The organism is Polaromonas sp. P1_E11 (genome assembly GCF_056405995.1).
The window spans coordinates 1-225,156 of sequence record NZ_JBFUBA010000003.1; the positions used below are offsets into that span (position 1 = coordinate 1).

Below are 225,156 nucleotides of genomic sequence, written 5' to 3' on the forward strand. Positions count from 1 at the left end.
CACGAGAAGTGGGTACTGAAGGCAAGTTGGGCGGGCAAGCCGATGTGCAGGGCGTTGCCGGTACCTGGAAGGATCTGACCGACAACGTCAACTTCATGGCCGGTAACCTGACATCACAGGTGCGAAACATTGCCGACGTGACCAAGGCCGTGGCAGCCGGCGACCTCTCCAAGAAGATCACGGTGGACGTGAAGGGCGAGATTCTGGAGCTCAAGAACACCATCAACACCATGGTGGACCAGCTCTCGTCTTTTGCATCCGAAGTAACGCGAGTCGCACGCGAGGTGGGCACCGAGGGCAAGCTGGGCGGGCAGGCCGATGTGCAAGGTGTAGCCGGCACCTGGAAGGATTTGACCGATTCGGTCAACTCCATGGGATCTAACCTGACCGGCCAGGTGCGCAACATTGCCGAGGTGACGACGGCCGTGGCGGCCGGTGACCTGTCCAAAAAGATCACGGTGGACGTGAAGGGCGAGATTCTGGAGCTCAAGAACACCATCAACACCATGGTGGACCAGCTCTCGTCTTTTGCATCCGAAGTAACGCGAGTCGCACGAGAAGTGGGTACTGAGGGCAAACTGGGCGGGCAGGCCGATGTGCAGGGCGTAGCCGGTACCTGGAAGGACTTGACCGATTCGGTCAACTCCATGGGCTCCAACCTGACCGGCCAGGTGCGCAACATTGCCGAGGTGACCAAGGCCGTGGCGGCCGGTGACCTGTCCAAAAAGATCACGGTGGACGTGAAGGGCGAGATTCTGGAGCTCAAGAACACCATCAATACCATGGTCGACCAGCTGCGGTCCTTTGCCTCTGAAGTGACGCGGGTGGCACGAGAAGTGGGCACCGAGGGCAAGCTGGGCGGGCAGGCCGACGTGCAGGGCGTGGCCGGTACCTGGAAGGACTTGACCGATTCGGTCAACTCCATGGGATCTAACCTGACCGGCCAGGTGCGCAACATTGCCGAGGTGACGACGGCTGTGGCGGCCGGTGACCTGTCCAAAAAGATCACGGTGGACGTGAAGGGCGAGATTCTGGAGCTCAAGAACACCATCAACACCATGGTGGACCAGCTGCGGTCCTTTGCCTCTGAAGTGACGCGTGTGGCGCGCGAGGTGGGTACCGAAGGCAAGCTGGGCGGGCAGGCCGATGTGCAGGGCGTGGCTGGCACCTGGAAGGACTTGACCGATTCGGTCAACTCCATGGGCTCCAACCTGACGGCGCAGGTGCGTAATATTGCCGAAGTGACGACGGCTGTGGCGGCCGGTGACCTTTCGAAGAAGATCACGGTGGACGTGAAGGGCGAGATTCTGGAGCTCAAGAACACCATCAACACCATGGTGGACCAGCTGCGGTCCTTTGCCTCTGAGGTGACGCGGGTGGCACGAGAAGTGGGTACTGAAGGCAAGTTGGGCGGGCAAGCCGATGTGCAGGGCGTTGCCGGTACCTGGAAGGATCTGACCGACAACGTCAACTTCATGGCCGGTAACCTGACATCACAGGTGCGAAACATTGCCGACGTGACCAAGGCCGTGGCAGCCGGCGACCTCTCCAAGAAGATCACGGTGGACGTGAAGGGCGAGATTCTGGAGCTCAAGAATACCATCAACACCATGGTGGACCAGCTTCGGTCCTTTGCCTCTGAGGTGACGCGGGTGGCCCGCGAGGTGGGTACCGAAGGCAAACTGGGCGGGCAAGCCGATGTGCAAGGTGTAGCCGGTACCTGGAAGGATTTGACTGACAACGTCAACTTCATGGCTGGCAATCTGACCAGCCAGGTGCGAGGCATTGCGCGCGTGGTGACGGCCGTGGCCAACGGCGACCTGGAGCGCAAGCTGACCGTGGAAGCCAAGGGCGAGATCGCCGCGCTGGCCGATACCATCAACGGCATGACTGACACCCTGGCCACCTTCGCTGATCAGGTAACCACGGTGGCGCGCGAGGTCGGCGTGGAAGGCAAGCTGGGCGGCCAGGCCAAGGTTCCCGGAGCCGCCGGCACCTGGAAAGGCCTGACGGAGAACGTAAACCAGCTGGCTGCCAACCTGACGACCCAGGTGCGCGCCATCGCCGAGGTGGCCACCGCCGTGACCCAAGGTGACTTGACGCGGTCGATCACGGTCGAGGCACTCGGTGAGGTGGCGGCGTTGAAAGACACGATCAATGAAATGATCCGCAACCTCAAGGACACGACCCAGGTCAATACCGAGCAGGACTGGCTCAAAACCAATCTCGCCAAATTCAGCCGGATGCTGCAGGGCCAGAAAGACCTGGTGGCCGTAGGGCATCTGATTCTCTCGGAGCTGGCACCGGTGGTTGGCGCGCAGCAGGCGGAGTTTTATGTGCTGAGCTACACGCACGAGAGGCCGCGCCTGCGCCTCATGGCCAGCTACGCGTCTGACGGGCAGGGCGCTTACGGCAAGGAAATTGACCTGGGACAGGGGCTGGTGGGGCAGTGCGCTTACGACAAACAAAAGATATTGTTGACCTCCTCCATGCCGCAGGGGCTCAAGATATCTTCGGGCCTGACCGAAATTGCGCCCATGGACATCCTGGTGCTGCCCATCATCTTCGAAGGCCAGGTTCGCGGTGTGGTGGAACTCGCCTCGGTCGAGCGATTCAACCCGACTCACCAGGCTTTCCTGGACCAGCTCACGGAGAGTATCGGCATCGTGATCAACACGATTGAAGCGAATATGCGCACCGAGGACTTGCTGACCCAGTCGCAGTCCCTGGCACAGGAGCTGCAAAGCCGGCAGGAAGAACTGCAGCAGACCAACGAGGAGCTGCAGGAAAAGGCCCATCTGCTGGTCCAGCAGAACGACGAGGTGGAGCGAAAGAACCAGGAGGTCGAGCAGGCCCGTCAGGCGCTCGAGGAAAAGGCCAAGCAGCTTTCGCTCACGTCCAAGTACAAGTCGGAGTTTCTGGCCAATATGTCGCATGAGCTGCGCACGCCGCTCAACAGCCTGCTGATCCTGTCCGATCAGCTGTGCAAGAACTCGGAAGGCAACCTGACCAACAAGCAGGTGGAGTTTTCCAAGACCATTCATTCCTCCGGCAACGACCTGCTGATGCTGATCAACGACATCCTGGACTTGTCGAAGATCGAGTCGGGCACGGTGGTCGTGGATGTGAACGAGCTGCGGCTGTCCGACCTGCAGATGTATGTGGAGCGCACTTTCCGCCATGTGGCCGAAGCCAAGAATGTGGATTTCCTGATCACCACCGGGTTGCAGCTGCCGGTTTCCATGGTGACCGACGTCAAGCGCCTGCAGCAGATTCTCAAAAACCTGTTGTCCAACGCCTTCAAATTTACGCACCAGGGTCATGTGGCCCTGGCGATAGAAGAAGCCTTTACCGGCTGGAGCCCGGACAACGAGGAACTCAACCGCGCGCAGCAGGTGCTGGCGTTTTCCGTCACTGATACAGGTATCGGTATCTCCGCCGACAAGCAGCAGATCATCTTTGAAGCCTTCCAGCAGGCTGACGGCAGTACCAGCCGAAAGTACGGCGGTACCGGTCTGGGTTTGGCTATCAGTCGCGAACTCTCGCGCCTGCTGGGCGGCGAAATACGCCTGTCCAGCGCGCCGGGAGAAGGCAGCAGCTTTGTGCTCTACCTGCCGCTGGTCTACGCTTCGACGCGCGGAGCGCGCAAGCCGGGCAGCAGCGCCGAGCAGCGCTTCGAGCCGACCGCGCCGATCAGCCGCCTGGGTTTCGAGAAGCTGGAAGTCGCCTTCGATGATTCCGTGCTGTCTCTGGACACGCACTCAGCGGCCGATGAGGCTGCGGACGACCGGCACACCATTCAGCCTGGCGACTTTGTGCTCCTGATTGTGGAAAATGACCTGGCCTTTGCCAGCTTTTTGCTCGATGCCGCAAGGGCCAAGGGGTTCAAGGGCCTGGTGACGCCGCTGGGGGCCCGCGCCCTCACGCTTGCCGCCGAGTACAAGCCTTCGGCCATCACGCTGGACATGCATCTTCCCGACATGGAGGGCTGGCGCGTGCTCGAGCGCATCAAGCAGGACTTCAGCGTCAGGCATATTCCGGTTTGCGTGATCTCCACCGACGATTCCAAGGAGCGCGCCTATCGATCCGGTGCCATGGCATTCATCGAGAAACCGATCCCGGCCAAGGAGGTTCTCGACGAAATGCTGGATCAGCTGCACCGTTATGTGTCGCGCCCGGTGCGGCACGTGCTTGTTGCGCTAAAGGATGAAGCCTTGCGTGCCGAGGTCACCAGCTTGCTGAGCGGCAGCTATGTTCAGTGCCTGGCGGTGCCGTCACTGGCGGACGTGAAATCTGAAGATTTTGCCCGCCTGGAATGCGCCGTGATTGATGAGGCGTCACTGGCAAACGGGTTCGACCGCTTGCGAAATGCCTCGCCCGCAGCCCCGGTGCTCGGGCCGCTGCAGATGGTGGTCTGGCGTGAAGGCATGATCGATGCGCAGCTTCAGCCTGCCTGGCAGTCACACGACGGCTATTTTTTCCGCGAAGCCAGGTCTGTCCCCCGGGTAATAGATCTGGCCTTGCATGCCCTGCATGTAAGCGAGGCGCGCATGACGGACAGGCAGCGCAGCACCTTGAGAAACTTCCACGATGCCAACAAGTCACTCGCGGGGAAAAGGGTACTGATTGTCGACGATGACATGCGCAATATCTTCGCTCTGGCCACCGTGCTGGAGGGGGAGGGCATGGACATCGTCTGGGCTGACAACGGCCACGATGCCATCGCCAAAGTCGCCTCCGATCCGCAGCTTAGCGTGGTACTGATGGACATCATGATGCCTGTGATGGACGGACTGGTCACCATGCAGGAGATTCGCAAGCTGCCGGCCGGCAAGACCTTGCCCATGATCGCTGTCACGGCCAAGGCCATGAAGGGGGACCGCGAGAAATGCATAGAGGCCGGCGCCTGGGACTACCTCTCCAAGCCCGTCAATACGGAAAACCTGCTGGCCGTGCTGCGTGCCTGGTTGCCCCGGTGAGCGCCGTCCTCATGCCGCAGGAGCCGGCAAACATGCTGAATCCGGACCTGGTCAACATCCTGATCGTCGACGACCTGCCGGAAAAGCATGTCGTCATGCGTAGCATCCTGGAAGAACTGGGGCAAAACATCGTCAGTGCCCGCTCGGGCCGGGAGGCTCTGCGCCTCATCCTGCAGATGGAGTTTGCGGTCATCCTGCTGGACGTCAACATGCCCGACATCGATGGGCTGGAAACCGCCAGCATGATCCGGCAGTACAAGAAGACGGCGCAAACGCCCATTGTTTTCATCACGGCCTATGTGGACGAGGACCAGGCCGCCAAGGGTTACGCGCTGGGCGCTGTGGACTACATCTCGTCGCCTGTCGTGCCAGGGGTGTTGCGCTCCAAGGTCAAGGTTTTCGTCGACCTTCACCGCATGAACCGGCAGCTTCAGCAGCAGGCCGTCGAGCGCGAGGCGCTGGCGCGGTCCGAGGCGGCACGCACCGCGGCCGAGGATGCCACGCGCCGCGCCGCCTTCCTGTCGGATGCCAGCCAACGCCTGTCCATGTCCCTCAATATCGATGCCACTGCCCAAGCGCTGGCGGATATCGCCGTACCGGACCTGGGCGCCATGGCGGCCGTCGCCCTGCTGGACAGCCATGGCGAGCTGCACTGCCGCTGCCTCAAGATTGCGGGTGGCCCGGACCCCTCGGCGGGCCCTGTCGTACTCGAATGCCATCGCGAGTTGAGCGCCCCCATGGCGGCGACGGTCCGCAGCGCCATGCTCTCGCGGAAAATAGCGTTTCTGCCCTCAACGGAGTTGTGCGCGGCGTCGACGGCCTCCGCGGCAGCCCAGCAGCCTGCCTGGCCGGAGTTGCCGGCGGACCATGAGGAGATGGCGATTTGTCCGCTGGTCGCGCGTGAGCAGATGCTGGGCGCACTCATCCTGTTCGGCAAGGCCGGTGGTTTTGAGCAGGCGGATGCCGCCCTGCTCAGCGAGGTGGTGGGCCGTGCCTCTATTGCCATGGAAAACGCCAGACTCTATACGCTGGTTCAGGAAGCGGATCGCCGCAAGAACGAATTCCTTGCCATGCTGGCGCACGAGCTCAGGAATCCGCTGGCACCGATCAGGAACGCAGTGCACATCATTCACAGTTCCCATGTAGTTAACCCGAAGGTTGCATGGGCGCGTGATGTCATTGCACGGCAGGTCGATCACATGTCGCGAATGATCGATGATCTTCTGGACGTCTCGCGGATCGTCAGGGGCAAGGTGACGGTTCATATGGAGCCGGTCCTGCTCTCGACATTGTGCGAGCATGCAGTGGAGGCCAGCAGCCCGCTGCTGACAGCCAGGAATCAGGAATTGACTGTCCGTCTTCCAGCTGAAGCCGTGGTGCTCCAGGGCGACTTGGTGCGCTTGTCGCAAGTACTTTCAAACCTGCTGAACAATGCCTCCAAATTCACGGATCAGCATGGAAAGATCGAGCTGAACGCCTCGCTGCAGGAAGAGGGCGTCACCCTGTTCGTGTCAGACAACGGTCAGGGCATAGAGCCCGACTTCCTGCCGCACGTATTCGACCTTTTTGCCCAGGGCGACCAGGCCCTGGACCGCGCGCAAGGCGGCCTGGGTATCGGTTTGACACTGGTCAAGCATTTGGTCGAGTTGCACAGCGGCAAAGTGGAGGCTTATAGCGAAGGCAAAGGCATGGGAAGTCGGATATCCCTTTATTTTCCGGCGAGGATTTCAGGCAACGATGCCGGTCTCCCTGTGGTGGCTGCGCCGCCGGCCGTCAAACCGGCGCCTGCTGCTCCCCGAAAAATCCTTGTAGTCGACGATTTATGCGCTTCCGCAGAAACGCTGCAAGTGTTGCTGGAACTGGAAGGTTTTAATGTGAGGATCGCGAATGATGGTGCGTCAGCGCTCGATATCGCCCGGGAATTTGTGCCGGACGTAGTCATCCTCGACATCGGCTTGCCCGGCCTGGACGGCTTTGAAGTTGCCCGCCAGCTGCGCAGTCGCCCCGAATCGAAAACAACGCTGCTGATTGCCTTGACCGGCTACGGCGAAGCCGAAAGCCGGCTCCGCTCCCAACAAGCGGGTTTTGACCACCATGTGGTGAAACCCGCAGACATCGAATCTCTCCTGGCTATGGTGAGCCAGCCGCGAGTGGAAGCAAAAGCCATGGATGAACAATAGCTCGAGAGGCAGGTCGAAGAGGGATGGGGCGAAAAGCGTGCTTTAGCCAAAGGTAGCTACCACTCTGATCGGCTGTATTTATTACTTAACATAATATACATCGTGGAATATGAAGGTTTCCGCGGCTAGCTCAGGAACAACCACACCTCGCACGAGATGCTTTGCCGTCGCTGTGAGCTTTCGCAGTTGATTCCATGTCGACGCTACAAGCAGGCGTCTTGTGGAAGCGATACCAGCGCCACACCCCTGCAGCAAATATCGACGCAACCAGTCCGACGGATACCGCCAGTATTACGCCGTTTTGTGTGAGCGCTCCCCAAGTAAGCAGCGAGGTTATGCCTGCTGCAGAGAGTCCGGCTATCAATGGAGTTGCCAAAGGTATTGCGCAGCACACTGCGCAGGCACCAGCAACACCAATTGCAGCGAGGACCGGTTTTTTTAAGTTCATGTTTTCTCCGTGAATGTATTGCCGGGTTGATTCCCGTACACTCAATGTAAAACCTCAAGTAACTTGAGATGCAAGAGAAATCGATGAATAATCCACCGGCTCACAGGGAAATAACTATCGGCGAACTTGCCGAACGCACCGGGCTTGCGGTCTCTGCAATCCGCTATTACGAGCAGGTCGGACTCATCGCTCCTGCCGCCAGGCGTCCCAGCGGCCATCGTATCTATCCAGAGCCGGTGCAGCACGTCCTAACCTTGATCCGGCACTGTAGAGATTTTGGATTTTCAATTGAAAGCACAAAGGCGTTGGTTGTGCTTTCGACCAGCGATACAAGTGATTGCGTTGAGGCTCGGGATATCGCCCAGGTTCATCTCTCCGCTGTTCAGGCCAAGCTGGCCGAGCTTCAAAATATGGAAAGAAGCTTGTCTAAGTTTGTGCGGGCCTGCTCAACCGGATGTGTCGGTGGACCGGCACCGAAGTGCACGATTCTCAAGGACTTAAGCAACGGCAAGCCAAGTTCATCTGAAGCGCGCGGCTGCTGCGGCTAGAGTGCTTTAGGCTGGAAGGCGATGACAGCCATACCGGTCAGACTGATCGCGACGCCGGCAAAATCCCACGTCGTCGGACGGACCCCATCTACGCCCCACAACCAAGCCAGTGCAACGGCTATGTACACGCCTCCGTAGGCGGCATACACACGCCCAGCCGCCGCAGGATGCAGTGTCAGCAACCAAGCAAATAGGGCTAGGCTCAGCGCAGCTGGAACCAATAGCCAAATGGAACCACCTCGGGACAGCCAAACGTACGGAAGATAGCACCCAACGATTTCGGCAAGCGCGGTCAGCATAAAGAGGGCTATCGTCTTCATTCATCAACTCCAAGGATAAATAATCTTACAGGTGTCGTCGGCGAGGTGATGCACGTGCACGCGATCCCATCCCCCGTTAGACTTCCCTGCTCTGCCCTTCCGATTTACTCATCGGATAAAAACGATTGGGCGTAAAAAAACCCTCCGATTAGGGGAGGGTTTGCTTAACATCACAAAGATCGTGGTGTGATTTCAACAGCGATTATGAGACAGAGTATTCATAACGAGCTCGTTTTACTGATCGTGGAATATCAATCGCCAACTAAATTGGTGATTCCTGCGGAGTCAATCCGGCAGAGCCACTTAACGTGTGACCAGGTGCCGGTTGTATTGGCCTCAACAATTCCTCGGGCAAAGAGTATTTCGTGGAGGCCGTCGTTATATAGATTTTCCTCTTGAATTTCGACTTGTAGCCCTTGCACGAGGGCAACGGATATACCCGTCACGTCCGCCCTGTCATCAGTTTGGGACAGCATCACGAGGTCGTGTTCTATGAGTTCGTTGAAATCAACAGAAAAAAAGCGAGATGTCATGTCGAAGGTCCGCTTCTGGCCGATAGCTGCCGTTGGCTATTCCGACGCGCCTTGGTAGTCGTATTTATCAAGCCAAACAAGCAACAATCCGGTTCCCCCTATGCCAATGATCATCCCAAGGCTAAAAGGCAGGAATGTCCGCATCGCGTTGCGCTTATGCCCTCCATCACTCCAGAACAATTCGCTGGCAAAGGACTGAAGCAACAAATCAACTCCTGCAGCAGTTCCGATCGCAAGTCCAGTGCCCAATACTGCCCAGACAAGCCCTATGACGGGTCGCCCGGCTAGTGCAAGACCTACTAGCAGCATAAGAGCACTACCGATGATCATGGTAAGCCCGATAATCCAGTCTACGGAATCGAAAGAGAGAGTCATATGCGCAGGAGTATCGCGCATGCAGTCGTAAAAAAACCCTCCAATTAGGGGAGGGTTTGCTTAACATCACAAAGATCGTGGCTCGCTAGGCGAGAACGATGCGGATGTATTGGAAGGCTAAGAGTTGTAGGGATCGCGGCTGCAACAAGCCCATACAGACACCCAGGCAAGATAAGCCACCTTCGAGCCGCTAGGGCAGAAAGTGGGTGGCTCGTCGGGTTGCGCGGGCGGCATGGTGCAGAACGGTGGGAGCCCTACCGGCGCGGGTTTGACGGCTTCGTTCTTGCCGCCCGTTTTAGGGGCGGCGATGGCCTGCGTTGTTGTTAACAGCGCGGCCAATGTGAGGGTAAGGGCGGTGAGCACGCGATGCAGGGTTTTGTGCGACATATTTTCTCCAAGGGTGAAGGGAAAACTCGCAGTCTTGATCCAGTGGTAATCTGGGCGAGTCAGTGGGCCAAATGTAGGTCAGCCAAGACGAAAAAAAACCCTCCGATTAGGGGAGGGTTTGCTTAAGAGGCCTGTGAAGTGAAGCGCATCGCACACCCTCGATGGTTGATGTTTTCCAGCCATTCGCTGCGTGGCTTGCAGATAGGCTCAGTGGTCGCTGTGCTGCAGATTCGAACTGCGCTGCGTCAATGGCGTTGGGTGTGGGAACCAGTCCAACCCGACCGCGACGCAAGCAGTTGATATCCACGCGGAATTCAAACTAAAGCGGCATACCGCTCGTGCTCATTTCGTCAGGGAATCGAGCGCGCGTTCGCGCTGGGCGCGCGTCATCTGACGTTCTCGTCTGGACGCTGGTGCGGCCGTTACAAGCGCGACATTGGTGAGTTGCGGTACGGCACGGCGCACGTCTACCGACGGGCAATTGGTGCTCATGTCAAAAATCAGATGGCCACTGGGAAAGACTGCGGGCAGTTTTTCGTGGATCTGGTAGCTCATGTCTATGGGCGGCGCCTCACCGGAATAAACGATCTGGTTGCCGGGGCTAAAAACGGTGTAGCACGCCATGGCCGGTGCGACCAAGGCCGTTAAGGACAGTGCCACTGCGCATTTCAATGAGGTCATGATTTTCTCCCTGCACGCTCCGGATCAGAGACGCAGTTGAAAGCATATGTCATATGTGGGCTGCGTCAAGTCAGACGGCGCCGCCACATCACACCACAACCTTCCCATGCGCCTGGCAGGTCGACTCACCAGGTTCCGGCAGGCTTTTTTGCGCGAAGGGCTGCTGTGATCGCTGCTGCGGCGTCGGGCCGGTTGCCTTGCTGGGCAAACTGCAGGGCAGTCAAACCCAGCTGGTTTTTGAGTTGCGGGTCGGCGCCCTCCTCCAGCAGAAGACGCACTGCTTCCGTGGTGCCATACATGGCTGCCATCATCAGCGGCGTGGTGCCGTTGGGAGACTCGGCATCGATATAGGCGCTGTTTTCCAGCAGCAGGCTGATGATGCCCAGGTGCCCGCCGCTGGCGGCGTAATGCAGCGGCGTCCAGCCGGTCTTGTTGACGTCGGCGCCCTGCTTGACCAGCTTCTCAGCCAGGCCCTGATGGTTTTTGAGGGCGGCCAGCATGAGTGCGCTTTCCCCTTTGTCGTTGAGGGTGTTGACGTCGGTCTTGGGCCAGTCAACCAGTACCTGCGCTACTCTGAGCGATGGCTCCTTCAGCGCGAGAAAGAGCCCACGCTCGCCTTTTGGGTCAGGTGTGTTGGGGTCAAACCCCCGCTGCAGCAGTGCCTGAATAGTGCGAGGATCGTCGCGCTTGACGGCGATGAAAAAATCATCGTACGACCCCGCATTTGCCGAAGAAAGTCCATAAAAAACAAAGGCAATGATTGCTTTCTTAAAGTAACTTATGAAGTTGTTTTTCATGTTTTAACCCCGCTGAAAAGCTGCTCGAAGTTTCGGCTGGTGGCCTCTGCAATGGCCTGGATGGGTTGTTGGGTGAGTTCCGCGATCTGCTTGGCCACCAGGGGAACATACGAAGGATTATTGGTTTTGCCGCGGTACGGCATGGGCGCAAGGTAGGGGCTGTCGGTCTCAATCAGCATGCGGTCCAGTGGGACAAATCGGGCCACCTCCCGCAAATCCGCCGCGTTCTTGAAGGTCAGGATGCCGGAAAAAGAGATGTAAAACCCGAGGTCAAGCGCGGCGCGGGCCACCGCCTGGGTTTCGGTAAAGCAGTGAAAAACTCCAGTGGCTCGGCCCGCTTCTCCAGCACTACCGCCCTCTTCCTTCAACAAGGCGATGGTGTCGTCGGAAGCACTGCGGGTATGAATCACCAGGGGCTTGCCGGTCTGGCGAGCCGCCCGGATGTGCACGCGAAACCGCTCCCGCTGCCATTCCATGTCCGCCACGGTCCGGTCACCCAGCCGGTAATAGTCGAGCCCGGTCTCGCCAATGCCGACCACTCTGGGCAGGCTGGCGCGCGTCAGCAGGTCGTCCAGGCTGGGTTCCCGGACATCTTCGTTGTCGGGATGCACGCCGACGGTTGCCCAGAAATTGTCGTAGGCCGTGGCCAGCCCGTGAACAGTTTCGAACTCTTCCAGGGTGGTGCAGATGCACAGCGCCCGGTCAACCTGGGCGGCCTGCATGGCCTGGCGGATTTGCGGCAACTGGGCCTGAAGCTCCGGAAAGCTCAAATGGCAATGGGAGTCAGTAAACATTGCGGTACAGGGTTAGGTATCAAAACAGGCTGCAAGCCTTTTTGGCCGTGCGCGAGCAGCTATAAATACCATAGCAGCCACGGCGCTTGCCGGTGTGGCAGGCTGCGTTCGGCAAGGCCTAAATGGTCTGTGTGGGGCGGTCGGACGCCAGATGGGCGCCGAGGATTTCTTCAATCTTGAGCTTGAGAAGACGGGATTTTTCGTCTGACGGGAACCGGACGCCGACGCCTTGCGTGCGGTTGCCGGCCGCCCTTGCGGGTGTGACCCAGGCCACTTTGCCGGCCACCGGATAGCGCTGCGTATCTTCAGGGAGTGTCAGCAGGACATAAACATCGTCGCCCAGCTTGTAGTCGCGCGCAGTCGGAATGAAAACACCGCCTTCCGTGAACAAGGGAATGTAGGCGGCGTAAAGCGCTGCTTTTTCCTTGATCGCCAACTGGACAACGCTGGGTCGGGCGGTGGCGGCTGCGGGTGAACTGGCGGGCGGTGGTGTGCTCATGGCGCTAGTTTATCGGTTTGACTGCTGCGGCGTCTGCAATTGCAGCATAAAAGAAACGGTTTGGGTCTATTTCGCATTCAGCGCTGTGCGGGCCCGGCTTACCAGCGATTCGAGCATCAGGCCCGGGTTGTAGGGGTGTTCAACCGTGCGGGCAATAGCCGCCAGCTCTTTGGACCAGCTTGCCAGGGCGTAAACCCCGTTCCCCGTCTTGCCGGCCGCAGCGGGAAGGGCCGCCGGAAGGTCGCCTGCGTGAAAAAACCGCGGTGCCGCACCCATGCGCACAGCCAGTACATCGTGGCAAAGCTTTTGCAGTGCATCCACCGCCTGCGCTGGCGCCCAGTCCGACAGCGCGCTAACGTCGCCGCGCGCCATGGCTTTGGGCAGGGCCTGCCAATGCTGGGCGGCTTCCGCGGGCGGATTGCTTTGTGCCCAGCTCAGCGCGTCGGCGGGTCGCCCGCCCGCGGCCACCAGCAAGGTTTGCAATTCAGCGGCTTTTGGCGCTGCCGCGGCTTTTTTGGTGCTACCGGCGCTGTCACCTGCCAGCGTGATTTCCTGCTGGAGCCAGCCCAGTGCCTGGCCAAAGTCGGGCCAGACCATGGTGTGGCCCAGGCACCGGCTGCGGATGGTGGGCAGCAACTGGTGCGCTGCCTCGGTGGCCAGGACGAACTTGACAGCGCCTGGAGGCTCTTCGAGTGTCTTGAGCAGGGTATTGGCCGTGACGTTGTTCATGCGCTCGGCCGGGAACACCAGCACCACCTTGGTGGTGCCGCGTGACCGTGTGAACTGGGTGAAAGAAACGGCTTCGCGCGCCGCATCGACCTTGATTTCCTTGCTGGGTTTGCGTTTCTTGCTGTCCAGGTCGTCCTGCGTTTTTTCGTCAAGCGGCCAGCCGAGCGCCAGCGACAGGGTTTCGGGCATCAGCATGCAAAGGTCTGCATGCGTGTGCACATCTACTGCGTGGCAACTGCCGCAGTGTCCGCAGGCCCCCTGCGGCGTGGCTTCTTCGCAAAGCCAGGCCCGCGCCAGTGCCAGCGCCAGTTCAAACTGCCCTAAACCCGACGGTCCGCTCAGGAGCCACGCATGGCCGCGCTGGGCCAGCAGGCTTTCAAGCTGGGCCTGGAGCCACGGCGCAAGGCGCGGGTTGCTGGACCCGGCCGTCGCCGGCAAAGTATCCAGAACGCTCATGACAACCAGCCTTTGGCGATAAACACCTGCTGCACGGCCTGCCAGACTTCGTCGCGGCTTTTTGATGCGTCAATGCGGGCGAAACGCTCCGGGTGATTTTTCTGGCGGTCCGCGTAGCCTTGCGCGACACGGCGAAAAAACGCCACCGGCTGCGCCTCGAACTTGTCCGGCAGGCGCGCACCGGCCAGCCGCCGGGCCGCTTCTTCCGGCGCCAGGTCAAACCACACCGTCAAATGCGGCTCGATCACGGTTTCCACCTCAGGCTTCATGGGAGAGTTGCCCGCGGGGTCGCCCAGCAGCCCTTCGTCGGATTGCACCCAACGCTCCAGGGTTGAGAGCAGCTTCAGGTCAAAACCGCGCCCTGCCCCCTGGTAGGCAAAGGTTGCGTCGGTAAAACGGTCGCACAGCACCACGTCACCGCGCAGCAGCGCCGGCGCAATCACATTGACGATGTGGTCGCGCCGTGCGGCAAAAATCAGCAAGGCTTCGGTCAGCGGATCCATGGCGTCATTGAGGACCATGGCGCGCAGTTTTTCGGCCAGCGGCGTACCACCCGGTTCGCGTGTCAGCGTCACCGCCCTGCCTTCGGCCTTGAAGGCATCGGCCAGGCTGGCGATGTGCGTGGATTTTCCAGCGCCGTCTATGCCTTCGAAGCTGATAAAGAGGCCGCTCAGAGGTCTATTGCTCATGATGTCGTTCGCGTAACGCCAGGCCACCAACTGAGCGAAAGTGACATGCAAGCCAGGGCCGCGGAACCGGCTTTGCCGGGCCGCAGGCGCAGCGCCCCCTCGGGGGGCAGCGTAGTACGCGAAGCGACAAGCGTGGGGGCCATAGTTATTACTGACCGCGGATGTATTTATTGACCGCGCGGTTGTGCTCATCCAGGCTGCTGCTGAAATGGCTGGTGCCGTCGCCGCGCGCCACAAAATAAATGGCCTTGGTCGGTGCCGGCTGCACGGCAGCCAGGAGGGCAGCCTTGCCCGGCATGGCGATGGGGGTGGGCGGCAACCCGGTGCGGGTGTAGGTGTTGTAAGGCGTATCGGCCAGCAGGTCACGTTTTCGCAGGTTGCCGTCGAACTTGTCGCCGAGCCCGTAAATCACGGTGGGGTCGGTCTGCAGCAGCATGCCCAGGCGCAGCCGGTTGGTGAAAACGCCGCCGATCTGGGCCCGGTCCGACGGCTTGCCGGTTTCCTTTTCGACGATGCTGGCCAGGATCAGGGCCTCGTCAGGGGTTTTCAGCGGTGTGTCGGCGCTTCGCAGTGCCCAGGCCGCGTCCAGCCGCTTGTCCATGGCCCGTGCCGCGCGCTTGAGCACGGCCAGGTCGCTGGAACCCTTGGCGTAGGTGTAGGTGTCGGGGAAGAACCGGCCTTCGGGGTGCACACCCGGCCTGCCCAGCTTTTGCATGATGATTTCGGGCGCCAGGCCAAGCGTGTCGGGCGCAAGCTGCTCCGCTTTTTGTAGCGCTGCGCGCACCTGGCTGAAGGTCCAGCCTTCGACGAGCGTGATGCTTTTCAGGGCCTGATCACCACGTACCAGCATGCTGAGCAGCTTTTGCGGGTTGGTGCCGGGTGCCAGCTCGTAGCTGCCGGCCTTGATCAACCGGCCCTGGCCGGAAAGGCGGAACCAGGCGTGAAGAAAAATCGCAGGCACATCGGCGCCGCTGGCCACGATGACGTCGGCCACACCGCTGGCAGGGGTGCCGGGTTCGATTTCCAGGTCCACCACCTGGCTGCCGGGCGCCAGCCGCAGCGGAATCGGCTCGTTCAGCCACCACAAAGCCGCACCAAACGACAACAGGGCGCCGAGAAATATCAGTATCAACAGACTTGTAAAGACACGACGCACAACCCAGCTACCTTTTCTGTACAGAACGCAAAACCTCGAGCCTATGATAATTCAGCCCATCTCCCCATCGAATGTGAACGCCCCATGACCCTGCCTTCTGCCGCTCACCTGATTTCCGGCATCACCGAACTTGCGCACCTGGGTGTCATCCGTGCCTCCGGTGAAGATGCCGTCACGTTTTTGCAGGGCCAGCTGACCCAGGACGTGGCCCTGATGGGGGCCGGCGAAGCGCGCCTGGCGGCTTTTTGCAATGCCAAGGGCCGGATGCAGGCCAGTTTTGTGGTGTTCAAGCGCAGCAGCGATGCCGGCCAGGACGTGCTGCTGCTGTGCAGCCGCGACATCCTGCCCGCCACACTCAAGCGCCTGTCGATGTTTGTGCTGCGTGCCAAGGCCAGACTGACCGACGCCAGCGCAGAATTTGCGCTCTACGGCGTCACTGGAAATGCTATCGATTCAATAGCTGCCGGTGCCCGTCCTGTATGGTCAAAAACCGATATAGGTGATGCAAATATGGTGTTTTTGCACTCCGGCGCAGGCCAGCCGCGTGCAATCTGGTGCGCACCTGCCGCTTCGCCCGCGCCCGAAGGCGCGCGCATCGACAGCGCCTTGTGGCACTGGCTGGATGTGCAGTCCGGTATTGCGATGATCACGCAGCCCGTTTTTGAGGCCTTTGTGCCGCAAATGCTGAATTACGAATCCGTCGGAGGGGTGAACTTCAAAAAGGGTTGCTACCCGGGCCAGGAAATCGTTGCGCGCAGCCAGTTCCGCGGCACGCTCAAACGGCGCGCATACCTTGTTCATACCGCCGGAACTCCGGCAACAGGCCAGGAGATATTTCACGCCTCCGACGCAGGGCAGCCTTGCGGGCTGGTCGCCGCGGCGGCCGCCAATCCTGCTGGCGGCTTTGACGCCATCGTGTCGATGCAGACCTCTGCCGCCGCCGATGCCGGCGACGGCCGGTTGACGCTGGGAAGCGCCACAGGCGAAGCCCTGAGCCTGCTTCCCCTGCCCTACCCGCTGCTCGAAGACATCTGATGCGCGGCACAGGGGGCGCGGGGCTCATGACATGTGCCTGATTGCATTTGCCATTGGCGTATCGGAGCGTTGGCCGCTCCTGATTGCCGCCAACCGCGATGAATTCCTGGACCGGCCGACGCTGCCGCTCGCCCGCTGGCAAACCGATTCAGGGCAAGAAGTCCTTTCAGGCCGCGACTTGCGTGCCGGCGGCACCTGGATGGGCATGACACCGGACGGCAGGATTGCTTTTCTGACCAATGTGCGCGGCGCCCGAGCAGATGCCGGGGCCCGCTCGCGGGGGGAACTGGTGACGCGTTGGCTGGAAAGCCACGACGATGCGACCGGTTTTGTTTCAGCCCTGGAAGAAGAAGGCCCGGACTACGCAGGCTTTAACCTGGTAGTGGGTGACTTCCAGCGGAACAACTGGATGTGGGCCACCAACCGGCCAGGGGATCCGGGCGCGGCCAGCTGGCAAGCAAAGCACCTGTCCTCTGGCGTTTATGGTTTGTCAAATGCCGCGCTGGACACGCCCTGGCCCAAGACCATAGAACTCAAGCGTGTGTTGGCTACAGCGCTCGATTCCGGGAGTGACGAAGCGTTACGGGCATCGCTATGGACCGCGCTCGCCAACCGCCAGCGTGCACCGCGCGAACATTTGCCATCGACAGGCGTGCCGCTGATGCGGGAAGAGGCGCTGTCCAGCGCTTTTGTGGATTTTCCGGAATATGCCTACGGAACGCGTTGCAGCACTGTGCTGCTGGCAAAGGCCCAAAACGAGTCCGAAGGTTCCCGATGCTGGAGCGTGTGGCTGGAAGAGCAAACCCATCCGCCGGGCCGAATGACAACTCCGGGGGGTAAGCCACTTGCCGCCGCGTCAATTCACAGTTATGTGACTTCGTGGCGGCAAACAGCGCTCTAGGGCCTGGGCCGATACGTTGGCGGAATCATCTGGAGAGTGGAGTCCTTCGCTCTTTCAGGGGTTGCGGCCAGGGCAGCCTGGTAAGCAGCCTGCGCCCTCGCCTCGTCCTTCTTCTGAAAAGCATAGATGTACCCAAGCTTGAGCATGCCGTCTACTTCCAGGGCCGGCCAGCCCTTGTTTCGCAATTCCATTCCCTGAATTGCCAGATCAAAGTCCCCGCTCCGTCCGCCGAGCGCCCACGCGGCATTGAGGAGGTCATAGTCATAAATGCCTTCCGCCAGGGATTGCTTGACCAGCCGGAGTGCCTCGGGCTCCTTGCCGGTACGGCTCAGCAAAATGACCTCCAGGGATCGAACCGAAGGGGCCTTGGGCTGCAGTTTTTTACAGCGTTCCAGAAACTCAAACGCCTTGTCGGTATTTCCCATTTGGGCATAACCACGGGCGATATTGGACATTACCGCTACCAGATAAGGACGGGAACGAACCACCGACTCCCAGACCCAGACGGCGTTTTTCCAGTCGCCCCAACGCGCCAGTTCGTCCGCCACCAGCGGAGTAAGTTTTCTGTAGTGAGGATTGATGGCTATCCCGTCGTTCAAGAGGTTTAATATTTCGCGCTTGATCTTGTTCCACTTCGGGTCGCGGTAGTCCTGCGACTGGCTAACGCTGAGGGCCAGCCTCACGGCCCTGACAATCTTGCCTTCCGCCGCCGCGGCTTGCTGAAAAATATGCACCGCGAGAAACAGGCACAACAGCATGACACCGGCAAATACCCGGGAATAGATGGGCTTCCAGCCCACACTCTGTGCAAAAGTCAGAGGCCCAAGCCCGAGTCCCAATCGGGCATCGGACGCCGCCAGTATGGCAAGGGCCAGCGCAAATATCGCAACTGTACTGGCCAGCCGCCAGGGAAACCCGATGTTGCTCACGATCAGCAATGCGAGAAGGCTGGATAAAGCTATTGCGCGCAAGGGGGCTTCGCTCAGCCCCTCTGCTGAGCGATTTCTCAGTGTTTTCCAGGCTGAAGCCAGCAGATAAAGCAGCAGGCAGGCTAAAAACGCCCAACCCACCAGGCCGTATTCCGCCAACAACTGCAGTATCTCGTTATGGACGTAGTAGTCGGTTTCAAGCTGGGAGCCTTCAACCTGGTAGAGCGGAATGTCCACCTCCCAGGCGCCCGCGCCGACCCCGGTGAGCGGCGTGGCTTTGATCATTCGCGAAGTTGCCTTCCACATGATCAGGCGCACACCCAACGAACTGTCATTGACGGAAATAGTCGCCGTGCGGTTGAAAGCGCGCTCAAAGGCTGTGGTGCCGCGCTCTTCCTGGGCGATCTGCATGTTGCCCGTGTGAATCAGCCCCAGCGCAAGAACGGTTCCCCCAAGCACGCAACAAGCCAGTAGTTTTTGCCAGATGTTCCAGGCAGAAAACGCAAACTGCTTGCGGTACAAAATGGCAATTACCGGAAGAACCAGTAACAACAGGACCCACAGCGCAACGAGTGCTCCCCGGGTGCCGGTCATCATCAGCGCCACGGCTATGAAGCCGCTGCTCAATGACATCAGTGTGATTTTTGACGAGGTTTTAGCCTGAGCCAGAAGATACGCCGAAAACGGCACGGCACACACAGCGAATTCCGCAAAAAAATTGCGGTTGACAAAGGTGGATGCAGGGTTCGGGCCTTGCGGAAAGTAGGTGAAATCAAACCAGAACTGAAGCGCCGTCCAGAGCGACGCCGTAAGGGCACCCAGATGAATTCCCAAGGCCAGATAAGGCAGGCGCTCCTTCGAGAGGGTATTTAATCCCAGCCACAGCAGCAGGCTGAAAATGAACCACCTTATCGCCTCCACACCGCCCAGATAGGCGTGTGACCAGAGCATGCTGGCCAAGGCATAAAACATCAGTGACAAGGGCAGCCACATGAGCGCATGCCAGCGCAAGGGTTCCCTGCGATGGCGTTGCTGCCAGAAGAAAACAAGAGCTGTACCAACGGCTGAAAACGACACCACCATGGATTTCAGGGTGTCCTGCAGCATCTCCTCATGAGGCACGCCGATCGCTGGCGTGAGAAACATCATGAACGCAAGAAACGCAACGATCCAGTGACCTTGAGCGACTTCCGCAGGCAAGCTGGCCCGAGGCCCAAAACCCGTCTGCATCGAGGGCGTCGCCAAGGCCTCCCCGCCTTGTGACGGACGAGACGCTTCGGCACGGGATGACCCAGCGATCCTGTTGGTGGCTGCGGAATTACCCTGGGGGCCAGGACGGTTCTTTTTCTTGACCATGAAATCGATCGGCTTTCTCAATCTTTGAATCCGGTTGGATGCGCGTGCAAAACCGGCGAAGCCGTGATTGTCGCCTTTGCAAAGGGAAAGGCCCGCACCCGCTCCTCTCGAGACGTTGTTTTACAGCATCTTGACCATCTCAAGATGCGGGATGCCGGCTTCTTCGAAAGGCTCACCCCGGGCCTCAAAGCCAAGGCGCCGGTAAAAGCCCTCCGCACTGCGCTGCGCATGCAGCATGGCCTCATGGTCTCCACGATCCCGGGCGGCGTCCATCAACGCGTTCAAAAGATTCTGGCCAAGGTGAGCTCCGCGCAGCGCCTTGTGCACCGCCATGCGCCCGATCTTCGCCGTGCCATCGGCTTGCCGCACCAGCCGCCCGGTCGCAATGCCCTCTCCCAACGCGTTATAGGCCACGGCGTGCACGGCCGAGTTGTCCGCTTCGTCGCATGCCATCTCCATCGGAATGCCCTGCTCCTGCACAAACACGGCCGTGCGGACCCTGGCAGCGTCGGCGCCCAGGGTGGCCCAATCACCCGTCCTGATGTCCACCATGGCCTCACCGGCTTCAAAGCCCATGAGCAGATTGCGCAGCGCGTCCGGCACGGGCCGGGACGTCTGCGTCAGGGGATCGGCAAACACATAGATGAGTTCACAGGTAATGAGCAATTCATCGGCCCTGAACATCGCGCCTGTGAATGTCATCGATGAATTACCGATGCGCACGCACTTGAGCGCTGCATCGAGCCGGTCATCGAAGCGTGCCGAGCCGTGGTATTCCACCGTAGCTTTTTTTACGTACAAGTCACCGCCCAGCTTGTGCATGGTTTCCTCATACGGCAGTGCCAGCGCGCGCCAGTAGTCGGTGATGGCAGTGTCGAAGTACATCAGGTAATGCGCGTTGAACACGATTTTCTGCATGTCCACTTCGGCCCAGCGAACCCGCAGCGGGTGAAAAAATCGGAATTCCTGTCGCTTCATGGCTTGTTGTCCGAAAGATTGAATGCCTGGCGCAGCGCCCGGGCCGCGTCCGCATGGGCTTGCCGTGCTTCGGGAATGATGCGCCCCATCTTGATGAACTCGTGCGTGACCCCGCGGTAGATTTCCAGGTCGACCGGCACGCCGGCCGCGCGCAGCTTGTCGGCATACATCACCCCTTCGTCGACCAGGGGATCACACTCTGCCAACCCCAGCCAGGCAGGGGCCACACCGTCCACATCCGTCGCGTTGAGCGGTGCAAAGCGCCAGTCCTCGCGGTCGGCAGGGCTTCGCACATAGTGGTTGAAAAACCAGGTGATGTCAGCCGCCTCCAGCACAAAACCACCGGCAAAAAGCCGGTGCGACGGGGTGTCCTGATGGGCGGCGCAACCAGGGTAAAACAGCAGCTGCAGCACCAGCGGCAGGCCGGCATCGCGGGCCAGGATGGCGCACATGGTTGCCAGCGTGCCGCCCGCGCTGTCGCCGCCGACCGCCACACGGGTTTCGTCAAGACCGAGGCTGGTTGAGCATGCCGCCAGCCATTCCAGGGCATCCCAGGCATCATGGGCAGCTACAGGAAATTTGTACTCCGGTGCCAGCCGGTAGTCCACGGAAATAACCGCGCAACCCGCCAGGTGGCTGAGTTGCCGGCATAAAACGTCATGCGTTGCCACACTGCCGATGTTGAAGCCGCCGCCATGAAAGTAAAGCAGTACCGGCAGGTGGCCAGTTGAGGGCGCGTAGAGGCGCGCAGGCAGGCTGTAGCCATCCCTGGCGGGAATGAGCAGGTCTTCGACCCGCGCCAGGGCCGGCTTGGGAATTTCCAGTACGCCCGCACCCGCCTCGTAGGCCGCTTTGGCTCCTGCGGGTGTGAGCGTATGAAACGGCGGGCGCCTGGCCCGTGCCATGCGGCTGAGTACATCCCGCATCGCGGGGGTCAGCAAGTCTTCAGGGGAAGTGCGGCGCATTTATTTGAATGTGACCGACACAGGCTGCGCTCCGGCCAGCCCCTGGTAAGTTGCTGTGGCGGTCAGCCCTGCCTTGGGCGGCAGCAGCGGTGAAAACGAGCCCAGGCTGATCAAATCGCCTGGCTTCATGGCAAGACCTTCTTTGGCCAGGGCGCCGGCCAGCCAGACGACTGCGTTGAGCGGATGACCGAGGATGTCGCCGCCCTTGCCTCTTCCCAGTTCTGCACCACTGCCGTCTGCAAGCACAACGGTCATGTTTTCCAGCATGACCAGCATGGCGTGACGCTCCGCCCTTGTCGCCGGCACGGCCAAAGGCGTACCGGCCACACCGAACCGGGCACCGACATTGATGGCGCTGACCGCCGGGCCGTTGAGCTTCGGCGGCGCCTGCACGACCAGGTCGGGCAATTCAATGAAGGGAATCACCTGGTCAACGGCTTCAAGCACATCCATCGGTGTCCGGGCCTGGTTGACGGCTGCACTTTTGACGCGTACGAGCATGTCGGCCTCAAAAAGTGGCCGCGCGCCGAACGCCGCATCAACCACGGACCCGCCGGGCAGCACCATGCCTTCATACAGCTTGCCCCACACGGGTTGGTCGTAGTTGAAGCGTTTTTGTACCGCCGGGTTGGTAAGGCCTGCCTTGTAGCCGATCACTTTGCCGTGGCGCTTTTGCAGCAGCGCATTGAGTTTGGCGCGGGTACAGGCGCCATCGGCCTCGTTGAGACCTTCCGGGTTGGCCGCAGGCTGTCTGGCATCGATCTTTTCGGCCAGGTCGCCGACTTGCGCATCGCTCAGACATTCGGCCCCAGCCTGAAGAGCCGCTATCGCCAAGGCGACCAGCATCAGGGTTTGCTTGCAATTCATGGGCATCTCCAGCTATTAAAGTAAGGCCAAGCCGATTGGGGCAAGATGGGCGGCACGGGAAAACCGCCCAGCATCGTACAACGCGAAAGACAGCAAAACCATGGCCTTTATCTATTACGTCACCCAGATCCAGTTTGAATTCGGCGCGATCAAATTGCTCAAGCAGGAATGTGAGCGTGTCGGCATCACCCGCCCGCTTATCGTCACCGACCCCGGTGTCAAGGCCGCAGGTATTTTGCAAAAAGCGCTTGACGCGCTGCCCGGTATGCAGGTGACGGTGTTTGACCAGACCCCTTCGAATCCCACCGAAGCAGCCGTTCGCGCAGCTGCGGCGCTGTACAGGTCCGCTGGCTGCGACGGCCTGATCGCGGTGGGAGGCGGCTCAGCCATTGATTGCGCCAAAGGCGTGGCGATTGCCGCCACCCATGAAGGCCCGCTCACAACTTACGCCACCATCGAAGGTGGCTCCCCGAAAATCACGGACCGCGCAGCCCCGCTGATTGCTGTACCCACCACCAGCGGCACCGGCAGCGAAGTCGCCCGCGGAGCCATCATCATCGTGGACGACCATCGCAAGCTCGGCTTTCATTCCTGGCACCTGGTACCCAAAACGGCGATTTGCGACCCGGAGCTCACGTTGGGCCTGCCGGCCAAACTGACAGCGGCCACCGGCATGGATGCGATTGCGCATTGCATGGAGACCTTCATGTCAGCTGCCTTCAACCCGCCGGCCGACGGCATCGCGCTGGACGGCCTGGAACGCGGCTGGGCTCATATCGAACGGGCCACGCGCGATGGCAGTGACCGGGACGCCCGCTTCAACCTGATGAGCGCGTCCATGCAGGGTGCCATGGCTTTCCAGAAGGGGCTGGGCTGCGTGCATTCGCTGAGCCATAGCCTGGGCGGTGTCGATCCGCGCCTTCACCATGGCACGCTGAACGCGATGTTTTTACCTGCCGTGGTCCTCTTTAATGCACAGGCCGAATCAGTTCAGAAGGACAACCGGCTCAACCGCATGGCCCGCGCCATGGGGCTGGCTTCGGGCAGCGACATTCCCGACGCCATCCGGGACATGAACGCCCGGCTGGGCCTTCCCGCGGGCCTGGCGGCCATGGGGGTACAGCGCCAGCAGTTCAGTCAGATCATCACCGGCGCGCTGGCAGACCATTGCCACAAAACGAATCCGCGGATTGCCAGTGCGGCGGAATATGAAGAGCTCCTCGGCACGTCGCTCTAGGCCTCCTCGCCCTTGGCGGCCAATGTGCCGCTTTCCCCGCTGCAATTGTGGTTGGCGGCAAACCATCGGCTCCGTGAGGATGCGGCCCTGTCCCGCGATGGCGCAATGGTGTGCCCCGGCGCAACCGGGGCCGCCTGCGCCGGTTGGCCATCCATGGCAAGACTGCCGCAGGCCAGGCTCATCCATGCCTGTAAAAGTTATTTAATTACTTTTTATAACCATAAATGTCTTTGCTGGCAAGAGACTATTTACTTATTTTTTATAACTAAAAACCCATTAACCTCATGCAGTGATTAGCGATTTCACGCGGTGTTTGCTGTCCGCAAACAACAGTGCATGGGACCTGCAGGGTTGCGTCGAATCGATAAGCACGCTTATATCAACAACATTAGGAGACCTGATGAAGACCAAACTATTTGCACTTTCCGTGCTGTCCGCTGCCAGTTGCGCCGCTCAGGCCCAAAGCTCCGTCACGCTGTACGGCGTGGTTGATACCTTCGTGGAAGTCGCATCCGCCGGCAACGGCAATGTGACACGCGTCTCCAGCGGCGGTGCCATGGGTTCGCGGTTCGGGTTTCGCGGCACGGAAGACCTTGGCGGCGGTTTGAAGGCAAATTTCGTGCTGGAAGCCGGGGTGCTTGTGGACACCGGCGTCGGCACCGGCACCGCCTTCAGCCCGACCAGCACGGTGCCCACGGGCGGTACTTACATGTTTCAGCGCCTGGCCACGGTGGGTTTGAGCGGTGACTTCGGTGCCGTCAACATCGGCCGCCAGTACACGCCGCATTTTGGAACCATGGCGGCATTCGATCCGGCCGGATTCACCATGTCGGGGGCCTTGAACTATTACGCCGGTCCCGGCGTGGGCATCAACGGCGGCTCGCCCGCCGACGCCACCACGCGCCGCGACAATTCCATCCAGTACACCACGCCGACCTGGGGTGGCTTCAAGGCCAATGTGTTTTATGCAATGGGCGAATCGACCGGCGTGGGCCAGCCTAAATCCACCGGCAACACGCTCAACCTCGCAGCCGGCTACAGCAGCAGCACGCTGTCGGCGCAAATCAGCTACCTGACGGAAAAAACCATCTACATAGTCGGCAATACCGATAAATACACTGACGTCGCCGTCTCCTACGATTTCGGGGTCATCAAGCCGTCTGCCATCTTTGTGCGCCGCCGCGGCGACGCGGCCGGCGCTCCGGCCCTGGATGCCTACCAGATCGGCGCATCGGCCCCTATCGGCGTTGGCAAGCTGATCGCGACCTACGGCCAGCTCAAAAACAAGACCACGGCGAATGCGGATTCCAAGGCGATAGGCCTGCGCTACGACTACCCGCTGTCCAAGCGGACCACGATCTACGGCGGCGCGACCAGGATCAGCAACCAGGCCAACGCCGGCTATACCATCAGCGGCGGCGGCGGCAGTTCGGCCGGCCTGGCGCTCTCGGCGGTCGGCCAAAGCCCGAAGTCGGTGTACGCGGGTATTGCACACGTGTTTTGATGCTTCCGCTCCAGGCTGATGTGCCTGGCAGCGATCTGGAATTGCCGTATGACGTGCCACGTCATGCGGCTTTTTTTATGAGCGCCTCGCCGGAGGAACACCGCATCGAGGCGCGCATTCCGGCCGGCTCATGGCCGGTTCATAAATGATGGACCAGCTTCATGTCCGGGCGGTCCAGCCAGCGGGCATATTCCTCCGCAAGCTGCCCGGCTTTCGACGTGGCCTGCGACCATGCGCGTATGCGTGCCTGGATATCGGGGCCGTAGCGCATGAAGTCCGCGCGGTCCGGAAGCTTGCCGCCGGGCAAGGTCTTGATCCAGTCCGGGTTGGGGGCGAGCAGCACCATATTGTCCAGAAAATGTGTGGCTCCGTGCCGCCACTTCAGGCCCTTGTCGAGCCAGCCAGGCACCACGGCCCTCTGGAAATGCGGGTACAGCACCAATCCCGGCGATGACCCCGCCTCCCCTGCCGGGGCCCCGCGGTGATAGTTCAGGTGCAGGTGGTAGTCGGTGATGCCACCGTCCCAGTAGGCGCCGGGCGGCGCGCCGGGGATGTTGCGCACGGAGCGCAGCACAAAGGGGATGGAACAGCTGGCCTGAAGCGCCGGCTGAAAATTGGCTTCGTCCATCGGCACCTGGCGGGTCCGGTAGTCGGCAGTTGAAAACGGCAAGGAAGCGTTCTGCGTGGAAAACACCACGCGCTCCAGCCACGCGCCCATGGCCTTGCGGTGCAGGCTGTTGGTGAGGAATGCGCCAAAGTAGCCCAGCGGCGTGGCCACCTTGTGCTCACGGCCCAGCATGTGGCGGCCACGCGAGGTGACGATGTGCAGCCGATAGCGGGGATGCCCAATCACTTCCTGCACCCGGCCCCCGTAGAAAACCTTCAGGCTCTGGCCGAACTGCTCACTGACGGCGTCGGCGGTCGGGCGCTTCTGGCCGGGCTTGAGTTCGTAATGCTGGTGGATGTAATCGGTTTCGAGGCGCTGGAATGCGGCCGCAGGGTTGTCCAGGCAGGCCGTGGCCATGCGCCACGCGCCTATGGACGCACCCACCAGGTCCACCGGATGGCTGCTTTGCGCCAGCCAGTCACCAAAGATGAAGCGGTCCAGTGCGCCAAGGATCAAACCCTTGGGCCCGCCCGCCGCCCCGGGTACAACGGCAATGTCTGCCGGCTTGAGGCCGTTTAGCTCGATATGCCGGCGTGCCTTGGGACCGGCGTAAATGCGGAGGGCTTGCATGGGGGGGTGATTGCTATTGTTTTGATAGCTGGTTGCGCCCGTCAGTCAAGCGCCAGGGCCCGATTTAACTCTAAAAACGGGTCGATTCATGTCTTTCTGGCGACCTGGCGGCGTGCGCGTTGCTATTTCTTCAGTGCCGCCAGCTTGCTGAAGGCCGACTCCATGGCGGTCGCGGCGGCCGGTTGTGGCGCGCCTGGGCGGCTTCCATAGTTGCCGCCGCGGTTTTGCCCGCCCGGCGGCCGTGCGCTTTCAAAGCGGTTGTCACGCGGGCCGTCACGGCGGGCCGGTGCGGCGTCGAGTTTCATGGTGAGGCCAATGCGTTTGCGCGCCACATCGACTTCGGTGACGCGCACTTTGACGATGTCGCCGGTTTTTACGACCTCACGTGCGTCGGTCACGAACTTGTTGGAAAGCTGGCTCACGTGGACCAGGCCGTCCTGGTGTACACCGATGTCAATGAAGGCCCCGAAGGCGGCCACGTTGCTGACCGTGCCTTCCAGCGTCATGCCTTCCTTCAAATCCTTGATGTCTTCCACACCGTCGTTGAAGCGGGCCACCTTGAAGTCAGGGCGCGGGTCACGGCCGGGTTTTTCAAGTTCGGCAATGATGTCCTTGACGGTGATCACGCCGAACTGCTCGTTGGCAAACAGCTCCGGCTTCAGGGTCTTGAGCATCTCGGCCCGGCCCATGAGCTCGGCCACCGGTTTGCCGGTGTGGGCCATGATTTTTTCGACCACCGGGTAGGTTTCGGGGTGCACGCCGGTCATGTCCAGCGGGTTGCTGCTGCTGCGCAGGCGCAAGAAGCCGGCACTCTGTTCAAAAGTCTTGGCGCCCAGGCCGGTCACCTTGAGCAAATCGGCACGGCTGGCAAACGCGCCATTGGCATCACGCCAGCGCACCACCGACTTGGCCACTGTTTGCGAAAGGCCCGACACGCGCGCCAGCAGCGGCACGCTGGCGGTGTTCAGATCCACGCCGACGCTGTTCACGCAGTCTTCGACCACGGTGTCCAGGCTGCGCGCCAGGTCGCTCTGGTTCACGTCGTGCTGGTACTGTCCAACGCCGATCGATTTCGGGTCGATCTTGACCAGTTCCGCCAGCGGGTCTTGCAGGCGGCGCGCAATACTGGCCGCACCGCGCAGGCTCACGTCCACGTCGGGCATTTCCTGGCTGGCAAATTCACTGGCGGAATAGATGGAGGCACCGGCCTCGCTGACCACGACTTTTTCAATCACCTGTTCCACCTTGGCCATTCCCTTGATCAGGTCGGCGGCGAGTTTGTCGGTTTCGCGGCTGGCGGTGCCGTTGCCGATGGCGATCAGGTTGACACCGTGCTTTTCGCAGAGCCTGGCCAGCGTGTGCAGGGATCCGTCCCAGTCCTTGCGCGGCTCATGCGGGTAGACGGTAGAGGTCTCCACCAGCTTGCCGGTGGCGTCGACCACGGCGACCTTCACGCCGGTGCGAATACCCGGGTCCAGCCCCATCACCACACGCGGGCCGGCGGGCGCTGCCAGCAGCAGGTCGCGCAGGTTGTCGGCAAACACCTTGATGGCGACCTTCTCGGCCTCTTCGCGTAAACGGGTAAAGAGGTCTCGCTCGAGCGAGAGGCTGAGCTTGACGCGCCAGGTCCAGGCCACCGCCTTGCGGATCAGGTCATCGGACGGGCGGGCCTTGTGGCTCCAGCCCAGGTGTAGCGCGATCTTGCCTTCGGCGATGCTGGGCTTGCCGGGCTCGGCCTGCTCGGGCAGCACCAGCTTGGCATCCAGAATCTCAAGCCCGCGGCCGCGAAAGACCGCCAGCGCACGGTGCGAAGGCACGCGGCCAATCGGTTCGTCGTAGTCGAAGTAGTCGCGGAACTTGCTGTTGTCGGCGTTGTTCTCGTCTTTGCCGGTGACCAGCTTGGAGCTGAAGAGGCCTTCGCTCCAAAGCCAGTTGCGCAGCGACTGCACCAAACCGGCATCTTCGGCCCAGCGTTCGCTGAGGATGTCGCGCACGCCGTCGAGCACGGCTTGCACGGTGGTGAAGTCGTCACCGCTTTCGTTCTTTTCGGCCTTCACAAAGGCCACGGCTTCGTCGGCAGGTACCAGCGACGGGTCGGCAAACAGCTTGTCGGCCAGCGGCTCGATGCCGGCTTCACGCGCAATCTGGCCCTTGGTGCGGCGCCTGGGCTTGAAGGGCAGGTACAAGTCTTCCAGGTCCTGCTTGGTGGCGGCAAACTCAATGGCTGCACGCAACTCGGGCGTGAGCTTGCCCTGCTCTTCAATGCTTTTGAGCACGGCTTCGCGGCGCTCTTCCAGCTCGCGCAGGTAGCCCAGCCGGTATTCCAGCTCGCGCAACTGTATGTCGTCCAGCCCGCCGGTGGCTTCCTTGCGATAGCGCGCAATAAAGGGCACTGTGGCGCCGCCGTCAAGCAGCTCTACGGCTGCCTTGATCTGATGTTCCTGGACTTTGATTTCTGCCGCGATCTGGCGGATGATTTTCTGCATATTGAAAGAGATGTTCGAAAAAGCTCGGAAAGAGAAGCAAAAGAAGTCAAGAAAAGGGCAAATGCCCTCCCGGCGATGCGGCCTGCCCTAACGGAAAGCCGTTATCGGTGCGCCGAGTACAAACTGACGCCAAGGGTCGGCATTGTCCCACAGCGCCAGCGCTGTTTTGCTTCTGATAATGACCATGGGCTTAAAGCAATTTCTTACATTTTCAGGGGAGAGACACATGCGGACTCGCACTATTTTTTTGGTGGTGGCCATGCTGCTGCTGGCGGGCTTTGTGGCCCTCAATGTCGATGAATTCAGCCGCGTGAGCATGCTCAGCCTGGGCTTTACCACCGTGGAGGTGTCGCTGGGCTTCGTGATGCTGCTCTTGCTGGTGGTTGCCACAGTGGTGTTTCTGGCCTCCACGCTCTACATGCAAAGCACCAACCTGCTGGAAACCCGGCGCTACGCACGCGAGCTGAACACGCAGCGTGAGCTGGCTGACAAGGCCGAGGCATCGCGTTTTACCGAACTGCGGAGCTACCTGGAGGTGCAGGCCCTGGCCGCACAGCACCGGGAAGCCGCTGCCGCCACTGTGCTGGCCGAGCGCTTCTCGCAGCAGCAACAGGCATTGCTGGCGCGGCTGGAGCAGTCGGACAACACCATGGCCGCCCACATGGGCCAGCTCCAGGACCGGCTTGAGCGGCGTGGCGGCATTGCGCACCTGGAAAAAGACTCGGAGACCATGCCGCTGGTTTAAGCGCCTGAATCCCGGTCGTTGCCGCGTCGTTGTTAACCAGGTGTAAGAACCGGCGAAGTCCATCGACCAATGGGGGTCTGCAATCCACGGAGACCCTCATGCTGCACACCGCGTCCCCACGGCCTTCCGGCCGCAATGCCCCACTGATCATCGCGACCGCCCTGATGGCATTGACGTCCAGTGCGTTGTCTGCACAAAACGCTTGTGCCATCAGCTCAGGGCCGACCATCACGCCGGTCGTTGAGCTGTATACCTCTGAGGGCTGCAGTTCCTGCCCGCCCGCTGACAAATGGGCTTCGTCACTGAAAGGCAGTGGGGCCGTGGTGCAAGCCTTTCATGTCGGCTACTGGGACTACATCGGCTGGGTTGACCGTTTTGCCGCGCCCGCCTACACCAGCCGGCAACGCGAAATAGCGTCCAGGAACAATCTGCGCAGCATCTATACACCGCAGGCTGTACTCAACGGCAAAGACTGGCCTCGCTGGGGTGGCAGGCCTGCCGACAGCAAGGAACCCGCGCGCGCCAGCATCGTGCTCAGGCAACTCGGGCCGGACCAGTTTGAAGCCAGCGTCACCCCGATGCCCGCACCGCAGGTGTCACCGTCCTGGTCAGCCTACTGGACCGTCACCGAGCATGGGCACAACTCCAAAGTGAAAGCCGGTGAAAACGCCGGCGAGGTTCTCAAACACGACTTCGTGGTGCGCCAGTACACCCAGGCCGGGGAATACAAAAGCAGCGAAACCGGGCCGCAAAAACTGGCCTTTCGCAGCATTGCCGCAACCCAGGGCCATGAGCGCCAGGTGAACTTGGTGGTGTTCGACCCTGAAACCGGCAAAACCCTGCAAGCCGTCAGCCTTCAATGTGCCGCGTGAAGCCCTGGCATTGAAGGAACACACTGCCTTGCGCACCTGGTGGGCGCGTAACGCGAGGCCTCGGGCTTGCCGCACAATGGCGCCATGGATTCCCCGCAATCACCGCCCCGCGCTCCTTCGCTGGCCTTGCGGCCACCCGGGGCCGCCGACTATGCGGCGCTGGGCACCTGGGTCCAGGACGCCGGCACCTGTTTGCGCTGGGCCGGCCCCAAGCTGAAGTTTCCGTTTGAGCCCGAACGGCTCCCGGTACTGCTGGCTGAACCCGGCGCTTTCAGCTTTGTCGTGAGCCGGGGCCCGGCAGAGGCGCTGGGCTTTGGGCAGTTCTGGGTGCGTGAGGCAGGTGTTGCCCATCTGGCCCGCATCATCCTGGCGCCCCACGCGCGCGGCCAGGGCCTGGGTTCAACGCTGTGCAGGCTGCTGATGGCCCAGGCGGCCCGTGATACCGGTGCCACGGCTTTCACACTGCGCGTGTACCGTGACAACCATCCTGCGCTGACCACCTACGAAGGTCTCGGCTTTGCCGTGGTGCCTGAGCTTTCAAACGACAGCATCTTTTCCATGCGCAAGAAAGCGCAGAACGGCATGCCGGCGATACAGGCCGAAGGGCGCCGATAGTGCCCTTCGATAAACTGCTGATCGGTGCTGCTACCGCGTCTTCGCATTCCTTCTTCTTCTCCATCCATGCTTTCACTTTTTCTTAAATGCCTGCTGGGTGCGCTTGCCGTGCTGGTCATTGCCCTTCTTTCCCGGTCGCGCAGCTTTTTCATTGCCGGGCTGGTGCCGCTGTTTCCCACCTTTGCCCTGATTGCGCACTACATCGTGGGCAGCGAACGCTCCGCGGCTGACCTTCGCACCACGGCGCTGTTTGGCCTGTGGTCCCTCATCCCCTACGCGGTTTATCTGCTGGTGGTGTACTGGCTCAGCGTGCGCGCGACACTGCCCGTTACGCTCGCCTGCGCCACACTGGCCTGGGCGCTTGCAGCGGGCGTGCTGCTGCTCGGCTGGAGCCGTGCCTACCCTTCGGCGCTTTGAGGAAAAGGATATGGGCAAATTCAAAAAAGTGTTGCGGGCCGTTTTGCTTGCGCCTGTTGCGCTGTTTTTGCTGTTTGAAGAATGGGGCTGGGAGCCGCTGGCCGCCGGCTTTGCAGCACTGGGGCGCCTGCCCTGGTGGGGGCGGCTGGAGCGCTGGATCACCCGCTTGCCGCCCTGGGCTGCGCTGCTCGCCTTCGGCGTGCCGGTTCTGGCGCTGATCCCGCTGAAGCTGCTGGCGCTTTACCTGTTTGGCCTGGGGCATGTGACTGTCGGCCTGGCGCTGATACTGGCGGCCAAGCTCACCGGAACCGCGCTGGCGGCACGCCTCTTTCAGCTGACCCAGCCTGCACTCATGCAAATGCCGTGGTTCGCGCGGCTCTACACCCCCTGGAAAGCCTGGAAGGACAAAATCATGGCCCAAGCCAGGGCGTCGTTGCCATGGCGCATGGCCCGCCGTTTCAAGACGCGGGTCAAGCTGGCAGCTGCACGGCTCCTGGCCGCACTGAAAGCCGTGTTGTCATGAGCGCCAGGCTCACTGAATTCAACCGCCGTCCTTGACCATGTTCGACTTCATCAAGCCACCTTTGTACATCCGCCTGTCGCCTTACCGGCTGACGGTGCGCAATGTGAAAACGGGTGCTTTCATTTCCGAAGTGCCCGAAATTGCGATTTCCCGCAGCCCCAAGCCCAAAGTGCTGGGTGCGGGCAATGACGCTGCCCTGCATAAATCGAGCAAGTCGGCAGAGGTCATCAATCCTTTCAGCCACCCGCGCTCCATGGTGTCCGACTTCACCCGCGGCGAGCAGGTACTGAAGGCATTCGTCCGGAAACTCCAGGCCACTCATATATTGGCTCCCGCGCCCCGCATGGTTTTCCATCCTCTGGGCGAGCCCGCAGGTGGTTTCACCCAGGTGGAAATACGGGCCCTCCATGAGATGGCCCTGGGGGCCGGCGCTTCAGAAGTCACCATGTGGCAGGGCCCGGAATTGACAGACGAACAGGTGCTGTCGCGCAGCTACCCTTCCACGGGACAGGTACTGGAATGACAGCCACCGCCGGCACGGGCATCAGTGACCTGCGCACGCTCACGCGGCAATTCCCCCACCAAGGGCGGCTTGAACAAATTTTGCTGAGGCCCGCCCGCCGCAGCCCGGTGCTCAGCGTTGCTACCGTAACGGCGCTGGCCGGCCGTGGGCTGGAAGGCGACCGGAGCGCGGCGGCGCCTGCCATTCGCCCGGAAAGCAACAAACGCCAGGTCACGTTGATCCAGGCCGAGCACCTTCCCGCGCTGGCGGCGTTGGTACGGCTTGGCACAGTGGATGCCGCGAGCTTGCGGCGCAATCTGGTGGTGTCAGGCCTGAACCTGCTGGCGGCCAAAACGCTCTTCAAAGACCAGCCCATGGTGCTGCGCATCGGCGATGTGGTGCTGGAGATCACTGGCCCCTGTGAGCCCTGTTCGCGCATGGAGGAAGTGTTGGGCAGGGGCGGCTACAACGCAATGCGCGGCCACGGAGGGCTGACGGCACGGGTGCTGGCGGGCGGCGAACTGCGCGTGAGGGATGCTGTGACGTGCGACCCCGCGCCACCAGGTGTCCCGCAAATGCTATTGAATTTATAGCTGCTGGCGCCCGTGCCTCTTTTCCTTCAGGTCCTTTTGATATGAAAAAAGGGCCGTCAAAACGCCTCACCTCAACCGATCACCTGACCCAACCCTTCAGCATCAACACCTGAGAGAGCCGCTGATAGAAGGTGGTGGTCAAAAGCCCCAGCAGGATGAAAACAATACCGAGCGTCTGCCCCGGCGTCGCCACCACGCCGAACAGCAGCCATGCAAACACCACGGCAAAGATCGGCACCAGCAGCGCTACTGGTGACACCTCAGCCGCGCTGTAGCGCGCCATGAGCGAGTTCCAGACCCAGTAGCCAAACAGCGTGGTGGGGTAAACCTGAAACGCCAATGAGGCCCACGCGATGGCGTTGAACTGCTGGGGCAAGGCGGCGAACGCAGCAGCGCCAGTACTGGCATAAGCCAGCGCAAACAAGGGCAAAGGCGCAAAAAGGCATGACCACGCCACAAAGCCCAGTATCTGGGCCGGCCTGGCGCCCGAACGCTTGACCACCAGATTGGCAACGCTCAGCGAGACGGCGGCTGTCAGCACGAGTGCGATGCCCATGGCCGAGGTCGCGCCATCCGTGGCCGTGACAACCAGGACAAAACCCACCAATGCGATGGCGCTGCCGAGTTTCTGGGCCCTTGAAAGCGCTTCTCCAAGCCACAGCAAACCCAGCATCGGGGTGAGGAAAGCGCTGCTCTGCAGCAACCATGCCGCCAGGCCAGGTGACAGCCCCGCCCGCACGGCCAAAGTGACGAGGCCCCAGGTACCGACACCAAAGGCAAAGCCATACACCACCAGCCAGCGCCAGGCCACGGCCGGGCGCGGCAGCCAGAAGACCAGGGGCAACGCGGTCAGTGTGAAGCGCAACCCAGCCAGCACAAACGGGTCAATATGCGCAACGCCCAGCTTGATGAAGGAGAAATTCACTCCCCAGATCGCGGCAACGGCAATGGCAAGGCACAAATCTCTGGCGTTCATAAGTCATGGCTAGGGTTGAGAAGCGGCCATTTTCATATTTGCCAAAAACCGGGAAAAGCGATTTATAGAGTTGGTTATTGTGCGTATATTGCACAATGAACCCCCGTTCTTGCCATGCCGCCCGCCATGAAAACACGTGCCCTGCCTTCCTTGCCCGCCCTTCAGTCGTTTGAATCTGCTGCGCGTCTGGGCAGCTTCACCAGGGCGGCGTCAGAGCGTCATCTCACCCACAGTGCCATCAGCCGGAACATCCAGTCTGTTGAAGACTGGTGCGGCGAATCCCTGTTTGAACGCCATGGCCCCAAGATCACCTTGAATGAGGCCGGAAAGCGGTTGAGCCAGCGTTTGGGCGATCCGCTGCAGGCCTTGCATGCGGCACTCAAGCTGGATGGACTGCCTGCGGTGCAGCGGCAGCTGAAGGTTCTCGTGCTGTCGTCGATGGCGAGCACATGGCTTGTCCCGCGCCTGCGAGCATTCGGTGTGGCTTGCCCCAACGTCTGCCTGTCGGTAGAGGCCGGCTACGACATGGTGAGCCTGCCGCCCCAAGTGCCCTTGGTGGCGATCCGGTTTGGCCAATTCTCGAGGGAGGGCTTGCATTGCCACAGGCTGTGGTTCGATCACATGGTTGCCGTGGCGGCACCCGATTGGGTTGCGCAACATGGGAAGTTGCCTGCACATTGGCCGCCTGACCAGTTGCTGCGCCACACCCACGAACCCTGGCCGCAGCGCTTGCCGAAAGCCGCAACGGCGGGCGGCACAAAGATGCCGCAGGCGTGCGGACACCAATTCAACGACGCGCTGGTGCTGGTCGAGGCGGCGGCCCAGGGTTGCGGCGTCGCCTGGGTCAGGGCATCCATGGCCACAAACCTGATCGCCGGCGGCCGTTTGAGCGTCCTCGCTCAGAGCGAGCAGGTGTCCGACAAGTCAGCCTGGCTGGTGTGCAGGGAAGATGTGGCCGAGTTGGCGCAGGTACGGGATTTTTTCACCTGGGCGACGGGGGCAACGACTGGAGGCCATCACCCATCCATACAGGTGCAAGGTGCAAGCCGGATGCTATTGAATTTATAGCTGGTGGCGCTTGTCCCTATTGGCCTTCAGGCATTTTTGATAGTCAAAACAGGCGGAAATACGCTCTGAAAGGCGTTTTGGGCCGTCTTCGCCAACGACGCCCTGCCCGGCCCTTGCAAAAACCGGGTTTTGACTTTGCTTCATACTTGATTTCCAACCAACTCTGCACGCCAACCCCCGCCTTCCATGAACAAAACAACCTCGGTCGACAAGCAAAAAATCAAATTCCTGCTGCTGGAAGGCATTCATCCTTCTGCGGTAGAGGTTCTCAAGGCCGCGGGTTACTCCAACATCGAAAGCCTCGCCGGCGCGCTGCCTGACGACGAGCTCAAAGCCAAAATCGCCGACGCGCACTTTGTCGGTATTCGCTCCCGCACCCAGCTCACAGCCGAGGTGTTTGCCGGAGCGGGCAAGCTGGCGGCTGTTGGCTGCTTTTGCATTGGCACCAACCAGGTCGACCTGAACGCCGCCCGCGAACGCGGCATTGCGGTGTTCAACGCGCCTTTTTCCAACACACGCTCCGTAGCTGAGCTTGTATTGGCCGAGGCCATTTTGCTGCTGCGCGGCGTGCCCGAGAAAAGCGCGGTCGCACACCGCGGCGGCTGGCTCAAGTCGGCCGAAAACGCCTACGAAATCCGCGGTAAAACGCTGGGCATCGTCGGCTACGGCTCCATCGGCACGCAGCTGTCGGTGCTGGCCGAGGCGCTGGGCATGCACGTCGTGTTTTTTGACGTGGTGACCAAGTTGCCGCTGGGCAACGCCCGGCAGGTGGCCCAGCTCAAGGACCTGCTGGCCCAGTCCGACGTGGTGAGCCTGCACGTGCCCGAAACCAAAGCCACCCAATGGATGGTGGGCGCAGCAGAGATCGCCGCGATGAAGCCTGGCAGCGTGCTGATCAATGCCTCACGCGGCACGGTGGTGGAAATTGAGCCGCTGGCCGAAGCCCTGAAGGAGAAAAGGCTGCTGGGCGCCGCAATCGACGTGTTTCCGGTCGAGCCGCGCAGCAACAAGGACATGTTTGAGTCACCCCTGCGCGGCCTGGACAACGTGATCCTGACCCCGCATGTGGGCGGCTCGACCATGGAAGCGCAGGAAAACATCGGCATCGAGGTAGCCGAAAAACTGGTGAAGTACAGCGACAACGGCACCTCGACGTCTTCCGTCAACTTCCCCGAAGTGGCGCTGCCGGCCCACCCAGGCAAGCACCGCCTCCTGCACATTCACCGCAATGTGCCGGGCGTGCTGTCGGAAATCAACAAGGTGTTTGCGGCCAACGGCATCAACATCGCGTCGCAGTATCTGCAGACCAACGAGGCTGTGGGCTACGTGGTGATCGACATCGACGCAGCGCACTCCGACATCGCGCTGGCCAAGCTGGCCGAGGTGCCGGGAACGATCCGCAGCCGGGTCCTGTTCTGAATCCGGGGGGCAGTCCGGATCGTATCCGGGGCGTGGATTGCTATTAAATATATAGCAACTTGCGCCCACCCTTTCTGGGCCGCTGGCTATTTTCTTTCAAAAAATCGGCCCTGATGACGGCGCAGGTTCGCCTGTGAGCCTTACGGCACCTGTAAACCCAACAGGGTGGCAAGCGCAGGAGTGGACAGCGAACCCTCCTGCGACACTGTGGCGCCAGTCTGGGCATGGGTTCCCACGATGGTCGGGACAGAGGCCAGCCCAAGCCGCTTCATCAGTTCGGTATTTTTGGCGACGGCTTCCTTCTGGGCGTCGATGTTGTTTGCCGCGCTGATACCGCCGCGCCTGGCCAGCAAGGACGTCTCATGCTCATCCATGGCTGCCACCGGGTCGCCGGCCGCCAGCAACGTAGCTCCCTGGGCAGTGCTGGCGGCATTGAGAAGGCTGACAGGAATCCAGACAAACTTGGCCTGGGACTTCAGCGGCTTTGCCGCTTCCCACAGCGCGCCGCAGTGCGGACATTGCGCATCAAAAAACACATACACCGTGCGCCTGCTCATCAGCGCACCGGACGCAAAGCCTTTGGCGCCGGTTTCAATGGCCGCCGCGGATAGCGGTTCGCTGGTCTTTGCCGATGAGCTGTCGGACGCATCGTTGCAGCCGGCAAGCAGCAAGCCGGCGGCCAGAACGGCTGCCAGGGAAAGTCGGTTCAGGAGTTTGGACATCATCAAAAGCGTTGAATGAAGGAGCGGCAAGGATAGCGCAGAGGCACTATTTCGACAGCCTGTCGGTCAATTCCCCGGCCAGCATGAAGAACTCCGGCGTGCGCTGCACCGACACGTGGGTGGCGTTCATCGCATACGTGACCCGGGTTTTGACGCCGCGCGCCTGCAGCGCCCTGGCATAGGCCTCGCTGAACTGGGGCAAGGTGTTTTCGTCCTTGTTGCCCACCACCACGCTGATCAGCGTACCGGGGCCGATTTTTTCCGCTTCGGCCAGCGGGGAAAGGCTGCGGCTCCAGGTGCCGGCCTTGCCCGCAGTGCTGCTGCGCCATTGCCGCCATGCCGGCACATCACAGGGGCAGGCAGCCAGCAAGTAGGCATCAGCACTGCCTGGGAAACGGCTGGCCAGCAAGGCCGCCATGGCCGCGCCGCCCGAGTGGCCCACCAGCAAAATCTTCTTGCCGGGATTAAGGTTGCGCAGGCTGCCCAGTGCGGCAGCAATGATTTCAGCATTACGGAATGTGTAGTCGTCGTCCCCGGGGCCGGACTCGCCGTCCGATACGCCCAGATCGCTGCGGTAACCGGGGCGCTGCATGGCCACGGTGACGGCCTGGAGCTTTTCGGCCAGCAAGGCTGCTGTGCCGCTGTCCGCATTCAACTCCGTGCGCCCGCCGTTGTCGCCGTGCAGAAAGACGACCAGTACCTTGGGTGTGATGCCGGACGTCTGGCCAGGCGCCAGCTTGCGGATGACCAGGCATTGCCGGGCGTCCCCTGCCCGTTCAATGCCGTCGGCAAGTTTTCCGTCGGGGCACTTCACCGGTTGTGCCAACGCGCCTGCTCCCGCCAGCCCAAGCAGCAGGCCGGCCCAAGCAAGGCGGCCGCGGCCCATCAGGCCCCGCGAAGCGCGGCTTTCAGTTGCTGGCCAATTTCAGGCTTGTCGGCAAACGGATCCGTCGGGTTGCGCGCCTGCAGCACGTCTTCAAGCCGTGTCTGCACAGAGTTGATGGCTTTGGGGTGGCTGTAGATATAGAACTGGTTCTTTGCGATGGCGTCAAACACCAGTTTCGCCACATCGGCGGCGCTCACCTTGCCGGAGCCGACTGCCTTGCCCGTCATGGCCTGCTGGATCATCTGGCTCCTGGTGGGCTTTTCCGCACCAAGTTCGGCCGGGCGGTTGCGGTGGCTCATGCCGATGCCGGTGGCTACAAAGAAGGGGCACAGCACCGAAGCGCCGATCTGGTCGGTCACAAGGCCTAAATCCTGGTACAAGGTTTCGCTGAGAGCCACCACGGCGTGCTTGCTGACGTTGTAGACGCCCATGTTGGGCGGGTTCAGCAGGCCGGCCATGCTGGCGGTGTTGACGATGTGGCCCTGCCAGGATGGGTCTTTGGCGGCGGCTTCCAGCATCATCGGCGTGAAAATGCGCACGCCGTGGACCACGCCCATGACGTTGACGCCCAGCACCCATTCCCAGTCCTTGACGCTGTTTTCCCAGATCAGGCCGCCCGACCCGACACCGGCGTTGTTAAAAACGAAATGCGGCGCGCCGAAGCGCTCGAACACGGCCTTGCCCATGGCTTCCATCTGCGTTGCGCTGGAGACGTCAAGCTTGAACGAAAGCACCTGGGCACCGGAAGCCTTCATCTCTTCGGTGGCTTTGTCCAGCGCATCCTGCTGCACGTCAACCAGCACGAGGTTCATGCCCAGTTGGGCCCCCAGGCGTGCGCATTCCAGGCCAAAGCCCGAGCCCGCGCCGGTCAGCACTGCCGTTTTACCTTTGAAATCCGTGATCATGGTTCGCTTTCCTTGAATATCTTGGTGTCTTGAAGAACAGGAAAATTGTCCGTGCACCCTGTCGCCGCAGCTGTCGCTCAGGTAACTATTCAGGCAACCCGAAGCATCTCGATGTGCGGTATGCCGTCCTCGATGTAGGGCTGGCCGGTATTGGCAAAACCGTGCTGCAGGTAGAACTGCTCAAGCCGTGCCTGTGCACCTATGCGGATGGGTTGCGGGCCCCAGTGCTGCTGCAAACGGCCAACGGCCTCTTTCATCAGCACATGGCCAATGCCGCCGCCGCGTGCTGAAGCATGCGTGACCACGCGGCCTATGCTGGCCTCCGCAAACTTCACGCCCGCAGCAAAGCAGCGTGCGTAGGCTACCAGCCGCCCTTCCCTTATGCCCAGCAAATGCATGGCCTCCATGTCGGCGCCGTCCATGTCCTGGAAGCTGCAGGCCTGTTCGACCACAAACACTTCGCTGCGAAGCTGCAAGATCTCATAAAGCTCAAGGGCGGTCAGCGCGCCAAAGGGAAGAAAGCGCCAGGAAATACCGGTGTTGCTGCTCATGCTGGGTTTGCGGCCTTCAGGGTGTAACCGATGCGCGGGAAGTGCACATGCACGGTACCGGCACGCGCATCGGTACGGCGCAGCGTGTAGTGCATGCGGGTGGCGGCGATCAGCTCGCCCTCGGTAGGCTCCGGGCCAAAACTCTCGCCGCTGACCAGCACCTGGCTGCCCAGCGCAATGCCGTGCTCGTCCTGGAACAGGTCATCGTGCAACGGCGCCGGCGTTGACGCGGCGGCCAGCGCCACAGCTTCGGCCGAACTGAACTTTTCAATGCCGCCATGGCCAATGGCTGCCATGCGGTCCATCCACTCCAGCACGGCCGGCGTGAGGTTCAGGATGCCCGCGAGCACCGGTGTGCGGGTGCGCGTGAACCACAGCGGGTGGTACATCGCAAAATCGGCGACGCAGGGCACGTCGCCCAGCAGAAAAGGCCGGTCGTCGAGCATGTCGGAAATGCGGCGCAAATAGGATTTATAGGCTGCGGCGGCATCGCTGGCGCGCAGGCGCGGCATGCCGATGCTCATGGCCTTGCGGTCTTCGCCGAAAGCCCGGGCGGCTTCGGGTGGCGCTTTTTCAAAAATCTGGGCCACGCCCTTGGGCTGCGTGTTGTAGGCCATGGAGGTCCAGAACAGCGTGTTGTCGGCCCAGTGCGCGAGCGTGCGCGCCAGGCCCTTGCTGGGTTCCGGGTACACGGAAGGCTCGGGCTGCAGGTGTTCCAGTACGTCGCTGATCAAGGCGGTGTCGCAATAAATGTCGGCACCGATTTGCAGGATGGGCGTCTTGCGGTAGCCGCCGGTAAGTGCCACCACGTCGGGCTTGGGCATGATCATCGGGATGATCACGGACTTCCAGGGCAGGTTTTTGTAGCCCAGCATCAGCCGGGTTTTTTCGGCAAATGGCGATGTGGGGTAGTGGTGAAGGATCAGCTCGCTCATGGTGTCTCCGGGGTGTTCTGGGTGTCTGGAAATTCAGCGGGGCATGGCCCGCGCGATGAGGGTGTCGAAATCGGTGCCAGCGCCCAGTGTGCCGAAGGCATGGCCCCAGTTGCCCGCAATGCGTGAGTCGCAAAAAGCGCTGAAGACGGCAGCGGGCGCGGTCTGGTACAGCAAGGCGGCCTGCACCGCCAGCGCGACGTCCTGCGCGAGCCGCCGTGCCTCCACTTCAGTCGCCATTTCTTCCACACGCGTTGGCAAGGCAGCGGCCAGCCGGTCCAGCGCAGGGTGCGCGCCTTTTGCGGCGACAAGCTCCTGGTTCAGGGCCGCCACGGCGTCGGCTTTGCGCAGCGCGCGCAAAAGGTCCAGCGCCATGATGTTGCCCGCGCCTTCCCAAATCGAATTGAGCGGCATCTCGCGGTAAACGCGGGCCATGACGCCCTCACCACCCTCCTCCACATAACCGTTGCCGCCCAGGCATTCCATCGCCTCCTGGGCGAAATGGCTGCCGCGCTTGCAGATCCAGAACTTGGCGACGGGTGTCAACAGGCGCGCCATGGCAGCCTCGTGGGCATCGACAGTGTGGTCGAAAGCCCGGGCCAGGCGCATTGCCAGCGCGGTCGCGGCTTCGGATTCAAGCGCGAGGTCGGCCAGCACGTTGCGCATCAGCGGCTGGTCGATGAGCAGCTTGCCAAAAGCTTTGCGTTGCGAGGTGTGGTTCAGCGCCAGGGCCAGCGCCTGCCGCATCAACCCGCTGGTGCCCAGCGCGCAGTCCAGCCGGGTCATGGTGCCCATTTCGAGGATCTGCGTAATGCCGCGGCCTTCTCCCCCGACCAGCCAGGCCTGGGCGTTTTCAAATTCCACTTCGGAACTTGCGTTGGCCTTGTTGCCCAGCTTGTCTTTGAGGCGCTGGATGCGGATGGCGTTGAGGCCGCCATCGGGCAGCACGCGTGGCAGGAAAAAGCAGGAAAGGCCGCTTGGGGTTTGGGCCAGCACCAGAAAGGCGTCGCACATGGGCGCCGAGAAAAACCATTTATGGCCGGTGATGGCATAACGTTCGCCCCAGCCATCGCGGCCTGCGGGCTCAGCGCGCGTGGTGTTGGCCCGCACGTCGGAGCCGCCCTGTTTTTCCGTCATGCCCATGCCCATGGTGAGGCCGGCCTTGGCCTGCCATAGCTTGAGTTCGGGGTCATAGGCGCGGCTCGCCAGCTTGGGGCCCCAGTCGGCGTAGATGGCCGTGTTGCCGCGCAGCGCGGGCGTGGCCGCGTAGCTCATGGAGATGGGGCACAGGATGGAGGGCTCGAGCTCGGTGAAGAGCATGAAACCCGCCGCGCGCTGGACATGGGGAGATGGATTTTCTTCAGACCAGGGAGAGCCATGCAGGCCCGAGCCCGCCGCGAGCTTCATGAGCTCGTGATAGCCGGGATGAAACTCCACCTGGTCCACACGACGGCCAAAACGATCATGGCTGTGCAACACAGGGCCATGAATGTTGGCCAGGCGCGCATGGGTCTGCATGGCCGTGCTGCCCAGCTTCGCACCGAGCTGGCTCAGCTCGTACGTATCCAGCGCTGGCGCATTGAATTTCAGCGCATCACGCAGCGGGCGGTTGGTGTCAAACAGGTTGTAGTCCGACAGCGGTGCGGGCTGGTTGAAGACTTCATGCGTGGGGTTCATCGCAAACCTCCTGGTGTGCAAGGCTTAAATGAGCTTGACCAATTGCTTGCCGAAGTTCTTGCCTTTGAGCAGACCCAGAAATGCCTCGGGTGCCGCTTCAATGCCCTCTGCCACGCTTTCACGCGGGCGCAGCTTGCCGGTGCCCACCAGGGTGCCGAGTTCCTTGAGCGCTTCGGGCCAGACTTCCATGTGCTCGGCCACGATAAAGCCCTGCAGCTTGAGGCGGCTGGTCAAAATCAGCGCCGGGTAGGCCAACGGCATGGGCCGGCCGTCGTAACCGGCGATCATGCCGCACAGCGCGATGCGGCCGAAAGCGTTCATGCGCGGCAGCACGGCGTCCAGCACCATGCCGCCCACGTTTTCAAAGTAGCCATCAATGCCGTCCGGGCAGGCGTCCTTGAGAGCCTTGGTCAGCGAAGCGGCATCGGCGTGCACTTTGTAGTCAATGCAGGCGTCGAAGCCGAGTTCATCGACGGCATATTTGCATTTGTCGGGGCCGCCGGCAATGCCGACGGCGCGGCAGCCGCGTGCCTTGGCGAGTGCACCGAACGCGCTCCCCACGGCGCCGGTAGCGGCGCTGACCACCATGGTCTGCCCGGCTTGGGGTTCAATGATTTTCACCAGGCCGTACCAGGCGGTGACACCGGGCATACCGACCGCACCCAGGTAGTGCGACAGCGGTACGTGCGTGGTGTCCACCTTGCGCAGCGCGCCGGGTTGGTCGGCATTGACCACGCTGTATTCCTGCCAGCCGCCCATGCCGACCACCTTGTCGCCGGGCTGGAATTTGGGTGAGCGGCTTTCCACCACCTCGCCTGCCGTACCGCCCAGCATGACCTGGCCGAGCGGGTGCGGCGCGGCGTAGCTCTTGGCATCGCTCATGCGGCCACGCATGTAAGGGTCCAGGCTCAGGTAATGGTGGCGCACCAGCACCTGGCCATCCTGCAAAGGCGGCGTGTCGCTGGAGACCAGCATGAAGTTGCTGGCGACGGCTTCGCCGGTGGGACGGTTGTCGAGGAGGATTTGCTGGTTGATGGGCATGGAAGTCTCCTGTGTGTTGTCGGGAAAGGCAGATGATTTGCTATTGATTTGATAGCTGCTTGCGCCGGTTTTTATTGGGCTGGGCTGTGACTTAACCAATTATTCAGTTCAATCGGTTGATATGCCGCCGCCGGGTAAATCCGGTGCGCCGGTGTTTTGGGCGGCGTTGGCAACCCGCCGCACGTACTTGAAGGTGCCCGTGGAGTGTGCACAGGCGCGGCCTTCCGCGTCATACAGCGTGGCCTCGGTAAACGCCATGGTGGTGCTGCGATGCATGAGCCGCCCCTTGGCTGTGAGCCGGCTGCCGTCACCGGGCGCCGGCCGCATGAAGCTGGTCTTCATCTCGATGGTGACCACGCCCATGTCTTTTTGCACACTGCGCGCGGCGGTCGCCATGGTCACGTCCAGCAGCGTCATGATGGCGCCGCCGTGCGTCACGGCAAATGAGTTGAGGTGCTCGGGCCTGGGCGCATAACCAATGGCCGAGGCGCCGCCCTCAAACAGCTCGAGCTCAAAGCCGAGATGATTGACGAAAGGAATGTCCGCGCCGAAGTTCATTAACTGTTCCCAGCCCATTTCTTGCTCACCCCCCGGTTACGACCGAAACGCCACCATCGACGGCCAGCCACTGGCCCGTGATGTGTTTGCCGGCATCCGACGCGTACAGCACGCACAAGCCCTTCAGATCCTCGTCGTCGCCCAGGCGGCCGAGCGGTGCATGCGAGGCGAGTTTTTCCTCGCCCAGGGCTTTCAGCGTGCCCACAGTCATCCGGCTCGGGAAAAAGCCAGGGCAAATCGCGTTGACGGTGATGTTGTACTTGCCCCATTCGCAGCCCAGTGCGCGCGTGAAGTTGATGACGGCACCCTTGGAGGTGTTGTAAGCCACCGTGGTCATCTCGCGCGGGTTGCCGCCCAGGCCGGCGATGGAGGCCACGTTGATAATGCGGCCGGACTTGCGGGCGATCATGCTGTGCTTGGCGATGTGCTGGCTCAGGATGAAATAGCCGCGGATGTTGAGGTTCATGACCTTGTCCCAGGCCTCAACCGGGTGGTCTTCGGCGGGCGCGCCCCAGGCGGCGCCGGCGTTGTTGACCAGGATGTCGACATGGCCCAGGCGCTTGATGGCCTCGTCGGCCAGCGCCCGGATGTCTTCTTCTTTCGAACAGTCGGCGGCGATCCAGTCAACGTCGATACCGGCGGCTTTCAACTCGGCAGCGGACTCGATCAGGTCTTCGGCCTTGCGCGAGCTCAAAATGACTTTGGCGCCCGCCTCACCCAGCGCCTGGGCCAGTTGCAGGCCCAGGCCGCGCGAGCCGCCGGTCACGAGTGCGGTTTTGCCTTTGAGGTCAAACAGTTGCTGGATGGTACGGGTCATAAAAAGCGGTCTCCTGAAGGGTGTCATCGGGCTTGCCGGGCGCCGCATCGGGACTTCCGGCAAGGATGGGGTTGCGAATAATCGGTCGGGTCTGGCCGTGGGTTCAATGCCGGGTGCGACGGTCTGCCATATTGGCACAACATCGGGGGCCCTGCAGGCTGCGCTGTCGTCGTGGCGACTTCAGGCCGCTACGAGCCGACGTTGATGCGGGAGCGCACGTAAACCAGCGCCGCGCCAGCCGCCGCCACAATGCCGCCCAGCACCACCATGGACCAGCCGATGGCATCGTCCAGGCGCTGAACCGACAAGCCCAGTACCAGCGTCAGCAGCCCGCCGTAGATCAGGACCCAGATCAGGGTCTGCAAGCGAGCCACGGCCTTGTTGGAAACAGGGTCAGCGGACGGTTTGAAAAAAGCCATTAAAACGCCTCCTCGGGCAAATCGGCACAGGTCAGGTCACGGGTTTCAACGACCTTGAGCCAGGCGCCGATTTTGGGTAATTCGTAATGATAAAAATAGCGTGTAGCGCCCATCCGGCCTGCGTGAGCAGCTATCGAATTGATAGCGGATTGCTGTGTTGCAAGACTGGCCAGTGCCACATCCAGCCAGACCCATGCCAGCACGGTATGGCCAAACGCCTGCATGTAGGGTACCGCATTGGCCAGCGCCTGGCCGGGCTCACCGGTGGCCCACGCCGCCTTGGTGGCGCTACCCACATGTTGCAATGCCTTGGCCAGTGCGTTGGCATGGGCGGCGAGTTCGGGCACCTGAATGGCTTGTTCAACCGTGGCGTTGATGCGTGCCGCCAGCAATTGCAACCCCCTGCCCCCTTCCATCAGCACCTTGCGGCCCAGCAAATCCATGGCCTGGATGCCGTGCGTGCCTTCATGGATCATGTTCAGGCGGTTGTCCCGCCAGTACTGCTCCACCGGGAAGTCGCGCGTGTAGCCGTAGCCGCCATGCACCTGGATGGCCAGCGAATTGGCCTCCAGGCACCATTCGCTGGGCCAGCTTTTAGCGATGGGTGTCAGAACTTCGAGCAGCAGGCGAGCGTCGTCGGCGGCCTGCGCGTCGGCCGTGTGGTGTTCATCAACCAGGCGGGCGCAATACAACTCCAGGGCCAGTGCGCCTTCGCAATACGCTTTTTGCGCCAGCAGCATGCGCTTGACGTCGGCGTGCTCGATGATGCGGATCTGCGGCTGGGAAGCGTCTTTTCCCACGGCACCGGTGCCGTTTTTAGATCCTCCGCCGACGGGCCGGCCCTGCGGCCGGTTTTTGGCGTAATCGAGGCTGGCGTAATAACCCGCCATGCCCAGCATGGTGGCGGCCGTGCCCACACCGATGCGCGCCTCGTTCATCATGTGGAACATGCAGCGCAGGCCTTCATGAGGCTTGCCGACCAGGTAGCCGACCGCGCCGGCCTGGCCGTCCACCGGGTATTTGCCTTCGCCGAAGTTGAGCAGCGTGTTGGTGGTGCCGCGCCAGCCCAGCTTGTGGTTCAGGCCCGCCAGCGCCACGTCGTTGCGCACGCCGGTGAGCTCGCCTTGGGTATCGACCATTTTCTTGGGTACGATGAAGAGCGAAATGCCGCGTGTGCCGGCAATCAGCTTGCCGTCCGGCCCCGGAATCTTGGCCAGCACCAGGTGGATGATGTTGTCGGTCAGCTCGTGCTCGCCGGCCGAGATCCACATCTTGTTGCCCTTGAGGCGATAGCGTGGGCCCAGCGGGTCGGCCTCAAAGCCGTCGCCATCGGGAACGGCGCGTGTCGTCACGTCGCTGAGCGACGAGCCGGCCTGCGGCTCGGACAAACACATGGTGCCGGAAAAGCGGCCGGAAAATTCATTTTTGGCAAAGACTTCCTTCTGCATGTCGGTGCCGTGCACCATCAGCAGGTTGGCGTTGCCGGTGGTCAGCAGGCCCGAGCCAATGCTGACCGAGGCCATGGCGAAGAAGGCATTGGCCGCTGCTTCCACCGTGTAAGGCAGTTGCATGCCGCCGACTTCATAGTCCTGCGCGGCGCTGAGCATGCCCGAGGCCGCGTAGGCCTTTTGCGCGTCGTGCGTGGCCTGCGGCAGGATGACTTTTTCGCCGTCGAAGTGCGGCTCCTGCGTGTCCACTATGCGGTTGAAAGGCGCGTATTTCTCGCGCGCGATGCGCTCGCAGGTGTCGAACACCGCGTCAAAGGTCTCGCGCGAATGGTCAGAAAACCGCGCCCGCTGGTTTAGCGACTCGGCGCCCAGCCATTGGTAAAGCAGAAAGTCCAGCGTGGGCCGAAGGCTCATGACGGGCTCCCCGTCACAAGAGCGGGCGGCAAGGCAGGAAACACCTGCCCTTTCTGAAGGAGCAGGGTTTCATTCATCGTGATTCCCGGTTCAGAGAACTTCGTAAATGCCGGCTGCGCCCATGCCGCCGCCAATGCACATGGTCACGCAGACGCGCTTGGCGCCTCGGCGCTTGCCTTCGATCAACGCGTGGCCCGTCAGGCGCTGACCGGTCACGCCGTAAGGGTGGCCGACCGCGATCGCGCCGCCGTTGACGTTGAGCTTGTCCATCGGGATGCCCAGCTTGTCGGCGCAGTAAAGCACCTGCACGGCAAAGGCTTCATTCAGCTCCCACAAATCGATGTCGCTGATCTTCAGGCCCAGCTTGGCCAGCACCTTCGGGATCGCGAAGACGGGGCCAATGCCCATCTCGTCAGGCTCGCAACCGGCAACCGCGAAGCCAAGAAAGCGGCCCAGAGGCTTGAGGCCTTTCTTTTCGGCCAGGGTTTCGTTCATCACAACCACGGCGCCGCCGCCGTCGGAGAACTGGCTGGCGTTGCCGGCCGCAATCACACCGCCAGGAATGGCCGGTTTGATGCCGCTGATGCCTTCCTTGGTCGTGCCCTCGCGGATACCCTCGTCCTTGCTGACGGTGACTTGCTTGGTGGAGAGGCCCATGACCTTGTCGGCCACGCCGGCCGTCACGGTAATCGGTGCGATCTCGGCTTCAAAGAGACCCGCAGCCAGCGCGGCCGTGGCCTTTTGCTGGCTCAGTGCACCGTACTCGTCCATGCGGTCGCGCGAGATGTTGTAGCGTTTGGCGACCTGTTCGGCCGTCTGCAGCATGTTCCAGTAGATTTCAGGCTTGTTCTTGGCGAGCCAGGTTTCCTGCAACATGTGGGTGTTCATTTCCTGCTGTACGCAGGAAATGCTTTCGACGCCGCCGGCCACGTAGATGTCGGCTTCGCCGGCGATCACGCGCTGGGCCGCCAGCGCGATGGTCTGCAGGCCGGACGAACAGAAACGGTTGACTGTCATTCCCGATACCGTCACCGGGCAGCCGGCGCGCAGCGCAATCTGGCGCGCGATGTTGGCGCCGGTGGCGCCTTCGGGCGTGGCGCAGCCGATGATCACGTCATCGACTTCGGCGGCCTCGATACCGGCGCGCTTGAGCGCGTGCTCAACGGCGTGGCCGCCCAGGGTGGCGCCGTGCGTCATGTTGAAGGAGCCCTTCCAGCTTTTGGCCAGGGGGGTGCGTGCGGTGGAAACGATTACTGCTGAAGTCATGGAATTCTCCGGATTCTGGGGCGTTGATCTGTGCGGTCTGCTGGGCTTAGGTGGACAGGTTGAAGGTCTTGCCTTCGGCTGCAAGCTTGGCCAGCAGGGGCGCGGGCTTCCAGAATTTGGCGTCGTCCAGCGGGTTCTGCGCGAAGCGGTTCATGCTTTGCACCACATTGAAGAGGCCGACCTGGTCGGCGTACAGCATGGGGCCGCCGCGGTAGACCGGGAAGCCATATCCCATGATGTAGACCATGTCGATGTCACTGGCCTTTGAGGCAATGCCCTCTTCCAGTATGTGCGCGGCTTCATTGACCAGTGAATACACCAGGCGCTGCACGATTTCTTCGTCGGAAATCTTGCGTGGCGTGATGCCCAGCGACTTGCGGTGGTCTTCAATCATCTTGACGACTTCAGCGTTCGGGATCGCGTCGCGCTTGCCGGGCACGTAGTCGTACCAGCCGGCGCCGGTCTTCTGGCCAAAGCGGCCTTTCTCGCAGAGCAGGTCAGCCGTCTTGCTGTACTTCATGTCCGGCTTTTCGGTGTAGCGGCGCTTGCGAATCGCCCAGCCGATGTCGTTGCCGGCCAGGTCGCCCATGCGGAACGGGCCCATGGCAAAGCCGAATTTTTCAATCGCCTTGTCGACCTGCTCAGGCGTGCAGCCTTCGTCCAGCAGGAAACCGCCCTGGCGGCCGTACTGCTCGATCATGCGGTTGCCGATAAAGCCATCGCACACGCCAGAGACCACGGCTGTCTTCTTGATCTTCTTGCCCATCGCCATCACGGTGGCCAGCACGTCCTTGCCGGTTTTGGCGCCGCGCACCACTTCCAGCAGCTTCATCACATTGGCAGGGCTGAAGAAATGCAGGCCCACCACGTCTTGCGGACGCTTGGTGAAGGCAGCGATCTTGTCGACGTCCAGCGTTGAGGTGTTGGAGGCCAGAATGGCGCCCGGCTTCATCACGCGGTCCAGCTCCTTGAAGACCTTCTCCTTGACGCCCATCTCTTCAAACACAGCCTCGATCACCAGGTCGGCATCTTTGAGGTCGTCGTAGCTCAGTGTGGTGCTGAGCAGGCCCATGCGCTGGTCGTATTTGTCCTGCTTGAGCTTGCCCTTCTTGACCTGGGCCTCGTAGTTCTTGCTGATGATGCCAAGGCCTTTGTCCAGGGCCTCCTGCTTCATCTCGAGAATCTTGACCGGGATGCCGGCGTTCAGGAAATTCATGGCGATACCGCCGCCCATGGTGCCGGCGCCGATCACGGCCACCGAATTGATCTCGCGCTTGGGCGTGTCTTCCGGCACGTCGGGGATCTTGGAGGCCGCACGCTCAGCCATGAAAATATGACGCAGCGCGCGGCTTTCAGGTGTCCACATCAGGTTGATGAAGCACTCGCGCTCAAAAGTCATGCCGTCTTCGAATTTTTTCCTGGTTGCGGCTTCGACTGCATCCACGCACTTCAGCGGCGCGGGAAAATTCTTGGCCATGCCCTTCACCATGTTGCGGGCGAACTGGAAATAAGCGTCGCCATTGGGGTGCCTGGCGCGCAGGTCACGCACCAGCGGAAGCGGCCGGGTGTCGGAAATCGATTGGGCAAAGGCCAGGGCTTCCTGGGCCAGCGATTCGGGCGAGGCAGCAAGCTTGTCAAACAGTTTCTGACCGGGGATTTGCGCGAGCAGTTCGCTCTTGACGGGTTCGCCGCTCACGATCATGTTCAGGGCCGGCTCCACGCCCAGCACGCGCGGCAGGCGCTGCGTGCCGCCGGCGCCGGGCAACAGGCCGAGCTTGACTTCAGGCAAGGCCACGTTGGTGCCGGGCGCGGCGATGCGGTAGTGGCAGCCCAGGGCCAGTTCCAGGCCACCGCCCATGCAGACGGAGTGGATCGCGGCGACGATGGGCTTGCCGGAGTTCTCGACCGCGCGGATCACGCTCAGCAAATTGGGTTCGATCAGCGCCTTGGGCGTGCCGAACTCCTTGATGTCGGCGCCGCCCGAAAAGGCTTTGCCTGCGCCGGTGATCACGATGGACTTGATGGCGGCGTCGGCGTTGGCCTTCTCGATGTTGTCGGTCAGGCTCAGGCGCGTGGCATGGCCCAGGCCGTTGACGGGGGGATTGCTCAGCGTGATGACTGCGACGGGGCCGTGAACTTCGTAAAGGGTGGTCATTGCGATGCTTCTTTCCTTGATGGGAGTTTCAGTTTTCAGTTGTCTCGGCTGGCGCTGCGGCCCGGCACGCGCTGGTCGGGCGTACAAAAAAGTACGACCGTTCTTTTTCCATTGTAGGGGGCGTTTGTGACGGCACAAGTCCCTGTGTGGGCTGTTCAGTCTATTTTTGTCCCGGCGGTGACATAACCGGGGCAATTAACACAGGGTTTTACACCTCGAGCCACTCTTTGCGGATGTACGCATCGGCCCGCAGGCTATCGGGTGTGCCGTCAAACACGATGCTGCCGTGACCCATGACCAGCGCGCGATCGGAAATCGCCATGGCAATCGTCAGTTTCTGCTCGATCAGCAGCACCGAAATACCTTTGGCCTTGAGCGTTTGTAAATACTGTCCCACCAGTTCGACGATTTTGGGCGCCAGGCCTTCGGTGGGCTCGTCAATGATGATGAGATCCGGGTCGCCCATCAGTGTGCGGCACAGCGTGAGCATCTGCTGCTCGCCGCCCGAGAGCACGCCGGCCTCGGTGTGCTGGCGTTCGCGCAGCCGGGGGAACATCTGGTACATGTCTTCAAACGACCAGCGCGAGCCCTTGCCAGAGCCCTTTTGGCCGAGCAACAGATTCTGGTGCACCGTGAGCTTGGGAAAGATGTCGCGGTTTTCCGGCACATAGCCTATGCCGAGGTGGGCAATCTGGTAGGCCTTCTTGCCGACGATCTCCTGCTTCTTCCAGAGGATGGAGCCCTGGCAGTCGACCAGGCCCATGATGGCCTTGGCCGTGGTGGAGCGCCCCGAGCCGTTGCGGCCCAACAGCGCAACAATCTGGCCGGGCTGCACGTCGAAATGCACACCGTGCAGCACGTGGCTTTTGCCGTAGAAGGCGTGGAGGTTCTGGATATGGAGCATTAGTGGCCTCCTGCCTGGGCATCTGCGACCGGAGAGCCGAGGTAAGCCTCTTGAACCCGTTGATCAGCGCGCACGGCCTCCGGCGTGTCGTAGGCAATGATCTCGCCATAAACCACCACCGCAATCTTGTCGGCCAGACCAAACACCACGCCCATGTCGTGCTCCACCGTCAGCAGGGTCTTGCCGACGGTGACTTCCTTGATCAGGTTGATAAAGCGGCTGGTCTCTGACCGGCTCATGCCTGCTGTGGGTTCGTCGAGCAGGATGACGTTGGCGCCACCGGCAATCGTGATGCCGATTTCCAGCGCGCGCTGCTCGGCATACGTCAGGTTGGTGGCCAGCACGTCGCGCTTTTTGTCGAGCTTGATCATTGCCATCAACTCGTCGGCGCGCTGGTTGGCGTCATCCAGGTCGGCCAGGAAGCGAAAAAAGGTGTACTTGTAGCCCAGGCTCCACAGCACCCCACAGCGCAGGTTTTCAAACACGCTGAGCTTGGGGAAGATGTTGGTGATCTGGAAGCTGCGCGACAGACCCAGCCGGTTGATTTCAAACGGCTTTTTACCGTCGATGCGCTGGCCATTGAGCAGCACTTCGCCGCTGGTGGGCTCAAAACGGCCGCTGATGAGGTTGAACAGCGTGGACTTGCCGGCGCCGTTGGGCCCGATGATGGCGACGCGCTCGCCGGCCTGTACCTTCAGGTTGGCGCCGCGAATGATTTCGGTCTTGCCGAAGCTTTTGCGCAGGTCTTTGAGTTCAAGCGAACAGGTGATTGCACTCACAACAGTTCCCTCCGCTTGATTTCTTTCTCGATGTCATTTTGTATCTGGCCCCATTGCGTCAAGAACTGACGGCGCGTGAGCTCAAACAGGCCCAGTCCGGTGATCAGCACGAAGCCGGCGCCCAACCAGCTGTTGAGGTTGGTGGCGTTCAGCCGCACCCCCATGAAGCCCAGTTCGGCGCCCAGTGCCGCATTGAGCTGCAGGTGGTAAAGCATCTCTACCATGGCTGCGGCGCCCACCAGCGCCACCAGCGCCGTGACCGCCAGGCCCAGGTAACCCACCCACAATTCCCTGAGCCTGCCGAAAGACGCGATGCGCAAATTCATCATGATCAGGCTGGCAATGCCGCCCGGTGCATACATCACCATGAAGAGGAAGATCAGGCCCACATACAGCAACCAGGCCATGGACAGCTCGGACAGCAGGATCAGCGCCAGTACCAGCAGGCCGGCGCCGATGATGGGGCCGAAGAAGAAGGTGGCGCCGCCCAGGAAAGTGAAGAGCAGCAAGCTACCTGAACGCACACCGCTCACCACTTCCGCCGTGACGATTTCCGAATTGATCGCCGCCAGCCCACCCCCGATGCCGGCAAAAAAACCCGCAATGATGAAGGCGTAGTAGCGCACGCGTTGGGTGTTGTAGCCGATGAACTCCACGCGTTCGGGGTTGTCGCGCACCGCATTCAGGATGCGGCCCAGTGGCGTGCGGGTAAAGGCAAACATGGCCGCCGTGCAGATGAAGCAATAAAAGGCGATCAGGTAATAGACCTGGATCTGCGGGCCGAAGCTGATGCCGAAGACCGGCTTGCCGTAGGCCCGGTTGGTGGTGATGCCGCCCTCGCCGCCGAAGAACTCGGGGAACATCAGCGACATGGCGAACACCAGCTCACCCACGCCCAGGGTGATCATGGCAAAGGTGGTACCGGCTTTTTTGGTGGTGACGTAGCCGAACAGCACGGCAAAGAATAAGCCCGAGAGCCCACCCACCAAAGGAATCAGCGGCAGCGGGATGTAGAACGTACCCTTGGCGGCCAGGTTCATCGCATGCACGGCCAGGAAAGAGCCCAGCCCGGCATAGACCGCATGGCCGAAGCTGAGCATGCCGCCCTGCCCCAGCAGAATGTTGTAGCTCAGGCAGATGATGACCAGGTAACCGGCCTGTGACAGCATGGTGAGCGCCAGGCTGCTTTTGAACATCAGCGGCGCGACGATGAGCAGCAGCGCGTACAGCGACCACAGCAGCCAGCGGCCGACGTTATAGGGTTTGAATTGGTGGTAAGCGGTAGACATGTGGCGACTCATCCTTCCCGTGTACCAAGCAAGCCCTTGGGCCTGAAGATAAGAATGAGCACCAGAAACAGGAACGGCAGGATGGGCGCCACCTGCGAAATGGTGAGCTTGAGCAAGGGGTAGCCGAAAGTTTCAGGCGTCACGGTGTAGCTGAATTTGGCGAGCAGGGTCATCAACGACTGGTCCATCGCGACTGCAAAGGTCTGAATCAGGCCGATGAGCAGTGAAGCCAGAAAAGCGCCGCTGAGCGAACCCATCCCACCCACCACCACGACCACAAAGATGATGGCGCCGACCGAGCCGGCCATGGCGGGTTCCGTCACGAAGGTATTGCCGCCGATCACGCCGGCCAGGCCCGCCAGCGCCGCGCCGCCTCCAAAGACCAGCATGAAGACGCGCGGCACGTTGTGGCCCAGCGCCTCTACCGTTTCCGGATGGGTGAGCGCGGCCTGTATGACCAGGCCGATGCGTGTGCGCGTGAGCAGCAACCAGATGCCGGCCAGCATGGCCAGCGAAATAAACATGATGAAGGCGCGCGATTTGGGAAAGTTGGTGCCGAACACCGTGAACAGCGGGCCCTGCAAACCCTCCGGCAACACATAGTTGACGGCCGAGCGGCCCCATACCAGTTGCACCAGTTCCAGCAACAGGTAGGACAGCCCAAAGGTGACCAGCAGCTCGGGGACATGGCCGAACTTGTGCACCTTGCGCAGGCAAAAGCGCTCAAAGGCCGCGCCCATCACAAACACCAAAAGCGGTGCCACCAGCAGCGACCACCAGAACCCGATGACCTGCGAGGTGCTGTAGGCAATGTAGGCGCCGACCATGTAGAAGGAGGCGTGCGCAAAATTGAGCACGCCCATCATGCTGAAGATCAGCGTCAGGCCGGAGCTCAGCATGAACAGCAGCAGCCCGTAGCTGAGGCCGTTAAGCAGGGAGATGGTGAAAAATTCCAAATTCATCAATGACCGCCTGAAGCTGGAAGGTAAAACAGATACGGGCAGGAAACCTGCCGGGATAAAGAAAAAGGCCCGAGTGGGTCGGGCCTTCGCCGGTCAAGCGGCCGCCAGGGCCTTAGCCCGGACGCTTCATCTGGCAAGAGGTAGGCGTGCTGGCCACATAGGGCTCATAGTATTTGACCGGCACAAAGGTGTAGCCGGTGTTCTCGGCATCGTAAGGGTATTTGCCGCCGGCTTTTTCCCACTTGTCGATGTAAAGGCCCTGCTGCAGCTGGTGGTCGGTCTTGCGCATCTCGACATCGCCGTTGAAGCTCTTGAAGCGCATGCCTTCCATGGCTTTGGCCACGACGGCCGGTTCAGTCGATTTTGTCTGCGCCATGGCTTCGGTCAGGATGGTGAAGGCATGGAATATCGCGCCGGTGTAGAAGTCGTCGTTGAACTTCTTCTTGTAGTCAGCCTGGACCTGCTGGATCTCGCCGCCCATGTTGAGGTGGTTGTAGGACACCATATAAACCCGCCCGGCCGAGGCCGCGCCCAGGGCGGTCGGCGTGCCGGTGACGCCGGCGTAGTAGGTGTAGAACTTGACGTTGTTGAGACCCGCTTCGTTGGCGGCCTTCACCAGCAGCGAGAGATCGGAACCCCAGTTGCCGGTGATCACGGTGTCGGCACCCGACTGTTTGATCTTGGCGATGTAGGGTGCGAAGTCGCGCACCTGCGCCAGCGGGTGCAGGTCTTCGCCGACGATCTGGATGTCGGGGCGTTTGCTGGCCAGGTTGGCTTTGGCGAACTTGGCGACCTGTTGACCGTGCGAATAGTTCTGGTTGATCAGGTAGACCTTCTTGATGTCCTGCTGGTCCTTCATGAAGGCCGTCAGGGCTTCCATCTTCATGGAGGTGTCGGCATCGAGCCGGAAGTGCCAGTAGTCGCACTTGCTGTTGGTCAGATCCGGGTCTACCGCGGCGTAGTTGAGGTAGACGACTTCCTTGCCGGGATTGCGTTCGTTGTACTTGGACAGCGCGTCCATGATGGCGAGCGCCGGGCCGGAGCCGTTGCCTTGCACCACGTAGCGCGCGCCCTGGTCGATTGCGGACTTTAGTGCGTTGGTGGTTTCCTGGGGACTGAGCTTGTTGTCGATGCCGATGATCTCGAACTTCACGCCGGCCTTGTTCTTCTTGCTGAACTGTTCGGCCAGAAACTGGAAGCCCTTGAGCTGGTTGGTGCCCACGGCCGCCATCAAGCCAGACAGCGGATCAAGCCAGGCGATCTTGACAGTCTGGTTCAGGTTGACGGCGCCGGTGACCGGTGCTGCAACTGCAGCTTTGGCCGGCGCTGCGGCCTTGGCCGGCGCCTGGGCCAGCGCCATGCCGCTGTAAAGCATGGAAGACACCGCCAGGGCGATGCCTGCATGCCGTGCGAAAAATCGGTTCTGGGTTGTCATCCCTTGTCTCCTGGAAATTGTATGAATGCGCGGTGAATCCGCAGAGGGAACCGGCAAAGGTTAGGTCAAATGATGTTGCACTGCGTCAGGGAATGCCCTAGCGCCATGTCACGGATGTGACCCCCACGCTTCTCGCTTCGCGTAGTGCGCTGCCCCCCGAGGGGGCCGCTGCGCCTGCGGCCCGGCAAAGCCGGTTCCGCGGCCCCTGCTTGATTGAATACCGGCCCCACCTTTTGGCCGTGCTTAGGTCTGAGGCAGTTTGTAATCCTTGAGCAGTTCGCGCAGTTTGGTTTTGAGCATCTTGCCGGTGGCGCCCAGGGGGATGGCGTCGACGAAGACGACGTCGTCGGGGATTTGCCACTTCGCGGTCTTGCCTTCGTAGAAGCGCAGCAACTCGTCGCGCGTGACTTCCATGCCGGGCTTTTTCACGACCGCGATGATGGGGCGCTCATCCCACTTGGGATGGGCCACGCCTATGCAGGCAGCCATGGCGACGGCCGGGTGCGCCACGGCGATGTTCTCGATTTCGATGGAGCTGATCCATTCGCCGCCGGACTTGATCACGTCCTTGCTGCGGTCTGTAATTTGCAGATAACCGTCGGCGTCTATGGTGCCGACATCGCCCGTCGGGAACCAGCCGTCCACCAGCGGGTCACCGCCCTCACCCTTGAAGTATTCGCGCACAATCCACGGCCCCTTGACGTAAAGGTCGCCAAAGACCTTGCCGTCCCAGGGCAGTTCCTTGCCGTCGGCATTGACGATCTTCATGTCGACGCCGTAGATGGCGCGCCCCTGCTTGAGGCGTATCTTCATTCTTTCTGCTTCCGGCAATGCGTCGTGCTTGTTCTTGAGCGAGCACAGCGTGCCCAGCGGGCTCATCTCGGTCATGCCCCAGGCGTGCAGCACTTCCACACCGTAGTCTTCGCGGAAGGCATTGATCATGGCGGGGGGACAAGCAGAGCCGCCAATGACGGTGCGACGCAGGCTTGAAAATTTCAGCCCGGCAGGCTTCATGTGGGTCAGCAGCATCTGCCAAACGGTGGGCACGCCGGCGGCGTAAGTGACCTTCTCGGCCTCAATCAGATCGTAAATCGATTTGCCGTCCAGGGCCGGTCCGGGGAACACCAGCTTGGCGCCGGTGAGCGCGGCCGAGTACGGAATGCCCCACGCATTGACGTGGAACATGGGCACAACCGGCAGGATGGCGTCGCGAGCGGAGATGCTCATGACATCGGGCAGCGCTGCCGCATAGGCGTGCAGCGTGCTGGAGCGGTGGCTGTAGAGCGCGGCTTTGGGATTGCCCGTGGTGCCGCTGGTGTAGCACATGCTGGAGGCGGTGTTTTCGTCAAAACTGGGCCAGGCGTAGTCGGCAGTCTGGGCGCCTATCCAGCTTTCGTAGCTTTGCAGGTTGGGCACGCCGGAATCCACCGGCAGCTTGTCGGCGTCGCACAGCGCGATGTAGTGCCTGATGGTTGGGCAGCGGGCGTGCACGGCTTGCACCAGTGGCAGGAAACTCAGGTCAAAGCACAGCACCTGGTCTTCGGCGTGGTTGGCGATCCAGGCGATCTGGTCCGGGTGCAGGCGCGGGTTGATGGTATGCAGCACCCGGCCAGATCCGCTCACGCCGTAATAAAGCTCCAGGTGCCGGTAGCCGTTCCAGGCCAGCGTGGCAACGCGGTCGCTGAATGCGAGCTTCAGGCCGTCCAGCGCATTGGCAACCCGGCGCGCCCGATGGGCGACATCCTTGTAGGTGTAGCGATGCAGGTCGCCCTCCACGCGGCGCGACACGATTTCGGCGTCGCCATGGTGGCGCTCTGCGAATTCGATCAGGCCGGAAATCAGCAGCGGCTGGCTTTGCATTAACCCAAGCATCGGGAAGTCTCCATTGGTTAAATAGTGCGGTTGGCAAGCGGTCATCATGCCGCAGCGCAACATGACGGTCATGCGGGATTGCCCGTGAAATCACGGGTTCATGTCAGGTAGGGGACAATTTGCCGATGACTTCTGCAAACCTTCCGGCGCCCGACACTGCGGACCCTTCTGCCGGCACCTCGCTGACCTGGAGCAACAGCTTCGCCCAATTGGGTGGCGACTTCTACACCCGCTTGCGGCCGCAGTCACTGCCGGACCCTTATTGGGTTGGCCGCAGCCGCAGCCTGGCGCATGAGCTGGGACTGGGCGCAGAATGGCTTGAATCTCAGGCTGCCCTGGAAGCCTTGACCGGCAATAGCGTCTTGCCCGGCTCCGAGCCGCTGGCCAGCGTCTACAGCGGTCACCAGTTTGGCGTCTGGGCCGGGCAGCTCGGTGACGGCCGTGCCTTGTTGCTGGGCGAAATCAATACTCCGCGTGGGCCACAGGAAATCCAGCTCAAGGGCGCCGGCAAAACACCCTACTCCCGCATGGGCGATGGCCGGGCTGTACTGCGCAGCTCGATTCGCGAATTTTTGTGCTCGGAAGCGATGCATGGCCTGGGCATTCCGACCACGCGGGCGCTGTGCGTTACCGGCTCCGACGCGGCCGTACGGCGCGAGGAGATCGAGACCGCCGCCGTGGTGACCCGCACCGCGCCAAGCTTCATCCGCTTCGGCCACTTCGAGCATTTCAGCTACAACGACCAGCATGCGCAGCTCAAGGTGCTGGCCGACTACGTCATCGACCGGTTTTACCCTGCCTGCCGCGAGGCAAAACAACCTTATGCGGCGCTGCTGGAGGCCGTCAGCGAAAAGACCGCACATCTTATGGCTGCGTGGCAGGCTGCAGGCTTTTGCCATGGCGTCATGAACACCGACAACATGAGCATCCTGGGGCTGACCATTGACTATGGCCCGTTCCAGTTTCTCGATGCGTTTGATCCCGGCCACATCTGCAACCATTCAGACACCCAGGGCCGTTACGCCTATAACAAGCAGCCGAACATGGCCTACTGGAACCTGTTCTGCCTGGGACAGGCGTTGCTGCCGCTGATTGAAGACCAGGAGCAGGCGCTTGCAGCCCTGGAACCCTACAAAACCGTGTTCCCCGAGGCATTGCAGGCCCGAATGCGCAGCAAACTTGGCCTGGCGAACGAGCAGCCCGAGGACAAGGCCCTGGTGGACAACACCTTCAAATTGTTGGCCGCCAACAAGGTGGACTACACCATCTTCTGGCGGCGCCTGAATGGTTTCACAGCACAAAGCGGCCATGAACCCCTGCGTGACCTGTTCTTTGACCGGGAATCCTTCAACGCCTGGGCGCTACAGTATTCAGAGCGCCTTGCGCACGTGGATCAAGGGTTTCGGGCCGATTTGATGCTGAAAAATAACCCCAAATTCGTGCTGCGCAACCATTTGGGCGAACAAGCCATACGCGCTGCGAAACTAAAAGACTTTTCCGGGGTCGATACCTTGCTTGCCTTGCTGCAGGCCCCATTTGATGAGCATCCGGGGCACGAGAGCTTTGCGGATTTTCCCCCAGACTGGGCCTCGTCCATTGAAATCAGTTGCAGTTCGTAACACCTCCGCCAACTCACGCCAGGAACAGAACATGAGCACGAAGATCCAGAAAACCGACGCCGAGTGGAAAGCCCTGCTGGCTGAAAAAGGAGCCGAACCCGCGGCCTTTGAAGTCACGCGCCACGCTGCCACTGAACGCCCCTACACCGGCAAATATGAAGCGGTATGGGCTGACGGCAGCTACCACTGCATCTGCTGCGGTGCCAAGCTGTTCGAGTCGGAAACCAAATTTGATGCCGGCTGCGGCTGGCCCAGCTTTTCGGAGGAAGCCGTGCCGGGTGCGATCGAGGAAATCGTGGACCGCAAGCACGGCATGGTGCGCACCGAAACCGTGTGCGCCAGCTGCGGTGCGCATCTGGGCCATGTGTTCCCCGATGGCCCGTCGCCGACGGGCTTGCGGTATTGCATGAACTCGGCAGCGCTTGATTTCAAGAAGAAGTGAAGCCCCCACGGTCGCTCGCTGCGCGTAGCTTCCTGCCCCCCGAGGGGCCGCCCGCCTGCGGCCCGGCAAAGCCGGTTCCGCGGCTCATGCTTGCTAATTCGGGACCCAACGCCAGTGAGCTCTTTCGCCTCTTTTACCCCGCGATAATCTGTTTATGAAAATTCTTTTCGACTTTTTGCCGATCGCCCTTTTCTTCGGCATGTTCAAGTACGCCGAAGGCAACAAGGATTGGGCTGCCGCTACGGCGACCGAGTGGCTGGGTTTTATGGTTTCCGGGGGGGTGGTGGGCGCGGCAGAAGCGCCGGTGCTGCTGGCCACCGTGGTTGTGATCGTTGCCACGCTGGCCCAGATCCTCTGGCTCAAGGTAAGCGGCAAGAAAGTCGACACCATGCTGTGGATCAGCCTGGGGCTGGTGACGGTGCTTGGCGGCGCCACCATCTATTTCCACAGCGAGAGCTTCATCAAATGGAAACCCACGGTCTTGTACTGGGTGATGGGCGGCGCGCTGCTGCTGGGACAACTGGTGTGGAAGAAAAACGGTATCAAGTCCCTGATGGGCGCGCAGATGACCTTGCCTGACCCGATCTGGCGCGTGGTCAATTTCAGCTGGGTTGGTTTTTTTGCCGTGATGGGCCTGCTCAATCTGTGGGTGGCTTTCACGTTTTCCACCAGCACCTGGGTCAACTTCAAGCTGTTTGGCGGCCTCGGTCTGATGGTGGTGTTTGTGCTGGCGCAGGCGGTGTACCTGAACAAGCACATCAAACCAGGTGCCACACCATGAACGCCAGCGTTTCCAGCGCCCTGCCCGTGCGCACCCACGAGATCGAGCAGCAGCTCAAGGCGCGGCTTCAACCCACCTGGCTGGAAGTGCTGGACGAGAGCGCTGCCCACGCCGGACATTCGGGCGCCAACGCGGAAGGCTACGGCACCCACTTTCGCATCCGCATTGCCAGCCCGCTCTTTACCGGCCAAAGCCGCGTGGCACGCCACCGGCTTGTGTATGATGCAATGCAAAATTTCATTGATCAGGGTCTTCATGCCCTGGCGATTGAAGTCATCGAGTCACCCTGAATCTGCGCTGATTTACCCCTGAATTTCGGCACAGAGCCACGGCAACGTCAGCACGCATTGCCAAACGCTTTCAAGCATTACCAAAGGACTACAAAAACATCATGAAGAAACATCTGTTACTCGGCACCGCCGTGGCGGCACTGCTCGCGCTGGGCGCACAAGGCGCCATGGCGCAGAACGTCGCCATCGTCAACGGCAAGGCCGTTCCCAAATCGCGCCTGGACTCGCTGGCACTGCAGGTCGTCAAGTCGGGCCGGCCAGTGACGCCCGACATGGAAGTCCAGCTCCGTGAAGAAGTGATTGCGCGCGAAGTGTTCATGCAGGAAGCGGAAAAGCGGGGGCTGTCTTCCAGCGACGACGTCAAGGTGCAAATGGAACTGGCCCGCCAGACCATCCTGATCCGCGAGCTGTTTTCTGACTTCCAGAAGAAGAATCCGGTGACTGATGTCGAGCTGAAGGCCGAATACGACAAATTTGCCGAAGCCAATGGCGGCAAGGAATACAAGGCCCGCCACATCCTGGTCGAAAAGGAAGCCGAGGCCAAGGAAATTATTGCCAGCCTGAAAAAAGGCGGCAAGTTTGATGACATCGCCAAGAAGAAGTCCAAGGATCCCGGATCCGGTGCCAAGGGTGGTGACCTGGATTGGGCCAACCCCTCCAGCTATGTGCCTGAGTTCACCGAGGCACTGGTCAAGCTCAACAAGGGCCAGACCACCGATACCCCGGTGAAAACCCAGTTCGGTTACCACGTCATTCGTGTGGACGACATCCGCACGGCCCAACTCCCCTCCTTCGAGGAAGTGAAGCCGCAGATCGCCCAGCAAATGCAGCAGCAAAAGCTGGCGGCGTTCCAGGAAGAACTGCGCAAAAAAGCCAAGGTGGAATAAGCCGCAGGCAAACTGCCTTCCTAAACGCGGCCCATGTGGCCGCGTTTTTATTTCCATGCTGGTCAATGTGCGACCGGTGGGTCTGCCTTGAAAAAGGCGTGTTTCCCGATTGACGGGAGCAGCCGGTACCGCTCCAATGGCTCACACTTTTCTGGAGACCCCATGTCCAAACGCCTTGTTTTCCCTCAATTCGCCGCACAGTCGGGCGTCGCATGAGCAACCCCGACTCTCCTTCCGCCCTGCCCGCGCAGGTGCAAGAAGCACTAGACCAAGGCAACAAGGTAGAGGCGGTTAAGCGGCTGCGTAGCCTCACGGGTTTGGGCCTTCAGGAAGCGAAAGATGCGGTGGAGGCCTCGATGCGCGGCGAACCGCTGGCTGCGGGATTTGCGTCAAAGGCATTCGCCGCTGACACACCCCTGCCCGCGCAGGTGCAAGAGGCGCTCGATCAGGGCAACAGGATAGAGGCGATACGGCGCTTGCGGGACCTGACGGGCTTGGGTCTCAAGGAAGCCATGGACGCGGTGGTGCTTGCTGCGGGCACGGGCGCGGGAGCGCATGCGAGCGAGGGACAGTCCCCGGGTCAGGTGCGCAGCTCTAATGGCGCATGGTGGTGGCTTGTTGCACTGGCCGTGCTGTCGCTGGCTGCGTTTGCGCTGCTGGGCTGCGCCTCTGCGCGGCAGGCACCCGTCACTGAGTTGGCGCCTTCCGGCAAGCTCAAGGCCGCCATCAATTTCGGCAACCCCATCCTGGCGGTGAAAGACCCCGTCACCGGCGAGCCGCGGGGCGTCTCGGTGGATCTGTCGCGCGAATTGGGCAAGCGTCTCGGTGTGCCGGTGGAACTCGTCACCTTCAATTCTGCTGGCAAGGTGGTGGAGGCGGTCAGGGATGCGCAGGTGGACATTGCTTTTGTAGCCATTGACCCGGTGCGCGGTGCCGACATGCTGCAGACGCCGCCCTACGTCATCATCGAAGGTGCTTACCTGGTGAAAAACGACTCCCCCATCCGGCGCAATGAAGAGGTGGACCAGGCGGCCAACCGCATTGTGGTCGGCAACGGCAGTGCCTATGACCTCTATTTGACTCGCGAACTGAAAGCCGCCAGGCTGGTGAAGGCCCCCACCTCGCCGGCGGTGACCGATGTGATGGTTGCGCAGGGCATCGAGATAGCAGCCGGCGTCAAGCAGCAGCTGCAAGCCGACGCCAGGCGCCTTCCCGGGTTGCGCCTGCTGCCGGGACGCTTCATGGTGATCAACCAGGCGATGGGCATGCCCAAGGGGCGGGACAATGCAGCGCGCTACCTCGAATCGTTCATCGAAGAGATGAAAGCCTCTGGTTTTGTGGCGCAGGCCTTGGCCCGGCACGGGATCGAGGGGGCGGCAGTGGCGCCGCCTGGCCGCTAGCCCTGCGAATCAATCCCGTCGCAACGACTGCAACATCTTGAGACCGGGACCGTTCACTGCCGCAGCGTCACCGTTGCTCAGGATGGTGAACCCCACATGCAATTCACCGACGGCGACAAGACCCTGGGTCAGGTTGCGGTATTCACCGGGCTTGGGTGCCCGGTCGGTGGCCGAGAAATAGGAGCCGAACAGCCCCTGGCCCGACAAGTCTCGCACCGGGAGTTCTTTTTCCACTGCCTGCGCCTTAGCCCTTTGGGCCCCGGCAGCCGTCATCGCCCGGACGAATTCCGGCGTCAGCGGCTTGGCGTCGGCGCTGGTCGGCCAGATGGGCGTGATCATGACCTCAAACACCTTTCCGGCGGAGGGCGAAAGTATGACGGTCGGTGGCAAGTCCGGCGTAGCGCGGAGCACCTGGCCGCGCCAGCCCTCAGGCAGGGGAATGACCAGCGCCGGCCGCTGGGGCAGCGGCACGCGCAAGTCGGCGGCGAAGGCGCTCCATGCCAATAACCCGGACAAGGCGGCGAAGACAGTACGCTTGAACAATCGATTCATGGGCCTCCCTGGCTTTTGTCTGCTGATCAACCTACCCACTTGCGCGCGTTGTGCCAGAGGCTCATCCACGGGCTGCGTTCGCCGGCATCGCCCGAAGTCCAGCTCTTCTGGATGTTGCGGAACACGCGCTCAGGGTGCGGCATCATGGCCGTGAAGCGGCCGTCGGCCGTGGTCACGGCTGTCAAACCGCCGGCGCTGCCGTTGGGGTTGGCCGGATAAGCTTCCGTCGCTTTGCCGTCGTTATCGGTAAAACGCATGGCGGCAATCGCCTTGGACGCATCGCCCCGGAAGGCGAAATTGGCATAGCCCTCGCCATGCGCGACGGCGATCGGCAGGCGGCTGCCGGCCATGCCCTGCAGGAAGATGCTGGGGGATTCCAGCACCTCGACCATGCTCAGGCGCGCTTCGAAGCGCTCGCTGCGGTTGGTGGTAAAGCGTGGCCAAGCCTCGGCGCCGGGGATGATGTCGGCCAGTTCGGCAAACATCTGGCAGCCGTTGCACACGCCTAAACCGAAGGTGTCCTGGCGCGCGAAGAAGGCCTTGAACTCTTCAGACAGCACCGGGTTGAAGGTGACCGAGCGCGCCCAGCCTATGCCTGCGCCCAGGGTGTCGCCGTAGCTGAAACCCCCGCAGGCCACGATGCCCTTGAAGTCGGCCAGCCTGGCGCGACCGGTTTGAAGGTCAGTCATGTGCACGTCGCAGGCTTCAAAGCCGGCTTCGGTGAAGACGTAAGCCATTTCCACATGCGAATTAACGCCCTGCTCACGCAGCACCGCAACGCGTGGCCGCGCCGACAGGTTGAGCGCGGGCGCCGACAGCACTTTGACTGGATCAAACGTCAGTTGCACATGCAGGCCCGGGTCGGCTGGGTTGCCGGTGGCCGCGTGTTCAGTATTGGCGCAGTCGGGGTTGTCGCGCTGCTGGCAGATCTTCCAGCTGACCGAATCCCAGACCTGGTGCAGGTCTTGCAGTTTGGCCGAGAACACGGCCTTGGTGTCGCGCCAGACCTGGATCTCACCTTTGCCGACTTCGAGCGAGGCATGCTGTGGGCGGGTCTTGCCAATGAAATGGCTGAATTTGGAGAGGCCGTGCTCACGCAGGGTCTGCATGGCCTCGTTGCGTGCCGACGTGGCCACCTGGATGACAGCACCCAGCTCTTCGTTGAACAGTGCCTTGAGCGTGAGCTCCTCGCGTCGCGCGCCGACCTGGCTTGCCCAGTTCTTGCTGTCGCCCGTGTCCATGCGGCTGTCGGAAATGCCGTCGCCTTCGACCTGCAGCATGTCGATGTTGAGCGACACGCCCACATTGCCGGCAAAGCCCATTTCGCAGACCGCGGCAAACAGGCCACCGTCGCTGCGGTCATGGTAGGCCATGAGCTTGCCCTCTTTGCGCAGTGCATTGATGGCATTGACGAGGTTGACCAGGTCTTTCGGGTCGTCGAGGTCAGGTACGTCGCCCTCTTCCTTGTCCAGCGTTTGCGCGAGGATGGAACCGCCCATGCGGTTCTGGCCTTTGCCCAGGTCGATCAGGATCAGTGTGCTGTCGGCTTCATCGCGATTCAGCTGCGGCGTGAGCGTGCCGCGGACGTCGGGCAGCGTGGCGAAGGCGCTCACGATCAGCGAGACTGGCGAAGTGACCTTCTTGCTGTCAGCGCCGTCGCTCCACACGGTGCGCATCGACAACGAATCCTTGCCGACGGGGATCGACACGCCCAGAGCCGGGCAAAGCTCCATGCCCACAGCCTTGACGGTTTCATACAGAGCCGCATCCTGGCCGGGCTCGCCGCATGCGGCCATCCAGTTGGCTGAGAGCTTGACGCGCGGCAAATCAATCGGTGCGGCCAGCAGGTTGGTGATGGCTTCGGCGACAGCCATGCGGCCTGAAGCAGCTGCGTTGACGGTGGCCAGCGGCGTGCGTTCGCCCATGCTCATGGCTTCGCCGGCAAAACCGCTGTAGTCGGCCAGCGTAACGGCGCAATCGGCCACCGGCACCTGCCAGGGGCCAACCATCTGGTCGCGGTGCGTGAGGCCGCTTACGGTGCGGTCGCCGATGGTGACCAGGAAGCGCTTGGACGCGACGGTCGGGTGGCTGAGCACTGCAATCGCGCTTTTTTGCAGGTCGACGCCGGTCAGGTCGATGGGCTTGATGGCGTGCTTGACGGATTTGACGTCACGGTGCATCTTGGGTGGTTTGCCCAGCAGCACGTTCATTGGCATGTCGACCGGGGGAGCTGCGTCCTTGTCGGATAGCACAAGTTGCTTCTCTTGCGTGGCCACACCGATCACCGCGAACGGGCAACGCTCACGCTCGCAAAAAGCCTGGAACTGCGGCAACGATTCGGGCGCAATCGCCATCACATAACGTTCCTGGCTCTCGTTGCTCCAGATTTCCTTGGGCGAGAGGCCGCTTTCTTCGAGCGGCACGGCACGCAAATCAAACTTCGCACCTCGCCCGGCGTCATTCACCAGCTCAGGAAAGGCATTGGACAAACCGCCGGCGCCCACGTCATGGATGGCCAGGATCGGATTGGCCCCGCCCAGCTGGGCGCACTGGTTGATGACTTCCTGGGCCCGGCGCTCAATCTCAGGGTTGCCGCGCTGCACCGAGTCAAAGTCGAGCTGCGCCGCATTGGCACCCGAGGCCATGGAACTGGCCGCGCTGCCGCCCATGCCGATGCGCATGCCGGGGCCGCCCAGCTGTATCAGCAGCGTGCCTGCCGGGAACAGGATCTTCTTGGTCAGCGCCGCGTCAATCGTGCCGACGCCACCCGCAATCATGATGGGCTTGTGATAACCCCAGCGCTGGCCGCCGACGGTTTGTTCATATTCGCGGAAGTAGCCGTTGAGGTTGGGCCGCCCGAACTCGTTGTTGAAGGCCGCGCCGCCCAACGGGCCTTCGGTCATGATCTGCAGCGGGCTGGCGATGTGCTCGGGCTTGCCATAGGACGTGGCGGCGTCGTCAAACAGCCTGGACACGGTGAAACCTGTCAGGCCCGCCTTGGGCTTGGAGCCGCGGCCGGTCGCGCCCTCGTCGCGAATCTCTCCGCCCGCACCGGTCGAAGCGCCAGGGAAGGGAGAAATAGCCGTGGGATGGTTATGTGTCTCGACTTTCATCAGCACGTGCATCAACACGTCATCGGTGGCGCTATAAGTTTGATAGCTGCTTGCGCCCGTCTCTGTTGGGCTGGAGGCCGATACGGCACCGTTTTTGGCATAAAACCGCTGCGTTTTATAGCCTTCCATGACCGAAGCGTTGTCCGAATAAGCCACTACCGTGTGCTGGGGGTGCAGCTTTTCGGTGTTGCGGATCATGCCGAACAGGCTTTTCTCCTGCACCACGCCGTCAATCGTGAAGTCGGCGTTGAAGATCTTGTGGCGGCAATGTTCGCTGTTGGCCTGGGCGAACATCATCAGTTCGACGTCGGTCGGGTTGCGTTTGAGCTGGGAGAAGGCATTGACCAGGTAGTCGATTTCATCGGCCGCCAGTGCCAGGCCGAACTCGGCATTGGCCTTTTCCAGCGCGGCCTTGCCGCCTCCCAGCACGTCAATGGTCTGCAGCGGCGCGCCCTGCAGTTCGGTGAAGAGGCCGGCAGCCTGCGCGCGATCCAACATCACGCTTTCGGTCATGCGGTCGTGCAGCAGGCCGGCAACCTGCTCTCGCTGAGCGTCAGTCAGGGCCGTTTTGCTGAAAAAGCCGCTTTTCAAGGTAATGCGGTATTCGGTGATTCGCTCAATGCGCTTGACGGCCAGGCCGCAGTTGTGGGCGATGTCCGTGGCCTTGGACGCCCAGGGCGAAACGGTGCCAAAGCGCGGAGAAACGATGAAAACCAGGGCGTCATCGGCCTTGCCGGCGGAAGCGGCGCAAGGGTCGCCATAGGTAAGCAGTGCTGCGAGCTGGCCCTTGACGGTGTCTGAAGGCGGCGCCTCTGTCGCAACCAGGTGCACAAACCGGGCACTGATGCCCACGATCTTGTCGTGGATGGCTTGCAGGCGGGGAAAGAGTTGCTGGACGCGGAAATCGCTGAGGGCGCTGATCCCGTGGGGTTCGCCCTCAAAAGTCGTCAGGTGCAGGGTCACGGTAGCGGTGGCCTTGTAATGGGAGGTGGGCAGCGCATGGCTGTTGGGTTTAACGGGCTAGCGTTAACCCGTAATTTTATCAGCGACTGAAGGCCTTCCCCGGTTTGCTGCCGGTGCGCCCGGGCACTTTTGCGGCCCATTCGGGCCACATTCGGGTCAAAGCCAAAGCCCCTTGGTCCCATGCAAGAACCTGTTCACGGTCTAAACGGGGTCGCGTTGGGGTGCAATCGGGATGAGTGGGCCGACCGAGACCGCCGCATGGGCCAATGCCCATGCAAGGGATCGGGTGGCTCAATCGCCCGATTTCACCCCAACACGGAGGGCAAGCGCCTTTTCGGGCGGTCTGCGGCGTTGCGGCGCTAGCCCATAGCTGGGCTATGGGCGTCGCACCGCGCCTTGCATCCCAATCCCGACAAGGTGCTTGCGCGGCCCCGTTTAGACCGTGAACAGGTTCAATGCATGTGCCCGGGAGCGGTGGGATAATCAGGGCCATGAGTATTACTTACAAAGATGCCGCAGGAATTGAAGGCATGCGCCTGGCGGGAAGGCTTGCTTCCGAGGTTCTGGACTACCTCACCCCCTTCGTGAAGCCGGGCGTCACCACCAATGAAATAGACCGGCTGGCCCATGACTACATGACCCAGGTCCAGGGCACCATTCCGGCCACCCTGGGTTACGGCCCTCCCGGTTATGTGCCTTATCCCAAGTCGCTGTGCACTTCCATCAACCACCAGGTTTGCCATGGCATTCCCAACGACAAACCGTTGAAAAAAGGCGACATTGTCAATATTGACGTGACCGTCATCACCAAGGACGGCTGGCACGGCGACAACAGCCGCATGTACCTGGTGGGCGAAGCTTCCATTGCGGCCAAGCGGCTCTGCCATGTGACCTATGAAGCCATGTGGCAGGGCATCATGCGCGTCAAGCCCGGGGTCAGGCTGGGCGATATCGGCTTTGCGATCCAGACTTTTGCCGAAAAACAGGGGTTTTCCGTGGTTCGCGAGTTTTGCGGTCATGGAATTGGCCAAAAATTCCACGAAGAACCGCAAGTGCTGCACTACGGCCGCCCCGGCACGCTCGAAGAGCTCACACCGGGCATGACCTTCACCATCGAACCCATGATCAATGCCGGCAAGCGAGACATCAAGGATGGCCCCGAGAAAGACGGCTGGAGCATCGTGACGCGCGACCACTCCCTGTCCGCCCAGTGGGAACACACCATTTTGGTGACCGAAACCGGCTATGAGGTACTGACCCTGTCCGCCGGCAGCCCGCCCATCCCGGCGTTTGTTCCGCAAAGCAGCCCTGCCCAAGTCGCTGTCAGTGCCTGAGCCAGGCGCACAGTGGCGCCTCGCGCACTTTCTGACCCTGCGAGCGCCGCGATGATCGAGCTGGCCCCGGTCCGCGAGCAATACAAAGCGGGGAAAGCTGCCCTCCTTGCCACGCTGGCCGCCAGCGGTGCGTCGTCCCGCGGCATCCACAGCCTGCTGCAAAAATTCGCCCGCCATGCTGACGCGACCCTGCAGCTGCTCTGGCAGCGCGCCGGTTTTCCGGCTTCAGCCTGCCTGGTTGCCGCAGGAGGGTTCGGCCGCGGCGAGCTGTTTCCCCATTCGGATGTAGACGTGCTGCTGCTGTTGCCGGACAGCGCCAACATCGACGGCGACCCGGCCCTCAAGGCCAAGGTGGAGAGCTTCATCGGCGCCTGCTGGGATGTGGGCCTGGAGATTGGCTCCAGTGTGCGGACGATTTCCGGCTGTGTCGAAGAAGCGGCCAAAGACGTCACGGTGCAGACCTCGCTGCTCGAAGCCCGCCTGGTCGCCGGGTCCAAAAAGAATTTTCTGCAGCTGCAAAACCGGCTGGCTGTCGTGCTGGATCCGCAGGCCTTTTACGTTGCCAAAACGCTGGAGCTGCGCCAACGCCACAACAAATTCGAAAATACGCCCTACTCGCTCGAACCCAACTGCAAGGAATCCCCGGGTGGACTGCGGGACCTGCAGGTGATTTTGTGGGTGGCGCGCGCCGCCGGCCTGGGTAAATCGTGGGACGACCTGGCCCGCAACGGCCTGGCCACGCCTTTCGAGGTGCGGCAGATCAAGGCCAACGAAGCGCTGCTAAGCCTCATCCGCGCCCGCCTGCACCTGATCGCCGGACGGCGCGAGGACCGCCTGGTGTTCGACCTGCAGACCGCCGTGGCCGAGTCCTTCGGCTATTCGGCCGAGGCCGACGATGGCAGCAAACTGCCACGCCGCGCCAGCGAGGCCGTGATGAAGCGCTACTACTGGGCAGCCAAAGCGGTCACCCAGCTCAACCAGATCCTGCTGCTCAATATCGAAGAGCGGCTCAATCCCAACACCTACCCGCTGCGGCCCATTAACGAGCGCTTTTACGACAAGGCCGGCATGCTGGAAGTGGCCAGCGACGACCTGTACGCGCGCGAGCCGCATGCCATCCTCGAAACATTTTTGGTGTTCGAGACAACCGTGGGCATCAAGGGCCTGTCGGCGCGCACCCTGCGCGCGCTCTACAACGCACGCGGGCTGATGAACAGCAAGTTCCGCAGCGACCCGGTCAACCGAGACACCTTCCGGCGCATCCTGCAGCAGCCCGAGGGCATCACGCATGCCATGCGGCTGATGAACCAGACATCAGTGCTGGGCCGCTACCTCTGGATCTTTCGCAAGATTGTCGGGCAGATGCAGCACGACCTGTTCCACGTCTACACGGTGGACCAGCACATCCTGATGGTTCTGCGCAACGTGCGGCGTTTCTTCATGGCCGAGCACTCGCACGAATACCCTATGTGCTCGCAGCTCGCGGCCGGCTGGGACAAGCCCTGGATTCTTTACATCGCCGCGCTGTTCCACGACATCGCCAAAGGCCGCGGCGGCGACCACTCCGAGCTGGGCTGCAAGGACGTGCGCGTTTTTTGCCGTCAGCATGGCATTGGCGCCGAGGACTCCAAACTCATCGAATTCCTGGTGGGTGAACATCTGAGCATGAGCCGCATCGCCCAGAAGGAAGACCTGAGCAACCCTGAAGTGATCGCTGCATTCGCCAAACGGGTGGGCAACGAGCGCTACCTTACAGCGCTCTACCTGCTGACGGTGGCCGACATCCGCGGCACCAGCCCCAAAGTCTGGAACGCCTGGAAAGGCAAGCTGCTGGAAGACTTGTACCGCTACACACTGCGCGTGCTGGGTGGCCGCGCACCCGACGCGGATGCCGAAGTGGAGGCCCGCAAGCGTGAAGCCCTGACCACGCTGGCCCTGCACGCCGAACCTTTCGAGGCACACAAGGCACTGTGGGATACGCTGGATGTCAGCTATTTCATGCGCCATGAGGCCTCCGACATCGCCTGGCATGCACGCCAGCTCTCGCGACACGTGGGCAAGGCCAAGGCGATCGTCCGCGCGCGTCGTTCGTCGGCAGGCGAAGGCATGCAGGTGCTGGTTTACACGCCCGACGCGCCCGACCTGTTTGCGCGCATCTGCGGCTACTTTGACGAAGCCGGCTTCAGCATCCTGGACGCCAAGATCCACACGGCCAAAAACGGCTATGCGCTGGATACCTTCCAGGTGGTGAGCCCCACGCTGGCCGACCACTACCGCGAACTGGCGGCCATGGTGGAGGCCGAACTGGATCGCACCATCGAGAACCCCGGACCTCTGCCGCCCCCTAGCAAAGGCCGTGTGTCGCGCCGGGTCAAGAGTTTCCCGATCGCTCCGCGCGTGGACCTGCGTCCCGATGAAAAAGCCCAACGCTGGCTGCTCAGCGTATCGGCCAGCGACCGGGTCGGACTGCTCTACCGCATCGCACGGGTGCTGGCCCGCCACCGCATCAACCTGCAGCTGGCCAAGGTCAGCACCCTGGGCGAGCGTGTGGAGGATACATTTTTGATTGATGGACCGGAGCTGCAGCACAACAAGGCGCAGATTGCGATCGAGACTGAATTGCTCGAAGCGCTCAATACCTGAAGCTTCAGGCGGCTGGTTTCCGCAAGTATTGCAGCAGCCGCCCCTTGTAACTGCCGCCGGCCGGCAATTTGGTCACGCGCGTCTCGGTGCGCGAATAGCCCAGCGCATCCATTTTGCGATTGAAGCTGGCCCGGTTACCGCGGTCGGGATCGACAATCAGCACCTCGGTGTGCGGCAGCGCATGGAGCTCGATGAACTGCGACAGCACCTCCGGCTGGCCACGGTCATACAGCACATCGCTGCCGATGATCAGGTCAAAGCGTTCCAGCAGCGGATTGGCGCGCGACCAGTTGCCCGTCTGATATTTCATCGCAGGCAAGTGGTTGAGTTTGAGGTTTTCCAGCAGGAACGCCGCTGCCAGCGGATGGCAGTCACTGGCGGTGATGTTTCCGCCGCGTCGATGCACAACAAGGCTGGCTAACGCCAGGCCGCAACCGAGCTCCAGAATGCGCTTGCCTTCCAGCTCGAAGGTCAGCATGGCATGGGCCAGCACACGGCCCGAGGGCCAGAGCAAACCGAATATCGGCCAAGCCGACGAGGAAATGCCTTCGCGTTCCGCTTCGCCCAACGGGTCGTGGAATTGCTGGCGATCCAGCAAGGAGCGTAGCTGCAGGTCGTCGCCACTGCCGCTCACGGTTTCAAATTTCAGCTGGTAGGGAGGTGGCGAAGCAGCTCCGTTGATGGAAACTGCTCCCGAGACGGGAGCGTGCGACATCCGGAAGCTTTCCTTGCGTACAACACGCTCTGGCGGGGCGAAATAGCCCTCGATCAGCTTCAGTGTACCCCTCGACGTTCCCTCTGTCAGTCGTCGTCCGACGCGTCCAGTCCGGGGAAAAGCACCTCGGTAAAGCCAAACTGGCTGAAGTCGCGGATGCGCATGGGATAAAGCTTGCCAATCAGGTGATCGCACTCATGCTGCACCACTCGCGCGTGAAAACCATCCACCGAACGCTCAATCGCATCACCGTACTGATCAAAGCCGCTGTAGCGAATCCGCGAGAAGCGAGGCACAAGGCCGCGCAGGCCGGGCACGGAGAGGCAGCCTTCCCAGCCGCCCTCTTCTTCAGGCCCCAGGGGCGTGATCAAGGGGTTCAGCAAGACAGTGCGGGGCACTACCGGTGCGTCGGGATAGCGCGGGTTGACCGTGTCGGTCCCGAAAATTACCAGTTGCAGGTCGACCCCAATCTGGGGGGCGGCCAGGCCCGCACCGTTGACAGCGCGCATGGTATCGAACATGTCAGCAATGAGCAGGTGCAGCTCGTCGGTGTCGAAGGCGGTCACGGGCTGAGCCACGCGCAGCAGCCGCGGGTCGCCCATTTTGAGGATTTCGCGAATGGTCATGCGCCGATTATCGTGGCGCAGAGCCTCATCGGGAGGTTTTAGCGCCAATGTCTGTAGCCCCGGTAATAGCCGGGCGCGGGCACTACCACCACGGGAGCCGGCTCCACGTAGACAGGACGGGCCGGGTAAACAGCCACGGGACGCGGGGCAATCGGCGCCACCACGCAGCCAGACAACAAAACAGCCAGGCCAGCGGCCCCTGCCAAGGCAGACAAACGTTTGTAATTCATGAAAAACTCCTGTGTGTACAGGTCTTTTCAACGTCTGGCGCAGTCGCCTGGCGTGACGTCCGGCGTGCAAACCCTGGTAACGCCATGTAAGCCGAGCTATTGGCTGGGCTATCAACGACACAACGACACGGTGCCAGGCGACGATGTTCCCATCGACGCCTTTACCCGGTTGCCAACATGGCCAGCAAGGCCGCTTCGTCGATGACCGGAACACCCAGCGTTTGTGCCTTGACCAGCTTGCTGCCAGCCTCTTCGCCGGCCACCACGTAGTCGGTTTTTTTACTGACAGAGCCAGCCACCTTGCCGCCGGCAGCCTCCACCTTGTCCTTGGCCTCATCGCGGCTCAGGGTGGGCAGGGTGCCGGTGATGACAAAAGTCTTGCCCGACAGTGGCTGCGGCGCCCGGGCGGCGGGCTCGCCCTCCTCCCAGGTCACGCCGCAGGCGCGCAGCTGTTCGACCACCTCGCGGTTGTGCGGCTGTTCAAAGAAGGTGCGAATACTTTGGGCAACGATGGGGCCCACGTCGCTGACTTCCAGCAACTGCGCCTCGGTGGCGTCCATGATGGCGTCCAGCTTGCCGAAATGGCGCGCCAATTCTTTGGCGGTGGCTTCACCCACATGGCGTACGCCCAGGCCAAACAGGAAGCGCGGCAGCGTGGTTTCTTTACTCTTATTGATAGCGAGGACCACATTCATCGCAGACAGCTGCGCCATTCGCTCCAGTTTTTTCAGCTCATCAATCGCGATGTTGTTGCGCTCTTCGACAGATAGTTCTTTGTAAAGATCTTCTACTGCAATCTGTTTAATTTCAGCGAGTGCGAACAACCCAAGACGGTAGAGATCAGCTAACGTTCTCACTACGTTGCGCTCTACCAGTTGGTCCACCAACTTCTCGCCTAGACCTTCCACCTCCACCGCGCGGCGTTGAGCGAAATGCAGGATGGCCTGCTTACGCTGGGCGCCGCAAAACAAACCACCAGTGCAGCGATGGTTCGCTTCTCCTTTTTCTCGCACCACGTCACTGCCACAAATAGGGCATTTAGGGGGCATACGAAAATTTGGAACATAGCTACTGCGGGGATAGTGACGGAAAGGAGGCTCTAGGGACTGAGCATCACCGCTATTGAGCAACTGCTGAACTCTGCCCACAACTTCAGGGATCACATCACCAGCTCGGCGCACAACCACTAGGTCACCTACTCGTACATCCTTTTTGCGAACCTCAAACAAATTGTGCAGCGTAGCGTTGGAGACGGTAGTGCCTCCCACAAACACCGGCTCCAGCCGTGCCACAGGCGTGAGCTTGCCCGTACGCCCCACCTGCACGTTGATATCCAACACCTTGGTCATCTGCTCCTGCGCCGGATATTTGTGGGCTACCGCCCAGCGTGGCTCGCGGGAGACAAAGCCCAATTGGCGCTGCAGCGCCAGGCTGTTGACCTTATAGACCACACCATCAATGTCAAACGGCAGTTGGTCACGTAGGGCGCCAATGCGCTGGTGGTACGTTATTAACTCAGGGGCACCTTGCGCAATATCCACATGGTCTGTCACCGGAAACCCCCATGATTTGAGGATTTTCAGCATGGCGTAGTGCTTGTCAAACGCAGGCCCACCCTGCTCCGAGGGCGTGACATCACCCAATCCATAGGCAAAAAAGCTCAAAGGACGTTGCATCGCGATGCTTGGATCCAACTGGCGCACGGCACCAGCAGCAGCGTTGCGTGGATTCACAAAGGTTTTATCGCCCTTTTCGCGCTGCTTTTCATTGAGCGCCTCGAAATCCGCGCGGCGCATGTACACCTCGCCCCGCACTTCCAACACAGGAGGCACGCCGGCAGGCAAACGAAGCGGGATCTGGTTGATGGTCCGGATGTTCTGCGTCACGTCTTCGCCGACTTCACCGTCGCCGCGCGTGGCAGCCTGCACCAGGATGCCGTTTTCATAACGCAGGCTCATCGCCAGGCCGTCGAATTTGAGTTCGGCCACGTATTCGACAGGCGGGTCGGATTCCGCCAGACCCAGCTCCTTGCGCACACGGGTGTCGAAGTTCTGGGCGCCTGTAGCTTCGGTGTCGGTTTCGGTGCGAATGCTGAGCATGGGCACCTTGTGGCGCACACTGGCGAATTGGTCCAGCGGCTTGCCGCCCACGCGCTGGGTCGGTGAATCGGGTGTCAGCAGCTCAGGATGAGCCGCCTCAAGCGCCTGCAACTCTTTGAACAACTTGTCGTATTCGCTGTCGGGAATCGTCGGCTCATCGAGCACGTAGTAGCGGTGCGCGTGCAGGTGCAGCTCCGTGCGCAACGCAGCGACGCGCTCCGCGACGGAGGCCGGCTGCGACGAGGGTTCGGGCTGCGCAAACAGGTCTTTGGTGGCCATGAGGAAAGTCGAAAACGGGCGAAAAGCCCGGAAAAATCAGGAAAAGAGCCGGCGCCCCAGCACCGAGCCTGCCGACAAATCGCGGCTGTCCAGCGTGTCATAAAGCTGCTCCAGGTCGGCGTGGATGACTTCCATCGCCTCGGGCCGGATCAGGTTGCCGTTGTCGTCGATGATCACGCCGTCCATATTGGCGGCCAGGGACAGCGCGGCTTCGCACATGCGTGCAAAGGGTTGCTCAGAGCGAGAAACCTGTGGAACGTCGAGCGACAGCGTCAGTTCGCGCAGCGCCGTCTGCTCCGGGTCCTCTGCCATGGCGGCCTGTGTGTCGAAGGCCAGCCCCAGGATGGGAGCCTGCCCCTGCTGGCTCGCCGGCAATACCATGCGTCCGGGAATGGAACCGGGAACGAAGCCCAGCCGGGCCGCACTTTGGTGGACATAACCCGGACTCCAGGCCGTGTTGACGGCGCGCAGGGTAAAGCTCAGCTGTGCGTCATGGCCGCTGGCAAACTGGTCGAGTTCACGGGCACGCGCCACCTCGTCCAGCATTTCCGGAAACTCCGGTTCACCGCCCACCGCATCGGCAAACGCCTGTGCTTTCATCACGAATTCAGAGTATTCAATCTGGTTCAGCGCACCGGTGCGGTTGGCCAGTTGCACGCCGCACTGAAAAGCGCTGTAACGATGCCCTGCTGTGGGGAATTCCCATTGGCCTGTAATGGCGCTCAGGCCTTCCACGCCGAAAGGCTTGCTGCCGGCCCGGCGCGTGCTGGGCATGGCGGCAAGTGCGGCTTCGCCCGACACCATGCCCTCAATCACCACGGGCGCAACGGCATCAATCAGCACGTCAAGGCCTGGTTTTCTGTCGGATGCAATCATCGTGGCGAGCGAGGCCAGAGATGCCAGGCCAGAATCCACGTCAAAACTGGGTTCCAGCCGTTCAGCAGCGGCACCTTCGCCACTTTGTGCGGGTGCAAGCTCTTGCTCGGGAGCGGGGGCTTCCGGTGTGGCCTGTTTGGGCAGGTTTCTGCGTGAGGACCAGGCGCTGTGTGCCACCACACCGGCCAGCACCAGCCCGCCCACCACCGCCAGACTGATCTGCAAGGTGCTCATGGTGGATCAGGCGGCTTCGGCAAAACCGATGGCAGCTTCCATGTCCACCGCCACGATGCGCGAAACGCCCTGCTCCTGCATGGTCACACCGATCAACTGCTCGGCCATTTCCATGGCGATCTTGTTGTGGCTGATGAAGAGGAACTGCGTTTCCTTGCTCATGGAGCGCACCAGCTTGGCGTAGCGCTCGGTGTTGGCGTCGTCCAGCGGCGCATCAACCTCGTCAAGCAAACAGAACGGTGCGGGGTTGAGCTGGAAGATCGCGAACACCAGAGCAATGGCCGTCAGTGCCTTTTCACCGCCCGAGAGCAGGTGGATGGTCTGATTTTTCTTGCCGGGTGGCTGGGCGATCACCTGTACCCCGGCGTCGAGGATTTCCTCGCCCGTCATCATGAGCTTGGCATTGCCGCCGCCGAAGAGTTCGGGGAACATCCGGCCGAAATGGCCGTTGACGGTTTCAAAAGTGCTTGACAGCAAATCGCGCGTTTCGATGTCGATCTTCTTGATGGCGTCTTCCAGCGTGGTCATGGCCTCGTTCAGGTCGGCGGACTGCGCGTCGAGGAACTGCTTGCGTTCACGGGCCGTGCTCAGTTCGTCCAGCGCGGCCAGGTTGACGGCGCCCAGCGACTGGATTTCGCGGTTGATGCGGTCGATCTCGCCCTGCAGGCCGGTCAGGCGCACATTGCCGGACTGGATGGAGGCTTCCACCGCCGCCAGGTCGGCCTGCGCGTCTGTCAGCAACTGCGCGTACTGCTCAAAGCCGAGGCGAGCGGCCTGCTCTTTCAGCTGGAACTCGGTGATGCGCTGGCGCAGCGGGTCAAGCTCGCGCTCGAGCTGCAGGCGCCGCTCGTCACTGGCGCGCAGTTTGCTGGTCAGGTCGTCGTACTGGCTGCGCTTGGCGCCCAGGTCGGCCTCACGCTCGAGCTTCACGCTTAGCGCGCTTTGCAAGCCGGCCTGCGCGGCGGCGTCTGTCAGGCGCGTGAGCTCTTCACGGGCTTGCGCTTCCTCGCTGGCGATCGAGCTGGCCTGCTGGGCGGCGATGTCGATAGAGCGAGTCAGCTCTTCGCGACGGGACGCCAGGCTGCGCAGCGCAAACGCGGCTTCCTGCGCCTGGCGCTCCAGCGTACGCTGCTGCTCGCGCGACTCGCCCAGCTTGCGCTCGGTCTCGATCACGCGGTCGTCGAGCTGCGCGTGACGCTCCTGGCTGTCGGCCAGCTGCATGTCGAGTTCTTCAAAGCGACCTTCGGCGGTGACCTTGCGCTCTTGCAACTCGCCGAGTTGCGCCTCGATTTCAGCCATGTCGGCCTGGATCTGCTCGCTGCGCGCGCGGGTCTGCTCGGCCAGTTGCGTCAGGCGCAGCACTTCGACCTGCAGCTCATGGGTGCGGCTCTGGCCTTCGGCGGTTTCGCGGCGTGCCGTGGCCAGGCGCTGGGCGGCATCGGCATAGGCGGCTTCAGCGCGAATCAGCGCGGAGCGGGCCTCTTCGCTGATCAGGGCCTGGGCCTTGAGCTGCTTGTCGAGGTTTTCGATCTCCTGGGCGCGGGCCAGCAAGCCGGCCTGCTCGGAATCCTGGGCGTAAAAGCTCACGCTGTGGTGCGTGACGGCATGGCCGCTCTGCACATAAATCACTTCGCCGGCCTGCAGCTTGTCGCGGGCGGCCAGGGCGTCGTCCAGGCCTTGGGCCGTGTAGCAGCCCTGCAGCCAGTCGCCCAGCAACGCGGACTGTCCGGCATCGTTCAGGCGCAGCAGTTCCGTCAGCGGCTTGAGGCTGATCGCCGCATTGACACGCGCAGGCGCAGCAGCACTGGGCGGCGAATAAAACGAGAGCTTGGCCGGCGGCGTATCACGCCCGTCGGTGCCGGCAAAGCCGCGCACCATGTCGAGCCGGCTGACTTCCAGCGCCCCCAGGCGTTCGCGCAACGCGGCTTCCAGGGCGTTTTCCCAGCCCTGTTCGATGTGGATGCGGCTCCACAGGCCTTGCAGGCCATCGAGGCCGTGCTTGGCCAGCCAGGGCTTGAGTTTGCCGTCGGTCTTGACCTTTTCCTGCAGTGCCTTGAGCGCTTCCATGCGCGCCGACAGGTCGGCCCGCTTGGCGGATTCGGTATTGACGGTGTGCTGCAGCGTGCGGCGCTCTTCGTCGAGCTGCGGCACGCTGTCGGTCAGCTCGTGCAGGCGGGCCTCGGCTTCAGCCTGGGCTTCCTGGGCGGCAGAGAACTGTGTGTTGAGGTTGGCCAGGCGGGCTTCGTCGGGCGCATTCAGCGCATTGCGGTCTGCCGTGAGTTTTTCAAGGCGCAGGTTCAGGGTGCGCGACTGCTCTTCGATGTTGCGCTGGTCAGCGGCAAGCACCTGAATTTGCTGCTGAACCTGGCCGACGCTGGTACGCTGCTCGTTGGCCTTGGCTTGTGCCTGGCGCAAGGCATCTTCCAGGGCGGGCAACTGCGTCTGGTGCTCTTCGGTCTGCGCGGCCAGCAGCTCGGCTTTTTCTTCGGCCTCAATAGCTTGCGCGGCGAGGTTTTCCGTCTCGACGGCGGCGTCTTCCTTGCGCGTGGCCCATTGGGCGGTTTGTTCTTTCAGCTGGGCCAGGCGTTGCTCAACGCGCTGACGGCCATCGACCACAAAACGGATCTCGGCCTCAAGGCGGCCGACTTCAGCGCTGGCTTCATATAGCTTGCCCTGCGCCTGGTTGACCTGGTCGCCGGCGGAGTAATGCGCCTGGCGAATGGTTTCCAGGTCGGCCTCGATGTGGCGCAGGTCGGCCACGCGGCTTTCCAGGTCGTTCACGGCCTTTTCGGCATCGGCCTTGACCTTGGACTGGTCGGCTTCGCTTTCGGCGCGTTTGAGGAACCACAGTTGGTGCTGCTTCAGGCTTGCGTCGGCATGCAGCGCGTTGTAGCGCATGGCGACCTCGGCCTGCTTTTCAAGCCGGTCAAGATTGGCGTTCAGCTCGCGCAGGATGTCTTCGACGCGGGTCAGGTTTTCGCGCGTGTCTGAGAGCCGGTTGGCGGTCTCGCGGCGGCGCTCTTTGTACTTGGAAACACCGGCAGCTTCTTCGAGGAAAAGGCGCAGTTCTTCGGGCTTGGACTCGATGATGCGGCTGATGGTGCCCTGGCCGATGATGGCGTAGGCGCGCGGGCCCAGGCCGGTGCCCAGGAACACGTCCTGCACGTCCCGGCGGCGCACCGGCTGGTTGTTGATGTAGTAGCTGGAGGTGCCGTCACGCGTCAGCACGCGCTTGACGGCGATCTCGACAAACTGGCCCCACTGGCCGCCGGCGCGGTGGTCTGCGTTGTCAAAGACCAGTTCCACGCTGGATCGGCTGGCGGGCTTGCGTGTGGTGGTGCCGTTGAAGATGACGTCCTGCATGGACTCGCCGCGCAACTCGGAGGCCTTGCTCTCGCCCAGCACCCAGCGCACCGCGTCCATGATGTTGGACTTGCCGCAACCGTTGGGGCCCACCACACCGACCAGTTGGCCGGGCAATACGAAATTGGTGGGCTCTGCGAATGATTTGAAACCAGATAGCTTGATCGAATTGAGACGCACGGCTGTCCCTGTTTTTTTGAGCCTGAGGTAGGGAATTACCACCCTAACTCGTTGATTTTTATGGCGTTTTACGGAAAAACGCTGACACACGCCGTGTACCACTTTCAGTAGCGCACGGTCCGCCATGTTACCCGAGCGGGACGGGGATTTTGCCGGGAAAAAGGCCCTTGACGGGACCGGCGTGAAACACTTTGCTTCGCACGGCGGCGGTCTGTCAGGGTGACGCCCGGCCCTGCGTTGCCTGAAAATGGCTGGGTACCGGGGAAATTTGGATTAAATTGGACTGGAGCCCAATAAGAACGGGCGCGAGCAGCTATTAATTTAATAGCAATCAGGCCAGGACATGACAAGCCGCAACCCAGACCGGCGGCGGGTGAGCAAGGTGAGGCTGGATAATCAGGGCATGAATCCCCTGCTTTCACGCCTCCAGCCCTACCCGTTTGAACGGCTGCGCCAGTTGCACGCCGATGTCACCCCCAACCCGGCCTATAAACCCATCAGCCTTGGCATAGGCGAACCCCGCCATGCCACGCCGCAGCTCATCAAGGATGCGCTGACAGCCAGCCTGGGCGGCCTGGCCAGTTACCCCGGTACGCTGGGGGAGCCGAAGCTGCGCCAGGCCATGACCGACTGGCTGGCTCGCCGCTATGGCCTGAAACTGGACCCGGCCACGCAAGTCCTGCCGGTCAACGGCTCGCGCGAGGCACTGTTTTCGCTGGCGCAAACCGTGCTGGACGCCAGCAAACCGGGCGCCACCGTGGTCTGCCCGAACCCGTTCTACCAAATTTATGAGGGTGCCGCCCTGCTGGCCGGCGCCCAGACCTGGTTCGCGCCCAGCGACCCGGCACGCAATTTCGCAGTCGACTGGGCCGGCGTGCCCGAAGCCGTCTGGGCCAAGACCCAGCTGGTGTTTGTCTGTTCGCCCGGCAACCCTACCGGTGCGGTGATGTCGCTGCCTGAATGGAAGCTGCTGTTTGAGCTCAGCGACCGCTACGGTTTTGTGATCGCCTCCGATGAGTGCTACAGCGAGATTTATTTCCGGGACGAGGCACCCCTGGGGGGGTTGCAAGCTGCCTCGCAGTTGGGCCGACACGACTTCAAAAACCTGATTTCGCTTACCAGCCTCTCCAAGCGCAGCAATGTGCCGGGCCTGCGCAGCGGCTTTGTGGCGGGCGATGCAGCACTGATCAAGCCGTTTTTGCTCTACCGTACCTACCACGGCAGCGCCATGAGTCCCATCGTGCAGGCGGCCAGCATCGCCGCCTGGAACGACGAGCAACACGTGGTGGACAACCGCGCCATGTACCGCGAAAAATTCGCCAAAGTCACGCCCATGCTGTCGGCGGTGATGGACGTCGCCCTGCCCGATGCAGGCTTTTACCTGTGGGCCGGAATCCCCGAGGCATTCAAGGGCTCGGACACCGCGTTTTCGCGCGAGCTGCTCGCTCTTTACAATGTCGTGGTGTTGCCGGGCAGTTACCTGGCACGCGATGCGCAGGGGCACAACCCCGGCGCCGGCAGAATCCGCATGGCGCTGGTGGCAGAAACCGCTGAATGCGTGGAAGCCGCAGAGCGCATCGTCCAGTTCATCCAATCCAAAGTTCACTGAAAAACCATTCTCATGACTCAAGCCAACCTGCAAGCGCTCCAGCAAACTATTGACGCCGCCTGGGAAGACCGCGCCAACCTGTCGCCCAAGTCGGCGCCCAAGGACATCCTGGAGGCAGTGGAGCAAACGATTTCCCAGCTGAACAATGGCTCGCTGCGCGTGGCCACCCGCGAAAGCGTGGGTGTGTGGACGACGCACCAGTGGATCAAGAAAGCGGTGCTGCTGAGCTTTCGCCTGAAAGACAACGAACTCATGCGTGCCGGCGACCTCGGCTTTTTCGACAAGGTCAAAACCAAATTTGCGCACCTGAGCGAAGCTGAAATGCGCGAAACCGGTGTGCGCGTGGTGCCCCCCGCCGTGGCCCGCCGCGGCAGCTTCATCGCCAAGGGCGCGATCCTGATGCCCAGCTACGTCAACATCGGCGCCTGGGTTGGTGAAGGCACCATGGTCGACACCTGGGCCACCGTGGGCAGCTGCGCGCAGGTCGGCAACAACGTGCACCTTTCCGGCGGCGTCGGCCTGGGCGGTGTACTGGAGCCTTTGCAGGCCAACCCCACCATCATTGAAGACAACTGCTTTATCGGTGCGCGATCCGAAGTGGTTGAAGGCGTCATCGTCGAAGAAAATTCGGTGATTTCGATGGGTGTCTACATCGGCCAGAGCACGCCGATTTACGACCGCGAAGCCGACACTGTGACTTACGGCCGCATTCCTGCAGGCTCTGTCGTGGTGTCGGGCAATTTGCCCAAGGCCGGCGGCAAGTACAGCATGTACTGCGCGGTGATCGTCAAGCGCGTGGACGCCAAGACGCGCTCAACGACCAGCCTGAACGATTTACTCCGCGACTGAACACCGCCGTTTGGCTTGATTGCACATATTGAAATGACTGGGAGCGGACTATGAGCACGATGGAAAGAATCCTGCGTTTGATGGTGGACAAAAAGGCGTCAGACGTCTACCTGTCGGCCCATTCGCCCGCCCTGATCAAGATCAACGGCCAGGCCATCCCGATCAATGCCCAAATCCTGCCGCCGGAGGCGCCGCGCAACCTGCTGGCCGAAGTACTGCCGCCCGAGCGCATCGAAGAGATGGAGGAAATGGGTGAGCTCAACATGGCGCTGCCGATTGCCGGCCTGGGCAACTTCCGTATCAGCGGATTCAAGCAGCGCAGCACCTACGCCGCCGTGATCCGCTATATCCCCAGCGATATCCCGCCACTGGAAAGCCTGAACGTGCCGCCCATCCTGGCCGACCTGATCATGGAAAAGCGCGGCCTGCTGCTGATGGTGGGCTCCACCGGCGCCGGCAAAAGCACCACACTGGCCTCTATGATTGATCTGCGCAACGAGACAACGCTGGGCCACATCCTCACGATTGAAGACCCCGTCGAATTCCTGTTCACCAACAAGAAATCGGTGGTCAACCAGCGCGAGGTCGGCAGCGACACGCAGTCGCTGCAGGTGGCGCTGAAAAATGCGTTGCGGCAGGCGCCTGACGTCATCCTGATCGGCGAAATCCGCGACCGCGAAACCATGTCGGCGGCCATTGCCTATGCGCAGTCGGGCCATTTGTGCCTGGCGACCATGCACGCTAACAACAGCTACCAGGCGCTGAACCGGATCCTGAGCTTTTACCCGGTGGAAGTGCGCAGCACCATGCTGGGCGATCTGGGCGCCGCGCTCAAGGCCATCGTGTCGCAGCGCCTGCTGCGCACCCAGGACGGCGGCCGAACGCCGGCAGTGGAAGTCATGCTCAACACCAAGCTGATCTCCGAGCTGATCGAAAAAGGCGATTTTTCAGGCGTCAAGGAAGCGATGGAAAAATCCATGGCCGAAGGCTCACAGACGTTCGAGCAGGACATCGCCAAGCTGATCGTGGCCGGCACCGTGACACGCAAGGAAGGTGTTCTCTACGCCGACTCGCCAACCAACCTGATGTGGCGGCTGGAAAATGACTTCGCCATCAAGGCCAAGACGCTGGAGCCCGAAGAGGACCCGGATGACGAACCGTCCTTTACGGAAATCACGCTGGACGTGAAACACTGAAATGGCCCCCACGCTTGTCGCTTCGCGTACTACGCTGCCCCCCGAGGGGGCTAATTTTTCTTGGGGCGGCCCGGCGAAAAATTGCACTCCCTCCTCATGCGCCAGGACTTGCATCCCGCCCTTTCTGGGAATGGGTTCATGAGCGCGACACTGAGGCTTGCCGAACAGCTGATTTCCCGCCCCTCCGTCACGCCTGACGACGCCGACTGCCAGGCCATGCTGATCGCCCGGCTGGCGCCGCTGGGTTTTCAATGTGAAACCATCGTCAGCGGCCCCGCCGACTTCCGCGTCACCAACCTGTGGGCCAAACGCGAAGGGAAATTGAAGGACTTTAGGCCTGCAGACCAATCAGAACGGGCGCAAGCTGCTCCTGAATTAATAGCAAATAGCGCTGACACGACGTCCGCCAAAACCCTGGTCAAAACCTTGGTATTTGCTGGCCACACCGACGTGGTGCCCACCGGCCCGCTCGACCAGTGGCACAGCCACCCGTTCACCCCCAGCCATCGTGACGGAAAAATGTATGGCCGTGGTGCCGCCGACATGAAAACGTCGATTGCGGCAATGGTGGTCGCGGTCGAGGAGTTTCTGGCCGCCCACCCGGATCCGGCCTTGTCGATCGCCTTCCTGATCACCAGCGACGAGGAAGGCCCGGCCGTGGACGGCACGGTCATGGTCTGCGAGCAGCTGAAGGCGCGCGGCGAAACGCTGGACTATTGCATCGTGGGTGAACCCACCTCGGTCGAGCGCCTGGGCGACATGATCAAGAACGGCCGCCGCGGCACCATGAGCGGCAAGCTCACCGTCAAGGGCGTGCAGGGCCATATCGCCTACCCGCACCTGGCCAAAAACCCTATCCACCTGTTTGCCCCCGCGCTGGCCGAACTGGTGGCCACCGAATGGGACAAAGGCAATGCCTTCTTCCCGGCAACGAGCTGGCAGGTCTCCAACATCCACGGTGGCACTGGCGCGTCCAACGTCATCCCGGGCGAACTGGTGGTGGACTTCAATTTCCGCTTCTGCACCGAGTCCACACCGGAGAGCCTGCAGCAACGCCTGCAGGCCGTGCTCAGCCGGCACCAGCTGGAGTACGACCTGAAATGGACCCTGGGCGGCCTTCCCTTCCTGACAACCCCGGGCACACTGGTGGATGCGGTGCGTGGAGCGATCCAGGCTGAAACCGGCCTGAAAACCGAGCTTTCGACCACGGGCGGTACAAGTGACGGCCGCTTTATCGCCAAAATCTGCCCGCAGGTCATTGAATTCGGTCCCCTCAACGCTTCGATCCACAAGATCAACGAGCACGTCCTGGTGAGCTCGCTCGATCCGCTCAAAAACATCTACAAAGGTGTGCTGGAACGGCTGGCGGCAGCATGACGAACCGGGAATCTCCTGCTGCACCACAGACGGTGCTGGCGCTGGTCGAGCAAATGGCCGCCAGGCTGGAAGCCGCCGGCCTGCACTTTTCGGACGGATTCGGGCAAGGCACGACCAACGCGTTCGACGAGGCCGCCTGGCTGGTGCTGTGGAAGCTGGGCTTGCCGCTGGACGACCTGGATTCTGTAGAGAATCGGCCTGTAACCCCGGAGGAACGGGCGCAAGCTGCTATGCTTTTGGAAGCACGTATCAGCACCCGCAAGCCGGCTGCTTACTTGACGAACGAAGCCTGGCTGATGGGCGTGCCCTTTTACGTGGATGAACGTGTGATCATTCCACGCTCCCTGATTGCCGAGCTGCTGGCCGACGCCAGCATAGACCCCTGGCTGGGCGAACATACTCACCGCGTGCTTGACCTCTGCACCGGCAACGGCAGCCTCGCGGTGCTGGCGGCCATAACCTACCCTGATGTGGTGGTGGACGCCGCCGACATCAGCCTGGACGCGCTGGAGGTGGCCCGTATCAATGTGGACCGTCATCATCTGGACGGCCGTATCACGCTGATCGAATCTGACGGCCTGGCTGCCTGCGCCGGGCTCTACGACCTGATTTTGTGCAACCCGCCCTACGTTAACGCTGCCAGCATGGCAGCCCTTCCTGCGGAATTCCGGGCAGAACCGGCGATGGCGCTGGACGGAAACACGCTGGGCGGCACGGACGGTATGGACTTCATTCGCGGCCTTCTACAGGACGCGGCCCGCTATATGAGCGAAAATGCTGTGTTGGTGCTGGAGATCGGCAATGAGCGCGAGAATTTTGAGCGCGCTTTCCCGATGCTTGAACCGCTGTGGTTCGAAACCAGCTCGGGCGCCGACCAGGTCTTGCTGCTGACGCGCGAACAACTGGCCTGAGCCAACATTCAAGGCCCGGCCTGGATGACTGGCGCAGCGCTTGCATGGCAAGCGTGTGCGACGCCCCGCCGCCCCGAATACTTTTCCTGAAGCTTTTTATTAAATGATTACCCTTAAAAACGTCGTGCTGCGCCGCGGCGCCAAAGTGATTCTGGATGGCGCGTCCGTCACCCTCAACCCCGGCGAAAACGTTGGCTTGGTGGGGCGTAACGGCGCGGGCAAGTCCTCGTTGTTTGCCATGCTCAACGGCACGCTGCATGAAGACGGCGGCGAATTTTCGATTCCCACGCAATGGCGCATGGCGCAGGTGGCGCAGGACATGCCCGAAACCGAGCAAAGCGCCACCGACTACGTCATCGAAGGCGACGTGGTGCTGATGGCTGCGCAGGCCGAAGTGGCGGCCGCCGAGACCAGCGGTGACGGCGACCGCATGGCGCACGCCTACATGGAGCTGTACGACTCCGGCGCGCATGACTCGCAGGCTCGTGCGCAGGCACTGATCCTGGGTCTGGGCTTCAAGGTCAGCGAACTGGACAACCCAGTCAACAGCTTTTCCGGTGGCTGGCGCATGCGCCTGCAACTGGCGCGCGCGCTGATGTGCCCGTCTGACCTGTTGCTGCTGGACGAGCCCACCAATCACCTGGACCTGGACGCGCTGGTCTGGCTGGAAGCCTGGCTCAAGCGCTATCAGGGCACCATGCTGGTCATCAGCCATGACCGCGAATTCCTCGATGCCGTGACCGACGTGACGGTACACATCGAAAGCGCCAAGCTCACCCGCTACGGCGGCAACTACAGCAAATTCGAAGACCTGCGTTCCGAGCAGATGGCGCTGCAGCAGACGGCGTTTTCCAAGCAGCAGGACAAAATTGCCCACCTGCAGAAGTTCATCGCCCGCTTCAAGGCCAAGGCCAGCAAGGCCAAGCAGGCGCAAAGCCGCGTCAAGGCGCTGGACCGGATGGAGAAGATCGCCCCGCTGCTGGCAGAGGCCGACTTCACTTTCGAGTTCAAGGAGCCGGCCAATCTGCCCAACCCCATGTTGTCGATGCAGAACGCCTACTTTGGCTACCCGCCGCTTGAAGACGCCCCGGAAGGCACGCCGCCCACGGTCATCGTGCAGAACGTCAGCAAGTCGGTGCTGGCGGGCCAGCGCATCGGCATCCTGGGCGCCAATGGCCAGGGCAAGTCCACGCTGGTGAAGACCGTAGCACGCGCGCTGGCGCCCATCAGCGGCGAGATGATTGAGGGTAAGGGCCTGAACATCGGCTACTTCGCCCAGCAGGAACTGGACGTGCTGCGCCCGGCCGACAACCCGCTGGAGCACATGATCCGCCTGGTCAAGGAAGTTACCGCTGCCGGCAAGATGGGCAACCAGCCGACGCGTGAACAGGACTTGCGCAGCTTCCTGGGTAATTTCAATTTCGGCGGCGACATGGTCAAACAGGCCGTGGGCAGCATGAGCGGCGGCGAGAAGGCCCGCCTGGTGCTGTGCATGATCGTCTGGCAGCGCCCCAACCTGCTGCTGCTTGATGAGCCGACCAACCACCTGGACTTGGCCACGCGCGAAGCCTTGTCGATGGCACTCAATGAGTTTGAAGGCACCGTCATGCTGGTGAGCCACGACCGCGCACTGCTGCGCGCCGTCTGCGACGAATTCTGGATGGTGTCCCAAGGCGGCGTCGCCCCCTTTGACGGCGACCTGGACGACTACCAGAAATACTTGCTCGACCATGCCAAACGTCAGCGCGAGGAAGCCAAGAAAGCCGGCAGCGCGGCCCCGGTTGCCACTGCCAAGTCGGTTACACCCCCTGCGGCGGCCGAAGAAAAGAAACCCGTGCCCCGCGAGACGCCCGAACAGCGCAAGCTTGATGCACAGCGCCGCCAGCAACAGGCCGAAGCCACCAAGCCGCTGCGCAAGGAAATCGAGAAAATCGACCTGCGCATGAAAGCGCTTGCCGCAGAACGCGACAGCCTGCAGGGCTTGCTGACCACCACCACTGCGCCCGCAGAGATCGCCCAGACCGGCAAGCGCCTCAAGGCCATCGAGGGCGAAATAGACATGCTGGAAGAACGGTGGCTAGAGTTGACCGAGCAGATCGAGACGGCAGCGGTGTAAAGTGGGCCACGGCCTTCGCCGGCAGCCTGCCTGCGCAGACAGGGCCGCCCCTGAAAGGATTTGATCCATGCCTTCCGCCTTGCACATGGCTGCGGACAACGCAGCCCTCGAAGCCGCCGTCAAACGCAGCCGCAAGCTGCTGAACAAGCGCGCCATGGTCGCGGCGGCGGCCAGCGCGGTGCCCGTTCCGGGCCTCGACTGGATGGTGGACGCGGCAATGCTCTCCAAGCTCATTCCCGAGATCAACAAGGAATTCGGCCTTACGCCGCAGCAACTGGACAAACTCGAGCCCAAAAAGCGGGACCAGGTCCAGAAAGCGGTCACCATGGTGGGCTCGGTGCTGATCGGCAAGTTCATCAGCCGGGATCTGGTCATCAAGGCTGCCACCAAGATCGGTGTGCGCCTGACGACCAAGCAGGTCGCCAAGTACGTTCCCCTGGCCGGCCAGATAGTCTCGGCCGCTGTGGGCTACGCCGCCATCCGCTATTTTGGGGAAGAGCACATGAAGGATTGCATACGGGTGGCCCGGCAAGCGCAGCTTGAATTACCGGCGCTTGGGTATTCGGCCTGAGGGCCCGGGCTCTGCGTTCGATGGTGACCCAAAATATCCAGCCCAGAAAGACAAAAAGACTTAGCCTTTCGGCTAAGTCCTTCATGTACTTGGTGGGTTCTGACAGATTCGAACTGTCGACCTACGGATTAAGAGTCCGCTGCTCTACCAACTGAGCTAAGAACCCGGAAATTCTGGTGGGACCAGCGGGGGTCGAACCCACGACAAACGGATTAAAAGTCCGCTGCTCTACCAACTGAGCTATGGTCCCAAGAACGTATCTCGCGATACATTCCGGTATTTGCTGCTTCGAGGGCAGCAAAGCCTTGAATTATAGCGTGGTTTTTTAGGCCTCCGCAAAAACTCAGGCGGCAATTTTGTCGAGTACCCAGCCGGCCGCGCACAGGCCGAAGGTCGAGGTTACGCTGACGACCGATCCATAGCCATGGCAGTTCAGGCTGCCGTCGCTTTGCTCGGTCGCATCGGGCTGCAGCACAGCCTCGCGGCTGAAGACACAGGCCACGCCCATCTTGCCTTTGCGCGCGGCGCCGTGCTCCTTGCGCAGCCGGTAACGCAACTGCGCCAGCAAAGGGTCGTGCGTGACAAGGGCCAGGTCGTCGATGTCGACGCGGTGCGCAAGCCGCTTGCCGCCGGCGGCGCCAACGCTGACCAGGCTCACCTTCTCGGCAATGGCCCACGCAGCCATTGCCGTCTTGGCTTTGACCTGGTCACAGGCGTCGATCACGGCGAATTGCTTGCGGTCAAAACCCGCTTCCAGGCCAAGGATGCCAGGCCAGTTGGCAGCATCGACAAACTCCTCAATGCCGTCGACGCGGCACCCGGGATGAATGTTCGCAATGCGTTCACGCATGGCTTGCACCTTGGCCTGCCCCAACGTGCTGTCAAGCGCATGGACCTGTCGGTTGATGTTGGATTCGGCGATGTGGTCAAGGTCGATCAATGTCAGGCGTGCCACGCCGCTGCGTGCCGCTGCCTCGGCCGCCCAGGAGCCTACCCCGCCCAGGCCCACCACCACAATGTGCGCCTGGCGTATGCGCTGCGCGCCCGCTGCGCCGTAGAGGCGTGCCAGGCCGCCGAAGCGGCGCTCCAGGTCGGCGGGGAGTTCTTCGATGATGGACGTCATGGGCCGTGTATCAATACGTGCGTCAGGCTGAGCGGTCCAGCCGCCAGACCTGGTACTTCAAGCCCGCCACGCAGCCGGCCAGAATGGCAGCCAGCGCCACAAAGCTGGTCGCGCTCAGGGTCGAGATGCCCGACAAGCCCTGTCCCACGGTACAGCCCATGGCGCAAACGCCGCCTACGCCCATCAATGTGGCTCCCACCAGGTGATTGGCAGTGTCTTCCGCGTCACGAAAACCTTCCCAGCGGAAACTGCGCGACAGCACGGCGTACACGGCCGAGCCAACCACCACACCGAACACCGACACGATGCCCAGCGTGAGCACCTTGCTCTTGTCGCTGAAAAACATGAGCCAGTCTACGGTGTAAGCCACGGGCGAGACAAAACTCAGCGCCTCGGCGCGGCCCGAGTTGGTGGCGAGAAAGGCTTCCTGCAACGTCTCCGGATGTTCGGCCACATAGCCCAGGCGCCCGCTGACCCACCACATGGCCGCAATGACGCCGCCAATGCCCAGACCTGCAAGCAGGTTATCAAAGCGACGGAAGTCCTGGCCGAACAGCGCCCAGACGATAAGGCCCAGCCCGATGAGGATGGCCAGGCCGATACCGGCGGCGGCGGGTGTGATGCCGATGGCACCGGCCACCCAGTTGGGCAAGGTCGCATTGGCCGTGAAATCGACGGCAACCTTGTCGATCGTAGCCACGCGGATCACAGCCGTGATGCCTTTGAGCGTGGCAAAAGCCGCGATACCCATCACGGCAAATACCACGACGGACTTGAGGCTGCCCCCTCCAATACGCACCAGCGTTTTGCTACCGCAGCCGGAAGCCAGGACCATGCCAAAACCGAACATCGCGCCGCCCACCGATGCGGAGAGCCAGATAAACCGGTTGGAGGCATACAAAGTTTTGGCGGGGTCAATCACACCGGCTGCGGCCATGGTGAAAAACCCGATCATGGCTACACCAATCGCCATTCCCCACATGCGCATACGGGTCCAGTCACCCATGTTCACGATGTCGCTAACGGCGCCCATGGTGCAAAAGTGCGTGCGCTGGGCAATCGCGCCAAAAACCATGGCCAGAATAAAACCGGCCCAGAGAACCTGGGCCGTGAGACTGTTGAGTGCGGAGATGTCCATCGCCCGATTTTAGGGGCGAATGATCTTTGCCCCCCGGGCCGGCCGGATAGCCTGCCCGAGGTGCGGCTTACTTCAGCTTGGCCAGCCGTTCCTTGGCGACGGAAGCCGCCTCGGCTTGAGGATATGTCTTGACCAGGTCCTCCAGCGTCTTGCGGGCCGACTTGGTGTCCTTGAGTTCCACCTGGCAGTTGGCCAGCGAAAGCATGGCCTCCGGCGCGCGCATATGGTCGGGGTCAGCCGTCACGAGCGAGCGAAAATTGGTCACCGCGTCGCGGTAGTTGCGCAAGGCGTACTGCGCATTGCCCAGCCAGAACAGGGACGATGTCCGGTAGCCGGTTTGCGGATAACGCTTCAGGAAGCCCAGGAAGCTCGTCTGCGCTGCTGCAAAGTCGCCCTTGCGAAGCGTGGCCAGTGCGGTTTCAAACTCCTGTTTTTCAGCGGGCTCGGCCACAAATTCCTTGCCGTCCACATTGACTTTGCCGGGCTCGAACTTGCGCAGACGCTCGTCCACGCCTGTCGTCAGGTCTTTCTGGGTGCGCTGCATCTCGGCTACGCTGCGCGTGAGGCTTTCGTTCTGCCCACGCATGGTGGCGAGTTCGTTGCGCAGGGCCTCGATCTGGTTCGACAGATCGAGCAGGCTGCGACGTAACTGGGTGTTGTCTTCCGTGTTTTTCCGCACGTCATCGGCCATGCGCAGCTGCGATGCATCGACCTTTTGCCGCAAATCGAGGATCGCCCGTCGGGCCTCATCGTCTTCAAACAGGCCGGCGTTTGCATTGAACGCCAGCACGCAGGCCGCGGCCACAGCGGCATACCGAAACATGTTCACGGTTCGGGCCCCGTTTAACGGTAGTTGAGTTCAGCGCGGCGATTCTTCGCCATGGAGTCCTCATCAGAGCCCGTAGCTGCCGGCTTTTCCTTGCCGAAGCTCACGGCCTCGACTTGCGCATCAGCCACGCCCAGCAAGCCCAGCGCGCGGCGAACTGCCTCGGCGCGCCTTTGGCCCAAAGCCAGGTTGTACTCGCGGCCGCCGCGCTCGTCGGTATGGCCTTCAATAGCCATCTTGCGGCCCTTGTTGGCCGTCAGGTATTTGGCATGGGCCTCGATTGCTCCCTGGAACTCGGGCTTGACCACATAGCTGTCGAAGTCAAAGTAGATGACCTTGGTGGTATTGGCCGGGCCCGCCAGCGAGGCATCGGCACCTTCAACCTGTACCGGTGCAACAGCACGGCCGGTCGCGCCTGGTGTACCGCCCTGCTGGGTCGTGCCGGTGCGATCCTCGACCGGCACGTCATTCAGCTTGACGCCGGAACCGCAGGCTGTCAGCGTGGCCGCCAGGACAAGGGAGGAGATGATTGAAAAAACGGTGCGTTTCATGAAATACCTCTACAAAAAAATAGGCCGTATGGAAAACAAAAATAATGCCTGGTGTTGCCGGTCACCGCTGGAAAGGGCCCCAATCGGGTTCCCGGATATCACCGCTTGCCCCGGACAGTCTTGCCTTGATCTTGCCGTCCAGCGTTGTAGTCATCAGGGCTTCCCTGCCCTGCTGCTGGGTGGCATACACAATCAATCGGCTATTGGGTGCAAAGCTCGGACTCTCATCGGCCGTAGTTTCGGTGATTGGAGTGACCGTGCCGTTGGCAAGTTCCATAACATGCAGCTTGAAGGCGCCGCCCACCCGGGAAACATAGGCCAGCCATCGACCGTCGGGGCTGATCGCCGGGGATATGTTGTAGGTCCCGGTAAAGGTGACCCGCTCCGCATTGCCACCATTGGGGCTCATGCGGTAGATTTGCGGCGCGCCGCCCCGGTCGCTCACGAAATAGATGTAGCGCCCATCGGGCGAGAAGGCAGGCTCGGTGTCTATGCTGGAGGACTGGGTCAGCCGTTTGGGCTCGCCCCCATTGAGGCCTATCGCATAGAGCTGTGAACCGCCATCGCGGCTCAGCGTCGCCACTAACTGTTTGCCGTCCGGTGACCACGCCGGCGCACTATTGGAACCTCGAAAGTTGGCCAGCAGACGCCGCTTGCCAGAGGCCACGTCGTGCGCATAGATCACCGGCTTGCGCGACTCAAACGACACATAGGCCAGTTGCGAGCCGTTGGGTGACCATGCGGGCGAAATAATGGGTTCGGGGCTGGTCAGGGCCGACTGTGCACCTTCGCCATCCGAATCCGCGACCCAGAGGTTGTACTTTTGGGCCGCCTTGGTCACGTACGCGATACGCGTCGAGAAAATGCCTTTTTCGCCAGTGAGTTTTTCATAGACAAAATCGGAAATGCGGTGTGCAGACAGCCGCAGGTCGGCAGGCCCTACCGTGTAACTCTGGCCTCCCAAATCCTGTCCGCGCACGATATCCCAGAGGCGAAGACGAACGTCGAAACGACCGTCTGCCAACGGGGAAATGCTGCCGGTTACCATCGAATCAGCGCCTTTTTGCTTCCAGGCGGCCAGATCTGGGCGAGTATTCTCATCCGCGACGATCCCTGCGGTATCGATTGGTCGAAACATGCCACTACGTTCAAGGTCTGCCCGGACGATGGCGCCGATCTTTTGCGGTGCCTGCGCTTCTCCCCGAAACGTGGCGATGGCGATGGGCAGCTGGGTCAGGCCAACTCCGGAAACCTCAACACGAAATTGCGCCAGAGCCGGCACTGCCGGGAGCGTGGCAGCAACCAGCATTCCAGCAATGGTGCGACGGCGAATAAGGGGTGTGATGCTCATGGTTTTTTTTGAGGTCAATGCAAATGCGTTATTTTGATGGGTGCTTGGGGGGCACTTTGGCCCAGCCCTTTCTCCGCCTGCGTGACAGCAGTTTTCATGCGCTGGAGCACCCTGTTTTTATTGATGGATTCCTGGTCGCGCGTGTTCTCTCTGTGCCAAAGATGAAATACTTCCGTACCCATAAAACCATTTTTTCGCCGAATTCCCATATGGCTGAGCCTCAACACGAGGTCGGCATCTTCATGGCCCCACCCCTGAAAAGTTTCGTCAAATCCGTTGACATTGAAAAAATCGCGTCGCCAGACACCCAGGTTGCAGCTGCGAATGCCTTGCCACTGAAAGCCTTGTTTTACCCTGAATAAACGCCGTGGCCAGGACAGGAGGTGCAATAATTTGTTGCTATCACCCTGCAGCCGGGCGCGAATCCAGAACGATACAGGACGGCTGGGTAAATCAATAGCGCCATTGACTACACGTTCTGTAAGACGCGGGCTGATGAGCACCCTGCTTCCATTGACAAAACATCCTGGTTCGGCGAGGCGGGCGTGCTCCGCCACAAAGCGCGGCCCGGGAACGCAGTCTCCGTCGAGAAAAACCAGATAGTCGGCCGTAGCCAGACTGGCTCCGAGGTTGCGAGCCTGCGCAGCGGTAAAGCCCACGTCAGGATGCCAGACATGGCGAACAGGGCATCTGAAGGCCGGGCAGGCAGTGAGCAGCATGGCCACCTGGTCGGCCCGCGAGCCATCGTCGGCTATCACCACCTCGTGATCTTCACCACATTGACTTGAAAGCGACCTCAACACCGCCAGCAGCGCATCTGTCCGGTTGTATGTGAGGACGACAAAGCTGATCTTCATGGGGCACCGGCCGAGCCATGTCCATCGGGCCCCTGGCGTTGCAACAACCACAATTTCAGATACCGGTAATAGGTGCCCTCCGCATTGGAAACAGCGAGCACAAAACCCATCTTCCCATCCAGAAAGCCAAACCGCAGGAAATACGTGCGGATAAAAGCCCAGATTCCATGTCCTACTGCTTTGCCGATGGAAGCCGATCGGCCTTTATCTCGCAGAATTTGGGCCCCAGCCGAGGAGTACCGATTGGCCTTGTCGAGTACGGCTTCGAAATTAAGGAAGCTTTCATGCATCAGCGATGATTGCAATTGCCCCACGGGCAGGGACGTCACCAGCTTCTCATGCACCAGGTCTTCACTGAAACAGGCTGCGTTACGCCGGAACAAGCGAGTCACCCGGTCCGGATACCAGCCCGAGTGGCGCATGTATTGACCGCAGTAGCTCGACAGCCTCGGGAAGGAGTACACATCAAAAACCGGAGCGGCCAAACAAGCCATGATTTCGGCCTGCAACTGGATAGTGACACGTTCGTCTGCATCCAGCGAAAGCACCCAGTCCGACGTCGCCAGGGCAAGAGCCCGATTTTTCTGAACACCGAACCCGCGCCAGTCGGGAGCTGTGCTGACCTCGGCGCCCAATGAAGCGGCAATCTTCAGGGTGTCATCCGTGCTACCCGAGTCCAGCACGACGAGCTGGTCTGCAAAATTCACCGCGCGAAGACAGGCTTCAATATTGCGGGCTTCATTGTGGGTAATGACGATGACGGACAAGCTGGCCAACGAATGCCTTTTTCCTGGTGATAAAGAGGTTTTTTCCAATGAAACGCACAGCGACGCGGCGCCCGGACAGCATAGCAGACAAGCCCTGGCGGCTGGATGCCTGAGTGGGCGGGAATCGCCGATAATGCAGGCTTTCCTCAAGCGAGCGCGCCATTATTTTGCCCCACAAGAACATCAATTTCCGGCTGGTTGTGGTCTGCACAATGGCTGCGTCAGTTGGGCTGTCCATGGCAATCATCAGCCTGTCCAAGCTGGTGCTATTTCTCTTCGCATTGGTCTTCAGCATTGTTGCTCTGGCAACTTCCGGAAAAACAGCCGGATTCAAAAACAGCTATACGACCATTGCGGTCCTGGGAGCGCTCGCGGCGTTCACCTTAAGCCTAACCTGGACGGTAGCGCCGCCGGCCGACGCAGTGGGATCCCTTGCGAAATACGGCAAGCTGCTTTTGCCCCTTCTCATCATGATTCTCATTCATGATCGCCGTGAAGCGCTCTATGCATTAGGGGCATTTGGTGCTGCACAGCTGCTCCTCCTGTTTAGTTCATGGGCACTTTTCCTCGGAGTACCGATACCTTGGGCAAGCTCCAACATGGCGCTGACGCAGTACGCTGTTTTTTCCAGCTACCTGGACCAGGGAATCATGAGCGCAGTATTTGCGGCACTCTGCTGGCATTTGCGGGAAGCCGTGCCAGGCAGGTTTGGCCGGCAGACTGCTGTTGTTATTGCCCTGGTTGCCTTGGCAAATGTCTTCTTCGTGCTTAACGGGCGTAGTGGGCACGCAGTGGCCATCGCGCTGCTTTCTCTGGCCATCATGTGGGAGTTGCCCAAGAAATATCGGGCGGCCGTTGTGGTTCTCCCTTTTCTGATCGCGCTGGGCCTGTTTGTCAGTTCCACAAAGGTCCGTGACCGGTTGACGCAGGTCGCCCATGAAGTTCAATCTTATTCGGCGAAGGGCGAATCGACTACCTCATCCGGAATACGGCTCGCTTTTTGGCGGCGCGCGCTGGAGGTGGTCAAAGACAAGCCGTTATTGGGTGCGGGTATCGGAAGCTGGAGCACCGAATACAACCGTTTGGAGAAATTGCAAAACCCGGCCCACATCAATATCGAAGGCAATGGAAATCCACACCAGGAATATCTCCTGTGGGGCGTCCAGCTCGGAATCCCCGGCATCGTGCTTCTGCTCGCCTTGATGGGGACTGTGTTACGGGATGCCTGGAGAATGGAAAAAAACCATGCCCGCGCAACACTGTCCGTTCTTGCCGGTCTGGCCGTCGCCTGTCTTTTCAACTCGTCACTGTATGACGCGCTCATAGGCGACTTCTTCTGTGTTTGCCTTGGTTTGCTGCTTTCCGCCGGTTTGAGCAATATGCGTGAAACAACCTTGCCGCACGCCATGCAAGGGAGTCGCACTTGAGCACGTTGTCACCTTCCAATGAAGCGCCGCCGATACCCAGGCCTTCACTGATACGCCGGGTTGCGCGCGTTTGGCCGTACTTCAAGGATTCAAAAGCAGGCTGGGCACTTGCAGTGGGTGCGACCATCGTTGCATCGGCGACCGAACCCCTGGTTCCTGCGCTACTGAAGCCTCTACTGGATCGCGGCTTCCAGCGGGAAGGGTTCAACCTCTGGCTGGTCCCCCTTGCGCTGATTGTCCTGTTTACGCTGCGCGGGCTTTCTGGTTTTCTGGCTCAGTTTGCACTTGCAAAAGTCACCAACGACGGATTAACACGATTGCGTGAGGCCATGTTCGGTAAATTGCTGAGCGCACGGCTAAATCTGTTTTCGGACCAGAGTTCCAGTGCAATTGCGAACACCGTGGTGTACGAAGTTTTTAACGGTTCCTCGATGCTGATCAATGCGATCATGAAACTTGCACGGGACATACTGACGCTGGTGGCGCTAATCGGTTACCTGGTCTTCCTGAACTGGAAACTGATGCTGATCGTCGCCCTGCTTTTCCCCGCAGTGGCTTTGGTGATCCAGATTCTTTCAAAACGGCTCTACCGATTGACGAAGGAAAGTCAGACTGCGACCGACAACCTGGCGTATGTGGTCGAGGAGAATGTCCTGGCGCATCGCGACGTCCGCCTGCACGGTGCGCAGCAAAGTCAGGCCAGCCGTTTTGAAGTCCTCAGTCATTCCCTGCGCCGGCTTTCCATGAAATCGACGGCGGCCTACGCTGGGATGAGCGCCATTACGCAGGTGCTGGCCGCCATGGCGCTTTCAGCGGTCATCTCCGTGGCCCTGCTTCAGAGCGCAGAAAACACCACAAGCGTCGGCGGCTTCGTGGCATTCGTGACTGCCATGCTGCTGCTGATCGCACCGGTGAAAAGCCTTTCGGACGCAGCTACGCCGGTGACCCGCGGCCTTGCTGCACTGGAGCGCGGACTTGACTTGATGAATCTGACCGAAGACGAAGCCGGTGGCGATTTTGTTTTGAATCGCGCACGTGGTGATATCGAGTTCGTCGGTGTGAGCGTGGCCTACAAAGCCGACGCACCGCCGGCAATCAACGCATTGAATTTGTCAGTGAAGGCGGGAGAAACGCTGGCGGTCGTGGGAACTTCGGGATCTGGAAAAACCACGCTCGTTAACCTGTTGCCGCGATTTGTCGACGCGACAGCAGGGAAAATCTACCTGGACGGGCGGGAACTCCGAGACTGGAACCTTCAATCGCTCAGAACCCAGTTCTCGTTCGTAAGCCAGCACGTGGTCATGCTCAATAGCAGCATTGCGGAAAACGTCGCCCTCGGCCAATCGGTCGACCGAGACAGGGTTCTGGCATGCCTTGTTGCCGCCAATTTATCGGCGTTGCTGGCCGAGCTGCCAGCCGGACTTGACACCGTACTGGGCCACAATGCCATGCAGCTGTCGGGAGGACAACGCCAGCGGCTTGCCATTGCACGTGCACTGTATAAAGACGCGCCGATTCTGATACTGGACGAGGCCACTTCGGCACTTGATACAGAGTCAGAACTAGCAGTGCAGGAAGCCATCCGCAACCTCACGTCCAGCCGGACATCACTGGTCATTGCACACCGTCTTTCCACGATCCAACATGCAGACCGCATCATCATGATGGAGGCAGGCCGGATCATCGAGTCTGGCACCCACCTAGAATTGCTGGAAAAGAATGGCGCCTATGCCCACCTTTATCGGCTGGGATTTCAATCTGCTGCCTGACCATATCAAATTGTCCATGGCTGCGGATTGCCTGATTTTCGCTAACGGCCCAGGGCCGAACAGCCCCTTACCCGAAAGTTCATTGCGATGAGTGTCTCAATCAGCGGCTTTACGTTCATACGCAACGGCGTAAGCCTCGGCTTTCCGTTCGAAGCATCCATCCGCTCCCTCCTCCCCCTCGTGGATGAATTCGTTGTGGCGGTTGGGCAAGGTGAAGACGACACCCTGGCGCGGGTGAAAGCCATCAACGACCCGAAAATCCGCATCATCGAAACGCTGTGGAACGAACGCATGGCAGACCGTGGATTTGTTTACGCGCAGCAAAAAATGATCGCCCAATACTCCTGTACCGGCGATTGGGCTTTCTACCTGGAGGGTGATGAAGTGGTGCATGAAGGCGAGCTGGCCGCCATTCGGGCCAGCGTTGAACACCATCACTCCAATCCCGCAGTCGAAGCGCTGGTGTTTGACTACCATCACTTTTACGGCTCTCCCGACTGGATTTCCATCAGCCCGGGATGGTACCGCCGCGAATGCCGCTTGATCCGCAATACCATTCGAAGCTATGCACCCGATGGCCAGTATTGGCTGGTCACCACGCAGCACAAACGGGGGCGTAACCCCCAAGGCGCACTTGCCGGCGCGCACATTTACCACTACGGCTGGATACGCCGCAACGAGGAAATGCAGAAAAAGCTGGATCAGGTCAGCAAGTACTGGGGCGAGGCCTCAGCAGCGCAAATCACCTACAGCCAGTTTGATCGCCGTGCTCTGGCCCCTTTTACGGGCACGCACCCCCAAGCGGTGCAGGAATGGCTGGCCACTGAGGCCGAACCGGTCCTGAACATTGACCCGGCTTACAGGCCCACGCCCAAGGAAAACAAATACCACTTCATGCGCCAGGTGGAGACGCTGACCGGGCTGGACTTCAGCCGCAAGCATTTCAAGCTGGTAGCCTGAGCCAGTCTTCCCTGCTTCAGGCGGGTTTGTTGCCGTTCTTTGTCGCCATGGCCGAAAAATACAGCGCTTCCTGCTGCAGCGCGATTTCGCGCCACTGGTAGTGCGCGGCAAAGGCCACGGCGCCCTCCGACAGTGTTTTCCGCAATGTCGCTTGGGCAAGCAAATCGCCCAGCACCCGCGTAAGTTCGACTGCATCCCTGGGGTCGTCCAGCATCAGGGCATTCGCGCCTTGGCTCAGCAGGCCGGAAATACCGCAGTAATTCGGCCCGCTGACCACCACCGGCAAGCCGTGGGCCATGGCCTCCAGCACCACCATCGCAAAGGTGTCCTCGAAGGTAGGGTGCACCAGGATATCGGCGGCCTCGTAGGCCGGGCTGACGTCCTTGAGCGCGCCCAGGAAAAACACCCGTGCACTGAGTTTGAGAGTCTCGGCCAGCGCGCGGAATTCTGCAATATGGGCCGGGTTGCCCACCACCGCGAGCACAACCTCGGCCGGCAGCCGCGTCAGAGCCTGCAGCAAAGCCTCCAGGCCCTTTTTGCGGTAATCGTTGCCCACAAACAGCAGGCAGATGCCCTCCGCCGGTAAGTCCAGCCCCGCCCTCGCCTCGCGTTTGCGATCAGCCGCAACCGGCAGATTGGGCAGCGTGATGCCCGGAGTCACGACCGAAACAGCCGCACGGCACGCCGGGTAAGCTGCCCCCATGATGGGCCGCAGGCTTTCGGAGGTCACCACCACCTGCCGGCCTGGGCGTGGCGTATAACGCGCGCGCTCCAGTGCCAGGTAAGCCAGCAGCCGCGGACTGGTCACGACCTTGATCCAGCGCAGCACAAGGCGCAAGCCACTGCGCGCATGGAACAGGTTGTACTTGACGGGCATCACGTGCACCGTCTGCATCTCTCCGTGCCAGGTGTTTTCATGAGAATGCACCACGTCAAAACCGCGGCGCGTCGCCCACCAGGTCGTTGTGGCAAACCACAGCTGGTTGACCCAGCGCGGCTTGCGCAGCGGAGCCGATACCTTGTGGTAAGTCACACCGGGCCACTGGTGGTCGATTTCCTGCGCGAACACATGCATTTCGTGCCGGGCCGACAGCTGCTCGACCAGCGCAATGGAATAGCGCTCAGCGCCGCCGCCGGTCGGCGAAAAAGTACGGTTGAAGACCGCAACGCGCAGTTTCTTGGGTAGGGGATCGGGCGGGCTCATTTTTTCCGTCGGTCCTCGTAGGCCGTGGCGATCTTGAGCCAGAACACCGGCAAGGTGGTCGAGCGCAGCACCGGCACCCGCGGCAGCTGCAGCAGGTCCATACCCGCATGGCAGCGACTGCGCTGCGTGGTGGTGGCGGTGGCAAAACCCAGTTCCCGGACCAATTCGACGTGCCGGGCCTCGTAGTGACCATAGGGATAGCAGAAGTGCTCTACCGGCCGGGCTATGACGGCCTCCAGCCCGGTTTTGCCGAGCACCATCTCCTCGCGGCAACCGGGCTCGCCGGTTTCCAGCAGGTTGACGTGCGTGTGCGTATGCGAGCCAATCTCCTGCCCGTCCGCCACCCATTGACGGATCTCACCCTCGTCCATCAACGGAGTCTGCGGAATGCCAATGTTCTCGTCCCAGATATTGGTTTTGCCTAACAACCCGCTGACCGCGTAGCAGGTAGACGAAAAGCCGTGCTTCACCAATGTCGGCAGGGCATGCGTGAGGTTGTTCAGGTAGCCGTCGTCAAAAGTGATGCCAACCACCCTGCCGCTGCGCTCACCCTGCAGGTAAGGTTGCAAGGCGCTCATGGACAGGCCGGTGTAGCCGAGTAGTTTGAGCCAGGCCATTTGCCGCGCAAAGGCCGCAGGCGCCACGTAGAGGCCGCGAAACGGGCTGCCCTTTGGCGGCGCCTCGGCGATCTGGTGATAGACCAGAATGGGAATGGGTTGGCGGTTCTGGCTGAACATTGAAAGGGGCATGAAGGTCACAGCAGCACAATGTCGTATTGTTCCTGAGCCATCGCCGCTTCCGCCTGCAGGGAAATGGGTTTACCGATGAAATCGCTCAGGCTGGCCAGGTGCTGGCTTTCTTCGTCGAGGAAAAGTTCAATCACCTTAGGCGAAGCCACTACCCTGAATTCACGCGGGTTGAACTGGCGCGCTTCGCGCAGGATTTCGCGCAGGATGTCGTAGGTCACGCTCCGCGCGGTTTTAACCACGCCTTTGCCCATACAAGCGGCGCAGGGCTCACAAAGCTGATGGGCCAGCGATTCGCGGGTGCGCTTGCGCGTCATCTCCAGCAGGCCCAGCGCAGAAAAACCGTTGACACTGGTCTTGATACGGTCTCGTGAAAGCTGTTTCTGAAATTCGGTCAGCACCGCATCGCGGTGGTTTTCCTTGATCATGTCGATGAAATCGACGATCACAATGCCGCCAAGGTTGCGCAGGCGTAGCTGCCGGGCAATCGCCTGCGACGCCTCCAGGTTGGTCTTGAAAATCGTATCGTCGAAGTTGCGGGCACCGACAAATCCACCGGTATTGACATCGACGGTTGTCAGCGCTTCCGTCTGGTCGATGATCAGGTAACCGCCTGATTTGAGATCGACCCGCCGGCCCAGCGCTTTGGCAATTTCCTCGTCAATGTTGAACAAGTCAAAAATGGGGCGTTCACCGCCGTAGTGCTGAAGCTTCGGTTCGGTTGCCGGCATGAACTCCACGGCAAATGCCTTCAGCTTTTCAAACTGCTCACGTGAATCAATGCGGATGGTCTGCGTTTCCTCTACCACCAGGTCGCGCAGCACGCGCTGCAGCAGATTGAGGTCCTGGTGAAGCACAGAGGCGGGAGGTAAACGTACAGACGCATCCTTGATCCGTCCCCAGGTCTTGCGCAGGTAGGTGATGTCCTCTGCCAGTTCAGCGTCTGTCGCGTCCTCGCCATTGGTTCTCAGTATGAATCCGCCGCCCATGTCAGCAGTCAGCGCCTGAACCCGTTGGCGAAGCTCTTCGCGTTGCCGGGGGGGTATTTTTTGCGACACACCGATGTGGTTGTCTTGCGGCAAAAACACCAGCAACCGGCCGGCAATGCTGATTTGCGCCGTCAGCCGTGCGCCCTTGGTGCCTATCGGGTCCTTGAGAACCTGCACCATGACCGCCTGCCCTTCGAACAGCTGCTTTTCGATGGGTTGCAGCGACGCCATGGCTGGTGCGATAAGTCCACCAGCGGCCTGTGCGTCGGAGTCGGCATGGCGGCTGTTGATGCTGCTCATGAGGTCTGCCACGTGCAGAAAGGCTGCACGGTCCAGGCCGATGTCGATGAAGGCGGACTGCATGCCGGGCAGCACGCGGGCGACCTTGCCCAGGTACACATTGCCGACCAGGCCGCGTTCCAGGGTGCGTTCGACGTGAAGCTCCTGCACCGCGCCGTGTTCGACCACCGCCACCCGGGTTTCCTGGGGAGACCAGTTGATCAGGATGTCTTGTTGCATGTCTTTTGGAAGATTGAGTTGGCTGGAGGCACTAGAGGCGAATACCCGCGGCCTGCAGCAGCCGGGCGGTTTCCCTCAACGGGAGCCCCATGATGCCACTGTAGGAACCGTCAATGCGGCTGATGTGCATCGCCACCCTGCCCTGCACGGCATACGCGCCGGCCTTGCCCATGGGCTCGCCGCTGGCCACATAGCTGCGAATCTGTGCGGGCGTCAGCGCGTCAAAACTGACACGCGAAGTGCTCAGCGCCTCGAAACGACGGCGCCCGGACTGCACCGCCACCGCGGTCAGCACCCTGTGCGTGCCGTCCGAAAGCTCGCGCAACATGCGGGCCGCGTCTTTCTCGTCCTCCGGCTTGCCATAAATCACCCGACCCATGGCCACCGTAGTGTCCGAACAAAGGATGGGCGCCGGCGGCAGTTTGCGCCGCTTCATGCGGGCGATTGCCGCATCGAGCTTGAGGCCTGTGACACGCTGGACGTAGGTAGCGGGTGCCTCGTTTTTAAGCACCGCCTCCAGCGACTCAGCGTCCTCATCGGCGTCCGGCAGCAGCAGTTCGTGTCGCACGCCCAGTTGCTCCAGCAGTTGCCGCCGCCTCGGGCTTTGCGAGGCCAGGTAGATAAATTCAGACATAAAAACAGGGCTTAGTAGTTGGCCAAGTGAGTTCAACACCAGCAGGGGCCGCGGGACTGGCTTTGCCAGACCGCAGGCGCAGCGCCCCCTCGGGGGGCAGCGCATTACACGAAGTCGAAGACGCAGTGAAAAGCGTGGGGGCCTCTATTCTCTGTGATAGGGGTGATTGATTGTGATGCTCCAGGCCCGGTAAAGCTGCTCAATCAGAAGCACGCGCACCATGGCATGGGGCAAGGTCAGGTCTGAGAGGCGCAGGCGCTCATGCGCAGACTGTTTGAAACCGGCGTCCAGCCCGTCGGGCCCGCCGATGACGATGGCGACGTCGTCACCGGAGAGTTGCCAGGCCTTGAGCCGTTCAGCCAGTGCCACAGTAGTGACGGCCGTGCCGCGTTCGTCGAGCGCCACGACACGGGTGCCGCGGGCGATGCTGGCCTCTATGCGCCCGCGCTCGGCCGACAGCAGGTTGTCCAGGGTCTTGGAGGCGCGCGGCTCGGTCTTGACGGCTTTGAGTTCGACTTTCAGCTCTGGCGGGAAGCGCTTGGCGTAGTCGTCATAGGCCGTTTGCGCCCAGTCGGGCACTTTCTGGCCGACCGCTACGATCGTGAGCCTCATTTGCTCCGGGACGGAGTTTTCCTGGTGGCGGGTTTGCGCACTGCTGTTTTAGCGACGGTTTTGGCTGCGGTCTTCTTCGCCGCCACCTTTTTGGCTACGGGCACTTTGACAATCGGTGTTTTAACCGCGGGCCTTGCCGACGACTTGCCAGGAGCCGCTTTGGCGCCTGCCCGGGCCGGCTTTGCGGCGGGCTCGGTTGCCGGCGTGGCGGCATTGCGTTTGGCGGTCCAGTCATTGGTCTTGCCAACACGGCCCACATAGCTTGAATCGGGAGCGGTCGGCGCCTTCGCAGGTACTTTGGCCGCCGACTTCGCTGCGGTCTTTGCGCCTGATTTCGCGGAAGTTTTCGCGCCAGCGCGGGAAACCTTGGGTTTGGCCTCCGGCTCGGCATCGGCTTTGGACGCCTTCACCAGCGGCGCGGGCGCGCCCAGCTTGAGTTTGATGGGCTTGTCACCCCAAAGTTCTTCCAGGTGGTAGTACTGACGAATGGTCGGCTGCATGATGTGCGCCACAGCAGCGCCGCAATCGACAATGATCCATTCACCATTGTCTTCGCCTTCGATGCGCGGCTTGGCAAAACCTGCGTCCCGCACGGCATCCCGCACGCTGGCAGCCAGTGCCTTGGTCTGGCGGTTGGAGCTGCCGGAGGCGATGATCACGCGCTCGAACAATGACGTGATGTGCTCCGTGTCAAACACCTGGATGTCCTGCGCCTTGACGTCTTCCAGACCGTCAATGATGGCACGCTGCAGTTTCTGCACGTCCTTTTTGTCGGCGGCGGCGGAGGTTTTGACGGTGGTGGATGTCATGCAGTGTTTTGCTTCGATAAAGTGGGAAATTAATGGGAACCGTACAGCTGGTGAAGTGAAATATAACGCGCAACGGCTTCAGGGACCAACTGGGTAATTCCCCCTGTCACCGCGGCTCCGGAGGCCATTAACTGGCGAATCTGGGTGGCGCTGACAGGCATCAGGGGAAGATTGAGCAGGACAAAACGGTTGCTGCGGCTTTCGTAGGACTCAAATTGAGCTCCAGCCAGCGTGGATTGTGCGCGATCAGCTATACAAATTATAGCGAGGTCAAGAATGTCCTGCCACCGGTGCCATTGCCTGAAGACGGCAAACTGGTCTGCGCCAATGAACAGGTAAAGCTGGGCGCCCGGATTCTCCTCCTGGAGCGCCAAAAGCGTGTCAATGGTGAAAGTCGGCCCGCTGCGTTCAACCTCGCGCGCATCCACCCGAACGCCAGAAATATCGCCAAAAGCCAGCCTGGCCATGGCCAGCCGGTGAGCCGGCGCGCTCAGGGCGCGTGACTTGTGCCAGGCGTGGCCGGTCGGAACAACGTACAGGGTATCAAGGCCAAACTGCCGGATCGCCTCCTGCACCAGTGCAACGTGCGCACTGTGCGGCGGATCAAACGCACCACCAAACATGCCGATGCGCTTTTGCGCCGGTGACGGCGTTGCCATCAAACCCAGTCCCGTCTCGGCAAAAACTCCGTATACAGGCGCTCTTCAGGGCTGCCCGCCCCTACGCCCCGCTGATAAGACCAGCTCGCCAGCGGCGGCATGGACATCAGGATCGACTCCGTGCGCCCCCCGGACTGCAAACCAAAGTGCGTGCCACGGTCCCATACAAGGTTGAACTCCACATAACGGCCCCGCCGGTAAAGCTGGAATTCGCGCTCCCGCTCACCATATGGCGTGTCCTTGCGCCGCTCAACGATTGGCAAATAGGCCGGCAGGAAAGAGTCCGCCACACTCTGCATCAGGGCAAAGCTCTGGTCCAGGCCCAGCTCCTGGAAGTCGTCAAAGAAAACGCCGCCAATTCCGCGCTGCTCCTGCCGGTGCTTCAGATAAAAGTACTCATCACACCATTGTTTGAACCGGGGGTACTTGTCGTCGCCAAACGGTGCAAGCGCGTCTTTGCAGGTCTGGTGGAAATGCACTGCATCCTCTTCAAATCCGTAATAAGGCGTCAGGTCCATGCCGCCACCAAACCAGCAAACGGGCTCGCCCGAACCTGCCACCGGGGTCGCGGCCAGCATGCGCACGTTCATGTGGACTGTCGGCACGTAGGGATTTCGCGGGTGGAACACCAGCGAAACACCCAGAGCCTCAAACGGTGCGTCCGTCAATTCGGGGCGGTGCTGCGTCGCCGAAGGCGGCAGCTTGGGGCCCCGCACATGCGAGAACCCACAGCCGGCACGCTCAAACACCTGGCCTTGTTCCAGGATCATGGTGATGCCGTTACCCTGCAGCGTCTCGCCTGGCGCTTTCTGCCAATGGTCAGCCGTGAAGGACTGGCCGTCGATCCCGGAAACGGCGCCGGTGATGCGCTGCTGCAGCGCCAGCAGAAAGTCTCGAACGCCTGGAATATCGGTCATGCTGCAGTGTTACCCGGAGGGCGGAAGGAAAAACGAGCGCGCATTGCGTGATCAGGATTTGACCGCGCGCCAGCCGATGTCTTTGCGATACTGCGCGCCATCAAATCCGATGTCCTGGGCAACTTCGTAGGCACGTTGCTGCGCGGCTTTCACCGTGCTCCCGAGCGCCGTCACACACAGGACCCGGCCGCCAGCCGTTACCGTCGAATCGCCCTGCTTGCGTGTTCCGGCATGAAATACCATCGCGTCTTCGGCCGCATCGGCGCCTTTTTGCAGGCCATGAATCACGTCGCCCTTGCGCGGGCTCAGCGGATAGCCGTGCGCGGCCATCACCACGCCCAGGGCCGGCCGGCGGTCCCAGTCCAGCTCGATCTGGTCCAGCGCACCCGAGGTGGCGGCCATCATCACCTCATACAGGTCGGTTTTGAGGCGCATCATGATCGGCTGCGTCTCCGGGTCGCCCATGCGGCAGTTGAACTCCAGTGTTTTCGGCTTGCCTTCCGCATCAATCATCAGGCCGGCATACAAAAATCCGGTGAACGGAATGCCGTCTTTTTCCATGCCCTTGATGGTCGGCAGGATGATCTCGCGCATGGCACGGCCATGCACTTCGGGGGTAACAACCGGGGCCGGTGAATACGCGCCCATGCCGCCGGTGTTGGGGCCTTCGTCGCCGTCAAGCAGGCGCTTGTGGTCCTGGCTGGTCGCCATGGCGGCCACATTCTTGCCGTCGCACATCACGATGAAGCTGGCTTCTTCGCCCTGCAAAAATTCTTCAATCACCACACGCGCGCCACCCTCGTTGTGTGCCACGCCAAGCGGGTTGAAGTCGGGGTTCGGTGCCAGCATGAATTCAATGGCCTCGTGCGCCTCGTGCAGCGTCATGGCCACCACCACGCCCTTGCCGGCCGCCAGGCCGTCAGCCTTGACGACGATGGGGGCACCTTTTTCGTCCACATAGGCATGGGCCGCCGCGGCGTCGGTGAAGGTTTCGTATTCGGCCGTCGGAATACCGTGGCGCTTCATGAAAGCCTTGGAGAATGCCTTGGAGCTTTCCAGCTGCGCCGCCGCCTTGGTCGGGCCAAAAACCCGCAAGCCGTGCGCACGGAACTCATCAACCATGCCGGCCGCAAGCGGCTGCTCGGGGCCCACCACTGTCAGCGCGATCTTCTCGGCCAGCGCCCATTCGCGCAGCGCCTTCACGTCGGTGATGTCAATATTTTCAAGACGCGCATCCAGCGCAGTGCCGCCGTTGCCGGGCGCAACATACACCGCCTGAACCTTGGGAGACTGCGCCAGTTTCCAGGCCAGGGCGTGTTCACGGCCACCGCCACCCACCACTAAAACTTTCATGCTGCTGCTTTCATTGTGTGCCTGGCTTTGCTTTTGCTTTTGCTTTTGCTTTTGCTTTTGCTTTTGCTTTTGCTATTGTGTTGTTGCTTCATTGCGGCTGCGTGTTGGGTTTGCTTATTCGGACAACTCGGCGTTATGGAACACATCCTGGGTATCGTCCAGGTCTTCCAGCACGTCCAGCAGTTTTTGCATCTTGCGGGCATCCTCGCCGGCAAGTTCTATGGTGTTGTCGGCGCGCATGGTGACTTCGGCGATCTCGGGCTTGAGGCCGGCGGCTTCCAGCGCGTTCCTCACGGATTCAAAGCCCGTGTAAGGCGTCAACACCTCAATGGCACCGTCTTCGTGCGTGATGACGTCGTCGGCGCCGGACTCCAGGGCGACTTCCATGATCTTGTCTTCACTGGTGCCGGGCGCAAAAATCAACTGGCCGCAGTGCTTGAACTGGAAAGCCACCGAGCCCTCGGTGCCCATGTTGCCGCCGTGTTTGGAAAAAGCGTGCCGCACTTCAGCCACGGTACGCACCTTGTTGTCGGTCATGCAGTCCACAATGATGGCCGCGCCGCCTATGCCGTAGCCTTCGTAGCGGACTTCCTCATAATGCACGCCTTCCAGGCTACCGGTAGCTTTGGCAATGCCGTATTTGACGTTCTCATTGGGCATGTTGGCCGCCTTGGCCTTATCCACTGCCAGGCGCAGGCGCGGATTCGTGCCCAGGTCGCCGCCTCCCATGCGGGCCGCCACCATGATTTCGCGCATCACACGGGTCCAGATGCGCTGGCGCTTTTCATCCTGGCGCCCCTTGCGGTGTTGAATATTCGCCCATTTGCTGTGACCGGCCACGAAGAATCCCTTTTCAGACTGATTAATTGATTTAATCTACAACCCGCATTTTACTTTTTCACTCCAGGACACCCCATGGCCGAGCCGTTACTGATTGCCAAGCACGATTCCATCCACTGCGAGATCCTCCCTGCGCTGGCCAACCGCCATGGGCTGATCACCGGTGCCACCGGTACCGGCAAGACCGTCACGCTGCAAACACTGGCCGAAAACTTCTCGAAAATCGGTGTCCCGGTCTTCATGGCCGACGTCAAAGGAGACCTGACCGGCATCAGCCAGGCCGGCACCATTGGCGACAAAATGGCCGGCATCCTCAAGGAACGGGGCATCGACCTCCCCGAATCGCTGGCCTGCCCCGCTACGTTGTGGGACGTCTTCGGCGAACAGGGCCACCCCGTGCGTGCCACCATCTCCGACATGGGCCCGCTGCTGCTGGGCCGCATGCTCAACCTCAACGAAACCCAGGCCGGTGTGCTCAACCTGGTGTTCAAGATTGCCGACGACAACGGCATGCTGCTGCTCGACCTCAAAGACCTGCGCGCCATGCTGCAGTACGTCGGCGACAACGCCAGCGAGTTCACCACCAAGTACGGCAACGTCAGCGCCGCCAGTGTGGGCGCCATCCAGCGCGGGCTGCTGCAGGTCGAAAGCCAGGGCGGCGACAAGTTCTTCGGCGAGCCCATGCTCAACATCAGCGACTTCATGCAAACCGTTGATGGCAAAGGGGTGATCAACATCCTGGCGGCCGACAAGCTCATGAACTCGCCGCGCCTCTACGCCACCTTCCTGCTGTGGATGCTGTCCGAGCTGTTCGAACAACTGCCTGAGATCGGCGACCCGGACCAGCCCAAGCTTGTCTTTTTCTTTGACGAAGCCCACCTGCTCTTCAACGAAGCGCCCAAAGTGCTGGTCGAGCGCATCGAGCTGGTGGTGCGCCTGGTGCGCTCCAAGGGCGTCGGCGTGTATTTCGTGACACAAAATCCATTGGACATTCCCGATTCAGTACTGGCCCAGCTCGGCAACCGGGTGCAGCACGCCCTGCGCGCCTTCACGCCGCGCGACCAGAAAGCCGTCAAGGCCACCGCCCAGACCATGCGGCAAAAGCCCGGCCTCGACATCGAAACCGCGATCACCGAACTGGCCGTTGGCGAGGCCCTGGTGAGCTTTCTCGACAGCAAGGGCCGCCCCAGCGTGACGGAACGCGTTTACGTGCTGCCCCCCGGCAGCCAGATCGGCCCCATCACACCGCCACAACGCCAGCAGCTGCTGCAAAATTCCCTGGTAGCCGGCGCCTACGAAAAGACCGTGGACCGCGAATCGGCCTACGAAGCCATCAAAGGCCGCGCGGAAGTCGCGGCCACGGAAGCGGCCAAGGCACCCCAGGGCGGCGCGGCCGGCCAAACCGATTCGGGCGGCATCATGGGCGGGCTCAACGACGTCCTGTTCGGCACCACGGGCCCGCGCGGCGGCAAACACGACGGCCTGGCGCAAAGCATGGCCAAGTCCGCCGTGCGCACCATGGGCTCGGCCGTGGGCCGGGAAATCATCCGCGGCGTCCTCGGCAGCATCTTCGGCGGCAAAAAACGCTGAGCATGCGCACAGACCCGGTGCGTCCGGCCGGGCCTGTCGCAAATTAACGACCCGGCAAAACCGCCGGGCTTGTCAATCCCGGCACGCATCGCTACATTGGATTTTTTAAGGATCCGCAATGCCTGCTGAAGTTGCCGCCAAGTCACCTGATCCGAGGCCGGCTACCCCTGCGCCTGTTTCTGCGCCCGTCTCCACTTCTGCCTCCTCCACAGCTCCGGCCAGCCCTGCGGTCTCCCACATCCGATTGACCTCTCACGCGGGAGGTTATGGCGCCCTGCCCATCCGCTGGGCCGCCGCCACTGCCGCCGAACGCGGCCCGGTGGTAGGCACCACCACCAAACGCAGCCACCGCAACGTCATCGGCACGCACAGCGGCTCGTACAGCGTCTACCGCGCGCTCGCCGTTGCTTCCGGGGCGCTCAAGGCCAGCCACAAGGCCGACCTGACCAACACCTCGCCGACCGACGTGATCGGCCCCTACCCGCAATGGAGCGAGCCTGGCCGTATCGTAGCGATGGATCCATGGGGCGCGATGGTGGCCGACGTTTTTTCCAATGAGCTGGCAGCGGGTTACGACATCCGGCCAACCATCGCCGTAACCCAGGCCCATGTGATCCTGCCTGAGGTGATCGAAGCCCTGCAATCGGGCCGCCTTAAGGCCGACGGCAAATTTTTGACGGCCGGCGGAGCGGCCATGGTGACCAAGGTCGCCGTCGAACCGGTCTGGTACCTGCCCGAAATTGCCCGCCGCTTTGGCTGCAGCGAAACCGATTTGCGCCGCGTGCTATTTGAAGAAACCGGCGGCATGTACCCCGAGCTCGTCACCCGCAGCGACCTGGAAGTCTTTCTGCCTCCCATCGGCGGCCTCACGGCCTACATTTTTGGCCGCCCGCGCGACCTGGCCAACCCCGATGTCGAACTCACCGCCCGCGTGCATGACGAATGCAATGGCTCCGACGTCTTCGGCTCCGACATTTGCACCTGCCGCCCTTACCTCACGCACGCCATTGAAGAATGCATCCAGGGTGCCCAGCGCGGCGGCGTGGGCCTGGTGTCCTATTTCCGCAAGGAAGGCCGGGCGCTAGGCGAAGTGACCAAATTCCTCGTCTACAACGCCCGCAAGCGCCAGGTGGGCGGCGACACCGCCGACCAGTACTTCAACCGCACGGAGTGCGTGGCCGGCGTACAGGACATGCGCTTCCAGGAACTCATGCCCGACGTGCTCAACTGGCTGGGCATCCGCAAAATCCACCGCCTCGTTTCCATGAGCAACATGAAGTACGACGCCATCACCCGCTCGGGCATCGAGGTAGTTCAGCGCATCAATATTCCCGAACACATGATCCCGGCCGACGCCCAGGTCGAAATGGACGCCAAGATGGCCGCAGGCTATTTCACCCCCGGCGCGGTGCCCGACGCCGAAGAACTGAAAAAAGCCAAGGGCCGGGGGCTGGATGTCTGAAACCACACCTGCTCCTGACAGTCCCAGCAACCCCGCCAACGCCACCTACACCATCGCCGGAAACCTGCGCGGGATCAGCGCCGCCGCGGAACTGCGTTCCACCAGAACCATACGCGCCCGCGCATCTGCCCTGCTTGAGCGCGCACGCCGCGGCGAATCCGCCTGGTTTACCGTCAACGACGGCGCCATGACCACCGCCGCTGCGCTGGTTGCCGAAATCACCCGCGCCCGCTACCCGGACCTGGACATTCCGTACCACAGCCGCTGGCGGCATTTTGAAGCTGGCGGCATTGACCGCCTGGGTTTACTCAATGCAGCACTGGCATCCGCCACGCCTGCCGGGCGCGCCCGCGCCCAGATTGACCTCGCGCTCATCAGCGTGCTGCTGGACGCCGGTGCCGGCGCCCAGTGGCACTACCTCGAAGCCGCCCAGGGAGAGCATCCCTGCAGCGAATACAGCCGTTCCGAAGGCCTGGGGGTGGCAAGTTTTCACGCCTTCATGGCTGGGCTCTTTTCCAGCGATCCACAGCAACCGCTGCAGGCCGATGCCCTCAAGCTCAAAACCATTACCGCAGACCAGCTTGCCCTGGCTTTTCAGGTCACGCCCGAAAACCCGCTGATCGGCCTCGAAGGCCGCGCCGCGCTGCTGCGGCGCCTCGGCCAGGCACTGCAGGACCAGCCCGCCCTCTTTGGCCAGCGCGGCCGTCCCGGTCATTTGTTTGAAGCGCTGGCGCAACCCGGGCAAAGTGCTATCGAGGCGCACGAGCTGCTGTCGGTGCTGCTCACCAGCCTCTCGTCTATCTGGCCAGCCCAAAATGTCATGGGCAACATTCCCCTGGGCGACTGCTGGCAGCACAGCGCGGCAGGCGACGATGAATCCGAAAAAGCTGGGCCCAGCCATGGCTGGATGCCTTTCCACAAGCTGTCGCAGTGGCTCACCTATTCACTGCTGGAGCCTTTCGAGTGGGCCGGTGTGCAGGTCAAAGGGCTTGATGCGCTGACCGGCCTGCCCGAATACCGCAACGGCGGCCTGTTCCTCGACGCCGGTGTGCTGGTGCTGAAAGACCCGGCCCAGGCCGGGCGCCTGCATGCTGCCGGCGACGAACTCATCGTGGAGTGGCGCGCGCTTACCGTGGCCCTTCTCGACGAGCTCGCGCCACTGGTGCGTGAGCAGCTGGGATTGACCGCCGAGCAGATGCCGCTGGCCTGCGTGCTCGAAGGCGGCACCTGGGCCGCAGGGCGTGCACTGGCACAGCAATTGCATCAAGGTTTGCCGCCCCTGAACATCGAAAGCGACGGCACCGTATTCTGAACATCGATCCCTAAAGATGCGCGGAGCCGACAGGCAAGAGCAGAATAAAAATAACAACCAGGCCAAACAAAGACAGAACACAGAGGCACACAAGAAAATGACCATCCAGAGCAACAAAGTCCACCTGATCGACCACCCGCTGGTGCAGCACAAGCTCACCCTGATGCGCCGCAAGGACGCCTCCACCAACACCTTTCGCACCCTGCTCAATGAGCTCAGCATGCTGATGGCCTATGAGGTCACGCGCGACATGCCGATGCAGGACATCGAGATCGAGACCCCGCTGGAAACCACCACCTCCAAAGTCATCGACGGCAAGAAGCTGGTGTTTGTCTCCATCCTGCGCGCCGGCAACGGCATTCTTGAGGGCATGCTCAGCGTGGTGCCGGGCGCGCGCGTCGGCCACGTCGGCCTGTACCGCGACCCGAAAACCCTGACGGCGGTCGAGTACTACTTCAAGATGCCGCACGACATGGAAGAGCGCGACATTGTCGTGGTCGACCCGATGCTCGCCACCGGCAACTCGGCCATCGCCGCAGTCGAGCGACTGAAAGAACTCAACCCCAAGTCCATCAAGTTCGTCTGCCTGCTGACCTGCCCGGAGGGTATCAAGGCCCTGCAAAACGCCCACCCGGACGTGCCGATCTATACCGCGGCGATCGACCGCGAGCTCAACAGCCACGGCTACATCCTGCCAGGTTTAGGTGACGCAGGCGACCGAATTTTCGGAACCAAATAAGGCCCCAGCCCTTCGTGGACGAGCGCAAGCAGCTCCTGAATTGATAGCAGTTTCCAGACACCGTCAAACCACCTGAAAACCCAACCGGAGAGTCCCATGCCTCAGACCTTCAAGCGCCGCCAGCTCGTTCTATTGGCCACCGCCATCGCAGCCGCCCTGCCCGGCCTGGCCCTTGCCCAGGCAGCCAAAACCAAGGTTGCGGCCATCTACACCGTGCCGTTTGAGCAGCAATGGGTCAGCCGCCTGCACAAGGCGCTCAAAGCCGCCGAAGCGCGCGGCGAGATCGAATACAAGGCGACCGAGAACGTCTCCAATGCCGACTACGAACGTGTCATGCGCGAATACGCCACGGCCGGCAACGCGCTCATCGTCGGCGAGGCTTTTGCGGTGGAAGCCGCGGCCCGCAAGGTCGCCAAGGATTTCCCGAAAGTATCTTTCCTCATGGGCTCGTCGGGCAAGGTGCAGGCGCCCAACTTCTCGGTGTTCGACAACTACATTCAGGAGCCGGCCTACCTCTCCGGCATGATCGCCGGCGGCGTGACCAAGAGCAACAAGATCGGCATGGTCGGCGGCTTCCCGATTCCCGAAGTCAACCGCCTGATGAACGCCTTCATGGCCGGGGCGAAAGAAACCAACCCCAAGGTCGAGTTCAGCGTGAGTTTCATCAACAGCTGGTTTGACCCGCCCAAAGCCAAGGAAGCCGCCTTCGCCATGATCGACAAGGGCGCCGACGTGATGTACGCCGAACGCTTCGGTGTGAGCGACGCCGCCAAGGAAAAAGGCAAGCTGGCCATCGGCAATGTCATCAACACGCAAGACAAATACCCCGACACCGTGGTGGCGTCGGCCCTCTGGAACATGGAGCCCAGCATCGACCGCGCGATCAAGGCCGTCAAGGAAGGCAAATTCAAGGCCGAAGACTACGGCCCCTATTCCATGATGAAGTACAAAGGCTCCGAACTCGCCCCGCTGGGCACCTTCGAGAAAAAGGTGCCCGCCGACATCGTTGCCAAGGTCAAGGCCAAAGAAGCCGACATCCTGGCCGGCAAGTTCACCGTCAAGGTCGACGACGGCCAGCCCAAGTCCACCGCCAAATAAGCCGGCGTTTCACCGCCCGACCTGAAAGCGCCGTATGCATTCCCTGTTTTGCCTGCGGCGTTTTCTTTTCAGCCAGCCTGTTGCCTGGCGGGCCGCGGCGCCACTGGCCTTCCTGGCCCTCCTGTCGTTCGGTCTTTTAGGCTGTGCGGGCCCGGCGCCCCATCCGCCCGGTGCAGCTGCCGGCATCCCAGTCCGGCTTGACGCCACACCCCGGATCGCGGTGATATCAGCTTTTCAGCCCGAACTGACGCTGCTGCTCAACCGCTTGCAGGGCCCCGCCAGGCACCGCATCAACGGCGTTGATTTCACCACTGGCACCCTGCAGGGCAAGCCGGTCGTACTGTTCCTTTCCGGCATCAGCATGGTCAATGCGTCCATGAACACGCAGCTGGTGCTGGACCGTTTCAACATCACCCACATCGTCTTCAGCGGCATCGCCGGCGGCGTCAACCCGTCCCTGCACATCGGCGATGTCAGCGTCCCCACCCAGTGGAGCCAATACCTGGAAGTGCTGATGGCACGCGAAACTTCGCCGGGCCGCTTCACCATCCCGCCGCGCATGGAGGCACAGACCCTGGCGCCCTTCGGCATGCTGCACCCGCGCCCGGTCGAAACGCGCACCGCCGCCAACCCGGCGCCCGTACGCAAGTTCTGGTTTGAAGTCGACCCCCGGATGCTCGCGGTTGCCAGGGGCATGGGCAACATCGAGCTCGGCGCCTGCAACGCGGGGGTATGCCTCACGCACAAACCGCAATTGATGGTGGGCGGCAACGGCGTGTCGGGCCAGGCCTTTGTCGACAACGCCGCCTTCCGCGAATACGCCTTCAAGACCTTCCAGGCCAACGTACTCGACATGGAAACCGCCGCCGTGGGCATGGTGGCCTACAGCAACAGCGTGCCTTACATCGCCTTCCGGTCGCTCAGCGACCTGGCCGGCGGCGGTGAAGCGGCCAACGAAATGGTGACCTTCATGAACATCGCTGCCGACAACTCGGCCAAGGTTCTATTGGCGTTTCTCGCGGCCTGGAAATAGCATGCCCGAGCTCACCGGCATTGACCACATCTACATTGCCGTGAGCAACATGGCCGAGTCGGAAGCGTTCTATGACAAGCTCATGCTCAAGGCACTCAGCTGCCGCAAAAACACCTTCACGATAGGCGGCGACCCGCACATCCAGTACTACAACCGCCACTTCGGTTATGTGCTGCGGCCTGCCCGCTCGCAAGCCGCGCACGACTCGTATTCGCCCGGCCTTCATCACTTCTGCCTGCGCGTAGACACTGTCGAAGACGTGGCCGAATGCGCACGGCTGCTGCAAGCCTCAGGCATCAGCGCCAGCGAGCCGCACAACCACGGCGAATACGCACCCGACTACTGGGCCACTTTTTTCACCGACCCCGACGGCCTTCGTCTGGAGATCACCAACTACCGCCAGGAGCGGCGCGACCGGCATGACCACTGGGCATCCCTCGGCTGATAACGCACAGCCGCCGGTGCTGCGGCTGAACGGCATCACCAAACGCTTCGGCCCGCTGGTTGCCAACGACGCGATCTCGCTGGACTTGCAGGCCGGCGAAATCCTCGCGCTGCTGGGTGAAAACGGCGCCGGCAAGTCCACGCTGGTGTCCATCCTGTTTGGTCACTACACCGCCGACGAAGGCCATATCGACATCTTCGGCCAGCCGCTGGCGCCCGGCAACCCCAAGGCCGCGCTGGCCGCGGGCGTTGGCATGGTGCACCAGCATTTCACGCTGGCCGACAACCTTAGCGTGCTCGACAACGTGATGCTGGGCAGCGAGCCGCTGTGGCAGCTGTTTTCACGCCGCAGCGCAGCCCGGGCTAGGCTGCTCGATGTTGCACAGCGCTTTGGCCTGCCCGTGGCGCCGGATGCCAAAGTGGGCAGCCTCTCGGTCGGCGAACGACAGCGGGTTGAAATCCTGAAAGCTCTGTACCGCGGCGCACGCATCCTGATCCTGGACGAGCCCACCGCCGTGCTGACGCCGCAGGAAAGCGAAGCGCTTTTCGAGACGCTGGCCCAGATGGTGGCGCAGGGCCTGTCCATCATCTTCATCAGCCACAAGCTGGGCGAGGTGCTGCGCGTGTCGAACCGGGTGGCCGTACTGCGCGGTGGCAAGCTGGTGGCCGAAGCACCTGCCGCCGGCACCAGCCAGGCGCAGCTGGCGCAATGGATGGTAGGCCATACCGTCACCACCACACAGCGTCGCCCAGCGCCGTCAACCGGCCTGCCGGTCTGCACGCTGGAAGGCGTCAGCACGGCCGATGCGGGGCAAGACCGCCTGGATGGCGTTTCGCTCGAACTCAGGGCCGGTGAAATCGTTGCGATTGCAGGCGTTTCGGGTAACGGCCAGCTAGCCCTGGCCGACCTGCTGTGCGGCACCCGCGCCGCCACCCAGGGCTCCGTGACATTTCTGGGCCAGCCCATGAAGGCCTCGCCGGCCTGGCTGGTCACACAAGGCGTGGCGCGCATCCCCGAAGACCGGCATGGCGTCGGCGTGGTCGGCGACCTCAGCGTCTGGGAAAACGCCGCGTCAGAGCGCTTGCGCAGCCCGGCGTTTTCCAAAGCGCTGTGGGTCAAGCGCAAGGCCGCGCAGGCCCATGCCGCCCGCATCATGCGCGAGTTCGACGTGCGCGGCGGAGGCCCACACACCGCGGCACGCTCGCTGTCGGGCGGCAATATGCAAAAGCTTATCCTCGGGCGGGCCCTGGTTTCCCCTTCTGCACACGCCTCATCGCCCAAAGCGCCCGAGGCACCGAAGCTCATCATCGCCCACCAACCCACCTGGGGCCTGGACATCGGCGCCGTCGCCTATGTGCAGCAGCAACTGATCGCCGCGCGAGACGCCGGCGCGGCCGTGCTGGTCATTTCCGACGACCTGGACGAAGTGATAGCGCTCGGCGACCGTGTGGCGGTGATGCACGCGGGCCAGCTAACGGAGGCCCTGCCCGCCGAAGCCTGGACACGCGAGGCCATTGGGCTGGCCATGGCTGGAGCCAATGGGGGTGACTCGAGCGCCGCCGGGCCGCCCCAAGGCGCGAGGGCCACCTCGGGGGGCAGCGCATTACACGAAGTGAAAAGCGTGGGGACCAACCAGTTATGAGGCTGGAGAAAAGAACACAAACCTCAAAGCTGGCCCTGGTACTCGCCCCTATAGGTGCCATCGCCTTCACCCTGCTGATCAGCGCACTGCTGGTGCTGTGGGCCGGCGCGCCGCTGGGCCAAACTTATGTGCTGTTATTCAAGGGGGGCTTCGGTTCGGTTTTTGCCCTCAGCGAAACCTTCACCCGTGCGGTACCCCTCATCCTGACCGGGCTGGCCGCCACAGTGGCCTTCAAGGCGAGGCTTTTCAATATCGGCGCCGAAGGCCAGCTGTATGCCGGCGCACTCGCCGCAGTGGCTGTGGGCGGCATGCACGGCGGTACAGGGTTCGAGCTGCCCATCTGGCTGCTGTTCGGGCTGATGATGCTGGCCGCAGCCATTGCCGGCGCGCTGCTGTTGCTGGGCCCGGCACTGCTGAAGGCCCGGCTGGGGGTCGATGAAGTCGTGACCACCCTGCTGCTCAATTTCATCATGCTGCTGTTCGTGTCGGCCATGCTCGACGGCCCCATGAAAGACCCCACCGCCATGGGCTGGCCGCAAAGCGTGGCGTTGCAGGGCGAGCTGGAGCTTTCCAGGCTCATCGCGCAGACACGCATCCACACCGGCCTGCTGTGGGCCGCCGCGCTGGCTGTGGCGCTGTGGGCCTTGCTGAAGTACACCGTGCTGGGCTTTGACGTACGCGCCGTGGGCGCCAACGCCAAAGCCGCGGCATTCGCCGGCGTGCCCGTCACCCGCACGGTGGTACTGGTTGCGTTGCTCTCGGGCGCGCTGGCCGGATTGGCCGGCGCCATCGAAGTAGCGGGCCGCACCAGCTATGTCACGCTCGACATGTCGCCCGGCTACGGCTACACCGGCATCGTGATCGCCATGCTGGCCGCACTCAACCCCCTGGGTGTTCTGGCGGCCGCCGTGTTTGTGGCGGGCGTGCTGGTCGGCGCCGACACCATGAGCCGGGCCGTAGGCGTGCCGACCTATATCGCCGACGTCATCGTGGCGGCTTCGCTGATTTCCGTGCTGGTGGCCACGTTGATGACGCAATACCGGCTGGTAGTCAAAGAAAAAGGCCGGGCCGCATGAAACTCTCCAGCACCCGCGCCCTGCCGGCCCATGCGGCTGCACAGACTGAGGCTGTGCGCGAAATTCTTAAGGAAATAATAGCCACTAGCCAATTAAGACGGGCGCAAGCAGCTATTAAATTGATAGCGTCGACAGTCTGCATACCAGTGGAAAAAGGCGTTCTGCATGGCTGAAATGCTCGATATCCTTGCCGCGGCGCCCTTCTGGATCGCCGTGCTGCGCATCGCCACGCCGCTCATCCTGGGCACGCTGGGCGTGTTGCTGTGCGAACGTGCCGGCGTGCTCAACCTGGGCATCGAGGGCATCATGGTTGCCGGCGCCTTCAGCGGCTGGCTGGCCGTGTACGGCGGCGCGCCGCTGTGGGTGGGCGTGGGTGTGGCGGCACTTACCGGTGCGATGTTTGGGCTGCTGCACGCCTTTCTCACCGTCGGGCTGGCGCTGTCGCAGCACGTGGCCGGGCTTGGCATCACCCTGCTGGCCACCTCGCTCAGCTACTACGGCTACCGCGTGAGCTTTCCCAAAGTCGACACGCCACCCACCATCACACCCTTTGCTCCCATGCATTGGCTCGACGGCTTTCCGGGCGGTGGGCTGAACGTGGTGGCCGCGCAAACCTCGCTCACGCTGCTGGCGCTGCTGCTGGTGCCGCTGATCGCCTGGCTGCTCTACCGCACACCGGCGGGCCTGGCCATCCGCATGGTCGGGGAGAACCCCCAGGCCGCCGAAGGCCAGGGCGTCTCCGTCGCGGCCACCCGCACCGCCGCCATCGTGGCCGGCTCGGCGCTCATGGGTGTGGCGGGCTCCTTCCTCACGCTGTCGGCGTTTAACGCCTTTTTCTTCAACATGGTCAATGGCCGCGGCTGGGTGTGCGTGGCACTGGTGGTGTTTGCCTCGTGGCGGCCGGGCAAGGCGCTGCTGGGCGCGCTGTTGTTCGCCTTCTTCGACGCGCTGCAGCTGCGCCTGCAAACCTCGGGCATCGTGAATGTGCCCTATCAGGTGTACCTGATGCTGCCCTACGCCCTTTCCATCCTCGCGCTGGTGCTGGTGGCTCGCAAGGCGGCGTATCCTCAGGCCTTGATGAAACCGTATCGAAAAGGCGAGCGCTGATGATGACGACACCCCTTGCCCCACGCGGCACACTGCTGGCAGCCTTGCTGGCACTGGGCTGCGCCAATGCGCAGGCGCTGGGCAGTGACTACAGCTACGACACCTTCAAGACACCCGACGCCGTCAGCTGGGTCCAAATGTGCGGCACCTGGGACAAGGGCCACCAGGGCACCTACCGCGTGGTGCACGCCGACCAGTACGCGCAATCATTCCTCTACGTTCAATGGATGACGCGTGACGCCAACGGCAGCCTGCATGCCGAGCACACGATAGGGATCACAGAGCTGAACAACGACCATTCGGAAATCATGCTCAGCGGCCTAACCTGCCGCACAACGCCGCGCGGCATCACGCTCACGGCGCGCGCCGCCTCCGGCCATGACGACAAACTGCGCCGCGTCACCATCGAGGTCGGCCCGGCCAATGGCCAGTACCGCTACCGCGCGCAACGCGCACACTGAAACCCAATACACCCCCACTGCCATGCTCGACCTCCTCATCACCCACGCCAGCCTGCCCGATGGCCGCAACAACATCTCCATCGCCGTGCAAAACGGCAAGATCACCCAGGTCAGCGAAGGCCCTATTGCGGGTGCGCAGGCCCGCGAGACGGTAGACGCCGGCGGCTACCTGCTGAGCCCACCCTTCGTCGACCCGCACTTCCATATGGACGCCACGCTGAGCTACGGCCTGCCGCGCATCAATGAAAGCGGCACGCTGCTCGAAGGCATCGCGCTTTGGGGCGAACTGAAGCCGCTGCTCACAGCCGAAGCGCTTATCGAACGCGCCCTCACCTACTGCGACTGGGCCGTCGCCAAAGGCCTGCTGGCCATTCGCAGCCATGTCGACACCAGTGACCCCAGCCTGCTGGCAGTAGACGCATTGCTCGAAGTCAAAAACCAAGTCGCTCCCTACATTGACCTGCAACTGGTCGCCTTCCCGCAAGACGGTGTACTGCGAACCAAAGGTGGCACCAACAACCTGGAGCGTGCACTCGACAAGGGCGTGGACGTGGTCGGCGGCATCCCGCACTTTGAACGCACCATGGCCGACGGCGCCGCCAGCGTGAAGCTGCTCTGCGAAATTGCAGCTGAACGCGGCCTGCTGGTCGACATGCACTGCGACGAGTCCGACGACCCGCTTTCACGCCACATCGAAACCCTGGCCGATGAAACCCAGCGCCTGGGCCTGCAGGGCCGCGTCAACGGCAGCCACTGCACCTCCATGCACAGCATGGACAACTACTATGTCAGCAAGCTGCTGCCCCTGATCGCCGAGAGCGGCGTCAGCGTCATCGCCAACCCCCTCATCAACATCACCTTGCAAGGCCGCCACGACACCTACCCCAAACGCCGCGGCATGACCCGCGTGCCTGAACTGATGGCAGCTGGAGTGACTGTCGCCTTCGGCCACGACTGCGTGATGGACCCCTGGTACGGCATGGGCAGCGGCGACATGCTGGAAGTGGCGCACATGGGCCTGCACGTGGCGCAGATGACGAGCCAGAAAGGCATTCGCCAATGCTTTGACGCGGTGACAGCGAATGCCGCCAAGGTGATGCACCTCAAAGGCTATGGCCTGGACGTGGGCTGCGACGCGAGCTTTGTGCTGCTGCAGGCGCGGGACCCGGTGGAGGCGATCCGGTTGCGGGCGAACCGGTTGAAGGTGTGGAAGAAGGGTGCGCTGCTGGCTGAGACCCCAGAGGTCGCGGCGACATTGCAGTTACCGAAACGCCTGCCCACTACTCGTTTTATGACTTGAAGAGCCATCCGGAAAATGACACTTCCGATCAAGAGGGCCCTTGTGAATTCATCCGTAGCCCATGCCGAACTTATTGCCACTTTCAGGAGGGCGGAGGCAGAGGCTGCGCACAAGTCCGGACTAATCAAGACGGCTGCAGCCAAAGGCCCCAAGGCGATCCAGATGGCCGTCGAGACAGCAGACAAGGCGGCAAAACGCAGGGACGCGTATGCCAAAAAGCTCGCGGCGCTAGGGGTGGAGCTCAAGGACTGAGCTGCGCCCAGTGCCTTCCTCCCCGAAGGACAGGGATAGGTTGCGGATAATCGGGATTTGGAGAGAAACCCGATGCAAACAGACGCACCAGAAGACGCACCAGAAGACGCACTGGACGAAGCACCCGACGACGAACCCGAACCGATCGAGGAATACGTCCCCGGCGTCGCCAACGGCCGGCATTACATGGCCAGGCTGTGCCACCTCCCTGACGGTCCCTGGTACATCGATGTTGTACACGTTGAATCGCTGCCTCCCCTGCACGACAGCGACAGGACCTGGCCCACGCGTGCTGAAGCCATTGAGGCGGCAGACAAGCTGGTTTCCAATCTGGCGCATTGACGGAAGACCCGGCGCCCCCTCCTGGCGCGCAAACGTAACGACCCGTTAGTGCTCTTGTAGCCCAGGCAAGTGACGCCATCTGGATGCCAGCGGCCCTTCGGGCTTGCACCTTCACCCAAGGAGCTTTCATGTTCAAACGCCTGACCCTGCTTTGGATTCTGATACGCGGCGATGCCCAGCGGCTGTGGACTGCCCTGCGCCACCCGGAAGCGCCCGCCTGGCTGAAATGGGGCACCGCAGCGATTGCCCTCTACCTGCTCTCCCCCATTGATTTCATCCCCGACTTCCTGCCCGTCATCGGAATTGCCGACGATCTGGTACTGGTCCCGCTGGCGATCCGGTGGCTGCTCAACCGCCTGCCGCCCGGGCTCGCCGATCCTGCGCCGAAGCGTTCGGCCTGAGCACTGGCGATGCTGTAATGGGCATCTCAATCCAGCCTGCCCTTTCTATTGATGCCCACACGCCCCGTTTCACTGACCATTCCGCTCCCTTCGGGCGGCACCATCTCCGGCCTGCTGCAAAAACCTGCCAGCGCCAAGGCGTGTTATGTGTTCGCCCACGGCGCAGGCGCAGGCATGAACCACGCCTTTATGGAGGCGATTGCACAGGGTCTCGCGGAACGCGGCATTGCCAGCTTGCGCTTCAATTTCCCGTTCATGGAACAAGGCTCCAAACGACCGGACTCCCCCGCCATTGCGCATGCGGCGATCCGGGCGGCAGTTGCTGAAGCGGCGCGGCAAATGCCTGGTGTGCCGCTGTTTGGCGGTGGCAAGTCCTACGGTGGTCGCATGAGCACGCAGGCGCAGGCGGCTGAGCCATTGCCCGGACTAAACGGCCTTGTGCTGGTGGGCTTTCCATTGCACCCAGCCGGCAAGCCTTCAACCGAACGCGCCGCGCACCTGGACGGCGTCAAGCTGCCGATGCTTTTTCTGCAAGGCACGCGCGATGGCCTCGCTGATCTGGACCTGATCACGCAAACCACCGCAAGCCTCGGTAAAAAGGCAAGCCTGCATATCGTGGATGGCGCCGATCACGCCTTTCACGTGCTGGTGCGCTCAGGCCGCACCGATGCGCAGGTGCGCGAGGAGCTGCTGGACACCATGGCCGCGTGGATGATGAAGCACCAGCGTGCAGGGTGATCATCAGCCCGTGATGCACCGGGAGAGCCGTTTTGCACTGTGTGTGGTGTGTGAGGCAAGACAATACCCGCTTAAACCTGACCGCCGCTAGGCATGGCTGCTGACAGGCGATGCGCCTTATGCCCCCCAGACTGGCCTGACTACGAAAGCCCGTCATGCCGATCGATACCCCTTCCTCTCTTCGCCTTGTAACCCCACAGCTTTCCCGGCTCTCCCGTCGCACCCTCGTCGCTGCCTTGTGCCTGACCGGGCTGGGCCTGGCCGGCAACGGCGCATGGGCGGCCAAGCCCAAAAACACGGCGGCGGGCAACCAGCCCCTTGATACAGAAGCCTTTAACAACGCCACCGACAGTCCCTTGCTGCGCAGCGGCAGCAAAGGCGCGGCCGTAGCGCGCGCACAGATCATGCTGGACCGGGCCTGGTTCTCCTGCGGGGAGATCGATGGGCGCTTCGCCACCAACATGCAGCGCATGGTCAAGGCCTACCAGAACGCGCACGACCTCAAACCCACGGGCACCGTCACGGCGGAAACCTGGGCTTCGTTGCGCAAGGACGGTGCTCCGCTTCTGACAAGCTATACCGTGACAGAGAAGGACGCGGCCGGCCCGTTTGAAAAAACGCCGGTGGCGATGGATGAGCGCGCGAAGATGAAGGCGCTGGTGTATGAGTCGGTGGAAGAAGCGCTGGCGGAAAAATTCCACACCAGTACTGGCTACCTCAAGCAGCTCAACGGCGGCATCAACATAGAGGCCGGCAAGCAGATCACCGTGCCTTATATCGCGGTCAGCGCCACGCCGGTCAACGCGGCTTCCATCGAAATAGACAAGTCCGAGCGCGTGCTCTACGTGTTGGACACCGCCAAGCGGCTGGTGGCGGGCTTTCCCATAAGCATAGGCAATGAAAAGAACGACCCGCTGCCGCTGGGGATGATGGCCATCAAGAACGAGGTCAAAAATCCCGGCTTCACCTACAACCCTGCGCTGCTGAAAAACGCACCCAAGGATGCACAAAAGGTCGACATCGCAGCTGGTCCCAACAACCCCGTCGGCACCATCTGGCTGGGCCTGACCAAACCGCACTGGGGCATTCACGGCACACCCAACCCTTCCAATGTGGGCCATTCTGAAACCAACGGCTGCATCCACATGACCAACTGGGACGCAGAGCGCCTGTCGACCCTGGCGAAAGCCGGCTTCAAAGTGAACGTCAAGGCTTGATGGCATCCACACCCGCCCGCCTCAAGAGAACGGCGTTTGCCATCTGCGCGCTGCTGGCCGTGGCGGCAGGCGTGATGCTGGGCACGCGCAAGGAAGAGGCAGTTACACAAGTCAAACAGCCCGCTACACCGCCAGCCAGCCAGGCGCTGGCGCCCGCCGTGCCGGTAAGAGAGGCCGACAAGCCACCGCTTGTGGTTCAGACCATCGAGAACGCCGCACCCTCACCTGCCCTGCCGCCCCCACCCGCATCTGTCGCGGATGACACGGAAATTTCGCAGTTACGGCTCCGCGTCCTGACACTTCCGGTGCAAGGCATCACGCCCGCCCAGCTCAGCGACACCTACACCCAGGCGCGCGCAGCAGGCGCCCCGCATGAAGCCATAGACATCATGAGCGCACGCGGCACGCCAGTGCTCGCCGTCGAGGACGGCAAAGTGGCCAAGCTGTTCCTGAGCAAGCCCGGCGGCATCACGATTTACCAGTTCGACCCGGCCAGCCAGTACGCGTACTACTACGCCCACCTGGACCGCTACGCCGAAGGCCTCAGCGAAGGCGCCAGCCTGCGCAAAGGCCAGGTCATCGGCTATGTCGGCAGCACCGGGAATGCATCTCCCGACGCACCGCACCTGCACTTCGCGATCTTCAAACTGGGGCCGGAGCGCCAGTGGTGGCGCGGCGCACCGCTGAATCCTTATCTTGTCTGGCGCGACGCCAGGCCGTAAACAACCCGGCCGATGACGTGCCGGCTCATGCTGACGCGCTATGCACTTGCCAGCCTGGCAAGCGCCTTCACCCCTGCCTTCCTGAACAGTCGCGCACCTAACCGCAAACCGCCGCAGGGCAGGCGGCTCCTTCACGACCTCAACGACCACACAAGACCTGAACAACAGATGTTTGTTGTTATCAAGGCTGAGTGCGTCACGCTTTCGCGGGTATAAATCCTGCATTGCCACCTATTTCCATCGATAGTTGGCTTGAATATAAGATCGGCGCGATCACCAAAAACAAGCTTGCTGCGCAAGCCGCCTTTCATCGGAGGGAGACCGATACGTGAAAACAGCAAATACCCACGCAAAAGAGCGTGGCCCTGAAAACCAGAGGGTGGGTTCTGGTTTTTTGTGCCCTGGCCTTGCCGCCGTCGAGAAACACGGACATCCGTACCGCCCGGCAGCGATAAAGCCATGACACGAATCCTGCGCGCCATTCTCTGCAGCATGCTGCTGCTCCAAAGCTGGGCCTTCGCGGCCAACCCTTCGTCCGCACCGCCTCCCTTCACCACTGCGTTGTACGGAACACCTGTGGGCAGCAATGCCGCGCAGGCCTACTTTCTGGTGAATGTCTTGCGCAGTGCAGAAGCGCCCAAGGCGGACATTGAAGCCTTCCGCAATGAATTGCTGCATGGTTATGTGGCGCAGGTCACCGGTGCGGCGCCACCGCCGGCCCTGGCTGTGCCCGAGCCCAAGCTGAGCGCATGGAAGTCATTCCTGCGCCGGTTGCCGGGCGGTTCGAAGGCGCCGGCCGACGATGTGGCCGCGGCCATCGCTCGCGGCCGGCAACGCGACGACGTGATGGGCCCCGCTTTCCGCGCGACCTGGCAAGCGGCTTTCAACCAGGCGCTGGCCCCACGCTGGGAATCCGCCGCCGCGCGCGCGCCGCTCTTCACCCTGGAGATGCGCGACATGCAGCCCATCGCGCCCGGCATCTGGGCTGCGCCTTCTGCCGAAGGCCAAGTACGCCTGATGCTGTCACTGCGCCTGGCCAATACCAGCTCCGTGCCGCTGCCGCTCTACCGCCCCGACATCATCCTGCAAGGCACGCTGCGCTTTACCTGCGACTGGGACCGGGTGCGAGCACCGCAAAGCGTCATGCGCGCCAATGAAGTCACCTTGCTGCAGCCCGGCGCCCAGTCCGAACCCCTGGCGTGCGAGGCCCCTCCGGTGGCCGGGTACTGGCGCGAGCAATTGGCTACGCTGCAGGCGGCCAACGGCAAGGCAGGCCTGCAGACCGTGCTGGTACCGCACGACCTCGACAGCGCCCAGCGCCTGTACCACATAGAACTCGCGTTCGCGAATGCATCGCCATTAACCGCCAGCTGGAGCCAGCGCCTGCTGAAGGCCCGGCACGAGCCGTACCGCCAGTGGTCCCCTGCCAAAAATGCACTGGACCCACCCGAGTCGGGCAGCCTGACGGCTGCACCGCATCACGGATGGAAGGCAACTGTCTCACTGCTGACTACCTTCCTCGGCGCCACCGTGTTGGCGCTCGGCCTGTTTGCCGGCGGCCGCGCGGCGCGTAGCGCGGGCGTGCCGGAGGGCGTGGTTGCCGTTGTCTCGGTGCTGCTGGTAGGCGGCGCGTGGGTGCTGGCCACTGTGAAACTGGGCGGTGGCGGCACGGGTTACGACCATCCCCTGTATCTCGGCATTGCCCTGGGGGCGGGCTTCGTCGGGCCGGTGGTACTGGGGGTGGTGGCCCTGCATGCCCTGCACAAGCTGCTGGACGACGAGGAAATGCAATGGTGGCAAGCCGTGGCCACCGGCTGGCGCCTTACGCTGAATGTCACCGCAAAAACAAGCCGGGCTGAGTTCTGGGGTTTCCTGGCTCATTGCGCCTGGCTGTGGGCTCTGGCGCGCGTTTGCCTTATGCCGCTGGACCGCTGGATAGGTCTCGCCTTGCTGGTCCCAGTGGTGACGCTGACGGCCCGCCGCATGCTCAGCATGACGAGTCAGGAATGGCTCGAGATGGGGGTGATCGTGGTGTGCTTGCTGCTGCTTGTGCTGATGTGAAGCGCTGAGCCCTGAGGCGGCAAGCCGCCTCATCGGCTCACATTGCACATCAGGTATCCCGAACGCCGCAGCATGACTCGTGCCCGGCCTGAGGGTTGTAGGCTGTGATGGGCCCTTGGTACGGCATGAGCAGTGATGACATGCTGGAAGTTGCCCACATGAGGCTGCATGTGACGCAGATGACGAGCCGGAACGGCATTCGCCAGTGCTTTAATGCAGTAACTAGGAAAATGCGGAAACCAACTTTATGAGTGCTTGCGAGACTCACTAACAATGTAATCCCAATGCCACCTAAATTTATCTCTCGAATGCAACGTGTTGACGGAAGTTGGGTTCCAGTCAAGGTCGTTGAGGCAGATCTGTCACACGCTGAAGCTTGGGATCGCGATGTTCAACTGCCATGGATTTCGGCCACAAATCGGATTGACTCTAAATGGCGCTGGCGAACACTCTATTTGAGAAGTACGTTACTAGAGATTGCATTAGGCAGACATCTTGCATATCTCCAACTCACCACGCCCATGCCCAACGGCGAAGTCTTTGTTCTTGGACAGGTGTTATTAGCCGATGGGTACCCGTTCCCCACTGATAGGTCAAAACCTTGCGTCTTTCTTTGGTATTTGAGTGGCGCACCGCACGAGGCGGCCCTTGCGGCAGGCATTCCGCCGGTAAAGGGCTTGCTAAGGGCCCTAGTTGACTCTACCATTCAGTTCAGCTATATGAGAGGTTATGCAGGGAGGATAAGTCTCCATGCGTCGCCTACGGGAACCGCCGAACAACAAGACGAATTGCTTCAGCGATACGAAAATGTAGGACTGTACCTATTCGAGCAAGGGAAATGGGCGGGCTGGTTTCGTCGCAATGATCAAAGATACTTTACGGCAGATGAAGAATTGTCGGTTAGCTTGAGCTTAACTCTCGACACTTTTCGATAAAGGTTAGATATGTCTCTCTTTAGTAGCACCATTCCCACCCGAGCCACATCTCAAGACGAAATCCGGATTCGGATTGACTTTTTAAAGAGTGCGTATCTGCAATTTAAGACCAGCACATTTATTGCACCCAGCGAAGTGCAAGAAACCATGGAACTGTTAGAGGCGGGCGAACTGGACAGAGTAATCGGGCAGTTTGCCCCAGAGGAGGAAGTCTCTTCCTCTCCAAGGCTCTTTCATGAAGTCAAAGAATTCTCTTACGCGGAATGGAAGAAGCGGCATCAAATTGAGGAATAGTTGCCGAGGCGGTGTAGATGCGGTACGCACTTGACTAAGCACTAGATAAAAGTGTGGACGTGATAGATGGTTGATCACTGTACAAGACCGGCGCATCCTAAAAACACAAGGTCTCACCTGTATCCGCCAATATAAAAAGCCGTGCCTCGAGCCGCGCAAGCGACGTCTATTCTGCGATGGGCAACGGTGTGCTTTTCATTGCACTAATAGCTTCAAAAAGCTTAATTGTTACATCGCCATCAAGTGAATCCCCCTGATAGCGAACTTCGTAGAGTCCCTGCAAATTTGAAGGTAACTTGACGCCGTCGCGCACGAGCAGGATGAAACGACGCCCATACAGCGCCATTGCTGCGCCAATCTCAATTAGCACATTAGGATTGATTACCGTATGCTCGTTAGCATCCCTATCCATCAGCTGTTGCTCACCATCGACGTGAATGATTGCGGCGGCGCAATCCCTCATATCATTCATCACCTTGTCGGGTACGGGCATGGAGACCGACTGCTTTTCCACGGAAACCACAGGAATCATTTCTCCAAAACCGAGTAGCTTCTTTATCGGCTCAATAAACGCCATGTTCTTTCCATGCGTGATAAACACTTTCCGATTTTGGGCAGTAATCTTCGCAATAGGCGTAGTTACCGCGGAAGGTGCGCGTTCCGATGTTAAAGATGATTCCGGCGGCGTCTCAAAAGCGGGATCTGGGATAGCCGAAATTCTCCCTACTTCGTCAGTTGAATTAAGAGGAACAGGCACCGACCCCGCGCCCAGGTGCACATAAGTTTTGTCTTTAATCTTTCTTATGTAGCCAACAGCCACAGCAGTTTCAAGTATGAGCGTCCAAACCGCGGGGACCCTATCTGCTGGCACCCCCATTGACTTGAGAACATTCTGACCAATGTCTTCTCGCGGAACAGCATTACCAGAATATTTAGTCAGAAACTCCTTCAGTACTCGGGGTTTCATCACTGCTTCTCGTTTCGCGAGAAGCTCGTCGCCTTCGGCTAACGGGCTCAATATCCGCTTTGCTAAGTCAGTAGGAGAGATGCTCACCGCCTTCGCGCTCGCATCTGTTAAACCGTAAGCAAGCGCAGCGCCGCAAAGCATACGAAAAATACTACTGCCAGGCTGTAGGTTGAGCGCGGAAGCGACATCAATTGGTGCGGTTGCCCCACTGCCGTAGTGATCGATTATTGCCTGAGGCACCCGAAGTGCCTCGGTCAGCGAGTATGCAGGCACATCTTCCTGAGACACATATGCACGTGCTTGCGATTGAACTACCCGTTTAGATTCCATCTTCGTGGCAGTTTTTTTTGCAGGTATCGCCTTTTTCCCGAGGAGTTTTGCCATAACTTTTCCTCTCAATCTTGATATTCGACATCGAATTGATCGATCAACCCGTGAGGAGAAATCGAAATCTCAAACCGTTTAAACAGACCAAAAAATTCCTCCACATTCAGGCGAAGCCTTTCTCGCCGAACTTGGAGCGGAACTTGATGTTTGACTTGCTCAGCTACTGTGTCATACGCATTAGTGCTTTCTACGATCAGCACTGACACATATAGGGGATTTTTGAGCGTGGACTCTGCGACTTCAGCTTGGGAGGTCTCAATTCCAACAAGAAACTCCCCGTCCTTCATATACCCATTGCTCTTCAGGTAGTCACGAAAGTCAATATGATCGTGGTCATCTGCGGACGCCGTTCCTTTCCAGTCCCCGTATTTTGCGCTGGCGTGAAAGTTGGTTGTAGTCACAGGCAATCCTCGTGGTAATTGGGAAATCAATACTACTCAGCAATACTCTCAATAAAAGGGGTTTATTCACAAGTAACCACGTCGATTGCGGAAATCTCGACCTTCCCGTCGTTAGCCTTAAATTCTCTCGGTCGGAGACCTTGGAAAAAGCTTTTTCTCCGCTCTGTTCATTCATTAAGCTCAATTTCACCCTGAAATTACGTATCAGAATCAAGGCCCCTCCCATGACAAGCTACTGGCTCATGAAATCCGAACCCGAAGAATGCTCGGTCGACGACGCGCTCGCGGCGAAGGACTCAACAGTCCCCTGGGTTGGCGTTCGCAACTACCAGGCGCGCAACTTCATGCGTGACGGGATGCAAGTGGGCGATGGCGTGCTGTTCTACCACTCCAGCTGTGCCGAGCCGGGCATCGTCGGCATTGCGGAGGTGGCGTCTACGCCCTACCCTGACCCGACGCAGTTTGACCCGAAGTCGCATTACTACGACGCCAAATCCAAACCCGAAGAGCCGCGCTGGCAGCTGGTGGATGTGAAGGTACTGAAGAAAACGCTCAACCTGACACTGCCTGAATTGCGGGCGCACAAAGACCTCGAAGACCTGATCATCCTGCGCAAGGGCAACCGGCTGTCGATTACGCCGGTGGAGCCGCAGCATTGGCGCGTGATTACCAAGCTTCTGGGTAAATAGCCACCTGGCCCGGTTTCATCAGGGCACAGCGCCCTGCCCGCGCAACACCTGCCCCCCACCCGCGCACACAGTGTTGCCATCGCGGCAAGCGAGTTTCCCATTCACAAAAACGGCGTCAATGCCGGAGCTGATCTCCGTCGGGTTCCCGTAGCTCGCGTTCGCGTTCACACGGTCCGGATCAAAGATGACGATGTCGGCGTGATGGCCCGGCGCCAGCGTTCCCCGGCCCGTGAGGCCAAAACGCCGTGCGCTGAGGCCTGTCATCTTGTAGATAGCCGTTTCGAGCGAAAAGAGCTTTCTTTCGCGCACGTAATGCCCCAGCACGCGGGGGAAAGTGCCCCACAGCCGCGGATGCGGTCGCACGTCATGCGCCAATCCGTCGGAGCCGACCATGGCCATCGGGTGGCTCAGGATGCGGCTGACATCGTCTTCGCTCATGGCGAAATAAATGGCCCCTGCCGGTTGCAGGGCGCGGGCCACGTCTTCTTCGGTCTGGTTGCGTTCGCGCGCCAGCTCTTTCAATGAGCGGCCGGCCACACCCGGCTCGGGTTGCGACCATGTCACCAGCACGTCGCTGGACTGCTTCACGCGGGACGGCAGCAGCATGGTGGACGAGGCGTTGTACGGATAGCAGTCAAAACACACCGCCTGCCCTTGCGCGGCCTGCTCCAGCAGGGCCAATGTCTCTACAGACCGGCCGTGGTTGGCTGTGCCGACCAGTTTGTGGTGGGAGATCACGGTGCCCACACCCAATTCCCGGCCTATGCGCAGGGCCTCGCGCAACGCTTCGTCAATGGCATCGCCTTCGTCGCGGATGTGCATGGCTACGATGCCGCCGGCCGCCTTGAGCTGCGCGCCCACGGCAATCACCTCTTCGGCGGTTGCGGCTTTTGCGGGCGGGTAATACAGCCCGGTCGACAACCCGATGGCCCCCGCCGCCAGCGCGGCCGCGAGCTCCGCCGCCATGGCCGACGACTCCTCTGGCGTTGCGGCTCTTTCAAGGTCTGACATGCACTTGACCCTTAGCGTGGAATGGCCAACCAGGCAGGCGACGTTGACCGCCAGGCTGGATTGGTCCAGCGCGTCGAGGTAGGCCGCAAAACTCCGGTACACCCAGCCATCGGTTCCCAGAATATCCAGCGGCGCTGGCGGGTTGGTGGTTTCCAGCGGGGCCAGGCTGACCCCGCAGTTGCCAGCGATAACCGTTGTGACACCCTGCGACAGCTTGGGGTGCGGGCCCATGGTGGGCATCAGCAGCAAGCGGTCGTCATGGGTATGCGCATCAATAAAGCCCGGCGCCACGATGCGCCGAAGCGCATTGAACCGTTCTGTTGCCGGTGCGGACGCCAGGTCGCCGATGGCGGTGATTTTTCCCTCAGAGACGCCAATGTCGGTACGCCAACGGGGCGCACCCGTTCCGTCAATCAGCTCGCCGCCTTCAATGATGAGATCGAACATGCGCGCTCAATCCAGCTGAACGCCGGCGCGCTTGACGACCTCCGCCCACATGCGTGTCTCGCGCATGGCGCGGTCAAACAGGCGGTCGGGCGGGCCCATAGTGGTTTCAAAGGAAATGGCGGCATAGCGTTCATTGACGGCGGCATTCCCCAGCACCTTGTTGATTTCGCTGTTGAGCCGCATCACGATGTCCCGCGGCGTGCCGGCCGGCGCCACAATGCCGCCCCAGGCCGTCGTTTCGTAGCCTTTGACGAACTCCCCGATGGTGGGCACATCGGGCAGTTGCAGGCTGCGCGCCCGGCCCGAAACGCCCAGGGCCTTGACGCGGCCGCTCTTGATGTGCGGCGCGATGGACGACAGGTTGTCGAACATCAGGTCAACCTGCCCGCCCATCAGGTCCTGGATCGCCTGCGGGCTGCCGCGATAGGGCACGTGGGTCATGAAGGTGCCGGTCATGCTCTTGAACAGCTCGCCACCCAGGTGCCCCGTGGTTCCGTTTCCTGATGAAGCCATGCTGAGCTTGCCGGGCCTGGATTTGGCCAGCGCGATCAATTCGGCCACGCTCTTCACGCCAAGGTCGTTCCGGACAACCAGCGCGTTTTGCACATAACCGAGCAACGCCACCGGTATCAGCTGCTTGTCGGGGTCATAAGGGAGCTTGGCGAAAAGGGCCTTGTTGATTGCCAGCGTGCCCACGTTGCCGTAGCCCAGCGTGTAGCCGTCCGGCGCGGCGCGAACGATCTCCTGCGTGCCGATGTTGCCGCTTGCGCCCGGCTTGTTGTCAATCACAAATGGCTGGCCCAGCGACTTCATCAGCTCGGCCGTCAGGATGCGGCATATGTTGTCCGGCGAACCGCCCGCGGAAGACGGCACGATCAACCGGATGGGCCGGTCGGGCCAGGCGGCGCGTGCCAGCAGGGGCGACGCGGCCATCGCAGCGGCACCCAGCTTGAGGAGTGTTCGCCGGCTTGCTTGAAATTCAGTCATGAAGGCCACCTTTAGGGTTGATCAATGAGAAAACTGAATGATGCGTGGACAAACCTTAGGCTACAAACGACAATTTGTCCGTCTTCCATGTCTTTTTCTCATGCACCATGATGCTTCGCGCCCCTTCCACGATGTCCCTGCTGTGCCTTGAAGCCAGCGCGCGGCTGCGGTCTTTTACCGCAGCGGCGCAAGAGCTTCACCTGACACAAGGCGCAGTCAGCCGCCAGATCATGGCGCTTGAAAGCCGCCTTGATCTCAAGCTGTTTGTGCGGCGCCGGGACGCGGTGGTCCTGACGGAGGCCGGGCGCTATTACCTGGACGAAGTCAGCGCCATTCTCCAGCGCCTTGAGCGCGCCACGGCGAATGTGATGGCACTCAAAGGGCGCGGGGGTTCGCTGACGCTGTCGGTAGGCGCATCGCTGGGCAGCTACTGGTTGATTCCGCGTCTGCCGGACTTCACCCGCGCGTACAGCGAAATTACCCTCAACTTTGCCACCCGCGTGGGCTCGGTGGACTTTAAGAGCATGCCGGTAGATGCCTCGCTTGAATTTGGCGACGGGAAGCGGCCGGGCCTGCACAACGACTTTGTGTTGCCCCTGGCCATGGCCCCGTACGCCGCACCGGCATGGATTGCCAAAAACGGAAAGTCACTGACCTCCCGCACGCCCCTGTCTGCCCTGGTGCACCACACCACGGTACTGGACGCCTGGCAAAAGTGGTTCAACCACGCCGGACTGGAAATCGGTACCGGGCAAGAGGGGCCGCGCTACGAGTTGATGTCGATGGCCCTGAACGCCGCAGTGGTAGGCCTGGGCGCCGTGCTGCTGCCTGATTTCATGGCCAAGGATGCGGTCGCGACGGGCCGCTTGCGCCAGCTTTCAAAGAAACAATGGGTGTCTACGCGCGGCTACTACCTGGTGTATCCCGAGGAATCAGCGGGCCTCGAAGCCCTCAAGGTATTTCGCACCTGGCTGCTGGCGCAAGCGACAGCTGGGCAGGTCTGAGACAAGGGCAAGTTGCAGGCCTATCCACCGGCCGACTTCAGCGCCACCAGCACCACAACGACCACCGCCAGGATCAGGGAAACACCCCGCCAGAACGCCACCGGGTTGCGCTCCAGCAAAGCCGGCCGGGTCTTGTCCAGGAATGACTGGTTGGGGTGGCGCAGGTCGTATAAAAACTCCGACAGCTCACCATAGCGCTTGGCGGGATCGGGGTGAACGGCCTTGCGGAGCACGCCGTCTATCCAGGCCGGTATGTCACGGTCTTCGTACAGCACGGAGTCATAGCGCAGCTTGCTTTGTGCGGCCCGGGTCCGGCATTTGGCCACTTCGGCGCCGTAGGGCAGCTTGCCCGTCAGCATCTGGTAGGTGATGACGCCGAGCGAGAAAAGGTCTGAGCGCGTGGTACCACCCTCGCCCACAAAATACTCCGGCGCCGAATACTGGGCTGTGCCCAGGATGTCGTTGTGCCCGCCGGGCGCGTCTGCTTCCATGAGGCTGGCCACGCGGGTTGAACCAAAGTCAATGATTTTGGCCGTGCCGGTCTTGTCGATCATGACGTTCTCGGGCCGCAGGTCCTGGTGCAACATCTCCAGCCGGTGAAACGCGCGCAGGCCTTTGGCGATTTGCTCCACCAGCCCGCGCACGGCTTCCAGCCCGGGCCGGGGGTTGTCAATCATCCACTGGCTCAGTGTTTGCCCGTCGATGTATTCGGTGGCCACGTACACGTAATGACGCTTGCGGGTCGGCACATAAGGCTTCAGCACATGCGCGCTGTTGATGCGCCGGGCGATCCACTCTTCCGTCAAAAACCTTTCAAGGTAGGCCGGGTCGCCACCCAAATCTATCGACGGTGTTTTAAGGATGACAAGCTCGCCCGTTTCGTTGTCTGTGGCCAGGTAGATGTGGCTGCGGCTGCTGCCGTGTACTTCGCGGATGATGGTGTAGCCGTCAAACTGCGTCCTGGCCTCAAGAATGGGCGGAAGCGGCAAGCCCGACAGCTGCTGGAGCAGCTCGCCGGCCTGCCCGTTGGGCAGCTCATCAACGCGAACAATTTGCGCCGTGAGGTTGTCGCCGCTTCCTCGCTCCAGGGCTTTTTCAACGATGGATTTGGCGGCCATATCCAGCCCGCCAGGCTCGTCGGCGCAGATGTGGATGAGGCCGGCCATGTCGTATTCGCTGACGTGTTCGTACACGCCGTCGGTGACCAGCAAAAAAATATCGCCCTGTTCCACCTGCTGGGTCTGGTAGTCGATCTCCAGCTGCGGCTTGAAGCCCAGCGCGCGGCCGAGGTAGCTTTGACCCTGGGAAATCCACACGCGATGATCGTTGGTCAGTTGCTCCAGCGTCTTGCCGCGCAGGCGGTAAATGCGTGAATCACCGACATGAAAAATATGCGCGGTGGTCGACTTGATGACCATGGCGCTCAGGGTGCACACATAGCCTTTGTCTTTGTCGTAGCGGTACTGACTTTTCTGCGTTTGCGCATGCAGCCAGGAATTGGTGGCGCTCAAAATCCGCTCAGCCGACGTCTTGACCGACCAGGCTTCCGAGGTGCAGTAATAGTCTTCGAGGAAACCGGTGACGGCGTACTGGCTGGCCACATCGCTGACGGCGCTGCTGCTGATGCCGTCGGCCAATGCAATGGCAATGCCTTTGGCGCTCAGCTGCGGCTCTTTCGGTACATAGATGCCGTGGAAATCCTGGTTGGTTTCCTTGCGGCCCTTGTCCGAATACTGACCTGCCGATATCTTCAGTTCACTGGACATGTGGGGTACCGGCAAAGCCCCCGCGCATCTTTGCATCTTGCATGCGCGGGAGCTTTTGTTTTGGAAGCAGATTATTTAAAGGAACGTGTCGGTCCGGTTTTAATGTGCGTGGCATACAGCGTCAAGCCGGTGAAGGCCAGGCCGCCCACCAGGTTGCCCAGCACGGTCGGGATTTCGTTCCAGATCAGGTAGTCCATGATGGTGAAGTGCGCGCCCAGCAGCAGGCCGGATGGGAACAGGAACATGTTCACGATCGAGTGCTCGAAGACCATGTAGAAGAACAGCATGATGGGCATCCACATCGCGATCACCTTGCCGCTGACCTGGGTGGAGATCATCGCACCGACCACGCCGGCCGACACCATCCAGTTGCACAGCATGCCGCGTACGAACAATGTGAGCATGCCGTTGGCGCCGTACTTCTGGTAGCCCAGCGTGCGGTTCTCGCCCACAACGCCGATGGCCTTGCCCACGGCGCTGGGCTCGGTCGAAAAGCCGTTCGTGACATAGATCGCCATCATCACGGCCACCGTGAAGGCGCCCAGAAAGTTGCCGGTGAACACCAGGCCCCAGTTGCGCAGCACGCCCTTGACCGTGACACCGGGACGCTTGTCGATCAGCGCCAGCGGGCACAGCACGAACACGCCGGTCAGCAAGTCGAAGCCGAACAGGTACAACATGACAAAACCCACCGGAAACAGCACGGCGCCCAGCAGGGGCTGGCCGGTTTGCACGTTGATGGTGACAGCGAACCAGGCCGCCAGCGCCAGGATGGCGCCGGCCATGTAGGCCCGGATAACGGTGTCGCGGGTGGACATGAAGATTTTGGATTCACCCGCATCCACCATCTTGGTCACAAATTCCGAAGGCACTAGATAAGCCATACGATCCCTCTAAATCCTGTTTTTGCAAAAAAAAATCCACTTCGAGATCTTCAAAAAGATGAAGACCGAAGTGGACGACGTTATCCATTCAGATCGATTGGGCACCGCGAGACTCGCTGCACCCTGCGCAGGCCTTCGTTAGCCTGACCCGAGGGATGCAAGCACATACCGTGCCGCTAACAAAACACCGCGAATCCGGCCTTGCAGGCCCTTGAAGGCACTGCGGAGGCGATTGCGCCGCCCCAAATTTGTGCATCGCCATGTCAAGAGGCTGATATTGGTGCCAACCGCACCCTTCCCTTGATACGGCGCCAGGCGGGTGCTCGAGACCGAAGACTTGGATCGGCCCCTCTAGTCGTTGTGCCCTTGCCGGTTCGATTCCGGTCTCAGGCATCGTGGCCCTTCTTAGGTCATGACACCAAAACTGGTGAACCATTTTCCATAGATCCCCCTATTGGTTGATAGCCTCCATCCTCCGATACAACCAAAATACCTGCCCCGACCCCACTGCGCAGCACCGCTTCCGCTTCGGAAATTCCAGTACCGCCCCCTTCGATTCAACAAACTGCTGCAGACGCCAGGCATCAAGGCGGTTGGGATTCTGGATTTCGACGTGTACGTCCACCACGAGGTTCGGCTTTGGATCCCGGCGCCTGAACATCACGCCTACGCCATGTCTTGATACATCCCACATCTGCGCATCCATGCAAAGTTCCACCTTGAACGGAGTCCCCAATAGCAACTCGTTCCTGGTGATTTCAGGATAGAGCGACAGAAGGCTGGCAACCAGCCTGCGCTGCAGCGCTACAAATTCGACAAGAACTGTTAGTTCGACCATGTTTCTTTCGGTGGCGATGAATGGTGTTCTGCCCTGGCCCTATGGCTTCTTGCCTTCCATCAACTTCACCAGGGCCCAAAGCACCCGGTTGGCGGGCGTGGCCACACCCAGGGCTTCACCGCGCCTGACGACCAGCCCGTTGAGGTAGTCGATTTCGGTGGGTTTGCCGCGCGCCAGGTCTTGTGCGGTAGATGACAACTGGTTGGGCATGCTGCCGGCCAGTTTGTCCACGGCCAGATGCATGTCGCCCTGCACCTGCACGCCTTCGGCCTCTGCCACGGCCAGGCATTCGGCCACCACGTCGCGCATGACGTCTTTCACGCCCTCGCCTTCCACGGTTTTGCCGTACGGCAGCTGCGCGATGGCTGAGACGGCGTTGTAGGCGCAGTTGAGGATGAGCTTGGCCCACAGCGCGCCGCGCACATTGCTGGAGATTTCAACTGGCACACCAGCCGCTGTGAAGGCCTGCGCAACCGCCTCGCTCTGGCTGGCCGGCTCAATCACCAGCTCACCGCGGCCATGGTGCCTGACGTGGCCGGGGCCGGCCATTTCGGTGGCCACGTACACCACGGCGGCCGCCACTGCGTGCTGCGGCAACACAATGCGCAGGCGGTCGGCATTGTCTACGCCGTTTTGCAGGCAGAGCACTAGCGCATCCGGCGCCAGGTGCGGCCGGATCAGCGCACCGGCAGCTTCGGTGTCCGTGGATTTCACGCAGAACAGCACCAGGTCAGCACCCTGCACGGCGGTGGGTTCGCTGCTGGCGGCCAGGCGCACATGCTCGTCGAAAGTGCGGGTTTCCATGTGCAGGCCGTCGCTCTGGATGGCGTCAGCATGCCGGGGCCGGGCGATCAGCGTTACGTCAAGTCCCGCTCGGGCCAGCATGCCGCCGTAATAACAACCAACGGCGCCAGCGCCCATCACTGCGACTTTGAGGGATTGGGTCATGGGGGTCTTTGCCTTCGAAGAGATGCAGATACGGAAACGTAAAAAGGAATTGTGGGTGAAGTCTGCCGCCCCTGCAGGCGACCGGGCCTCTTGGGAACCTGTTCGCGGTCTACACAGGGCCGCCGGCAAAGCGCCGGGCCAGCTGGTCGCGCTCGAAGGCCTCGACCACAAAATCGATAAACACCCGCGTCTTGGCAGGCATCTGGCTGCGCGTGGCGTAGTAAATCGAGATCGCGCCGGCATCGACATACCACTGCGGCAGCACCCTGACGAGTTCACCACGTTCCAGCGCGGGCAGTACGTCGGGCACGCCCAGCAACGCCACACCCAGGCCCAGCAACGCTGCGGCGCGCATGGCCGTCGGGTCGTTCACGACCACCGACTCTATGAGGCTTGCCGGAACTTCCACACCCGCCCCATCACGCATCACCCACTGGCGAACCCGGCCCGTTGCGCTGGAGCGCAGGGCGATGCCGTTGAGCGCCGCCAGGCCCGCAGGGTCGGCTGGGGCTTGATGGGCGGCCATATAGGCGGGTGACGCCACAGCGACCAGGTGAATCGGGGCCAAGGCGCGCGACACCACGCCCGGAGACAGCTCAAAGCTGCCGCCAATGGCCGCGTCATACCCTTCGGCGATCAGGTCAACCGGCCGGTTCTCAAAGTGCCAGTCGGGGCGAACCAGGGGATAGCGGGCCAGAAAACCCGGCAGCAAAGGCACGATGTACTCGGTGCCGAAGGTGGGCGACATGCTGACCTTGAGCGGGCCCGCGGGAGTGCCGCTGTCGCTGGAGATGGCCGCGATGGCGGACTGCAGCGCGTCGAGGTTGCCGCCGATCGAGACCAGGAAGCGTTCACCGGCCTCGGTCAACGTGAGTTTGCGGGTCGAGCGCTGAAACAGCCGCACGCCCAGGTTTCGCTCCAGCATGGCCACATTGCGGCTCACGGCAGCCGGCGTCAGCGCCAGGCGCCGTGCCGCCTCTGAAAAGCTGCGGCCTTCGGCGCTGCGAATAAACGATTCGAGGTTGGCCAGGGTTTCCATTTCACCATCTTAAAGTAATGATTGAAAATAATTCAATCAATTACCGGCTTATCAAAAGGTAATTAAAAACCCATCATTCACCCATCAACAACCAAGGAGTGAATTTATGTCTACCCCCTCAACCCCATCCAGCACCCCCAGCATCGGGATCATCGGCGCCGGCGCCATCGGCACGGCATTTGCCAAAACCCTGGCCCGCCAGGGCATCCATGCCACGCTGTCCAACAGCCGCGGCCCGGACTCGCTCAAAGACATCGTGCGCGAACTCGGCCCCACCATCCACGCCGGCACCGTCAAGGAAGCCGCCACAAAAGACATCGTGCTGGTGGCCGTCAACTGGGGCCGCCTGCCTGAAGCGCTGGCCGGTTTGCCCAACTTTGGCGGCCGTGTCGTCATTGACGCCAACAACGCGGTCGAAGGCCCTCCTCTCCGGCCCGTTGAGTTGAACGGCCGCGCCTCCAGCGAAGTGTTTGCCGAGCTGGTGCCCGGCGCGCGCGTGGTGAAGGCCTTTAACCACCTGGTCGCCCAGTTGCTGGCCACCGACCCCGCCGACCAGGGCGGCAAACGCGTGCTGTTTTTCTCGGGCGACGACGCCAAGGCAAAGGCAACCGTCGCAGCGCTGATCAGCCAGCTCGGGTTCTCGGGAATCGACCTCGGCGCTTTGGCCGTGGGTGGACGCCTGGCGCAGTTTCCCGGCGGCCCGCTGCCCATTCTCAACCTGGTGCAGTTCGGCTGAAGCCGCAGCATTCGCTATCAAATCAATAGCTGCTTGCGCTCGTCTCTATTGGCCTGCAGCCCGTTTTGATGCTCAAAAAAGGCCTTTCGAGGCCTTTTTTTGGGGTGTTTTCAGGCCCGCGGCAGCGTGATCCGGGCGCAGAGGCCCCCGCCGTCGGCAGGCAGCAGCTCAAACTTGCCGCCATGCGCGCGCACGATGCGGTCCACGATGGCCAGGCCCAGCCCGGCGCCGGGCGGGCCGGTGCGGGTGCTTTCAGCGCGGCGAAACGGTTGCTTCAAGGCCTCGGCCTGCGCGGCGTCAATGCCGGCGCCGTGATCCGTCACCGCTATCCAGACCGAATCGCCCTGCGTACCGGTGGCCATCGTGACCGGCGGGAGCCCATGGCGCCAGGCGTTTTCAACCAGATTGGTGAGCACGCGGCGCATCGCACGCGGGCGCAAAGGTACGGGCGGCGGGTTGCCGGCCTGCAGTGCCACTGGCATGCCGTGGCCGGCCGAGGCGGCCGCCACCTCAGCCGCCAGCACGTCCAGCGCCACCGGCGCCGGCGCTTCGCTTTCGGTGCTGCGGGCAAAGTCCAGGAACTGGCTGATGATGGCGTCCATTTCTTCCACGCCACGCGTCATTCGGGCCATCAGCTCGTCGTCGCCTTTATCACCTTTGTCACCTTTGTCGCGCAGGATCTCGATGCCCAGGCGCAGCTTGGTCAGCGGTGTGCGCAGGTCGTGCGACACCCCGGCCAGCATCAGCGTGCGCTCGTCGTCGGCCTGGGCCAGGCAGCGCACCATCTGGTTGAAGCTGCGGCTCAGGTCGGCGATTTCCGTGGGGCCGTCTTCGGGCAGCGGCTGCGGGCTGGTGCCGCCCGCCAGGGTGTGCGCCGAAGCCATCACGCGGCGCAGGGGCTGGTTCAGGTAACGGTGAATCAGCAGCGCGCCCAGCAAGGCCAGCAAGGCACTGGCGAGCGATGTCACGACCCAGGCGCCGGTGAATTCACGCGCCGGCAGCACACCGGGCAAGTTGACCCAATGGTCGGCACCGTCCAGGCGCAGCCGCACCGCCAGGCTGCCGCCGGCTTCGCGGCGCCAGATGATTTCGGAGCCCTCGCCTTCCAGCGCAATGCCGCGCGAGGCTTCATTGACGAAGCGCCGCTCAAGCCGGCTCAGCAGCCGGCGTTCGCCGCGGCCGTCAACCTCGTCGTCATCGGCAATGCCCTGCATGGCCCGGCGGTTGAACTGCGCGACAAAAGCCTCGCGCTGCGCGGGCGGCATGGCGGCCAGGCCGGCACGGATGGAGCTGACATTGCGCGCCACCGCCACCGAGAGCTGCGCCAGCCGCGGTTTGATGATCAGCTGGCGCACCAGCAGCGCACTGGCCAGCTGGCCGACCACGATGAGCACCACGATCAGCAGCACATTGCGGCCGAACAGGCTGCGCGGAAACAGCTTCATGGAAATGGCCTCACGGCTTGCCCGCCTTGGCGTTTTTTGCCGCACCGCCTTCCGGCACAAACACATAACCCACGCCCCACACCGTCTGGATGTGCGCCGGCTGGGAAGGATCTGACTCCACCAGCTTGCGCAGGCGCATGACCTGCACGTCGATGCTGCGGTCAGTGGCTTCGTGGTCGCGGCCATAGGCCAGCTCGATCAGCCTGTCGCGGCCCAGCGGCCGGTTGGGGTGCAGGGCCAGCGCCTGCAGCAGGCTGAATTCACCGGTGGTGAGCGGCACGTCTTCGCCGTTCTTTTCGAGCCGGCGTGCTTCCAGCTTCAGGGTGAAGGCGCCAAACTGCACCGTGCCCTGGCCGGGCAGCGGGCCGCTGTGCGCGCCCAGCATGCGCTGCCGACGCACCAGCGCCTGGATGCGGGCCAGCAGCTCGCGTGGGTTGAAAGGCTTGGGCAGGTAATCGTCAGCGCCCATTTCCAGCCCGACGATGCGGTCCACCGGGTCGCCGCGGGCAGTCAGCATGACGATGGGAATGGTTTCACCCTGCGCGCGCAGGCGGCGGCACACCGCCAGGCCATCTTCGCCCGGCATCATCACATCAAGCACCAGCACGTCAAAGCGCTCGCGCGCCAGCAGGGTGTCCAGGTTTTTGGCGTCTTCGAGTGTGCGCACGGCGTAACCCTGGTCGCTCAGGTAGCGCTGCAGCAGGCTGCGCAGGTCGGCCTCGTCATCGACCACCAGGACCCGGGCTAGCGGCTCGCTCATCGTGAAAGGCCTGTTTGCAAAAGTGCGCTGGAAACAACCATCAGAAAACACCCCGCCGCAAGAAAGATGCCCCATGGTAGCGGCCCGCGCCTGGCCACCCGTCCGGCAAATCATGACAAACGATGACAAAGCCGGGATTTGTTCATGCCTTGTCATCAAGAGGCCGCTTGCAGCCATGCCTGGCTCACATCTGGCGGCCACAGTGGCATCACGGCGCTGCAATGCGGCCGAAACCTCAAGACCTCTCACCGTTCAACGTCAACCTTCAAGGAGTTCGCCATGAAAACCACGCTCTCTGCCACCGCCCTGTCCACAGCCCTGACATGTGCCCTGCTGGCCGCAGGATTGGCCACCCCCGCCGAAGCGGCCAGCCGCCACGTGGTGCGGACCAGTGCCGATGGCGGCGCTACCGCCACCAGGGCGGTCACCCGCCAGGGCCCGCAAGGCGGCACACGGGTGCGCAACCGCGGCACCACCGCCGACGGGCAAGGCAATGCCAGTACCGTGGGCAGCGCCTCCACCACAGGCCCCAACGGCGCCACCGCCGTGCGCACCGGCCAGGCCAGCCGCAGCGCGGACGGCTCGGCACAACGCAGCGGAGAGTTCGCCGCCACCGGCGCCAAAGGCAGCGTGCAAAGCAGCGGCAGCAGCAGCAAAACGGCCGACGGCGCCGTCAACGCCAGCCGCAACACCACAGCCACCAGCGCTGCCACCGGCAACAGCGTGCAAAGCACGGCCTCCTACAACCAGGCCACCGGCGTCACCCGCAGCACGACCTGCTATGACGCTGCCGGCGCGGCGATGAGCTGCCCTTCGCGCTAAGCAGACCTGAGCTTTTCATCAAATCCGGTTTTCAAAACTTCAACCTTCACTTTCATTTTTTGGAGCGCTCTCATGACCCTCTCATTCAAACCCCGCACACTTTCAATCATGGGCCTCATGGGCTTTCTCGTGCTGGGCACCGCGGCCCATGCACAGGCACCCAACGCCGCCCGCCTGGAAAAAGCCCGTACCGAACTGCAAAAGCGCTTTGAGGCGGCCGATACCAACAAGGACGGCAAGCTGACCCGCGAAGAAGCGCAGGCAAAAATGCCCAAGGTGTACAAAAACTTTGACGCCATCGACGCCGGCCATGCGGGCACCATCTCGCTGGCCGACATCGAGACCTTTGTGGCGTCGAAAAAAGGCTCGCGCAAACCGGCCGGTTGACGACTGCGCATCGCGCCGCCCGAATGCCTGACCCATCGTTGACGCACAAGGTCAGAGGCGGGCCGGATATGCTGTCCGGCCTGCCCGCTACAACACCACTGGAGCCATGACATGTCCCTTGCCCCTCGCCTCCCCACGCACTGGCCGGCCTGGCAGATGCTTGCGCTCGTGCTCACCGCGGTTCTCTATGCCGGGCCGGCACCTGCCCAGCAGGACAATGGCCGCCTGGCGCGAAAAACCGCCAGGTCCACCGTGCCGGCCGGGGTGCGGCAAATCCCCGACATCGCCTACGGCACAGACCCGCGCCAGCGCATGGATGCCTACCTGCCGCAGCAGCCGGCAGCCAACGCGCCGGTCATCGTCATGGTGCACGGCGGCGCCTGGATGGTGGGCAACAAGGCGATGGCCAACGTGACGGACAACAAGGTGGCCTGGTGGGTCAAGCAGAAGGGCTACATCCTGGTGTCGGTGGGCTATCGCCTGTCGCCGCAGGTTGACCCGCTGGTGCAGGCGCGCGATGTGGCCAGCGCCTTGGCCAAAACACAAGCCATGGCGGCCTCGTGGGGCGGCGATTCAGCCAAGGTCATTCTGATGGGGCATTCGGCGGGCGCACACCTGGTGGCGCTGCTGGGCGCTTCGCCGGCACTGGCCTACGCGTCAGGCGCCAGGCCGTGGCTAGGCACTGTGGCGCTTGACAGCGCCGCGCTGGACCTTGAGCGCATCATGAAAGCGCGCCACATGCGGTTTTACGACCGTGTATTTGGCGCTGACCCGGCCTATTGGCGTACTGTGTCGCCCAGCAGCGTGCTGGCCGCTGACGCCACGCCCATGCTGCTGGTCTGCTCGACACAACGGGCGGATGACCCCTGCGCACAGTCGCGTGACTTTGCTGCGAAGGTGACGGCCAAAGGCGCGCGGGCCAGCGTGCTGCCGCAAGACCTGACGCATGAGCAGGTCAACACCACGCTGGGCCTGCCCGGCGGGTATACCGATGCAGTAGACGGTTTTGTGGCGGGGCTGCTGCCGCGCTGACGGATTTAAGTAAAAACAGGCTGCAGACCGCAGTGGACAGGCGCAAGAAGCTATTGATTTGATAGCGAATCAGGCTCAGCTACTTCGCCGCACCAGGCTCTGCCGCAGCCGGTGCGGCATTGCGGCGGTGGTAGGTAAAAAACGTCCACATCATCAGCGTGGCGTCGGGGCCTTCGGGCTCGCTGTATTCCATGCTGGCGTCTCCGCCGCTCCAGGCGTGGCCCAGGGCGTCTACGTCGCATTTCACCAGCTGCGGCTTGCGGCCGGCGTACCAGGTCGTCGTCTGGTAGGCATGGCGTGGCCGCCTGCCGCTGCGGCGCTCGGGGTAACGGCGAACCACCGGCTCGAGGCGGGCCGCATTTTGGGTAATGACCGGGTTGTTGATGATTTCGAACTGCTCGGCCAGTTGCTCGGCGTTCACCCGCCGCACCACGGCATCGTTGTCGCCATGGATCAGGATGGCCGGCATGCCCGGGAACTCCGGCTGGTCGCTGGCAAACAAGCGCGCCACCGCATCGTAAGACGAGCCCGAGCCGTGTTGCATGGCCCGATAGGCGCTGAAGGGCGAATGGGTGGTGCCGAACACAGGTGCGGAATGCATGCCCACGGCCGCGATCAGCTCCGGGTGGCGCAGTGCCACGATGGCCGCCAGCGCGGCGCCGGCCGACAGCCCCGCCACGTAAGTTCGTGAAGCGTCTAGCCCGTGCTTTTGCTGCACCTGCGAAATCATGGCGGCGATCACGCCCACATCGCCCTCCCCGTTTTGTGTGGCCCGCTTGTACCAGTGCCAGCAGCGGTGGGCGTCGGCCGCACTGGATTGCTGGGGGTACAGCACCGCAAAACCCTTGCGCTCGGCCAGTTCGTTCATGCGGCTGCCCGCTGCAAAGTCCGCCGCCGTCTGCTGGCAGCCGTGCAGCATGACCACCAGTGGGCGCGGTGCCGCAGGGGCATCGGGAACCCCGGCAGTAATGGCCGTAGCGGCCGTAGCCGCGGCGGGAAGATACAGCCAATACAGCATGCGCCGGGAATCCGTCAGCAAGCCGTCCCCGGGCAAGGTAAACCAGGCCTTGCGCCAGGTGCCGGGCAAACCGGCGGCAGCGCGGGCCTGTGCAGCCGTGGGCCGGCGGGCTTTTTTTGCGGGCCGGGCAACCACCGGTTTCAGCAGCTTGACCCCGGGCCTGCGCCGGCGCGGCGTTGTGGTGGCAGGCAACGCCGGTGTGACCTTGGGCAGCAGGCTTTCAAACAGCCGCAAGCCTTGCGCCTGCTGGGCTTTGCCCATGCGGCGCATGCTTTTAAGCCAAAGACTGCTTATGCTTCTGGACATGGTTTGACAAAAAGTGGTGGGGCCATCGGGGGTCGGTTCGAGGTCTGCGTCTACGTTGATTTCCAGGAAGGGATTTGCGCCAGATCAATAAGTACACGGTCATTTTGCTGCATTGCAACAAAATGTCTACCAGCATGGCCATAAAACATTGAATTCGGCGCTTTCCGTCACAAAATCGGGGTTACAAAATGCTAAAACCCGAGCCGCTACGATCGAGGCTGAGAGCGCTTGTGCCATTTCGGCGCGTTATCTGCGTCATTTCAGCGCGTGTACGCACCATTTAGGGTCTTTTTGTGTTTTCCGGCTTCGCATCTGCATTCCTTCGCAAAACTGCCAATGGCAAAACCACAACCTCCTGAATTCCTGGACACTCCGCGCGTCGCGCTGAGGCCCATCACACTTGCCGACGCAGAAGCCATTTTTCTCGGATATTCCAGCAGTGAGGTCGCAACCCGTTTCATGAATTTTTCACGTCATGCGGCGTTTGATGAAGCGGTAGCTTTCACCGAGCGATGCGTTCGATGCTGGAAAGACGAGTCCGCTTACCCCTGGGCCGTTGTGTCGAAACAATCGGGAGAGTTCGTGGGCGTCGTCGAGGTACGGGTCAATCCACCGCAAATGGATTTCGGCTACATCTTTTGCGAGCGCTTCTGGGGCCACGGCTTTGCGACAGAGGCTATTGAGCCCGTCATCGACTGGGCCATTAGACGGCCCGAGATTTACCGGATCTGGGCCACATGCCACCCGGAGAACACCGCTTCGGAACGCGTCCTCGTGAAAGCAGGGCTCAAGCTTGAAGCGCGTCTGGAGAATTGGGAAGCCCGGCCCCAACTGGGTGAAGCCGCAGGGCCGAGCTTGATGTTCGCGAGGATCAAGCCCACAACCGGGATTTGATTCGCATCAACTTCAAGCGCAATTTGGCGAAGGAAGGCACGGTAACGTGGGGCGATAAGGCCACGTGGCTGAAATTTCTTCGAAAATGGAGGTGCCCAGCAAGTTGATGGATTTGCGTGGCATCCCGTTGAATCACTGCCTGTACTTCAGCCGCTTGACACCTCCATCGGTTTCACCTCTTTTGCCTCATGCCCGAATTCCTGACCGCCGCCCTTTACCAGTTCGTTGAGCTGCCCGATTTCGCCGAGCAGCAGGCGCCGCTGCTGGCGCAATGCGAAGCCCATGGTGTCAAGGGCACGCTGCTGCTTGCGGCAGAAGGCATCAACGGCACGATTGCCGGGCCTGAAGAAGGCGTGCGCGCCGTGCTGGCGTACCTGCGCAGTGACCCGCGCCTGGCGAAGCTGGAGCACAAGGAGGCCTGGGCTGAATCGATGCCGTTCTACCGGATGAAGGTGCGCCTCAAGCGCGAGATCGTCACCATGGGTGTGCCGGAAGTACACCCTGCGCTGATGGCGGGCGAATACGTCAAGCCGCAGGAGTGGAACCAATTGATCAACGAGCCGGGCGTGGTGCTGGTCGATACACGCAACGACTACGAGGTGTCGATCGGCACCTTCCATGGGGCCGTGAACCCGCACACCAGCAGCTTTTCAGAGCTGCCCGGCTGGGTGGAGCGCGAAATGGCTGAAGGCGGCAAGCTGGCGGCGCATGACGGCAAAAAGCCGAAGGTGGCCATGTTCTGCACCGGGGGCATTCGCTGCGAGAAATCCACCGCGCTGCTGCGCTCCAGAGGCTTCGAGGAGGTCTACCACCTCGAAGGCGGCATCCTCAAGTACCTGGAAACCGTGCCCGAGGCGCAAAGCACCTGGGAAGGCGAATGTTTTGTGTTTGATGAGCGTGTGTCCGTCGGCCACGGCCTCAAGCCCGGCGCCTTCACGCTATGCCGCTCGTGCCGCGACCCGCTGAGCGAAGAAGACCGCCAGTCGCCGCTGTACGAGCTGGGCGTGAGCTGCGCGCACTGCCATGCAAAGACGACGGAAGAACAGAAAGCCGGCTACCGCGAGCGCCAGCGCCAGGTCGAGCTGGCCGAAGCACGCAATGCGGCGCACATCGGCGTGCGGCAATCCGGCACTTGATGCACCTGGTGTTTCAGGCCATGAACAGCGCCCTGCCCGTCCTCTATTCCTTTCGCCGCTGCCCATATGCCATGCGCGCCCGGCTGGCGCTGGCCGTGAGCGGCGAGCCCTATGAGCTGCGTGAAGTCGTGTTGAAGAACAAGCCCGTGCAAATGCTGGCCGCTTCACCCAAAGGCACGGTGCCCGTGCTGGTGCTTCCCGGTGGCGAAGTCATTGATGAAAGCCTGGACGTGATGCTGTGGGCGCTGCGGCGCAACGACCCCGAGGGCTGGCTCACATCACTGCAGGGTTCCATCGATGACATGCTCGCGCTGGTTGCCGGCAACGACGGCGCCTTCAAGCGCAGCCTGGACCGCTACAAATACCCTAATCGCTACCCCGAAGAAGCCGCAGGCGACAACGCGAGCTTTGCCCACGAACATCGGGCCGCATGCGCAAGCTGGCTGGGCCGGCTGGAAACGCTGCTGGCCGGCGGCTGGCTCTTCGGCACGCACGCCAGCCTGGCCGACATGGCGTTGCTGCCGTTTGTGCGCCAGTTTGCACATACCGATGCGGCCTGGTTTGCCGAACAACCCTGGCCTGGGTTGCAAGCGTGGCTAGCGCGCTTTGAAGCCAGCGCGCTGTACGAAGACGTGATGGGCAAGCGTGCGCCTTGGCAGGCGGGTACTGTTTGAGTCTGTATTTGCTATCAAATCAATAGCTGCTCGCGCAGATTCTGATTGGGCGGGAAGCCGATTTGATGCTTGAAATCGGTTTGAAAGGCCGTTTTTCACGTGTTTTTGGCCGTCGAGCGGCCTTTTTTCGAGCCCCAAAACACTACTTTTAGAGGTAAAAGTCCCTGCAGCCAAATACCAGCGTACGCAAGCAGCTATGAAATTTATAGCGATTAGACGCGGCAGACAGCATCACTGTTCTGCCCATAAGCGACGAATTGAGCTTTTTCATCTTGCTCGCATGGCAAACAGCGCCTTCGCTGCTTCTAAACTGTCGCTACCTGCCGACTTCAGGAGGCTGAGACCGGACGGCCCTGACTGCCAAATACAAACTTAAGCCGGAACGGGTTGCCCGGCTTCACCTATTTCAACATCCCATCCACCAGGTTCTCACCAATGCCTCCTATTGAGCAATCAGACGGTTTTGCCAAAGCTGCGCAGACACTGCGTACCCGCGCGACACAAGCGACCGACCCCGCCATCAAAGACGACATGCTCAAGGCGGCGGAGAAATTTGAAGATATTCACGAAAAGGCTGCGCTTGTTTTCGGGCAGATCAACCAGTCTCTGGCCGATACGGAACGACTCAAGGCAGTGCAAAAAAGGAAGGCTCGTCGGTCCTTCTGGGCGGGATGGATGGTGCTGGCGATGCTGATCATGATCGTTGGTTTTAGTGTCAAGGCAGGATTGATCTAATCACGCCTTTCTGGCCCAGCGCCAGGGGTTCTCAGCGCCGAATGCGCGTAGACAGCACCACCGAGGTATTGGTGCGCTCGACCCCATCGAGCAAGCCAATGCCGTCGATCAGTGCATCCAGCCGCTCGATCGAGCCGGCCTGCACGATGGCGATCATGTCGAAGGTACCGCTGACGGAGAGCAGCGAGCGGACTTCGGGGATCTTGCGCAGCGCCGCCTCGACCGGGCCCGACAGCTTGGGGCCGACGGTGAGCATCACGTGGGCGGCCACCTGCGACTGCTCGTAAGCATCGCCGGTGCGCACGCCGTAACCGGTAATGACCTTGTCACGCTCCAGCCGCTCTATGCGGGCCTGCACCGCCGTGCGCGACAGGTTCACCTTGCGGGCGAGCAAGGCCACCGGGCAACGGGCGTTTTCTCGCAATTCGCTGAGCAGTAGCTGGTCTATGGCGTCAAGGTTCATGCGTTTGGGTGGGTTGCACCCTGTTGTGGAGATGAATAGTCAAATAGATGGAAGAAACCTTCTATTTGTCTAAATTATGGCTTCTATTTGTATAAATTGATACTACCAACCGCCGGTACTGCACTCCACAATCAATCAACGCCCCTCGCTTTGGAGTGGCCATAAAAGGAGCTGATATGAAAAAGATCATGGTCGTAGGCGCCGGCAAAATCGGCTCAACCATTGCCGCCCTGCTGGGCGCCAGCCAGGACTATGCCGTCACGGTGGTGGACGCATCGCAGGCGGCATTGGCAGGCATCAAGGCCAGCGGCGGAGTTCAAGTGAAAGTGCTGGACGTCACCGATCCCGTTGCCCTGCGCGCGGCGCTTGAGGGGCAGTTTGCGGTGCTCAGTGCAGCGCCGTTCCACCTCACCACATCGATTGCCGAGGCCGCCGTGGCGGCCGGCGTGCATTACCTGGACCTGACCGAAGACGTGGCCAGCACGCGGCGCGTGCGTGAACTGGCCGGTACCGCGCGCTCGGCACTGATCCCTCAGTGCGGCCTGGCACCGGGCTTTGTGTCCATCGTGGCGGCCGACCTGTGCCGGCGGTTTGACAGCCTGCACAGCGTGCGCATGCGCGTGGGCGCCCTGCCCCAGTACCCGTCGAACGCGCTGAACTACAACCTGACCTGGAGCACCGACGGCGTCATCAACGAGTATTGCGAACCCTGCGAAGCCATTGTGGAAGGCGTGCTGCGCCAGGTGCCGCCGCTGGCCGAGCATGAAGAGTTTTCGCTCGACGGTGTGACGTACGAGGCCTTCAATACTTCTGGCGGCCTGGGCACCCTGTGCGAGACGCTGCAGGGCAAGGTCACCAACCTCAACTACAAGACCATCCGCTACCCCGGCCACGCGGCGATCATGAAGGCGCTGCTCAACGACCTGCGCCTGCGCGACCGCCGCGGCGTTCTGAAAGACATCCTGGAAAACGCGCTGCCCACGACGATGCAGGATGTGGTCATCGTGTTCGTCACCGTGAGCGGCCAGCGCGAAGGCCGGCTGATGCAGGAGACCTACGCCCACAAGGTTTACAGCCACGTGGTCGGCGGCGTGCTGCGCAGCGCAATCCAGATCACCACGGCGGCCGGTATTTGCACGGTGCTGGATTTGCTGGCTAACGGGCGGTTGCCTGCGAAGGGGTTTGTGCGGCAGGAGGATATTGCGTTGGGGGATTTTTTGGCCAACCGGTTTGGTAACGCTTATTCGCCTTTGGTGGAGCGGGCTGCGGCTTGAGTTTTTTTAGGAAAACAGGCGTTGCGGTTAATGGGGACGAGCGCTAGCAGCTATTGAATTGATAGCAGTTTTCTTTTTGAGTTGTTGTTGGTTTGATGGGCGCGGTCTTTTGCTGAGGGCGGTTGGCCGGGGGTTGCCCGGCATGCAACTCACTTTTCTTTGCTTCGCCAAAGAAAAGTAAGCAAAAGAAAGGCGACCCTGGTTCCTGCGTCCCTTCGCTGCGCTACGGGCAACCTGCGGTGCTCGGTCCAGCCGGGGTCAAAAACAACTCGCCTTCGGCTCAAACAAGTTTTTGCCCTGATCCGTCTGGCCCTGCGCTCCTCGGCGCATACACAAGGGGTTGGGGGAAGGGCCAAAGACAAAACCCCGAATACCTGAAGAAACAAGGACACGCCATGGCGTGTCCTTGTCGGTATTGGAGTTGGTATTTGTCTTCGGTCCCTGCACCCGATAGCCCCTTCTGTCTGCGCCGAGGAGCGCAGGTTCAGGCGGATCAGGGATCGCGATTGTCTGAGCGAAGCGAGTTCGAGCGAGACCCCGCCTGAACCGAGCACCGCAGGTTGCCCCGTAGCGAAGCGAAGGGGTCGCAGACAGCAGGGTCGCCTTTTCTTTTGCTTACTTTTCTTTTGGCGAAGCAAAAGAAAAGTGAGTAGCTGCCGGGCTACCCCCGGCCAGCAGCCCTCAGAAGAGCACACACAGACCAGAGCAAGAACGGCGCGCAAAAAGCCATCTACGACATCTCCGGCGCAATCATCTCCGCAAATTCATAAAGAGCTTCAAGCACCGCCTGCCCCTTCTCATCCGCCGTCTCCGCCAACACATCAATCTCGGCAAACAGCGCATCCACGTTCCGCGCCCCGCCCTCACCCTCCAGCAGGCGTGCGACACGGTGCGCTTCCCAGCGTTCCGCGTCTTCAGGCGACAGGGTTTCGGCAAAGTTACGCGCCCGGTAGCGAAACACCAGCTCCCCCAAGCGTTCGTCGTCAAAGCCGATGCGGGCATGGGCCAGCTCGGCCGGGGACAAGGCGCGCAGCTGGTTCAGGCGGCGCCTGTCGGTGTTGTTGATGAAACCGCCGTACAGATCTTCATCGACGTCCGGCGTGGGTTCTTTGGGCCGCTGGAAGACTTCGGGCCAGATGGCGCTCATGTCGGGCAGGCCGGCGGCTTTTTCGGCGTTGGCCAGCGCTGCGGGGATGTCTACATTCCATTTGGCCGCCATCTCCGGCGACAGCGTGGCGAGCTTGCGCACGACCATGGGTGACTTGTTCAGGTGAACCGATTTGATGGGCAGGCGCAGCACACCTTCGGGCAGCTCGGCCGATTTGCTGAAGAGGCGTTGCCGCAGCGTGGCAACATCGAGCAAAGGCAACTCACTCGGGTCTTGCGACAAGTCCCAGGCCAGCAGCTCGTTCTTGTTCGTCGGATGCGTTGCCAGCGGCCACATGACGGCCAGGCAGCCGCGCTCTGGCGGGAACATGCCCGAGACGTGCAAAAACGGCTGAGCCGTTTGCGGGCTGGTCGGCAGGCCCAGCTCTGCGGCCACGCGGTCTTTTTTGTGCAGGCCCAGGCAAAAGTCAAAGAGCTTGGGTTGCGCCTTGCGGATCAGGCGGGCCAGCGCGATGGTGGCGCGCACGTCAGACAGGGCATCGTGCGCCGACTCGTGCATGAGGCCGTTGGCGCGCGCCAGGTCTTCGAGCTTGAAGCTGGGGCGAACGGCGCCGGCGTCGTCCGGCCTGCGTTCATCGGGCTTGAGCGGCCAGGCGATGCCCTCGGGCCGCAGCGCATAGGCCATGCGCACGACATCGAGTAAATCCCAGCGGCCGCAGTCGTTTTGCCATTCGCGCGCATACGGGTCAATGAGGTTGCGCCAGAACAGGTAGCGCGTGACTTCGTCGTCGAAGCGGATGGTGTTGTAGCCCACGCCGATCGTGCCGGGCTCGGCCAGCACGGCTTCGATCTGCGCGGCGAATTCGTGCTCGGGCACGCCGCGCTCCAGGCACAACTGGGGCGTGATGCCGGTGAGCAGGCAGGACTCTGGATTGGGCAGGTAGTCGTTGGCCGGCTTGCAATAAATCATCAGCGGCTCGCCGATTTCATTGAGCTCTGCGTCGGTGCGAATGCCGGCAAACTGCGCGGGCCGGTCACGGCGCGGGTTGATGCCGAAGGTTTCGTAGTCGTGCCAGAGGAAGGTGTGGGGCATGAAGAACTCGAAGTAGGTAATTAGAGCAAGGGTGAAAACAGCCGCGCCGTGGCATCGAGCAGGCGCATCAAAAAGTTCTGGGGGCGATGTGCGCGCACGGGCGCGGCGCTGAGCAGGTCGGTTTCAAACTGCGCAGCGAGCGGCCCTGCCAGCGCAGGGCCGTAGACCACGGCCATCACTTCGAAGTTGAGGCGAAAGCTGCGGTTGTCGAAATTGGCGGTGCCGACCATGGCACAGCTGTCGTCGACGACCAGTGTTTTGGAGTGCAGCATGCGGGCCTTGTACTCCCAGACCTTGACACCGGCAGCGATCAGTTCGTCGAAGTAGGAGCGCGCCGCGGCGCTGACGACAAAGCTGTCGCTGCGGCGCGGCACCAGCAGGCGCACGTCGACGCCGCGCAGCGCGGCGCTGGTTAGCGCCATCAGCGCGGGCTCTCCCGGCACGAAGTAAGGCGTGGTCAGCCAGGCTCGTTGGGTGGAGGCATTGATGGCGGCCAGGTGCATGCGGTGAATCGGCTCCAGCATGTTGTCGGGCCCGCTGGTCACCACCTGCACCGCAATATCGCCGGCTTCTTCGTCGGGCACCAGGAGGGGCAGCAGGTGCGGAAGGGTCCCGTCCGTGTCGGCTATCGATTCGCCGGTGGCGTAGGTCCAGTCTTCGAGGAAGGTGGTCTGCAGCCATCGCACCGCGCTGCCCTCAATGCGCAGGTGCACATCATGGTAGGCATCGGCGCGGGTGCGCCGGTCTTCTTCATCGGTGATGTTGACGCCGCCCGTGAAGCCGACGCGGCCGTCGCAGACGACGATCTTGCGGTGGGTGCGGTAATTGGTCACCGGGCGCAGGCGGCGGCCTATGCGGGTGTCGTGAAAGAACGCAACGTCGACGCCGGCGGCCTCCAGGGGTGCCAGAAACCGGCTGCCAAGCCGCTTGGAGCCGAGCGCATCGACCAGCAGCCGCACCTTGACGCCCCGCTCCGCCCTTTCGGCCAGCAGGTCGCGCAGGGCAGTGCCGATGCGGTCGGGCTCAAAAATATAGTACTCGAGGTGCACATGATGGCGGGCGTCGCGGATCGCCTGAAAGATGCTGTCGAAGGTGTGCGCACCGCCTGAAAGCAGCTGGACGCCGGTGGCACTGGACACCGGCAGGCCGCAGGCGGCGGTTCCCAGGGCGGTCATCTGCCGCAGGGCCGGAGGTGCTCTTTCGGCCACGCCCTGCAACTGGGCCAGATCGGCATCGCCACGCGCGCCGGCGCGGCTGCGCAGCCGCTTGAGGCGCTGCTTTTTGAGGCGCTGGGGACCGAGAAAGTAGTAAATCACGAAGCCGGCAAACGGCAGCAAGGCCAGCGACAGGATCCAGCTCATGGTGGAGACCGGCGCGCGCTTTTGCATCACGATCCAGACCGACAGCACGGCAATGTAGGCGCTCCAGGCCAAGGATAGGCCGGTTTTCCATTCTGAGCTGAGTTCGGGAAGGGTCAAAGCGGGGTGTCTCTGGGATTGGGGCGCGGGAGAAATGAAAAAAAGGCCGATAGCGTGATGCTAGCGGCCTTTTTTGGGTGCGCGGAAACTATCCGCGCCGCTGGATCGGCTCGATCAGCGAATGGGTCAGTTGGTCTCTGCCGCTTCGGCTTCCGGCTTGGCTTTGCCTTCCTTCTTCGGCAGCGGCTGGATGTCGAGCTGGACTTCTCCGGTCTCAACGCCCTTCTCGTCCGTCGTGACCTTCATGTCCACCGTCAGGCGGCCACCGTCGGTCAGCCGGCCAAACAGCAGCTCGTCGGCCAGCGCACGACGGATCGTGTCCTGGATCAGGCGCTGCATCGGGCGCGCACCCATCAGCGGATCAAAGCCCTTCTTGCCGAGGTACTTGCGCAACGTGTCGGTAAAGGTGACTTCCACCTTCTTCTCGGCCAGTTGCGTTTCGAGCTGCAGCAGGAACTTGTCGACCACGCGCAGGATGACGGTTTCGTCCAGCGCCTTGAAGCTGACGGTCGCGTCGAGGCGGTTGCGGAACTCGGGCGTGAACAGGCGCTTGATGTCGGCCATCTCGTCGCCGGACTCGCGCGGGTTGGTAAAGCCGATGGTCGCCTTGTTCATCGTCTCGGCACCGGCGTTGGTGGTCATGACGATGATGACATTGCGGAAATCGGCCTTGCGCCCGTTGTTGTCTGTCAGCGTGCCGTGGTCCATGACCTGCAGCAGCACGTTGAAGATGTCCGGGTGGGCCTTTTCGATCTCGTCGAGCAGCAGCACAGCGTGCGGCTTCTTCGTGATGGCTTCGGTCAGCAGGCCACCCTGGTCAAAACCGACGTAACCCGGAGGCGCGCCAATCAGGCGGCTCACGGCATGGCGCTCCATGTACTCGGACATGTCGAAGCGGATGAGCTCAATGCCCATGATGTAGGCCAGCTGCTTGGCAGCTTCCGTCTTGCCGACGCCGGTGGGGCCGGAGAACAGGAAGGAGCCGATCGGCTTGTCGTCCTTGCCCAGGCCGGAGCGCGCCATCTTGACGGCGGAGGCCAGCACTTCAAGGGCCTTGTCCTGGCCGAAGACCACGCTCTTCAAATCGCGCTCGAGCGTCTGCAGCTTGCCGCGGTCGTCGTTGGAGACGTTGGCGGGCGGGATGCGGGCGATCTTGGCCACGATCTCTTCGACTTCGGCCTTGGTGATGATCTTCTTGCGTTTGGACGCGGGCAGGATGCGCTGGGCGGCGCCGGCTTCATCGATCACGTCAATGGCCTTGTCGGGCAGGTGGCGGTCGTTGATGTACTTGGCGCTGAGCTCGGCCGCAGCCTGCAGGGCAGCCACGGCGTACTTGACGCTGTGGTGCTCTTCAAAGCGCGACTTCAGGCCCTTGAGGATGTCGACCGTTTCCTGTACGGTCGGCTCGACCACATCGACCTTCTGGAAGCGGCGCGACAGGGCCGCATCTTTTTCGAAGATGCCGCGGTATTCAGTGAAGGTGGTCGCGCCTATGCACTTGAGCTGGCCGCTGGACAGGGCCGGCTTGAGCAGGTTGGATGCGTCCAGCGTGCCGCCCGAGGCCGCACCGGCACCGATCAGGGTGTGGATCTCGTCGATGAAGAGGATGCCGTTGGGCTTGTCCTTCAGTGCCTTGAGCACGCCCTTCAGGCGTTGCTCAAAATCACCGCGGTACTTGGTGCCAGCCAGCAATGCGCCCATGTCGAGCGAATACACATTGGCTTCGGCCAGGATCTCGGGCACATCTTTTTGCGTGATGCGCCAGGCCAGGCCCTCGGCAATCGCGGTTTTACCCACACCGGCCTCACCGACCAGCAGCGGGTTGTTCTTGCGGCGGCGGCAGAGGATCTGGATGACGCGCTCGACTTCATACTGGCGGCCGATCAACGGATCGATCTTGCCGTCTTTGGCGAGCTGGTTCAGGTTGACGGTGAATTGTTCAAGCGGTGAGGCTTTTTCATTCTTCTCGCCACCCTCTTCGTTCTCTGCGGCGCTCTCGCCGGCCTTGGCTGGTTCGGGCGGGTCGCTCTTCTTGATGCCGTGCGCGATGAAATTCACCACGTCAAGGCGCGTCACGCCCTGCTGGTGGAGGTAATACACGGCGTGCGAATCTTTTTCACCAAAAATGGCGACCAGCACATTGGCGCCGGTGACTTCCTTCTTGCCGTTGCCGGTGGACTGCACGTGCATGATGGCGCGCTGGATCACGCGCTGGAAGCCCAGCGTGGGCTGCGTGTCGACATCGTCGGTGCCGGCGACCTGCGGGGTGTTGTCCTTGATGAAATTGGCCAACGACTTGCGCAAGTCGTCCACATTGGCTGAGCAGGCGCGCAATACCTCGGCTGCACTGGGGTTGTCCAGCAAGGCAAGCAAGAGATGCTCAACGGTGATGAACTCGTGGCGCTGCTGACGCGCCTCGACAAACGCCATGTGCAAGCTGACTTCTAGTTCCTGGGCAATCATTGATCTTCCTTTCGGCTTGCTTGGGTTAACTCTACTGACTTATGAAGGGAATATTGGCCGGATTTACGATTATTCAATGGGCTCACTGACACACTGCAGCGGATGGCCGTTTTTCCGGGCAGCTTCGGTGACCTGATCCACCTTGGTCGCCGCCACGTCCCTGGAAAACACGCCGCAGACGCCTTTGCCGTCCAGATGGATCTTCAGCATGATCTGTGTGGCGGTTTCATGGTCCTTGTTGAAAAACTCCTGGATCACCACCACCACGAACTCCATGGGGGTGTAGTCGTCGTTCAGCAGGACCACCTGGTACATCTGTGGGGGCTTGGTCTTTTGCGGCCGGCGCTCCAATACGACCGACTCTCCCCCATTGCCGTTATCAGGCTTGATAGCCGGGGCTGGGGGCTGCACCGGAGAGTTGGGGGATTTGGGAGACTTGGTTGCCATGGAATTCATTCTAGCCACCGATGTAGTCCAGTGCGCCTGATAGGGAAATTGGTGGCGGGAACGCGACATTCAAGCGTGATTTTTTTCCTTTTCCGCGGCCAAGAAAAAAACCGCCGCGGGATTGCTCCCGGGCGGTTCTCGGAAAAACCGGCTGGGCCAGCTTTACATGTGGTCGATCATGACCTGGCCAAAGCCGGAGCAGCTGACCTGGGTAGCACCTTCCATGAGGCGCGCGAAGTCATAAGTGACCTTCTTGGAGTCGATGGATTTTTCCATCGAGCTGATGATCAGGTCAGCAGCCTTGGTCCAGCCCATGTGACGCAGCATCATTTCGGCCGAGAGGATTTCGGAACCGGGGTTCACGTAGTCCTTGCCGGCGTACTTGGGCGCCGTGCCGTGGGTGGCTTCAAACATGGCGACGGTGTCGCTCAGATTGGCGCCCGGGGCGATGCCAATGCCGCCAACCTGGGCAGCCAGCGCGTCGGACACGTAGTCGCCGTTCAGGTTCAGGGTGGCGATCACGCTGTATTCAGCGGGACGCAGCAGGATCTGCTGCAGGAAAGCGTCGGCGATGCTGTCCTTGACGGTGATTTCCTTGCCGGTCTTGGGGTTCTTGAACTTCATCCATGGGCCGCCGTCGATTTCCACAGCACCGAATTCCTTCTTGGCCAGTGCATAAGCCCAGTCACGGAAACCGCCTTCGGTGAACTTCATGATGTTGCCCTTGTGCACGATGGTCACGCTGGGCTTGTCGTTGTCGATGGCGTACTGGATGGCCTTGCGCACCAGGCGCTCGGTGCCTTCGCTGGAAACCGGCTTGATGCCAATGCCTGAGGTGTTCGGGAAGCGGATTTTCTTGACGCCCATCTCGTCCTGCAGGAACTTGATGAGTTTTTTGGCCTTGTCGCTGCCGGATTCGAACTCGATGCCGGCGTAGATGTCTTCCGAGTTTTCGCGGAAGATGACCATGTGGGTCTTTTCAGGCTCTTTGACGGGCGAAGGAACGCCCTTGAAATACTGGATGGGGCGCAGGCAGACGTAAAGATCCAGCTCCTGGCGCAGCGCAACGTTCAGGCTGCGGATGCCGCCGCCCACAGGGGTCGTCAGCGGACCCTTGATCGACACGACGTAGTCACGAACAGCGTGCAGGGTTTCTTCTGGCAGCCAGACGTCCGGGCCATAGACCTTGGTGGACTTCTCACCGGCAAACACTTCCATCCAATGGATCTTTTTCTTGCCGCCGTACGCTTTGGCAACAGCTGCATCAACCACCTTCAGCATAACCGGCGTAATGTCTGCACCGGTGCCGTCGCCTTCAATGAACGGAATGATAGGTTCGTCGGGTACGTTCAACGAGTTGTCGGCATTGACAGTGATTTTTTGGCCTTGGGAAGGCACCTTGATGTGCTGATACATGAACAAAAGTCTCCGGTGAGCGCAAGGCGTCCAGGGGCACGCCACGCAACAGTTAGGTAAAAACCCCTAAATTCTAGCCGTAAAACCGTAGAGCAAAAGAATTTGGGGGCATCGTGTCAACGGCTTTGGAACCGGCCTCGTTACGGTAGGGCCTCCGAGAAGTTCGGGGTATTTTTTCCAATAACGTTATCAAAGGAAATTCCAAATGAACAAAATCCTCGCTGCTTTGATCGCTGGCCTCTTCGCTGCTGGTGCTTTCGCACAAGCTTCCGCTCCTGCGGCTACTCCAGCCAAGCCAGCTGTTGCCGCAACGCCAGCCGCTCCTGCTGCCAAAGCAGAAGTCAAAGCTGAAGCCAAGCCAGCCAAAATGACCAAAGAAGAAAAAGCTGCTGCCAAGGCCGCAAAGAAAGAAAAAGCTGCTGCTGACAAGAAAGCAAAAGCTGAAGCCGCTGCAGCCAAGAAAGCCGAAGCTGCTGCCGCCAAAAAAGCAAAAGCTGAAGCCAAGAAGTAATTCCTGGTGACTTCGGTCAAAATGCCCGCCGCGTGCGGGCATTTTTTATGCGCGTCGTTTATGCTGGCCGATCAACTTCATGCGTGGTGACTCTATGTTTTTCAAACCCGGTACCGTCTTGTTTCCTGTGACGTTCAAGGGCTTCACCCAGATACTGGCTGTTGCCGCTCTGCTCGTGCCCCTGGGTGCTTCGGCGCAGGACGGCCCCCAGATGAATTTACAGCGCGTCAAGCTGTCGGCCGGCATGCACCTGATTGATGCGCAGGTGGCCCTCACGCCGGAACAGCGGCAAATCGGCCTGATGTTCCGCAAGGAAATGCCGCAACAGGAAGGCATGATTTTTATCTTCGAGCAGCCAGCCCAGCAGTGCTTCTGGATGAAGAACACTTTGCTGCCGCTGACCGCCGCCTTTGTGGCAGACGATGGCACCATCGTGAATCTTGCCGATATGAAACCACAAACCACAGACCCGCACTGCTCTGCCCAGCCCGTACGTTTTGTCCTGGAAATGAACAAAGGCTGGTTTGTGCGGAAAGGCATCAAGGCCGGGAGCAAACTGGGTGGCCCGATCTTCGAAGCGAAGCGCTGATTTCTCGCTTTTAAAACAAAAAAGCCGACTCATGTCGGCTTTTTTATGGGCGACGGCTTCTCGCCTCAGGCGAAGTTGGCTTCAGCAAAACTCCAGTTCACCAGATTGGAGAGGAAGGTCTCGACAAATTTCGGACGCAGGTTGCGGTAGTCGATGTAGTAGGCATGTTCCCAGACATCCACCGTCAACAGAGCCTTGTCGGCGGTGGTAAGCGGGGTACCTGCCGGGCCGGTGTTGACAATATCAACCGTGCCGTCGGCTTTTTTGACAAGCCACGTCCAGCCGGAACCGAAATTGCCAACGGCCGACTTGACGAAAGCCTCTTTGAACGCAGCGTAAGAGCCAAACTTGGCGTTGATGGCAGCAGCCAGCGCGCCGCCAGGCTCGCCGCCGCCGGCCGGTTTCATGCAGCTCCAGAAGAAGGTGTGATTCCAGATCTGGGCGGCATTGTTGTACACACCACCACTGGATTTCTTGACGATCTCTTCGAGCGTCATGGCTTCAAACTCAGTGCCTTTTTGCAGGTTGTTGAGGTTCACCACGTAAGCATTGTGGTGCTTGCCATGGTGGTATTCAAAGGCTTCCTGGCTGTAATGCGGCGCCAGGGCGTCGATCGGGTACGGTAGCGGGGGGAGTTTGTGTTCCATGATTTTTCCTCGTGGTGATGAATAAACTGCTTTTAACGATGTCATTGTAAAAACTAAATCAGCCTGCGCGCAGAAACTGTCAAATCGACCTCGCCGTCGGCAAGGGTAGCGCGTACAGGTTGCCCCACATGGGTCTTTTCGCGGCTTGTAATGGGTTGCCCCTGAAGGTCGGCAAGCCAGGCGTAGCCGCGCTTCAGAACCAGTTTGGGGTCCAGCAATTCAAGCCGCAACTGCGCGCGCTCGATGCGCTGCCGGCCGCGCTGAAGGCTCCCCTCCACCTCGCGCGGGAAGTCGCTGCCCAAGGCCTGTAGCTTGCGCTGTTCGTGCTGCAGCGACGAACGCGCCGCATGGCTCAGGCTCTGGCCGAGCCCGGCCAGCCGGGCATGCTGCCTGGTAACCAGATGCGACGGCCGGCTGATTCGCGAAGCCGCCCAGTCCAGGCGCTGGTTGTGCGACTCCAGCTGGCGGTCTACACCGTTTTGCAGCCGCGACAGGGCCAAGTCCAGCGCACCCAGCCAGACAGCTCGGGGCTGCGCGCAGAGTTCTGCCGCGGCGGTCGGCGTGGGCGCACGCACGTCAGCGCAAAAATCGGCGATCGTGAAGTCGGTTTCATGCCCCACCCCGCTGATCACTGGCATGGGCGATTCCACCAGGGTTCGGGCGAGCTGCTCATCATTAAAAGCCCACAGGTCTTCCATGGCACCGCCACCGCGTACCACCAGCAAGACATCCACGCGGTCCTGGGATCGCCGCTGATAGGCTTTGAGCAAAGCGGCGCGCAATTCGCCGGCTGCCTGGCTGCCCTGCACGCTGGCAGGATAAATAACCACGGGAATATGCGGCACACGGCGCTGCAAAGCACTCATGACATCGTGCAAGGCGGCGGCACCCAGCGAAGTCACCACACCAATGGCGCGGGGCAGCAAAGGCAAAGGCCTTTTACGGCCTGGGTCGAAAAGGCCCTCAGCTTCAAGTCTGGCCTTGAGCAGCAGGAACTGTTCAAAAAGGTTGCCCTGGCCCGCCTGGCGCATGGACTCCACCACCAGTTGCAACTCACCACGCGGCTCATAAACGCCCAGCCGTCCCCGCAACTCCACCAATTGGCCGTCGCGCGGAGAAAAATCGAGCATCGTGGCAGCGCGGCGAAACATGGCGCAGCGAACCTGCCCCTGTTCATCTTTGAGCGAAAAATAGCAGTGGCCGCTGGCCGCACGCGAAAACCCGCTGATCTCGCCCTGCACCGCAACGGGGTTAAATCGGGCTTCAAGGCTGTCTGAAATAGCCCTTAGCAAAGACCCGACAGGCCATACCCGAATGCCCGCGTCGCGCGCTCCCGCTTGCGGCTTCTCCGAAGGAGCCGATGCATCAAACACCCCTAAATCCCTTGGTAATCCGGGTGTAATACTCCACAGAGAGCCGTCCCTCAAGGCTCAACCCTCTGGTTTCACGCGGATATCGAGATAAATTCGTGTAACTCATTGATTTTGAATAACTTAATTCTGCTCAAAATTTCATCGTTCTGTCACATGCACGATTTGACGCGGCTTGCAGGCCGCTGCGCCACCACTTGCTAACAAAGTTATCCACAGCTTCTGTGGGCTACGTCCGACACGCGGTGGCGTTGCGAACATTTAACAGATCAGGCCCAGCTGCAACGAGATGGCAGTTTCTGTAAGCCATAATCCACCACAACTTACTGCCTGGAGATGTGCATTGTTTTCGATCATACAAGCCGCAGGTTGGCCGATTTGGCCCCTGGTTGCCTGCTCTGTCTTGGCCCTTGCTCTGGTTATCGAGCGTTTTACCAGCCTTAAAACCCGAAAAGTCGCCCCCGCCAAGTTGCTTGACGAAGCCATCACCGTCTCCCGCGCCTCCGTCCCCTCACCCGATGTTGTGGCGCAGCTTGAACAAAACTCGCTGCTCGGCGAAGTGCTTGCCAGCGGTTTTCGCGCCCTGAACACCAATCCACGGATCAGCGAGGATGACCTGCGTTCCACGCTGGAAGGCGCGGGACGCAAGGCGGCCCACAAGCTGGAGCGATACCTGGCCGCCCTGGCCACCATCGCCTCTGCCGCCCCCCTGCTCGGCCTGTTGGGCACAGTCATCGGCATGATCGAGATTTTCGGCTCCCAGGCAGGTGGTGGAGGTGTGAGCAATGCCGCCGGCGGCAACCCTGCCCAGTTGGCACAAGGCATTTCGATTGCGCTCTACAACACGGCTTTCGGCCTGATGGTAGCCATTCCCTCGCTGATTTTCTGGCGCTATTTTCGGGCGCGCGTGGACGGATATCTGCTGACGATGGAGCTGGCGGCCGAGCGTTTTGTACGCCACCTCAATACCCTCAGAAAATGAACTTCCGTCCCCACCCTCATGACGAGCCGGAGATCAACCTGATCCCCTTCATCGATGTGCTGCTCGTGGTGCTGATCTTCCTGATGCTGTCCACCACCTACAGCAAGTTCACCGAACTTCAGGTCAAGCTGCCGATCGCCAACGCCGAACAGCAGCGCGACTATCCCAAGGAAGTCATCGTCGCCGTGAGCAGCGACGGTCGCTACATGGTCAACAAGACTCTGGTGGAAGGCCGTGGCATCGAAGTGCTAGGAGCCGCGCTGGCCGAAGCAGCGAAAGCCGGCAAGGAAAGCGTCATCATCATCAGCGCCGATGCAAACGCCACGCATCAAGCCGTTATCACCGTCATGGAGGCCGCACGCCGCCAGGGGCTGACGCAAATCACATTTGCAACGCAAAGCGCCGCAACGGCCGGGGCCAGATAGGCCAGGGCCGGTTGCCCATTCCATGCAGCCTTCGCGGCGAAATGGCAGTCATCACGTGAAACAGATTTTGCAGAATGCCTGGCACAAACGGGGTTGGCTGGCATGCCTGCTCTGGCCGCTGGCCCAGGCCTATGGTCTGGTCGTGCGGCTGCGGTGGGTGCTGTACCGCCGTCACATTCTCCGGTCCGAACATTTTGGCGTTCCGGTGATCGTGGTCGGAAACGTCATTGCCGGCGGCGCCGGAAAAACACCGCTGGTGATTGCCCTGGTGAAACATCTGCAGGCGCAACAGATACGGGTAGGGGTGGTGTCGCGGGGTTATGGACGGCACGGCACCGCCTGCCTGGAGGTGGTCCCCGGCGCATCCCCTCATCTCACAGGCGACGAGCCGGCCCTTATCAAGCGCGCAACGGGTGCGCCTGTTTTTGTTGCCGGCAAGCGTGCAGACGCCGTGCGCGCATTGCTTGCGGCATATCCGGGCACGGCTGTAGTCGTGTGTGACGACGGTCTGCAACACTACGGCCTGCAGCGCGATATCGAGATTGCCGTGTTCGACGACCGAGGTGTGGGGAACGGCTGGCTGCTACCGGCAGGCCCGTTGCGTGAGCCCTGGCCCGCACGCGAACGGGTTGGCTTGAATTTTGTGCTGCACACCGGGCAAAAACCGGCATTTGAAGGGTTTGTTTCCAACCGGAAACTGGGCAACGAAGCTTATTCCGCCCGGGGCGAACCGATCTCGCTGGCGAGCCTGCGGGGCCGGCCTCTGGCGGCACTTGCGGGCATAGCCAATCCTGAAGCATTTTTCGGAATGCTGAGGGAAACCGGCCTGACGCTGCAGGCCGCAACGGCCCTGCCCGACCACCATGACTTCACCGATCAAGACCTGGAAGCGGAGGCACTCAAAGGGCGTGTGGTGCTATGCACTGAAAAAGACGCCGTCAAGCTTTTTGCCCTGCAGGGCACGTCACAAAAGGAGGTTCTGGCCGTGCCTTTGGTGTTTACGCCCGAACCGGCGTTCTTTGCCGCACTCGATGCCCGGCTGGCCCCGCTGATTTCTCCCTTACCATCAGGCCATGGACACCAAACTGCTTGAACTGCTGGTCTGCCCTGTGACCAAAGGCCCGCTCGACTACGACCGGGAAAAACAGGAACTTGTTTCCCGCAGCGCCCGCCTCGCCTACCCGGTACGCGACGGGCTTCCCGTGCTGCTGGAAAGCGAAGCGCGGACCTTGACCGACGAAGAGCTCGGCCTGTGAACGGGTCCTTGAAAAACACAGGCAAGACCCCGAAAGCATGAGCTTCACCGTCCTCATTCCGGCCAGACTGGCCTCTACACGCCTGCCCAACAAGCCGCTGGCCGACATCGGCGGCGCACCCATGGTCGTGCGTGTGGCGCAGCGCGCGATGCAGAGCACTGCCCTGCGCACCGTCGTCGCAACCGACAGCAACGAAATCATCGAAAAATGCGCGTCTTTCGGCATCGTCGCCGTGCTGACACGAGGAGACCACCCCAGCGGGAGCGACCGGCTTGCGGAAGCCTGCAGCGTGCTGGGACTCGCGGACGACGACATTGTGGTGAATGTGCAAGGTGACGAGCCGCTGATTGACCCGGCCTTGATCGACGCGGTCGCGCGCCTGCTCATCGAGCGCCCGGACTGCGCCATGAGCACAGCGGCGCATGCCATCCAGCAGCTGGCCGACCTGAACAACCCCAACGTGGTCAAGGTGGTGCTTGACGCGCGCCATACGGCCCTTTACTTCAGCCGCTCACCCATTCCGGCCGCGCGCGACTTTACCGGCAAGGCGTGGTGGGAGGCCGGCAGCAGCCTGCCCCGGCCACTCCGGCACGTAGGCATTTACGGCTACCGGGTGGGATTTCTGCGGGAGTTCCCGCGCCTTCCCCAGTCGCCACTCGAGCAACTGGAGTGCCTTGAGCAACTCCGGGCGCTGTGGCACGGCCATCGCATCGCCGTGCACATCACCGGCGACGCGCCCGGGCCGGGCGTTGACACCCCGGAAGACCTGGACCTCGCCCGCAAGCTGTTTTCCTGACCTGCCCTCCCCGGCATAACGCCGGCTCGTAAGTTGCTGTCAGGGGTGCATGCTATCCTTGGGAAAAACACAAGTGTGAGGCCTGCAGGACGTGCCGGCAGCCCTCCATACCTGTCAAGCAGCCCTGCGGAAACCGGCCGGCGGTTCGGGCTGACTTCAAGAATTCATAAAATCCGAGGACATCCATGAGACTGATTTTGTTGGGCGCGCCTGGCGCGGGCAAAGGGACGCAAGCGACCTTCATTTGCCAGAAGTACGGTATCCCCCAAATTTCCACCGGCGACATGCTTCGTGCGGCCGTCAAAGCCGGCACGCAGCTGGGTATTGAAGCCAAGAAAATCATGGATTCGGGTGCCTTGGTCAGCGACGACCTGATCATCAATTTAGTCAAAGAGCGCATCGCCCAGCCCGACTGCGCTAAAGGCTTTCTGTTTGACGGCTTTCCGCGCACCATTCCGCAGGCCGACGCCATGAAGTCTGCCGGCGTCAAGCTGGATTACGTTCTTGAAATCGACGTACCCTTCGACGCCATCATCGAGCGCATGAGCGGACGCCGTTCGCACCCCGCCTCCGGCCGCACCTACCACGTCAAGTTCAATCCGCCCAAGGTCGAAGGCAAAGACGATGTGACCGGCGAGCCGCTGATCCAGCGTGATGACGACAAGGAAGAAACTGTCCGCAAGCGCCTGGAGGTTTACAGCGCCCAGACCCGTCCGCTGGTTGAGTACTACTCCAGCTGGGCAAAGTCAGAGCCTGAACTGGCCCCGAAATACCGTGCCATCAGCGGCATGGGCGGTGTTGACGAGATCACCGCCCGAGCATTTAAGGCGCTGGCGGGTTGAACCGGGCCTAACGCGAGTCCACTTGCCCCAAAAAGCCGTCAGCCCGACGGCTTTTTTTTATTCCGGCTTCCGGACCCGGTGGACTGCAATTGCAAGCCCGGCTTCAACTCTCCGCCAGCAACTCGAGCATCATCGCTATCCTCGCCTTCACAGGGCTCAGCCCCTGTGAATCAGAAAACAGATCCCCTGGTGTGGGCAAGACCCGGCCATTGAGGCACCTTGTCGCACGGACGACCCGCACCCCCGCAGACCGCGCGCGAAGCAAGGCCGCCTCCAGCGCGTGGTGCAAGGTGCCATTACCCGTGGCAGCAACCACCAGCCCCTGGACACCCTGTGCCAGCAACGCGTCCACGATCGCACCACTGGCGCCGGCATGGTTCATGACAATCTCAACGCGCGGCCATTGGAGCGGAATCATGGAATTCGCTATTATTTTGATAGCCGCTTGCGCCCGTTCCACATAGGTTTCTGGCCAATTTCTCACTAACCTGAGGGATCCTTCCTCTACATAGCCAATCGGCCCCGCATCACCGGAGTCAAAGGCGTCAACCTTGTAGGTATGCACTTTCTGCACGTCCAGCGCGCCGTGGATGGTTCCGGCACACACCGCGACAACACCCATTGCCCCAGCATGACGCACCACCGCCATGGCATCCAGCATGTTCTGGGGGCCGTCAGGCACCAGCGCAGTCGCCGGCCGCATGGCACAGGTCAGCACCACAGGTTTATCGGGGCGGCACACCGCATGAAGGAAATACGCCGTTTCTTCCAGCGTGTCCGTGCCGTGCGTGATGACAATGCCCTGCACGTCCGGCTGGGCCAGAAAGTGATTGACCCGACTGGCCAGCCGCACCCATACCTCGAAGCTCATGTCCTTGCTGTCGACCTGCGCGACCTGCTCGGTCATCAAGGGGCCGAACCTGGCCAAAGGCGGGACCGCCGCCACAAGTTGCTCAACGCCCACCTGGGCAGCGGTATAGCCGATGTTGTCCGACGCACTCGCAGCCTGCCCGGCAATCGTGCCGCCGGTGCCCAGAATCACAATATTTTGAGGATGCATAAAACGTAAACTTGCAATCTTTTAAAAACTGGATGAAAATACAGTTACTGGATATTAAAACAGCTACGGCAACGTTGCGTACCCAAAGCCAGCAGGCAATACGCAAGCGGGTTTAAGTTGTGATTCAAGGAGCAACAGTGATGAGCACACTCGATAACTTTTCGCATTTTCCCCCTGAGGCTCCCAAGCTCACTGCGCGCCAGCAGCAAATTCTGGAACTGATCCAGAGCGCCATCGCGCGTACAGGCGCCCCGCCTACCCGTGCTGAAATCGCCGCCGAGCTTGGCTTTCGCTCTGCCAATGCCGCCGAGGAGCACTTGCAGGCGCTGGCCCGCAAAGGCGTCATCGAGCTGGTCAGCGGGACCTCACGCGGCATACGTTTGCGCAACGACGCCCTTCGCAGCCTGAACGAATCCAGAATCAAACAGTTTTCCCTGCCGTTGCAAAGCCTGGCCCAACTCGCCCTACCTCTGGTGGGGCGGGTTGCTGCTGGCAGCCCGATTCTCGCGCAGGAACATGTCGAGCAAACCTATTATTTTGAAAGCAGCCTGTTTCAGCGCCAGCCCGACTACCTGCTCAAGGTCCGCGGCATGAGCATGCGGGACGCAGGCATCATGGATGGCGACCTGCTGGCCGTCAAGCAATCCAAGGAAGCCAAGAATGGTCAGATTGTCGTGGCCCGGCTGGGTGATGAAGTGACCGTCAAGCGCTTTCGCCGCAACAAGCACCTGATCGAACTCCTGCCCGAAAACCCGGACTTTAAAACCATTGTGGTCGAGCCCGGTGAGCCTTTCGAGCTGGAAGGCCTGGCCGTCGGTCTCATTCGCAACACGATGCTGATGTAGGCAGCTCACCTGGCCGCGCACCAGGTGGCGGGCGTTTGGCCGTTGTGATGGCCAACACCCTGGTGCCGAGGCCTTCCTGGCAATTTGCCAGTCTGCAATCCTGCCTGTGTAAACCTCTCTCATACAGGAGTTCATCATGGGAATCACCAGTTTTTCACACTCACCAATGCTGTCGGTGTTGCTTGCACCCGTGCAGGCATTGGTGTCATTGTTTTTGCCGGCGCAGGGCATGGCTGGGGCAAGCCGGTTTTCCGCGCCAGCCGGCGCACAGCTCAGATCTCACCAGCTTGCGCTACCCTTTGCTTCCGGCGATTTCGCGGCAACGCGCGCCCCGACTGCGCGCGCAACTGGCGCTCTTGCCGTCCAACGCTCTGTCAAGGAGTCCCGCCCCAGCCGGCTGCGAGTTGTTCGTGAGTTTGATTCCAACGTCAGCCCTGCGTGTGCCGGCCGCATGGTGATATCCGGCCGCATGGCCGACGTCTGTGCAGAACTTGAGCGCATGAGCCAGCGGGAAGCCCCTTTGCGATAACCGGTACGGAAAACACCTGCCAAAAGTTCAGCCCTGGGCGTTTTGCGGCGCCATCTGGCGCGTTTCCTTGAGATACAAAATCCCAAGTCGGAAGTGACCCCGGCGGAAAGGAAGAAAAATCTTGCAGGCACAATATCGGCATGAATATTGTGATCCTCGACGACTACCAGGACGCGGTGCGGAAGCTGACCTGCGCGGCCAAGCTTGAAGCCTACCCCGCCAAGGTCTATACCAATACCGTTAAAGGCATCGGCCAGCTGTCCGTCCGCCTCAAGGATGCCGATGTCATCGTCCTGATCCGGGAGAGAACCCAGCTCAACAGGCAAGTTATTGAAAAGCTGCCCAAACTCAAGCTGATTGCCCAGACAGGCCGTGTCGGAAGCCATGTAGATATCGCGGCATGCACAGAGCGCGGCATCGCGGTTGCCGAAGGCATTGGGTCTCCAACGGCACCCGCCGAGCTGACCTGGGCCCTGGTGATGACCGCCATGCGCCGCATTCCACACTATGTAGCCCATTTGAAGCATGGCGCCTGGCAACAGGCGGGGCTCAAGTCAGCCTCGATGCCACCCAATTTCGGCATCGGCTCCATCCTCAAGGGCAAGACATTGGGGGTGTGGAGCTACGGGAAGATCGGGCAAATTGTGGCCGGCTACGGCAGGGCCTTCGGCATGCGTGTCGTCATTTGGGGCCGCGACGCGTCGCTGGAGCGGGCACAGGCCGATGGCTTTGAAGTCGCAGCCAGCAAAGCCGAATTCTTTGAGCAAAGCGATGTACTGAGCCTTCACCTGCGACTCAACACGGAGACACGCGGTATCGTGACGCTGGAAGACCTGTCGCGCATGAAAACCACGTCCCTGCTGGTGAATACGTCAAGGGCGGAGCTGATCGAACCCGAAGCGTTGATCGCCTCCCTCAATCGCGGACGACCCGGTCTGGCGGCCATCGATGTTTTTGAGTCGGAGCCCATCCTGCAAGGCCATGCATTGCTCCGCCTCGAAAATTGCATTTGCACGCCGCACATAGGCTATGTTGAGCAGGACAGCTACGAGCTGTACTTTGGCGCGGCGTTCGACAATGTTGTCAACTTCATCAAGGGCACGCCCACCAACATCGTCAACCCGGGTGCCCTGCAAGTACGGCGCTGACCTGGTGCAACCAATCTTGTCCGGCGTTCAAAAACCGCTGGATCAGGCAAGCTAACCCGCGACTTCCGCTTAAGTTTTCTGCGACGGTGCTGAAGAGGCCGGAAAGTCGAGATCGAATTCGATGAGATTGTTATCGGCGGCTTTCGGCAATTGCGCGCCTGCTTCGATCAATGGAAACGGTGCAAGCCCTGCATCCTCACCCTCGCTCAAATCGATATCAACACCAACCCGGGGTGAAGCAGGAGGCTGCGTCGGGTCAGGTGCACTTGCCACAGCAAGCGGCGGCAAGGGCGCCACGATCTGAAAACGGGCAGACAGCGGCTGGATACTGGTGGGCCCAAAACCTGCGGCACCAGGCAGACTGTCCGGCATGGTCGGCACCGAAGGGGCTGCCGATGCCTTGACCGGCGCCTCGACATCACCGGCCGGTCGGGTAATGATCCTTTTGGCGATGGAGTGAAGCAGCAGCAGTTCGCGGTAAGCGGCAAGGCTGAAAACCTCACCCCGCGAATCCGGTTTTCGGAATATGGACTCTTCAAGCACGTCGAGTACCCTGGAGGTTGGCCAGAGTGCTTCAATGCGCGAGAGAGCCGCCGTGTAGAACTCCAGATCATGCGTATCCGCCGCGTATTCATCGAATGCCGGCACCTTGGCATTGAACATCTTGTTGAAGTCTGTGCGCAGCGCGTCGTAATCCTCCCGGCGTCCCAGGCTGTGATAAAGGTCAAACAGGTCGAGATAGACCAGCGCGCTGGTTTCCACGTTGTCCATGATGTGATGGCGCAGGACATCAACAGCCTTGTCGGGACGGCCGAGCGACAGGAAGAAATCAGCCTGTTGCTGCACGTCAAACAGCTCTTCGGCGTTGACAATCCGGGGCATGCTGCTGATCCCGCTCAGACTGGGCAGGAATTCGGCAGGAAATTTCGATTCGACCGATCTGGGACGCACTACAGGACTTGAGGCGCTCCTGGGCACCTCGGAAATTGGCTCGCTGGGATCGAAATCAACCAGCGAATCGAGCACAGGCCCGGCACTCACCGACTCTTCGGTCTGGGCCTTGCGTAAAAAGGCCTTTCCACTGGCGCCTGCGCCCTCGGTCATGTAAGGCGTGCTGTCTTCGGCAAACCCTTTTCCCCACCAGGATCCACGGCTGACCCGCCGGCTGTGCTGCCGGCTGCGCATCCATAGTGCCAGGATCACCAGAAGAGAGGCGGCCAGGAACACATATAGGAGATATACCAGCCAGTTGTTGTAACGTTCGCCCCGCGCCTGCTCAAGCTGGCCGCGCATTTCCATCACGGCTTTTTCGGTTTTCTGGCTTTGCGCGAGCATGCCGGCAACATCGGCTTCCAGGGATTTCAGGCGCTGGCTGTCGCGCACCATGTCTTGCGGCTGGGCATTCAGCGCCTGCCACAGCGCGGCGGCGGCTGCGCGCTGCTGAACGTCCGTTGAGGGTTCCGTCAGCAGCTCCGGCGAAGACCTAAGCACAGGGTCGCGCTCGGCCGCCAGGTCAATGGGGTCAAGTTTCAGGCGAGAACGGGGCTTGCCCGCCGGCTCGGATGCGGACTTCCCAGACCCGCGGACAGCAGGCGCTGCCTGCAGCGACCCAACTGAAGCGGCCGATAGCAATTCACCGCCTCCGGCGGGCGGGACTTTTCCGGATCTCGCTCTTGGGGATTTTCCCGGGCTGGAAGGCGCGGAGCCTGCCTTTGCCTTTGTGGCGTTGCCGCTGGCACCAGCAACACCAGGCATCTGCGCCACCAGAGGCGCAGTCGCCACGACTTCTCCGCCGACAACGGGAGTCGGGCTGGTGTTTTCTCCGGCCACTTCCGCCAGCAGCACGTACTTGCGCGTGTTTTTCTGCAGACATCCTTCACGCACATAGAGTGTCACCACCGGCTCATCGACGCCGGAGCTTGTGCGGATGCGGATCAGCGCCTCACTGGAAGCGCCTTGCGACGTGACAATGCGTACCTTGTCCTGGGCGACCTGGCTGTCGCCAAAAAACACATCGGCCGCCACACAGACTGCAGACAGCCCTTCCGTGCCGTCCAGGTGCGCCGACAGAGTGACATCAAGAGGGCGTCCGACAAGAGTGGCGCCGCGCATTCGCCCCAGCGACAAGGCCATGCTGTGGACGGCAACGCCCATCAGCAGAACGCCAAGGAGATATTTGACAGGCTTCTTGGCAAGTTTCATGGGGTGGGCAATTTTGACACGGGACCCTGACAAATACGGTCGGCCATAATTCAGGCATGGAAGTAAATTACACGAATGTGGGAATAGTTGGCACCGGCGCCATGGGGCGTGGCATTGCGCAGATCGCCGTGCAGGCCGGCAGCACCGTCAGGCTGATGGACGCGCAGGCAGGCGCCGCGGAAAAAGCGCGCGAAGCCATCTGCGCCCAATGGGACAAGCTCGTTGAAAAAGGCCGCATCGACGCAGCCGCGGCCGCCGGGCACAAAGACCGGCTTCTGCTGGCCGCCACCCTCACTGACCTGGCGGCCTGTGACCTCATCATTGAAGCCATCGTGGAGCGGCTGGAGGTCAAGAAAGCCCTGTTCGTCGAACTCGAGACACTGGTACCTGTGCACACCGTTCTGGCCAGCAATACCTCCTCACTGTCCGTAACGGCCATCGCCGCAGACCTGAAGCACCCCGAACGCCTGGCCGGTTACCATTTCTTCAACCCCGTTCCGCTGATGAAAGTGGTAGAGGTGATCGCCGGCCTGAAGACCATCCCCTCTGTGTGCGAAGGCTTGAGCCAATACGCCCGCCAAATGGGCCACACACCCGTGCAGGCGCAAGACACGCCCGGCTTCATCGTCAACCACGCCGGCCGAGGCTACGGCACCGAAGCGCTGCGCATCGTCAGCGAAGGCGTCGCCGACTTCGCCACCATAGACCGCATCCTGCGCGACCAGGCAGGCTTCAAGCTGGGCCCTTTCGAGCTGATGGACCTGACCGGGCTCGACGTCTCCCATCCCGTGATGGAGTCAATCTACCACCAGTACTACGAAGAAGCCCGCTACCGTCCCAATGTGATCACCGCGCAGCGCCTGGCCGGCGGCTTGCTGGGCCGCAAGACCGGTGAAGGCTTTTATCGCTACACCGACGGCACCATGCAAATCCCACCCGAGCCGGCCGTCCCTGAGGTAACCGAACTTCCGCCCGTATGGGTCTCGCCGCGTGCTTCACGCCGCTCGGAGCTGTTGCAACTGCTCAAAAACCTGGGCGCCAAAATCGAGACCGGCGCCTCCGCATCGCCGCAGGCCCTGATGCTGGTGGCGCCCCTTGGCTTTGACATCACCACAGTCGCCGTCGTGGAGCGGCTGGACCCGGCCCGCACCGTGGGCATCGACATGCTGATCGACGACGCGGCCACCAAGCGACGCGTGCTGGCGACCAACCCGGCCACCCGCACCGACATGCGCGACGCCGCCCATGCCCTCTTCGCCCGCGACGGCAAAGCGGTCAGCGTGATCCGTGACAGCGGCGGCTTTGTCACCCAGCGCGTGGTGGCCACCATCGTCAACATCGCCAGCGACATTTGCCAGCAAGGTATTTGCAGCCCGAAAGACCTTGAGACGGCTGTGACGTTGGGCCTGGGTTACCCCATGGGCCCGCTGGCCATGGGTGACCGCTACGGCCCCACCAATGTGCTGGAAGTGCTGTTCAACATGCAGACCGTTTATGGCGACCAACGCTACCGCCCCTCTCCCTGGCTGCGGCGGCGCGGCGCCATCGGCCTTAGCCTGTTACACCAGGAGGAATAGCACCCCCTTCGGATGCTCACTTCGTGTAGCACCTTCCCCCCTCGAGGGGGCGGCGCCTGCGGCCTGGCGAAGCCAGTTCCGCGGCCCCCACTGGCAAGGGGATCTGTACGGGGACTTGGTCCCTGCCTATTTCTTATTTCGATGCATTGGAAAAACTAGCATGGCAGGCGCAATCAAAGGTACGAGCGAGGGTCAGACCCTTATCCTGACGATCAGCAACCCCGAGTTCAAGAACGCGCTCGGCCCCGATATTTACGCTGCGGGCATTGAGGCGCTGAATGCCGCGGAAAACAACCCCGACATCCGCAGTGTGGTGATTACCGGTGAAGGGGCCATGTTTTGCGCCGGGGGCAACCTGCAGCGCCTGGAGGCCAACCGCCGCGAGGCGCCGGAGGTGCAAGCCCAAAGCATCGAAGGCCTGCACAACTGGATCGACTCAATCCGCACTTATCCCAAGCCGGTGATCGCCGCCGTGGAAGGTGCCGCCGCCGGCGCGGGTTTTTCACTGGCGCTGGCCTGCGATTTCGTCGTTGCAGCGGACAACGCCGTGTTCGTGATGTCTTACAGCACCGTGGCACTTTCGCCCGACGGCGGCGGCAGTTGGACCCTGGCGCGCGCCTTGCCACGTGCGCTAACCAGCGAGCTGCTGATGGCCGGTGAACGCATAGGCGCGCGACGGCTGCATGATTTTGGCCTGGTGAACCGCGTTGCGGCCCCGGGCGAGGCCTTGACCCAGGCGCTTGAACTGGCCGACAACCTGAATGCGCGCGCACCCAACGCGCTGGCCAGCATCAAGGAACTCATCAACGACGCAGCCGGCAGCACGCTGACCGAGCAGCTCACCCGCGAACGTGATCACTTCGTGCGCAACCTGCACGACGCCAACGCGGGCGAGGGCATAGACGCCTTCCTGAACAAGCGCACGCCGCACTACCGCTAGGCGGCAGGCTGCCCGGCCACCCATCCCAGCCTCCGGCCGGGCGACACCCATGCGACAGCCCGCTGGCGCCGGGCGGGTCCCTCAAGCGACAATGGACGTCTTGTTAGTCACTCAAAAGACAGACCATGGACGATCCCATTCTTACGATAGAGGAACGAGAGGCCATTAACAACGGCCGCTGGTTTTCATCCCTGTCCCCATCCCTGAGGCACGACATACTTCGATGCGCCTACGTCAAACGCTACAAAGACGGCGAACTCATCAGCGCCCGCGGCGATGTCCCGGAAGAATGGATTTCCTGCGCGCGGGGCGCCATTCGCGTCAGTTCGACCTCGATTTCGGGCAAGCAGGTCACATTGACCTATGTGGAGCCGGGCCTCTGGGTCGGCGATGTGGCGATCTTCGACGGCGAGCGGCGCACCCACGACTCCTATGCCCATGGCGAAACCACGCTGCTGTGTGTCTCGCGCGCCGACCTGCGCAAGATACTGAGCCAGCACGTCGAACTCTACGAGGCCCTGCTGCGCCTGCATGCACGGCGCATACGGCAGCTCTTCGGCCTGGTGGAAGACCTCAACACACTGCCCTTGCGGGCGCGGCTGGCCAAACAGCTGCTGCACTTGGTGCGCAGCTACGGCGTACCCAGTCTGGCGGACAGCGGCGAGGTGCGAATCGGCCTGCAGCTGGCACAAGAGGAATTGGCACAACTGCTGGGCGCCTCGCGCCAGCGCGTCAACCAGGAGCTCAAATCCATGGAGCGCGAAGAAGCCATCCGGATCGAGCCGGGAGGCCTGGTGGTGCGCAACCGCGCAACCCTGATGCGGATCTCTGAAGCTGAAATTGACAAATAAACAGAGACAACACGTTTGAGCATGAGCAATTTCGATCACTTTGTCGGTACACGGGCTGTTTCGGGTGCGCACGCTTTTGATCTCGAAGCCCTTGCCGCTTATCTCGACAAGCACCTGCCTGGTTTTCAGGGCCCGCTGACCGCGGAAATCTTCAAAGGCGGCCAGTCCAACCCGACCTACAAGCTGATCACGCCCACCGCTTCTTATGTGATGCGCGCCAAGCCGGGACCGGTGGCCAAATTGCTGCCGTCGGCCCACGCGGTGGAGCGCGAATTCAAGGTCATGCAGGGGCTGCACGGCACCGACGTGCCGGTACCCAGGATGTATTGCCTCTGCGAGGACGAGTCCGTGATCGGCCGCGCTTTCTATGTGATGGAATTCGTCGAAGGCCGCGTGCTGTGGGACCAGTCACTTCCCGGCATGACCAACGCCCAGCGCGGCGAGATCTACAACGAGATGAACCGCGTGGTCGCCGCCCTGCACAAGGTGAAGTTTGCCGAGCGGGGCCTGGCCGACTACGGCAAGCCCGGCAACTACTTTGAGCGCCAGATCGGCCGCTGGAGCAAGCAGTACGCAGCATCCATCACCCAGCCCATCGCCGAAATGGACAGCCTGATGCAGTGGCTGCCGGCCAACATCCCGGCCAGCGCGCGCGACGAAAGCATGGTCTCCATCGTGCATGGCGACTTCCGGCTGGACAACCTGCTCTTTCACCCCACCGAGCCACGCGTGCTGGCGGTGCTTGACTGGGAGCTCTCCACCCTGGGCCATCCACTGGCCGACTTCAGCTACCACTGCATGGCCTGGCATATCCCGCCGGGGGCTTTTCGCGGCATCGGCGGGCTCGATGTCGTCAGCCTGGGCATTCCCACCGAATCTGACTACATACGCCTTTACTGCGAGCGCACCGGGCTGGCCACACCCGAGGCGCTCAAGGCCGACTGGAACTTCTACATGGCCTACAACCTGTTTCGCATCGCGGCCATCCTGCAAGGCATTGCCAAGCGCGTCGAGGCGGGCACGGCCTCCAGCGCCCAGGCCGTCAGCTCGGCCGCCGGCGCGCCGCTGCTGGCGAAGATGGCCTGGGGCTTTGCCCTGAAAAGCCAGGGCTGAACGACCGCTGCCTCACAACAACATCGCCTCACATCTTTCTGGAGATTTCATGGACTTCAACTACACCCCCAAAGTACAGGAACTGCGGGCGCGCCTGCTCAAGTTCATGGACGAGCACATTTACCCCAATGAGGCCCGCTTTTTCCGCGAAATCGCAGAGAACCGCGCCAAGGGCAATGCCTGGATCCCGACCAAACTGGTCGAAGAGCTCAAACCCAAGGCGCGAGCCGCCGGCCTGTGGAACCTGTTTTTGCCGCACTCGCCGCGCGCGCCTGAAGGTTTGTCCAACCTCGAATACGCGCCGCTGTGCGAGATCATGGGACGCGTGCCTTTCGCGGCCGAGGTGTTCAATTGCTCGGCGCCCGACACCGGCAACATGGAAACCATCGCCCGCTACGGCTCCGAAGCCAACAAGGACCAGTGGCTGGACCCGCTGCTCAAGGGCGAGATCCGTTCCGCCTTCCTGATGACCGAACCGGAAGTCGCTTCGTCCGACGCCACCAACATCCAGTGCCGCATCGAGCGCGACGGCGACGACTACGTGCTCAACGGCCTCAAGTGGTGGTCATCCGGTGCGGGCGATCCGCGCTGTGCCATCTACATTGTCATGGGCAAGACCAACCCCGACGCCGGCCGCCACGAACAGCAGTCCATGATCCTGGTACCGGCCAACACGCCCGGCATCACAGTCATCCGCCCGCTGTCGGTCTTCGGCTACGACGACGCGCCGCACGGCCACATGGAAGTGCGCCTGACCAATGTGCGCGTGCCCGCTGCCAATTTGATGCTGGGGGAAGGCCGTGGTTTTGAAATTGCCCAGGGGCGCCTCGGTCCCGGACGCATTCACCACTGCATGCGCAGCATCGGCATCGCCGAGCGTGCGCTGGAGCTGATGTGCAAGCGCCTGAACACCCGCGTCGCCTTCGGAAAGCCCATTGCCAGCCAGTCGGTCTGGCACGAACGCATCGCCGAGGCCCGCTGCATGATCGAGCAGGCCCGCCTGCTGACGCTCAAGGCGGCCTACATGATGGACACCGTAGGCAACAAGGTCGCCAAGGCGGAAATCGCGATGATCAAGGTGGTGGCGCCCAACATGGCCTGCCAGATCATCGACTGGGCCATCCAGGCCCACGGCGGCGGCGGCGTGTCTGACGACTTCCCGCTGGCCTATGCCTACGCCAGCCAGCGCACCCTGCGCCTGGCCGACGGCCCGGACGAGGTGCATCGTGCTTCTCTGGCCAAGCTGGAACTGGCCAAGCACCTCCTGATGCCCGGCGAAGTCGAGATGCCCATCACGCGAGGCGGCTAACGCGCCCAAATTTTGCTATTAAATCAATAGCTGCTTGCGCCCGACCTGTATGGCTAAAGTGCCGATTTCACCCTGAAAATGGCAATGCAATCAGAGCGTGATGTCGTTGGACAGGCCTGCAATGGCCGATTCGCAGGCGCTGGTGAAAATCTGGGCCGCATGTTCCAGTGTCGGCATGTCGGCGGGGGTGTATTGCATGCGCAGGTAAGCCTTGCCGCGCAGAATCATCAGGATAAAAGGCACTTGCGCATCTGTTGATGGCTCCGGCCAGCTCATCAGCAATTCGACCAGGTGGGTGTCCAGCCAGGCCTGCGCGTGCACACGCTGGTCTGCCATGACCGCATAGCGCTGCCAGAACGGCTTGGGCAGGCTTTCCCAACCCACTTCCGAATACATGGCCAGCCAGCGCACTTCTTCCGGCATGCTCGGGTCTGCGGTGGTCTGCAGGGTGTCGGTATAGGCCTGGTAAGCACGTTTTTCAAGTGAATCCTTCAGGGCCCGGTTCATGACCAGCACCGTGACGTCGTCGTTGACCTTGATCTCACCGCGCGCGCGGAGTTCTTCGCCGCGGATGTAGTCGCGCGAGGCCCGGCCGCGCTCCATCTTCCAGGGTTTGCCACTCACGGAACCTTTCAGGGCAAAACCCTTGCCTTCCCCCAGGCCGGTATAAGAAAAGCCGCGGGTACCGGCCCACTCGGACACGGCATCGTCGGAAGCGCCGGCGTCGCCCGCATCCCCCTTACCCCCGACAAAGACTTTCTTCAACCGCTCAAACATGGTTTTGGCTTTTCTCTTAAAGTGCAGCAACCTCATGTTAGTCCAAGGAAGCGCCAATGATCAATGTTTACTCCTGGCCCACACCGAACGGCCACAAGGTCCACATCATGCTGGAAGAATGCGGACTGCAGCTGGGCCGGGACTGGCGAGCGATTCCGGTCAATATCGGCACCGGCGACCAGTTCAAGCCCGAATTCCTGGCCATCAGCCCGAATAACAAGATTCCGGCGCTGGTCGACCCGGTGGGCCCCGACGGCAAGCCGATCTCCGTGTTTGAATCCGGCGCCATCCTGCTATACCTAGCCGCAAAAACCGGCCAGTTTTTGCCAAAAAGCGACCGCCTCAAATTCCAGGTGCTGCAGTGGCTGATGTTCCAGATGGGCGGCGTCGGTCCCATGATCGGGCAAACCCACCATTTCCGGCAGTACGCGCCGGAGAAAATCGACTACGCCATCAACCGCTACACGAATGAAACGAAGCGGCTTTACGGCGTGATGGACAAGCAGCTTTCCACCCACAAGTTCATCGCCTGCGATGAATACACCATCGCCGACATCGCCATCTTCCCCTGGCTGCGCAATTGGCAAAACCACGGCATCGACTGGGCCGATTACCCTCACCTGAAGACATGGTTTGACCTGATCAGCGACCGCCCCGCCGTGCAACGCGGTGTCAAAGTGCTGGCCGATCTGCGCAGGCCCATCACCGACGACAAGGCGCGGGAAATCCTGTTTGGCAAGACGCAGTACGAAAAACGTTGAGTCCGGCGGCGATCCGATACCAGGAGCGTTGCCCCCCGATTTGGGATCAGATCGCGTAGCGAGAACGCGTCAGCAAGCCCGAGCCGCACCGGAAGAACCGGAGCCGGTAAGTGAGGATAAAAGCGCATCGAGGTGACGCCTAGACAAGAAAATCGGCCGATAGCAAGCGTAGCGAGGGCCCGTCAGCAAAGCCAAACCGTACCGCAGCGACCGGAGCGTACCTCTGGGTACGTGAGGATCGCGAGGAACGTATTGGCTTTGATCACGGGCCCGCAGTAGCTTGAAGCGGTCGATTGGCCTGCCCGGAGGGGATCGAACCCCCGACCCTCAGCTTAGAAGGCTGATGCTCTATCCAACTGAGCTACGGGCAGTCTGTATGTGTGTGTCAGCGCGGCGGAGCCGCAAACTTGTGAACTGCAGGATTCAGTTCGTCGCGAATCATACCTTCAAACGCCTGCCGGACACCCCAGGCAACAGGGTCGAATGTGTCCGGCGCTCAGTGATTCGGGCTCAGTGGTTTGTTGTGGTTCTCACACACCGCAATGACTCACCTATGGCCAGTTCCCTGTCAGGGGTATATTGTCTACACGAACGATACGCAAAGGCACGCACATGACCCGACCAATCCTGCTGCTGGTGGAAGACAACCCTGCCCATGTCGAGCTCACCACGGTGACATTGCAGGAAAACGGTGCGGACCATGAAATCATCGTTGCCCGCGACGGCACGGAAGCCCTGGAATACCTTTTCTGCGAAGGTGCTTACAGCAACCGGCCCAACGACCATCCGCCCGAACTCGTCATGCTGGACCTGAATTTGCCCGGCCTCAGCGGGCTGGAAGTCATGCAGCGCATGCGGGCCGACCCCCGCACCTTCTTTGTACCAGTCATCCTCCTGACGTCCGAATCCAAATACTCCCCGGTGGTGAAAGAGCTCCAGGGCGGGCTCAACAGCTACGTGCGCAAGCCGCTGCACTTTCGGGATTTTCAGGAAAAACTGGAACAAGTGCGCGAATACTGGCGCACATCCAACTTTGGGTCCTTGCTCAAGCCCTGAAACGCCGCCGCTGGCGGGGCGCCCCAACAAACAGGCATGAAAAAGCCCACATAAGTGGGCTTTTTGCTGGGTATTTTTGGTCGGAGTACAAGGATTCGAACCTTGGACCCCCTGGTCCCAAACCAGGTGCGCTACCAGACTGCGCCACACTCCGACAAGTCAAATATTATAGCCCGAAGTTGGCTGACTTTCATGGACGGCCTCCAACTTTCTCTATGCCCCAGGGGAACCGCATCCCCCAGACGCCAGGCATGACCCCAAATGCTTCAAACAAAGCCTGCCAARATCGCACCCCAAAGGAGACTGCCATGGCCATCAAGATCGTGAGGCTGGGTACGACACGCACCGCTGGCGAGGGGCTGCGCATAGGCACCGTACGCAGGCCACCGCGCGGCGTGCCAAAAACGGAGTTTGCATCCGGTAACTGGTATGACGTGTGGTATCCCAATTTGGCGCCCAGCGTGGAAACCATGAAGCTGGGCCAGTCGGTTAACTCCGACAAGGACTGGGCAGCCTTCAGCAAAAAATACCGGGCTGAAATGAACGAGCCCGATGCCAGCCGCAACCTGGACCTGCTGGCGGCGCTGTCACACCAGGCGAATTTCGCTATGGGCTGCTACTGCGAGAACGAGGCGCGCTGCCACCGCTCGTTGCTGCGGGACCTGCTCAAGGAGCGGGGCGCAAAGATTGGTTAGCCCCCACGGTTGCTCACTGCGTGTAGCGCCCTGCCCCCCGAGGGGGTTGCCGCGCCTGCGGTCTGGCAAAGCCAGTCCCGCGGCCCCGACTTGGCTTAAATCGCTTCCTTAGAGTTTGACGTATTCGTATTCGAGCGGATTGGCATTGATACCGCGGTCGGGCGGCGCAATCCAGGCGGCCATCTTCCCTAGCTCGGTGACGCGGTTCATCAGGCTTTTGACAAATGCAGTGTCGGCCGGCGTGGGCAGCCACTGGTCTTTTTTCGCTTCGAAATCGGCGGCGCTGATCGGGTTGCCCAGCGGGTCGGTGAAGTTGCCGGCCCAGGCGCCGACCGCGCGGCGAAAACGTGTGGACGGCAGGGTCAACTCAAAATCCACACCCGCACGCTTGATGCCCATGTTCCAGCGCGTCACGCCGACATTGCAGTCCTTGACGTACTCGAGGCGCGTGATCTCATTCATGCCGTTGCGGGTTGAAATCGTCTCGTTTTTAATACCGCCCTGCCCGTTCGGCACCACTATACTCATCTCGGTTTCGAGTTCCACGTGGTCTGCGAACTTGGCTTCGTCCGGCCGGCCCTTGATGCCGTTGCTGAAGTAGTTGGCGGCGTTCGACGACGCTTCCGAGCCGAACAGGTCCAGCGAGGAGGTGAACCAGAAGTTCATGAATTTCTGCACCGTGGGCAGGTCAATTACGCCGGCTTTGCGCAGCGTGGCGACATCGTCGGTGTCCAGCTCTTTCATCACCTCCAGCGTGCGCTTGATGACACGGCCAACGCCGGTCTCACCCACAAACATGTGGTGGGCTTCCTCGGTCAGCATGAAGCGCGTGGTACGCGCCAGCGGGTCAAAGGCGGATTCCGCGAACGACTTGAGCTGGAACTTGCCGTCGCGGTCGGTGAAGTAGGTGAACATGAAGAAGGACAACCAGTTGTCCATGGGCTCATTGAAGGTGCCCAGGATGCGCGGCTTGTCGGCGTCTCCGCTGTGGCGCATCAACAGCTCTTCGGCTTCTTCACGGCCGTCGCGGCCAAAGTGCGCGTGCAGCAGATACACCATGGCCCAGAGGTGGCGGCCCTCCTCAACGTTGACCTGGAACAGATTGCGCAGGTCGTACAGAGAAGGCGCGGTGTGGCCCAACAGGCGCTGCTGCTCGACCGAGGCCGGTTCAGTGTCGCCTTGCGTCACGATCAGGCGGCGGAAGGTGGAGCGGTATTCGCCAGGCACATCCTGCCAGACCTCTTCACCCATGTGGTCACCAAAGCCGATTTTCCGGCCCTCTTCCTTGTCAGCCAAAAAGATGCCCCAACGGTAGTCGGGCATGGGCGTGTAGCCGTAGCTGGCCCAGCCGGAGGCATCCACGCCCACAGCAGTGCGCAAATAAACTTCCTTGGCCTTGAAGTCGCTGGGTCCCATCTCGTCCCACCAGTTCAGGAAGGCCGGCTGCCAGTGCTCCAGCGCGCGCTGCAGCTGGCGGTTTTCACCGAGGTGAACGTTGTTGGGGATGAGGGCTTGGAGGTCTATAGAGCTCATGGCGATTCCTTAAATCCGTTTCCAATCGAACTTGGCCTTTTTGCCAGTTCCAAATAATTTCAGCGCACCGTCCTCGCCCACCGCGTTGGGTCGAATAAATATCCAGTTCTGCCATGCGGACAGGCGCCCGAAAATACGCGTCTCCATCGTCTCTTTGCCCGGGAAGCGCAGCGAAGCTTCCATGCCGGTCATGGCGTCGGGCGAAAGCGAAGCACGCTCTTCCAGCATGATGCGGATCTCGTCTTCCCAGTCGATGTCATCGGGCGTCAAGGTAACGAGGCCGAGTGCCAATGCCTGGTCAGCGCGCAACGGACTGTCGCCAAGCTTTTGCAGTTGGGAAATCGTGGCATCGTCTTCGCAGAATCGGGTCTGCAGACGCGTCAGGCCATTGACGGCGGGGAACCAGCCGAAGTTGGCCGGGCTCAGTTGCAGCGCAGGCGCGGCGTCCGGTGAATCGGGCAAGTCCAGCATGTAGATGCGGTCGCAGGCCAGGGCCAGCTCGTAGAAAGTGCCGGCAAAGCATGAACCCGCATCGACCAGCGCAATCAGCGAACGGCTGGTGACGTCCAGCCGCGCCAGCGTGCGGCGCAACGCGCCCGTGGTTTCCTTGACCAGCCAGTGGTCCTTCAGTTTGGCCAGTGTTTCGTCCATGCGGATCACCTGGCCGGCATCGCCTGTGGTCTTGATGACCCAGGTGCCGACCTCCAGTTCGTTGGTGCGCAAGTTGAGGATGGCGTCGTCCAGTTCGCGCTGCAGCTTGAGCGGGTACCAGTTGGCACCGGCCGCCTCAATGGCTTCCGGCGTGGATTCAATGGCAGAAGCAGGCGCCTTCACCGTGACGGTGGCAATGCGCTTTTCGCGGTCGACCTGCGCGTTAACCAGGCTGTAGTGATAGCCGGCGTCATCAATAACGGCTTTCAGCGGGGTGAGTTCGATACCTTTTGAGGCTGCAGCCCTTGTGGACTGTGCGCGAAGCGCTTCAATTTCTGTAGCAAGCAAGTCGCCAAACTGCTGCGGCTTGGCATGCGCGTCGATCAGTTTCCAGTCCTTGGCGCGGTCGGCGCGCACGCCTTCGCTGGTCGTGCAGAAGATGTCTGCCAGGTCGCGGCGCACCTTGCGCTTGTCGGTCACGCGGGTCAGGCCGCCCGTGCCTGGCAACACGCCCAGCAAGGGCACTTCAGGCAGGCTGACGGTGGAAGAGCGGTCGTCCACCATGATGATGCGGTCGCAGGCCAGGGCCAGCTCGTAGCCGCCGCCGGCGCAGGCACCGGTCACGGAGGCAATCGCCTTGAGGCCGTCATGCCGCGAAGAGTCTTCCAGGCCGTTGCGGGTTTCGTTGGTGAACTTGCAGAAGTTGACCTTCCAGCCGTGCGTCGACAGGCCCAGCATGTAGATGTTGGCGCCCGAGCACCAGATCTTTTCCTTGCCCGACTCGAACACCACCACCTTGACGGCCGGGTGCTCAAAGCGCACGCGGTTGATCGCGTCGTGCAGTTCGATGTCCACGCCCAGGTCATAGCTGTTGAGCTTGAGCTTGTAGCCGGGCTTGATGCCGCCGTCTTCGTTGATGTCCAGCTTGAGGCGTGCAACGTCGCCCTCCACACTCAGCGTCCAGTGCTGGTACTTGCTGGGGTGGGTGGAGAAACTCACGAGCTCGCGCTCCTGGCCTTCGATGACCTGTTTGAATAAAAGCGGTTCTGTCATGGCGTTCATGGGGTGTCTCCGGTTATGCCCGTTCGACGGTGTCGCGGACGGTTGTTTTGGGAACGGCGCGTTCCAGGTCTTTGAGGCTTTGTTTCAGTGTGCGCGCAGCGGTATCAACCACGGCGTCGGCGCGGGCATAGAGCGCTTCGCGGCTCGAGAGGATGCGGCGAATGTCTTCCATCGCCTCGTCGGTCGCGCCGCGGGTCGTGTCGAAAGGCCGCATGTCGCCCTGGGCCACCACGCGGGCCATGTGTTCTTCGGGGTTGGCCTTGAGCCAGACGCAGTAAAAGCGGCTTTGCAACAAATCGAAGGTTTCGCGCTCGCTCACGATGCTGCCGCCCGTGGTCATGACGACACCGTCCGGGTGGTCTTCGGCGATGCGGAACAGCGCGCGGCGCTCATAGCGCCGGTAGCCGGCCTGGCCGTGCAGCAGCAAAATTTCGTTCATGCTGGTGCCGGCTTCGCGTTCAATCTCGCGGTCCAGCTCGATAAAAGGCACACCACGCTCGGCCGCCAGCTGGCTGCCCAAGGTGGACTTGCCGGCGCCGCGCAGGCCGATCAGCGCTACCCGCTGCTCGCGGCCCAGTGAGTCGCTGAGGCCGAAGGTGCTGCCAAGCAGGCTGTAGGCCTGGTCAAGCTGGGTGTCGTCCAGCCGTGTCAACAGGCCCTGCACACGGGCCAAAGCCGGCCGCGGCGCGTCCTGCAGCAACTCGAGAATGGAGATGTTCAGCGCCCGGGCCGCAGCTTCCAGGGAATTGATCGACACATTGCCCTTGCCGGTTTCCACATCGGCCAGAAAGCGTTCGCTCAGGCCAGAGTCCGACGCCAGCTGTTTGCGCGTCATGCCCCGGCGCGCGCGCCAGGCGCGAACGCGGGCGCCCAGTTCACTGAGCGTGGCTTTCGATTCCTGTTCGGACATGATTTCCAAGAAGCACCTGTGTAAAAAGTCGCCCTTTCAGGGCTTTGCCAGTTGCATTTCGTCTAAATTGCAGTATACTTCAGGTTAAATTGATGTCAAGCAGTTTATTGCATCTTTTATTTGGAGACTTCTTGATGAAACTCAAAATCCTTGTAGGTACCATGACAAGTACCGCCGACTATGTGGCACAGGCCATCCAGATGGATTGCGCAGACCTGGTCAACGACATTGAAGTCGAACTGATGGACAACCTGGACATCAGCGTCTTCGACGCTTCAAAGGCAGAAGATGCACTTTATCTCATCTGCAGTTCCACCTACGGCTCCGGCGATGTACCCGACAACGCCCGCGCCCTCTATGAATCATTGAGCGCCAACCCGCAGTTCCTGGGCCATGTGCGCTACGGCGTTATCGCGCTCGGCGACCGCACCTATATGCAGACCTTCTGCTTCGGCGGCAAGAAGTTTGACGAACGCCTGCAAGACCTTGGCGCCCAGCGCATCGGAGATATCTGGTGCCACGACGCCAGCAGCGGCACCATGCCGGAGACAGAAGGCACCGAGTGGTGCCGCCAGTGGCTCACCGGCGCGCTGCAAACGCTGGGAGCAAGCCCGGCCACCGCCTGATCTGCGCCATGTATTTGTAAGAAATCGGCCCGTAGCGCTTGATGTGCGTGCGCAAGCAGCTACAAAAATAATAGCAAGAGCAATCTGGAGACAAGCATGCAAGCAAGTAGCGCAGACCATTCGGCAAGCCCACCACGGGTAACCATTCCGCGCAATTACAACGCCGCGCACGACCTGCTGCAGCGCAATGCCAGCCGTGCGGGCAAGGCCGCCTTCATCGATGCCACCACCGGCGAGGCGCTGACTTACGGCGAACTCACCGACCAGGCCCACCGTTTTGCCAACGCCTTGCGCGCCCAGGGGGTGGCCCCTGAAAGCCGTGTGCTGCTGGCCATGCTGGACACGCCGCAATGGCCCGTCGCTTTCCTCGGCTGCATTCTTGCGGGTGTGGTGCCCGTGGCGGCCAACACCCTGCTCACCCCTCCCGACTTCGAGTTCATGCTGCGCGACTCGCGGGCGCAGGGCCTTATCGTCTCCCATGCCCTGCTTTCGGCCTTTGAGCCGCTGCTCAAGAAAATAGAGACGCTGAAGGCCGTGATCGTCGCCGGCATTGAAGAATCCCCGTCACATCCAACGCTGACCGGCATCCTGCGTGCGCAAGCTGCTACCAAAACCATAGCAGACACCTGCGCCGACGGCGTCTGCTTCTGGCTCTATTCCAGCGGCTCGACCGGTGCGCCCAAAGGCACCGTGCACCTGCACAGCCACCTGATCCAGACGGCCGAACTGTATGGCCGCGGCGTGCTGGGCATCCGGGAAGACGACGTGGTGTACTCCGCCGCCAAGCTCTTTTTTGCCTACGGCCTGGGCAACGCGCTGACTTTTCCCATGAGTGTGGGCGCCACCACGGTGCTGCTGCCCGCACGGCCCACGCCCGCTGACGTGTTTGCCTTGCTCAAAAAATACCAGCCCACGATTTTTTATGGCGTACCCACTTTGTATGCGGCCCTGCTGGCCGATCCGGCCCGGCCGGCAAAGTCCGAGTTGCGCCTGCGCGTGTGCACCAGCGCCGGCGAAGCCCTGCCCGCTGAAATCGGCAAAAAATGGACCGCGCAGTACAGCTGTGAAATCCTGGATGGCATCGGCTCCACCGAGATGCTGCACATCTTTTTAAGCAATCGCCCTGGCCAGGTGCGCTACGGCACAACCGGTCAGGCCGTGCCGGGTTACGGGCTGCGCATCATCGGCGACGACGGGCGCGAATGCGCCGACGGGGAAATCGGAGAGCTGCAGATCAGCGGCCCCAGCGCGGCCATCATGTACTGGAACAACCGCGCCAAGACCAAAGCAACCTTCGCCGGCGAATGGACCAAGAGCGGCGACAAGTACACCCGCGATGCTGACGGCTACTACACCTACGGCGGGCGCAGCGACGACATGCTCAAGGTCGGCGGCATTTACGTCTCGCCGTTTGAAGTCGAAGCCTGCCTGATGACGCATGCCGCCGTACTGGAAGTGGCGGTGATAGGCGTGGCCGACGCCGACGAGCTCGTCAAGCCCAAGGCCTATGTGGTGCTCAAGGCTGGGCAGGCCACCACCGTGGACGAACTCAAGGCCCATGTGAAGCTGCAGCTTGCACCCTACAAATACCCGCGCTGGATTGAATTTGTGAACGAGCTGCCCAAGACGGCCACCGGCAAGATCCAGCGCTTCAAGCTGCGCCAGCCGCACTGACATGGAAAACCCCGGGAAGCAGGCATCCGGAAAATACCCTGCACCCGAGGGCCAGAAAAATGCGCGAACCGGGCACGGGTATTGCTTTAGGCATAAACAATTTAATCTTCAATCTCGGGTTTTACACTAGGGCTGCATACACAACGCACGCTTACTATTCGTCTCACTGTCTTCAGTCTCAACCAGGAGCTATTCCATGACTTCACGCCGACTTGTATTGACCCGCAGTGCCGCCGTTATCGGTGCCGCTTCCACCGGCCTCCTGCTGCCCGAAATCGTGCGTGCGCAATCCGCCAAGGTGCGTGTGGGTTTCATGCTGCCCTATACCGGCACCTTTGCCCAGCTTGGCGTCGCCATTGAAAACGGCTTTCGCATGGCCATCAACGAACAAGGCGGCAAACTCGGCGGCCGCGAGATCGAATACTTCAAGGTCGACGACGAGTCCGAACCTTCCAAAGGCATTGAAAACGCCAACAAACTGGTGCAGCGCGACAAGGTCGACGTACTCGTCGGCACGGTGCACTCGGGCGTGCAGATGGGCATCCAGAAAGTCGCCCGCGACTCCGGCGTGCTGAGCCTGATCCCCAACGCCGGCGTGCACGCCGCCACGCGCAGCCTGTGCGCGCCCAATGTGTTCCGCACGTCTTTCACCAACTCGCAGCCCACGCGCGCGCTGGGCAAAGCCATGGTCGACCGCGGCCACAAAAAGGCTGTGTGGATCACCTGGAAATACGCCGCAGGCGACGAGGCCTTTGAAGGCTTCAAGGAAAGCTATACCGCCGCGGGCGGCACCATCGTCAAGGAACTCGGCCTGCCCTTCCCGCAGGTCGAATTCCAGGCCTTGCTGACCGAGATCGCCGCGCTCAAGCCTGACGCCGTGGCTTGCTTCTTCGCCGGCGGGGGCGCAGCCAAATTCATCAAGGACTACGCCGCCTCGGGCCTGAAGGAAAAGATTCCCCTGTACGGCTCCGGCTTCCTGACCGAAGGCGTGCTTGAGGCCGCCGGCCCCGCTGCCAACGGCATTATCACGACCATGCACTACAGCGACTCGCTGCCAACGCAGCGCAATGGCCAGTTCCGCCTGAGCTATGCCAAGACCTTCCGGCTGCAGCCCGACGTTTACGCCGTGCAGGGATACGACACCGGCCTGCTGCTGATCCAGGGCGCCAACGCGGTGAAGGGTGACCTGAGCAGCAAGCCGGCGCTCTACAAGGCCCTGGAAGGCGCCGTCATCGACAGCCCGCGCGGCAAATGGACCATGAGCCCGTCGCACAACCCGGTGCAGGACATGTACCTGCGCGTGGTCGAGAACAAGGAAAACAAGGTGATCGGGATTGCTGCGAAAGCACTCGCCGACTCAGGCGCCGGTTGCAAGATGGCCTGATCGCTTTAGTTTTCAGCGCAATGGGAGGTCTAAGGCCTCCCATTTTTTTGAACAAAGCTGGCACAGACCATGCTGACGGGTCTTTAGCAATGCTATCTTCACGCCCATGACGCTCACTACCTACCTCCTCTACGTCGCAGCAGTTGCCCTGCTGATCCTCACGCCCGGCCCGACCATGCTCATGTGCATGACCAATGCCCTCAACCATGGCCCGCGCAAGGCCATGACATCTGTGGCCGGTAGCGTGGGTGCCGTGCTCTGCGTCATGCTGTTGTCGGCCATGGGCCTGGGCGCGCTGCTGGCCGCGTCGGAAACCGCCTTCACCGTGGCCAAAGTCATTGGTGCGGCCTACCTGATTTATCTCGGTGTCAAAACCTTCCGCAGCGAGGCGGCCGTATTTGACCCCGCTGCCGGCGAAGCCCCGGCCCAGCGCCGCTCGTTCTTTCTCCGTGGCTTCCTGGTCGGGGCCAGCAACCCCAAGGCTGTGCTGTTCTTCGCGGCCTTCTTTCCCCAGTTCCTGAACCCGGCCGCGCCATTCGTGCCACAGTTCGCCATCCTCGCCCTGACCTTCATGGCCTTTGAGTTCACCGTGCTGACCTGCTGCGCGCTGGGCGTGGCACGCATCGCGCCGCTGCTGCGCTCCAGCCGTGCTGTGCGCTGGTTTAACCGGGTGTCGGGTGGCTTGTTCACGCTGATGGGCAGTCTCTTGCTATTCACACGTCGCCACACCTGATCGGACTATGGATCTAGCCAACTTCCTCATCCAGCTGCTCAACAGCGTCCAGTACGGCCTGCTGCTGTTCATGCTGGCCGCCGGCTTGACGCTGATTTTCGGCATCATGGGTGTGGTCAACCTGGCCCACGGCAGCTTCTACATGCTGGGCGCCTACCTGGCCTGGTCGCTCAGCACGTTGACGGGAAGCCTCACGCTGGCCATCGTGCTGGGCGCGGTGCTGTCGGTCGTCTTCGGCCTGGCGCTGGAGTGGTTGCTGTTTCGCCATTTCTACAACCGCGATCACCTGGACCAGGTGTTGCTGACCTTTGGCCTGATCTATATCTTTGAAGAAGTGCGCTCCATCCTCTGGGGCGACGATGTCCATGGCGTGACGATTCCCGACCTGCTCAGCGCCTCTATTCCGCTCACCGACAACCTCTCCTACCCGGTGTATCGCCTGTTCATGTCGGGTGTTTGCATCGCACTGGCCCTGGGCCTTTATTTCATGATCTCCAAAACCCGCCTGGGCATGAAGATACGCGCCGGCGCCTTTAACCGCGACATGGCCGAATCGCTGGGCATCAACATCAAGCTGATCCACGCCGTGGTGTTCGCGCTGGGCGTGGGCCTGGCGGCGGTGGCGGGCATGATCGCCGCGCCCGTGGCCAGCGTCTATCCCAACATGGGCTCGCAGGTCCTCATCATGTGTTTTGTGGTGGTGGTCATTGGCGGCATCGGCTCGGTGCGCGGTGCGCTGATCTCCGCCTTGCTGGTCGGCTTGGTCGACACCATTGGCAAGGTGCTGCTGCCTTCGATGGCGGGCATGCTGGTTTATATGTTGATGGCCGCTGTCCTTTTGTGGAAGCCAGAAGGACTCTTTAAACAATGAATTCCATGGCCCCCACGCTTGTCACTCCGTGTACTGCGCTGCCCCCCGAGGGGGCGCTGCGCCTGCGGCCCGGCAAAGCCGGTTCCGCGGCCCCGGCCTGGAGGAGAAAAGCCTCCACACATCCAGTTCAGTTATCGGCTAAAGCGCTATGAGTTCAGCCAAATCCAATCTCGAAATCCTGCCGCGCGGTGTGCAGGTGGCGCTTGGGCTGGGTCTGATCGCGCTGATCGCCTTCCCCTTCGTCGGCACCGACTTCTACACCCAGATGGTCACGCGCATGATGATCATGGCGATTTTTGCCATGAGCCTGGATCTGCTGCAGGGCGTGACAGGTCTGGTGTCGCTGGGCCACGCAGCCTACTTCGGCCTGGCCGGGTATGCGCTGGCCTTTTTGACACCCGCAGGCGAGCCTGTCAGCCTGTGGTGGACTTTGCCAGTGGCCGTGGCGGCCTCGGGCCTTGCCGCGCTCATCATCGGTTTCTTCGTGGTGCGCACCCACGGCATCTACTTCATCATGGTCACCATGGCGTTTGCGCAGATGGTGTTCTACCTCTTCTTCGACAACAAAGTGCTGGGCGGCTCCGACGGGCTGTACATCAACTTCAAGCCCAGCGCAGCGATCTTCGGCTGGGTGCCCTTCGACCTCGACAAGAAAGTCACGCTTTACTACTTCACGCTCGCGGCCGTGCTGCTGGTCTATGCCTTTTTACGCCGCCTGCTCTGGAGTCCCTTCGGCCGCACGCTGGCCGGCATACGCGTCAACGAACACCGCATGCGCGCCATGGGCTTCGGGACCTTCGGCTACAAGCTCTCGGCCTTCACGCTGGCCGGCGCGCTGGCGGGCCTGGCCGGCTACCTGTGGGGCACGCAGACCGGCTACATCAACCCCGAGCTCATGGGCTTTCACATGAGCGCGCATGCCATCATGATGGTCATCCTGGGCGGCATGGGCAATTTCGCGGGCGCCATCGTCGGCGCCTTCGCGTTTGAATATCTGCTGCACGTCTTCAAGGACTTGCCGCAAATCGGCAGCGTCAACCTGGGCAAGCACTGGCAGCTGTGGATGGGCCTCTTCATCGTGCTGCTGGTGACCTTCGCGCCGCGCGGCATCCTGGGCTTGGTCGAAAAATTCACCCAGCGCAAGAATAAGGCGGAGGCCGGCCATGAGTGAAGTCCTCCTCAGTGCAAAGAACCTGACAAAACGCTTCGGCGGGTTGGCTGCCGTCAACGACGTATCGGTCGATCTGTGGCGCAACCACATTCACGCCGTCATCGGCCCCAACGGCGCCGGCAAATCCACGCTGACCAACCTGCTCTCTGGCGACTTGCCGCCGACCTCGGGTACGGTCACGCTGGGCGGGCACGACATCACAGGCTGGACACCCGAAAAAATCTCGGGCAAAGGACTGGGCCGCAGCTACCAGAAGACCAATATCTTTTTGCCCTTCAGCGTCTGGGAAAACGTCCGGCTGGCGTCACAGTCGCGCGCGCCGCATGCCGCGCACTGGCTCAAGCGCGCCACGAACTTCGCGGCAGTCAGCACCCGCGCCGAAGAGGCGCTGGAGCTGGCCGGCCTGCAACACCGCAAACACAGCATCGCCGGCACCATCAGCCACGGTGAGCAACGCCAGCTTGAGATCGCGATGACGCTGGCCACCGAGCCGCAAGTGCTGCTGCTCGACGAGCCGCTGGCCGGCATGGGCGTGGCCGAAGCCGAGCGCATGGTCGCCCTGTTGCTGGCCATCAAGAAAAATCACGGCATCCTGCTGGTCGAGCACGACATGGACGCGGTGTTCACGCTGGCCGACAAGCTCACGGTAATGGTCAACGGCCAGGTGATCGCCAGCGGCACGCCCGCGCAGATCCGTGCCGACGCAGGCGTGCAGGCAGCGTATTTAGGCGAGGAGCACTGAGAATATGGCCCCCACGCTTTTCACCTTGTGTAATGCGCTGCCCCCCGAGGGGGCTGGCCTTGCTTGGGGCGGCCCGGCGCTGCGGCCCCGCCTGGAGACCTTATGAGCATGGTTGAGAAACAGATCGACATCCTGATCGGCGCCCAGGACATTCACACCTACTACGGTGCCAGCCACATCCTGCGCGGCATAGATTTTCACGTCGCGCGCGGCGAGACCATAGGCCTCATGGGCCGCAACGGCATGGGCAAGAGCACGCTGCTCAAAAGCATCATGGGCCTTGTCAAACCGCGCTCGGGCTCGGTCGCAATCAACGGCAGACCCATGACGGGCGCCCCGCCCTACGAAATCGCCCGCCTCGGCATCGCCTATGTCCCCGAAGGCCGCGGCATCTTCGGCAACCTCAGCGTGACCGAGAACCTCAAGATGGCGGCGCGCGCCGGCAGACCCGGAAGCGCCGCAGACGGCGTGGGCCGCAGAAACGACTGGACCTACGAGCGTGTGCTGGAGACCTTTCCGCGCCTGAAGGAACGCCTGAACCACGGCGGGCAGCAGCTTTCGGGCGGCGAGCAGCAGATGCTGACGATCGGCCGCGCGCTGATGACCAACCCCGATGTGCTGATCCTCGATGAAGCCACCGAAGGCCTGGCGCCGCTGATTGCGCGGGACATCTGGCGCATCTGCGGCCTGATTCGCGAGACCGGCATCAGCAGCGTGATCGTCGACAAGAACTGGAAACACGTCACCCAGATCACCGACCGCAATGTGATCCTGGTCAAAGGCCAGGTCGTGTTTGAAGGCAGCTCGGCCGAGCTGCATGCCAGGCCGGAATTGCTGGCCCAGTACCTGGGCGTTTAGGCTGCCGGCGCGCCTGCGCCTTGCCGGCAATCGCTATCGTTTTAATAGCTGGTTGCGCCCGTCCCTATTGCCTTCAAGCCTGATTTCTTATTAAAACCAGATGCACGGCGGGCAACCTACAGCAGTGACCGCAACTCACGCGCTGCATCCAGCAACAGCGGCAGCAGTTCTTTTTGCAGCAGGTCTGCACGCAGCCGCTGCGGCGACGACACCACATTGAGCGCGGCCACCGTATGCCCCTGCATGTCGCGCAGCGGCACGGCCAGCGCATGCACGCCCAGCTCATGCTCTTCGCTGGCCACGCAGTAATCGTCTAGCCGCACCTGGTCAACAAGCGCGCGAAGTTTGCGCGGGTCGGTCGTCGTGTGCAGAGTCAGCCGGGCCAGGTTGCCTGTGTCGATCCTGGCCTTCAGCCAGGCATTGAAATCGCTTTTTGTTTTGGCGGCCAGCAGCACACGCCCGGTGGAGGTCGCATGCGCCGGCAGGCGCGCACCGAGGTGCAATCCGTAGGCCAGCACGCGCGCCGGCGCCGCCCTGCCACTGTCTGCCGGTGACTTCCACTCAAAACCGCTGCGGCCAATGATGACAATCTCGTCGCCGTCCAGCACCGCGACGGAAAACGACTCCTGCGTTTGGGCGGCCAGCCGGTTTAGCGCGGGCTGGACAGCGCGCGGCAGGCGCGCGGTGGCCAGGTAGCTGCCTGAAAAGCGCAGCACCTTCGCGGCCAGCCAGAAATAGCTGCCATCGGTTTCCAGGTAACCCAGGTGTGTGAGCGTGAGCAGGTGCCGGCGCGCGGCCGCCCGCGTGATGCCCGCGCGTTCCGCTGCCAGCGTGGCGTTCAGGCGCTGGCGCTGCGTGTCAAAACTCTCGAGCACGGCCATGCCTTTGGCCATGCCTTCAATCATGTCGGGCTTGGCGATCGGGAAAGCGCCGGGTTTCAAAGCGGTTTTTGAAGTGACCATTGCGCGATCATCGCACAAGTGAGACGGACATCGTGCAAAGCCGCAGCCACGCGCTGCGCGCGGCGCACGCAGCCGCATAACCTTCTCGCATGGGGCACATTGCCCGACAAATTAAACGGAGACACCATGCGCGTACAGGTAGCCATCGTGGGCGGCGGTCCCGCCGGGCATTTGCTGGGCCAGCTGCTTCATAAGGCCGGCATCCATGCCATCGTGATTGAGCAGCGCAGCAAGGAATACGTGCTGGGACGCATACGCGCAGGCGTGCTGGAGCAAGGCACAACCGACCTGCTGGACGAGGTCGGCGTAGGCGGCCGCATGCACAAGGAAGGCCTCGTGCACGGCGGCTTCGCGCTCGGCTTTGGCGGCGCCCATCACCGCATTGACATGCAGCAACTGACCGGCGGCAAACAGGTGATGGTCTACGGCCAGACGGAAGTCACACGCGACCTGATGGACGCGCGCGCCGCGGCAGGCCTGGCAACCGCCTATGAAGCCGAAAACGTGAGCCTTCATGACTTTGACGAGCCACACCCCAAAGTGCGTTATGTGCAGCACGGCGTGGCGCACGAAGTGGAATGCGACTTCATTGCCGGCTGTGACGGCTTTCACGGCGTGAGCCGCGCCAGCGTGCCGGCCAATGCGCTGCAGACCTTTGAGCGCGTCTATCCTTTCGGCTGGCTGGGCGTGCTGTCAGAAACGCCACCGGTCTCTCACGAACTTGTCTACAGCAACCATGCGCGCGGTTTTGCCCTGTGCAGCATGCGCAGCCACACCCGCAGCCGCTATTACGTGCAATGCCCGCTGGACGACAAGGTGGAGAACTGGAGCGACAACGCTTTCTGGGACGAGCTGCGCCGCCGCCTGGCGCCCGAGCTGGCGGAAAGCCTGGTCACAGGCCCGTCGATTGAAAAAAGCATTGCGCCGCTGCGCAGTTTTGTTGCCGAGCCCATGCGCTTCGGCCGCCTCTTCCTGGCAGGCGACGCGGCCCACATCGTGCCGCCCACGGGCGCCAAGGGTCTGAACCTGGCGGCCAGCGACGTCCGCTACCTGGCTCGCGCACTGGCAGAGTTTTATGCGGGCAGTGAAGCCGGCATTAACAGCTATTCAGACACCTGCCTGCGCCGCGTCTGGAAGGCTGTGCGTTTCTCCTGGTGGTTCACCTCGCTCATGCACAAGTTTCCCGATGGCGGGGAGTTCGGCCACAAGCTGCAGGAGGCCGAGCTGGATTACCTGATCCATTCGCCGGCGGCAGCGACTTCGTTAGCAGAGAACTATGTGGGGCTGCCGCTTTGAAGCAAGCTGGACCGCGCGACCTGTGAATCCGGCTAGGGCATGCCTTGCTCGCAAACAAGATCCATATATCTGAATTCCTCGCCTTCAAAACGAAGAATCTTGCTGTCTTCGGGCTTCTCCCCTGCAACGACCGGGGGCAGAGCCGACGCGGCGAGAAACCGGATCTCACCACGGTCTCCTTTTGAGCGATCTGCGGGGTCTACCGGCCCACCACGAAGCAGTTGGGCGCCGCCACTTGCGTAGCCCAGAGTGCTGCCAAAACGCTTGATGCTGCAGCCGCCCAGAATGGCAAGTGCCGGGATGAAATACATCGCGTCCTGGCCGCTTCGTTTGTTGGAGTTCAGCTCCCCCAGAACAAAGGTCATCTCGTACACATTGGGCGATTTGAAGCGAAACGTCGTTTTCGCCTCGCTGAAATACGTGTCGATACGCAAATCGGACGCGGTGTAAGTGACATCTTTTGGCTGGCTGGCACAGCCCTGCAACGCAAAGGCCAACAGTAGCGATACCGTAATCGTCAATAAAAATCTCACGCGGTTCTCCTTTCAATATGGCTCATCAGGCCGGGACACCAGCAGGTCACCCGGGTTGCAATTCGTGCCGCTCACGGGCGCCAAAGGCTTGAACCTGGCGGCCTGCGACACGCGCTACCTGACCCGCACTGGCCGGTTTTATGCCGGCGACAAGACCGGCATCAACCACCATTTCGGTCCGGCGTAAATCAGGCGCCCGCCGCGCTGATCGCTTGCCGGGCCCACACCAGCAACTGCGCCGGGTCATCGAGCAGTTCCGCTGGCGCGGCATAGTATTTGCGCACCTGCACCACACCGTTCTTTGTTGAGTAGCTGAAGGGTTTGGAGCCCTTCTTCTCATACGCCGGCCGCGAGGTGTCGTCCACCCGGAAGTACAGGGTGTTGCCCATGACCATGGCGAACTGTTTGCCACCGTGCTTCATCGCATGGCCGCCAAAGAACTTTCCATCGCGGATATCTCCCAGCGGCACCAGCAGTTCACGCACATAAAGAACGAATTCGGCGCTGGCGCTCATGCGGCCTGCCCAGCTGCGGAGATTTTTTGTTTGAACTTCATGAAGGCCATTATGGCGATGGCCGCCTGCCGGCCGTCAGGCATTGCGGGTCATTGAAGGTGGCCGGATTGGCGCGGTCACACGGAATGCTGCAATTGCCCGCACCCCGGCAAGCCGATTTAACGGACTCCTTGGCGGTTTGTTCCCAGTTGATATCGGCGCAGGCGCTGAGCAGGGCGACCAGGGCCGCGGCGATGGCAAGACGTTTCATGAGGAAGCTCCGGAACAGTGAATCAGGTGGTGTCGTCTGGCCGCGAAACCAGCAGGTCCCCCGGCTGGCAATCGAGAAATTCGCAAATGCGCATCAGCGTGTCAAAGCGCACACCCTTGACCTTGCCCTGCTTGAGCAAGGACAGGTTGGCTTCGGTGATGCCGACATACGCGGCCAGGTCTTTGGACCTGGCCTTGCGTTCAGACAGCATCACATCGAGTTTGACAACGATGGGCATGCGGTGAGCAGCGAAAGAGTCAGACGAACTGCGCGTTCTCTTCGGCCAGTGCCACTGCCCGCGCCATCACGGCAGCGATTTGCCAGACCATGCCGGCAAACAGCAGCGTCAGCAATTCATTGCTGCCCATGCCCAGGGACAGCGCACGCTGGCCGGCCGGTGCGCCCGATGTCAGCACCAGGGTGATCAGCGTTGAAGACACCACGCTGGCCACCACCGACGCAAAAATACCGGCGGCAAAACCGCGAAGATATTTGACAGTGCGCACACTGAAATATTCCGCCTGCGAAAAACCGGAGAAGCAGCGCATGGCGCACACCAGCCCGTACGACGCGCAGCACACCGGCAGCACGCCCAGCAAGGCGGCAAAACTTTTCTGGGCCAGCGTGACGTCAAGCGCAGCGGCTTGCGACGCCGACAACACAACCCCGGCGCGCAACAACAGGCTTTCAACGGGCGTACTGAGCAGGTGGTAAGCCACCGCCAGCGGCAATGCCACCGCGAGCAAGGCACAAGCCCAGGCCAGCACGCTGCTAATACCCTGAACATCCGGCCCGGAGGGGACCACGGGAGTTGCCGTATTTTTCAAGGGAGCACCTCTTTGCGGTGTTTAAAGGCCTCCAGTGTCTCAGAATAATTACTGTAAAACAATAATTAATAGTCATAAAACAGAAATTTTTCTCACCGCCAGTTGAGCGGCAGTGACACCCGTGAAGCCGCCGCCAAAGGGTTTGAGGTAAATTGACCCCACAACCGCCCGGTGCCCGACGCTTTGCGGCCCCTGCCCGTTCACAGTGACCTCCTCCATGCCGCCCTCACCCTCCAAACCCGCCCCCGCCCGCAAAACAGCCTCCACCGCCAAGGCAGTCCAGCCAATGCAGTCACTCAAGGGTGTGCGGGTGCTGAGCCTGGCGCTCAACCTGCCGGGCCCGGCCGCCCTGATGCGCTGCCGCGAAATGGGCGCGCGCTGCGTGAAGCTGGAACCACCGCCGCACGAAGGCGCGCCGGCCGGCGCATCGGGTGACCCGATGAAGCTCTACAACCCCACCGCCTATGCAACTCTGCATGCGGGTGTGCGCATCGCCACAGCCGACCTGAAAACCGGACGCGGCCAGAAGCTGCTGCACCGCGAACTCGCCAAAACCGACGTGCTGCTCACTTCCTTCAGGCCAGCCGCGCTGGCCAAGCTGGGGCTGACCTGGAAAGCACTGCACAAACAGCACCCGCACCTGAGCCAGGTCGCCATCGTCGGCAGCCCGGGGGAACGGGCTGACGAGCCGGGCCATGACCTGACCTACCTCGCGCAGAACGACCTGATCACCGGTGTGGACCTGCCCGCCACGCTGTACGCCGACATGGGCGGCTCACTGATGGCCAGCGCAGCCGTGCTGCAGGCCGTGATGCACCAGCGAACGAAAGGCAGGGGTGTTTTTCTGGAAGTAGCCCTTTCCGGCGCGGCGGCCTACCTGGCCCTGCCCCGCGCCTGGGGACTGACCCGGCCCGGCGCTGCTGTGGGCGGCGGGCATGCGGGCTACCGTGTGTACCGCTGCAAGGACGGACGCGTAGCGCTCGCTGCGCTGGAGCCGCACTTTGCCGCGAGCCTGTGCGCGGCGGCCGGCGTGGCAGCCTCCAGCATGAAGGCCATGTTTGCGCCCGCCACGCACGCGGCTATTGAAGCCTGGCTTCTGGGCAAGACGCGCAAGGAGCTGGACGCGCTAGCCGTGGAGAAAGATATTCCGCTACACACGCTGGTACGGTAGGCCACTTGCATCGAACCATATATTCATGAGGAAGCAAGGAACGATTGCACGTTGGGACGCAGCACGCGGATTTGGATTCATCCGCAGCCAAGTCTCAGGGGCGGACGTCTTTTTCCATACGCGAGATGTACGTGGCGGCCTGCAGCCGCGCGAAGGGACGGTTGTCACCTTTGAAGAAATTCATGTCGGCGGTAAAGGCCCGCGTGCGATGGCGATCGAAGCAATGAGTGTGAAACAGAGTCTCACCGCCGTCCCTGCTCGCTCTCGTGCTGAAAACAGGAACATCCCGCGACGGCGCCTACAAAGGCAAACCGCCGCCTCGGCTGCGGGACCCGGTTTCGGGCTCATGCTGCTCATCAGCATGGCCTATGGCGGGTTGATGCTTTGGGCTGTCTGGCGCTCGCTGCTGCCCTGGTGGACATTACCGGCGTCGTTTGTGCTCAACCTGCTGACGTTCTGGGTGTACTGGGCGGACAAACGCGCGGCGCAGACCGGTCAGTGGCGCACACCGGAAAACACGTTGCAACTCCTGGCGCTGGCGGGCGGCTGGCCCGGCGCATGGCTGGCACAGCAGGTCTTGCGGCACAAGTCGAGCAAGCAATCGTTTCGGGATATCTACTGGCTGATGGTCTTCTTGCACGCGCTGCTTATTTGGGCCTGGCTGTTTTGGCCGCCGCTGAGAAAGTCGCTGACTGTCTGGCTGTAGTTTCAGGCTATCAGACTGCACTCGCTATCAAATCAGGAGCTGCTTGCGCTCGTCCTTATTGATCAAACGACCGATTTGATGCATGCACCAGATGCGCCGGCGCCTTTACGCATCAATACGGGGTGGAGGCTGCCGGCCGCCTTTGCCAGCGCTGCCCCAGCAACACCTGCCTGACGAAGCCGTACAGGGCCCACAAAAGCAGCAAGGGGATCACCAGCGTCTGCAGCACAAAGATCACGATGAGCCGGACGATGTGTTCGGTGGCCTGCTCGGCCGCCCGCTTGAGGCTCTCGAAGTGTTTTGTCACGTCACCGTTCTTCGCCAGCCAGTCTTTCAGGCTCTCCACCAGGCCGCGGTTGTCAGGTGCTGCGGCAGCTGGCGAATTGAGCTGGCCGGCCTTGCCGGTGGCGCTGTCGATCAATTGCTGGCTGGCAGCGTAGTCGGCCGCCAGAAATTTTTGCCACAACATGTCGGTGCCCAGCGTGACCACCGGAACCGCAAAGCGCAGCATCAGCAGGATCACCAGCAACCTTGACAGCCACAAAGGCACCTGCGGCCTGCGCAGGTAACACCACCACCAGCCAAGCACCGTGGCACTCAGCGCCAGCGATACCGGCCAGTAGCTGCCGATGCTGATCAAGGCCTTTTGAACGCCGAAGGCAACACTGGCCGCCAACATCAAATGCGAAAACTGCTCCACCAGGTCGTTGACGGGATCCAGGATTTGCCCCGGCGCAAACGTGACACCCACGCCAAAAGGCTGCACCGACGCTTCGGTCCCCTGCGCCACCGAAATCACGCCGTTGAGCAGCCTGGCCGTGGCAAAACTCAGCAGCGCCCTTTTCAGGCCGGCATCCACCTGCCGCATGGCGGGGGCATCCAGCGGCGCCAGCCATGCACAGGCCAGCACAGCGGCCATGGTGAAAGCGGCAAGTGCTTTGCGGGCAATGTCCATAATGTCTCCAGAGGTGGGAAAGGCGCCTGGACCCACTGCTTTTGCACTTGGGGCTCTTGAGAGGCCGGCGTGATCGGCATCTTGCCAGAAAGGCAAGATTCAGTGTCGTCGCGATTGCCTTGACTCAACGCAGGTACTCGACCTTGTACCCTCGCGCGGCCATCAGTGCCGGCAGACCTTGGGGGCCGCTCATGTGCAAAGCGCCAACGGCGGCAAAAAGTTTTCGTCCTTCGCCATGAAGTTCATGAATCCGCAGCGCCAAGCCCGGGTTACGATCATCCAGTATTTTTTTCATCAGCTTTCGTTCGCTCTCGGTTCTGGCGCACTCGCACCAGGCCTGATAGTTTTCCAGTTGAACAAGATCAGCACTCTCCCACACTTGAGCGGTCTTGAGCAGTACAGGACGAGCGCGGTCGGCCTCAAGGTCACTCACCCATTCCTGAACCAGGGATTCAGCTTCAGCCTCGTCCTGCGCGAAAAGCATCTTGAGCTGAAGTGAGACAGTTTCCAGGGAAACCACGCGCCGCCCCGTACTTCGGCCTATCAGTGCCAACGACATTTCGCTACCGTAAGCAGGGTCGAGACCGTCCCGGCGACCGGCCATAAGCACCAGAGTCATGGCTTGTATTTCGGCAGGTCCCTGACTCATGGCCTCCGCGGGCAGGCACGCAGCTTTCCACAGCGTTTGCAGGCGGGCTCGAAGCACTTCGGGCAGCCTGCTAGGCCCCTTCGCCAACAGTGCTTGCGCCATTTCGCGCTGAACTGCTTCATCGAACGGATCAAGCTCCAGAGCGAGCATGTCCGTCTGCTGCAAGGCCCGCTTGACGAGCGGTCCCGGTGCAATCCAGTGCGCTTTCCCTACGTGAATGGTGCCGTAAAGGTAAGAGGAGTGACCATCTTTAGTGATTCGCCATAACGGTCCACGATTACGCGGCTGCCTGGCGGCATCCTCGAACAACTCCGCAGAGAACGCTTTGGCCAAAGGGGGACAACCGGGAGCATCCGCCGCTTGCGCTTTGACCCCCAGGAAAAAAATCCACGCCATGAAAATGCAGCTGCGTACAAAAATCCCCATCACTACCACTCCATTCTTCTAGTTCAGGAAAGTTTACAAGGGGCATTCGGTCCAAGCTGGCTTCGGCGCTGAAAATTCCGTGTCGCTACCGGGAAAGAGTTACTTTCATGAGACCGCCTTCCCTATGGCAGCTCCATCAGGCCGCAGGTATTCACGCACCATCGCACGCGCCCGGTGAATGCGGCTTTTGGTGGCTTCGCGGGTGAGCTGCAGGCGCTGCGCGATTTCGGTGATGGTGAGTTGCTCCATGTCGCGCAGCAATACCACCTCGCGGTACATCGGCGGCAAGGATTCCAGTGCCCGGACCAGGTCGATGCGCAGCTCGTCCTGCGGCATCTGCGCGAAGTACTTGTCCTTGTCGTAGTCGGAAAGCGCCTGGGTACCGCGCATCAACGCAAGCGCCGGCAGCATGCACAGCCGCGCGATGATCTTGAACATCCAGCCGCCCAGGGCTGCGGCGTCGCGCACGGTGCCGACGCGGCGGTAGATGATGATGAGCGCCTCCTGCACCACGTCTTCGATAGCGGAGCCGCGGTGGCACTGGTAGCGGGCGTAGCGGCGGGCATCGGGCTGCAGCTGCCGCAGCAGCGAGGCCAGCGCGGCCGGGTCACCGGCCTGCGCTGCGGCAAAAAGGGCTATTTCAATGGCCATCACCAAGGGCCCGGCTTTTCCAGCTTGCGGCCCACCATGGCGCAAGCCGGACAAAAACCCAACAGCCCTGTCAGCACCGTGACCACGCCGGCGCAGTCCACCAGCAAACCGGGCGGCGTCACACCCAGCGCAAGCAGGCCGCAGGCGGCCATCAAGGCGCCGGACACACCACGCGCCCAACGCTCTTTGGGCCCCACATTTTTGCGATAGAACATGAAATCTCCTTTGGCTGCCGTCAAAAATGCGGCATCACTGCAAGGAGGGGTCATGCGGGCAAAAGGATTCACGTTGGGGAAAATATTGTTGGGCTATTTTTGAGATGGAGCACCCGTCAAGCTTGGCCGGGCACACCGAAGCTGCCGGTACGCGCACGCAGTTGCTATCAATTCAATAGCCGCTTGCGCACGTTCCTATTGGACTCAAAGCCAATTTCATTCATAAAAAAGGCTCCATCGGAGCCTTTTTAAATCGAAATACCTGCGCTGGCAGCGCCTAGCGGCCTTTGCGGCCACCGGGCTTGCCACCGGCGCCCTGCGCCAGCGGCGGCAGGCCGGTGTGGCGGGTCAGCAAACGGCCTTTGACCACCGGCGATGCTTTGACCGTGGTGGCCGTACCGGTCGAGTTCTTGCGCCGCGCGCTGGTGTAGCTGCCGTCGGTCATCGGCTGGAAGGTCGGGATCAAATGGTGCTTGCCGTTGCCGATCAGGTCGGCGCGGCCCATGGCCTTGAGCGCTTCGCGCAGCACCGGCCAGTTGTTGGGGTCGTGGTAGCGCAAAAAGGCCTTGTGCAGGCGGCGGCGGCGCTCGCCGCGCACGATGTCCACCGTCTCGCTGTCGCGCGTGATCTTGCGCAGCGGGTTCTTGTTGGTGTGGTACATCGTCGTGGCCGTGGCCATCGGGCTCGGGTAAAACGTCTGCACCTGGTCGGCCCTGAAGCCGTTTTTCTTGAGCCAGATCGCCAGGTTCATCATGTCTTCGTCGCTGGTGCCCGGGTGGGCGGCGATGAAGTACGGAATCAAAAACTGCTTCTTGCCGGCTTCGAGGCTGTACTTGTCGAACATCTGCTTGAACTTGTCATAGCTGCCGATGCCGGGCTTCATCATCTTGGTGAGCGGGCCCTGCTCGGTGTGCTCGGGCGCGATCTTGAGGTAGCCGCCCACGTGATGGCTGACAAGCTCTTTCACGTACTCGGGGCTTTGCACGGCCAGGTCGTAGCGCAGACCCGAGCTGATGAGAATCTTCTTCACGCCCTTCAAGGCCCGCGCGCGGCGGTACATCTTGATGAGCGGGTTGTGGTCGGTGTTGAGGTTGGAGCAGATGCCGGGGTACACGCAGCTCGGCTTGCGGCAGGCGGCCTCGATTTCGGGCGACTTGCAGCCGATGCGGTACATGTTGGCAGTGGGGCCACCCAGGTCGGAGATCGCGCCGGTAAAACCCTTGACAGTGTCGCGGATCGCTTCGATCTCGCGGATGACCGAGTCTTCAGAGCGGCTCTGGATGATGCGGCCTTCGTGCTCGGTAATCGAGCAGAAGGTGCAGCCGCCGAAGCAGCCGCGCATGATGTTCACGGAAAAGCGGATCATCTCCCAAGCCGGAATCTTGGTGGCGCCGTCATGGCTGCCGTTCTCGTCGGCATAGCGCGGATGCGGCGAGCGTGCATAGGGCAAATCGAAGACGTAGTCCATCTCGGCCGTGGTCAGCGGGATGGGCGGCGGCGTGATCCACACGTCGCGCGCCGTGGCACCCTCGCCGTGGGCCTGTACCAGGGCGCGGGCGTTGCCGGGGTTGGTCTCCAGGTGCAGTACGCGGTTGGCGTGGGCGTAGAGCACTGCGTCGCTCTTGACCTGCTCGTACGACGGCAAGCGGATGACGGAACGGTCGCGCGGCGGAACCTTGATCTTGCCCTGCGCGGTGTGCACCGTGGACGGCAGGTTGGGGTTGGCCACGAAGGTCAGCGGCTTGATGGCCGGGTTGGCCGCGGCGGGCTTGACGGCCTTGGCGAGTACAGGCGAACCTTTTGCCTCAGCCTCCACCGCCACTTCGGTGGCTTCATCTTCCCGCGCGCAAGTCGCGCCCTGCTCCCGCGCCTGGTCGGAAATCATCAAATACGGGTTGACGTGCGCTTCGACGCGGCCGGGTGCATCGACGCTGGTGGAATCGATCTCGAACCAGCCGTTGGCGGTTTCGTCGCCGCTGCGGCGGATGAAAGCCGTGCCGCGCACGTCGGTGATGCTGGCCACCGGCTCTTTGGCGGCCAGGCGGTGGGCGATTTCGACTATCGCGCGTTCGGCGTTGCCGTACAGCAGCAGGTCGCACTTCGCATCGACCACCACGCTGCGGCGAACTTTGTCGGACCAGTAGTCGTAATGCGCGATGCGGCGCAAGGACCCTTCAATACCGCCCAGGATGATGGGCACGTCTTTGTAGGCTTCGCGGCAGCGCTGCGAATACACCAATGCCGCGCGGTCGGGGCGTTTGCCGCCGATGTCGCCGGGGGTGTAGGCGTCATCACTGCGGATCTTGTGGTCCGCCGTGTAACGGTTGATCATCGAGTCCATGTTGCCGGCGGTCACGCCGAAGAACAGGTTGGGCTTGCCCAGCACGCGGAAGGGTTCGGCGCTTTGCCAGTCGGGCTGGGCGATGATGCCGACGCGAAAGCCTTGCGCCTCCAGCATGCGGCCAATGACGGCCATACCAAAACTGGGGTGGTCTACATACGCATCGCCGGTGACGATGATGATGTCGCAGCTGTCCCAGCCGAGCGCGTCCATTTCGGCCCGGCTGGTGGGCAAAAATTTGGCCGTGCCAAAGCGGGCCGCCCAGTACTTGCGGTAACTGGTGAGCGGCTTGGCTGCGCGCGTAAAGAAGGAGACGTCGACAGGAGCGTTCATGGGCGTTTGGGTAACCCTCCATTGTAAGGTTTACCCTGAGTTTTGCCTCTTTATTCGGCATTTAAGCCCTACAAATGCCTTCCCTGAGCACATTGGGGATCAAAAGTGGCTGTACGGCCACGGATTGCGCCTTGCCGTCCGACCCCAATCAAGACCTAGCCATGCTGCTCGCGGCTGTCCGCTGGCGCCTCGTCGCGCTCATTCAGCCCGTAGTCACGCAGCACGTGGGCCACGCGCAGGCGGTAATTCTCAAACACACCGCCGCGCCCGCGGCTTTGCGCCTTGCGGTGGGACTCCAGACGGCGCCATTCCATCACGGCGGCTTCGTCCCTGAAGAAAGACAGCGACAGCAGCTTGCCCGGGTTGCTCAGGCTTTGAAACCGTTCAACGGAAATAAAGCCGTCGATTTGCTCAAGCTGTGGTTTGAGCGCAGCAGCAATATCAAGATAGGTCTGCATGTTGCCCTCGGCGGGCTGCACTTCAAAAATGATGGCGATCATGTGGGGCTTTCAGTCTGGTATCAGTCAGAAAAAACGGGGATGCGGGCGTTCATGGAAGGCCGGTAGCGCCAGCCTTCCGGTTTCGGCAACCGCAGCTTGCCTGAATCCAGCAAGGCCTGGACGGCCGCGGCAGCGACGGTGCAGGCCAGCGCCTGGCCGGGGCACTGGTGTGCGCCCCTGCCGAAGCCGGGCACCTCACGGCTCGCGCGGTCCAGCAAAAACCGGTCGGGCTCCGGGTTGCACAAAGGGTCACGGCCGGCGGCCGCCAGAACCACCAGGATGGCATCGCCCGCCTTCAGGGAACCCCCCGCCACCTCCGTTGCCTCTGCCACAAAACGGCGCGTGTTGTGGATGGACGGATCATGGCGGCTGACCTCGTTCACCATCTGAAGCAACTTGCCCGGATCCTGACGCACGGTTTCGGCCAGGCCCGGTTGCGTGGCCAGGGCCACCAGGCTGTTGCCGACAAGGCCGGCAGTCGCCTCGCAGGTCTGCGACAGCAGGCCGACCAGGTTGGCGAGCAACGCTGCGGCGTCATTCCAGCCCGCCTTCTGCGCTTCCAGCCGGACACGGGCGACGGCGCGGTCCGGGTTTGCCTCCGCCTGTACCAGCACCGAGAACCTTGCCAGCAAGGCTGCTGCGGCGTCACCCGCCGCAGCCAGTTGCTCCGGCGTGCTGAGCGGCGAGAGGCAGGCCACAAAGTCGCGCGTCCAGCCTGCGACGCGCGGCAGTTCGGCCTCCGCAAAACCCAGGGCATCAGCGACTGCCATCACCGGCACATCAAAAGCCCATTGCGACAATGCCGTTCCGCGCAAGGGTTCGCCACCCATGGCCTTCGCCGCAATCAGCCCGGTGCGCTCGCCAACACGGTCCAAGTCCAGCGCAGCCAGGAAACGCTGCAAGGCCAGTTTGGGTGCGTCGTGCCGGATGCCGTCGTTCATGCGAACCAGGTGGCCGAACACCTCGCCCGCCGCCGACCCGACGATGGCTTGGGGCACGGGCTCAGCCGCCGGCCGTACACGGCACGCCGGGTTGCCCAGCACAGCATTGACCGCTGCCGCACTGGCCGCGATCCAGAGCTTGCGTGGTGCGTCAAACACCAGCGGTGGGCCTGCCACGAGCGCGGCGTAATAAGGATAGGGGTTGGGGTGGCTGGGCGCTGCGAGGATGTTGTCGGGGTGCATGGGCGTCATTTTTGCCCAGATGGCTGGCGTGATGCTTCGTTGCCGGTCGAAGTATCAGCAGCAGCCCGTTGGAAAGTCTTGCCAAGGGGCGAGGCAGAAGCCGGGCTGAAACGGGAGCTAAAAGTGACTCAAGGCCGCCTTTGTGCATTGAAACCCGCCTCACGGGCCCAAAACCGTGTTTTTACCTATGAAAAGATCCTGTAGCCCTTGTATATCGGGCGCAAGTTGCTATTAAATTAATAGCGAATCACTCTCCTTCAGGCTTCACTGCGGCCGCCTGGCCGGCAGCACCTGCCCACGGCATTCGCCAAAACCAATGCGCCGGAAGCCTTCGCGCACGCAGCTTGCACGCAGGATGACGGCGTCGCCGTCCTGCAGGAAGGTGCGCTTTTCGCCATTGGCCAGGGTCAACGCATTCTTGCCGCCCGAGCTCAGCTCCAGCAACGAGCCGGCCTGTTCCGGCGCCGGGCCTGACAGCGTGCCCGAGCCCAGCAAATCACCGGGCTGCAGGTTGCAGCCGTTGACGCTGTGGTGCGTGAGCAGCTGTGCCACCGTCCAGTAGGCGTCGCGAAAGTTCGACTGCGACAGGCGCTCGGGGCCCCGGCCGGCTTCCCGCATGGCCTCGGTCTCTATCCACACTTCCAGCGCTACATCCATACCGCCCAGGCGGCGGTTGCCTTCCGAGTCCAGGTACGGCAAGGGCTGCGGGTCGCCTTCGGGCCGCAGGAACGGTGCGCGAAACGGCGCCAGCGCCTCCATGGTGACAACCCACGGCGAGAGCGTGCTGGCAAAGTTCTTGGACAGAAACGGTCCGAGCGGCTGGTATTCCCAGGCCTGCACGTCACGTGCTGACCAGTCGTTCAGCAGCACCATGCCAAAGGCATGTGCTTCAGCCTGAGCCATGGCGATGGGTTCGCCCAGCGCGTTGCCCTGCCCCACCAGCACGCCGAGTTCCAGTTCGTAGTCGAGTCGCTGGGTGGGCCGCAAGGCGGGCGCCGCGTCGTCCGGGCCTTTGGTCTGGCCCATCGGACGGGGAAAGGCCTGGCCGCTCACGCCGATGGACGACGCGCGGCCGTGATAGCCGATCGGCACCCACTTGTAGTTGGGCAGCAGCGGTGCGTCGGGGCGAAACAGCTTGCCGACGGTGGTGGCGTGGTGGATGCCGGTGTAGAAATCGGTGTAGTCGCCGATGCGGCAAGGCAGGTGCAGGGTCACCGCATCCTGGGGGGACAAAAAGTTCTTCCACTCAGCTTGCTTCGAGCTGCCTTCCACGAGGCCTCGCGAGATCGCCGCTCTCAGCGCACTGATCGTCGCCGGGTTTTGTGCCATCAACTCATTCATGTCACCGGTATCGAGCAGCCCGGCCGCCCGAACATCCAGCACCTGGTCGCCAATGGCCACGCCAATCTTCCGTACCGCGTCCGGCCCATGGCTGTAGGTGCCAAAAGGCAGGTTCTGGATTGGAAAGTCTGTTCCCGCGTCATTCGCAGATGCGACCCAGCTGCGCAGCTCAGGGTCGTGGGTGGCGTTGAGTGACTGGTTCATGCGCGTCAACCCTTGAACTGGTCTTTGAGCCCGGCCCAGCAACTGCTGTAGCCAGCATCCAGCGCCCCGCCCTCTATCGCATAGGCCGTGGGAATGAAGCGGTAGCGGCTTTCGAACATGAAGGCCAGTGTGTTGTCCAGCTTGTGCGGCGCCAGCGGCGCGTTGCTGGCTTTTTCGAAAGCCTCGGTGTCCGGGCCGTGCGGCACCATGCAGTTGTGCAGCGACGCGCCGCCGGGCTTGAAGCCTTCGGGCTTGGCGTCGTACTGGCCATAGACCAGGCCCATGAACTCGCTCATGAGGTTGCGGTGGTACCAGGGGGGACGGAAAGTGTTCTCGGCCACCAGCCAGCGCGGCGGAAAGATCACGAAGTCGCAGTTGGCCGTGCCCGGTGTGTCCGAGGGCGAGGTCAGCACGGTGAAGATGGACGGGTCCGGATGGTCATAGCTGATGGAGCCAATCGTCATGAAGTGGGCTGTGTCGTACTTGTAAGGCACCAGGTTCCCGTGCCAGGCCACCACATTGAAGGGGCTGGCAGTTTGCCTGGCCGACCACAGGCGGCCGCCGAATTTCTTGACGATCTCAAAGCCGCCCTTGGGCGCAGGCGCGCTGTCGAACGCCGCCGTAGGCGCCAGGAAGTCTCGCGCATTGGCCAAGCCGTTGGAGCCGATGGGGCCGAGCTCCGGCAGGCGAAAGTGCGCGCCGTAGTTTTCGCAGACGTAGCCGCGCGATGCGCCGTCGGGCAAAGCCACGCTGAAGGCCATGCCGCGTGGCACCACCACGATTTCACCGGGCTTGACATCCAGGATGCCCAGCTCGGTCGTCACCACCAGGCGGCCCTGCTGCGGCACCAGCAGCATCTCGCCGTCGGCATTGACCAGCGCACGCTGTTGCATGGAACGATTGGCGACATACACCAGCGCTGCCATGCCCGTCTGCGCTTCGGCATCGCCATTGGCGGCCACAGTGCGGATGCCGTCCACAAAATCCAGCGGCTCGGGGGGAATGGCGAATGGATTCCAGCGCAGGGGATCGGGTGGCACGGCGCAGCCACCCGCCGCACCGGTCGTCCACTGCGGCTGTTCATACGGCTTGTAGCCACCCGCCGTTACCGAAGGCTGGCGGCGGTACATCCAGGTGCGGCGGTTCTCGGCGCGCGGCGCGGTGAAAGCGGTGCCGGAAATCAGCTCGGTATACAGATCGTGCGGCGCGCGTTGCGGGCTGTTACGCCCTTGCGGCAGCGCGCCGGCAATTGCCTCACTGGCAAATTCATTGCCGAAGCCGGACTGGTAATGCAAGGTGTTGGTGCTCATGGATGTTTCTCCCGGGAATCTGCAATGTTCAGCAATGTTCAGTTCAACGAATCGACGCCATCATTCTTCGGCATGGTCGGGCTCACCACCGCCGGCCTTGGCCTTCTCGATCAGCCTGTCGAAAAAATCGCTGAGTTGCATGCGCTCGGCTGCACTCAGTACGCCGAAAATATCCTGGTTGCGCTGGCCCACAACGTCCATGGTGCGCTGCCATGCTTTCTTGCCTTTGGCGGTCAGTGTCAGCACCACGCCACGCCCGTCCGTCGGGCTGGCAGCCTTGACCACCAGGCCCTGGTCAACCAGGGACTGGGCCGCGCGGCTGGCCTGGCCTTTGTTCAGATTGGCTTTTTCCGCGAGGTCGTTCACCGACAGTGGTGCGAATGTGCCTACGGCAGTGAGGCAACGGGCATCACTCATCGACAGGCGCGCGTCCGCCACATAAGCACGCTGGCTTTCAATGTCCGTCAGCTTGTGCAGAAGGTGCAGGCGATAGGTCAGGGTTCTGTCGAGCTTGATCATGTAGCGACCGGGTAAATTTATAGTTGCGCCCGCAACTATAAATCAATCCGGTTGCGCCCGCAACCATCTATAAAGGCCGACCCGGGGGCCTCTTCAGAAAGCCCTAGTTACGCACCATCGTCATCTGGCCACGCACTTCCCCTGCGGGATAAGCGGCCGTGTGGATGTTGGCATACCAGCGGCCCGCCATCAGGTCGGCGGCCTGGGCCGCCGTCAGTGTGGCGCTGCCGTCCATAGGGGTGCGGAGGGGGCTGGCCCACCCCAAAGCTACACCGGCGTTGGCGCCAATGGCGGCCGGGCCATGGAAGTGTCCCGCAGTCGCCGGGCCGGTCAGGCGGGTGTAATTGACTTTCCAGCGCAGCAGGTTGGTACTGGTATCGAAAACGGCATCGACCGAGCCGCTACCCGTGCTGGCATTGGCGGGCACCTCATTGGCGCCGCGAAGCTGCGTGGTGAAGGCGACCAGGCTGGATTGCTTGTTCATTACGCCGCAGCCCGTGATGGCAGCAGCGGCTACGGCCATCGCGGCAAGGCAAACTCGGGTGGCGGTGCGGCGTGAAAGCATGGGTCGGCTCCTTGAAAAGTTGCTGCCGATTGTGCGTGCTGCACGCAGGCCCAACCCGTAGGACAAACCCCATGCGAACAGTCGGTTCCGGACGACGCCCGTACCCCATCGCACACCGACACGCCTGCATGCATGTGGGCCGGAGACTGGCCTGATCGTTGTGGCCTGCACTCCCTCAGGCCAGCCCGCAATCATCAGCAGAAAGACTCACACCATGGCATCGCGCGTTTTATGGAAAGGGGCCATCAGTTTCGGCCTGGTTCACATCCCCGTAGCGCTGCATTCGGCCACCTCGGAGAGCGGCATTGACTTCGACTGGCTGGACAAGCGCAGCATGGATCCTGTGGGCTACAAGCGCGTCAACAAGCGCACGGGCAAAGAGATCACCAAGGAAAACATCGTCAAAGGCGTCGAGTACGAAGACGGCCAGTACGTGGTGTTGTCTGAAGAAGAGATCAAGTCGGCCTACCCCAAGACCACGCAGACCATCGAGATCGAAAGCTTTGTGCCCAACACCGAGATCCCCTTTGTCTACCTGGAACGCCCCTACTACATCGCGCCCATCAACAAGGGCCAGAAGGTTTACGCGCTGCTGCGCGACACCCTGCTGAAAACCCAGCGCGTAGGCATCGCCCGCGTCATCATCCAGACCAAGCAGCATCTGGCCGTGCTGGTGCCCTCGGGGCCCGCCTTGATATTGAACCTGTTGCGCTGGGGTGCGGACATACGGTCGCTGGAAGAGCTCAATCTGCCGCCCGTAGGCGCCAAGGCCGCCGGCCTGACCGACAAGGAACTCGCCATGGCCAAACAGCTGGTGGACGACATGACCGGCAAGTGGAAGCCCGATCAGTTCACCGACTCCTTCAAGGACGACATCATGGCGCTGGTCAAACGCAAGGCCAAAGCAGGCAAGCTGGAGAATGTGGTGCAGCCGGAGGAAGAGGAGACCGAAGGCCGCTCCAGCGCCAAGATCATCGATCTGACGGAATTGCTGCAGCGTAGCCTGCGCAAAGGCGGCGGCGACGGACCCAAGGCCAAAGCAGCAACCACGACCAAGGCGTCCACCAAAACCCCGGCACGCAAGAAAACCGCAGCCAAATCGGCCCCGCATGCGCCCGCGAGGCGGCGCGCCGCCTGAGTGCCGGCCGCATGAGCCGACGACATGGGTGCCCGCGACCTGCTGAAAAACTACCGCGCCAAGCGCGATTTCGCGCGTACGCCGGAGCCCGCTCACGGCGGCGCCCGCTCAGATAAAGCCCTCAGCTTCGTCATCCAGAAGCACGACGCGAGCCGGCTGCACTACGACTTCCGCCTGGAGTTGCAAGGTACCCTCAAAAGCTGGGCCGTCCCCAAGGGCCCCAGCCTGGACCCGGCCGTCAAGCGAATGGGCGTGCATGTAGAGGACCACCCGCTTTCCTACGCCGGTTTTGAAGGCAGCATTCCGGCCAAACAGTACGGCGCAGGCGACGTGATCGTTTGGGACCGCGGCTTGTGGACGCCGATCGGCGACCCGGTGAAGGGGTTCAAAAGCGGCAAGCTCAAGTTTGAACTGCATGGCGAAAAGCTCAAGGGCGGCTGGACCTTGGTGCGCATGCACGGGCGAGGCGACGAATCCCATGAACCCTGGCTGTTGATCAAAGAGCACGACGAGCATGCCCGCGCCGAAAAAGAGTTTGACGTACTCAAGGCGCTGCCCAACAGCGTGCTCTCGGGCAAGCCCCTGCCGCGCGATGCCACAGCCAGCACCGCCGTAAAGAAAGCGCTGACGGCACCTGTCAAAAAAACCCGGGCCAAGGCACGCCCAAAACAAGCTGATGCAAGCATTCCCGAAGGCGCCATCAAAGCGAAGCTGCCCGAAACGCTCGCGCCGCAACTGGCCACGCTGGTCACGCGCCCGCCTGCGAGCCCCGAAGGCTGGGTTTATGAAATCAAATACGACGGTTACCGGTTGCTGGCGCGTATCGACGGATCATCAGTTCGCCTTTTCACACGCAAGGGCAACGACTGGACCGACAAGCTTTCCAGGCTTGCCAAGGCTGTGGCTGCGCTGGAACTGCCTTCAGGCTGGATCGATGGCGAGATCGTGGTGATGAACGAACGCGGCGTCCCCGATTTCGGCGCGCTGCAAAACGCTTTCGACCATGCGAGTACGGCAGACATTCTTTACTACGTGTTCGATCTCCCATTTTTTGACGGGCTGGACCTGCGCCAGCTGCCGCTGGTCCAGCGCCGCGAAGCCCTGTGCACGCTCGTCACCCGCCACCCCCAGGACAGCATCCGCTTCAGCGACACATTTGAAGAAACGCCACAGGACCTGCTGGCCTCGGCCCGCCGGGTCGGGCTGGAGGGCGTGATCGGCAAACGCGCGGACTCGGCTTACGTGTCACGCCGCTCGCCGGACTGGATCAAGCTCAAAACCCAGTTGCGCCAGGAGTTCGTGATTGGGGGTTACACCGCACCCAAAGGCTCGCGCATCGGATTGGGCGCATTGATGCTGGGCGTCCACGATGAAGAAGGCGCGCTTCAATACGCCGGCAATGTCGGCACCGGCTTCAACGACGAGATGCTGGACACACTGAAAGCCCGGCTGGAAAAACTTCACACCGATCGCAGCCCGTTCGCAAAGCTGCCCGCCGGCGTCAAAGGCCAATGGGTCAAGCCGCGTCTGCTAGCCGAAGTGGCCTTTGGCGAATGGACCCATGGTGGCCATATCCGCCACTCCGTATTCCAGGGCCTGCGCACCGATAAACCCGCAACAAACATCGTCCGTGAACAACCCGCTCAGCTAGAGCGCGGCAAGAAAGGCGCCACCGTGAACCCTGCCAAAAAAAAGTCCGCCGAAAAACCCAGCGCCAAGGGCAACCTCAATACCCCCGCAAAAACACCCACCCGAAATGCCCCGGCAGCACTGAAGTCCCTGCGCATCACGCATGCAGACCGGGTAATCGACAGCAGCACCGGCTTCACCAAACAAAACGTGGTCGAGCACTACGCACAGGTCGCGGCGCTGATGCTGCCGCACCTCAAAGCCAGGCCCACCGCACTGGTGCGCGCGCCTTCGGGCATTGGTGGTGAGCTGTTCTTCCAGAAGCATGCCGAAGCTACGTCAATTCCCGGCATCAAATTGCTGGACCCCGCGCTGGACCCCGGCCATGGTCCTCTGCTGGAAGTTCCCACCGCCGCCGCCCTGCTGGCGGCCGCGCAGATCAACGTGATCGAGTTCCATACCTGGAACGCCACCACGCGCGCCATCCACAAGCCCGACCGCATGACGCTCGACCTGGACCCGGGTGAAGGCGTTGCCTGGCCGCAGGTTCAGGAGGCCGCGCAGCTGGTCCGCGCTTTCCTTGACGAACTGAAACTCGCGAGCTTCCTCAAGACCAGCGGCGGCAAAGGCCTGCACGTGGTGGTGCCGCTCAAGCGGCAATACGATTTCGACACCGTGAAGGATTTTTCGCATGCCATCGTGATGCACCTGGCCGCCGTGATCCCCCGGCGCTTTGCCGCCAAGAGCGGCCCTAAAAACCGCATCGGCAAGATTTTCCCGGATTACCTGCGCAATGGATTTGGCGCCACCACCGTCGCGGCGTGGTCCATGCGTGCCCGGCCGGGACTCGGCGTGTCCGTCCCCGTCAATTGGGATGAACTGGCCTCGCTGACCGGCGGCGCACACTGGACTGCGCAAACCCTGGGCGGGCGCCTGGCCATCGGCAACCAGCCCTGGGAAGCTTACGAGGCATCACGCAACGGACTTGCCAGCGCCATGAAACAACTCGGCTTCAAGGCACCGGCGGCTGCGAAGTAATACCTAATACCCCGCCAAACGTCCTCTCCGCGCAGTGTCGTCCGGTTCCTACAGGTCGAGGGCGGATGGCCCGACATGGAAAAGACGGCGCGGCATCTAAATTGACATTACGGCGCAAGTTTTCCTTTGCTTCGCCTCTTCTCAGGTCCCATTCTTAACTTCATCAAGGAGAAACTCATGGCATCCAACCAGAACGATCCGAAAAGAACCCAGTCGCAGGACAACCAGCAACAACAAGGCCAGCGCAACCAGAACCAGCCCGGCCAGCAGGACAGGCAAAACGCCAACAAGGCCAGCGACGCCCAGCTCAACCAGGGCGGTAACCAGCAGCAGCCCGGTCAGCAAAACCAGCACGGTAGCGCCCAGCAATCGCGTAACCAGACCGAACGTGACGACACCATGGATTCCGGCAACGCCGGAAGCAGGCAACAAGGCCGCAGCAACAAGTGATCGGTTGTGAGCGGATCCCTTATTCATGAAACGGAGGCATATGCCTCCGTTTTTTTGCAACACCGCAGCCACCAGAACCCCTACCATGAAGCAACTCGATGAAATGGATCTGACGCTTTACCTCCAGACTGAAGGCCGGCGCATGGCCGCAGAATTGAGAGGCAAGGCATTGCCGGAAAATCGCTCGCCCACACCAGCCACTACGCATCCGCCCGCCTCTGCGGCCCAGCGCCCGCCTTCCCGCCAGCCGCTCCAGCAGCAATGCGGGGCCCCGGCCGCTGGCACCCAAAGGCCGGCGCGCAGCTTGAGCGAGGCCTTGCAACGCATGGGCGTGGCGGGTTCACATCCGCGCCGGCTGTAGGCCTTCGCCGCGACTTGGGGCCGAAGGACTGGCTCTGCGTGCGGCCGCGTCCTATCATTCAGGTAGCGCCACAGAACGCGCCTGGAGACATCATGAAAACCCATCTACCCCTCACATTGGCGATCCTGCTCTTTTTGTCCGGATGCCCCGACAACAAGGTTCCCAAAGCACCGCCCAAGGCCCCGGAACCGAAAGCGGACACCGCCCTGTCTTCACCAACAACTGCCGCGATGCGGGCCGCTCTTGCAGCCCAAACCCTGGCAACCCTGCCCGACCATACGGCATGAACGGTCGCGTGGGGGTTCGAACGTTATGGCCGGTGTGGGCATTCGCGGCAGCCTGGATAGCCGGATGTGCCGGCATGGGTGCGGCGGACCCGCCGGCGCACCGCGTCACCGTAGAAGGGCAAACCTACCTTATCAGCCAGTTGACGGCAAGCACATGGACGGCAATTGCCCCGGGGCCCAAAAACGGCAGCGCCACATCGACCCCTTCGGGCCGCGCGGCATTGCTGCAGGCGATTGAACTGCGCTCCGGCTGCAAGGTCACCGATGCTGACTACTCACGCAACGGCGTACAGCTCGACGCCCAGGTGGATTGCGCGAGCAGCTTGAAGAACTAACGAGGACACTCCCGACATGGAGGAATAAAAAAAAGGGGCGACAAATGCCGCCCCTTGGTTTGCCGAGCCTCGAGTGCCGACAAAAAACAATTGATTCCTGTGTGAGCGCCAGTCCTTGTCGGTTATGAAGCAGTCTTCAGCGTGTCGCGCAGGGCCTTCACCTGGTCATGATTGCGCTGTGCGCCCTGGGCCTGGCGTTCCACCACGGCCCTGATCCCGGCGGGGAAATTGCGCTTCAGGGCTTTGCGGTAGCGTGCCACCGCGGCGTCTTCGCCGCGCTCGCACTCATTGAGCATCGCCTGGTCGCTCAACGCGCTCAGCGTGGCCCTCACGGAAACCCATCCGCGATGCAATGCACCGCTGACCGAGCCGCCTTCGTCGGGCTTCCCGCCGAGCTGGCGAATCAGGGTTTGCAGCTCCAGGCCCGCAGCCCGGCATTCATCGGCATGGCGAAGCAGCAGTGTCTTGATGTCCTGCGCCTTGGTGTGCTCGGCGCATTCGCGGAAACCATACTCGCCGTCACGGCAGGATTCGAGCAGGTCATTCAGGTTTTCGATGACATCGTCATCGTCGTCCACTGTTGCATCGCCCGTCGCTGCGGCATTTTCAAAAGCACCCGGGTACAGGCTCTCAACCCTGCTCCATGCCGCGCGACTCGCCTCCCTGGCCTGCGGCCAGGTCAATGTGGAACGCTCTCTTTTGGTATCCCAGTGGGTACGCAAGCGGCTTTCGGTTTCGTCAAATGAACCCGTATATTCCTGCCGGCCGTAAAGCCCCAGGCGGTAGGCCGGCGCGTAGTCGTCAAAGGGCCGCCCGTCTTCGTAATAGCTTTCACGGTTGTAGTTGCCGCGCCAGTAGGCTTCTTCTGCGGTCGGGTCCAGCGCTTCGGCAGCTTCCTTGCCGCCCAGGCCGCCAGCCACGGCGCCTGCAATGCCGCCCACTACCGCCCCCACCGGTCCGGCCACCGTTCCGGCAGCCGCGCCGGCGGCGATACCGCCTGCCGCAGCGCCAATACCTGTTCCGACCGGATGGGCACCGGGCTCCTTGCTGATGGGATCAAGATTCTGGTCGTGCTGTTCCTTTGCCATGGTGTACTCCTTTGTCTCTTGCTGCGTTGTAAAAAAAACTGCCTGGATGTTGCTCGCACCATCGTGATGTGATGATGATTGCCAGGCAGGTAGATCGATGGTGCAACCCAGGGATGTACTGCGCGGTCAGGCAAGCACAGCCTCCTTTGTAGGAGAACGCCGCGCACGCCCCGGCCAGGTTGTCGCATCAGAAATTTGCAAAATTTCGGCCTGCAGGCCTTTCAGGAACAGCGCAGGCAGCTATCAAAACAGGAGCAACAACAAGGAGGAAGGCCTGGACTTTGGCGTGCGCAGGCGATCGCAACAGCACTGCAACTGAAGACCCGGTCCACTCAGGCATCGAGCTCCGGGTAACGGCGAAAGATGCCGTCTTCGTTGAAGGCAATGCGCCGCTCGCTCGCAAGATAGGCTGCCACGCGCCGGTGTTGCGCCATTCTGTCGTGCAAGGCCGCAACGCGCGGCACGGTTTTCAGTGCGCGGCGGGCCGCCTTCGGAAACGCATACAGCAGCCCGTCCACCAGCTGGAACAGGGAAAGGTCGGCATAGCTCAGCCGGCCACCCACCAGATGCGCGCTGCCGCGCGGGTTGCGCTCCAGCACGGTTTCAAACCAGCCCAGAAATTTCTTCACGCGCGCCGTCCTGAATTCTTTTGCGCGGCGCAGCGCTTCCTTTTTCTGGTCTTCGTAATACAGGCCGGTTCCTACCGGATGATGGGTGTCGTGCGCCTCGGCCACGACGTCGGCAATCGTGAGCTGCAGCTGGTGCGTCCACAGGCGTTGAGCCTCGCTCTTGCCCACCAGGCCCAGGCGCGGACCCAGGTAAAGCAGGATGGCTGCCGACTGCCCGACGATGATTTTTCCGTCCACCAAAAACGGCGGCGCGAAGGGCGGGTGCAGCACGTCCGCGCTCTCCATGAAGTGCATCATGGCGGGAATGCCCTGGCTGTCGCCCTCGCAGCCACGCGCCACGTCCAGGTAATCGGCGCCTGCGGCCTCCAGTGCCAGCCGGACAAATTCGCCGCGCCCCTGGATGGTGGGCCAGTAGTGAAGCTCGTAAGGCATGAATGACAAACTCCTGTGCTTGGCGTTTCGTCCTCTTGCGTGCAAGCGCTGGGGGCGACCGATGGAAACGCAGAAACCGCGCTTAGCCTGCGGCGGCGATCTGCCGCAAGGCCTGCTCAAACACTTCGGCGGGTTGCCCACCGGAAATCAGGTGGCGGCCGTTGATGATGACGGCAGGCACCGAGTGAATCCCCTGGGTCAAGTAGAACTGCTCACGCTCGCGCACTTCATCGGCATATTCACCTGAGGCCAGCACTTCGCGTGCCCGGGCTTCATCCAGCCCCGCCTCCGCGGCCGCTTTCGCCAGCACCTCGTGCGACGCCGGGCTCTGGCCGTCTGTGAAGTAGCGCTTGAAGAGCAGTTCCTTCAGCGTCTTTTGCTTGTCTACGCCTTCCAGCTCGGCCCAATGCAGCAGGCGGTGCGCATCAAAGGTGTTGTAGATGCGGCTGCGGCCGCCGCCGGGCTCGTCGGCCATGCTGAACTTGAAGCCCACCTGCGCGCCGCGTGCGCGGATGTTCTCGCGGTTGGCCTGGGCCTGTGCGGGCGTGATGCCGTATTTCTGGGTGATGTGCTCGGTTATTTCCTGGCCTTCGGGCGCCATCTTCGGGTTGAGCTCAAAGGGCTGAAAGTGCAGCTCGGCCTGGATGTCGTCGCCCACGCGCTCCAGCGCCTGGTCCAGGGACTTGAGGCCGATCACGCACCAGGGGCAGGAAACGTCGGACACAAAATCGATTTTGAGTTGGGTGGTCATGGGGGGCCTTGAGGGTTGCTGTTCTGGCAGACCGATTTTGGCCCGCAGCAAGGCAGCTTGCGGTTCGCCCGGGGATATTCAAGTACCCGGCGCGAGGTTAATCAGCGGGAGCCGCCCCTGCCTGGGGCCGTCTGTGGCAGCCCTTTTCAAGAAACTGTCACACAAGCTTCCTAAGATTCCCGCAGCGCAGCCGACTTGCCCCGCCGGAGTGCGCGGCCAGGGCTGCGGCTTCGCGATCACCCACCTGAAACACTGGAAACCATAACAATGTCCGACCTGGCCACCCCTTCCCTTCCCTCCCGCCGCACGGCCCTGAAGTTCCTGGCGACCGCGCCCATGCTGCCGCTGGGGGCCCTGGCCTCCAGCACCCTGCTGTCGGGATGCGCTACCGGCAGCGGCCCCGCCGCAGCGGGCAATTACATGGCTTCCAGCTTCACGTCCATGGCCGCCCCCTCGCTGGCTGATGCGGCCGCCATGGCGACCACCACCGTGGGCTCCAGCCTGCAGGTCCGCCTCAAAGACAACAGCACGCAGAGCTACAGGCTCGCCTACCAGCCCTTCTTCGTGACCGGCGACATGGTGCCGGACGGCAAGGGCGGCACCATCCTCGCCGGCGGCTATGTGGATATCAACAACCGGCCCATCATCGACCGCTCGGTGCCGGGCAAGGAACGCCAGATCTTCTCCGACTCGCCCGACGGCACGTCGCTGCTCGGTCTGCCGAATGCCAACGTGCCCGGCATCAAGGGCAAGGCAGTGTTCGCCGTTGTGCAGTTTGAATACACCACCCGTGACCAGGCCGGCGCCGACGCCTACGGCAACCTGCCCTCACCCATCGCCGTGCTGACGCTGGACCAGGACCAGGCCACCGGCAAGCTCAGCCTCGTGAAGTACCACAACGTGGACATGTCCAAGGCGCATGGCCTGTGGATCACCTGTGGCGCCAGCCTGTCGCCCTGGAACACCCACCTCTCGAGCGAAGAGTACGAGCCCGACGCACCTTTTGCCGCCGAAAGCGCGCAGTTCAGGAAGTTCAGCAAAAACGTCTACGGCGACGAGACCAGGGCCAACCCCTATCACTACGGCCACCTGCCTGAAGTCACTGTGCATCCCGACGGCACCGGCACGGTCAAGAAGCACTACAACATGGGCCGCATCTCGCATGAGCTGGTGCAGGTCATGCCCGACAACCGCACCGTGCTGATGGGCGACGACGCCACCAACAGCGGCCTATTTGTCTTCGTGGCCGACCGTGAGAAAGACCTCTCATCCGGCACGCTCTACGTCGGCAAGCTGGGTTCGGGCTTTTCCGTCGACCCGGCGGCCGAAGGCGCAAAAATTTCCTGGATCAAGCTGGGCCACGCCACCAGCGCCGAGATCGAAAAAATGTCCGACACGCTCAAGCCGGCCGACATCATGACGGTGCTCAAGGCCGACCCGTCGGACACCAGCTTCACCAAGGTGTTCTACGGCGGCAACGCCAACTGGATCAAGATCAAGCCCGGCATGGAGAAAGCCGCGGCCTTCCTGGAAACGCACCGCTATGCCTACCTCATGGGCGGCAGCATGGGCTTTTCCAAAATGGAAGGCACCACCGTCAACATCAAGGACAAGGTCGCCTACTCGGCGCTGCAGAACATGCAGGATTCCATGGTCAAGACCGGCAAGGGCTGGAACGCTGCCAGCGGCATCGCGCTCGACAAGGCGCTGATTGCCGGCGGCGTGATGGTGCACAAGCTGGACGGCAGCCAGAAAGACCTGGCCGGCAACGCCATCAACAGCGAATGGATGCCGGTGCACACCAAGGCCCTGCTGGTCGGCGAAGACATCGCCGGCGATGCACTGGGCAACAAGGCCAACCCCAACAAGGTGTCCAACCCCGACAACCTGAAGTTCTCGGAAAAAATGCGCACACTGTTCATCGGCGAAGACAGCAGCACCCACGTCAACAACTTCATCTGGGCCTACAACGTCGACACCCAGCAGCTGTCGCGCCTGATGTCCATGCCTTCGGGCGCCGAAGCCACCGGCCTGCATGTGGTGGACGACCTCAACGGCTGGACCTACATCATGAGCAACTTCCAGCACGCCGGCGACTGGATTGCGGCGCTGCATGGCAAGGTGCAGGCCACGCTGGACCCGCTGGTGCGCGCGAACTACAAGGACCGCTTCGGCGCGGCTGTCGGCTACCTCACCGCAGACCCCAGCAGCATCAAGCTGGGCTGACTGACGGCATAGCCATAAACATGGTTACAGGCACCGGCTTCGGTGCCTCAGGCGGAAAGCGGGCTCATGGCCCGCTTTCCGCTTTTTGCCCCGTATGAAATGCCGCGCACGGGTTGTGCGATGTGCGCCCTTACGTGTTCGTCCCTAGAATGTTCAGAACAGCAATGACCACTTGATGTGAGCCGCCACGCCGGGTTATGGGCATAAAAACACCGCCCAGCCCACACAGGACGGGCGCAATCTGCTATCAAAAACAGAGCATCTGCAGCGACAACATTGAAACAACCCCGAGACAAATCCATGCGATACGCCCAGACCGATCTGATCAACTACGCCCGAACCCTGCTGACCGCAGCCGGCCTGGAGCACGACAAAGCCGCTGCCGTGGCCGACATCCTGGTCCAGGGCGACCTGATGGGCCACAACACCCACGGACTCGCCCTGCTGCCGGGCTACCTGGCGGAGCTGGAGTCTGGCGCGATGGAAAAGCTCGGCACCCCAGCCGTGCTGGCCGACCATCCGGCCGCCGTGACATGGGACGGCCGCCGCCTGCCCGGCCCCTGGCTGGTTCTGCAAGCCATGACGTTGGCCACTGAGCGCGCCGCCACCCAGGGCACCTGCACGGTGGTGATTCGCCGCAGCCACCACATTGCCTGCCTGGCCGCTTACCTCAAGCGCGCGACTGACCAGGGGCTGATGATGCTGCTGACCTGCTCGGACCCGAACACGGCCAGCGTTGCCCCCTTTGGCGGGCTGGACCCGGTGTTCACACCCAACCCGGTTTCTGCCGGCATTCCCACCAGCGGCGTTCCGGTGCTGATGGATGTGTCTACCTCGGCCACGACCAACGGCATGACCAACCGGCTGTACAAGGAAGGCAAGCGTCTGTCTGCTGCCTGGGTGATGGACGGCCACGGCGTGGCCAGCGACAACCCTTCGGTGCTGTTCGACGAACCCAAGGGCACCATCCTGCCGCTGGGTGGCATGGACTCGGGCCACAAGGGTTATGGCCTCACCTTGCTGGTGGAGGCATTAACCGGCGGCCTCGCAGGCCACGGCCGCGCCGATCCGAAGGAGGGATGGGGCGCCACGGTGTTCCTGCAGGTGATTGACCCGCGCGCCTTTGCGGGCCTGGATGCATTCACACGCCAGACTGGCCATGTCGCCGATGCCTGCCGTGCATCACAACCCGCGCAAGCAGGGTCTGCCGTGCGCACGCCCGGCGAAAAAGGCCTTGCGCTGGCAGCCAGGCAAATGGAATCAGGCGTGGAGCTGTATCCCTCCATCCTGCCCGCACTGTCAAGCTGGGCCATCAAGCTTGGGGTGACGGAGCCGTCTGCCGCCCACTGAAGCACAGCCTTTTCAGGAGAAAACCGATCCGGCCAGCCGTTGCCGCTGACGGATTTTCTGCTTGCTGCGCCTGCTGATCAGCCTTTCGTATTACAGAAACCATCAAAAATTTAAAGTGACCCCCGCACACCCGGGGTTTGTCCCTAGGCAGGGAATTTTTCAGGTCCACATAATTAGTGCGTCGTTCAAACTAATTCTGAAGTGCTGCATTTGCAGCGGAACGATCACCGGGATTCAGCTGAGTTTTCAAAACTACACGCCCGACTGGGCAGAACTATCGGAGACATTCATGAAACTAAAAAATTCCCTCACCGCAATGGCACTCAGCCTGGCTGCTGCCGGCGCATTTGCGCAGGTCACTGTCGGCGTCAGCTGGTCCAACTTCCAGGAGGAACGCTGGAAAACCGACGAGGCCGCCATCAAGACGCAACTTGAAAAACTGGGCGCCAAGTACATCAGCGCAGACGCAGCGGGCTCCCCTGAAAAACAACTGGCGGACATTGACGGCCTGATGGCCAAGGGTGCCAAGGTCCTGATCGTGCTGGCCATGGACAAGGACGCCATCCTGCCCGCCGTAAACAAGGCCACCAAGCAAAAAGTGCCCGTCATCGCCTACGACCGCCTGATCGAAGCACCCGGCGTGTTCTACATCACCTTCGACAACAAGGAAGTTGGCCGCATGCAGGCCCGTGCCGTGTTCCAGGCCAAGCCCAAGGGCAACTACGTGATGATCAAGGGCTCCCCCACCGACCCGAATGCCAATTTCCTGCGCGAAGGCCAGCAGGAAATCATTGACGCCGCCGTCAAGAAAGGCGACATCAAGATCGTGGGCGAGGAATACACCGAGGGCTGGAAGCCCGAAGTCGCCCAGAAAAACATGGAACAGATCCTGACCAAGAACGGCGGCAAGGTCGATGCCGTAGTGGCCTCCAATGACGGCACCGCCGGTGGTGTGGTGGCGGCGCTGAGTTCCAAAGGCCTCAAGGGTGTGCCGGTGTCCGGCCAGGACGGTGACTTTGCCGCCCTGAACCGCGTAGCCATGGGCACCCAGACCGTGTCGGTATGGAAAGATGCGCGC

The 225,156-nt window shown here is 61.5% G+C and carries 214 protein-coding genes, 4 tRNA genes and 2 pseudogenes (1 of these 220 only partly in view); 106 read left to right on the forward strand and 114 right to left on the reverse strand.

Going from position 1 to position 225,156, the window contains the following annotated elements:
- Positions 1–8 precede the first annotated feature (8 nt).
- The 3 genes from AC1D11_RS13770 (at position 9) to AC1D11_RS13780 (ending at position 8,155) form a co-directional block, all read left to right on the forward strand.
- Positions 9–4,979 (forward strand): hybrid sensor histidine kinase/response regulator, encoded by a 4,971-nt coding sequence (locus tag AC1D11_RS13770; protein WP_477651459.1) that lies wholly within the window; start codon positions 9–11, stop codon positions 4,977–4,979.
- Positions 4,980–5,011: 32 nt separating this feature from the next.
- Positions 5,012–7,159 carry a response regulator gene (locus tag AC1D11_RS13775; protein ID WP_477649803.1) on the forward strand — a complete coding sequence of 716 codons (2,148 nt, stop codon included), beginning with the start codon at positions 5,012–5,014 and terminating at the stop codon, positions 7,157–7,159.
- 516 nt (positions 7,160–7,675) lie between these two features.
- Positions 7,676–8,155: a MerR family transcriptional regulator gene (locus AC1D11_RS13780; protein ID WP_477649805.1), complete on the forward strand. Its 480-nt coding sequence runs from the start codon at positions 7,676–7,678 to the stop codon at positions 8,153–8,155.
- On the opposite strand, the gene AC1D11_RS13785 is transcribed toward AC1D11_RS13780, so the two are convergent.
- The 11 genes from AC1D11_RS13785 to mltG form a co-directional block, all read right to left on the reverse strand.
- A complete protein-coding gene (locus AC1D11_RS13785; protein WP_477649806.1) occupies positions 8,152–8,475 on the reverse strand; it encodes a YnfA family protein in 324 nt (107 codons plus the stop codon). The two genes, AC1D11_RS13780 and AC1D11_RS13785, sit on opposite strands and share 4 nt — an antisense overlap.
- A gap of 251 nt (positions 8,476–8,726) precedes the next feature.
- Positions 8,727–9,008 carry a hypothetical protein gene (locus AC1D11_RS13790; RefSeq protein ID WP_477649807.1) on the reverse strand — a complete coding sequence of 94 codons (282 nt, stop codon included), beginning with the start codon at positions 9,006–9,008 and terminating at the stop codon, positions 8,727–8,729.
- A gap of 36 nt (positions 9,009–9,044) precedes the next feature.
- Positions 9,045–9,383 (reverse strand): hypothetical protein, encoded by a 339-nt coding sequence (locus tag AC1D11_RS13795; RefSeq protein WP_477651460.1) that lies wholly within the window; start codon positions 9,381–9,383, stop codon positions 9,045–9,047.
- Positions 9,384–9,500: 117 nt separating this feature from the next.
- Positions 9,501–9,770 (reverse strand): hypothetical protein, encoded by a 270-nt coding sequence (locus AC1D11_RS13800; protein ID WP_477651319.1) that lies wholly within the window; start codon positions 9,768–9,770, stop codon positions 9,501–9,503.
- A 342-nt stretch (positions 9,771–10,112) separates the two neighbouring features.
- Positions 10,113–10,451, reverse strand: a complete 339-nt coding sequence (locus tag AC1D11_RS13805; RefSeq protein ID WP_477649810.1) for a hypothetical protein — start codon at positions 10,449–10,451, stop codon at positions 10,113–10,115.
- Between the two features lie 125 nt (positions 10,452–10,576).
- Complete coding sequence (locus AC1D11_RS13810; RefSeq protein ID WP_477649811.1) at positions 10,577–11,248, reverse strand: ankyrin repeat domain-containing protein; 672 nt, start codon at positions 11,246–11,248, stop codon at positions 10,577–10,579.
- On the reverse strand, positions 11,245–12,042 hold the full coding sequence (locus AC1D11_RS13815) for a TatD family hydrolase (protein WP_477649812.1): 798 nt from the start codon (positions 12,040–12,042) through the stop codon (positions 11,245–11,247). The genes AC1D11_RS13810 and AC1D11_RS13815 overlap by 4 nt, the downstream gene beginning before the upstream one ends.
- A gap of 118 nt (positions 12,043–12,160) precedes the next feature.
- On the reverse strand, positions 12,161–12,541 hold the full coding sequence (locus AC1D11_RS13820) for a PilZ domain-containing protein (protein ID WP_477649813.1): 381 nt from the start codon (positions 12,539–12,541) through the stop codon (positions 12,161–12,163).
- A 66-nt stretch (positions 12,542–12,607) separates the two neighbouring features.
- Positions 12,608–13,726 (reverse strand): DNA polymerase III subunit delta', encoded by a 1,119-nt coding sequence (locus AC1D11_RS13825; RefSeq protein WP_477649814.1) that lies wholly within the window; start codon positions 13,724–13,726, stop codon positions 12,608–12,610.
- Positions 13,723–14,415 (reverse strand): dTMP kinase, encoded by a 693-nt coding sequence (gene tmk, locus AC1D11_RS13830; RefSeq protein ID WP_477649815.1) that lies wholly within the window; start codon positions 14,413–14,415, stop codon positions 13,723–13,725. The genes AC1D11_RS13825 and tmk overlap by 4 nt, the downstream gene beginning before the upstream one ends.
- A gap of 148 nt (positions 14,416–14,563) precedes the next feature.
- Positions 14,564–15,571, reverse strand: a complete 1,008-nt coding sequence (gene mltG, locus AC1D11_RS13835) for an endolytic transglycosylase MltG (RefSeq protein ID WP_477649816.1) — start codon at positions 15,569–15,571, stop codon at positions 14,564–14,566.
- 84 nt (positions 15,572–15,655) lie between these two features.
- Between mltG and ygfZ the strand changes: the two genes are divergently transcribed.
- Both ygfZ and AC1D11_RS13845 read left to right on the forward strand, forming a co-directional pair.
- A complete protein-coding gene (gene ygfZ / locus AC1D11_RS13840) occupies positions 15,656–16,606 on the forward strand; it encodes a CAF17-like 4Fe-4S cluster assembly/insertion protein YgfZ (protein ID WP_477649817.1) in 951 nt (316 codons plus the stop codon).
- 31 nt (positions 16,607–16,637) lie between these two features.
- The gene (locus AC1D11_RS13845; protein WP_477649818.1) at positions 16,638–17,507 is read left to right on the forward strand and encodes an NRDE family protein; all 870 of its coding nucleotides are present in this window, start codon (positions 16,638–16,640) and stop codon (positions 17,505–17,507) included.
- Here the strand turns inward: AC1D11_RS13845 and AC1D11_RS13850 are convergent.
- The 4 genes from AC1D11_RS13850 to AC1D11_RS13865 all read right to left on the reverse strand — a co-directional run bounded on the left by AC1D11_RS13850 (position 17,504) and on the right by AC1D11_RS13865 (position 22,602).
- The gene (locus tag AC1D11_RS13850; RefSeq protein WP_477651318.1) at positions 17,504–19,813 is read right to left on the reverse strand and encodes an O-antigen ligase family protein; all 2,310 of its coding nucleotides are present in this window, start codon (positions 19,811–19,813) and stop codon (positions 17,504–17,506) included. The two genes, AC1D11_RS13845 and AC1D11_RS13850, sit on opposite strands and share 4 nt — an antisense overlap.
- Before the next feature lie 99 nt (positions 19,814–19,912).
- On the reverse strand, positions 19,913–20,770 hold the full coding sequence (locus AC1D11_RS13855; protein ID WP_477651317.1) for a YbgC/FadM family acyl-CoA thioesterase: 858 nt from the start codon (positions 20,768–20,770) through the stop codon (positions 19,913–19,915).
- Positions 20,767–21,735, reverse strand: a complete 969-nt coding sequence (locus tag AC1D11_RS13860; protein ID WP_477648439.1) for an alpha/beta hydrolase — start codon at positions 21,733–21,735, stop codon at positions 20,767–20,769. Before AC1D11_RS13860 ends, AC1D11_RS13855 begins: the two co-directional genes overlap by 4 nt.
- Positions 21,736–22,602, reverse strand: a complete 867-nt coding sequence (locus AC1D11_RS13865) for a 2-keto-4-pentenoate hydratase (protein ID WP_477648438.1) — start codon at positions 22,600–22,602, stop codon at positions 21,736–21,738.
- A gap of 100 nt (positions 22,603–22,702) precedes the next feature.
- Here AC1D11_RS13865 and AC1D11_RS13870 point away from each other — a divergent pair, with 100 nt between their 5' ends.
- Both AC1D11_RS13870 and AC1D11_RS13875 read left to right on the forward strand, forming a co-directional pair.
- The gene (locus tag AC1D11_RS13870) at positions 22,703–23,839 is read left to right on the forward strand and encodes an iron-containing alcohol dehydrogenase (protein WP_477648437.1); all 1,137 of its coding nucleotides are present in this window, start codon (positions 22,703–22,705) and stop codon (positions 23,837–23,839) included.
- Positions 23,840–24,239: 400 nt separating this feature from the next.
- Complete coding sequence (locus AC1D11_RS13875; protein ID WP_477648436.1) at positions 24,240–25,343, forward strand: porin; 1,104 nt, start codon at positions 24,240–24,242, stop codon at positions 25,341–25,343.
- A 139-nt stretch (positions 25,344–25,482) separates the two neighbouring features.
- On the opposite strand, the gene AC1D11_RS13880 is transcribed toward AC1D11_RS13875, so the two are convergent.
- The gene (locus AC1D11_RS13880; protein ID WP_477648434.1) at positions 25,483–26,580 is read right to left on the reverse strand and encodes a patatin-like phospholipase family protein; all 1,098 of its coding nucleotides are present in this window, start codon (positions 26,578–26,580) and stop codon (positions 25,483–25,485) included.
- Positions 26,581–26,702: 122 nt separating this feature from the next.
- Positions 26,703–29,066, reverse strand: coding sequence for a Tex family protein (locus AC1D11_RS13885; RefSeq protein WP_477648433.1), 2,364 nt, complete (start codon positions 29,064–29,066; stop codon positions 26,703–26,705).
- Between the two features lie 226 nt (positions 29,067–29,292).
- Here AC1D11_RS13885 and AC1D11_RS13890 point away from each other — a divergent pair, with 226 nt between their 5' ends.
- From AC1D11_RS13890 to AC1D11_RS13920, 7 genes are all read left to right on the forward strand, one after another.
- Entirely contained in the window at positions 29,293–29,811 is a 519-nt protein-coding gene (locus AC1D11_RS13890; RefSeq protein ID WP_477648432.1) for a hypothetical protein, read from the forward strand.
- Positions 29,812–29,909: 98 nt separating this feature from the next.
- Complete coding sequence (locus AC1D11_RS13895) at positions 29,910–30,683, forward strand: DUF1223 domain-containing protein (protein ID WP_477648431.1); 774 nt, start codon at positions 29,910–29,912, stop codon at positions 30,681–30,683.
- 84 nt (positions 30,684–30,767) lie between these two features.
- On the forward strand, positions 30,768–31,298 hold the full coding sequence (locus AC1D11_RS13900; RefSeq protein ID WP_477648430.1) for a GNAT family N-acetyltransferase: 531 nt from the start codon (positions 30,768–30,770) through the stop codon (positions 31,296–31,298).
- Positions 31,299–31,364: 66 nt separating this feature from the next.
- Positions 31,365–31,715: a GlpM family protein gene (locus AC1D11_RS13905; protein ID WP_477648429.1), complete on the forward strand. Its 351-nt coding sequence runs from the start codon at positions 31,365–31,367 to the stop codon at positions 31,713–31,715.
- A 10-nt stretch (positions 31,716–31,725) separates the two neighbouring features.
- Positions 31,726–32,238 carry a hypothetical protein gene (locus AC1D11_RS13910; protein WP_477648428.1) on the forward strand — a complete coding sequence of 171 codons (513 nt, stop codon included), beginning with the start codon at positions 31,726–31,728 and terminating at the stop codon, positions 32,236–32,238.
- 37 nt (positions 32,239–32,275) lie between these two features.
- A complete protein-coding gene (locus tag AC1D11_RS13915; protein WP_477648443.1) occupies positions 32,276–32,761 on the forward strand; it encodes a rod shape-determining protein in 486 nt (161 codons plus the stop codon).
- Entirely contained in the window at positions 32,758–33,333 is a 576-nt protein-coding gene (locus AC1D11_RS13920) for an MOSC domain-containing protein (protein WP_477648427.1), read from the forward strand. The genes AC1D11_RS13915 and AC1D11_RS13920 overlap by 4 nt, the downstream gene beginning before the upstream one ends.
- A 79-nt stretch (positions 33,334–33,412) precedes the next feature.
- Here AC1D11_RS13920 and AC1D11_RS13925 read toward each other — a convergent pair whose 3' ends face one another.
- Complete coding sequence (locus AC1D11_RS13925) at positions 33,413–34,309, reverse strand: EamA family transporter (protein ID WP_477648426.1); 897 nt, start codon at positions 34,307–34,309, stop codon at positions 33,413–33,415.
- Between the two features lie 126 nt (positions 34,310–34,435).
- Here AC1D11_RS13925 and AC1D11_RS13930 point away from each other — a divergent pair, with 126 nt between their 5' ends.
- Positions 34,436–35,377, forward strand: a complete 942-nt coding sequence (locus AC1D11_RS13930) for a LysR substrate-binding domain-containing protein (RefSeq protein WP_477648425.1) — start codon at positions 34,436–34,438, stop codon at positions 35,375–35,377.
- Positions 35,378–35,563: 186 nt separating this feature from the next.
- The gene (gene serA, locus AC1D11_RS13935) at positions 35,564–36,796 is read left to right on the forward strand and encodes a phosphoglycerate dehydrogenase (protein ID WP_477648424.1); all 1,233 of its coding nucleotides are present in this window, start codon (positions 35,564–35,566) and stop codon (positions 36,794–36,796) included.
- 140 nt (positions 36,797–36,936) lie between these two features.
- On the opposite strand, the gene AC1D11_RS13940 is transcribed toward serA, so the two are convergent.
- From AC1D11_RS13940 to AC1D11_RS14030, 19 genes are all read right to left on the reverse strand, one after another.
- Positions 36,937–37,518, reverse strand: coding sequence for a thioredoxin fold domain-containing protein (locus AC1D11_RS13940; RefSeq protein WP_477651315.1), 582 nt, complete (start codon positions 37,516–37,518; stop codon positions 36,937–36,939).
- 46 nt (positions 37,519–37,564) lie between these two features.
- Positions 37,565–38,344, reverse strand: a complete 780-nt coding sequence (locus AC1D11_RS13945; RefSeq protein ID WP_477648422.1) for an alpha/beta hydrolase family protein — start codon at positions 38,342–38,344, stop codon at positions 37,565–37,567.
- Between the two features lie 59 nt (positions 38,345–38,403).
- Positions 38,404–39,309: an SDR family oxidoreductase gene (locus AC1D11_RS13950; RefSeq protein WP_477648421.1), complete on the reverse strand. Its 906-nt coding sequence runs from the start codon at positions 39,307–39,309 to the stop codon at positions 38,404–38,406.
- A gap of 89 nt (positions 39,310–39,398) precedes the next feature.
- Complete coding sequence (locus AC1D11_RS13955) at positions 39,399–39,860, reverse strand: GNAT family N-acetyltransferase (RefSeq protein ID WP_477648420.1); 462 nt, start codon at positions 39,858–39,860, stop codon at positions 39,399–39,401.
- Positions 39,857–40,795 (reverse strand): glutathione S-transferase family protein, encoded by a 939-nt coding sequence (locus tag AC1D11_RS13960; RefSeq protein ID WP_477648419.1) that lies wholly within the window; start codon positions 40,793–40,795, stop codon positions 39,857–39,859. The genes AC1D11_RS13955 and AC1D11_RS13960 overlap by 4 nt, the downstream gene beginning before the upstream one ends.
- Before the next feature lie 33 nt (positions 40,796–40,828).
- On the reverse strand, positions 40,829–42,469 hold the full coding sequence (locus tag AC1D11_RS13965; RefSeq protein WP_477648418.1) for an isovaleryl-CoA dehydrogenase: 1,641 nt from the start codon (positions 42,467–42,469) through the stop codon (positions 40,829–40,831).
- A gap of 24 nt (positions 42,470–42,493) precedes the next feature.
- Entirely contained in the window at positions 42,494–43,510 is a 1,017-nt protein-coding gene (locus tag AC1D11_RS13970) for an NADP-dependent oxidoreductase (protein WP_477648417.1), read from the reverse strand.
- A 108-nt stretch (positions 43,511–43,618) separates the two neighbouring features.
- On the reverse strand, positions 43,619–44,068 hold the full coding sequence (locus tag AC1D11_RS13975) for a PaaI family thioesterase (RefSeq protein WP_477648416.1): 450 nt from the start codon (positions 44,066–44,068) through the stop codon (positions 43,619–43,621).
- Positions 44,069–44,093: 25 nt separating this feature from the next.
- The gene (locus AC1D11_RS13980) at positions 44,094–44,885 is read right to left on the reverse strand and encodes an SDR family oxidoreductase (RefSeq protein ID WP_477648415.1); all 792 of its coding nucleotides are present in this window, start codon (positions 44,883–44,885) and stop codon (positions 44,094–44,096) included.
- Positions 44,886–45,073: 188 nt separating this feature from the next.
- Positions 45,074–45,304: a hypothetical protein gene (locus tag AC1D11_RS13985; protein WP_477648414.1), complete on the reverse strand. Its 231-nt coding sequence runs from the start codon at positions 45,302–45,304 to the stop codon at positions 45,074–45,076.
- The gene (locus AC1D11_RS13990) at positions 45,304–47,166 is read right to left on the reverse strand and encodes an acyl-CoA dehydrogenase (protein WP_477648413.1); all 1,863 of its coding nucleotides are present in this window, start codon (positions 47,164–47,166) and stop codon (positions 45,304–45,306) included. The genes AC1D11_RS13985 and AC1D11_RS13990 overlap by 1 nt, the downstream gene beginning before the upstream one ends.
- Positions 47,167–47,256: 90 nt before the next feature.
- Positions 47,257–48,432 carry an acetyl-CoA C-acyltransferase gene (locus AC1D11_RS13995; protein WP_457280858.1) on the reverse strand — a complete coding sequence of 392 codons (1,176 nt, stop codon included), beginning with the start codon at positions 48,430–48,432 and terminating at the stop codon, positions 47,257–47,259.
- A 46-nt stretch (positions 48,433–48,478) separates the two neighbouring features.
- Positions 48,479–50,587: a 3-hydroxyacyl-CoA dehydrogenase NAD-binding domain-containing protein gene (locus AC1D11_RS14000; RefSeq protein WP_477651314.1), complete on the reverse strand. Its 2,109-nt coding sequence runs from the start codon at positions 50,585–50,587 to the stop codon at positions 48,479–48,481.
- Between the two features lie 208 nt (positions 50,588–50,795).
- The gene (locus AC1D11_RS14005; RefSeq protein WP_074574254.1) at positions 50,796–51,491 is read right to left on the reverse strand and encodes an ABC transporter ATP-binding protein; all 696 of its coding nucleotides are present in this window, start codon (positions 51,489–51,491) and stop codon (positions 50,796–50,798) included.
- A complete protein-coding gene (locus AC1D11_RS14010; protein WP_477651313.1) occupies positions 51,491–52,270 on the reverse strand; it encodes an ABC transporter ATP-binding protein in 780 nt (259 codons plus the stop codon). The genes AC1D11_RS14005 and AC1D11_RS14010 overlap by 1 nt, the downstream gene beginning before the upstream one ends.
- On the reverse strand, positions 52,267–53,559 hold the full coding sequence (locus tag AC1D11_RS14015; RefSeq protein ID WP_477648410.1) for a branched-chain amino acid ABC transporter permease: 1,293 nt from the start codon (positions 53,557–53,559) through the stop codon (positions 52,267–52,269). Before AC1D11_RS14015 ends, AC1D11_RS14010 begins: the two co-directional genes overlap by 4 nt.
- 8 nt (positions 53,560–53,567) lie before the next feature.
- On the reverse strand, positions 53,568–54,521 hold the full coding sequence (locus tag AC1D11_RS14020; RefSeq protein ID WP_477648409.1) for a branched-chain amino acid ABC transporter permease: 954 nt from the start codon (positions 54,519–54,521) through the stop codon (positions 53,568–53,570).
- Positions 54,522–54,633: 112 nt separating this feature from the next.
- Positions 54,634–55,956 carry a branched-chain amino acid ABC transporter substrate-binding protein gene (locus AC1D11_RS14025; protein ID WP_477648408.1) on the reverse strand — a complete coding sequence of 441 codons (1,323 nt, stop codon included), beginning with the start codon at positions 55,954–55,956 and terminating at the stop codon, positions 54,634–54,636.
- Between the two features lie 243 nt (positions 55,957–56,199).
- Positions 56,200–57,828 carry a 3-(methylthio)propionyl-CoA ligase gene (locus tag AC1D11_RS14030; protein WP_477648407.1) on the reverse strand — a complete coding sequence of 543 codons (1,629 nt, stop codon included), beginning with the start codon at positions 57,826–57,828 and terminating at the stop codon, positions 56,200–56,202.
- A 125-nt stretch (positions 57,829–57,953) separates the two neighbouring features.
- Between AC1D11_RS14030 and AC1D11_RS14035 the strand changes: the two genes are divergently transcribed.
- The 7 genes and pseudogenes from AC1D11_RS14035 (at position 57,954) to AC1D11_RS14065 (ending at position 63,247) form a co-directional block, all read left to right on the forward strand.
- On the forward strand, positions 57,954–59,447 hold the full coding sequence (locus AC1D11_RS14035) for a protein adenylyltransferase SelO (RefSeq protein WP_477648406.1): 1,494 nt from the start codon (positions 57,954–57,956) through the stop codon (positions 59,445–59,447).
- 31 nt (positions 59,448–59,478) lie between these two features.
- Positions 59,479–59,889, forward strand: coding sequence for a peptide-methionine (R)-S-oxide reductase MsrB (gene msrB, locus AC1D11_RS14040; protein WP_477648405.1), 411 nt, complete (start codon positions 59,479–59,481; stop codon positions 59,887–59,889).
- Positions 59,890–60,043: 154 nt separating this feature from the next.
- Positions 60,044–60,670: a septation protein A gene (locus tag AC1D11_RS14045; protein ID WP_477648404.1), complete on the forward strand. Its 627-nt coding sequence runs from the start codon at positions 60,044–60,046 to the stop codon at positions 60,668–60,670.
- Positions 60,667–60,960, forward strand: a complete 294-nt coding sequence (locus tag AC1D11_RS14050; protein WP_477648403.1) for a BolA family protein — start codon at positions 60,667–60,669, stop codon at positions 60,958–60,960. The genes AC1D11_RS14045 and AC1D11_RS14050 overlap by 4 nt, the downstream gene beginning before the upstream one ends.
- Before the next feature lie 101 nt (positions 60,961–61,061).
- Positions 61,062–61,847 carry a peptidylprolyl isomerase gene (locus tag AC1D11_RS14055; RefSeq protein ID WP_477648402.1) on the forward strand — a complete coding sequence of 262 codons (786 nt, stop codon included), beginning with the start codon at positions 61,062–61,064 and terminating at the stop codon, positions 61,845–61,847.
- A 212-nt stretch (positions 61,848–62,059) separates the two neighbouring features.
- Positions 62,060–62,188, forward strand: a pseudogene (locus AC1D11_RS14060) (ribosomal protein L7/L12); the annotation flags it as partial.
- A 312-nt stretch (positions 62,189–62,500) separates the two neighbouring features.
- Entirely contained in the window at positions 62,501–63,247 is a 747-nt protein-coding gene (locus AC1D11_RS14065) for an ABC transporter substrate-binding protein (RefSeq protein WP_477648442.1), read from the forward strand.
- Between the two features lie 9 nt (positions 63,248–63,256).
- Here AC1D11_RS14065 and AC1D11_RS14070 read toward each other — a convergent pair whose 3' ends face one another.
- Together AC1D11_RS14070 and purL are read right to left on the reverse strand one after the other, a co-directional pair.
- Positions 63,257–63,799, reverse strand: a complete 543-nt coding sequence (locus AC1D11_RS14070; protein WP_477648401.1) for a hypothetical protein — start codon at positions 63,797–63,799, stop codon at positions 63,257–63,259.
- Between the two features lie 26 nt (positions 63,800–63,825).
- Positions 63,826–67,875 (reverse strand): phosphoribosylformylglycinamidine synthase, encoded by a 4,050-nt coding sequence (gene purL / locus AC1D11_RS14075; RefSeq protein ID WP_477651311.1) that lies wholly within the window; start codon positions 67,873–67,875, stop codon positions 63,826–63,828.
- A gap of 491 nt (positions 67,876–68,366) precedes the next feature.
- Between purL and map the strand changes: the two genes are divergently transcribed.
- Together map and AC1D11_RS14085 are read left to right on the forward strand one after the other, a co-directional pair.
- The gene (gene map / locus AC1D11_RS14080; RefSeq protein ID WP_477648399.1) at positions 68,367–69,209 is read left to right on the forward strand and encodes a type I methionyl aminopeptidase; all 843 of its coding nucleotides are present in this window, start codon (positions 68,367–68,369) and stop codon (positions 69,207–69,209) included.
- A 51-nt stretch (positions 69,210–69,260) separates the two neighbouring features.
- Complete coding sequence (locus AC1D11_RS14085; protein WP_477648398.1) at positions 69,261–71,852, forward strand: [protein-PII] uridylyltransferase; 2,592 nt, start codon at positions 69,261–69,263, stop codon at positions 71,850–71,852.
- Positions 71,853–71,856: 4 nt separating this feature from the next.
- Here the strand turns inward: AC1D11_RS14085 and AC1D11_RS14090 are convergent, their stop codons facing one another.
- The 6 genes from AC1D11_RS14090 to smc all read right to left on the reverse strand — a co-directional run bounded on the left by AC1D11_RS14090 (position 71,857) and on the right by smc (position 80,454).
- Positions 71,857–72,567: a class I SAM-dependent methyltransferase gene (locus tag AC1D11_RS14090; RefSeq protein ID WP_477648397.1), complete on the reverse strand. Its 711-nt coding sequence runs from the start codon at positions 72,565–72,567 to the stop codon at positions 71,857–71,859.
- A gap of 86 nt (positions 72,568–72,653) precedes the next feature.
- Entirely contained in the window at positions 72,654–73,193 is a 540-nt protein-coding gene (gene def / locus AC1D11_RS14095; protein WP_477648396.1) for a peptide deformylase, read from the reverse strand.
- A gap of 38 nt (positions 73,194–73,231) precedes the next feature.
- Positions 73,232–73,423 carry a hypothetical protein gene (locus tag AC1D11_RS14100; RefSeq protein WP_477648395.1) on the reverse strand — a complete coding sequence of 64 codons (192 nt, stop codon included), beginning with the start codon at positions 73,421–73,423 and terminating at the stop codon, positions 73,232–73,234.
- A gap of 161 nt (positions 73,424–73,584) precedes the next feature.
- Positions 73,585–75,801 carry an NAD-dependent DNA ligase LigA gene (ligA, locus tag AC1D11_RS14105; RefSeq protein WP_477648394.1) on the reverse strand — a complete coding sequence of 739 codons (2,217 nt, stop codon included), beginning with the start codon at positions 75,799–75,801 and terminating at the stop codon, positions 73,585–73,587.
- Positions 75,802–75,837: 36 nt separating this feature from the next.
- A complete protein-coding gene (locus AC1D11_RS14110; protein WP_477648393.1) occupies positions 75,838–76,911 on the reverse strand; it encodes a cell division protein ZipA C-terminal FtsZ-binding domain-containing protein in 1,074 nt (357 codons plus the stop codon).
- A gap of 6 nt (positions 76,912–76,917) precedes the next feature.
- On the reverse strand, positions 76,918–80,454 hold the full coding sequence (smc, locus tag AC1D11_RS14115) for a chromosome segregation protein SMC (RefSeq protein WP_477648392.1): 3,537 nt from the start codon (positions 80,452–80,454) through the stop codon (positions 76,918–76,920).
- Between the two features lie 403 nt (positions 80,455–80,857).
- On the opposite strand from smc, the gene dapC reads away from it, so the two are divergent.
- From dapC to AC1D11_RS14150, 7 genes are all read left to right on the forward strand, one after another.
- Entirely contained in the window at positions 80,858–82,063 is a 1,206-nt protein-coding gene (gene dapC, locus AC1D11_RS14120) for a succinyldiaminopimelate transaminase (RefSeq protein WP_477648391.1), read from the forward strand.
- Between the two features lie 12 nt (positions 82,064–82,075).
- Entirely contained in the window at positions 82,076–82,912 is an 837-nt protein-coding gene (gene dapD / locus AC1D11_RS14125; protein WP_457280835.1) for a 2,3,4,5-tetrahydropyridine-2,6-dicarboxylate N-succinyltransferase, read from the forward strand.
- Positions 82,913–82,962: 50 nt separating this feature from the next.
- The gene (locus AC1D11_RS14130) at positions 82,963–84,108 is read left to right on the forward strand and encodes a PilT/PilU family type 4a pilus ATPase (RefSeq protein WP_477648390.1); all 1,146 of its coding nucleotides are present in this window, start codon (positions 82,963–82,965) and stop codon (positions 84,106–84,108) included.
- Positions 84,109–84,246: 138 nt separating this feature from the next.
- On the forward strand, positions 84,247–85,485 hold the full coding sequence (gene dapE / locus AC1D11_RS14135; RefSeq protein WP_477648389.1) for a succinyl-diaminopimelate desuccinylase: 1,239 nt from the start codon (positions 84,247–84,249) through the stop codon (positions 85,483–85,485).
- Positions 85,482–86,396: a 50S ribosomal protein L3 N(5)-glutamine methyltransferase gene (gene prmB, locus AC1D11_RS14140; RefSeq protein ID WP_477648388.1), complete on the forward strand. Its 915-nt coding sequence runs from the start codon at positions 85,482–85,484 to the stop codon at positions 86,394–86,396. Before dapE ends, prmB begins: the two co-directional genes overlap by 4 nt.
- Before the next feature lie 103 nt (positions 86,397–86,499).
- Positions 86,500–88,512 (forward strand): ABC-F family ATP-binding cassette domain-containing protein, encoded by a 2,013-nt coding sequence (locus tag AC1D11_RS14145; protein ID WP_477648387.1) that lies wholly within the window; start codon positions 86,500–86,502, stop codon positions 88,510–88,512.
- Positions 88,513–88,579: 67 nt separating this feature from the next.
- The gene (locus AC1D11_RS14150) at positions 88,580–89,083 is read left to right on the forward strand and encodes a hypothetical protein (protein ID WP_477648386.1); all 504 of its coding nucleotides are present in this window, start codon (positions 88,580–88,582) and stop codon (positions 89,081–89,083) included.
- Between the two features lie 90 nt (positions 89,084–89,173).
- Here AC1D11_RS14150 and AC1D11_RS14155 read toward each other — a convergent pair.
- The 10 genes from AC1D11_RS14155 to AC1D11_RS14200 all read right to left on the reverse strand — a co-directional run bounded on the left by AC1D11_RS14155 (position 89,174) and on the right by AC1D11_RS14200 (position 95,943).
- Positions 89,174–89,249 (reverse strand) — tRNA-Lys (locus AC1D11_RS14155).
- An 8-nt stretch (positions 89,250–89,257) separates the two neighbouring features.
- A tRNA-Lys gene (locus AC1D11_RS14160) sits at positions 89,258–89,333 on the reverse strand.
- Positions 89,334–89,426: 93 nt separating this feature from the next.
- The gene (locus AC1D11_RS14165) at positions 89,427–90,206 is read right to left on the reverse strand and encodes a tRNA threonylcarbamoyladenosine dehydratase (RefSeq protein ID WP_477648385.1); all 780 of its coding nucleotides are present in this window, start codon (positions 90,204–90,206) and stop codon (positions 89,427–89,429) included.
- A gap of 22 nt (positions 90,207–90,228) precedes the next feature.
- Positions 90,229–91,344: a YeeE/YedE family protein gene (locus tag AC1D11_RS14170; RefSeq protein ID WP_477648384.1), complete on the reverse strand. Its 1,116-nt coding sequence runs from the start codon at positions 91,342–91,344 to the stop codon at positions 90,229–90,231.
- A 67-nt stretch (positions 91,345–91,411) separates the two neighbouring features.
- Positions 91,412–92,167, reverse strand: coding sequence for a tol-pal system protein YbgF (gene ybgF, locus AC1D11_RS14175; RefSeq protein ID WP_477648441.1), 756 nt, complete (start codon positions 92,165–92,167; stop codon positions 91,412–91,414).
- A gap of 20 nt (positions 92,168–92,187) precedes the next feature.
- A complete protein-coding gene (gene pal / locus AC1D11_RS14180; RefSeq protein WP_477648383.1) occupies positions 92,188–92,721 on the reverse strand; it encodes a peptidoglycan-associated lipoprotein Pal in 534 nt (177 codons plus the stop codon).
- A gap of 61 nt (positions 92,722–92,782) precedes the next feature.
- Positions 92,783–94,072, reverse strand: coding sequence for a Tol-Pal system beta propeller repeat protein TolB (tolB, locus tag AC1D11_RS14185; RefSeq protein ID WP_477648382.1), 1,290 nt, complete (start codon positions 94,070–94,072; stop codon positions 92,783–92,785).
- Between the two features lie 14 nt (positions 94,073–94,086).
- Positions 94,087–94,929, reverse strand: coding sequence for a glycosyltransferase family 2 protein (locus tag AC1D11_RS14190; protein WP_477651310.1), 843 nt, complete (start codon positions 94,927–94,929; stop codon positions 94,087–94,089).
- Positions 94,926–95,705: a glycosyltransferase family 2 protein gene (locus AC1D11_RS14195; protein ID WP_477648380.1), complete on the reverse strand. Its 780-nt coding sequence runs from the start codon at positions 95,703–95,705 to the stop codon at positions 94,926–94,928. Before AC1D11_RS14195 ends, AC1D11_RS14190 begins: the two co-directional genes overlap by 4 nt.
- The gene (locus AC1D11_RS14200) at positions 95,668–95,943 is read right to left on the reverse strand and encodes a hypothetical protein (protein ID WP_477651309.1); all 276 of its coding nucleotides are present in this window, start codon (positions 95,941–95,943) and stop codon (positions 95,668–95,670) included. The genes AC1D11_RS14195 and AC1D11_RS14200 overlap by 38 nt, the downstream gene beginning before the upstream one ends.
- Here AC1D11_RS14200 and AC1D11_RS14205 point away from each other — a divergent pair.
- From AC1D11_RS14205 to AC1D11_RS14215, 3 genes are all read left to right on the forward strand, one after another.
- Positions 95,933–97,123, forward strand: coding sequence for an O-antigen ligase family protein (locus AC1D11_RS14205; protein ID WP_477648378.1), 1,191 nt, complete (start codon positions 95,933–95,935; stop codon positions 97,121–97,123). The genes AC1D11_RS14200 and AC1D11_RS14205 overlap by 11 nt on opposite strands.
- Positions 97,120–98,892 (forward strand): lipid A export permease/ATP-binding protein MsbA, encoded by a 1,773-nt coding sequence (gene msbA, locus AC1D11_RS14210; protein WP_477648377.1) that lies wholly within the window; start codon positions 97,120–97,122, stop codon positions 98,890–98,892. Before AC1D11_RS14205 ends, msbA begins: the two co-directional genes overlap by 4 nt.
- 87 nt (positions 98,893–98,979) lie before the next feature.
- On the forward strand, positions 98,980–99,852 hold the full coding sequence (locus AC1D11_RS14215) for a glycosyltransferase family protein (protein WP_477651353.1): 873 nt from the start codon (positions 98,980–98,982) through the stop codon (positions 99,850–99,852).
- Between the two features lie 16 nt (positions 99,853–99,868).
- Here AC1D11_RS14215 and AC1D11_RS14220 read toward each other — a convergent pair whose 3' ends face one another.
- The 10 genes from AC1D11_RS14220 to AC1D11_RS14265 all read right to left on the reverse strand — a co-directional run bounded on the left by AC1D11_RS14220 (position 99,869) and on the right by AC1D11_RS14265 (position 109,134).
- Entirely contained in the window at positions 99,869–101,056 is a 1,188-nt protein-coding gene (locus AC1D11_RS14220; protein WP_477649505.1) for a glycosyltransferase family 4 protein, read from the reverse strand.
- Entirely contained in the window at positions 101,053–101,805 is a 753-nt protein-coding gene (locus tag AC1D11_RS14225) for a polysaccharide deacetylase family protein (protein ID WP_477651461.1), read from the reverse strand. The genes AC1D11_RS14220 and AC1D11_RS14225 overlap by 4 nt, the downstream gene beginning before the upstream one ends.
- A 5-nt stretch (positions 101,806–101,810) precedes the next feature.
- Entirely contained in the window at positions 101,811–103,310 is a 1,500-nt protein-coding gene (gene rng, locus AC1D11_RS14230) for a ribonuclease G (RefSeq protein WP_477649507.1), read from the reverse strand.
- A gap of 31 nt (positions 103,311–103,341) precedes the next feature.
- Positions 103,342–103,944: a Maf family protein gene (locus AC1D11_RS14235; RefSeq protein WP_477649508.1), complete on the reverse strand. Its 603-nt coding sequence runs from the start codon at positions 103,942–103,944 to the stop codon at positions 103,342–103,344.
- A gap of 144 nt (positions 103,945–104,088) precedes the next feature.
- On the reverse strand, positions 104,089–104,556 hold the full coding sequence (rlmH, locus tag AC1D11_RS14240) for a 23S rRNA (pseudouridine(1915)-N(3))-methyltransferase RlmH (protein WP_477649509.1): 468 nt from the start codon (positions 104,554–104,556) through the stop codon (positions 104,089–104,091).
- Complete coding sequence (gene rsfS, locus AC1D11_RS14245) at positions 104,553–105,365, reverse strand: ribosome silencing factor (RefSeq protein ID WP_477649510.1); 813 nt, start codon at positions 105,363–105,365, stop codon at positions 104,553–104,555. The genes rlmH and rsfS overlap by 4 nt, the downstream gene beginning before the upstream one ends.
- Positions 105,366–105,394: 29 nt before the next feature.
- Complete coding sequence (gene nadD / locus AC1D11_RS14250; RefSeq protein WP_477649511.1) at positions 105,395–106,024, reverse strand: nicotinate (nicotinamide) nucleotide adenylyltransferase; 630 nt, start codon at positions 106,022–106,024, stop codon at positions 105,395–105,397.
- Positions 106,024–106,941, reverse strand: coding sequence for an oxygen-dependent coproporphyrinogen oxidase (gene hemF / locus AC1D11_RS14255; protein ID WP_477651355.1), 918 nt, complete (start codon positions 106,939–106,941; stop codon positions 106,024–106,026). The genes nadD and hemF overlap by 1 nt, the downstream gene beginning before the upstream one ends.
- A gap of 51 nt (positions 106,942–106,992) precedes the next feature.
- Positions 106,993–108,294, reverse strand: coding sequence for a phosphoribosylamine--glycine ligase (purD, locus tag AC1D11_RS14260; RefSeq protein ID WP_477649513.1), 1,302 nt, complete (start codon positions 108,292–108,294; stop codon positions 106,993–106,995).
- Between the two features lie 114 nt (positions 108,295–108,408).
- Complete coding sequence (locus AC1D11_RS14265) at positions 108,409–109,134, reverse strand: YebC/PmpR family DNA-binding transcriptional regulator (RefSeq protein WP_477649514.1); 726 nt, start codon at positions 109,132–109,134, stop codon at positions 108,409–108,411.
- A gap of 75 nt (positions 109,135–109,209) precedes the next feature.
- On the opposite strand from AC1D11_RS14265, the gene AC1D11_RS14270 reads away from it, so the two are divergent.
- From AC1D11_RS14270 to AC1D11_RS14355, 18 genes are all read left to right on the forward strand, one after another.
- Positions 109,210–110,724, forward strand: a complete 1,515-nt coding sequence (locus AC1D11_RS14270; RefSeq protein WP_477649515.1) for a helicase HerA-like C-terminal domain-containing protein — start codon at positions 109,210–109,212, stop codon at positions 110,722–110,724.
- Positions 110,725–110,842: 118 nt separating this feature from the next.
- Positions 110,843–112,186 carry a GTP cyclohydrolase II gene (locus AC1D11_RS14275; RefSeq protein ID WP_477649516.1) on the forward strand — a complete coding sequence of 448 codons (1,344 nt, stop codon included), beginning with the start codon at positions 110,843–110,845 and terminating at the stop codon, positions 112,184–112,186.
- Positions 112,179–113,498 carry a URC4/urg3 family protein gene (locus AC1D11_RS14280; protein WP_457280810.1) on the forward strand — a complete coding sequence of 440 codons (1,320 nt, stop codon included), beginning with the start codon at positions 112,179–112,181 and terminating at the stop codon, positions 113,496–113,498. Before AC1D11_RS14275 ends, AC1D11_RS14280 begins: the two co-directional genes overlap by 8 nt.
- Before the next feature lie 97 nt (positions 113,499–113,595).
- Entirely contained in the window at positions 113,596–114,237 is a 642-nt protein-coding gene (gene upp, locus AC1D11_RS14285) for a uracil phosphoribosyltransferase (protein WP_477649517.1), read from the forward strand.
- Positions 114,238–114,333: 96 nt separating this feature from the next.
- Positions 114,334–115,335 (forward strand): BMP family protein, encoded by a 1,002-nt coding sequence (locus AC1D11_RS14290; protein ID WP_477649518.1) that lies wholly within the window; start codon positions 114,334–114,336, stop codon positions 115,333–115,335.
- Positions 115,336–115,369: 34 nt separating this feature from the next.
- A complete protein-coding gene (locus AC1D11_RS14295) occupies positions 115,370–116,368 on the forward strand; it encodes a 5'-methylthioadenosine/S-adenosylhomocysteine nucleosidase (protein WP_477649519.1) in 999 nt (332 codons plus the stop codon).
- 1 nt (position 116,369) lies between these two features.
- The gene (locus AC1D11_RS14300) at positions 116,370–116,813 is read left to right on the forward strand and encodes a VOC family protein (RefSeq protein WP_477649520.1); all 444 of its coding nucleotides are present in this window, start codon (positions 116,370–116,372) and stop codon (positions 116,811–116,813) included.
- The gene (locus AC1D11_RS14305; protein ID WP_477649521.1) at positions 116,788–118,455 is read left to right on the forward strand and encodes an ABC transporter ATP-binding protein; all 1,668 of its coding nucleotides are present in this window, start codon (positions 116,788–116,790) and stop codon (positions 118,453–118,455) included. Before AC1D11_RS14300 ends, AC1D11_RS14305 begins: the two co-directional genes overlap by 26 nt.
- Positions 118,452–119,531, forward strand: coding sequence for an ABC transporter permease (locus AC1D11_RS14310; protein WP_477649522.1), 1,080 nt, complete (start codon positions 118,452–118,454; stop codon positions 119,529–119,531). The genes AC1D11_RS14305 and AC1D11_RS14310 overlap by 4 nt, the downstream gene beginning before the upstream one ends.
- A gap of 165 nt (positions 119,532–119,696) precedes the next feature.
- Positions 119,697–120,638 (forward strand): ABC transporter permease, encoded by a 942-nt coding sequence (locus AC1D11_RS14315; protein WP_477649524.1) that lies wholly within the window; start codon positions 119,697–119,699, stop codon positions 120,636–120,638.
- A complete protein-coding gene (locus tag AC1D11_RS14320; RefSeq protein ID WP_477649525.1) occupies positions 120,638–121,099 on the forward strand; it encodes a hypothetical protein in 462 nt (153 codons plus the stop codon). Before AC1D11_RS14315 ends, AC1D11_RS14320 begins: the two co-directional genes overlap by 1 nt.
- A 22-nt stretch (positions 121,100–121,121) precedes the next feature.
- The gene (locus AC1D11_RS14325; RefSeq protein WP_477649526.1) at positions 121,122–122,399 is read left to right on the forward strand and encodes an amidohydrolase family protein; all 1,278 of its coding nucleotides are present in this window, start codon (positions 121,122–121,124) and stop codon (positions 122,397–122,399) included.
- 42 nt (positions 122,400–122,441) lie between these two features.
- Positions 122,442–122,651, forward strand: coding sequence for a hypothetical protein (locus AC1D11_RS14330; protein WP_477649527.1), 210 nt, complete (start codon positions 122,442–122,444; stop codon positions 122,649–122,651).
- A gap of 72 nt (positions 122,652–122,723) precedes the next feature.
- Positions 122,724–122,993, forward strand: coding sequence for a hypothetical protein (locus tag AC1D11_RS14335; protein WP_477649528.1), 270 nt, complete (start codon positions 122,724–122,726; stop codon positions 122,991–122,993).
- 128 nt (positions 122,994–123,121) lie between these two features.
- Positions 123,122–123,394: a YkvA family protein gene (locus AC1D11_RS14340; RefSeq protein ID WP_477649529.1), complete on the forward strand. Its 273-nt coding sequence runs from the start codon at positions 123,122–123,124 to the stop codon at positions 123,392–123,394.
- A gap of 51 nt (positions 123,395–123,445) precedes the next feature.
- On the forward strand, positions 123,446–124,132 hold the full coding sequence (locus AC1D11_RS14345) for an alpha/beta hydrolase family protein (RefSeq protein ID WP_477649530.1): 687 nt from the start codon (positions 123,446–123,448) through the stop codon (positions 124,130–124,132).
- Positions 124,133–124,287: 155 nt separating this feature from the next.
- Complete coding sequence (locus tag AC1D11_RS14350) at positions 124,288–125,349, forward strand: L,D-transpeptidase family protein (RefSeq protein WP_477649531.1); 1,062 nt, start codon at positions 124,288–124,290, stop codon at positions 125,347–125,349.
- Positions 125,349–126,071, forward strand: coding sequence for a M23 family metallopeptidase (locus AC1D11_RS14355; protein WP_477649532.1), 723 nt, complete (start codon positions 125,349–125,351; stop codon positions 126,069–126,071). The genes AC1D11_RS14350 and AC1D11_RS14355 overlap by 1 nt, the downstream gene beginning before the upstream one ends.
- Positions 126,072–126,202: 131 nt before the next feature.
- On the opposite strand, the gene AC1D11_RS14360 is transcribed toward AC1D11_RS14355, so the two are convergent.
- The gene (locus AC1D11_RS14360) at positions 126,203–126,532 is read right to left on the reverse strand and encodes a hypothetical protein (protein ID WP_477649533.1); all 330 of its coding nucleotides are present in this window, start codon (positions 126,530–126,532) and stop codon (positions 126,203–126,205) included.
- Here AC1D11_RS14360 and AC1D11_RS14365 point away from each other — a divergent pair.
- The gene (locus tag AC1D11_RS14365) at positions 126,531–128,132 is read left to right on the forward strand and encodes a hypothetical protein (RefSeq protein WP_477649534.1); all 1,602 of its coding nucleotides are present in this window, start codon (positions 126,531–126,533) and stop codon (positions 128,130–128,132) included. The genes AC1D11_RS14360 and AC1D11_RS14365 overlap by 2 nt on opposite strands.
- A gap of 944 nt (positions 128,133–129,076) precedes the next feature.
- The gene (locus AC1D11_RS14370; protein WP_477649535.1) at positions 129,077–129,361 is read left to right on the forward strand and encodes a hypothetical protein; all 285 of its coding nucleotides are present in this window, start codon (positions 129,077–129,079) and stop codon (positions 129,359–129,361) included.
- A 166-nt stretch (positions 129,362–129,527) separates the two neighbouring features.
- Here the strand turns inward: AC1D11_RS14370 and AC1D11_RS14375 are convergent, their stop codons facing one another.
- Positions 129,528–130,712, reverse strand: a complete 1,185-nt coding sequence (locus AC1D11_RS14375; protein WP_477651356.1) for a TIR domain-containing protein — start codon at positions 130,710–130,712, stop codon at positions 129,528–129,530.
- 11 nt (positions 130,713–130,723) lie between these two features.
- Positions 130,724–131,116 (reverse strand): hypothetical protein, encoded by a 393-nt coding sequence (locus AC1D11_RS14380; protein ID WP_477649537.1) that lies wholly within the window; start codon positions 131,114–131,116, stop codon positions 130,724–130,726.
- 224 nt (positions 131,117–131,340) lie between these two features.
- Between AC1D11_RS14380 and AC1D11_RS14385 the strand changes: the two genes are divergently transcribed.
- Positions 131,341–131,805, forward strand: a complete 465-nt coding sequence (locus AC1D11_RS14385; protein ID WP_477651357.1) for an EVE domain-containing protein — start codon at positions 131,341–131,343, stop codon at positions 131,803–131,805.
- 18 nt (positions 131,806–131,823) lie between these two features.
- On the opposite strand, the gene AC1D11_RS14390 is transcribed toward AC1D11_RS14385, so the two are convergent.
- Both AC1D11_RS14390 and AC1D11_RS14395 read right to left on the reverse strand, forming a co-directional pair.
- Positions 131,824–133,263 carry an N-acyl-D-amino-acid deacylase family protein gene (locus AC1D11_RS14390; protein ID WP_477649970.1) on the reverse strand — a complete coding sequence of 480 codons (1,440 nt, stop codon included), beginning with the start codon at positions 133,261–133,263 and terminating at the stop codon, positions 131,824–131,826.
- Between the two features lie 6 nt (positions 133,264–133,269).
- Positions 133,270–134,250, reverse strand: a complete 981-nt coding sequence (locus tag AC1D11_RS14395) for a Bug family tripartite tricarboxylate transporter substrate binding protein (RefSeq protein WP_477649971.1) — start codon at positions 134,248–134,250, stop codon at positions 133,270–133,272.
- Positions 134,251–134,357: 107 nt separating this feature from the next.
- Here AC1D11_RS14395 and AC1D11_RS14400 point away from each other — a divergent pair, with 107 nt between their 5' ends.
- Positions 134,358–135,254, forward strand: coding sequence for a LysR substrate-binding domain-containing protein (locus AC1D11_RS14400; protein ID WP_477649972.1), 897 nt, complete (start codon positions 134,358–134,360; stop codon positions 135,252–135,254).
- 20 nt (positions 135,255–135,274) lie between these two features.
- Here AC1D11_RS14400 and AC1D11_RS14405 read toward each other — a convergent pair whose 3' ends face one another.
- From AC1D11_RS14405 to AC1D11_RS14425, 5 genes are all read right to left on the reverse strand, one after another.
- On the reverse strand, positions 135,275–137,020 hold the full coding sequence (locus AC1D11_RS14405) for a bifunctional protein-serine/threonine kinase/phosphatase (RefSeq protein ID WP_477649973.1): 1,746 nt from the start codon (positions 137,018–137,020) through the stop codon (positions 135,275–135,277).
- Positions 137,021–137,091: 71 nt separating this feature from the next.
- Positions 137,092–137,904, reverse strand: a complete 813-nt coding sequence (locus tag AC1D11_RS14410) for a formate/nitrite transporter family protein (protein ID WP_477649974.1) — start codon at positions 137,902–137,904, stop codon at positions 137,092–137,094.
- A 451-nt stretch (positions 137,905–138,355) separates the two neighbouring features.
- On the reverse strand, positions 138,356–138,742 hold the full coding sequence (locus AC1D11_RS14415) for a DUF6896 domain-containing protein (RefSeq protein WP_477649975.1): 387 nt from the start codon (positions 138,740–138,742) through the stop codon (positions 138,356–138,358).
- A gap of 39 nt (positions 138,743–138,781) precedes the next feature.
- Positions 138,782–139,690 (reverse strand): ketopantoate reductase family protein, encoded by a 909-nt coding sequence (locus tag AC1D11_RS14420; RefSeq protein WP_477650863.1) that lies wholly within the window; start codon positions 139,688–139,690, stop codon positions 138,782–138,784.
- A 109-nt stretch (positions 139,691–139,799) separates the two neighbouring features.
- Complete coding sequence (locus tag AC1D11_RS14425) at positions 139,800–140,729, reverse strand: LysR family transcriptional regulator (protein ID WP_477649977.1); 930 nt, start codon at positions 140,727–140,729, stop codon at positions 139,800–139,802.
- A gap of 106 nt (positions 140,730–140,835) precedes the next feature.
- Here AC1D11_RS14425 and AC1D11_RS14430 point away from each other — a divergent pair, with 106 nt between their 5' ends.
- Positions 140,836–141,465 (forward strand): NADPH-dependent F420 reductase, encoded by a 630-nt coding sequence (locus tag AC1D11_RS14430; RefSeq protein ID WP_477650864.1) that lies wholly within the window; start codon positions 140,836–140,838, stop codon positions 141,463–141,465.
- Between the two features lie 110 nt (positions 141,466–141,575).
- On the opposite strand, the gene AC1D11_RS14435 is transcribed toward AC1D11_RS14430, so the two are convergent.
- Positions 141,576–142,910, reverse strand: coding sequence for an ATP-binding protein (locus tag AC1D11_RS14435; RefSeq protein ID WP_477649979.1), 1,335 nt, complete (start codon positions 142,908–142,910; stop codon positions 141,576–141,578).
- Positions 142,911–142,920: 10 nt separating this feature from the next.
- The gene (ompR, locus tag AC1D11_RS14440; RefSeq protein WP_477649980.1) at positions 142,921–143,670 is read right to left on the reverse strand and encodes an osmolarity response regulator transcription factor OmpR; all 750 of its coding nucleotides are present in this window, start codon (positions 143,668–143,670) and stop codon (positions 142,921–142,923) included.
- A gap of 279 nt (positions 143,671–143,949) precedes the next feature.
- On the opposite strand from ompR, the gene AC1D11_RS14445 reads away from it, so the two are divergent.
- The 3 genes from AC1D11_RS14445 (at position 143,950) to AC1D11_RS14455 (ending at position 145,911) form a co-directional block, all read left to right on the forward strand.
- Positions 143,950–144,492 (forward strand): hypothetical protein, encoded by a 543-nt coding sequence (locus tag AC1D11_RS14445; RefSeq protein WP_477649981.1) that lies wholly within the window; start codon positions 143,950–143,952, stop codon positions 144,490–144,492.
- 72 nt (positions 144,493–144,564) lie between these two features.
- The gene (locus tag AC1D11_RS14450) at positions 144,565–144,879 is read left to right on the forward strand and encodes an EF-hand domain-containing protein (protein WP_477650865.1); all 315 of its coding nucleotides are present in this window, start codon (positions 144,565–144,567) and stop codon (positions 144,877–144,879) included.
- 111 nt (positions 144,880–144,990) lie between these two features.
- Positions 144,991–145,911 carry an alpha/beta hydrolase gene (locus AC1D11_RS14455; protein WP_477650122.1) on the forward strand — a complete coding sequence of 307 codons (921 nt, stop codon included), beginning with the start codon at positions 144,991–144,993 and terminating at the stop codon, positions 145,909–145,911.
- Positions 145,912–145,990: 79 nt separating this feature from the next.
- Here AC1D11_RS14455 and AC1D11_RS14460 read toward each other — a convergent pair whose 3' ends face one another.
- Positions 145,991–147,190: an extracellular catalytic domain type 1 short-chain-length polyhydroxyalkanoate depolymerase gene (locus AC1D11_RS14460; RefSeq protein WP_477650123.1), complete on the reverse strand. Its 1,200-nt coding sequence runs from the start codon at positions 147,188–147,190 to the stop codon at positions 145,991–145,993.
- Positions 147,191–147,571: 381 nt separating this feature from the next.
- Here AC1D11_RS14460 and AC1D11_RS14465 point away from each other — a divergent pair, with 381 nt between their 5' ends.
- The 4 genes from AC1D11_RS14465 to AC1D11_RS14480 all read left to right on the forward strand — a co-directional run bounded on the left by AC1D11_RS14465 (position 147,572) and on the right by AC1D11_RS14480 (position 150,674).
- On the forward strand, positions 147,572–148,129 hold the full coding sequence (locus tag AC1D11_RS14465; RefSeq protein WP_477650866.1) for a GNAT family N-acetyltransferase: 558 nt from the start codon (positions 147,572–147,574) through the stop codon (positions 148,127–148,129).
- A gap of 188 nt (positions 148,130–148,317) precedes the next feature.
- Positions 148,318–149,265 carry an oxygen-dependent tRNA uridine(34) hydroxylase TrhO gene (gene trhO / locus AC1D11_RS14470; protein WP_477650125.1) on the forward strand — a complete coding sequence of 316 codons (948 nt, stop codon included), beginning with the start codon at positions 148,318–148,320 and terminating at the stop codon, positions 149,263–149,265.
- Positions 149,266–149,285: 20 nt separating this feature from the next.
- The gene (locus AC1D11_RS14475) at positions 149,286–149,939 is read left to right on the forward strand and encodes a glutathione S-transferase (RefSeq protein WP_477650126.1); all 654 of its coding nucleotides are present in this window, start codon (positions 149,286–149,288) and stop codon (positions 149,937–149,939) included.
- A 435-nt stretch (positions 149,940–150,374) separates the two neighbouring features.
- Positions 150,375–150,674: a hypothetical protein gene (locus AC1D11_RS14480; RefSeq protein WP_477650127.1), complete on the forward strand. Its 300-nt coding sequence runs from the start codon at positions 150,375–150,377 to the stop codon at positions 150,672–150,674.
- 31 nt (positions 150,675–150,705) lie between these two features.
- Here AC1D11_RS14480 and AC1D11_RS14485 read toward each other — a convergent pair whose 3' ends face one another.
- Positions 150,706–151,137, reverse strand: a complete 432-nt coding sequence (locus tag AC1D11_RS14485; RefSeq protein ID WP_477650128.1) for an Lrp/AsnC family transcriptional regulator — start codon at positions 151,135–151,137, stop codon at positions 150,706–150,708.
- Positions 151,138–151,313: 176 nt separating this feature from the next.
- Here AC1D11_RS14485 and AC1D11_RS14490 point away from each other — a divergent pair, with 176 nt between their 5' ends.
- Positions 151,314–152,411: a saccharopine dehydrogenase family protein gene (locus tag AC1D11_RS14490; RefSeq protein WP_477650867.1), complete on the forward strand. Its 1,098-nt coding sequence runs from the start codon at positions 151,314–151,316 to the stop codon at positions 152,409–152,411.
- 730 nt (positions 152,412–153,141) lie between these two features.
- Here the strand turns inward: AC1D11_RS14490 and sbcB are convergent.
- From sbcB to icd, 5 genes are all read right to left on the reverse strand, one after another.
- Positions 153,142–154,611 carry an exodeoxyribonuclease I gene (gene sbcB, locus AC1D11_RS14495; protein WP_477650047.1) on the reverse strand — a complete coding sequence of 490 codons (1,470 nt, stop codon included), beginning with the start codon at positions 154,609–154,611 and terminating at the stop codon, positions 153,142–153,144.
- A gap of 20 nt (positions 154,612–154,631) precedes the next feature.
- The gene (cls, locus tag AC1D11_RS14500) at positions 154,632–156,089 is read right to left on the reverse strand and encodes a cardiolipin synthase (protein ID WP_477650048.1); all 1,458 of its coding nucleotides are present in this window, start codon (positions 156,087–156,089) and stop codon (positions 154,632–154,634) included.
- A 126-nt stretch (positions 156,090–156,215) separates the two neighbouring features.
- On the reverse strand, positions 156,216–158,552 hold the full coding sequence (gene clpA, locus AC1D11_RS14505) for an ATP-dependent Clp protease ATP-binding subunit ClpA (protein WP_457280766.1): 2,337 nt from the start codon (positions 158,550–158,552) through the stop codon (positions 156,216–156,218).
- Between the two features lie 69 nt (positions 158,553–158,621).
- Entirely contained in the window at positions 158,622–158,999 is a 378-nt protein-coding gene (gene clpS, locus AC1D11_RS14510; protein WP_477650050.1) for an ATP-dependent Clp protease adapter ClpS, read from the reverse strand.
- A gap of 162 nt (positions 159,000–159,161) precedes the next feature.
- Entirely contained in the window at positions 159,162–160,421 is a 1,260-nt protein-coding gene (gene icd, locus AC1D11_RS14515; protein ID WP_457280764.1) for an NADP-dependent isocitrate dehydrogenase, read from the reverse strand.
- Positions 160,422–160,620: 199 nt separating this feature from the next.
- Here icd and AC1D11_RS14520 point away from each other — a divergent pair, with 199 nt between their 5' ends.
- Together AC1D11_RS14520 and AC1D11_RS14525 are read left to right on the forward strand one after the other, a co-directional pair.
- Entirely contained in the window at positions 160,621–160,926 is a 306-nt protein-coding gene (locus AC1D11_RS14520) for a hypothetical protein (RefSeq protein WP_477650051.1), read from the forward strand.
- A gap of 94 nt (positions 160,927–161,020) precedes the next feature.
- Positions 161,021–161,515: a DUF192 domain-containing protein gene (locus AC1D11_RS14525; RefSeq protein ID WP_477651130.1), complete on the forward strand. Its 495-nt coding sequence runs from the start codon at positions 161,021–161,023 to the stop codon at positions 161,513–161,515.
- A gap of 65 nt (positions 161,516–161,580) precedes the next feature.
- Here the strand turns inward: AC1D11_RS14525 and AC1D11_RS14530 are convergent, their stop codons facing one another.
- Together AC1D11_RS14530 and xseA are read right to left on the reverse strand one after the other, a co-directional pair.
- Positions 161,581–162,162: a Fe-Mn family superoxide dismutase gene (locus AC1D11_RS14530; protein WP_431096247.1), complete on the reverse strand. Its 582-nt coding sequence runs from the start codon at positions 162,160–162,162 to the stop codon at positions 161,581–161,583.
- 53 nt (positions 162,163–162,215) lie between these two features.
- A complete protein-coding gene (gene xseA, locus AC1D11_RS14535) occupies positions 162,216–163,535 on the reverse strand; it encodes an exodeoxyribonuclease VII large subunit (RefSeq protein ID WP_477651131.1) in 1,320 nt (439 codons plus the stop codon).
- Positions 163,536–163,875: 340 nt separating this feature from the next.
- Here xseA and AC1D11_RS14540 point away from each other — a divergent pair, with 340 nt between their 5' ends.
- The 6 genes from AC1D11_RS14540 to adk all read left to right on the forward strand — a co-directional run bounded on the left by AC1D11_RS14540 (position 163,876) and on the right by adk (position 167,833).
- Positions 163,876–164,514, forward strand: coding sequence for a MotA/TolQ/ExbB proton channel family protein (locus AC1D11_RS14540; protein ID WP_477648746.1), 639 nt, complete (start codon positions 163,876–163,878; stop codon positions 164,512–164,514).
- A complete protein-coding gene (locus AC1D11_RS14545; protein WP_457280760.1) occupies positions 164,511–164,939 on the forward strand; it encodes an ExbD/TolR family protein in 429 nt (142 codons plus the stop codon). The genes AC1D11_RS14540 and AC1D11_RS14545 overlap by 4 nt, the downstream gene beginning before the upstream one ends.
- A gap of 22 nt (positions 164,940–164,961) precedes the next feature.
- The gene (gene lpxK, locus AC1D11_RS14550) at positions 164,962–166,032 is read left to right on the forward strand and encodes a tetraacyldisaccharide 4'-kinase (protein ID WP_477648745.1); all 1,071 of its coding nucleotides are present in this window, start codon (positions 164,962–164,964) and stop codon (positions 166,030–166,032) included.
- Positions 166,013–166,195 carry a Trm112 family protein gene (locus AC1D11_RS14555; protein ID WP_122956562.1) on the forward strand — a complete coding sequence of 61 codons (183 nt, stop codon included), beginning with the start codon at positions 166,013–166,015 and terminating at the stop codon, positions 166,193–166,195. Before lpxK ends, AC1D11_RS14555 begins: the two co-directional genes overlap by 20 nt.
- A gap of 37 nt (positions 166,196–166,232) precedes the next feature.
- On the forward strand, positions 166,233–166,991 hold the full coding sequence (kdsB, locus tag AC1D11_RS14560) for a 3-deoxy-manno-octulosonate cytidylyltransferase (protein ID WP_477651132.1): 759 nt from the start codon (positions 166,233–166,235) through the stop codon (positions 166,989–166,991).
- A gap of 185 nt (positions 166,992–167,176) precedes the next feature.
- On the forward strand, positions 167,177–167,833 hold the full coding sequence (gene adk / locus AC1D11_RS14565; protein ID WP_477648743.1) for an adenylate kinase: 657 nt from the start codon (positions 167,177–167,179) through the stop codon (positions 167,831–167,833).
- A gap of 103 nt (positions 167,834–167,936) precedes the next feature.
- Here the strand turns inward: adk and AC1D11_RS14570 are convergent, their stop codons facing one another.
- Positions 167,937–168,893 carry an asparaginase gene (locus AC1D11_RS14570; RefSeq protein ID WP_477648742.1) on the reverse strand — a complete coding sequence of 319 codons (957 nt, stop codon included), beginning with the start codon at positions 168,891–168,893 and terminating at the stop codon, positions 167,937–167,939.
- A 140-nt stretch (positions 168,894–169,033) separates the two neighbouring features.
- Between AC1D11_RS14570 and lexA the strand changes: the two genes are divergently transcribed.
- The gene (gene lexA, locus AC1D11_RS14575) at positions 169,034–169,738 is read left to right on the forward strand and encodes a transcriptional repressor LexA (protein WP_477648741.1); all 705 of its coding nucleotides are present in this window, start codon (positions 169,034–169,036) and stop codon (positions 169,736–169,738) included.
- 669 nt (positions 169,739–170,407) lie between these two features.
- A complete protein-coding gene (locus tag AC1D11_RS14580) occupies positions 170,408–171,415 on the forward strand; it encodes a D-2-hydroxyacid dehydrogenase family protein (protein WP_477648740.1) in 1,008 nt (335 codons plus the stop codon).
- A gap of 69 nt (positions 171,416–171,484) precedes the next feature.
- On the opposite strand, the gene AC1D11_RS14585 is transcribed toward AC1D11_RS14580, so the two are convergent.
- A complete protein-coding gene (locus tag AC1D11_RS14585; RefSeq protein ID WP_477648739.1) occupies positions 171,485–173,617 on the reverse strand; it encodes a type IV pilus assembly protein FimV in 2,133 nt (710 codons plus the stop codon).
- A gap of 56 nt (positions 173,618–173,673) precedes the next feature.
- Here AC1D11_RS14585 and AC1D11_RS14590 point away from each other — a divergent pair, with 56 nt between their 5' ends.
- From AC1D11_RS14590 to AC1D11_RS14610, 5 genes are all read left to right on the forward strand, one after another.
- Positions 173,674–175,194, forward strand: coding sequence for a 3-hydroxyacyl-CoA dehydrogenase (locus AC1D11_RS14590; protein ID WP_477651133.1), 1,521 nt, complete (start codon positions 173,674–173,676; stop codon positions 175,192–175,194).
- Between the two features lie 160 nt (positions 175,195–175,354).
- Positions 175,355–176,134: an oxepin-CoA hydrolase, alternative type gene (locus tag AC1D11_RS14595; protein ID WP_477648737.1), complete on the forward strand. Its 780-nt coding sequence runs from the start codon at positions 175,355–175,357 to the stop codon at positions 176,132–176,134.
- Positions 176,135–176,259: 125 nt separating this feature from the next.
- Positions 176,260–176,985, forward strand: a complete 726-nt coding sequence (locus AC1D11_RS14600) for a Crp/Fnr family transcriptional regulator (RefSeq protein WP_457280750.1) — start codon at positions 176,260–176,262, stop codon at positions 176,983–176,985.
- Positions 176,986–177,006: 21 nt separating this feature from the next.
- Positions 177,007–178,098, forward strand: coding sequence for a phosphotransferase (locus AC1D11_RS14605; protein ID WP_477648736.1), 1,092 nt, complete (start codon positions 177,007–177,009; stop codon positions 178,096–178,098).
- 49 nt (positions 178,099–178,147) lie between these two features.
- Positions 178,148–179,407 carry an acyl-CoA dehydrogenase family protein gene (locus AC1D11_RS14610; RefSeq protein ID WP_477648735.1) on the forward strand — a complete coding sequence of 420 codons (1,260 nt, stop codon included), beginning with the start codon at positions 178,148–178,150 and terminating at the stop codon, positions 179,405–179,407.
- A gap of 90 nt (positions 179,408–179,497) precedes the next feature.
- Here AC1D11_RS14610 and AC1D11_RS14615 read toward each other — a convergent pair whose 3' ends face one another.
- Positions 179,498–180,184, reverse strand: a complete 687-nt coding sequence (locus AC1D11_RS14615; protein WP_477651134.1) for a hypothetical protein — start codon at positions 180,182–180,184, stop codon at positions 179,498–179,500.
- A 56-nt stretch (positions 180,185–180,240) separates the two neighbouring features.
- On the opposite strand from AC1D11_RS14615, the gene AC1D11_RS14620 reads away from it, so the two are divergent.
- On the forward strand, positions 180,241–180,945 hold the full coding sequence (locus AC1D11_RS14620; protein ID WP_477651462.1) for a glutathione binding-like protein: 705 nt from the start codon (positions 180,241–180,243) through the stop codon (positions 180,943–180,945).
- A gap of 294 nt (positions 180,946–181,239) precedes the next feature.
- On the opposite strand, the gene AC1D11_RS14625 is transcribed toward AC1D11_RS14620, so the two are convergent.
- Positions 181,240–181,316 (reverse strand) — tRNA-Arg (locus tag AC1D11_RS14625).
- Positions 181,317–181,557: 241 nt separating this feature from the next.
- Between AC1D11_RS14625 and AC1D11_RS14630 the strand changes: the two genes are divergently transcribed.
- Positions 181,558–182,001 (forward strand): response regulator, encoded by a 444-nt coding sequence (locus AC1D11_RS14630; protein ID WP_477648732.1) that lies wholly within the window; start codon positions 181,558–181,560, stop codon positions 181,999–182,001.
- A 77-nt stretch (positions 182,002–182,078) separates the two neighbouring features.
- Here AC1D11_RS14630 and AC1D11_RS14635 read toward each other — a convergent pair.
- Positions 182,079–182,155: transfer RNA gene (locus AC1D11_RS14635), tRNA-Pro, on the reverse strand.
- Positions 182,156–182,309: 154 nt separating this feature from the next.
- Between AC1D11_RS14635 and AC1D11_RS14640 the strand changes: the two genes are divergently transcribed.
- Positions 182,310–182,696: a DUF488 domain-containing protein gene (locus tag AC1D11_RS14640; protein WP_477648731.1), complete on the forward strand. Its 387-nt coding sequence runs from the start codon at positions 182,310–182,312 to the stop codon at positions 182,694–182,696.
- Positions 182,697–182,804: 108 nt separating this feature from the next.
- Here the strand turns inward: AC1D11_RS14640 and boxB are convergent, their stop codons facing one another.
- Genes boxB through AC1D11_RS14655 form a run of 3 tightly spaced genes read right to left on the reverse strand, consistent with a single transcriptional unit; the run spans position 182,805 to position 186,852 of the window.
- The gene (gene boxB, locus AC1D11_RS14645) at positions 182,805–184,229 is read right to left on the reverse strand and encodes a benzoyl-CoA 2,3-epoxidase subunit BoxB (RefSeq protein WP_477651136.1); all 1,425 of its coding nucleotides are present in this window, start codon (positions 184,227–184,229) and stop codon (positions 182,805–182,807) included.
- A 9-nt stretch (positions 184,230–184,238) separates the two neighbouring features.
- A complete protein-coding gene (gene boxC / locus AC1D11_RS14650) occupies positions 184,239–185,942 on the reverse strand; it encodes a 2,3-epoxybenzoyl-CoA dihydrolase (protein WP_477648729.1) in 1,704 nt (567 codons plus the stop codon).
- A gap of 13 nt (positions 185,943–185,955) precedes the next feature.
- On the reverse strand, positions 185,956–186,852 hold the full coding sequence (locus AC1D11_RS14655) for a helix-turn-helix transcriptional regulator (RefSeq protein ID WP_477648750.1): 897 nt from the start codon (positions 186,850–186,852) through the stop codon (positions 185,956–185,958).
- A gap of 134 nt (positions 186,853–186,986) precedes the next feature.
- Between AC1D11_RS14655 and AC1D11_RS14660 the strand changes: the two genes are divergently transcribed.
- From AC1D11_RS14660 to AC1D11_RS14700, 9 genes and pseudogenes are all read left to right on the forward strand, one after another.
- Complete coding sequence (locus AC1D11_RS14660) at positions 186,987–187,478, forward strand: flavodoxin domain-containing protein (RefSeq protein ID WP_477648728.1); 492 nt, start codon at positions 186,987–186,989, stop codon at positions 187,476–187,478.
- 96 nt (positions 187,479–187,574) lie between these two features.
- Positions 187,575–189,152, forward strand: coding sequence for a benzoate-CoA ligase family protein (locus AC1D11_RS14665; protein WP_477648727.1), 1,578 nt, complete (start codon positions 187,575–187,577; stop codon positions 189,150–189,152).
- Positions 189,153–189,348: 196 nt separating this feature from the next.
- A complete protein-coding gene (locus AC1D11_RS14670) occupies positions 189,349–190,536 on the forward strand; it encodes an ABC transporter substrate-binding protein (protein ID WP_477651137.1) in 1,188 nt (395 codons plus the stop codon).
- Positions 190,537–190,642: 106 nt separating this feature from the next.
- Positions 190,643–191,269, forward strand: a complete 627-nt coding sequence (locus AC1D11_RS14675; RefSeq protein WP_477648725.1) for a LysE family translocator — start codon at positions 190,643–190,645, stop codon at positions 191,267–191,269.
- Positions 191,270–191,276: 7 nt separating this feature from the next.
- Positions 191,277–192,140 (forward strand): branched-chain amino acid ABC transporter permease, encoded by an 864-nt coding sequence (locus AC1D11_RS14680; protein ID WP_477648724.1) that lies wholly within the window; start codon positions 191,277–191,279, stop codon positions 192,138–192,140.
- Between the two features lie 148 nt (positions 192,141–192,288).
- Positions 192,289–193,311, forward strand: a complete 1,023-nt coding sequence (locus AC1D11_RS14685) for a branched-chain amino acid ABC transporter permease (RefSeq protein ID WP_477648723.1) — start codon at positions 192,289–192,291, stop codon at positions 193,309–193,311.
- Positions 193,304–193,822, forward strand: a pseudogene (locus AC1D11_RS14690) (ABC transporter ATP-binding protein); the annotation flags it as partial. The gene AC1D11_RS14685 and the pseudogene AC1D11_RS14690, both read left to right, overlap by 8 nt.
- A gap of 138 nt (positions 193,823–193,960) precedes the next feature.
- A complete protein-coding gene (locus tag AC1D11_RS14695) occupies positions 193,961–194,053 on the forward strand; it encodes an ABC transporter ATP-binding protein C-terminal domain-containing protein (RefSeq protein ID WP_477651161.1) in 93 nt (30 codons plus the stop codon).
- 102 nt (positions 194,054–194,155) lie between these two features.
- On the forward strand, positions 194,156–194,911 hold the full coding sequence (locus AC1D11_RS14700) for an ABC transporter ATP-binding protein (RefSeq protein WP_477648722.1): 756 nt from the start codon (positions 194,156–194,158) through the stop codon (positions 194,909–194,911).
- A gap of 116 nt (positions 194,912–195,027) precedes the next feature.
- Here the strand turns inward: AC1D11_RS14700 and AC1D11_RS14705 are convergent, their stop codons facing one another.
- Positions 195,028–195,873 (reverse strand): IclR family transcriptional regulator domain-containing protein, encoded by an 846-nt coding sequence (locus tag AC1D11_RS14705; protein ID WP_477648721.1) that lies wholly within the window; start codon positions 195,871–195,873, stop codon positions 195,028–195,030.
- A 126-nt stretch (positions 195,874–195,999) separates the two neighbouring features.
- On the opposite strand from AC1D11_RS14705, the gene pobA reads away from it, so the two are divergent.
- Entirely contained in the window at positions 196,000–197,169 is a 1,170-nt protein-coding gene (gene pobA, locus AC1D11_RS14710) for a 4-hydroxybenzoate 3-monooxygenase (RefSeq protein WP_477648720.1), read from the forward strand.
- 32 nt (positions 197,170–197,201) lie between these two features.
- On the opposite strand, the gene AC1D11_RS14715 is transcribed toward pobA, so the two are convergent.
- Positions 197,202–197,702 carry a hypothetical protein gene (locus AC1D11_RS14715; RefSeq protein ID WP_477648719.1) on the reverse strand — a complete coding sequence of 167 codons (501 nt, stop codon included), beginning with the start codon at positions 197,700–197,702 and terminating at the stop codon, positions 197,202–197,204.
- Between the two features lie 55 nt (positions 197,703–197,757).
- Between AC1D11_RS14715 and AC1D11_RS14720 the strand changes: the two genes are divergently transcribed.
- Positions 197,758–197,889, forward strand: a complete 132-nt coding sequence (locus AC1D11_RS14720) for a hypothetical protein (protein ID WP_477648718.1) — start codon at positions 197,758–197,760, stop codon at positions 197,887–197,889.
- Between the two features lies 1 nt (position 197,890).
- Here AC1D11_RS14720 and AC1D11_RS14725 read toward each other — a convergent pair whose 3' ends face one another.
- From AC1D11_RS14725 to AC1D11_RS14740, 4 genes are read right to left on the reverse strand one after another with little or no spacing between them, the layout of a single operon-like run.
- Positions 197,891–198,217: a TfoX/Sxy family protein gene (locus tag AC1D11_RS14725; RefSeq protein WP_477648717.1), complete on the reverse strand. Its 327-nt coding sequence runs from the start codon at positions 198,215–198,217 to the stop codon at positions 197,891–197,893.
- 49 nt (positions 198,218–198,266) lie between these two features.
- Entirely contained in the window at positions 198,267–198,467 is a 201-nt protein-coding gene (locus AC1D11_RS14730; protein WP_477648716.1) for a hypothetical protein, read from the reverse strand.
- Between the two features lie 22 nt (positions 198,468–198,489).
- Positions 198,490–198,705 carry a helix-turn-helix domain-containing protein gene (locus AC1D11_RS14735; RefSeq protein ID WP_092127875.1) on the reverse strand — a complete coding sequence of 72 codons (216 nt, stop codon included), beginning with the start codon at positions 198,703–198,705 and terminating at the stop codon, positions 198,490–198,492.
- A gap of 19 nt (positions 198,706–198,724) precedes the next feature.
- Positions 198,725–199,294 (reverse strand): DUF2975 domain-containing protein, encoded by a 570-nt coding sequence (locus tag AC1D11_RS14740; protein ID WP_477648715.1) that lies wholly within the window; start codon positions 199,292–199,294, stop codon positions 198,725–198,727.
- A gap of 217 nt (positions 199,295–199,511) precedes the next feature.
- On the opposite strand from AC1D11_RS14740, the gene AC1D11_RS14745 reads away from it, so the two are divergent.
- Positions 199,512–200,465, forward strand: coding sequence for a CoA transferase (locus tag AC1D11_RS14745; RefSeq protein WP_477648714.1), 954 nt, complete (start codon positions 199,512–199,514; stop codon positions 200,463–200,465).
- A 25-nt stretch (positions 200,466–200,490) separates the two neighbouring features.
- Positions 200,491–201,171 (forward strand): DUF1294 domain-containing protein, encoded by a 681-nt coding sequence (locus AC1D11_RS14750; RefSeq protein WP_477651138.1) that lies wholly within the window; start codon positions 200,491–200,493, stop codon positions 201,169–201,171.
- Positions 201,172–201,283: 112 nt separating this feature from the next.
- Here the strand turns inward: AC1D11_RS14750 and AC1D11_RS14755 are convergent, their stop codons facing one another.
- From AC1D11_RS14755 to AC1D11_RS14805, 11 genes are all read right to left on the reverse strand, one after another.
- Entirely contained in the window at positions 201,284–202,126 is an 843-nt protein-coding gene (locus AC1D11_RS14755) for a hypothetical protein (RefSeq protein WP_477651139.1), read from the reverse strand.
- A gap of 124 nt (positions 202,127–202,250) precedes the next feature.
- Positions 202,251–203,201, reverse strand: coding sequence for a TraB/GumN family protein (locus tag AC1D11_RS14760; protein WP_477648711.1), 951 nt, complete (start codon positions 203,199–203,201; stop codon positions 202,251–202,253).
- Positions 203,202–203,306: 105 nt separating this feature from the next.
- Complete coding sequence (locus tag AC1D11_RS14765) at positions 203,307–203,852, reverse strand: RNA polymerase sigma factor (RefSeq protein ID WP_477648710.1); 546 nt, start codon at positions 203,850–203,852, stop codon at positions 203,307–203,309.
- On the reverse strand, positions 203,852–204,067 hold the full coding sequence (locus tag AC1D11_RS14770) for a YgaP family membrane protein (RefSeq protein ID WP_477648709.1): 216 nt from the start codon (positions 204,065–204,067) through the stop codon (positions 203,852–203,854). The genes AC1D11_RS14765 and AC1D11_RS14770 overlap by 1 nt, the downstream gene beginning before the upstream one ends.
- Before the next feature lie 277 nt (positions 204,068–204,344).
- The gene (locus AC1D11_RS14775) at positions 204,345–206,741 is read right to left on the reverse strand and encodes a YgiQ family radical SAM protein (RefSeq protein ID WP_477651140.1); all 2,397 of its coding nucleotides are present in this window, start codon (positions 206,739–206,741) and stop codon (positions 204,345–204,347) included.
- A 155-nt stretch (positions 206,742–206,896) separates the two neighbouring features.
- Positions 206,897–207,241: an antibiotic biosynthesis monooxygenase family protein gene (locus AC1D11_RS14780; RefSeq protein ID WP_457280721.1), complete on the reverse strand. Its 345-nt coding sequence runs from the start codon at positions 207,239–207,241 to the stop codon at positions 206,897–206,899.
- 20 nt (positions 207,242–207,261) lie between these two features.
- Positions 207,262–208,434: a cytochrome P450 gene (locus AC1D11_RS14785; protein WP_477648707.1), complete on the reverse strand. Its 1,173-nt coding sequence runs from the start codon at positions 208,432–208,434 to the stop codon at positions 207,262–207,264.
- Positions 208,435–208,689: 255 nt separating this feature from the next.
- On the reverse strand, positions 208,690–209,970 hold the full coding sequence (gene fahA / locus AC1D11_RS14790) for a fumarylacetoacetase (protein WP_477648706.1): 1,281 nt from the start codon (positions 209,968–209,970) through the stop codon (positions 208,690–208,692).
- A gap of 5 nt (positions 209,971–209,975) precedes the next feature.
- The gene (gene hmgA / locus AC1D11_RS14795; protein WP_477648705.1) at positions 209,976–211,280 is read right to left on the reverse strand and encodes a homogentisate 1,2-dioxygenase; all 1,305 of its coding nucleotides are present in this window, start codon (positions 211,278–211,280) and stop codon (positions 209,976–209,978) included.
- Positions 211,281–211,340: 60 nt separating this feature from the next.
- Complete coding sequence (locus tag AC1D11_RS14800; protein ID WP_477648704.1) at positions 211,341–211,799, reverse strand: MarR family winged helix-turn-helix transcriptional regulator; 459 nt, start codon at positions 211,797–211,799, stop codon at positions 211,341–211,343.
- Positions 211,800–211,902: 103 nt separating this feature from the next.
- Positions 211,903–212,364 (reverse strand): CHRD domain-containing protein, encoded by a 462-nt coding sequence (locus AC1D11_RS14805; protein ID WP_477648703.1) that lies wholly within the window; start codon positions 212,362–212,364, stop codon positions 211,903–211,905.
- A gap of 214 nt (positions 212,365–212,578) precedes the next feature.
- On the opposite strand from AC1D11_RS14805, the gene ku reads away from it, so the two are divergent.
- The 6 genes from ku to AC1D11_RS14835 all read left to right on the forward strand — a co-directional run bounded on the left by ku (position 212,579) and on the right by AC1D11_RS14835 (position 217,602).
- Positions 212,579–213,502, forward strand: a complete 924-nt coding sequence (gene ku, locus AC1D11_RS14810; protein ID WP_477648702.1) for a non-homologous end joining protein Ku — start codon at positions 212,579–212,581, stop codon at positions 213,500–213,502.
- 24 nt (positions 213,503–213,526) lie between these two features.
- Complete coding sequence (gene ligD, locus AC1D11_RS14815) at positions 213,527–216,169, forward strand: DNA ligase D (protein ID WP_477651141.1); 2,643 nt, start codon at positions 213,527–213,529, stop codon at positions 216,167–216,169.
- A 177-nt stretch (positions 216,170–216,346) separates the two neighbouring features.
- Positions 216,347–216,619 carry a hypothetical protein gene (locus AC1D11_RS14820; protein ID WP_477648700.1) on the forward strand — a complete coding sequence of 91 codons (273 nt, stop codon included), beginning with the start codon at positions 216,347–216,349 and terminating at the stop codon, positions 216,617–216,619.
- Between the two features lie 85 nt (positions 216,620–216,704).
- Entirely contained in the window at positions 216,705–216,980 is a 276-nt protein-coding gene (locus tag AC1D11_RS14825) for a hypothetical protein (protein WP_477648699.1), read from the forward strand.
- 92 nt (positions 216,981–217,072) lie between these two features.
- On the forward strand, positions 217,073–217,267 hold the full coding sequence (locus AC1D11_RS14830; protein WP_477648698.1) for a hypothetical protein: 195 nt from the start codon (positions 217,073–217,075) through the stop codon (positions 217,265–217,267).
- Positions 217,264–217,602 carry a hypothetical protein gene (locus AC1D11_RS14835; protein ID WP_477648697.1) on the forward strand — a complete coding sequence of 113 codons (339 nt, stop codon included), beginning with the start codon at positions 217,264–217,266 and terminating at the stop codon, positions 217,600–217,602. Before AC1D11_RS14830 ends, AC1D11_RS14835 begins: the two co-directional genes overlap by 4 nt.
- A gap of 122 nt (positions 217,603–217,724) precedes the next feature.
- Here AC1D11_RS14835 and AC1D11_RS14840 read toward each other — a convergent pair whose 3' ends face one another.
- The 3 genes from AC1D11_RS14840 to AC1D11_RS14850 all read right to left on the reverse strand — a co-directional run bounded on the left by AC1D11_RS14840 (position 217,725) and on the right by AC1D11_RS14850 (position 220,502).
- The gene (locus tag AC1D11_RS14840) at positions 217,725–218,690 is read right to left on the reverse strand and encodes a ferritin-like domain-containing protein (RefSeq protein ID WP_477648696.1); all 966 of its coding nucleotides are present in this window, start codon (positions 218,688–218,690) and stop codon (positions 217,725–217,727) included.
- Between the two features lie 332 nt (positions 218,691–219,022).
- Positions 219,023–219,751: a glutathione S-transferase gene (locus tag AC1D11_RS14845; protein ID WP_477648695.1), complete on the reverse strand. Its 729-nt coding sequence runs from the start codon at positions 219,749–219,751 to the stop codon at positions 219,023–219,025.
- 82 nt (positions 219,752–219,833) lie between these two features.
- Positions 219,834–220,502, reverse strand: coding sequence for a DsbA family oxidoreductase (locus tag AC1D11_RS14850; protein ID WP_477648694.1), 669 nt, complete (start codon positions 220,500–220,502; stop codon positions 219,834–219,836).
- 267 nt (positions 220,503–220,769) lie between these two features.
- Here AC1D11_RS14850 and AC1D11_RS14855 point away from each other — a divergent pair, with 267 nt between their 5' ends.
- The 3 genes from AC1D11_RS14855 to xylF all read left to right on the forward strand — a co-directional run.
- A complete protein-coding gene (locus tag AC1D11_RS14855) occupies positions 220,770–222,728 on the forward strand; it encodes a PhoX family protein (RefSeq protein WP_477648693.1) in 1,959 nt (652 codons plus the stop codon).
- A gap of 300 nt (positions 222,729–223,028) precedes the next feature.
- A complete protein-coding gene (locus AC1D11_RS14860; RefSeq protein WP_477648692.1) occupies positions 223,029–224,078 on the forward strand; it encodes an Ldh family oxidoreductase in 1,050 nt (349 codons plus the stop codon).
- A gap of 289 nt (positions 224,079–224,367) precedes the next feature.
- Positions 224,368–225,156, forward strand: partial view of a D-xylose ABC transporter substrate-binding protein gene (gene xylF, locus AC1D11_RS14865; RefSeq protein WP_457280705.1) — the 5' portion only. It continues 228 nt past the right edge of the window; only the first 789 of its 1,017 coding nucleotides appear in the window; its start codon is at positions 224,368–224,370; its stop codon lies off the right edge, out of view.

Coding starts and splice junctions, on each gene's coding strand:
- AC1D11_RS13775 (WP_477649803.1), top strand. CDS start 5,012: ATGCTGAATCCGGACCTGGTCAACATCCTGATCGTCGACGACCTGCCG.
- AC1D11_RS13780 (WP_477649805.1), top strand. CDS start 7,676: ATGCAAGAGAAATCGATGAATAATCCACCGGCTCACAGGGAAATAACT.
- AC1D11_RS13785 (WP_477649806.1), bottom strand. CDS start 8,475: ATGAAGACGATAGCCCTCTTTATGCTGACCGCGCTTGCCGAAATCGTT.
- AC1D11_RS13790 (WP_477649807.1), bottom strand. CDS start 9,008: ATGACATCTCGCTTTTTTTCTGTTGATTTCAACGAACTCATAGAACAC.
- AC1D11_RS13795 (WP_477651460.1), bottom strand. CDS start 9,383: ATGACTCTCTCTTTCGATTCCGTAGACTGGATTATCGGGCTTACCATG.
- AC1D11_RS13800 (WP_477651319.1), bottom strand. CDS start 9,770: ATGTCGCACAAAACCCTGCATCGCGTGCTCACCGCCCTTACCCTCACA.
- AC1D11_RS13805 (WP_477649810.1), bottom strand. CDS start 10,451: ATGACCTCATTGAAATGCGCAGTGGCACTGTCCTTAACGGCCTTGGTC.
- AC1D11_RS13810 (WP_477649811.1), bottom strand. CDS start 11,248: ATGAAAAACAACTTCATAAGTTACTTTAAGAAAGCAATCATTGCCTTT.
- AC1D11_RS13815 (WP_477649812.1), bottom strand. CDS start 12,042: ATGTTTACTGACTCCCATTGCCATTTGAGCTTTCCGGAGCTTCAGGCC.
- AC1D11_RS13820 (WP_477649813.1), bottom strand. CDS start 12,541: ATGAGCACACCACCGCCCGCCAGTTCACCCGCAGCCGCCACCGCCCGA.
- AC1D11_RS13825 (WP_477649814.1), bottom strand. CDS start 13,726: ATGAGCGTTCTGGATACTTTGCCGGCGACGGCCGGGTCCAGCAACCCG.
- tmk (WP_477649815.1), bottom strand. CDS start 14,415: ATGAGCAATAGACCTCTGAGCGGCCTCTTTATCAGCTTCGAAGGCATA.
- ygfZ (WP_477649817.1), top strand. CDS start 15,656: ATGACCCTGCCTTCTGCCGCTCACCTGATTTCCGGCATCACCGAACTT.
- AC1D11_RS13845 (WP_477649818.1), top strand. CDS start 16,638: ATGTGCCTGATTGCATTTGCCATTGGCGTATCGGAGCGTTGGCCGCTC.
- AC1D11_RS13855 (WP_477651317.1), bottom strand. CDS start 20,770: ATGAAGCGACAGGAATTCCGATTTTTTCACCCGCTGCGGGTTCGCTGG.
- AC1D11_RS13860 (WP_477648439.1), bottom strand. CDS start 21,735: ATGCGCCGCACTTCCCCTGAAGACTTGCTGACCCCCGCGATGCGGGAT.
- AC1D11_RS13865 (WP_477648438.1), bottom strand. CDS start 22,602: ATGAATTGCAAGCAAACCCTGATGCTGGTCGCCTTGGCGATAGCGGCT.
- AC1D11_RS13870 (WP_477648437.1), top strand. CDS start 22,703: ATGGCCTTTATCTATTACGTCACCCAGATCCAGTTTGAATTCGGCGCG.
- AC1D11_RS13875 (WP_477648436.1), top strand. CDS start 24,240: ATGAAGACCAAACTATTTGCACTTTCCGTGCTGTCCGCTGCCAGTTGC.
- AC1D11_RS13880 (WP_477648434.1), bottom strand. CDS start 26,580: ATGCAAGCCCTCCGCATTTACGCCGGTCCCAAGGCACGCCGGCATATC.
- AC1D11_RS13885 (WP_477648433.1), bottom strand. CDS start 29,066: ATGCAGAAAATCATCCGCCAGATCGCGGCAGAAATCAAAGTCCAGGAA.
- AC1D11_RS13890 (WP_477648432.1), top strand. CDS start 29,293: ATGCGGACTCGCACTATTTTTTTGGTGGTGGCCATGCTGCTGCTGGCG.
- AC1D11_RS13895 (WP_477648431.1), top strand. CDS start 29,910: ATGCTGCACACCGCGTCCCCACGGCCTTCCGGCCGCAATGCCCCACTG.
- AC1D11_RS13900 (WP_477648430.1), top strand. CDS start 30,768: ATGGATTCCCCGCAATCACCGCCCCGCGCTCCTTCGCTGGCCTTGCGG.
- AC1D11_RS13905 (WP_477648429.1), top strand. CDS start 31,365: ATGCTTTCACTTTTTCTTAAATGCCTGCTGGGTGCGCTTGCCGTGCTG.
- AC1D11_RS13910 (WP_477648428.1), top strand. CDS start 31,726: ATGGGCAAATTCAAAAAAGTGTTGCGGGCCGTTTTGCTTGCGCCTGTT.
- AC1D11_RS13915 (WP_477648443.1), top strand. CDS start 32,276: ATGTTCGACTTCATCAAGCCACCTTTGTACATCCGCCTGTCGCCTTAC.
- AC1D11_RS13920 (WP_477648427.1), top strand. CDS start 32,758: ATGACAGCCACCGCCGGCACGGGCATCAGTGACCTGCGCACGCTCACG.
- AC1D11_RS13925 (WP_477648426.1), bottom strand. CDS start 34,309: ATGAACGCCAGAGATTTGTGCCTTGCCATTGCCGTTGCCGCGATCTGG.
- AC1D11_RS13930 (WP_477648425.1), top strand. CDS start 34,436: ATGAAAACACGTGCCCTGCCTTCCTTGCCCGCCCTTCAGTCGTTTGAA.
- serA (WP_477648424.1), top strand. CDS start 35,564: ATGAACAAAACAACCTCGGTCGACAAGCAAAAAATCAAATTCCTGCTG.
- AC1D11_RS13940 (WP_477651315.1), bottom strand. CDS start 37,518: ATGTCCAAACTCCTGAACCGACTTTCCCTGGCAGCCGTTCTGGCCGCC.
- AC1D11_RS13950 (WP_477648421.1), bottom strand. CDS start 39,309: ATGATCACGGATTTCAAAGGTAAAACGGCAGTGCTGACCGGCGCGGGC.
- AC1D11_RS13955 (WP_477648420.1), bottom strand. CDS start 39,860: ATGAGCAGCAACACCGGTATTTCCTGGCGCTTTCTTCCCTTTGGCGCG.
- AC1D11_RS13960 (WP_477648419.1), bottom strand. CDS start 40,795: ATGAGCGAGCTGATCCTTCACCACTACCCCACATCGCCATTTGCCGAA.
- AC1D11_RS13965 (WP_477648418.1), bottom strand. CDS start 42,469: ATGAACCCCACGCATGAAGTCTTCAACCAGCCCGCACCGCTGTCGGAC.
- AC1D11_RS13970 (WP_477648417.1), bottom strand. CDS start 43,510: ATGCCCATCAACCAGCAAATCCTCCTCGACAACCGTCCCACCGGCGAA.
- AC1D11_RS13975 (WP_477648416.1), bottom strand. CDS start 44,068: ATGAACTTCGGCGCGGACATTCCTTTCGTCAATCATCTCGGCTTTGAG.
- AC1D11_RS13980 (WP_477648415.1), bottom strand. CDS start 44,885: ATGACCCGTACCATCCAGCAACTGTTTGACCTCAAAGGCAAAACCGCA.
- AC1D11_RS13985 (WP_477648414.1), bottom strand. CDS start 45,304: ATGGCTTTTTTCAAACCGTCCGCTGACCCTGTTTCCAACAAGGCCGTG.
- AC1D11_RS13990 (WP_477648413.1), bottom strand. CDS start 47,166: ATGAGCCTTCGGCCCACGCTGGACTTTCTGCTTTACCAATGGCTGGGC.
- AC1D11_RS13995 (WP_457280858.1), bottom strand. CDS start 48,432: ATGACTTCAGCAGTAATCGTTTCCACCGCACGCACCCCCCTGGCCAAA.
- AC1D11_RS14000 (WP_477651314.1), bottom strand. CDS start 50,587: ATGACCACCCTTTACGAAGTTCACGGCCCCGTCGCAGTCATCACGCTG.
- AC1D11_RS14005 (WP_074574254.1), bottom strand. CDS start 51,491: ATGCTCCATATCCAGAACCTCCACGCCTTCTACGGCAAAAGCCACGTG.
- AC1D11_RS14015 (WP_477648410.1), bottom strand. CDS start 53,559: ATGTCTACCGCTTACCACCAATTCAAACCCTATAACGTCGGCCGCTGG.
- AC1D11_RS14020 (WP_477648409.1), bottom strand. CDS start 54,521: ATGAATTTGGAATTTTTCACCATCTCCCTGCTTAACGGCCTCAGCTAC.
- AC1D11_RS14025 (WP_477648408.1), bottom strand. CDS start 55,956: ATGACAACCCAGAACCGATTTTTCGCACGGCATGCAGGCATCGCCCTG.
- AC1D11_RS14030 (WP_477648407.1), bottom strand. CDS start 57,828: ATGCTTGGGTTAATGCAAAGCCAGCCGCTGCTGATTTCCGGCCTGATC.
- AC1D11_RS14035 (WP_477648406.1), top strand. CDS start 57,954: ATGACTTCTGCAAACCTTCCGGCGCCCGACACTGCGGACCCTTCTGCC.
- msrB (WP_477648405.1), top strand. CDS start 59,479: ATGAGCACGAAGATCCAGAAAACCGACGCCGAGTGGAAAGCCCTGCTG.
- AC1D11_RS14045 (WP_477648404.1), top strand. CDS start 60,044: ATGAAAATTCTTTTCGACTTTTTGCCGATCGCCCTTTTCTTCGGCATG.
- AC1D11_RS14050 (WP_477648403.1), top strand. CDS start 60,667: ATGAACGCCAGCGTTTCCAGCGCCCTGCCCGTGCGCACCCACGAGATC.
- AC1D11_RS14055 (WP_477648402.1), top strand. CDS start 61,062: ATGAAGAAACATCTGTTACTCGGCACCGCCGTGGCGGCACTGCTCGCG.
- AC1D11_RS14070 (WP_477648401.1), bottom strand. CDS start 63,799: ATGAATCGATTGTTCAAGCGTACTGTCTTCGCCGCCTTGTCCGGGTTA.
- map (WP_477648399.1), top strand. CDS start 68,367: ATGAGTATTACTTACAAAGATGCCGCAGGAATTGAAGGCATGCGCCTG.
- AC1D11_RS14085 (WP_477648398.1), top strand. CDS start 69,261: ATGATCGAGCTGGCCCCGGTCCGCGAGCAATACAAAGCGGGGAAAGCT.
- AC1D11_RS14090 (WP_477648397.1), bottom strand. CDS start 72,567: ATGTCGCACGCTCCCGTCTCGGGAGCAGTTTCCATCAACGGAGCTGCT.
- def (WP_477648396.1), bottom strand. CDS start 73,193: ATGACCATTCGCGAAATCCTCAAAATGGGCGACCCGCGGCTGCTGCGC.
- AC1D11_RS14100 (WP_477648395.1), bottom strand. CDS start 73,423: ATGAATTACAAACGTTTGTCTGCCTTGGCAGGGGCCGCTGGCCTGGCT.
- ligA (WP_477648394.1), bottom strand. CDS start 75,801: ATGGCCACCAAAGACCTGTTTGCGCAGCCCGAACCCTCGTCGCAGCCG.
- AC1D11_RS14110 (WP_477648393.1), bottom strand. CDS start 76,911: ATGAGCACCTTGCAGATCAGTCTGGCGGTGGTGGGCGGGCTGGTGCTG.
- dapC (WP_477648391.1), top strand. CDS start 80,858: ATGAATCCCCTGCTTTCACGCCTCCAGCCCTACCCGTTTGAACGGCTG.
- dapD (WP_457280835.1), top strand. CDS start 82,076: ATGACTCAAGCCAACCTGCAAGCGCTCCAGCAAACTATTGACGCCGCC.
- AC1D11_RS14130 (WP_477648390.1), top strand. CDS start 82,963: ATGAGCACGATGGAAAGAATCCTGCGTTTGATGGTGGACAAAAAGGCG.
- dapE (WP_477648389.1), top strand. CDS start 84,247: ATGAGCGCGACACTGAGGCTTGCCGAACAGCTGATTTCCCGCCCCTCC.
- prmB (WP_477648388.1), top strand. CDS start 85,482: ATGACGAACCGGGAATCTCCTGCTGCACCACAGACGGTGCTGGCGCTG.
- AC1D11_RS14145 (WP_477648387.1), top strand. CDS start 86,500: ATGATTACCCTTAAAAACGTCGTGCTGCGCCGCGGCGCCAAAGTGATT.
- AC1D11_RS14150 (WP_477648386.1), top strand. CDS start 88,580: ATGCCTTCCGCCTTGCACATGGCTGCGGACAACGCAGCCCTCGAAGCC.
- AC1D11_RS14165 (WP_477648385.1), bottom strand. CDS start 90,206: ATGACGTCCATCATCGAAGAACTCCCCGCCGACCTGGAGCGCCGCTTC.
- AC1D11_RS14170 (WP_477648384.1), bottom strand. CDS start 91,344: ATGGACATCTCCGCACTCAACAGTCTCACGGCCCAGGTTCTCTGGGCC.
- ybgF (WP_477648441.1), bottom strand. CDS start 92,167: ATGTTTCGGTATGCCGCTGTGGCCGCGGCCTGCGTGCTGGCGTTCAAT.
- pal (WP_477648383.1), bottom strand. CDS start 92,721: ATGAAACGCACCGTTTTTTCAATCATCTCCTCCCTTGTCCTGGCGGCC.
- tolB (WP_477648382.1), bottom strand. CDS start 94,072: ATGAGCATCACACCCCTTATTCGCCGTCGCACCATTGCTGGAATGCTG.
- AC1D11_RS14190 (WP_477651310.1), bottom strand. CDS start 94,929: ATGAAGATCAGCTTTGTCGTCCTCACATACAACCGGACAGATGCGCTG.
- AC1D11_RS14205 (WP_477648378.1), top strand. CDS start 95,933: ATGGCAATCATCAGCCTGTCCAAGCTGGTGCTATTTCTCTTCGCATTG.
- AC1D11_RS14200 (WP_477651309.1), bottom strand. CDS start 95,943: ATGATTGCCATGGACAGCCCAACTGACGCAGCCATTGTGCAGACCACA.
- AC1D11_RS14215 (WP_477651353.1), top strand. CDS start 98,980: ATGAGTGTCTCAATCAGCGGCTTTACGTTCATACGCAACGGCGTAAGC.
- AC1D11_RS14220 (WP_477649505.1), bottom strand. CDS start 101,056: ATGAGCCCGCCCGATCCCCTACCCAAGAAACTGCGCGTTGCGGTCTTC.
- AC1D11_RS14225 (WP_477651461.1), bottom strand. CDS start 101,805: ATGCCCCTTTCAATGTTCAGCCAGAACCGCCAACCCATTCCCATTCTG.
- rng (WP_477649507.1), bottom strand. CDS start 103,310: ATGCAACAAGACATCCTGATCAACTGGTCTCCCCAGGAAACCCGGGTG.
- AC1D11_RS14235 (WP_477649508.1), bottom strand. CDS start 103,944: ATGTCTGAATTTATCTACCTGGCCTCGCAAAGCCCGAGGCGGCGGCAA.
- rlmH (WP_477649509.1), bottom strand. CDS start 104,556: ATGAGGCTCACGATCGTAGCGGTCGGCCAGAAAGTGCCCGACTGGGCG.
- rsfS (WP_477649510.1), bottom strand. CDS start 105,365: ATGACATCCACCACCGTCAAAACCTCCGCCGCCGCCGACAAAAAGGAC.
- nadD (WP_477649511.1), bottom strand. CDS start 106,024: ATGGCAACGCCGTCACCGGCGCAAAAGCGCATCGGCATGTTTGGTGGT.
- hemF (WP_477651355.1), bottom strand. CDS start 106,941: ATGACCGATATTCCAGGCGTTCGAGACTTTCTGCTGGCGCTGCAGCAG.
- purD (WP_477649513.1), bottom strand. CDS start 108,294: ATGAAAGTTTTAGTGGTGGGTGGCGGTGGCCGTGAACACGCCCTGGCC.
- AC1D11_RS14270 (WP_477649515.1), top strand. CDS start 109,210: ATGGCCGAGCCGTTACTGATTGCCAAGCACGATTCCATCCACTGCGAG.
- AC1D11_RS14275 (WP_477649516.1), top strand. CDS start 110,843: ATGCCTGCTGAAGTTGCCGCCAAGTCACCTGATCCGAGGCCGGCTACC.
- AC1D11_RS14280 (WP_457280810.1), top strand. CDS start 112,179: ATGTCTGAAACCACACCTGCTCCTGACAGTCCCAGCAACCCCGCCAAC.
- upp (WP_477649517.1), top strand. CDS start 113,596: ATGACCATCCAGAGCAACAAAGTCCACCTGATCGACCACCCGCTGGTG.
- AC1D11_RS14290 (WP_477649518.1), top strand. CDS start 114,334: ATGCCTCAGACCTTCAAGCGCCGCCAGCTCGTTCTATTGGCCACCGCC.
- AC1D11_RS14295 (WP_477649519.1), top strand. CDS start 115,370: ATGCATTCCCTGTTTTGCCTGCGGCGTTTTCTTTTCAGCCAGCCTGTT.
- AC1D11_RS14300 (WP_477649520.1), top strand. CDS start 116,370: ATGCCCGAGCTCACCGGCATTGACCACATCTACATTGCCGTGAGCAAC.
- AC1D11_RS14305 (WP_477649521.1), top strand. CDS start 116,788: ATGACCACTGGGCATCCCTCGGCTGATAACGCACAGCCGCCGGTGCTG.
- AC1D11_RS14310 (WP_477649522.1), top strand. CDS start 118,452: ATGAGGCTGGAGAAAAGAACACAAACCTCAAAGCTGGCCCTGGTACTC.
- AC1D11_RS14315 (WP_477649524.1), top strand. CDS start 119,697: ATGGCTGAAATGCTCGATATCCTTGCCGCGGCGCCCTTCTGGATCGCC.
- AC1D11_RS14320 (WP_477649525.1), top strand. CDS start 120,638: ATGATGACGACACCCCTTGCCCCACGCGGCACACTGCTGGCAGCCTTG.
- AC1D11_RS14325 (WP_477649526.1), top strand. CDS start 121,122: ATGCTCGACCTCCTCATCACCCACGCCAGCCTGCCCGATGGCCGCAAC.
- AC1D11_RS14335 (WP_477649528.1), top strand. CDS start 122,724: ATGCAAACAGACGCACCAGAAGACGCACCAGAAGACGCACTGGACGAA.
- AC1D11_RS14340 (WP_477649529.1), top strand. CDS start 123,122: ATGTTCAAACGCCTGACCCTGCTTTGGATTCTGATACGCGGCGATGCC.
- AC1D11_RS14345 (WP_477649530.1), top strand. CDS start 123,446: ATGCCCACACGCCCCGTTTCACTGACCATTCCGCTCCCTTCGGGCGGC.
- AC1D11_RS14350 (WP_477649531.1), top strand. CDS start 124,288: ATGCCGATCGATACCCCTTCCTCTCTTCGCCTTGTAACCCCACAGCTT.
- AC1D11_RS14355 (WP_477649532.1), top strand. CDS start 125,349: ATGGCATCCACACCCGCCCGCCTCAAGAGAACGGCGTTTGCCATCTGC.
- AC1D11_RS14365 (WP_477649534.1), top strand. CDS start 126,531: ATGACACGAATCCTGCGCGCCATTCTCTGCAGCATGCTGCTGCTCCAA.
- AC1D11_RS14360 (WP_477649533.1), bottom strand. CDS start 126,532: ATGGCTTTATCGCTGCCGGGCGGTACGGATGTCCGTGTTTCTCGACGG.
- AC1D11_RS14370 (WP_477649535.1), top strand. CDS start 129,077: ATGTCTCTCTTTAGTAGCACCATTCCCACCCGAGCCACATCTCAAGAC.
- AC1D11_RS14375 (WP_477651356.1), bottom strand. CDS start 130,712: ATGGCAAAACTCCTCGGGAAAAAGGCGATACCTGCAAAAAAAACTGCC.
- AC1D11_RS14385 (WP_477651357.1), top strand. CDS start 131,341: ATGACAAGCTACTGGCTCATGAAATCCGAACCCGAAGAATGCTCGGTC.
- AC1D11_RS14390 (WP_477649970.1), bottom strand. CDS start 133,263: ATGTTCGATCTCATCATTGAAGGCGGCGAGCTGATTGACGGAACGGGT.
- AC1D11_RS14395 (WP_477649971.1), bottom strand. CDS start 134,250: ATGACTGAATTTCAAGCAAGCCGGCGAACACTCCTCAAGCTGGGTGCC.
- AC1D11_RS14400 (WP_477649972.1), top strand. CDS start 134,358: ATGATGCTTCGCGCCCCTTCCACGATGTCCCTGCTGTGCCTTGAAGCC.
- AC1D11_RS14405 (WP_477649973.1), bottom strand. CDS start 137,020: ATGTCCAGTGAACTGAAGATATCGGCAGGTCAGTATTCGGACAAGGGC.
- AC1D11_RS14410 (WP_477649974.1), bottom strand. CDS start 137,904: ATGGCTTATCTAGTGCCTTCGGAATTTGTGACCAAGATGGTGGATGCG.
- AC1D11_RS14415 (WP_477649975.1), bottom strand. CDS start 138,742: ATGGTCGAACTAACAGTTCTTGTCGAATTTGTAGCGCTGCAGCGCAGG.
- AC1D11_RS14420 (WP_477650863.1), bottom strand. CDS start 139,690: ATGACCCAATCCCTCAAAGTCGCAGTGATGGGCGCTGGCGCCGTTGGT.
- AC1D11_RS14425 (WP_477649977.1), bottom strand. CDS start 140,729: ATGGAAACCCTGGCCAACCTCGAATCGTTTATTCGCAGCGCCGAAGGC.
- AC1D11_RS14430 (WP_477650864.1), top strand. CDS start 140,836: ATGTCTACCCCCTCAACCCCATCCAGCACCCCCAGCATCGGGATCATC.
- AC1D11_RS14435 (WP_477649979.1), bottom strand. CDS start 142,910: ATGAAGCTGTTTCCGCGCAGCCTGTTCGGCCGCAATGTGCTGCTGATC.
- ompR (WP_477649980.1), bottom strand. CDS start 143,670: ATGAGCGAGCCGCTAGCCCGGGTCCTGGTGGTCGATGACGAGGCCGAC.
- AC1D11_RS14445 (WP_477649981.1), top strand. CDS start 143,950: ATGAAAACCACGCTCTCTGCCACCGCCCTGTCCACAGCCCTGACATGT.
- AC1D11_RS14450 (WP_477650865.1), top strand. CDS start 144,565: ATGACCCTCTCATTCAAACCCCGCACACTTTCAATCATGGGCCTCATG.
- AC1D11_RS14455 (WP_477650122.1), top strand. CDS start 144,991: ATGTCCCTTGCCCCTCGCCTCCCCACGCACTGGCCGGCCTGGCAGATG.
- AC1D11_RS14460 (WP_477650123.1), bottom strand. CDS start 147,190: ATGGGCAAAGCCCAGCAGGCGCAAGGCTTGCGGCTGTTTGAAAGCCTG.
- AC1D11_RS14465 (WP_477650866.1), top strand. CDS start 147,572: ATGGCAAAACCACAACCTCCTGAATTCCTGGACACTCCGCGCGTCGCG.
- trhO (WP_477650125.1), top strand. CDS start 148,318: ATGCCCGAATTCCTGACCGCCGCCCTTTACCAGTTCGTTGAGCTGCCC.
- AC1D11_RS14475 (WP_477650126.1), top strand. CDS start 149,286: ATGAACAGCGCCCTGCCCGTCCTCTATTCCTTTCGCCGCTGCCCATAT.
- AC1D11_RS14480 (WP_477650127.1), top strand. CDS start 150,375: ATGCCTCCTATTGAGCAATCAGACGGTTTTGCCAAAGCTGCGCAGACA.
- AC1D11_RS14485 (WP_477650128.1), bottom strand. CDS start 151,137: ATGAACCTTGACGCCATAGACCAGCTACTGCTCAGCGAATTGCGAGAA.
- AC1D11_RS14490 (WP_477650867.1), top strand. CDS start 151,314: ATGAAAAAGATCATGGTCGTAGGCGCCGGCAAAATCGGCTCAACCATT.
- sbcB (WP_477650047.1), bottom strand. CDS start 154,611: ATGCCCCACACCTTCCTCTGGCACGACTACGAAACCTTCGGCATCAAC.
- clpA (WP_457280766.1), bottom strand. CDS start 158,552: ATGATTGCCCAGGAACTAGAAGTCAGCTTGCACATGGCGTTTGTCGAG.
- clpS (WP_477650050.1), bottom strand. CDS start 158,999: ATGGCAACCAAGTCTCCCAAATCCCCCAACTCTCCGGTGCAGCCCCCA.
- AC1D11_RS14520 (WP_477650051.1), top strand. CDS start 160,621: ATGAACAAAATCCTCGCTGCTTTGATCGCTGGCCTCTTCGCTGCTGGT.
- AC1D11_RS14525 (WP_477651130.1), top strand. CDS start 161,021: ATGTTTTTCAAACCCGGTACCGTCTTGTTTCCTGTGACGTTCAAGGGC.
- AC1D11_RS14530 (WP_431096247.1), bottom strand. CDS start 162,162: ATGGAACACAAACTCCCCCCGCTACCGTACCCGATCGACGCCCTGGCG.
- AC1D11_RS14545 (WP_457280760.1), top strand. CDS start 164,511: ATGAACTTCCGTCCCCACCCTCATGACGAGCCGGAGATCAACCTGATC.
- lpxK (WP_477648745.1), top strand. CDS start 164,962: ATGCAGCCTTCGCGGCGAAATGGCAGTCATCACGTGAAACAGATTTTG.
- AC1D11_RS14555 (WP_122956562.1), top strand. CDS start 166,013: ATGGACACCAAACTGCTTGAACTGCTGGTCTGCCCTGTGACCAAAGGC.
- kdsB (WP_477651132.1), top strand. CDS start 166,233: ATGAGCTTCACCGTCCTCATTCCGGCCAGACTGGCCTCTACACGCCTG.
- adk (WP_477648743.1), top strand. CDS start 167,177: ATGAGACTGATTTTGTTGGGCGCGCCTGGCGCGGGCAAAGGGACGCAA.
- AC1D11_RS14570 (WP_477648742.1), bottom strand. CDS start 168,893: ATGCATCCTCAAAATATTGTGATTCTGGGCACCGGCGGCACGATTGCC.
- lexA (WP_477648741.1), top strand. CDS start 169,034: ATGAGCACACTCGATAACTTTTCGCATTTTCCCCCTGAGGCTCCCAAG.
- AC1D11_RS14580 (WP_477648740.1), top strand. CDS start 170,408: ATGAATATTGTGATCCTCGACGACTACCAGGACGCGGTGCGGAAGCTG.
- AC1D11_RS14585 (WP_477648739.1), bottom strand. CDS start 173,617: ATGAAACTTGCCAAGAAGCCTGTCAAATATCTCCTTGGCGTTCTGCTG.
- AC1D11_RS14590 (WP_477651133.1), top strand. CDS start 173,674: ATGGAAGTAAATTACACGAATGTGGGAATAGTTGGCACCGGCGCCATG.
- AC1D11_RS14595 (WP_477648737.1), top strand. CDS start 175,355: ATGGCAGGCGCAATCAAAGGTACGAGCGAGGGTCAGACCCTTATCCTG.
- AC1D11_RS14600 (WP_457280750.1), top strand. CDS start 176,260: ATGGACGATCCCATTCTTACGATAGAGGAACGAGAGGCCATTAACAAC.
- AC1D11_RS14605 (WP_477648736.1), top strand. CDS start 177,007: ATGAGCAATTTCGATCACTTTGTCGGTACACGGGCTGTTTCGGGTGCG.
- AC1D11_RS14610 (WP_477648735.1), top strand. CDS start 178,148: ATGGACTTCAACTACACCCCCAAAGTACAGGAACTGCGGGCGCGCCTG.
- AC1D11_RS14615 (WP_477651134.1), bottom strand. CDS start 180,184: ATGTTTGAGCGGTTGAAGAAAGTCTTTGTCGGGGGTAAGGGGGATGCG.
- AC1D11_RS14620 (WP_477651462.1), top strand. CDS start 180,241: ATGATCAATGTTTACTCCTGGCCCACACCGAACGGCCACAAGGTCCAC.
- AC1D11_RS14630 (WP_477648732.1), top strand. CDS start 181,558: ATGACCCGACCAATCCTGCTGCTGGTGGAAGACAACCCTGCCCATGTC.
- AC1D11_RS14640 (WP_477648731.1), top strand. CDS start 182,310: ATGGCCATCAAGATCGTGAGGCTGGGTACGACACGCACCGCTGGCGAG.
- boxB (WP_477651136.1), bottom strand. CDS start 184,229: ATGAGCTCTATAGACCTCCAAGCCCTCATCCCCAACAACGTTCACCTC.
- boxC (WP_477648729.1), bottom strand. CDS start 185,942: ATGAACGCCATGACAGAACCGCTTTTATTCAAACAGGTCATCGAAGGC.
- AC1D11_RS14655 (WP_477648750.1), bottom strand. CDS start 186,852: ATGTCCGAACAGGAATCGAAAGCCACGCTCAGTGAACTGGGCGCCCGC.
- AC1D11_RS14660 (WP_477648728.1), top strand. CDS start 186,987: ATGAAACTCAAAATCCTTGTAGGTACCATGACAAGTACCGCCGACTAT.
- AC1D11_RS14665 (WP_477648727.1), top strand. CDS start 187,575: ATGCAAGCAAGTAGCGCAGACCATTCGGCAAGCCCACCACGGGTAACC.
- AC1D11_RS14670 (WP_477651137.1), top strand. CDS start 189,349: ATGACTTCACGCCGACTTGTATTGACCCGCAGTGCCGCCGTTATCGGT.
- AC1D11_RS14675 (WP_477648725.1), top strand. CDS start 190,643: ATGACGCTCACTACCTACCTCCTCTACGTCGCAGCAGTTGCCCTGCTG.
- AC1D11_RS14680 (WP_477648724.1), top strand. CDS start 191,277: ATGGATCTAGCCAACTTCCTCATCCAGCTGCTCAACAGCGTCCAGTAC.
- AC1D11_RS14685 (WP_477648723.1), top strand. CDS start 192,289: ATGAGTTCAGCCAAATCCAATCTCGAAATCCTGCCGCGCGGTGTGCAG.
- AC1D11_RS14695 (WP_477651161.1), top strand. CDS start 193,961: ATGGTCAACGGCCAGGTGATCGCCAGCGGCACGCCCGCGCAGATCCGT.
- AC1D11_RS14700 (WP_477648722.1), top strand. CDS start 194,156: ATGAGCATGGTTGAGAAACAGATCGACATCCTGATCGGCGCCCAGGAC.
- AC1D11_RS14705 (WP_477648721.1), bottom strand. CDS start 195,873: ATGGTCACTTCAAAAACCGCTTTGAAACCCGGCGCTTTCCCGATCGCC.
- pobA (WP_477648720.1), top strand. CDS start 196,000: ATGCGCGTACAGGTAGCCATCGTGGGCGGCGGTCCCGCCGGGCATTTG.
- AC1D11_RS14725 (WP_477648717.1), bottom strand. CDS start 198,217: ATGAGCGCCAGCGCCGAATTCGTTCTTTATGTGCGTGAACTGCTGGTG.
- AC1D11_RS14730 (WP_477648716.1), bottom strand. CDS start 198,467: ATGAAACGTCTTGCCATCGCCGCGGCCCTGGTCGCCCTGCTCAGCGCC.
- AC1D11_RS14735 (WP_092127875.1), bottom strand. CDS start 198,705: ATGCCCATCGTTGTCAAACTCGATGTGATGCTGTCTGAACGCAAGGCC.
- AC1D11_RS14745 (WP_477648714.1), top strand. CDS start 199,512: ATGCCGCCCTCACCCTCCAAACCCGCCCCCGCCCGCAAAACAGCCTCC.
- AC1D11_RS14750 (WP_477651138.1), top strand. CDS start 200,491: ATGAGGAAGCAAGGAACGATTGCACGTTGGGACGCAGCACGCGGATTT.
- AC1D11_RS14755 (WP_477651139.1), bottom strand. CDS start 202,126: ATGGACATTGCCCGCAAAGCACTTGCCGCTTTCACCATGGCCGCTGTG.
- AC1D11_RS14760 (WP_477648711.1), bottom strand. CDS start 203,201: ATGGGGATTTTTGTACGCAGCTGCATTTTCATGGCGTGGATTTTTTTC.
- AC1D11_RS14765 (WP_477648710.1), bottom strand. CDS start 203,852: ATGGCCATTGAAATAGCCCTTTTTGCCGCAGCGCAGGCCGGTGACCCG.
- AC1D11_RS14770 (WP_477648709.1), bottom strand. CDS start 204,067: ATGTTCTATCGCAAAAATGTGGGGCCCAAAGAGCGTTGGGCGCGTGGT.
- AC1D11_RS14775 (WP_477651140.1), bottom strand. CDS start 206,741: ATGAACGCTCCTGTCGACGTCTCCTTCTTTACGCGCGCAGCCAAGCCG.
- AC1D11_RS14780 (WP_457280721.1), bottom strand. CDS start 207,241: ATGATCGCCATCATTTTTGAAGTGCAGCCCGCCGAGGGCAACATGCAG.
- AC1D11_RS14785 (WP_477648707.1), bottom strand. CDS start 208,434: ATGACGCCCATGCACCCCGACAACATCCTCGCAGCGCCCAGCCACCCC.
- fahA (WP_477648706.1), bottom strand. CDS start 209,970: ATGAACCAGTCACTCAACGCCACCCACGACCCTGAGCTGCGCAGCTGG.
- hmgA (WP_477648705.1), bottom strand. CDS start 211,280: ATGAGCACCAACACCTTGCATTACCAGTCCGGCTTCGGCAATGAATTT.
- AC1D11_RS14800 (WP_477648704.1), bottom strand. CDS start 211,799: ATGATCAAGCTCGACAGAACCCTGACCTATCGCCTGCACCTTCTGCAC.
- AC1D11_RS14805 (WP_477648703.1), bottom strand. CDS start 212,364: ATGCTTTCACGCCGCACCGCCACCCGAGTTTGCCTTGCCGCGATGGCC.
- ku (WP_477648702.1), top strand. CDS start 212,579: ATGGCATCGCGCGTTTTATGGAAAGGGGCCATCAGTTTCGGCCTGGTT.
- ligD (WP_477651141.1), top strand. CDS start 213,527: ATGGGTGCCCGCGACCTGCTGAAAAACTACCGCGCCAAGCGCGATTTC.
- AC1D11_RS14820 (WP_477648700.1), top strand. CDS start 216,347: ATGGCATCCAACCAGAACGATCCGAAAAGAACCCAGTCGCAGGACAAC.
- AC1D11_RS14825 (WP_477648699.1), top strand. CDS start 216,705: ATGAAGCAACTCGATGAAATGGATCTGACGCTTTACCTCCAGACTGAA.
- AC1D11_RS14830 (WP_477648698.1), top strand. CDS start 217,073: ATGAAAACCCATCTACCCCTCACATTGGCGATCCTGCTCTTTTTGTCC.
- AC1D11_RS14835 (WP_477648697.1), top strand. CDS start 217,264: ATGAACGGTCGCGTGGGGGTTCGAACGTTATGGCCGGTGTGGGCATTC.
- AC1D11_RS14840 (WP_477648696.1), bottom strand. CDS start 218,690: ATGGCAAAGGAACAGCACGACCAGAATCTTGATCCCATCAGCAAGGAG.
- AC1D11_RS14845 (WP_477648695.1), bottom strand. CDS start 219,751: ATGCCTTACGAGCTTCACTACTGGCCCACCATCCAGGGGCGCGGCGAA.
- AC1D11_RS14850 (WP_477648694.1), bottom strand. CDS start 220,502: ATGACCACCCAACTCAAAATCGATTTTGTGTCCGACGTTTCCTGCCCC.
- AC1D11_RS14855 (WP_477648693.1), top strand. CDS start 220,770: ATGTCCGACCTGGCCACCCCTTCCCTTCCCTCCCGCCGCACGGCCCTG.
- AC1D11_RS14860 (WP_477648692.1), top strand. CDS start 223,029: ATGCGATACGCCCAGACCGATCTGATCAACTACGCCCGAACCCTGCTG.